The sequence below is a fragment of the Streptomyces lancefieldiae genome (genome assembly GCF_031845825.1).
Classification (GTDB): Bacteria; Actinomycetota; Actinomycetes; order Streptomycetales; family Streptomycetaceae; genus Streptomyces; species Streptomyces lancefieldiae.
On the sequence record NZ_JAVRFH010000003.1, the window covers coordinates 115,343 to 304,455 of the forward strand.

Below are 189,113 nucleotides of genomic sequence, written 5' to 3' on the forward strand. Positions count from 1 at the left end.
GTCATCGCCGCCTCGTGGCAGGCCCTGGAGGACGCGTACACGTACGGGCTGCTGCGGGCGGGGGTCTCACCCGCCGAGTGAGCGCCGGTCCCGGCCGGGTGCCTGGCGGCACTCGTGTCCTGTTCCGGCAGCACTGATGTCTTATTCGGGGTGATTCGGGTACTTTCGAACGTATGAAGGACGCCCGCTTCCGAGTCCTCATACGCCTCCTGGTCGCGCCGGTCATCGCCGCGCTGGCGGTGCTGATGGCCGGCGCGCCCGGCGCGCAGGCGGCCACCGACGTCTCCGAGATCGGCGCGGCCCTGCGCGAGTCCCCCGTGTACGTGGACCCGGCCGCCTCCGACCTGCTGTCGAGGTCGGACGCGGAGGCACTCGCCGACAAGATCGAGGACGCGGACGAACCCGTCTTCGTGACGGTCCTCCCGGCCGGCTACCCGACCGAGGACCTCTTCCGGAACCTGCGCACCGAGACCGGCATCACCGGCCTGTACGGCGTCCGCCTCGGCGACCGCTTCGACGCGCGGGCCGACAGCAGCGTGCTGAGCCGCCAGGGAGTGAACAACCTGGTCATGGCCGCCCAGGGCGCGGGCGACACCAAGGCCCAGCTGAACGACTTCGTCGACGACGCGCTGCGCAGCGTGCGCGGCTCGGCCCCCTCGTCCTGGGACTCCGGCGGCGCTTCCGTGCCGTCGGGCGCCCTGATCACCGCCGGTGCGATCGTGGTGGTCGGCGGCGCGGGCGCCTACACGCTGGCCCGACGCAACCGGCGCCGGCGCGAGGACGAGCAGCGGGCGGCACTGGAACGGCTGCGGGTGGTGGTCGACGAGGACATCACGGCCTTCGGCGAGGAACTGGACCGCCTGGACTTCCACCCGGCGGAGCCGCGCGCCGACGACGCGATGCGCGCGGACTACGCACACGCCCTTGACGCCTACGAGCAGGCCAAGACGTTCATGGCGGACGCCCGTCGACCGGAGGACGTCCGCGCGGTCACCCAGTCCCTGGAGGACGGGCGCTTCTCGCTCGCCCGGCTCGCCGCCCGTCGCGAGGGCAGGTCGTTGCCCGAACGCCGGCCACCCTGCTTCTTCGACCCGCGCCACGGCCCGTCGGTCGCCGACGCCACCTGGACCCCGCCCGGCGGTGCCACCCGCCAGGTCCCGGTCTGCGCCGCCGACCGGACCCGGCTGTCCGACGGCCGGGACCCCATGGTCCGCGAGGTGGACACCGACCACGGCCGCCGCCCCTACTGGGACGCGGGCCCGGCCTACGGCCCCTGGGCGGGCGGCTACTTCGGCGGCGGCATCCTGCCCGGCCTGCTGGTCGGCACCGTGCTGGGCAGCATGATGGCGAGCCCCGCCTACGGCGCGGGTTACGGTGCCGGCTACGGCGACTTCGGCGGCTACGAGGGCGGCGACGTCTCCGGCGCGGACTTCGATCCCGGGGACTTCGGGGGCGGATTCGGCGGTGGTGACTTCGGTGGTGGCGGCTTCGGTGGCGGCGGGGACTTCGGCGGAGGCTTCTGAACCGGGCCCGCCGGGTGCGGGATCCGCCGGACACGGGGCGGTGCGGGGGGTGCGGCACGTCGCTACGGTGAGCCCATGCCGTCCCACAGCGCACTTCTCGTCATCGACATGCAGAACGCCATGGTCGCCATGGCGCACCGGGCCGCCGAGACGGTCGCCGTGATCGCGGGGCTGCGCGAGCGGGCCCGCGCGGCCGGGGTGCCGGTGGTGACGGTGCGGCACCGGGGCGACGACGTGGTGCCCGGGAGCGAGGGCTGGCGGATCGTGGCCGAGCTGGCGCCCCGTGCGGGGGAGCCGGTCGTCGACAAGACGACCCCGGACAGCTTCCTGGACACCGCACTCGACGCGACCCTGAAGGCGCTCGGCGTCAGCGAGGTGATCGTCACCGGGTTCGCCACGGAGGTCTGCGTGGACACCACGGCACGGCAGGCCCTCAGCCGCGGGTACGACCTGACCGTCGTGGCCGACGGGCACACCACGTCCGTGCGGACCGCGGCGGACGCCGGTGAACTGGTTCCGGCGGACCGTTCGATCGCCCAGTACAACGCGATCTACCGGACGATCGGCTGGCCCGGCCGCCGTATCCGGGTCCGGGCCGCCGCCGACGTGGATCTCGCCACCCCCGAGGGGGCGCTGGGCGTCAGGCCTGCTTGATCGCCGAGATGTCGAAGTTCAGCTTGATCTTGTCGGAGACCAGCACGCCGCCCGTCTCCAGGGCGGCGTTCCAGGTGAGGCCCCATTCCGAGCGCTTGATCTCCGCCTTGCCCTCGAAGCCGACGCGCTCGTTGCCGAACGGGTCCTTGGCGGCGCCGTTGAACTCCAGGTCGATGGTGAGCGGCCTGGTGGTGCCGAGGATGGTCAGGTCACCCGTGATGCGGTAGTCGTCGCCGCCCAGGGCCTGCGCCGCGGTGGAGCGGAAGGTCATCTTCGGGAACTCGTCCGTCCTGAAGAAGTCCGCGCTCTTGAGGTGGCCGTCGCGGTCGGCGTTACCCGTGTCGATGCTGTCCATCGTGATGTCCAGGGTCGCCGTGGAGCGGCCGGGGTCGGTGCCGTCCAGGTGCAGCGAGCCACTGAAGTCGAGGAACTTGCCCTTGACGTTGGTGACCATGGCGTGGCGCGCCGTGAAGCCGATCGTCGTGTGGGCGGGGTCGATGGTGTACGCACCGGTCAGCGTGGCGAGGTCCGAGGTCGTGGTCATGGCGTCCTCCCGGGAGCGGTCGTGATGTTGAATGTTCAACCAGCTCAACGGGTGCGACTCTAGACCTATTCCGTCCGGCCGGCAACGGATTGCGCGCGACACGGCGCCGCCTGACGGGCCGCGGATGCGGGAAGGACAGGGACATGACCCCCATGTGGCCGCACGACCACCGGATCCCCGCCCGGCCCACCCGCCGCGCCGTCCTGCTCGCGGCGGCCCTGGCCACCACCCTCACCCCCACCCCCCGCGCCGCGGCAGCCGGTGACGACCCCTACGACACCCTCCGCCGGCGCTGGCTCGACATCACCCTCGGCACCGGCTACGACCCCGCCGCCGAGCCGTACGCCTCCCGCCTCGCCGAGACCGGCGAGCACGCCCGCTCCTTCCACGCCACCATGGCTCCCACCCCCACGTCCCTCTGGCCCGGCCATCCCTTCGACCCGCCCGCGGGCATCACCTTCGGCTACGGCCGCCTGTGGGCCATGACGCAGGCGTACGTCCAGCAGGGCACCGGCTCCACCGGCGACGAAGCCCTGCTCTCCGCCGTCCTGCGCGGCCTCGACCACCTCTCCGCCACCGTCTACCACCCCGCCACCACCCGCTACGGCAACTGGTGGGAATGGCAGATCGGCAGCCCGCGCCTGCTCATGGACATCACGGCCGCCCTGTACGACCACCTCGGCCCCGACCGCGTCACCGCCGCCTGCGCGGCCGTCGACCACTTCGTCCCGGACGCCCAGCTCGGCGACTACACCGGCACGTCCACCGGCGCCAACCGGGTGGACCTGTGCCGTTCCGTCGCCCTGCGCGGCATCCTGGGCCGGGCCCCCGACAAGATCGCCCTGGCCCGCGACGCCCTCTCACCGGTCTTCCCGTACGTCACCAAGGGCGACGGGCTCCACGCCGACGGCTCGTTCGTCCAGCACACCTGGGTCGCCTACTCGGGGACGTACGGGCAGGTCCTCCTGGACGGGCTCGGCCGACTGTTCACCCTGCTCGCCGGGTCCCCGTGGGAGGTGACCGACCCCGGCAGGCAGATAGTCCTCGACAGCGTCGAGCGCGCCTACGCACCTCTCCTCCACGACGGTCTGGTCATGGACGTCGTCAACGGGCGTGCCATCAGCCGGGGGTACCTCACCAGCGACGACCTGCACGTCCTGCGGAGCGACCACTTCCACGGACAGCAGCTCATCGCCGCCATGGCGGTCCTCGCGGGCGGCGCGAGCGACGCCGAGCGCGAGCGCTGGTACGCGCGGATCAAGGGCTGGATCGAACGGGACACCGTCACGCCCGTCCTCACGGCGCCCCAGTTCCCGGTCGCGGACCTGGCCCGGCTGCACGCCGTCGCCGGCGCGCCCGTCGAGGCCGCGCCCGAGCCCACCGGACACCACCTCTTCGCGGCCATGGACCGTGCCGTGCACCGCTGTCGCCCGTTCACCGCGGGCCTCGCCATGGCCAGTGACCGCATCGCCCACTACGAGTGCGGCAACGGCGAGAATCCGCGCGGCTGGCACACCGGCGCCGGGATGCTCACCTGGTGGGCGAACGGGACCCCGGCGGATCAGTCCCATCAGCCCCGTCAGTCTGCCCAAGCCGACCGGTCCGACCGGTCCGCTCAGTACACGGACTGGTTCTGGCCCACCGTCGACTGGTACCGGCTGCCCGGCACCACCGTCTCCACCAAGCGCCTCCCCGACCGGGCCGGCGGCGAGTGGGGCGAGCCCAAGCCCGACGCGCGCTGGGTCGGCGGCACGACCGACGGCGAGTACGGGGCCGTGGGACAGCACCTCAAAGGACTCGGCTCCACCCTCGAAGCCCGCAAGTCCTGGTACTTCCTCGCCGACGCCGTGGTCTGTCTGGGCGCCGGCATCACCTGCGCGGACGGCGTCCCGGTCGAGACGGTCGTCGACAACCGCAACCTGGGCGAGGGCGGCACCCAGGCCCTCGTCCAGGGCAGGGGCTGGGCCCACCTGGAGGGGCACGGCGGCTGGATCGTGCCAGGGGGCGGGCTGCGGACCCTGCGCGAGGACCGCACCGGCGCCTGGTCCGACATCAACACCACCAGCACGACCGAGCGCCGCACCCGCCGCTGGCAGACCCTCTGGCTGGACCACGGCACGGACCCGGCCGACGCCGGCTACGTCTACGTCCTCATGCCGGGCGCGTCCCGCCGGGCCGTCGCCCGGCGCGCCACCGACCGGCGCTGGCTCACGGTCCTGGCCAACGACGGCCGGCGCCAGGCGGTCGCCGTCCCCTCGCTGGGCCTCACGGCCGCGAACTTCTGGCAGGCCGGCACGGCGGGCCCGCTCACCGCGACGGCGGGCGCGAGCGTGCTGATCCGCTTCCGGGGCCGTACCGCTACGCTCTGCGTGAGCGAACCGCCGCGCACGGGGGAGCCCCTGGAAGTGGTCTGGGACCATCCCGTGCGAGGGGTGTCACGGGCCGACGAGACGGTCGAGATCCTCGCGACGGGCCGCCGACTGCGCGTCCGCGTCACTCCAGGGGTGGTATGTACCACCCATGAATGTGAGGTGACTCTCAGCTGATGACTTTGTGCGACCCCTACAAGCGTCAGGGCCTCTGAGCAGTCAGAAGGGCTGCATTCCCCCCTGGTTCTGTTCAGGGGTACCAGGAAAACACGTCGGAGACTGTACGGAGTCGACGGCTGGCATTCCTCGGTCTGCTTCGTAGAGTCACTACATGACCGTTTTGGATGAGGCGCCGGGTGAGCCGACGGACGCGCGCGGGCGGGTGGCCGAGCTGCACGGGGTGCGTGCGCAGGCGCTGGCCGGGCCGAGCGAGAAGGCGACGGCGGCGCAGCACGCCAAGGGCAAGCTGACGGCGCGGGAGCGGATCGAGCTGCTGCTGGACGCGGGTTCGTTCCGTGAGGTCGAGCAGTTGCGTCGGCACCGGGCGACGGGGTTCGGGCTGGAGGAGAAGAAGCCGTACACGGACGGTGTGGTCACCGGCTGGGGCACGGTGGAGGGCCGTACGGTCTTCGTCTACGCGCACGACTTCCGGATCTTCGGCGGTGCGCTGGGTGAGGCGCACGCCACGAAGATCCACAAGATCATGGACATGGCCATCGCGGCGGGTGCGCCGCTGGTCTCCCTGAACGACGGCGCGGGCGCCCGTATCCAGGAGGGTGTGAGCGCCCTGGCCGGGTACGGCGGCATCTTCCAGCGCAACACCAGAGCCTCGGGTGTGATCCCGCAGATCAGCGTCATGCTCGGTCCGTGCGCGGGCGGTGCGGCGTACTCGCCCGCCCTGACGGACTTCGTGTTCATGGTCCGCGAGACCTCGCAGATGTTCATCACCGGCCCCGACGTGGTCAAGGCCGTCACCGGTGAGGAGATCACCCAGAACGGCCTCGGCGGTGCCGACGTGCACGCCGAGACGTCCGGTGTGGCGCACTTCGCGTACGACGACGAGGAGACCTGCATCGCCGAGGTGCGCTACCTCCTGTCGATGCTCCCGCAGAACAACCGGGAGAACCCGCCGCGGACGGAGAACACGGACCCGGCGGACCGCCGTTCGGACGTGCTGCTGGACCTGGTCCCGGCGGATGGCAACCGCCCGTACGACATGGCCAAGGTCATCGAGGAGATCGTCGACGACGGCGAGTACCTGGAGGTCCACGAGCGCTGGGCCCGCAACATCATCTGCGCCCTGGCCCGCCTCGACGGACAGGTCGTCGGCATCGTCGCCAACCAGCCGCAGGCCCTGGCCGGCGTCCTGGACATCGAGGCGAGTGAAAAAGCTGCGCGCTTTGTCCAGATGTGCGACGCTTTCAACATTCCGATCGTCACTTTCCTGGACGTACCCGGCTTCCTGCCGGGCGTCGACCAGGAGCACGGCGGGATCATCCGGCACGGTGCGAAGCTGCTCTACGCCTACTGCAACGCCACGGTGCCGCGGATCTCGCTGATCCTGCGCAAGGCGTACGGAGGTGCCTACATCGTCATGGACAGCCAGTCGATCGGCGCGGACCTCACCTATGCCTGGCCGACGAACGAGATCGCCGTGATGGGCGCCGAGGGCGCCGCCAACGTCATCTTCCGCCGGCAGATCGCCGACGCCGAGGACCCCGAGGCCACGCGGCAGAAGATGGTCAAGGAGTACAAGGCCGAGCTGATGCACCCCTACTACGCGGCCGAACGCGGACTGGTCGACGACGTCATCGACCCCGCCGAAACCCGCGAGGTGCTCATCCAGTCCCTGGCGATGCTGCAGACCAAGCACGCCGACCTGCCCTCCCGCAAGCACGGCAACCCCCCGCAGTGACCCGAGGAGCCCCTCCCATGACCACGCCCGACATCCGCGTCGAGAAGGGCCACGCCGAGCCCGAGGAAGTCGCCGCCATCACCGCCCTCCTCCTGGCCCGCGCGGCCGCCCGCCCCGCCGAGATCGCCCCGGCCCACGGCGGCGGTCGCGTCCGGGCCGGCTGGCGCCGCCTGGAACGCGAGCCAGGCTTCCGCGCCCCGCACAGCTGGCGCTGACCCGCGAGCCCCTACGCGTAGAGGCCCCTCCGCTCCGGAGGGGCCTCTACGCGTAGGGGCTTCTGCAATTCGGCAGGGGCTGCCGCTCGATGCCGGGCCGGGCGACTCACCAGGGGCGCGGGGAACTGCGCGCCCAGCCACGAATCACCCGCACCCGGCACGCATGCCCGCGGGCGGCGCGCGCCGAGCGTTAGCGCAGGCGCGCCATCAGCGCGTGCTCCACGAGTGTGATGAGCGTCGACTTCGCGTCGGCGCGGTGCCGGGCGTCGGTCGTGATGATCGGGGTGTCCGGCCCGATCTGCAGGGCCTCGCGGACCTCGTCCGGGTTGTACGGCTGCTGGCCGTCGAAGCCGTTCAGGGCGATGACGAACGGCAGGCCGGAGTTCTCGAAGTAGTCGACGGCGGGGAAGCAGTCGGCGAGCCTCCGCGTGTCGACCAGGACGACCGCGCCGATGGCGCCGCGCACCAGGTCGTCCCACATGAACCAGAAGCGGTCCTGGCCGGGCGTACCGAAGAGGTACAGGATCAGGTCCTGGTCGAGCGTGATGCGGCCGAAGTCCATGGCGACCGTGGTGGTCGTCTTGTCCCCCGTGTGGGTGAGGTCGTCGATGCCCGCCGACGCGGATGTCATCACGGCCTCGGTGCGCAGCGGGTTGATCTCCGAGACGGCGCCGACGAACGTGGTCTTGCCCACGCCGAAACCGCCCGCCACCACGATCTTCGCGGACGTGGTGGAGCGGGAAGGCCCTCCGCTAGAGCTTGCGAAGTCCACTGAGCACCCTTTCGAGCAGTGTCACGTCTGGCTGGCCGCCGGCGTTCTCGTCGCCGCCGGGCTGATGGATGGCGACCAGGCCCGCCTCCGCCAAGTCGGCGACGAGGATCCTGGCCACGCCGAGAGGGATCGTCAGGAGGGCCGAGATCTCGGCCACCGACTTGATCTCCCGGCAGAGGTGGCAGATCCGCTGATGCTCGGGCAGCTGGCCCTGCATCTGGTGCGGCTGCGCGGTGGTGTGCACCAGTGCCTCGATGGCGAGCTGGTACCGGGGCCTGGTGCGACCGCCCGTCATGGCGTACGGGCGCACCAGGGGGTTGTTCGACGCCCCGGCGGGCGCCGGCTCAGGGGTGCGGCGCTGCGGCTGCACAGGCTGGATGCGCGGAGCGTGCGGCTGGTCGTACGGCGAAGGGCCGGGGCCCTGCGGCGCGTACGGCTGCCGGTGGCTCGGGGCGGAGGGGTAGCCGTATCCGTTCGCCGAGCCGTCGCCCGGGCCCTGACCAGGGCCGTACGACCAGTTGCCCGATGACGGACCGCCTGGGGGTGTTGCCACTTTCTCCTCCTCCGACTGTGCCTGGCATCCATCACTGGGGAGCCGCGTCCCGAAACTTTACGGCCACGGGACGCCAAAACGCACCGTCTGTCCTTTAGTTGAGAAGGCTCCCTTGGAGTTCGGCCCGCAGATCGGGCGTCAGAACCGTGCCCGCACGGTCCACCAGAAGGGCCATCTCGTACCCAATGAGGCCGATGTCCGCCTCCGGGTGTGCGAGAACCGCGAGGGAGGAACCGTCGGAGATGGACATGATGAAGAGGAATCCCCGCTCCATCTCCACAACCGTCTGGTTCACGCTGCCGCCCTCGAAGATGCGCGAGGCACCGGCGGTCAGCGAGGTCAGACCGGAGGCGACGGCCGCGAGCTGATCGGCGCGGTCGCGCGGAAACCCTTCGGACATCGCCAGAAGGAGTCCGTCGGCGGAGACCACCACCGTGTGGGACACCCCCGGGGTGTTGTCCACGAAGTTGGTGATCAACCAGTTCAGGTTCTGTGCCGCCTGGCTCATCGGGCTCACACTAACGCTCCTGGTTGTAGGTGCTGTCAGGACCACGGTGTTCCTCACCTGTGTCCTGGCCGTTCGTTTCACTGCCTGCGTTGCGGCCTCGCTCGACGCCGCGCCGCAGGTTGCTCAGCCTGCCCCGGACGTCCTCCGGGGCGCGGGAGACCTGGGGGCCTCCCTGGGGGGTGGTTTCGGCGGCACCCTCGACCAGGTTGGCCTTGGGAACCCGCCGCGGCAGGCCCGAGGACGTGACCCCGCCCGCCTTGGGCTTGCGCAGCTGCGAGGCCTGCTGCCAGCGGTCGTCGTTGGCCGACCGCCAGTCGCCGTCGGCCGTCGGCGTGGTGGCCGGTGCCTCCTGGTCCACGCGCCGCGCGTCGCCCGCGCCACTCACGGTGGACCCGCGGCGGGGAAGACCGGCGTCGGTCAGCTCGTGGGCGGCGGAGGCGGCCGTTCCCGGATGGTCGAAGCCTACGCGGTCCGCCTCGTTCACGTCAGCGGCCTGCGCGGATTCCGCTTCCGGAGCACCCGTGGGGTACTGGTCCGGATATCCGTTCTGGTAACCGTCCTGCTGGGGCCAGTCGTCCTGGTAACGCCGCTGCTCGAACGCCGAGTAGGTCTCCTGCGCGTCGGCGCCCGCCGACTGGTGCCCGTTCTGGCCCGGCTCCGCGTAGGAGGGGTCCGGGAAACCGCCGTTGGACGCGTAGCCGTCGCCCTGTGGCAGGTTGCCGTTCGGCGCGTAGTACTGCTCGTCGTACGACGGCTGCTGCGGCTCCTGGTACGCCTGCTGCTGATCGGCGTACGCCGACGGCTGGTCGTACGCGCCGGTCTGCTGTTCCTGGTAGCCGCCCTGGCCCTGGTCGTAGGCCGGCTGCTGCCCGGTGAACTGGTCCTGGAACCCGGGCGTCGCGGGGGCCTCGGGGCGGCCGTCCGCCGGACCGGGCAGCTCGGGCTGTGCCTGGGCCTCGAGGGCCGCGCGCCGCTCCTCCCGCATCAGCGAGCGGCCGACCGGGTCGAGCCCACGGAGGTCGTCGGGGACCTCGGCGTAGCGGCTGTCGTCGAAGCCGAGCTCGGCGGCGGTGCGCATCGGCTGGCCGACCTGGCCGAAGCTCTCGCCCTGGACGTTCTGCTCCGGGATGATCTGCGAGACGGTGAACTCGTCGCGCGCCTGCTGCTCGCCACCGCCACCGTGGGTGATGGCGTCCGGCAGCATGACCAGCGACGTGGTCCCCGCCTGCTCGCCGGAGGGGCGCAGCTGGACGCGGATGCCGTGCCGGTCGGACAGCCGGCCGACCACGAACAGGCCCATGCGCTGCGAGATCGCGGCGTCCACGGTCGGCGGGTTGGCCAGCTTGTGGTTGATGTCCGCGAAGTCCTCGGCGGTCAGGCCGATGCCCTTGTCGTGGATCTCGACCATCACGCGGCCGTCGGGGAGCCGGGTCGCGGTGACGCGCACCTTGGTCTGCGGCGACGAGAACGTGGTGGCGTTCTCGAGGAGCTCCGCGAGCAGGTGCACGAGGTCGGTCACGGCGCGGCCGTGGATCTCGGCCTCCGGGACGCCGGAGAGCTCGATGCGCTCGTACTGCTCCACCTCGGAGGAGGCGGCGCGGAGCACGTCGACCAGCGGGACCGGCTGGTCCCAGCGGCGGCCGGGCTCCTCGCCGGCGAGGACCAGGAGGTTCTCGCCGTTGCGGCGCATGCGGGTGGCGAGGTGGTCCAGCCGGAAGAGGTTCTCCAGCTGGTCGGGGTCGGCCTCGTTGTTCTCCAGATCGGTGATCAGGCTCAGCTGGCCCTCGATCAGCGACTGGTTGCGGCGCGAGAGGTTGGTGAAGATCGCGTTGATGTTGCCCCGCAGCAGGGCCTGCTCGGCGGCGAGCCGGACGGCCTCGCGGTGCACCTGGTCGAAGGCGCGGGCGACTTCGCCGATCTCGTCGGTCGAGGCGATCGGGATCGGCTGGACCCGGGTGTCGACCCGGCCGGGGTCGGTGCGGGAGAGCTGGTCGACCAGCGACGGCAGGCGCTGCTCGGCGATGCCGAAGGCGGCGTTGCGCAGCTGGCGCATGGAGCGGCTCATCTGGCGGGCCACCATGCCGGCCAGGATGAACGCGGCGAGCAGCGCGATCACGACCGCGGCACCGGTGATGTAGGCGTCCTGCTCGGCGTCGTCGGCGATGCCGGAGGACTCGGCCACCGCCTTGTCGGCGAGGTCCGACTCGATCTTGCTGTAGGCGTCGAACTTGAGGGTGTTGACCGCCCACCAGTTTTCCGGCGTGATGCCCTGCTGGGCCAGCCCGGCCCGCGCGTCGGTGTCCGTGGAGTTGAGCTGGGCCAGCTCCGAGACCATCGTGGTCGGGTTGCTCGGCGGCGGCACGTAGTCCGGGTCCTTGGCCTTGGCCTCCTTGGCCATGGCCGCCCCGTCCTCCTTCAGCTTCGCCTCGGCGTCCTCGAGCTTCTGCGCGTCCGCCTCGGTACCGCCGCCGATGTACTCCTCGATCGCGATGCGCTCGAGGTAGGCGTACGACGAGAGGGCGACGCGCTGGCTGGCGAGGTGGCTCGGGTCCGGACCCGGCTTGACCAGCATGTGCATGCCGATGGAACGCTCCAGGGAGAGCGCCGCCTTGGTCAGGGAGATGGCGTAGACGGTACGGCCGTAGGAGGTGATGTTGCCGGTGCCCAGACCGAGCTCGTTGGCGAACTCCATCAGGGGGTGGGCGATTCCGGTGTAGCCCTCCTCCGTCTCCACGCCCTTGAGCTTGGAGGTGTAGGCGGCCGCGCGCAGCGTCTGGAGCTTGGGCTCCTGCTCGCGGAAGACCTTCAGCCGGCGTTCCAGGCCCGCCTTGCCCGGCATGCCCTGCGCGGCCGCGTCGAAGGCGTCGGCCGCGTCGTCCGTGGCCTGGCGGACCTTGGTGACGGTGGCGTCCTTCTCGCCCTTGCCCTGGAGCAGCGGGGCGGCGGTGACGTCGCGCTCGTTGTAGAGGGCGTTGGCATAACTGAGGGAGGCCTGCACCAGGCGCGCGGTGCTCTCGGCGTCCTCGGCGTCCTGCCAGGTGTCGATGGAGCCCTTCACCTGGAAGCCGCCCATGACGAGGCCGACCAGCACGGGTATGAGCAGGATCGCGTTCAGCCGCGTGGTCACGCGCCAGTTGCGCGGGGAGAGACGGCCGCCGCTCGGAGCGGGCGCGGCCGTGGGTTCCGCAGCGGGCACGGGGGCGGGCGCCGCTGTGCGCTGCGGCGGGGTGAAGTTGCCCCGGGCCGATGGCTCGGGACTGTTCTTGCTTCGCCTCACTCGACCAACAACCTCTCGGCGGTCGGCACCTGGGTCGTGCCGCTGTGTCTCAGAGCCCAGTCCGTCATCGCGTACGCACTACTGCTGAGTACGTCTTTGACCATTGGGCAGTTCTGGCATTCCAGCACGGCGGCCTGCGCTCTTCCAAACAGCGGAACGCTGGGGTTACACGTGATGTAAGCCCCAGATAAAACGGTCATAAAGAGCGAGGGTCGTCAAAACACGAGGTGTTCGTGAGCACAGCGAGACGAAATGTGCGCGACGCGTGGTGTCACCACCCGATTCCTCTGCCGAAACGTTATGAACGGCGGAGTCGACCGTGTCAAAGGACACAGTCGACTCCGCTCCGTCTACGACAACTGCCGTACGGCCCCTGCCGACCGGGATATGACCGATATGGGTGCTACCTGAGTCGTGCCATCAGAGCGTGCTCGACCAGCGTGATCAGCGCGCTCTTGGCGTCGGCGCGGTGCCGGGCGTCGGTCGTGATGATCGGGGTGTCGGGTCCGATCTGCAGGGCCTCGCGGACCTCGTCGGGGGAGTACGGCTGCTGGCCGTCGAAGCCGTTGAGCGCGACGACGAACGGCAGACCGCTGTTCTCGAAGTAGTCCACCGCCGGGAAGCAGTCGGCCAGCCGGCGGGTGTCGCACAGTACGACCGCGCCGATGGCGCCGCGCACCAGGTCGTCCCACATGAACCAGAAGCGGTCCTGGCCCGGCGTGCCGAACAGGTACAGGATCAGGTCCTGGTCGAGCGTGATGCGGCCGAAGTCCATGGCGACCGTGGTGGTCGTCTTGTCCCCGGCATGGGTCAGGTCGTCGATCCCGGCGCTGGCGGAGGTCATCACGGCCTCGGTGCGCAGCGGGTTGATCTCCGAGACGGCGCCCACGAACGTGGTCTTGCCGACGCCGAAGCCACCGGCCACCACGATCTTCGCGGAGGTGGTCGCCCGACCCCCGTCAGAGCTTGCGAAGTCCACTGAGCACCCTTTCGAGCAGTGTCACGTCCGGCGCACCGCCGTTGTTCTCGTCCCCGCCCGGCTGGTGAATGGCGACGAGCCCGGCCTCCGCGAGGTCCGCGACCAGGATCCGGGCCACACCGAGCGGCATCGCCAGCAGGGCCGACACCTCGGCCACCGACTTCACCTCGCGGCACAGGTGGCAGATGCGCTGGTGCTCGGGGAGCAGCCCCATGAGCGCTGCCGGGTCGGCCGTCGTACTGATCAGTGCCTCGATGGCGAGCTGATAGCGCGGCCTGGTCCGGCCGCCGGTCATGGCGTACGGACGTACCAGCGGCTGGTCGCCCTCGTCCTCGTACGGCTCCGCGTACGGATCATGAGAGGCGGTGGGCGGGGTCATGAATCCTCCGGGCGGGACAGCAGGTCGGTCAGTCGTGCCGTCTGACGAGGCCGGTGGGGGGATTGTGGCGGCCGGACGGTGATTTGGTAACACGGGTGGTGCCGGGGCCGTTCAGTGGAGCAGACTTCCCTGTAGCTCGGCGCGCAGATCGGGCGTGAGCACCGCGCCCGCGCGGTCGACGAGGAGCGCCATCTCGTAGCCGACGAGGCCGATGTCGCACTCCGGGTGGGCGAGGACGGCCAGGGACGAGCCGTCCGAGACGGACATGAGGAAGAGGAACCCGCGTTCCATCTCCACGACCGTCTGGGCGACACTGCCGCCCTCGAAGATCCGGGACGCCCCGGCGGTCAGCGAGGTCAGCCCCGAGGCGACCGCCGCGAGCTGGTCCGCGCGGTCGCGCGGGAAGCCTTCCGACATCGCCAGAAGGAGTCCGTCGGCGGACACGACGACGGTGTGGGACACCCCTGGGGTGTTGTCCACGAAATTCGTGATCAACCAGTTGAGGTTCTGTGCCGCCTGGCTCATCGGGCTCAACTAACGCTCCTGCTGGTGAGTGGGCCGCGGATAGCTGCCGGTCTGGTTGGTACCGGCCTGACGGCCCTGTGCGATTCCCCGACGGAGATTGGTCAGCCGGCCACGCACGTCGTCGGGCGCACGCGATACCTGCGGACCGTTCTGGTGCGACTGCTGCTGAGCCGTGCCCGGGACGAGGTTGGCCCGGGGCACCCGGCGCGGCAGGCCGGAGGTGGTGACCCCACCCGCGGCCGGCTGCCGGACGCGCTCTGCCTGCCGGACGAGATCGTCGTTCGGCGAGCTGCGCCAGGCGGAGGTGGCGGGCCGCTGGGGGGCCGCCGGGGTCTGGGGCTGGGCGGCCTGCGGCTCCGGGGCCGCGGCCGGGGCGTCGTTCTGCGCCCTGGCCTCGCGGTCGCCGTGGAACCAGTTGGTCTCCAGCGTGTCGTACAGCGGCGTACGCCCGTCACCGGGGCCGGAGGCCGGGGGCAGGGCCCAGCCGTCGTTCGGCCGCTGCGGCGCGGCGGGCAGGCCCGCGGGCTCCTGGTGGGCGGGACGCTCCTGCGGGGCGCCGAAGTCGCCACCCTCGTGCGCGCCGTTGACCTGCGGTCGCTCGAACTGGCCGGTGCCGGCCGGGTCCTGTCGGCCCGGCAGGTACTGCTGCCCGGTCGTGCCGTTGTCGTACGCCTGGGGGGCGGCGAACTGGCCGGTCGACGCCGGGTCGTTCAGGGCCGGCGCGGGGCCCGCCTGACCGGGCTGCCCGCCGAAGACGTCCGAGCGGACGAAGGGCCCGCCGTTGTCCTGCGGTGCGGCCGGCTCGGCCTGGGCGAACTGGTCGTTGCGCTGGGCGTCCGCGCCGTTGTGGCCGTACTGGTCCGCGTTGGGCTGGGTGAACCGGTCCGCACCGGGCTGGGCGAACTGGTCGTTGTGCCGGGCGTCCGCGCCGTTGTGGCCGTACTGGTCCGCGTTGGGCTGGGTGAACCGGTCCGCGTTGGGCTGGGCGAACTGGCCCGTGGTCTGCGAGGCGTCCTGGCGGGGCGCCGGCGCGTCGAAGTCCGGGCGGGCGAACTCGGCCGTCGCGCCGGGACCCTGGGCCTCGCCGAGCGGGGGGATCACCGGCATCTCGGCGGTCGAGCCCGGGCCCTGCCGGTCGTCGTAGCGCGGCGTCCGGTCCGTGCGGGAGTCCGGCTCCTCATGGCCACGCGGGGTGTCCAGGGAGGCACGCGACACCGGCGGCTGCGCGTTCTCGTCGCTCCAGCTGGGCACGCGGGGCTGCGGGTTGCCGCCGGGCAGCTCGGCCCGCGGACCACCCCGCGGCGGCAGTTGCGGACGACGGCCCTGCCGGCCCTCGCCGTTCGCGTTGTCCCGGCGCTTGCCGCGCTGCGGGGACGAGGGACCCTGCGGCCGGGCCTGGCCGTTGGGGGACGAGCCGCGTCCGCCACCGAAGACGTCCTGGTCCTGCGGCGCGTTCATGCCCGCGGCCTGCAGGCCCTGCGGGGCACCGGGCGCCTGACCGGCACCGGCACCGGCGCCGGCCGGGGCCGGGCGGCCCTGCTGGTTCGGTCCCGCCGGGGACTGGGGCCCGCGCGCGCCGCCCGGTGCACCCGGACGACCACCCGCGTCACGCCCGGGCAGTGCGGCCCGCGGTCCCTGACCGGGGCCGAGCCGGCCGCCGCCCGCCGCACCGGCGCCGAGGGCACCGCCACCGCCGCCGAAGGCACCGCCACCACCGAGGGCGCCGCCGCGCCGGGCCGCCGCGACCCCCGCAGCGGCCTGCGCAGCGGCCGGACCGCCGTTGCCGGCGCCCTGCTGACCGGGCTTGGGCTGCGGCTTGCGGCCGCCCTGCGCGACGTCCACGGGCAGCATGACCAGCGCGGTCGTACCACCGGAGTCGGACGGACGCAGCTGGATACGGATGCCGTGGCGCTGCGAGAGCCGGCCGACCACGAACAGACCCATGCGGCGGGAGACGGAGACGTCCACGGTCGGCGGCGAGGCGAGCCGCTCGTTGATCGCGGCGAGGTCCTCCGGCGAGAGGCCGATGCCGGTGTCGTGGATCTCGATCAGCACGCGGCCGTCGGGCAGCGCGTGACCGGTGACCTTGACCTTCGTCTGCGGCGAGGAGAACGAGGTCGCGTTCTCCAGCAGCTCGGCGAGCAGGTGCACGAGGTCGTTGACCACGCGGCCGGCGACCTCGGTGGTCGGCACGGAGGCCAGCTCGATGCGCTCGTACTGCTCCACCTCGGAGGCGGCGGCACGGAGCACGTCGACCAGCGGAACCGGGCGGGTCCAGCGACGGCCGGGCTCCTCACCGGCGAGGACGAGGAGGTTCTCACCGTTACGGCGCATACGCGTGGCGAGGTGGTCGAGCTTGAACAGCGAGGACAGCTGGTCCGGGTCGGCCTCGCGGGACTCCAGTTCGGAGATCAGCGACAGCTGACGCTGGATGAGGCCCTGGGAGCGGCGCGAGAGGTTGGTGAACATCGCGTTGACGTTGCCCCGCAGCAGGGCCTGCTCGGCGGCGAGGCGGACCGCCTCGCGGTGCACGTCGTCGAAGGCCGCGGCCACCCGGCCGATCTCGTCCCGGGAGTGCACACCGACCGACTCCACCGAGGTGTCGACGTCCTGCGGGTCGGTTTCGGAAAGCTGCTTGACCAGCTCGGGCAGACGGTCCTGGGCGACCTTGGTCGCGGTGTCCTCCAGGCGTCGCAGCGAGCGGATCATGGACCGGGCGACGACGAAGGCGCCGACCAGCGAGACGCCGAGCACGAGCAGGATCACGACACCGGAGATGATCGCCTCGCGCTCCGACTCGCTGCGCAGCTCGCGGGCCTGCTGCTCCATGTCCTCCAGCAGCTTGAGCTCGATGTTCTTCATCTGCTGGATCTTGGTGGAGCTGTCGTCCAGCCAGTCCTGGTACGACTGCATCTTCAGGTCGGCCAGGCCGTTGACCTGGCCCAGGGCCCGACCGGCGTACTGGTCGGACGCCTCGATCACCGGGTTGCCCTCGGAGATCGGCTTGAGGAGTTCCTCGGCGCCGTCGCCGTAAATGCTGGTGAAGCTGCGGATCTCGGACGTCTGGCTCTGCAGCGCCGACTGGGCGTAGAGCCGGTCGTTCTCGGAGAGCCGGCCCTTGCTGGTGTTGTTCGCGGGGAGCGCCGCCGCGAGGACCGCGCGCTGGATGGACGCGTACTCCTTGGCGGAGGAGAAGGCCGACAGGGCGCGCGTGCGCTGGATCATGTCGGGGTTGCTGGTCGCCTCCGCCATGTCCTGCGAGAGGTCGAGCAGGTGGGTGATCAGCCGGTGGTACGCCTCGACCGTCTGGTTCGAGTTCCTCTCGGACTGGTACGCCGAGCCGCGGATCTTGTTCAGGTCGTTCAGGTCGCTCGCGAGGCCCACGAGGCTCTCACGGACGCCGACGAGGTTGCCGTCCTTGCTGGCGGCGTCGATCTCCTCGGAGCTGTCGAGGAAGTTCTTCAGGGCCCGGTCGGTCTTCTCCCGGTCGCCCTTGACCGCGATCGCGCTGGACGTCGAGCCGTGTGCCAGGGGACCGGCGGACTGGTCGCGCTCCTCCTGGAGAGCGGCGGCCAGCTCCGTGGCCTGCTTGGTCATCTCCGTCAGCAGCTTCATGTTGTCGAGCTGCTGGATGTCGTCCATCGACTGGCTGATGCGCATCGCGCCCAGCGAGGTGGCCGCGACCACCGGAAGCGCGAGCAGTGACACCAGGCGCGTGGAGATCCGCCAGTTGCGCAGGGCTATGCGCGGGCCGGGGCCGGTCGGGCCCTTGGCCGGCTTGGCGGCCGTCTTGTCACCCTTGTCACCGGAAGCGGGCGAGGCCGTCGCCTGACCGGGGCGACCCGCGTGGTCGGAGCTGTCGCCGGACGGGGGCTGGCCCGGGTTCTGGGCGTGCTGGGGCGAGGAGCTGACGGCCTTGGGGCCAGTCCCGCCGTGCTGCGGCTCCGGCTCCGCCGAAGCGCTGCCATCCCTCTTGAAACGTCCCTGCACTAGCGTCGCAACCTCTGGACCAGGCACCCTCCGCGTGAACGGCTGGGCACGGTGTCGGCGTCATAGGAGCGCCCTGAATACGCCCCTGCGGTGGTCGTGAGTGACCGGCGCTGGTTCCCCCTTCTCGCCGCCGCTCGGCGCTGATGTGCGCCCCCTGCGCCGGCTCGATCCTGCGGCGGTCCGTGGAATTCCAGCACAGTGCGGGATCTCCAACAAGGCCCGAGGGGCAGGCCGTGAAATACGTGACAGCACGTGAGGGGCGAGTCACCGGACGTAGAAAATGATCACCCGTAAAACGGACGAATGCACGCGAGTCACCGACGCGCCGAGGGTGTCCCAGACGCCATGATCAGGAGCGGAATGATGACTTCAGGTAGGCAATGTCGGTTTCGTCGCAGTGTCGGGCGGGCCGGAATTGACCGGTTTGACCGTTGATAAGTGAGCAAACTCACATGCTGATCACGGGCCCCGGCCAGGTCCCCGGGGAATGGCATGTTTAGCCTGACGCTTTACAGAGAAGGCAAAACCGACAACCCGCGCCCTCGAAGGGGTTCTTGCAGCCTCCCGGCGCCCGGACACGACAGGGTCTCGTACAACCGTGAAGACGACGATGATGTTCCACAAGATCGCCAACCCGCGCCGCACGACGCTGGCCCACCTCGACGGCGCCGACGACCTGCAGACGCCGGAGCAGCCGGAGCACGCCGTCGAGCTCCCCACCCAGACGGCCAACCCCCGGCGTACCGTCCTCATGGAGGTCCCGGTCGCGTCCCCCGCCGCAGAGTAGTACGGCGCCCCGGCCGCCGAGCGTTCAGGCCGGCCGCACGGGCACACGGGCGCCCGCGCGACGAACCGACGCCCCGCGGGGCCACGGCGGTCGTGCGCGAGGCGCCCGACGCGTACCGCGCTAGCCTGGAGCGTCAGACTCCAGCCAGCTCAGTCAAGGGGCCAAGCAACCCGTGCGCATCGCCAGGTTCTCCATCGACGGAAACGTCGCCTTCGGCGCGGTCGAGGGCGACCAGCCGGACCAGCTCGTCCTGGACATCATCAAGGGCATCCCGTTCGCGGACTTCGAGCTCTCCGGCACCAAGGTGCCCCTGAGCAAGGTGCGGCTGCTGCCGCCCGTACTCCCCAACAAGGTCGTGGCCTTCGGCCGCAACTACGCCGAGCACGCCCGCGAACTCGGCAACGAGGTGCCCGACGCCCCGTTCGCCTTCTTCAAGCCGTCCACCTCGGTCATCGGCTCCGGCGACGCCATCCAGTACCCCTCCTTCTCCGAGGAACTGCACCACGAGGCCGAGCTCGCCGTCGTCATCGGCCGCATGTGCCGCGAGGTCCCGCGCGAACGCGTCGCGGACGTGATCTTCGGCTACACCTGCGCCAACGACGTCACCGCCCGCGACGTGCAGCGCCGTGAGAAGCAGTGGGCCAGGGCCAAGGGCTTCGACTCCTCCTGCCCGTTGGGCCCCTGGGTGGAGACGGACCTCGACATCGCCGCCGCGAGCGACCTGACCATCCAGCTCACGGTCAACGGCGGCCAGCGCCAGCTCGGCCGCACCAGCGAGATGATCCACTCCATCGAGGACCTGATCGTCAACATCTCCGAGGCCATGACGCTGCTCCCCGGCGACGTGATCCTCACGGGCACCCCGGCTGGGGTCGGACCCCTCAACGTCGGCGACGAGGTCGCCGTCACCATCGAAGGCATCGGCACTCTCACCAACAAGGTTGTCAAGCGTGGCTAGCGCACCCGGCTCCCCCGTACGCGTCCGTTTCTGTCCCTCGCCCACCGGTAACCCCCACGTGGGCCTGGTCCGCACCGCCCTGTTCAACTGGGCGTTCGCCCGGCACCACCAGGGCACGCTGGTCTTCCGCATCGAGGACACCGACGCGGCCCGCGACTCCGAGGAGTCGTACGAGCAGCTCCTGGACTCGATGCGCTGGCTGGGCTTCGACTGGGACGAGGGCCCCGAGGTCGGCGGCCCCCACGCGCCGTACCGCCAGTCGCAGCGCATGGACATCTACAAGGACGTCGCCACCAAGCTCCTCGACGCCGGCCACGCCTACCGCTGCTACTGCTCCCAGGAGGAGCTGGACGCCCGCCGCGAGGCCGCCCGCGCCGCCGGCAAGCCCTCCGGCTACGACGGTCACTGCCGCGACCTGAGCGACGCCCAGGTCGAGGAGTACGTGGCGCAGGGCCGCCGGCCCATCGTCCGCTTCCGGATGCCCGACGAGACGATCACCTTCACGGACCTGGTCCGCGGTGAGATCACCTACCTCCCGGAGAACGTCCCGGACTACGGCATCGTCCGCGCCAACGGCGCCCCGCTCTACACGCTCGTCAACCCGGTCGACGACGCCCTGATGGAGATCACCCACGTCCTGCGCGGCGAGGACCTGCTCTCCTCCACCCCCCGCCAGATCGCCCTCTACAAGGCGCTGATCGAGCTCGGCGTCGCCAAGGAGATCCCGGCCTTCGGCCACCTGCCGTACGTGATGGGCGAGGGCAACAAGAAGCTCTCCAAGCGCGACCCGCAGTCCAGCCTGAACCTGTACCGCGAGCGCGGCTTCCTCCCCGAGGGCCTGCTCAACTACCTCTCCCTGCTCGGCTGGTCGCTCTCCGCCGACCAGGACATCTTCACGATCGACGAGATGGTCGCCGCCTTCGACGTCTCCGACGTGAACCCCAACCCGGCCCGCTTCGACCTCAAGAAGTGCGAGGCGATCAACGCCGACCACATCCGCCTGCTGGAGGTGAAGGACTTCACCGAGCGCTGCCGCCCGTGGCTGAAGGCCCCTGTCGCCCCCTGGGCGCCGGAGGACTTCGACGAGGCCAAGTGGCAGGCGATCGCGCCGCACGCGCAGACCCGCCTGAAGGTCCTCTCCGAGATCACGGACAACGTCGACTTCCTGTTCCTGCCGGAGCCGGTCTTCGACGAGGCGTCCTGGACCAAGGCGATGAAGGAGGGCTCGGACGCCCTGCTGCGCACGGCCCGCGAGAAGCTGGACACGGCGGACTGGACGTCCCCGGAGTCCCTCAAGGAGGCCGTCCTGGCCGCCGGCGAGACCCACGGCCTCAAGCTCGGCAAGGCCCAGGCCCCCGTCCGCGTCGCCGTCACCGGCCGCACGGTCGGCCTGCCCCTCTTCGAGTCCCTGGAGGTCCTGGGCAAGGAGAAGGCGCTGACCCGCATCGACGCGGCGCTGGCGAGGCTGGCGGCGTAACGCACCCGCGACGAGGGGCGGCATCCGGACATCCGGGTGCCGCCCCTCGCCGTTCCCCGTTCCCGCTTCGGCGGACGCGGCCCACCCCGCGGCGTTACCGTCGGATTCATGAGCATTCGCGCCGTGGTCTGGGACGTCGACGACACCCTCTTCGACTACACCACCGCCGACCGCGAGGGCATGCGCGCCCACCTGGTGGCCGAGGGACTGCTCGCCGGGTACGGCTCGGCGGAGGAGGCCCTCGAGCGCTGGCGGGAGATCACCGACCAGCAGTGGGCCCGCTTCTCGGCCGGTGAAGTCGACTTCGTCACACAGCGGCGCGACCGCACCCGGGTCTTCCTGGGCCGGCCCGGCCTGACGGACACGGAGGCCGACGACTGGTTCCAGCGCTACGTCACGCACTACGAGGCCGCCTGGTCCCTCTTCCCCGACGTCCTGCCCGTCCTCGACACCCTCTCCGCCAGCCACCGACACGCCGTGCTGTCCAACTCCAGCCTGACCGTCCAGGACCGCAAGCTGCGCGTTCTCGGCGTGCACGACCGCTTCGAGGCGATCCTGTGCGCCGCCGAGCTGGGTGTCTCCAAGCCCGAGCCCGGCGCCTTCCTGGCCGCCTGCGAGGCCCTCTCCCTCGCCCCGCACCAGGTCGCGTACGTCGGCGACCACCCGGAGATCGACGGGCGCGGCGCCCACGAGGCCGGGCTGCTGTCGGTCTGGATCGACCGCGGCGGCGCCTACGCGACCGTCGACCCGCCCGCCGGGCCGCGCCGCATCGCGTCCCTCTCCGAACTCCCCGCGCTCCTCGGCGCCGATACTCGTTTTGGAGCCCCGTCCACCTTCAGGTAATGTTCTTCCTGCGCCGCCGGGGAGCGGGCCGAAAGGGCCGGGAACCGGAAGCGCAACGCTAGAACAAGATCCCCCAGGGGCTTGCGTTCCAGTGGCCTATGGTGTAATTGGCAGCACGACTGATTCTGGTTCAGTTAGTCTTGGTTCGAGTCCAGGTAGGCCAGCTCGCAGAGCTTATCTGCATCGCGGATCACATCCGCAAAGCCCCCGTTGTGTAGCGGCCTAGCACGCTGCCCTCTCAAGGCAGTAGCGCCGGTTCGAATCCGGTCGGGGGTACAGATCCTTCCCGCGAGGACAGTCAGGGTAGCTCCCGCCGTCGTCGATGCAGGATCGCTAGGGCCCCCGTTGTGTAGCGGCCTAGCACGCCGCCCTCTCAAGGCGGTAGCGCCGGTTCGAATCCGGTCGGGGGTACTGACTGGTCTAAACCATCATTGGTCTATGGTGTAATTGGCAGCACGACTGATTCTGGTTCAGTTAGTCTTGGTTCGAGTCCAGGTAGACCAGCTCGGACCTGCGGCGGTGTAATATTCAACGCTTGCAGAGTCCACGCCCCCGTTGTGTAGCGGCCTAGCACGCCGCCCTCTCAAGGCGGTAGCGCCGGTTCGAATCCGGTCGGGGGTACGAGTCCGAAGGGGGCTCCCGCTCAGGCGGGAGCCCCCTTCGGCGTTACTCGATTCCGCCACCTCGTACATCAACTCCCCGTGGGGCGCGCTCGGAGAGTCCCGCTCGCCGGGAGGCGGAGGCGCAGCTGACGGGAAGGACCGGTTCGCGTACCGGTCGGGGAAGCGGGCGCCCGAGGCGCCGAAGAACGCGGCGGCCGGACAGGCGCCCGAGAAGGCGTGAGGACGGGGAAGGGCCTGCCGCGGCGTTGAGGCGGGCCCGCCCCGGTCGGGTGCCGGTGGGGTGGGTCAGCCCGTGCGGCGCAGGGCCTCGGAGAGGCGGCCGGCGGCGTCGATGACGGCCTGGGCGTGCATACGGCCCGGGTGGCGCGTCAGGCGCTCGATGGGGCCCGAGACGGACACGGCGGCCACCACGCGGTTGGAGGGGCCGCGTACGGGCGCGGAGACGGACGCGACGCCCGGCTCCCGCTCCCCGATGGACTGGGCCCAGCCGCGGCGCCGGACGCCGGACAGCGCCGTCGCCGTGAATCGGGCGCCCTGCAGGCCGCGGTGCAGACGCTCGGGCTCCTCCCAGGCCATCAGGATCTGTGCCGAGGAGCCGGCCTTCATCGTGAGCGTGGAACCGACCGGGACCGTGTCCCTGAGGCCCGACAGCCGCTCGGCCGCGGCCACGCAGATGCGCATGTCGCCCTGGCGGCGATAGAGCTGGGCGCTCTCGCCCGTGACGTCACGGAGGTGGGTGAGCACCGGGCCCGCCGTGGCGAGCAGGCGGTCCTCGCCGGCCGCCGCGGCCAGTTCGGCCAGGCGCGGGCCGAGAATGAAGCGGCCCTGCATGTCGCGCGCCACCATGCGGTGGTGTTCCAGCGCCACGGCCAGGCGGTGGGCCGTGGGTCGTGCCAGTCCGGTCGCACCGACCAACCCCGCGAGGGTGGCCGGGCCGGACTCCAGAGCGCTCAGGACGAGGGCCGCCTTGTCCAGAACGCCGACGCCGCTACTGTTGTCCATGCAACGATACTCCCGTCTCACTCTGTGAAACGCAAGTTCAATTTTCCCTGGAACGCGCCACCCTTGATGGCACGAAGTCACAACGGCCCGTGACGAAAGGGCCTGGTTGCGGTTGCCCGGAAACAGGGGTGAGGGCGCCGCCTCCTCAAGATCTCTAGTTGGGTCGGCGCGTTGTCGCCGACCGGAGGGAAAGCGATGGGTAGGACACTCGCGGAGAAGGTCTGGGACGACCACGTCGTCCGGCGCGCCGAAGGCGAGCCCGACCTCCTCTTCATCGATCTGCACCTGCTGCACGAGGTGACCAGCCCGCAGGCCTTCGACGGCCTGCGCAAGAGCGGTCGCCCGGTGCGCCGGCTCGACCTGACCATCGCGACCGAGGACCACAACACCCCGACGCTCGACATCGACAAGCCCATCGCGGACCCGGTCTCCCGGGTCCAGCTGGAGACGCTGCGCAAGAACTGCGCGGACTTCGGCGTCCGACTGCACCCGCTGGGCGACGTCGAGCAGGGCGTCGTGCACGTCGTCGGCCCGCAGCTGGGCCTGACCCAGCCCGGCACCACCGTGGTCTGCGGCGACTCGCACACCTCCACGCACGGCGCGTTCGGCGCGCTGGCGTTCGGCATCGGCACCTCCCAGGTCGAGCACGTGCTGGCCACCCAGACGCTGCCCATGGCCCGCCCGAAGACCATGGCGATCACCGTCAACGGCGAACTGCCCGAGGGCGTCACGGCCAAGGACCTGATCCTGGCGATCATCGCGAAGATCGGCACGGGCGGCGGCCAGGGCTACATCCTGGAGTACCGCGGCGAGGCCATCGAGAAGCTCTCGATGGAGGCCCGGATGACCATCTGCAACATGTCGATCGAGGCCGGCGCCCGCGCGGGCATGATCGCCCCCGACGAGACCACCTTCGCCTACCTCCAGGGCCGCGCCCACGCCCCCGAGGGCGCGGACTGGGACGCGGCGGTCGAGTACTGGAAGACGCTGCGCACGGACGACGACGCGGAGTTCGACGCCGAGGTGGTCATCGAGGCCGCCGAGCTGTCGCCGTTCGTCACCTGGGGCACCAACCCGGGCCAGGGTGCGCCGCTTTCCGCCGCCGTCCCCGACCCGGCTTCGTACGAGGACGCTTCGGAGCGCTTCGCCGCCGAAAAGGCCCTGGAGTACATGGGGTTGGAGGCCGGGCAGCCGCTGCGTTCCATCAAGGTGGACACCGTCTTCGTAGGTTCGTGCACCAACGGCCGCATCGAGGACCTGCGCGCCGCCGCCGAGATCGTGCGGAGCCGCAAAGTCGCCGACGGCGTACGGATGCTGGTCGTCCCGGGCTCCGCGCGGGTGGGTCTGCAGGCCGTCTCCGAGGGCCTGGACGTGGTCTTCAAGGAGGCCGGCGCCGAGTGGCGGCACGCGGGCTGCTCGATGTGCCTGGGCATGAACCCGGACCAGCTGGCCCCGGGTGAGCGCTCGGCGTCCACCTCCAACCGCAACTTCGAGGGGCGGCAGGGCAAGGGCGGCCGCACCCACCTGGTGTCGCCGCAGGTCGCGGCCGCGACGGCGGTCCTGGGCCGCCTGGCCTCCCCGGCCGACCTGTCCGCCGCCGACGTTCCCACGCCCGCTGGAGTCTGAGAGTCATGGAAGCATTCACCAAGCACACCGGCCGGGCCGTCCCGCTGCGCCGCAGCAACGTCGACACCGACCAGATCATCCCCGCCCACTGGCTCAAGAAGGTGACGCGGGACGGGTTCGAGGACGGGCTGTTCGAGGCCTGGCGCAAGGACCCGGAGTTCGTGCTCAACCGGCCCGAGCGGCAGGGCGCGACCGTCCTGGTCGCCGGCCCCGACTTCGGCACCGGCTCCTCGCGCGAGCACGCCGTCTGGGCGCTGCAGAACTACGGCTTCAAGACGGTGATCTCGTCCCGCTTCGCCGACATCTTCCGCGGCAACTCGCTGAAGAACGGTCTGCTCACGGTGGTCCTCGACCAGAAGATCGTGGACGCGCTGTGGGAGCTCACGGAGAAGGACCCCCAGGCCGAGATCACGGTCGACCTGGAGACCCGCGAGGTCCGCGCCGAGGGCGTCACCGCCTCCTTCGAGCTGGACGAGAACTCCCGCTGGCGGCTGCTGAACGGGCTGGACGACATCTCGATCACCCTCCAGAACGAGGCCGACATCGCCGCGTACGAGGCGAAGCGTCCGTCGTTCAAGCCGCAGACGCTCCAGGTCTGACCCCGGGCGCCCCTCCGGCGTCCGCGCAAGGTCGAGTTTCGGCCACCCACACACACCCGCTGTACCCCCGATCGGCTCGATCGGGGGTACAGCCGTGTCTGGGCCCGGTCGCGGCTGCCCGTCATGGCCGAAGGCCGCAACTTCCCACGTTAGAGGGGTGGTTGCTGGGGTACGTGAGTCGGTGGGACGAGGGATTCGCCGGTGCCCGGAAGGCCGTTCGGGGCGGTAGTTGCCCCCTGCGCAGGCGACAACTCGCCCCAGATGGCACAATCTGTGCATGGAACACGACGGCCAACTCCAGCTCTATACGGCGGTCGCGGTCCAGCTCAAGGAAGCGCACACAAGAGTGCGCGCACTGCAAGTCCCGGAGGGCGTACGGATGGCGCTGACCCGGAAGCTGCTGGTCATTACGGCCGCGGCCAAACACGATCTCGCCGGTGCGGCAAGGCGGCTGGAGCGGTTCACCGCCGATCTCGACGAGGGGCGATTCCCCGAAGAGGAAGGCTGAACCGGCCGGGACAGCCCGAGTCCGTTGCGGCACAAGGGTGATTAGCCCGTTTCGTGTTTGATTTGCGGTATATATCTGCCTAACGTGCGAAAAAGCTTGAACACATTCGTTCTGGCGATGTCTCCGAAGGGGAAGACGTGAACAAGGCGCAGCTCGTAGAAGCGATCGCCGACAAGCTGGGTGGCCGGCAGCAGGCCGCCGACGCTGTCGACGCGGTCCTGGACGCCCTCGTCCGTGCAGTGGTCGCGGGCGACCGGGTCTCGGTCACCGGCTTCGGTTCCTTCGAGAAGGTCGACCGTCCGGCCCGCTACGCCCGCAACCCCCAGACGGGCGAGCGGGTTCGGGTCAAGAAGACCTCCGTGCCGCGCTTCCGCGCGGGCCAGGGCTTCAAGGACCTGGTGAGCGGCTCGAAGAAGCTCCCGAAGAACGACATCGCGGTCAAGAAGGCCCCCAAGGGCAGCCTGTCCGGCCCCACCCCCACCATCGCCAAGGCCGCGGGCAAGAAGGCGGCCGCCAAGAAGGCCACGGGCGCGGCGAAGAAGACCACCGGCAAGAAGACGGCCGCGGCGGCGAAGAAGTCGACCGCGAAGAAGACCGCGGGGGCGGCGACGGCGAAGAAGGCCCCCGCCAAGAAGTCCACCGCCACGACCACCACGGCGGCGGCGAAGAAGGCCACGGCCAAGAAGGCCCCCGCGAAGAAGGCGACGGCCAAGAAGGCCCCCGCCAAGAAGTCGACCGCTCGCAAGACCACCGCCAAGAAGGCCACCGCCCGCAAGAAGTAGCGGCAAGCGGCAAGCCGGAAGCAGTAAGCCGGCAAGCGGCGAACAGCAGGCGAACAGGCACAGGGCACTCACGCGCCGGGCCGGACTCCCTCTCGGAGTCCGGCCCGCGGCGTGTTCGTACGCCCGTGAAGCACCCGGCGGACCAGAGGCTCCCGGCGGACCAGAGGGTCCCGGCGGTTCAGAGGGTCTGGAGGGTCACCAGCGTGATCCGGAGGTCCGTGCCCGTGCCCTCGGTCTCGATCCGCACCCGCTGCCCGGGCCGCAGCAGTCTCAGGCCCCCCGCGTCGAACGCCGCGGCGTCGAAGGGCACGGGCGTGCCGTCGTCGAGCAGCACCTGTCCGCTGCGGCTGTCGGGGTCGTACGTGTATGCGGTGGCCTGCATGTCGGCAGCCTACTGCCCGGCGATCAGCAACCGCGCCGTCACCGCGGCCGTATGGGGCCCCACCCCCAGCGCCAGCGCGGTGCGCAGGTCGTCGCCGGTGTCGACGTCCTGCCGTACGGAATGCACCGCGTCGAGGCGGAGTTCCACCGCGCCGGACGCCCGGTGCCGGGCCCGGGAATCCGTGCCGAAAGCGGGGGCCAATTCACGGCCCGGTGCCACGGCCAGCAGGGTCGTGCCGATTCCGGCCGCGTCCGGAAGGAAAGCGCGCGGGAATTGCGCGGCCGCCGCCAGAACCCGCGCCAATTCCATGGGCCGCAGTGCGGGGAGATCGGCGTTGAGGGCGGCCACGGGACTTTCGGAACGTACCGCCCGTACGGCCGCCGCCGCGTGTGCCAGCGCGGCGTTCAGACCGCCGCCCGGCTCGTCCGGAACGACCCCGGCGCCCAGTTTCGCCAGCTCGCGCCCCGCCCGGGCGTCGTCCGTGACGACTGCCACATCCACCACCGACGGACAGGCCAGCGCCGCCGCCACCGTGTCCTGTGCGAACGCCAGCGCGAGGCCGGGCCGCACCCCGTCGTCCGCGGTGTCCGACAGCCTGCTCTTGGCCCGGGCGAGGGGCTTCACGGGTACGACCAAGGTCCACTGCACGAGCGTTCCGTCCTTCTCTCGTCGCTGTCATTGTCACCTGGGGGATCTGGCGATTCACCCGCCGGGGCGTACGGTGTTCTCGACAGACGGACGGCCCGGGGCGACACTTGTCCGGCCCCAGGCCCTGGAGGAAAGGTGTCAGCGTGCCCCGCCGCAGAATCGGCTTCTGGTACCGCTTCGCCGCGGTGATCTGCAAACCGCCGCTGGTGGTTCTGATCAAGCGGGACTGGCGGGGAATGGAGAACATTCCGGCCGACGGTGGATTTATCACCGCCGTGAACCATAATTCGCACGTCGACCCCTTCGCGTACGCGCACTACCAGTACAACACCGGGCGCGTGCCGCGATTCCTTGCGAAGAGCGGCCTTTTCAAGAAGGGTTTCGTCGGTGCCGCGATGCGGGGCACCGGGCAGATCCCCGTCTACCGCGAGAGCACGGACGCGCTCAGCGCCTTCCGGGCCGCGATCGACGCCGTGGAGCGCGGCGAGTGCGTCGCCTTCTACCCCGAGGGCACCCTCACCCGCGACCCGGACGGCTGGCCGATGACCGCGAAGACCGGTGCCGCGCGCGTCGCCCTGCAGACCAAGTGCCCGGTGATCCCGGTCGCCCAGTGGGGCTGCAACGAACTGCTGCCGCCCTACGCGAAGAAGCCCAACCTCCTGCCGCGCAAGACCCACCGCGTGCTGGCGGGCCCGGCGGTCGACCTGTCGCGGTTCTACGACAAGGAGATGACCGCGGAGGTGCTGAAGGAGGCCACGGAGGTCATCATGGCCGCCGTCACCCGCCAGCTGGAGGAGATCCGCGGTGAGAAGGCGCCCGCGACCCCCTACGACCCGCGCCGGGAGCGGATCGAGCAGCGGCGCCGGACGCAGTCGCAGACGCAGGCACCGGTGCGGGGGCAGCAGGCAGAAGGGCAGAGCACGTGAGCAAGCCCGTCAAAGCGGCCGTCTTCGGCACCGGATCGTGGGGCACCGCCTTCGGCATGGTCCTCGCCGACGCCGGATGTGACGTCACCCTGTGGGGACGCCGCGCCGAACTCGCCGACGCCGTCAACTCCACCCGGACCAACCCGGACTACCTGCCCGGCGTGGAACTTCCCGCCACGCTGCGGGCCACCACCGACGCCGCCGAGGCGGCGCACGACGCCGACTTCACCGTCCTCGCCGTGCCCTCCCAGACGCTGCGCGCCAATCTGGCCGACTGGACGCCGCTGCTGGCACCCGGCACGATCCTGGTGTCGCTGATGAAGGGTGTCGAACTCGGCTCCGCGATGCGGATGAGCGAGGTGATCGAGGACGTCGCCAAGGTCGGCGCCGAGCGCATCGCCGTGGTCACCGGGCCCAACCTGGCCCGGGAGATCGCCGCCCGCAGGCCGGCCGCCGCCGTGGTCGCTTCCCCCGACGAGGCCGTCGCCCAGCGGCTCCAGACCGCCTGCCACACGCCGTACTTCCGTCCGTACACCAACACCGATGTCGTCGGCTGCGAGCTCGGCGGCGCCGTGAAGAACGTGATCGGACTGGCCGTCGGCATCGCGGACGGCATGGGCCTCGGCGACAACGCCAAGGGGTCCCTCATCACCCGCGGCCTCGCCGAGACCACGCGCCTCGGGGTCGCCCTCGGCGCCGACCCGTTGACCTTCTCCGGACTGGCCGGGCTCGGCGACCTGGTGGCGACCTGCTCCTCGCCGCTGTCCCGCAACCACACCTTCGGCACCAACCTCGGCAAGGGCATGACCCTGGCGGAGACCATCGCGGTCACCAAGCAGACCGCCGAAGGCGTCAAGTCCTGCGAGTCGGTGCTGGATCTGGCCCGCAGGCACGGCGTCGACATGCCGATCAGCGAGACGGTCGTCGCCATCGTGCACGAGGGCAAGTCCCCGGTGGACGCGGTGAAGGAGCTGATGTCGCGCAGCGCGAAGCCCGAACGACGCTGAGCGACGGTGGCGCGGCATGTGGGTGCCGCCCGCGCCACGCGGCCGGCCGACGCTGTCTCGCGGCCCTACGGGCGGGTACTCTCGACGCGATATGAGCACCGAGAACCTCCCCCAGAGCCCCGAGCAGAGTCCGGAGCAGCCGCCTCGCAAGCCGCGTGTGGCCGTCGTGTTCGGCGGGCGCAGCTCCGAACACGGGATCTCCGTGGTCACCGCCGGCGCCGTCCTCGCGGCCATCGACCGGACGAAGTACGACGTCCTGCCGATCGGCATCACCCGGGACGGCCGCTGGGCCCTCACCGCCGACGAACCGGAACGCATGGCGATCACCGAGCGCCGTACGCCCGACGTCGATGAGCTGGCCGAGTCGACCGAGGGCGGCGTGGTGCTGCCCGTCGACCCCGCCAACCGCGAAGTCGTCTACAGCGAGCCCGGCTCGGTGCCCAAGGCGCTGGGCGAGGTCGACGTCGTCTTCCCCGTGCTGCACGGCCCGTACGGCGAGGACGGCACCCTCCAGGGCCTGCTGGAGCTCTCCGGCGTGCCCTACGTCGGCTCGGGCGTGCTCGCCTCGGCCGTCGGCCAGGACAAGGAGTACATGAAGCGGGTGTTCACCTCCTACGGGCTGAAGGTCGGCCCGTACGTGGTGATCCGGCCGCGCGAGTGGGACCAGGACCGTTCCGGCGCCCGCAGGAAGGTCGTGGACTTCGCCGGCGAGCACGGCTGGCCGCTGTTCGTGAAGCCCGCGCGCGCGGGTTCCTCGATCGGCATCACCAAGGTCGACGACCTCTCCGGACTCGACGAGGCGATCGAGGAGGCCCGGCGCCACGACCCGAAGATCCTCGTGGAGGCGACGCTCACCGGCCGGGAGATCGAGTGCGGGGTGCTGGAGTTCGAGGAGGGCCCCCGGGCCTCCCTCCCCGCGGAGATCCCGCCGCCCTCGGAGCACGCGTACTACGACTTCGAGGCCAAGTACATCGACTCCACGCCCGGCATCGTGCCCGCCCCGCTCACGCCCGAGGAGACCGCCGAGGTCCAGCGGCTGGCGGTCGAGGCGTTCGACGCGGCGTCCTGCGAGGGGCTGGTGCGCGCGGACTTCTTCCTCACCGAGGACGACGAGTTCGTGATCAACGAGATCAACACCATGCCCGGTTTCACGCCGATCTCCATGTACCCGCAGATGTGGCAGGCGAGCGGTGTCGGTTACGCGGAGCTGGTGGACCGGCTGGTCCAGGCGGCGCTGCGGCGGTCCACGGGACTGCGCTGACGTTCGGCTCCGAGTGGACGGCCGGGAAGGCGATCCCCTCGGGGATCGCCTTCCGCGCGACCGGCGGAACCCGCAGGTCCGGTACGGCTCTCCGTGCCCCGCAGCGCAGTATGATCAGCGGGTTTTCCCAGCCCGCCGTCCGTCGGCGACAGCGCCTCGTCCGGGGTTCCGGCACGGCCTGGTGACCGGCGCGTCCGGGCCGGGAACCGCCGCCGACTCGCTGTCGTCTGCTGAGGGAGCAGCCTTCGGCGGCGATCAGCAGTGCGAGAGCGAGCGGGCGGAAGGGGGCTAGAGATGGACGACCGGACAGGTCAGAGTACGGGTGATGCCGTCCACTTGCTGGACCTTGGCGACCACCATGCGCCCCAGTTCGTCGACGGTTTCGGACTGGGCCCGGACGATGACGTCGTAGGGTCCCGTCACGTCCTCGGCCTGGATCACTCCAGGGATCTTGCTGATGGTCTCGGCGACGGTCGACGCCTTGCCGACCTCCGTCTGGATCAGGATGTACGCCTGTACCACGGAACCTCCAGGGCGGCCACGAGGATCATGTGGGGAAAAGGAACGCCACGGTATCGCGTCGCCGCGCTTCGCGGGGAGACCCGCGGACGTGCGGCCCGCGTGCCGGGGTGCGGTGCGGACACGAGTTGACGATCACGCCGACCGCCGAGACGGTCATTTCGACCGTAACCAGGACAGAGATGCCACGCGACCGGGCACGGACCGGGACGGAAGGGGAGCCAAGGCAATGAAGGGCACTGTTGGTGAGCTCGGGGAATTCGGGCTCATCAGGGAGCTCACCTCCCGTCTCACCTCCACTCCGGCGGTCCGGGTCGGCCCCGGCGACGACGCCGCGGTGGTGGCCGCGCCCGACCGCCGGGTGGTGGCCAGCACCGACATCCTCGTCGAGGGGCGGCACTTCCGCCGTGACTGGTCCACCGCGTACGACGTGGGCCGCAAGGCGGCGGCGCAGAACCTGGCCGACATCGCCGCCATGGGCGCGGTGCCCACCGCCCTGCTGCTCGGCCTCGTGGTGCCCGCCGAGCTGCCGGTGACCTGGCCGACCGAGCTGATGGACGGGCTGCGCGACGAGTGCCAGGTCGCCGGTGCCTCGGTGGTCGGCGGCGACGTGGTGCGCGGCGACACCATCACCGTGTCCATCACCGCCCTCGGTGACCTGCGCAACCAGGAGCCCGTGACCCGGGCCGGCGCCCAGCCCGGAGACCTCGTCGCGGTGACCGGCTGGCTGGGCTGGTCCGCGGCCGGGTTCGCCGTGCTGTCCCGCGGCTTCCGCTCGCCGCGCGCCTTCGTCGAGGCCCACCGTCGCCCGGAACCGCCGTACCACGCGGGGCCGGCCGCCGCGGGCCTCGGTGCCACCGCGATGTGCGACGTGAGTGACGGGCTGATCGCCGACCTGGGCCACATCGCCGAGGCCAGCAAGGTCAGGATCGACATCCGCTCCGGACAGATCGACATCCCGTCCCAGATGAACGACATCGGCCAGGCCGTCGGCGTCGACCCCATGCAGTGGGTGCTCACCGGGGGAGAGGACCACGCGATCGTGGCGACCTTCCCGCCGGACGTGAAGCTGCCCGCCCGCTGGAAGGTCATCGGCGAGGTCCTCAACCCCTCGGCGCTGCCCCAGGTGACCGTCGACGGGGCACCCTGGACCAGCAAGGGCGGCTGGGACCACTTCGGCGAGGACATGGAGTCATGAGGCCGCCCCTGGTCCTCACCGTGGCCGGCTCCGACTCCGGCGGCGGCGCCGGCATCCAGGCCGACCTGAAGACGATGCTCGCCCTCGGCACGCACGGCATGAGCGTGCTCACCGCGGTGACCGCGCAGAACTCCCTCGGTGTGCAGGGCGCCTGGGAGCTGCCCGTGGACGCGGTGCGGGCCCAGTACCGCAGCGTCGTGGACGACATCGGCGTCCAGGCCGTCAAGACCGGGATGCTCTCCTCCGCGGAACTCGTCGAGACGGTCGCCGAATTGATCGGCGGCACCGACGCCCCGGCCGTCGTCGACCCGGTCGGTGTCTCCAAGCACGGGGACGCGCTGCTCGCCGCCTCCGCCCTGGACTCGGTGCGCACCAAGCTGCTCCCGGTGGCGACCGTCGCCACACCGAACCTCGACGAGGTCGCCCAACTCACCGGCGTAAGGGTCGAGTCGGACACCGATCTGCGCCGGGCCGCGGCGGCCGTGCTGGAGTACGGGCCGCGCTGGGTGCTGATCAAGGGCGGCCATCTGGCCGGCGACGCCGTCGACCTGCTCACCGACGGCACCGAGGAGCACTGGCTGCGCGCGCCGCGCTTCGACAACCGGCACACGCACGGTACGGGCTGCACCCTCGCGTCCGCCGTCGCCTGCGGGCTGGCGAAGGGGCAGTCGGTACCGGAGGCGGTGACGGCGGCCAAGGAGTACGTCACCGGGGCGATCGCGGCCGGGTTCCCGCTCGGCGGCGGCATCGGGCCGGTGGACCACGGTTGGGCGCTCGGTCGGGACACTCCCTGACCTCGATGACCGTGGCGGCCTTCGGCCCGCGCCGAGCAGGCGGTACACGTGGTCGCGGGTCGAGCGCGGCCGGGGTGTCGGCGACGTCCACCGGGGCGAGCCCGCGGGCCTGCTCCAGAGTTGTGCCGCACACCGCCTCGGCGGCCTGCGACCCCGGGCCGGCCTGCGACCCGGGCCCCGCGGGAGACCGTCAGCCGCCCGTCCGGCTCCCGCACCTCGTCGTCCGGCGTACCGGTGCTGGAGCCCCCACGGACGACGCCCGGGATCCGGGCACGGCAAAAAGCCGGCCCACCTGAGGTGGACCGGCTCCGTGCAGCGGACCAGGCAGTGGCCGCGCGCTCAGCTGACGCGTCAGCGCGAGACCTTCCCGGCCTTGATGCACGAGGTGCAAGCGTTCACGCGCTTCGGCGTCCCGCCGACCACGGTACGCACACGCTGGATGTTCGGGTTCCAGCGACGGGACGTACGGCGGTGCGAGTGCGAGATGTTGTTGCCGAAGCCCGGCCCCTTGCCGCAGACGTCGCAGTTGGCAGCCACGGGTCACTCCAAAGACTTCAGATGCACTTACGGTTGATCCCGGCATGCCGGGATCAAGGTCTCGGACCAACGAACGGTCCGGGATCTGAGTGGCGGTGCCAGGGGGATGGCCCGATCGGGATCGGGCAACCGGAGCAGCATACAACGGCTGCTCCCGTACAACGAAACTACCACGGCAGCTCAGCGGCCCGCCCCCGGCCCTCTTCCGGTGGACGCCCTCCCAAGGTCTACGCTGCCTGCCACGTCCAGCAGCTCAAGGAGGCGCAGGTGGCGCAGGTGCCACAGAGGTTCTTCGACGCTCTGGCGGTGCGCACCTGGTGCGATCTGTCGCTGCGCGCCCTGGGGCGGGCGCGCGAGGAGATCGACGCGATCAACGTCTATCCCGTCGCGGACGGGGACACCGGTACGAACCTCTATCTGACCGTCGAGTCGGCCGTCGCGGCGGTGGAGGCGGTGTTCGCGGCGCACGAGGTGGACGCCGGGGCACCGGGCGGCGACGGCCCCTCACTGGCCGACGCCGTGGGCGCGATGGCGCACGGGGCGCTGATCGGCGCGCGGGGCAATTCCGGAACGATCCTCGCGCAACTGCTGCGCGGCATGGCCCAGGTGCTCGCCGCGCGGGGTGAACCCGCTCACACCGACGGCCCGGGCCTGCGGCTGGCCCTGCGGCACGCGGCCGAATCCGCCCGGCAGGCCGTGGCCCACCCGGTCGAGGGCACCGTCCTGACCGTCGCCTCGGCCGCCGCCGACGCGGCCGAGGGCGCGGAGGGCGACTGTGCGGCGGTGGCCCGCGCGGCCCACGAGGGCGCCCGCGCGGCCCTCGCCGCGACCCCGGGCCAACTGGCCGTTCTGGAGCGAGCCGGAGTGGTCGACGCCGGCGGGCACGGCCTCGTCACGGTCCTCGCGGCTCTGGTGGAGACGTTCACGGGCCGGACGCCGGCGCCGGGAGCGGCCGTCGTGCCGCACGCGCGCGTGGGGCACGGCCGCGAGGCGCTCCCGGGAGAGCGGGCCCGTGCGGAGGGCGGCGAGGACCGTGCGGGGGAGTGCGCCGCGGAGGAGGGCGACGAGAACGGCCCCGCCTTCGAGGTGATCTACCTTCTGGAGGCCGAGGACGCGGCCGTGGCACGGCTGCGGCAGCGGCTCGACGCCCTCGGGGACTCGCTCGTCGTGGTCGGCGGCGACGGACTGTGGAACATCCACGTCCACGTCGACGACGCGGGCGCCGCCGTGGAGGCGGGAGTCGAGGCCGGGCGGCCGTACCGGATCCGCATCACCCACTTCGGGCACGGCGACGTCCACACCACCAGGACCGGGCGCCCGCCCCGGGAGCGGACCCAGCGCGCCGTGGTGGCCGTCGTACCCGGCGAGGGCCTGGCCGGGCTGTACGCCGAGGCAGGCGCGACCACCGTGCTCGCACGCCCCGGGGAGTCGCCGGCGAGCGGGGAGCTCGTCCAGGCCGTCCGGCGGGCGCACGCGCGCGAGGTCGTGCTGCTGCCCAACGACGCCGAGCTGCGCCACACCGCCGCCGCGGCGGCCGAACAGGTCCGCACCGAGGGCATCCGGGTCGCCCTGATCCCGACCCGCTCCGCGGTCCAGGGCATCGCCGCGCTCGCCGTGCACGAGCCCGAGCGGCGCTTCGACGAGGACGTGGTGGCGATGACCTCGGCGGCCGGTGCGACCCGCCACGCGGAGGTCATCGTCGCCGAACGCCAGTCCTGGACCACGGCCGGCATCTGCCAGGCCGGTGACGTACTCGGCCTCATCGACGGCGACGTGGCCGTGATCGGCGCGGACGTCACGGAGGTCGCCGCGACCGTCCTGGACCGCATGCTCGCGGCCGGCGGCGAACTGGTCACCCTCGTCCTCGGCGACGAGGCCCCCGGGAACGTCGCCGACCACCTGGAGGCCCGCGTCCGCGAGGCCTACCTCGCCGTCGACACGGTGGTCTACCGGGGCGGACGGCAGGGCGCGCTGCTGCTGGTCGGCGTGGAGTAGCCCCGCCCATCCCGCCGTTCGCGGGCTTTCCCGGGAGGCGCGGGGCCATTGTCAGTGGCGTGGTGTGCAATGGATCTCGTGCCCGCACTGCAAGAACCCCTGAAGAAGGTGCTCGGCCCCGCCACCGCGAAGGTGATGGCCGAGCACCTCGGCCTGAACACCGTCGGCGACCTCCTCCACCACTACCCCCGCAGATACGAGGAGCGCGGCCAGCTCACCCACCTCGCCGACCTGCCCATGGACGAGCACGTCACGGTGGTGGCCCAGGTCGCCGAAGCCCGCCTGCACACCTTCGCCTCGTCGAAGGCCCCGCGCGGCAAGGGGCAGCGCCTCGAGGTGACCATCACGGACGGCAGCGGCCGCCTCCAGCTGGTCTTCTTCGGCCACGGCGTCCACAAACCCCACAAGGAACTCCTGCCGGGCACGCGCGCGATGTTCGCGGGCAAGGTCTCCGTCTTCAACCGCCGACTGCAACTGGCCCATCCGGCGTACGAGTTGCTGCGCGGCGGGGACGACGACGGGACCGAGAGCGTCGAGTCGTGGGCGGGCGCGCTCATCCCCCTCTACCCGGCCACCGCCAAGCTGGAGTCCTGGAAGATCGGCAAGGCGGTTCAGACGGTGCTGCCCAGCGCGCAGGAGGCCGTCGACCCCCTGCCCGACTCCCTGCGCGAGGGCCGCGGCCTGGTCTCCCTCCCCGAGGCCCTTCTGAAGATCCACCGCCCGCACACCAAGGCGGACATCGAGGACGCCCGCGCCCGACTGAAGTGGGACGAGGCCTTCGTCCTCCAGGTCGCCCTCGCCCGCCGCCGCCACGCCGAGACCCAACTCCCCGCCGTCCCCAGGAAGCCGAACCCCGACGGCCTGCTCACGGCCTTCGACGACCGCCTCCCCTTCACCCTCACCGACGGCCAGCGGAAGGTCTCCCGGGAGATCTTCGACGACCTCGCCACGGATCACCCGATGCACCGGCTGCTCCAGGGGGAGGTGGGTAGCGGCAAGACGCTGGTGGCCCTGCGCGCCATGCTCGCCGTCGTCGACGCCGGAGGGCAGGCCGTGATGCTGGCGCCCACCGAGGTGCTCGCCCAGCAGCACCACCGTTCGGTCGTCGAGATGATGGGGGAGCTGGCCGAGGGCGGCATGCTGGGCGGCGCCGAGCACGCCACCAAGGTGGTGCTGCTCACCGGCTCGATGGGCGCCGCCGCCCGCCGTCACGCCCTGCTCGACCTGGCCACCGGAGAGGCCGGCATCGTCATCGGCACACACGCGCTGATCGAGGACAAGGTCCAGTTCCACGACCTGGGCCTGGTCGTCGTCGACGAACAGCACCGCTTCGGCGTCGAACAGCGCGACGCCCTGCGCGGCAAGGGAAAGCAACCCCCACACCTGCTCGTCATGACCGCCACGCCGATCCCGCGCACCGTCGCCATGACCGTCTTCGGTGACCTGGAGACCTCCGTCCTGGACCAGCTCCCGGCCGGACGCTCCCCGATCGCCAGCCATGTCGTCCCGGCCGCCGACAAACCGCACTTCCTCGCACGGGCCTGGGAACGGGTGCGCGAGGAGGTCGAGGGCGGCCACCAGGCGTACGTCGTCTGCCCGCGCATCGGCGACGAGGACGACGACCCGAAGAAGAACTCCAAGCAGGCCGAGCCCTCCGGGGACGGCGCCGAGAGACGGCCCCCGCTCGCGGTCCTCGACATCGCCGACCAGCTGGCCAAAGGCCCCCTGCAGGGCCTCAAGGTCGAGATCCTGCACGGCCGCATGCAGCCCGACGACAAGGACGCGGTCATGCGCCGCTTCGCCGCCGGTGAGACCGATGTCCTGGTCGCCACGACCGTCATCGAGGTCGGCGTGAACGTCCCCAACGCCACCGCCATGGTGATCATGGACGCCGACCGCTTCGGGGTCTCCCAGTTGCACCAGCTGCGCGGCCGGGTCGGACGGGGCTCCGCCCCCGGCCTGTGCCTGCTGGTCACCGAGATGCCCGAGGCGAGCGCGGCCCGGCAGCGGCTGAACGCCGTCGCGGGCACCCTCGACGGCTTCGAGCTCTCCCGTATCGACCTCGAACAGCGCCGCGAGGGCGACGTCCTCGGCCAGGCGCAGTCCGGCGCCCGCACCTCCCTGCGCGTCCTCGCCGTCATCGAGGACGAGGAGATCATCGCGGAGGCGAGACAGGAGGCGGCGGCGGTGGTGGCCGCCGACCCGGAGCTCACCGGCCTGCCCGGTCTGCGTACCGCCCTGGACGCACTGCTGGACGAGGAGCGGGAGCAGTACCTGGAGAAGGGCTGACAGACTGGGACCGGACACCGTCCGTCCACCCGAGCACGCCGAGCCACCGACAAGGACCCAGAGATGACCCGCGTGATCGCCGGCAAGGCCGGCGGACGCCGCCTCACCGTCCCGCCAGGGACCGGCACCCGCCCCACCTCCGACCGCGCGCGCGAGGGCCTCTTCTCCACCTGGCAGTCCCTGCTCGGCGGCCCGCTGGACGGCGAGCGCGTCCTCGACCTGTACGCCGGTTCCGGCGCCGTGGGCCTCGAGGCGCTGTCCCGGGGCGCCGGGCACGTCCTGCTCGTCGAGGCCGACGCCCGCGCCGCCCGTACGGTCCGGGCGAACGTCAAGGCCCTCGGCCTGCCCGGCGCAGAGGTCAGGGCGGGCAAAGCGGAGCAGATCATCCGCACGCCGGCCCCGGCCGAGCCGTACGACATCGTCTTCCTGGACCCGCCCTACGCCGTCTCGGACGACGATCTTCGGGAGATCCTGCTCACACTCCGCACCCAGGGGTGGCTCGCCGGGGAAGCGTTCGTCACCGTGGAGCGCAGCACCAGGGGCGGCGAATTCCGCTGGCCGGACGGCTTCGAAGGTATCCGGGCCCGTCGCTACGGCGAGGGAACGTTTTGGTACGGTCGCGCCGCCTCTACGTGCGAAGACGCACGATGACCGGACCGGAGAGCGAGGGAACACAAGTGCGCCGTGCCGTCTGTCCCGGGTCATTCGACCCGATCCACAACGGACACCTCGACATCATCGCCCGTGCCTCCAGCCTCTACGACGAGGTCTACGTCGCGGTGATGATCAACCGGTCCAAGCAGGGCCTGTTCGAGATCGAGGAGCGGATCGACCTCATCCGCCAGGTCACCGCCGAGTACGGCAACGTCCGCGTGGAGTCCTTCCACGGCCTGCTCGTCGACTTCTGCAAGCAGCGCGAGATCCCGGCCATCGTCAAGGGCCTGCGCGCGGTCAGCGACTTCGACTACGAGTTGCAGATGGCCCAGATGAACAACGGCCTCTCCGGTGTGGAGACCCTCTTCATCCCCACCAACCCCACCTACAGCTTCATGTCGTCCTCCCTCGTCAAGGAGGTCGCGACCTGGGGCGGCGACATCTCCCACCTGGTGCCGTCGCTGGTCCTCGACGCCCTCACGGAGCGCCTGAGGAACCGCTGACCACCCCGCCGCCCAGCCCACGGAGCCTGACAAGCCGTCACCCGGTGTCCCCGGGACACCCCAGGGTCGTACAGTCGTCCCGTCCGTCTCCAACACAGCTGTAGAGAGTGGCGAGCACACGGTGGACGTGCAGAAGAAGCTCGACGAGATCACCGCGATGGTCTCCGGCGCCCGCGCCATGCCCATGTCGGCCTCGTGCGTGGTCAACCGCGCCGAACTGCTCTCGCTGCTGGAAGAGCTGCGCGCCGAGCTGCCCGGCTCCCTCGCCCAGGCCCAGGAACTGATCGGCGACCGGGACCAGATGGTCGCGCAGGCCCGCCAGGAGGCGGACCGGATCATCGAGAGCGCGCACGCCGAACGCGGTTCCCTGATCGCCGACACCGAGGTCGCCCGCCGCTCCCAGGCCGAGGCCGACCGGATCCTCGCCGAGGCCCGCCAGGAGGCCGAGGAGGTCCGCGCCGAGGCCGACGACTACGTCGACTCCAAGCTCGCCAACTTCGAGGTCGTCCTCACCAAGACCCTCGGCTCCGTCGGCCGCGGCCGCGAGAAGCTGCTCGGCACCGGCCCCGGCCTCGACGAGAACGGCTACGAGGACGAGGACGCCCCCGAGCGCAGCCACGACCCGGAGACCCTGCGCCGCGACGCCGACGCCTACGTCGACACCAAGCTCGGCGCCTTCGAGGCGGTGCTGGCCAAGACCCTGGACGCGGTCGGCCGGGGCCGCCAGAAGCTGCACGGCCGGATCGCCACCGACGACCTCGGGGCCCTCGCCGACGACTCCACCACCGTCCAGCACTCCAGCGACGCCGACTACCTCGCCGGCCTCGCGGGCCTCTCGGACGCCCCGGCCGAGCACCCCCGGCAGCGCGAGTACGGCGAGCAGCAGCCGGCGGCGGCACAGGTACCGGCGCCGGCCGTGCCGGAGATGCCGACGCAGGAACCGGCGTACGGCTACGCGCAGCAGGCCGATCCGTACGCCGCGTACCAGCAGGCCTACGGCGGGCAGGATCCGTACGGCTACCAGCAGCAGTCCGCCGACCCGTACACCTACCAGTACGACACCCAGCAGCAGGCCTACGACGGCCGGCAGGGCTACGCCCAGCCCCCGCAGCCGCAGCAGCCTCCGCAGCCGCAGCAACCCCCGCAGGCCCAGCCTCAGGCGCTCGACGAGACCAGCCTCTTCGACACCAGCATGATCAGCGCCGAGCAGCTGAGGGCCTACGAGCAGGGACGCGGACTCTAGGCCTGTCTGACCATTCCCGCCTGCCTCGCGACGCCATGCACGCACTCGCGCCGTGGCGGGCGCAGAGCCGAGTACATCCCGTACGAGGCTCTGCGCCCGGCACGCCGAGAGCACGCACCTGACGCCGCGAGGCCGTCCTCCGGGCGACGACGGGAATGGTCAGACAGGGCCTAGCCCGGGCACCGGCCCCGGGTCCGGATTGGGCCGAGAGCGAATGGTCCAGTATCCTGGCTCTTCGGTCGCGCGTACGTCCGCGATCGCCGCTGCCCGGGAACACCAAGGCAGCGCCCCCAAGCCAGGAAAGACCGAAAGCAGGAATGGTTCTGAACGCGCGCCTCGACCACCGCAACCCCCTCGTGTTCGACACACACGAGCTGGGACGGCGGCCCGGTGCGCTGCAGCGCCTGACCCGCACGGTCGACGCTCCCCGGGACTTCGGTATCCAGGGAGTCATCGGAGTGCCGGAAGGCGCCCCGGTGGAGCTCGATCTTCGGCTCGAGTCGGTCATGGAAGGTGTGCTCGTCACAGGCACCGCCCGTGCCGAGGCCGAGGGGGAGTGCGTAAGGTGTCTGGAGCCGCTGGAGCAGCAGCTCGAAGCGGACTTCCAGGAGATGTTCTCGTACCCTGACGCCGACGACCGGGGCCGCGTGAAGGCGGAACCGGCCGACGACGCCGAGGAAGACGAGGACAGGCTCTTCGTCGAGGACGGTCTGATCGACCTCGAACCCGTGCTGCGTGATGCGGTGGTGCTCGCACTGCCGATGCAGCCGGTGTGCCAGGAAGACTGCCAGGGTCTGTGCTCCGAGTGCGGAGTACGCCTGTCGGACGACCCGGACCACCACCATGACGCCGTCGACATCCGTTGGGCGGCTTTGCAGGGACTCGCCGGTTCAATCGAAGACGGCGAGAAGGACGAGATGAGCGGCGGCGCGCCTCAGTCAGCACGCGCCGACGAGAAGCAGGAGAAGTAGCCGTGGCTGTTCCGAAGCGGAAGATGTCGCGCAGCAACACGCGCCACCGCCGGTCGCAGTGGAAGGCTGCGGTCCCCACCCTGGTTGCGTGCGAGCGCTGCCACGAGCCCAAGCAGCAGCACATCGCGTGCCCGTCTTGCGGCACTTACAACAAGCGCCAGGTCCTCGAGGTCTGAGCGGCTGGTGAGAGGCACTGTGTCAGTCCCCAAGAAGGCGGAAGACGCCAAGGCGGACCCACCCGCCAAGAAGAAGGCGGACACCCAGGCCTCGTCCCACACGCTTCTGGAAGGGCGGCTCGGCTACCAGCTCGAGTCCGCCCTTCTGGTGCGCGCGCTGACCCACCGTTCCTACGCATACGAGAACGGCGGTCTGCCGACGAACGAGCGGCTGGAGTTCCTCGGTGACTCCGTCCTCGGCCTCGTCGTCACGGACACGCTGTACCGCACCCACCCCGACCTGCCCGAAGGCCAGCTGGCCAAGTTGCGGGCCGCGGTGGTCAACTCGCGTGCGCTGGCGGAGGTGGGCCGCGGGCTCGACCTCGGCTCCTTCATCCGGCTCGGCCGCGGTGAAGAGGGCACGGGGGGCCGGGACAAGGCTTCCATCCTCGCCGACACCCTCGAAGCGGTGATCGGCGCGGTCTATCTCGACCAGGGCCTCGACGCGGCCTCCGAACTGGTGCACCGCCTGTTCGACCCGCTGATCGAGAAGTCCTCGAACCTCGGCGCCGGCCTGGACTGGAAGACCAGCCTCCAGGAACTCACCGCGACCGAAGGGCTCGGTGTCCCCGAGTACCTGGTCACGGAGACCGGCCCGGACCACGAGAAGACCTTCACTGCTGCCGCCCGCGTCGGAGGCGTCTCGTACGGCACCGGCACCGGCCGCAGCAAGAAGGAGGCGGAGCAGCAGGCCGCGGAATCCGCGTGGCGGTCCATCCGGGCCGCGGCGGACGAGCGCGCCAGGGCGACGGCGGACCAGTCGGCCGCCGAAACCGCCCTCCAGCCGAACGCCGACGCCCCGTCGGCCTCCGCCTGATCCACCGCACGATCCGAACGCCCGCCCCTGCCCCGGGGCGGGCGTTTCGGCTCGTCCACCGGCCCACCCGAGGGGAAGCCATGCCCGAGTTGCCCGAGGTCGAGGTCGTCCGGCGCGGCCTGGAACGCTGGGTCGCCCACCGGACGGTGGCCGACGCCCAGGTGCTCCACCCGCGCGCGGTACGCCGCCACCTCGCCGGCCCCGACGACTTCGCCCACCGTCTGGAGGGCCACCGCATCGGCATGCCCAGCCGCCGCGGCAAGTACCTGTGGCTGCCGCTGGAGGACACCGGTCAGGCGGTCCTCGCCCATCTCGGGATGAGCGGCCAGCTGCTGGTCCAGCCGCACGAGGCGCCGGCGGAGAAGCACCTGCGCGTCCGCGTCCGCTTCGCCGACACCCTGGCGACGGAACTCCGCTTCGTCGACCAGCGCACCTTCGGCGGCCTGTCACTGCACGACACCACGCCCGACGGCCTGCCCGACGTCATCGCGCACATCGCCCGCGACCCCCTCGACCCGCTCTTCGGCGACGAGGCGTTCCACCTCGCGCTGCGCAGCAAGCGCACCACGATCAAACGGGCCCTGCTCGACCAGTCCCTGATCAGCGGCGTCGGCAACATCTACGCGGACGAGGCCCTGTGGCGCTCCCGCCTGCACTACGAACGCCCCACCGCGACCTTCACCCGCCCCCGCACCGCGGAACTGCTCGGCCATGTCCGGGACGTCATGAACGCGGCCCTCGCCGTCGGCGGCACCAGCTTCGACAGCCTGTACGTCAACGTCAACGGCGAGTCCGGCTACTTCGACCGGTCGCTGGACGCGTACGGCCGTGAGGGCCTGCCCTGCCGCCGCTGTGCCACGCCGATGCGCCGCCGGCCGTGGATGAACCGCTCCAGCTACTTCTGCCCGAAGTGCCAGCGCCCGCCGCGCCTGCCTTAGGGCCTGTCTGACCTTTCCCGTCGCCCGCCCTCCGGGCGGGCGGACAGGCCCTAGTAGGACCGACGGGCCTCACGGGCGTCGTACCGCTCATGTGAGGCCAGCACCTCGTCCATCCGCCCCTCCAGGCACTGGATCAGGGCGATGAGCCGTCCGGCCACCTCGCGTCCCAGCGCCGTGAGTTCGTAGTCCACGCGGGGCGGGTTGGTGGGCTGGGCCTCCCGGTCCACCAGGCCGTCACGCTCCAGGGCGTGCAGGGTCTGGGAGAGCATCTTCTCGCTGACGCCGTCGACACGGCGACGCAGTTCGTTGAACCGCAGGGAACTCTCGTACAGAGCGCCGAGCGTCAGCGCGCCCCAACGCCCGGTGACGTGCTCCAGGGTGCCGCGCGAGGGACAGGACCTGGAGAACACGTCGTACGGAAGGTCCTGTTCCGCTGTGCGCTCCTGCGTGGTCGCCATACATCCAGCGTACGTGAGCACAGTGCTGCCCCGCAGATCGCGCTGCGCGCCGGACAGTGCGGGGGGCCGGGCCGGTCAGTAGCCGAAGTTCTGCGTCCACCAAGGACCGCCGGAGCCGAAGTGGACTCCGACGCCCAGGGTTCGGAAGTCGCAGTTCAGGATGTTGGCCCGGTGGCCCGGGCTGTTCATCCAGGCGGCCATCACGGCCTGGGCGTCGGCCTGCCCCCGGGCTATGTTCTCGCCCCCGAGGTTGCTTATCCCGGCCGCCTCGGCTCGGGCCCAGGGGGTCGCGCCACTGGGGTCGGTGTGGTCGAAGAAGCCCTGCGCGGCCATGGCCTCGCTGAAGTCCTCGGCCAGTTCGCGCAGTGCGCTGTTCGCGGCCAGCGGGCTGCAGCCCACCTTGGCGCGCTCGTCGTTCACGAGGCTCTGCACCTGGGACTCGGCGACGGCCTGCTCCGACGCGGCGGCGGGTGCGCCGGGCTGCGCGGGCGCCTTGGTGGCCGGACGTGACGGTGTGGGCTCCGGCTTCGCACTGGGCGTCGTCTTCGGCCTGCTCGTCTTCGACGGCGTCTCGGCCGGGGCGGCGGGCTTCGACGCCGATGCCGAGGGCTGCGCCGAGGACGACCCGGAGGACGACCCGGAGGAGGACGGCGAGGAGGACCGGTCGCCGCCGCGGCTCGTGGAGGCGTCGCCGCCGGTGCCGGTGTCGGCGCTGCCGGAGGTGCCCCCCTGCTCGGCCGGGCTGTTGACCGGGGCGTCCTGGGACTGCACCCGGTCGCTCCCGCCGCTGCCACCGAGCCGGTAGTCGTCGAGGCCGGGCACCGCGCCCGTGGCCACCGCCACCGTGCCGATGGCGACCGCGGCGGAAACACCGAGCAGGCCCGTGCGGACCGGGGTGACCGCCTTCTTCCTGCGGCGGCGCCGCGTCCCGGCGCGCTGCGGCCCGTCGTCGGGGGTGTGCCCGTCGCCGGGGAAGGCGACCGTGCGGCCGGCCCGCGGGTGGCCGCCGCGTCCGTCGCCCTCCGGAGCGTCCGGTGCGAACAGGTAGGCGTCACTCCTGGCGCGGGCCCCGGAGTACGCCTCCGGGTTCAGGTAGGGCGCGATCCCCCTCGTGGGGTGGTCACCGGCGCCCGGGGGCAGCGGGGCCCGGCCCCGTCCCGTGGCGTCGGCCGGCTGGTCGCCCCCCGCGGCGCGGCCGGCGGCGGAGCGTCGGTGGCGTCCCATGTCCTGGCCCTCCTCGTCCTCGTCCTCGCGCTCGTCCTCGCGCCGGACGTGCCCTCGCACCGGACGTGTCCTCATGAACATCACGGAGCTCACACGATCGTGTGAGTTTCAGGTGAGATTCATTGGGTGGGGACGGTACCGCATGACGCCTGGGGGTGAAGTGCCCAGTGAGACATTGACTGGTTAGGTTGCCTTCATGAGCGAGGATGTACGGCTGGTCGCCTGGGTGCGCGGACAGGTTCAGGGCGTGGGTTTCCGCTGGTTCACGCGAGCCAGGGCGCTGGAGCTCGGTGATATGAGTGGCTTTGCCCTTAATTTGGCCGACGGGCGCGTCCAGGTCGTCGCGGAGGGCCCGCGCGAGCGCTGCGAGGGGCTGCTCGACTGGCTGCGCGGTGACGACACGCCCGGGCGCGTGGACGGCGTCACCGAGATCTGGGACACACCTCGCGGCGGATACGACGGCTTCGCGATCCGCTGACGCGGGGCCGCGCCCCGGTCTGCCGACGTTCGACACGGCTGTGTCCGGGAGGGTGCCCGAAGCGAAAACGGGCAGGTGGTTGCCAAGAAGGCCGTGCCGTGGCAGGCTCCGGACGCAAGTTGATCGCCACGCCCCGAGGGGCCCGCAGGAGTCGCAGCGTCGCCGTTCTGAGGCCGTATGCCCCCGGGTGCCCGTCGATACGGGGCGTGATCGTGTTGACCGTCAAACTTTTTGGTGAGACGCTGAAAGCCCCGCGCACCTTAGCTGTTTGGCATGGTTGAACGGCAGAAAAAACTCCATAGTGCCAAGCACCGCGGGTGCGAATCCCTCACGACCCACACCGCTTCGGTCGGTCACTCATTGTGGAGGACCATCCATCATGGCAAAGGCGCTTCTCGGTTACGTCGGCGGCTCCGACCCGCGACTCCTCGCCGAGATGCGACGGCTCCAGCAGCGCGTCCAGGACCTGGAATCCGAGCTCGGACGGATCCAGGCGGAGAACGACGCGCTGGCGGCTGCCGCTTCTCACGACAGGATCATGGAGAGCATGGAGAGCGTTGACGCACACCAGGCGGAGCCTGCGCTCACCTGATCACTGCATCGCTCCACGACGGCACGTCAGTGGTCGGGCCCGCCCGTACAACCGCTCAGGTGTCAGAGTCTGCAAGGGACGCTTCGGCGTCCCTTCTTTCTTTGCCGCCCCGTCTTCCCCCGGTGCTCCCCCAGTTTCCTCTTCCCCGTCCGCCGCCCGTCTCCGCGACCGCCCGCCCTTCCCTCCCCGGCGCATCCGGTCACCCTCTTCCATGTCTGATGTGCCCTGCACGTTCACCGGTGAAACCGCGGCGGTTCACCGGTTCATGGAGTGAGACACCCGCGAAAGGTAGAGTCCGGGGGCGTGCATCTGAAGGCCCTGACCCTGCGCGGGTTCAAGTCGTTCGCCTCGGCGACCACGCTCCGCTTCGAGCCGGGCATCACCTGCGTCGTCGGTCCGAACGGTTCGGGCAAGTCCAACGTCGTGGACGCCCTCAGCTGGGTCATGGGCGAACAGGGTGCCAAGTCGCTGCGCGGCGGCAAGATGGAGGACGTCATCTTCGCCGGCACCACCGGCCGCCCGCCGCTGGGCCGGGCCGAGGTGTCGCTGACCATCGACAACTCCGACGGGGCCCTGCCCATCGAGTACGCCGAGGTCACCATCACGCGGATCATGTTCCGCAACGGCGGCAGCGAGTACCAGATCAACGGCGACACCTGCCGCCTCCTCGACATCCAGGAACTGCTGTCCGACTCCGGCATCGGCCGCGAGATGCACGTCATCGTCGGGCAGGGCCGGCTCGACTCCGTGCTGCACGCCGACCCGACGGGGCGCCGCGCCTTCATCGAGGAGGCCGCGGGTGTCCTCAAGCACCGCAAGCGCAAGGAGAAGGCGCTCAGGAAACTGGACGCGATGCAGGCCAACCTCGCGCGCGTGCAGGACCTCACCGACGAGCTGCGGCGCCAGCTCAAGCCCCTGGGCCGCCAGGCGGCGGTCGCCAGGAGGGCCGCCGTCATCCAGGCCGACCTGCGGGACGCGCGCCTCAGGCTCCTCGCCGACGACCTCGTACGACTGCGTGAGGCGCTCCAGGCCGAGATCGCCGACGAGACCGCCCTCAAGGAGCGCAAGGACGCCGCCGAACACGAGCTGGGCAAGGCGCTGCGTCGCGAGGCGGACCTGGAGGACGAGGTGCGCCGGCTCACCCCGCGCCTCCAGCGCGCCCAGCAGACCTGGTACGAGCTGTCCCAGCTCGCCGAGCGGGTGCGCGGCACGATCTCGCTGGCCGAGGCGCGGGTGAAGAGCGCCACGTCGGCGCCCCCCGAGGAGCGGCGCGGCCGGGACCCGGAGGAGCTGGAGCGCGAGGCCGCCCGCGTCCGCGAACAGGAGGCCGAACTCGAGGCGGCCCTGGAAGCGGCCGAGCGCGCGCTGGAGGACACGGTCGCCCACCGCGCCGACCTCGAACGTGAACTGGCCCTGGAGGAGCGCCGCCTCAAGGACGTCGCGCGCGCCATCGCGGACCGCCGCGAGGGTCTGGCCCGGCTGAGGGGCCAGGTCGGCGCCGCACGTTCCCGCGCCGCCTCCGCCCAGGCGGAGATCGAGCGGCTGGCCGCAGCCCGGGACGAGTCCCGGGAACGGGCCGCCGCCGCACAGGAGGAGTACGAGACACTCCAGGCCGAGGTCGACGGACTCGACGCCGGCGACCAGGAACTCGCCGAGCGGCACGAGGCCGCGGTGCGAGGGCTGGCCGAGGCGGAGACGGCCCTGAGCGCCGCCCGCGAGGCGGCCACCGCGGCGGAGCGCGAGCGCGCGGCGACCCGGGCCCGCCACGACGCCCTCGCCATGGGCCTGCGCCGCAAGGACGGCACCGGCGCCCTGCTCGCCGCGAAGGACGGGCTCACCGGTCTGCTCGGCCCGGCCGCCGAACTCCTCACCGTGACGCCCGGCCACGAGGTCCCGCTCGCCGCCGCGTTCGGCGCCGCCGCCGACGCCCTCGCCGTGGCCTCCCCGTCGGTCGCCGCCGACGCCATCCGCCTGCTGCGCAAGCACGACGCCGGCCGCGCCGCCCTGCTGCTCGCCGGCTCCGACGACGTACCCCCGCCGGCGCGGGGCGACGGGCCCCCGTACGCCGCCGACCTCGTCCGCGGACCGGCCGACCTGATGCCCGCCGTACGGCGGCTGCTGCGCGGGATCGTCGTCGTCGGCACCCTGGAGGACGCCGAGGAGCTCGTCTACGCCCACCCCGAACTGACCGCCGTCACCGCCGAGGGCGACCTGCTGGGCGCCCACTTCGCCCAGGGCGGCTCCGCCGGAGCACCCAGCCTCCTGGAGGTGCAGGCGTCCGTGGACCAGGCCGCCGCCGAGCTGGCGGAACTGGGCGTGCGGTGCGAGGAGCTGGCCGAGGCGCAGGATGCGGCGGTGGAGCGGCGCCGGGAGTGCGCCGCGCTCGTCGAGGAGCTGGGGGAGCGGCGCCGGGCCGCCGACCGGGAGAAGTCGGCCGTGGCCCAGCAGCTGGGCCGGCTCGCGGGACAGGCGCGGGGCGCGGCCGGGGAGGCCGAGCGGTCCGCCGCCGCGGCGGCCCGGGCACAGGAGGCGCTGGAGAAGGCGCTCATGGACGTCGAGGAGCTGGCCGAGCGGCTCGCGGTCGCCGAGGAGAGTGCCCTTCTCGGGGACGGAGGGGCGGAGGAGCCCGACACCGCCGCGCGCGACCGGCTCGCCGCCGACGGCGCCAACGCCAGGCAGACGGAGATGGAGGCCCGTCTCCAGGTCCGTACCCACGAGGAGCGGGTCAAGGGACTGGCCGGGCGGGCCGACTCCCTGGACCGGGCCGCCCGCGCGGAACGCGAGGCACGCGCGCGTGCCGAGCAGCGGCGGGCCAGGCTGCGCCACGAGGCGGCCGTCGCCGAGGCCGTCGCCTCCGGGGCCCGGCAGCTGCTCGCCCACGTCGAGGTCTCCCTGGTCCGCGCCGACGAGGAGCGAACCGCCGCCGAGGCGGCCAAGGCCCGGCGCGAACAGGAGCTGACCGCCGCGCGCACCGCCGGGCGCGACCTCAAGGCGGAGCTCGACAAGTTGACGGATTCAGTCCACCGGGGCGAGGTACTCGGCGCCGAGAAGCGGCTGCGCATCGAGCAGCTGGAGACCAAGGCGCTGGAGGAACTCGGTGTGGAACCGGCGGGACTCGCGGCCGAGTACGGCCCCCATCAGCAGGTGCCGCCCTCGCCCCCCGCCGAGGGCGAGCAGCTCCCGGACGACCCCGAGCACCCGCGCAACCTCCCCCGGCCCTTCGTACGGGCCGAGCAGGAGAAGCGGCTGAAGGCCGCCGAACGCGCCTACCAGCAGCTCGGCAAGGTCAACCCGCTGGCCCTCGAGGAGTTCGCGGCGCTGGAGGAACGCCACCAGTTCCTCAGCGAGCAGCTCGAGGACCTGAGGAAGACCCGCGCCGATCTGCTCCAGGTCGTCAGGGAGGTCGACGAACGCGTCGAGCAGGTCTTCACCGAGGCGTTCCGGGACACGGCCCGGGAGTTCGAGGGCGTGTTCAGCAGGCTCTTCCCCGGTGGTGAGGGGCGTCTCGTGCTGACCGACCCCGACAACATGCTCACCACGGGCGTGGACGTCGAGGCCCGGCCGCCGGGCAAGAAGGTCAAGCGGCTCTCGCTGCTCTCCGGCGGGGAGCGCTCGCTGACCGCCGTGGCGATGCTCGTGTCGATCTTCAAGGCGCGGCCCAGCCCGTTCTACGTCATGGACGAGGTCGAGGCGGCGCTCGACGACACCAACCTGCAGCGGCTGATCCGGATCATGCAGGAGCTGCAGGAGGCCTCGCAGCTGATCGTGATCACGCACCAGAAACGCACGATGGAGGTCGCCGACGCGCTGTACGGCGTGTCCATGCAGGGCGACGGCGTGTCGAAGGTCATCAGCCAGCGGCTGCGCTAGTTCCAGGTCGTGAAGAGCGGGTATCCGCTCGTCAGACGGTGAGATCCCTTCAATTCTTGAACACAAGATCCCGTCCTGCGTCTTAAAACTCACAGCTCTCGACCTATTGACTTCGAAACTTGAAGGCATAGTCTCTGCAACGTTGCTTTTACCTTCAGGTTCCTTCAGTGGCACCTCGAAGGGCGAACCACCCCGGCAGCGTTGCCGGTAGCCCGAGGAGTACACGTGGCCAGCACATCGCAGGCACCCAATTCAGGAGCCAGGACGGCTCACCCCGAGCATCTCGGGCACGTCATCTTCATCGCGGCGGCGGCCGCGATGGGCGGTTTCCTGTTCGGCTACGACAGTTCCGTGATCAACGGTGCCGTCGAGGCCATCCGGGGCCGCTACGACGTCGGCTCCGCGGTGCTGGCCCAGGTCATCGCCGTCGCGCTGATCGGCTGCGCCATCGGTGCCGCGACCGCCGGCCGTATCGCCGACCGCATCGGCCGTATCCGCTGCATGCAGATCGCGGCGGTCCTGTTCACCGTCAGCGCCATCGGCTCCGCACTGCCCTTCGCGCTGTGGGACCTGGCCATGTGGCGCGTCATCGGCGGTTTCGCCATCGGCATGGCCTCGGTGATCGGCCCCGCCTACATCGCCGAGGTCTCCCCGCCCGCCTACCGGGGCCGGCTCGGCTCCTTCCAGCAGGCCGCGATCGTCGTCGGCATCGCCGTGTCGCAGCTGGTCAACTGGGGCCTGCTGAACGCCGCCGGCGGCGACCAGCGCGGTGAGCTGATGGGCCTGGAGGCCTGGCAGGTCATGCTCGGCGTCATGGTCGTCCCGGCCGTCCTCTACGGCCTGCTGTCCTTCGCCATCCCCGAGTCCCCGCGCTTCCTGATCTCCGTCGGCAAGCACCAGCGCGCACGGCAGATCCTCGAAGAGGTCGAGGGCAAGGACGTGGACCTCGACGCCCGCATCACCGAGATCGAGCACGCGATGCACCGCGAGGAGAAGTCCTCCTTCAAGGACCTGCTCGGCGGCAGCTTCTTCTTCAAGCCGATCGTCTGGATCGGTATCGGCCTGTCGGTCTTCCAGCAGTTCGTCGGCATCAACGTCGCGTTCTACTACTCCTCGACGCTGTGGCAGTCGGTCGGCGTCGACCCGACGGACTCCTTCTTCTACTCGTTCACGACGTCGATCATCAACATCGTCGGCACCGTGATCGCGATGATCTTCGTGGACCGTGTCGGCCGCAAGCCGCTCGCCCTCATCGGGTCGGTCGGCATGGTGATCGGCCTGGCGCTGGAGGCCTGGGCGTTCTCCTTCGACCTGGTCGACGGGAAGCTCCCGGCCACGCAGGGCTGGGTCGCGCTGATCGCCGCCCACCTGTTCGTGCTCTTCTTCGCCCTGTCCTGGGGCGTGGTCGTCTGGGTCTTCCTCGGCGAGATGTTCCCGAACCGGATCCGCGCCGCCGCGCTGGGTGTGGCCGCGTCCGCGCAGTGGATCGCCAACTGGGCCATCACCGCGAGCTTCCCGTCGCTGGCCGACTGGAACCTCGCCGGCACCTACGTGATCTACACGATCTTCGCCGCGCTCTCGATCCCCTTCGTCCTGAAGTTCGTGAAGGAGACGAAGGGCAAGGCCCTGGAGGAGATGGGCTGACGCCCGCCCCGAGCCCGGGGAGAAGGGCCAAGTCCCCGCTGCCCCTCTCCCCGTACCGTCCGCCGCCCCCGACCGGTCACCGTCCGGTCGGGGGCGGCGGTGTCGTGCCCGCGCCCCGGCGGAAGCCGCTGAGGCCGCAGCGGTCACCGGTTGCCGTCGGTGCGCTGACCGGACGCCGGCCGACCGTGGCCGTTCCGTCGTGGGCGATCAGCGACGGGGTCCGGGTCGCCGTCGTGGTGGTGCTCACCGATCGTGCCGGCGGACGGCGATCACAGCGACGACCGCCGCGGCGAGGGGCCGGGCCGCCCATACGATCCACGACCCGCTGATGGTCGCCGGGTAGGGAGCCGATCCGGCCGATCCGAAGGGGTCGCCCATCTGCACCAGCCGTTCCCCCGCACTGCGGGCAGCGCGTGAAGGATCCCGGACGTCCAGCGGTGGCGGTCGCCGAGGAGGAAGGGCAGCGGCTGAACGCCGGTGAACGTCACGAGGGTGGGTGCGGTGCGCCGGATGAGGGCGCCGAGGCCCATGCCGACGAGCGCGCACACCGGAGCGAGCAGCGCGGACGCCGCGACGGCGCGGAGCGCGCCGGGGTGGTCGAGGGACAGGCCGTTGTCCCGGCCGAGCGGCGCGCAGGGACGGCCGTGAAGGTCGTACGGATCTGTCCGCTGCAGTACTCGCCGACGATCGTGAGGGCGCCGATGCCGCCGGTGGTGAGCATCAGGACCATGCAGGCGCCGAGGGTGAAGGCGTCCCGCATGGCCCAGCTCGGAACGAAGAGCTGTGACGACAAGCCCGTTCTGGTGGGTCGTGCATCTGCTGGTACCGGCGAACGATCTCGCCGTCGCACACATCGCGGGCCGGGTGGCCACGCCCCGTCGCGGTCGTCGCCGCCGTCATGACGCTCGGCGTACAGGTCGCCTTCGCCGCACGTCCCAGGACCGGGACGGAGGGCTTCGCCCGCACGGTCGTGGCCCTCGTTCTCGCGCTCGCCGCCGCCTGGACGACCCCCTGGTCGGACGCGGCACGTCGGACGCGGCATGTCCGACACCGAGATCGCCGCGCACCCCCACATCAGCGTGGCCACGGCAAAGCCCCACATGGCGCGGCTACTCACCGAATTCGAAGCCCGCGACCGGGTCCAGCTCGGCATCACCGCCTACGAGCTCGGCCTGGTGACGCCACCCCGGTGAGCCCCGAGCGGTCAGACGGTCGCGGTCTCGGGCTGCTCGACCCGCTCCGCGGACACCGCCGGTACGACCACCGCCGGCTTCGGCAGCACCGCGTACAGCAGACCGGAGATCACGACCGTCGCGACCCACCCGAGGCCGTACTCGCCGATGACGTTGTTCGCGGCGAGGGGGCCGGTGAACCAGTCGGACGTGGTGAACATCAGGCCCGCGGCCAGGCCCACCGCCCACGCGGCGACCGCGGCGGGGGAGAAGCCGCCGCGGTACCAGTAGGCGCTGGTGCGACCGGTGTCGGCCAGGGCCTCGCCGTCGTACTCCTTGCGGCGCAGCATGTCCGCGCCGAACACGCCGACCCAGGCCGAGAAGGCGACCGCGAGCAGCGACAGGAAGGCGATGAAGGAGCCCATGAAGCTGGTCGCCACCAGCATCAGCACACCGCCGAAGACCAGCGAGATCACGGCGTTCACCGAGACCGCCCAGTGACGCGGGACCTTGAAGCCCAGGGTCTGCGCGGTGAAGCCGGCCGAGTACATCGACATGGAGTTGATCAGCAGCATGCCGATCAGGGCGATCAGCAGGTACGGCACCGCGATCCAGGTCGGCAGGATCTCGCCGAGGAAGGAGACGGGGTCGGCGGCCGAGGCCAGGTCGGGCGTGGAGACGGCCATGACCATCCCCATCAGGACCATGGGCAGGACGACGATGCCGGCGCCGCCGATCGTCACGCCCACGATCCCCTTCGAGGACGCCGTGCGCGGCAGGTACCGGGTGAAGTCCGGGGCGGACGGGATCCAGCTGACGCCGCCCGCCGCGATCAGGCCGACGCCCGTGATCATCGCGGCCACCGAACCGGCGGACCGGTCGAACACCGCGGACCAGTCGGTGTCCACGACCAGGTAGCCGAGGACCAGCACCGAGAAGACGCCGAAGAGGTATGCCGCGTACTTGTTGCACTTCTGTACGGCGTTGATGCCGAGTCCGGAGATCACGAAGGTCCCGACGACGAAGGCGAGCAGCGTCACCATGTCCAGCACGCTGTTGGCCCGTATGCCGAAGACGATGTCCAGCACGGTGAGCAGGGCGTAGGCGCCGGTCACCGCGTTGATCGTCTCCCAGCCCCAGCGGGCGACCCAGATCAGCGAACCGGGCAGCAGATTGCCCCGCTGCCCGAAGACCGCCCGGGACAGCGCCATCCCCGGCGCGCCGCCGCGCTTGCCGGCGATACCGATCAGCCCCACCAGTCCGTACGACACGACCGGCGCCGCGCCCGCGACGACGAGGGCCTGCCAGAAGTTGAGCTGGTACGCCACGACGAGGCTCGCGCCCATCGTGAGCAGCAGCACGCTGATGTTGGCGCCGACCCAGGTCGGGAAAAGCTCGCGGGTCCGGGCGGTGCGCTCCTGGTCGGGCACCTGCTCGATGCCACGGGTTTCCAGGGCGCCTTCGGTCTCGGCGGTCTTGCTCATGTGGGGGGTCCGTGCCTCGATCGTGGGAGAAGAGGGGGCGGTCGGGACTCTACGCGCGTTGACGTGGCCTCCTCCATCGTACTTTGATCCGACTCCTTCCTTCCAGGGGCCTTTGTCCTTTGGAGGAAGCAACAAGGGGGGTGTCCCCGGGGCCCATGGCTGATACTGGAGCCGTTATGGAAATCGTCATCCTTGCTGTAGTCATCGCCGTGGTCGTGATCGGCGCGCTCGGCGGGCTGGTCGTGGGCAGTCGCCGTAAGAAGCAGCTGCCTCCGCCGCCTCCCGCCACGCCCGACATCACCGCCCCTCCGGCCGAGCCGCACGTCGGCGAAGAGGCCGAGACACCGCGCGACGAAACGCGCCGGACGATAGAGGAGGTCGACCTCCCGGACGGCGGCACCGCTCCCGCCACCGTCGAGGAGCCGCCCGTCGTCGAAGAGCTCGAGATCCCGCAGATCGAGGTTCCCGAGCCCACCGCCGGCCGACTGGTCCGGCTCCGTGCCCGCCTCTCCCGTTCGCAGAACGCGCTCGGCAAGGGTCTGCTCACCCTGCTCTCCCGGGAGCACCTCGACGACGACACCTGGGAGGAGATCGAGGACACGCTGCTCACCGCCGACGTCGGCGTTCAGCCCACCCAGGAACTGGTCGAGCGGCTGCGCGAGCGGGTGAAGGTGCTCGGCACCCGCACGCCCGAGGAACTGCGCGCGCTGCTGCGCGAGGAGCTGATCACCCTGGTCGGCCCCGAGATGGACCGCGAGGTCAAGACCGAGCCCGCCGCGAGCAAGCCCGGCATCGTGATGGTGGTCGGGGTCAACGGCACCGGCAAGACCACCACGACCGGCAAGCTCGCCCGGGTCCTGGTGGCGGACGGCCGCAGCGTCGTCCTCGGTGCCGCCGACACCTTCCGCGCCGCCGCCGCCGACCAGCTCCAGACCTGGGGCGAGCGGGTCGGCGCCCACACCGTGCGCGGCCCCGAGGGGGGTGACCCGGCCTCGGTCGCCTTCGATGCCGTCAAGGAGGGCAAGGAGCTCGGTTCGGACGTCGTGCTCATCGACACCGCCGGCCGTCTGCACACCAAGACCGGCCTCATGGACGAGCTCGGCAAGGTCAAGCGCGTCGTGGAGAAGCATGCCCCGCTGGACGAGGTGCTGCTCGTGCTCGACGCCACCACCGGCCAGAACGGTCTGATCCAGGCCCGGGTCTTCGCCGAGGTCGTCGACGTCAGCGGCATCGTGCTCACCAAGCTGGACGGCACGGCCAAGGGCGGCATCGTGGTCGCGGTGCAGCGCGAGCTGGGTGTGCCGGTCAAGCTGATCGGGCTCGGCGAGGGCGCGGACGACCTGGCGCCGTTCGAGCCGGAGGCGTTCGTGGATGCCCTTATCGGTGACTGACACCGCCGGCCGGAATCCGGTGCGCGCGCCAGGTGGCGCGCATCCGTGCGACGCAGCGCCCGCCCCCCATCACCGGGGGACGGGCGCTGCGTCGTGTGTGCCGCGCGCCTACTGCCGCTTACGGGTGCGTGCACCGGTGGTGCGCGGCGCGCACGCGTGGGAAGGGGCGCCCGCCCCTCATTACCGGGGCGAGAGGTTCATCGCGCGGGTGCTCGGGGGCGGTGGCGTTCGTGGGTGTGGGCGGCGGTGCGCCGTGCCACCCCGACTGAAATTCCGCGTGCGCACCGGGAAGTGCGTACGCGCACGAGGAGGCGTCCGCCGCCCGTGACCGGGGGCGGGCGCTTCGCCGTACGGGTGGACGCGCCCGGAGGGTTACGCCCGCGAGCGATGGGCCACGTACGCCAGCGTGCCCAGCAGCAGCCGTGCCGCCGGTGGCCTGGTCGCCGAGTCGAGGGCCGGGGGGCGCAGCCAGCGCACCGGGCCCAGCCCGCCCCGGTCGGAGGGCGGAGCCGTGACGTACGTACCGGGGCCGAGGCCACGCAGGTCGAGGGCGGCCGGGTCGTCCCAGCCCATGCGGTAGAGCAGCCGGGGCAGCTCGGTGGCGGCGCCCGGAGCGACGAAGAACTGGGCACGGCCCTGCGGAGTCGCCGTGATCGGGCCGAGGGGGAGGCCCATGCGCTCCATCCGGGCCAGCGCCCGCAGTCCGACGGGCTCGGCCACCTCGATCACGTCGAACCTCCGCCCGACCGGCAGCATCAGCGCCGCCCCCGGGAACCCGGTCCAGGCCTCGCTCGCCTCGTCCAGCGTCGCGCCGGCGGGCACCTGGGGCGCGAAGTCCAGCGGATGCGCGCCCGGCGCCGGGCAGTCGGACCGGCCGCACGAGCAGGCGCCCGCGGTGGTCCGGGCGCCCGGCACCACGTCCCAGCCCCACAGCCCCGTGAACTCGGCCACGACGGTGCACTCCGACGCGCGGCCGCGACGGCGTGTGCCGGACCGGATGTCGCGCGTGCCCCGACTGCTGCCGATGCCGATCGTGAAGCCCATGCCCCCTCCAACGGGTCCGACGCGGCGGCGGTTACGCAGCGAGCGGGAAACATTACTCTCTGCTTCCAGATCCCCGGTGCGGCTCGGTTCACACGGCGCCCGGAAGCGCTTCGGGTGGCGCGCCCGGCGGTGCACGCCCCGGCGCGCACCGTTGCACCGACTCGCGTGCGGACTGTGTCAAGTGAATCGTGTGCAGGTCACCGGGAGTTCATTCGAAGGGGTGGCGAATGGTGGCGATTGCGCAATCGCCATGGCTGGACGGGTGACCGTAGGATTACTTTGTGTGCATGGCGCCTCGGGGCACATGCGCTTGTGGGTATGCCGGAGGCAACTCGGCTTCTCGTCCGGAGGGTGGCAACCGCCGGACGGACGGCCGTGGCCATCGGCGTTCTGACAGGGCTTGGCGCACTCGGCGACAGGTGGTCTCAGGGATGGGGGCGTTCCAGTGAGCGGCAACGGCGGAAGCGGTACGAGCGCGGGAAGCGCGTCGCACGCTGACAAGCGCCCCAACGAGCTGCTCACCTCGTGGTTCTCCCGCAGCGGCTGGTCCAAGGGCGAGCTGGCCCGCCAGGTCAACCGCCGGGCACGCCAGCTCGGCGCCAACCACATCTCCACCGACACCTCACGCGTCCGCCGCTGGCTCGACGGCGAGAACCCGCGCGAGCCGATCCCGCGGATCCTGTCCGAGCTGTTCTCCGAGCGCTTCGGTGTCGTCGTCTCCGTCGAGGACCTGGGGCTGCGGGCCACCCGCCCGGCGCCCTCCACGACGGGCGTCGACCTGCCCTGGACGGGCCCGCAGACCGTGGCCCTGCTCAGCGAGTTCTCGCGCAGCGACCTGATGCTGGCGCGGCGCGGCTTCCTCGGGAGCTCGCTGGCCCTCTCCGCGGGCCCGTCCCTCATCGAGCCCATGCAGCGCTGGCTCGTCCCCTCGCCCCCGGCCGCCGCGTCGTCCGCGCGTGAGGCCGCACCCGCCTCGCGCGCGCGTGGCCGCCTGTCCAAGCCGGAGCTGGACCTCCTGGAGTCCACCGCCGTGATGTTCCGCCGCTGGGACGCGCAATGCGGCGGCGGGCTGCGCCGCAAGGCGGTGGTCGGCCAGTTGCACGAGGTGACCGACCTGCTCCAGGAGCCCCAGCCCGAGACCACCCGGTCCACGCTGTTCACGATCGCCGCCGAACTCGCCGAACTGGCCGGCTGGATGTCGTACGACGTGGGCCTCCAGCCGACCGCGCAGAAGTACTTCGTCCTCGCCCTGCACGCCGCCAAGGAGGCGGGCGACCGGCCGCTCGGCTCGTACATCCTCTCCAGCATGAGCCGGCAGATGATCCACCTCGGCCGGCCCGACGACGCCCTGGAGCTGATCCACCTCGCGCAGTACGGCAGCCGGGACTGCGCGAGCCCCCGCACCCAGTCCATGCTGTATGCGATGGAGGCCCGCGCCTACGCCAACATGGGCCAGCCCGGCCGCTGCAAGCGGGCCGTGCGCATGGCCGAGGACACCTTCGCCGAGGCCGACGACTGGGACGAGCCGGACCCCGACTGGATCCGCTTCTTCTCCGAGGCCGAGCTGTACGGGGAGAACAGCCACTCCTTCCGCGACCTCGCCTACGTGGCGGGCCGCAGCCCCGCCTACGCCTCCCTGGCCGAGCCCCTGATGCGCCGGGCGGTGGAGCTGTTCGCCGAGGACGAGGAGCACCAGCGGTCGTACGCGCTGAACCTGATCGGCATGGCCACCGTGCACCTGCTGCGCCGTGAGCCCGAGCAGAGCACCGTCCTGGCCGCCGAGGCCATGGGCATCGCCAAGAAGGTCCGCTCCGAACGCGTCAACACCCGCATCCGCAAGACCGTCGACACGGCCGTACGCGATTTCGGTGACATCGGCGAAGTCGTCGACCTCACCGAACGCCTCGCCGTCGAACTGCCGGAGACCGCCGAGGCGGTCTGAACCCCACCAGCCCCGGCCGCGGCCGGCCCTCCCGAACTGCCCGACTCGGCTCCCCCATGCCAGGTCATCCGGAGGCCGCCGCGGCCGGTTCGCCTTTCGCGCCCAAGCCGGGGCCGTTCTCGCGGAGCTGGTTGCTCGCCGTGGGGGTTGCTCAAGTGGTGGTCGCGGTGGTCGCGGGGGATGGTTGCGCCAGGATAACGATCGAGCAGACCCGCACCCGGCAGTTCACCGATGCGTAACACGCACGGCGCCTTCGTCACGGCGGCGAAACAACGAGGGGCGCCCACCGAAACCGCGCTGCGCCAATCTCGTGGCGCATACCGGCCCACCCCTCATTGCCGCTCAGGCTTCGCCCGCACGGGGCCGTACCAACGACGAGGAGACGCCGATGGCTCCAGCCATCACGCTTGCCGCAGAGACGGAGCTCTCTGCCGCCAACACGGGCTTCATGCTCATCTGCTCCGCCCTGGTGATGCTCATGACCCCGGGACTGGCCTTCTTCTACGGAGGCATGGTCCGCGTCAAGAGCACCCTGAACATGCTGATGATGAGCTTCATCAGCCTCGGCATCGTCACCGTCCTGTGGGTGCTGTACGGCTTCTCCATGGCGTTCGGCACCGACTCCGGCAGCGTCATCGGCTGGAACTCCGACTGGGTCGGACTCAGCGACATCGGCCTGACCGAGCTGTGGGACGGCTACACCATCCCCGTCTTCGTGTTCCTGGTCTTCCAGCTGATGTTCGCCGTCCTCACGCCCGCCCTGATCAGCGGCGCCCTCGCGGACCGCGTGAAGTTCACGGCCTGGGCGCTGTTCGTCGCCCTGTGGGCCACGATCGTCTACTTCCCGGTCGCCCACTGGGTGTGGGGCGCCGGCGGCTGGGCCTTCGAACTGGGCGTGATCGACTTCGCCGGTGGTACGGCCGTCCACATCAACGCGGGTGCCGCGGCGCTCGGCGTGATCCTGGTCATCGGCAAGCGGGTCGGCTTCAAGAAGGACCCGATGCGCCCGCACAGCCTCCCGCTGGTCATGCTCGGCGCCGGGCTCCTCTGGTTCGGCTGGTTCGGCTTCAACGCCGGCTCCTGGCTCGGCAACGACGACGGCGTGGGCGCGCTGATGTTCGTCAACACGCAGGTCGCCACGGGTGCGGCCGTGCTGGGCTGGCTCGCCTACGAGAAGATCCGGCACGGCACCTTCACCACGCTGGGCGCGGCCTCCGGCGCCGTCTCCGGCCTGGTCGCCATCACCCCGGCGGGCGGCGCGGTCTCCCCGCTCGGCGCGATCGCCGTCGGCCTCGTCGCCGGTGTCGTGTGCGCCACGGCCGTCGGCCTGAAGTACAGGTTCGGCTACGACGACTCCCTCGACGTCGTCGGCGTCCACCTCGTCGGCGGCATCCTCGGCTCCCTGCTCGTCGGCTTCTTCGCCACCGGCAAGGGCCAGTCCGACGTCGAGGGCCTCTTCTACGGAGGCGGCCTGGACCAGTTCTGGAAGCAGTGCGCCGGGGTCTTCGGGGTCCTCGCGTACTCGCTCGTCGTCTCCGCGATCCTCGCGTTCCTGCTGGACAAGACGATCGGCATGCGGGTATCGGAGGACGACGAGGTGGCCGGCATCGACCAGGCCGAGCACGCCGAGACCGCATACGACTTCAGCGGCGCCGGCGGCGGTGCCGCCCGGACGACCGCCGCACCGGCCGTCACCGCGGCCGCGCAGGCCCAGAGCAAGAAGGTGGACGCATGAAGCTCATCACCGCCGTCGTCAAGCCGCACCGGCTCGACGAGATCAAGGAGGCTCTCCAGGCCTTCGGAGTCCACGGCCTCACCGTCACCGAGGCCAGCGGCTACGGCCGCCAGCGTGGCCACACCGAGGTCTACCGCGGCGCCGAGTACACCGTCGACCTGGTGCCCAAGATCCGCATCGAGGTGCTGGTCGAGGACGACGACGCCGAGCAGGTGATCGAGGTCGTGGTCAAGGCGGCCCGCACCGGCAAGATCGGCGACGGCAAGGTCTGGTCGGTCCCGGTCGACACGGCCGTACGGGTGCGGACGGGCGAGCGGGGGCCCGACGCGCTCTGAGGCAGCTTTGAGGCATCTCTGAGACATCTCCGAGGCAGCGCTGAGGCAGAAGGACGGAACGGGAGTCGCCGGTGACGAGTACGGGCGTGACGAAAGAAGCAGAGGACTCGGGACCCGGCGGCTACGCGGCGGCCCGGCTGCGCCTCCTCACCGAGGGGGCGCGGTCCGGGCCGCCGCGCCGTTCGGCCCTGTCCGGACTGACGGACGACTGGCTGTCCGGCCTGTTCGAGGCGGGAAGCGGGGCGCTCCGGGGCGTGTCGCTGGTCGCCGTCGGCGGCTACGGACGCGGCGAACTGTCCCCGCGCAGCGACCTGGACCTGCTCCTGCTGCACGACGGCAGCGACGACAAGGCGATCGCCGCCCTCGCCGACCGCCTCTGGTACCCCGTCTGGGACCTCGGCCTCGCCCTGGACCACTCCGTACGCACGCCCGCGGAGGCCCGTAGGACGGCCGGCGACGATCTGAAAGTCCAACTCGGACTCCTGGACGCCCGCCACCTCGCCGGCGACCTCGGCCTGACCGCCGCACTGCGCACCGCCGTCCTCGCCGACTGGCGCAACCAGGCCCCCAAACGCCTCCCCGAACTCCAGGAACTGTGTGCCGGGCGCGCCGAACGCCAGGGCGAGCTGCAGTACCTGCTGGAACCCGACCTCAAGGAGGCCCGGGGCGGCCTGCGCGACGCCACCGTCCTGCGTGCCGTCGCCGCCTCCTGGCTGGCAGACGCCCCGCGTGAGGGCCTCGCCGACGCCCGGCGCCGACTGCTCGACGTACGTGACGCGCTCCACCTGACGACCGGCCGGGCGACCGACCGACTGGCCTTGCAGGAGCAGGACCAGGTGGCGGCCGAGCTGGGCCTGCTGGACGCCGACGCGCTGCTGCGGCAGGTGTACGAGGCGGCCCGCGTCATCTCGTACGCCGGCGACGTCACCTGGCGCGAGGTGGGGCGCGTCCTGCGCTCGCGCTCCGTGCGGCCGAGGCTGCGCGCCATGCTCGGGGGCGGTAAACCGGCCCCCGAGCGTTCTCCGCTGGCCGAGGGCGTCGTCGAGCAGGACGGCGAGGTGGTGCTCGCCCGCACCGCCCGCCCCGAACGTGATCCGGTGCTCCCGCTGCGCGCCGCGGCCGCCGCCGCGCAGGCCGGGCTCCCGCTCTCCCTGCACGCCGTACGGCGCCTGGCGGCCACCGTGGGCCCGCTGCCCACGCCCTGGCCCGCGGAGGCCCGCGAGCAACTGGTGACGCTGCTCGGCTCGGGACGGCCCACGGTGGAGGTCTGGGAGGCGTTGGAGGCCGAGGGGCTGATCACCCGGCTCCTTCCCGACTGGGAGCGGGTCCGTTGCCGCCCGCAGCGCAACGCCGTGCACCTGTGGACCGTCGACCGGCACCTCATCGAGACCGCCGTCCGCGCATCCGGGTTCACCCGCCGCGTCCACCGGCCCGACCTGCTCCTGGTCGCCGCGCTGCTGCACGACATCGGCAAGGGCTGGCCCGGGGACCACTCCGTGGCCGGTGAGACCATCGCCCGGGACGTGGCCGCCCGTATCGGCTTCGACCGGGCGGACGTGACCGTCCTCGCCACCCTCGTACGCCATCACCTGCTGCTCGTCGAGACCGCCACCCGACGCGACCTGGACGATCCGGCCACCGTGCGCGCGGTCGCCGAGGCGGTGGGCACGGAGAACACCCTGGAGCTGCTGCACGCCCTGACCGAGGCGGACGCGCTGGCCACCGGACCGGCCGCCTGGTCGTCCTGGCGCGGCTCCCTCGTCGCCGACCTGGTGAAACGCGTCTCGGCGGTGTTGGCGGGGGACCCGCTGGACGAGCCCGAGGCCGCCGCGCCCACCGCCGAACAGGAACGGCTAGCCATCGAGGCGTTCCGCACGGGCGGCCCGGTCCTGGCACTGCGCGCCCAGACCGAGGCGTCGACCGCTGGGGAGCCGGCCGCCGACCCGGAGCCCCTCGGGGTGGAGCTGCTGATCGCCGTGCCCGACCAGCCGGGGGTGCTCCCCGCGGTCGCCGGGGTCCTGGCCATGCACCGGCTGACCGTCCGCACCGCCGAGCTGCGGTCCCTGCCGCTGCCGGACGGCGTCGAGGGTTCCGTGCTGCTGCTGGACTGGCGGGTCGCCGCCGAGTACGGCTCCCTGCCCCAGGCCGCCCGGCTCCGCGCCGACCTGGTGAGGGCGCTGGACGGCACCCTGGACATCGCCGGGCGGCTGGCCGAGCGGGACGCCGCCTATCCGAGGCGCCGTGGCGTGGAGCCGCCCCCGCCCCGCGTGACGGTCGCCCCGGCAGCTTCCCGGCTGGCCACGGTGATCGAGGTCCGCGCCCAGGACGCGCCGGGGCTGCTGTTCCGGCTCGGGCGGGCGCTGGAGGCGGCGGGGGTGCGGGTGCGGAGCGCCCATGTCAGCACGCTGGGGGCGAACGCGGTGGACGCCTTCTATGTGACGCGGGGCGAGAGCGCGCCGTTGCCGGGCGATGAGGCGGCGTCCGTGGCCCGGGAGCTGGAGGAGTCGCTGCGGGCGTGACCCCATGGTCGCGTCGTGCGCTCACCGGATGTGCTCCCCGCCGACGCGGGGCTTCCCGTCCCTGTCCGCTCCGTGCAGCGGGCAGGGACGATTTGCTTGCCGGGCCGGATACCCTGGAGGGCGACCCACACCACCGCCGACGCGAGGACCTACGCCGCCGTGTTCGATACTCTCTCCGACCGCCTGTCAGCCACCTTCAAATCCCTCCGGGGCAAAGGACGGCTGTCCGAGGCGGACATCGACGCCACGGCTCGCGAGATCCGCATCGCGCTCCTCGAGGCCGACGTGGCCCTGCCCGTCGTGCGCGCGTTCATCAAGCGCGTCAAGGAACGCTCGCTGGGCGCCGAGGTCTCCAAGGCGCTGAATCCGGCCCAGCAGGTCCTCAAAATCGTCAACGAGGAGCTGGTCGGCATCCTCGGCGGCGAGACCCGCCGCCTGCGCTTCGCCAAGCAGCCGCCCACCGTGATCATGCTGGCCGGTCTGCAGGGTGCCGGTAAGACCACCCTCGCGGGCAAGCTGGGCCACTGGCTCAAGGAGCAGGGCCACTCGCCGCTGCTCGTGGCCTGTGACCTGCAGCGCCCCAACGCCGTCAACCAGCTCGGCGTCGTCGCCGAGCGCGCCGGCGTCGCGGTCTACGCGCCCGAGCCGGGCAACGGCGTCGGTGACCCGGTCAAGGTCGCCAGGGACTCCATCGAGTTCGCCAAGGCCAAGGTCCACGACCTGGTCATCGTGGACACCGCCGGCCGCCTCGGCATCGACCAGGAGCTGATGCAGCAGGCCGCGGACATCCGGGACGCCGTTTCCCCGGACGAGATCCTCTTCGTCGTCGACGCGATGATCGGCCAGGACGCCGTCAACACCGCCGAGGCATTCCGTGACGGCGTCGGCTTCGACGGCGTGGTGCTGTCCAAGCTCGACGGCGACGCCCGCGGTGGTGCGGCCCTGTCGATCGCCTCGGTGACCGGCAAGCCGATCATGTTCGCCTCGAACGGCGAGAAGCTCGACGACTTCGACGCCTTCCACCCGGACCGGATGGCCTCCCGCATCCTCGACATGGGTGACCTGCTCACCCTGATCGAGCAGGCGGAGAAGACGTTCAGCCAGGAAGAGGCCGAGAAGATGGCCTCCAAGCTGGCGTCCAAGAAGGGCCAGGACTTCACCCTGGACGACTTCCTGGCCCAGATGGAGCAGGTCAGGAAAATGGGCTCGATCTCCAAGCTCCTGGGGATGCTGCCCGGCATGGGCCAGATGAAGGACCAGATCAACAACCTCGACGAGCGCGACGTCGACCGCACGGCCGCCATCATCAAGTCGATGACCCCGGCCGAGCGCCAGGAGCCGACGATCATCAACGGTTCGCGCCGCGCCCGTATCGCCAAGGGTTCCGGTGTCGAGGTCAGCGCGGTGAAGAACCTGGTCGAGCGGTTCTTCGAGGCCCGCAAGATGATGTCCCGCATGGCCCAGGGCGGCGGAATGCCCGGTATGCCGGGGATGCCCGGCATGGGTGGCGGGCCCGGTCGGCAGAAGAAGCAGCAGAAGAAGGCCAAGGGCAAGCAGCGCTCCGGCAACCCGATGAAGCGCAAGCAGCAGGAGCAGGAGGAGGCCGCCCGCCGCGCCGCCGCCGCGCAGGCGGGAGGCGCCCTCGGACTCCCGCAGCAGGGCGGCCAGGACTTCGAGCTGCCGGAGGAGTTCAAGAAGTTCATGGGCTGACGCCCTCGTCCGTACGGCCCTGGGGGCGCGGTTTCGACCGCGCCCCAGGGCCGTACGCCGGTGGTGAGACGTTCAGCCGTCGTCCCTCGGGCCCACGGGCCACGGGAACGTCCGGTCACACGCCCGGTTGAAGCCCGTCGTCAGGGAACGCGGGCGATCAGATACCGGAACACGTTCGGCATCCACACCGTCCCGTCCGGTCGCTGGTGCGGGTGCAGCGCCTCCGTCAGCTCCTTGTCGACCTGTTCCCGGTCGGTCGCGGCGATCGCCGCGTCGAACAGTCCGGTGGACAGCAACCCGCGCACCGCGCTCTCGGCGTCCGCGTACCCGAAGGGGCACGCCACCCGCCCCGAGCCGTCCGGCCTGAGCCCGGCCCGCTGGGCGACCTCCTCCAGGTCGTCGCGCAGGGCTGGGCGCCAACTCCCCGCGCCGCGCATCGGATCCGCGAGCTTGGTGGCCACCCGCAGCACCGCCGTCGTCGCGCACCGCTCCGGCGGCCCCCAGCCGGCCAGCACCACGGCCGCCCCGCGGCCCGCGAGCGGCATCGCCTCGGCGAGCGACTCACCCAGTCCCTCCGCGTCGCCGGCGAGGCACCCGATGGGATCGAAGGCGGTCACCAGGGTGAACGCCGACCGCGACGGGTCCCGTGCGTCCCGCGGTGAGCCCTCGACGATCCGGGCGTCCTCACACGCGCGCGTGTCCCACGCCGCGGGCACCTCGGGAAGCAGCCGCCGGCGTGCGAGGGCCAGGTGCTCCGGACAGCGGGAGTCGACACCGGTCACCACGGCACCGCGCGCGGCGGCCATCAGCAGGGCCAGCCCGGAACCGCAGCCCAGCCCCAGCATCCGTGTGCCGCCGTCCACGTCCAGTCGCTCGTACACGGCCTCGTAGAGCGGTACGAGCATTCGCTCCTGTATCTCGGACCAGTCACGCGCGCGTGCACGCAGGTCCACGCGAGGCGTCGCCCCGGCGTGAGATGAGTGCTGCCGCACGAGCGTAGGTGTCATAGGAAAGCGCCCCAATCGCCGAGTGTTGCCGCGTGCCCGATTCCATGGCCCCCGTGCAGTGCGCTCGCACTCCCCCCGTATGTCAGGAAACTCCGGGCTCGCCGTGGCGTCCAGTGGTAGCGAGGGCCGGTTTGCCCGATCCCGGCTCCCGTGGCGAGATTTCACTTCCCCGCAATATGGCCCTGGCCGCGTGGTACTTGCGGTAGCCCCTTCCGGCCCCCTTTCGCGGATGGCCTGATCGTGCCGCTCGGCGGTGACAGGGGGTGGCGGTGGTGTCGGCGCGGCGCTTTTGGCCAAGGTCGACGGCCCCGGCGACCGTCCCGCGCGACGCGAAACGGCAGCGGGCGGGGCGGTGCCGCGGGCGGATGGCGCACCCGGTAACCTCGCGCACGTCGGTGTGCCATCGCTGTGCCGATCAGCGTGCCGATCGATGGGTTGATCGATGGGTTGATCGATGGGGTTGATCGCCACGCCCGTCGCCGTGTCCGGCGAAGGGTGCGACCGGGCGGCGCCCTTCCGGCGCGACAGCGGCCGAAACGCCCCTTGCGCATCCGCGAGCCCCACGCCCCCCGGCGCGCGGACAGGGTCTACGCGCCGGCGCGTACGTCGGACTACGCACCAGCTTGGTATGAGCTGCGAGGCTTCTCCGCAGATCAGCGCACCCGCCCTCGTCGGGACGCATCAGCGGCAACTGACTGGTACGTGCAAATTATTTGGGATGCCCCGGAATAGGAACACAGCGGCACTCCGGCTCGTTGTCATTACGTGAGCACGACACCACCTGTTCTCGCCGCAGAGCTGGCGCAGGCGTGGGCCGACATTCAGCGGCACCACACCGAGCTGCCGGATCTTGCCGCGCCCGAGTCCCTGATCGGAGAGTCGTCGTCCGCCTGCGGACACGAGCTCTCCTTCGAGCGACTGCTTCATGAGGCAGTCCACGGCATCGCCGCCGCGCGCGGAGTACGCGACACCTCCCGCGCGGGCCGCTACCACAACCGCCGATTCCTCGCGATCGCCGAGGAGATGGGCCTCGACCACCCCGAGGAGCCGCATCCCAGCAGTGGCTTCTCGCTGGTCACGCTCACCCCCGAGGCGAAGCGCCGCTACCGCCCGACGATCGAACGCCTCCAGCGCGCGCTGAAGGCCCACACCGCCGCGACCGCGACCGACTCGTCCCGCAGCTTCCGCGGACCGGCCGCCCGCCACGGCTCCTCCGGGGGAGGCGTGCGCGTGAAGGCGGTCTGCGACTGCGGACGCAACGTGCGAGTCGTCCCGTCGGTCCTGGCCCAGGCGCCGATCATGTGCGGTGGCTGCGGCAAGCCGTTCCGGATCCCGGAGGTGGTCGGCGCGGGGATGAGCTGACGATCCGGCTGCTCGTGGCAGCCGGAACAGGGCACATAGCCCCCGGTCGGGCGGGCCTGCCCGCGTGTGGCACAATGGCAAGCTGTACTCGACAGTCGCACAGGACCCCTCTCTCCTCCGGCTGACGCGTCCATCGGGCACTCGGGTACCGCAACCCCACGCGGCAGTCTCGCCGTGCCCACCCACGTCAAAACCAGGAGAACCCACTCCCGTGGCAGTCAAGATCAAGCTGAAGCGTCTGGGCAAGATCCGTTCGCCTCACTACCGCATCGTCGTCGCCGACTCCCGTACCCGCCGTGACGGCCGGGCCATCGAGGAGATCGGCAAGTACCACCCGACGTACAACCCGTCGGTGATGGAGGTCGACGCCGAGCGTGTCGCGTACTGGCTCGGTGTCGGCGCCCAGCCGACCGAGCCCGTGCTCGCCATCCTGAAGAAGACCGGCGACTGGCAGAAGTTCAAGGGCGAGCCCGCCCCGGCGCCGCTGCTGCAGCCGGCCGAGAAGTCGGCCCGTCCGTCCTTCGAGGCGATCGGTGGCGACGACGAGGGCAAGGGTGAGGCGATCACCCAGAAGAAGAAGGCCGACAAGAAGGACGAGGCCGCCGCTGAGTCCTCTTCGTCCGAGTCGACCGAGGCCTGAGCATGCTCGAGGAGGCTCTCGAGCACCTCGTGAAGGGCATCGTCGACAATCCTGACGATGTGCAGGTCGCCTCGCGCAACCTGCGCCGCGGACGCGTACTCGAGGTCCGGGTCCACCCCGACGACCTCGGCAAGGTGATCGGCCGCAACGGTCGCACCGCACGCGCTCTGCGCACCGTCGTGGGCGCCATCGGCGGCCGCGGTGTCCGTGTCGACCTCGTCGACGTGGACCACGTCCGCTGACGCCAAACGCAGCACCGGCTCGGGCCGGGGAGGGCCACTGGGCCGTCCCCGGCCCGCAGTCGTATGAGCCATGACCGGCTCGTCGCAGTTCCGACAGGAGATCAAGCACAGTGCAGCTGGTAGTCGCGCGTATCGGCCGCGCCCATGGAATCAAGGGCGAGGTCACCGTCGAGGTCCGCACGGACGAGCCCGAACTGCGGCTCGGCCCCGGTGCCGTACTGGCCACCGACCCCGCCTCCGCCGGGCCGCTCACCATCGAGACCGGCCGGGTGCACAGCGGCCGCCTCCTGCTGCGCTTCGAGGGCGTCCACGACCGCACCGGTGCCGAGGCGCTGCGCAACACCCTCCTGATCGCGGACGTCGACCCGGACGAGCGGCCCGAGGACGAGGACGAGTACTACGACCACCAGCTGATGGACCTCGACGTGGTGACCGTGGACGGCACCGAGGTCGGCCGGATCACCGAGATCTCGCACCTGCCCACGCAGGACCTGTTCGTGGTGGAGCGCCCCGACGGCAGCGAGGTCTACGTGCCGTTCGTCTCCGAGATCGTCACCGAGATCGACCTGGACGAGCAGCGGGCGGTCATCGACCCGCCGCCCGGCCTGATCGACGACCGGGCCGAGATCGCCTCCGCGCGGGACGCCGCCGCAGAGGACGCCGCCGGGGGAGAGGCGTAATGCGGCTCGACGTCGTCACGATCTTCCCCGAGTACCTGGACCCCCTGAACGTGTCGCTCGTCGGCAAGGCACGCGCGCGCGGACAGCTGAACGTCCACGTGCACGACCTGCGCGACTGGACGTACGACCGGCACAACACCGTCGACGACACCCCGTACGGCGGCGGCCCCGGCATGGTGATGAAGACCGAGCCGTGGGGGGACGCGCTGGACTCCGTCCTGGCCGACGGCTACGAGACGGGCTCCGGCGAGCCCGCCCTGATCGTGCCCACGCCCAGCGGCCGGCCCTTCACCCAGGAACTCGCCGTCCACCTCTCCGAGCGGCCCTGGCTGATCTTCACGCCGGCCCGCTACGAGGGCATCGACCGCCGCGTCGTCGACGAGTACGCGACCCGGATGCCCGTCTACGAGGTCTCCATCGGCGACTACGTCCTCGCCGGCGGTGAGGCGGCCGTGCTCGTCGTCACCGAGGCCGTGGCACGGCTGCTGCCCGGCGTCCTGGGCAACGCCGAGTCCCACCGGGACGACTCCTTCGCCCCCGGCGCCATGGCCAACCTGCTGGAGGGCCCCGTCCACACCAAGCCGCCGCAGTGGCGCGGGCGCGGCATCCCGGACGTCCTGCTCAGCGGCCACCACGGGAAGATCGCCCGCTGGCGCCGCGACGAGGCCCTGCGGCGCACGACGGCCAACCGGCCCGACCTCATCGAGCGGTGCGACCCCAAGGCCTTCGACAAGAAGGACCGCGAGATGCTCTCCATCCTGGGCTGGGAGCCCGACCCGGAGGGCGAGCCGTACGGCCGATTTTGGCGCAGGACGCCGGGCGTGGAAGAATAGGCGGCTGTTGTGCGTCCGTCCGGAGCGCGCCCCTGCCACAGGGGGAGACGACGCCCGTCCCGACCCGCACGACCCCGATTCCGAAACACCTAGTTTCCGTTGATGACCTGTGGCATCAGCGAGGAAAGCAGACGAAATGTCTCACCTGCTCGACTCCGTCGACGCCGCGTCGCTGCGCAGCGACGTCCCGGCCTTCCGCCCCGGCGACACCGTCAACGTCCACGTCCGCGTCATCGAGGGCAACCGCTCCCGTGTGCAGCAGTTCAAGGGCGTAGTCATCCGCCGCCAGGGTGCCGGCGTGCGCGAGACCTTCACGGTCCGCAAGGTCTCCTTCTCCGTCGGCGTCGAGCGCACCTTCCCGGTGCACACCCCGATCGTGGAGAAGATCGAGCTCGTCACCCGCGGTGACGTCCGTCGCGCCAAGCTGTACTACCTGCGCGAGCTGCGCGGCAAGGCGGCGAAGATCAAGGAGAAGCGCGACAGCTGAGTGCCCCGAGAGGTCCACTGCGGGGCCGGATAACATCTGGCCCCGATGGACACCGAAGCACAGCCCACGGAGCGCGACCGCTCCTCCCGCCCTTCCGGACCCGAGCAGCCCTCGGATCCCGGGGGCCCGGAGGAACGGTCGCGTTCCGCGTTCGTGGGGCGCATCGCGGAGTGGGTACCGGGCGGCCGGATCACCGTGACCCTCCTGGTCTTTCTCCTGTTCCTCCTGTTGCTGAGCACCTTCGTGCTGCAGCCGTTCCAGATCCCCAGTGGTTCCATGGAGCGCGGATTGAGGATCGGTGACCGGGTCCTCGTGAACAAGTTGGCGTACCGTTTCGACGACCGGCCGCAGCGGGGCGACATCGTCGTCTTCGACGGCACCGGCCTCTTCGGGCACGGCGACTACATCAAACGCGTTGTCGGCGTGGGTGGGGACCACGTGGTGTGCTGCGACAGGGACGGGAGGGTCCAGGTGAACGGCCAGTCGGTCGACGAGTCGGCCTTCCTGTATCCCGGCGACCGTCCGTCCACGGTGCGCTTCGACGTCGTCGTCCCCGACGGCACCCTCTTCGTCCTCGGCGACCACCGCGACGACTCCAGCGACTCCCGCGACCACCTGGGCTCGCCGGGCGGCGGCATGGTCCCGTGGGACGCGGTGATCGGCCGCGCCGACTGGATCGTCTGGCCCTTCGGCCACGCCACCCACCTCGACCGTCCCGACGCCTACGCGCGCGTGCCGGACAACCGGGCGCCCGAGCCGGAGCCCGCCAAGGGCGCCGATGGGTAGCCGGGGCAAACCGCGCGGGGCGCCCAGCAGTCCCGCGGAAGACCCACTGCCCACCGGCTCCCGGCGTGCCGGCGCGCCGTCCGGCGGCCGGTCCCGTGCCGAGCGGCGCAAGCTCCAACGCAAGGTCAAGCGGCGCCGCAGACGCGGAGCGATCAAGGAGATCCCCCTCCTCGTGGGCGTCGCCGTCCTCATCGCGCTGTTCCTGAAGACCTTCCTCGTCCAGGCGTTCGTGATCCCGTCGGGTTCCATGGAGCAGACCATCCGGATCGGAGACCGGGTCCTGGTGGACAAGCTCACCCCCTGGTTCGGCTCCGAGCCGCAGCGCGGGGACGTCGTCGTCTTCCGGGACCCCGGCGGCTGGCTCCGGGGCGAGCAGTCCACCAAGAAGGACGACCCCGTCGTCGTCAAGCAGGTCAAGGAAGGTCTCGCCTTCATCGGGCTGTTGCCGTCCGACGACGAGCAGGACCTCATCAAGCGGGTCGTCGGCGTCGGCGGGGACCACGTCAAGTGCTGCGACACCCAGGGCCGGGTCACCGTCAACGGCGTTCCCCTGAACGAGGACTACCTGTACCCCGGCGACATCCCGTCCAGGACGCCGTTCGACGTCACCGTCCCCGAGGGACGGCTCTGGGTGATGGGCGACCACCGGTCCAACTCCGCCGACTCCCGCGCCCACCAGGGGGCCGACTTCGGCACGGTCTCCGAGGACGAGGTGGTGGGGCGGGCCATGGTGATCGCCTGGCCGTTCGGTCACTGGACCACCCTGGGCGAACCGAAAACGTATGCGTCGGTGTCCGACTCGACCTCCGGTTCGGCCGCCGCTCCCCTGCTGTCGCATAGGGTTGCCCCCGACGATCCGAACACGATGATTCAACTCCCGACCCCTGCGGAACTCCCGCTCGTTATGGGAGTGGTGGGCCTGCGCCGTGTACGGGGCAGGCGGCGGCAGAGAGTAAGGAGTTGGCGTGGGGGATGTGGCGGTTGGCGCACGGTCGGGAAACGACGGCGAGGAGAACCGCGGACGCCCCGTGGATGCGGCCGGTCCGGTCGCGGACGGCGCCCAGGCCTCCCGACAGGACTCCGGGACCGAGGACGGCAGGGTGACGGGCGAACAGAACGGGCCACAGGACGAGGGAGTGGGCGGTACGCCTCCCACGACGCCCCCCGAGGCCAAGAAGCAGCGCTCCTTCTGGAAGGAGCTGCCGATCCTGATCGGCATCGCACTGGTGCTCGCGCTGCTGATCAAGACGTTTCTGGTGCAGGCGTTCTCCATCCCGTCCGCCTCGATGCAGAACACCCTCGTCGAGGGTGACCGGGTCCTGGTCGACAAGCTCACCCCCTGGTTCGGCTCGGAGCCCGAGCGCGGCGAGGTCGTCGTCTTCCACGACCCGGACCAGTGGCTGGCGGGCGAGCCGACGCCCGACCCGAACGCGCTGCAGACGGTCCTCAGCTGGATCGGTCTGATGCCGTCCGCGGACGAGAAGGACCTCATCAAGCGCGTCATCGGGGTGGGCGGCGACACGGTCGAGTGCAAGGGCACCGGCCCGCTCAAGGTCAACGGCCAAGCGCTGAACGAGCAGCAGTACGTCTACCCCGGCAACACGCCGTGCAGCGTCGACGACCAGGGCGGCCAGTTCAAGGTCAAGGTCCCCGAGGGCTCCATCTGGGTGATGGGCGACCACCGGCAGAACTCCCGGGACTCGCGCTACAACCAGTCGGACGAGAACGGCGGCATGGTCCCGGTGAAGGAGGTCGTCGGCCGTGCCATCGTGGTCGCCTGGCCGATGAACCACTGGGACACCCTGCCGGTGCCCGACACCTTCGACCAGGACGGTCTGAACGCCCGGTCGTCGGCCGCCGCCGCGCTGTCGGTCGCGCCCCAGGGCCTGGCCGTCGCCGGTGTCATCCCTGTCGTCTGGTGGCGCCGGCGGCAGACCGCCCCCGCCGAGACCCGCCGGGGCGCCTGACCGCCGGAGGGCCGGGGGCCGTACGTCCACCGGCGGTGCTCCCGGACGCCGGGAGGGGCTGCCCCGTCCGGGTACCGCCGGGTAAGGTGCGGATCCATGGGTGGCGAGAGCACGACACGTACGGCCCCGCGTGGCGGCGGCGCGAACACGCGCCCGGCGGGCAGCCGGACCGGGCAGCGACTGTCCGGCCTCGCCGTGGCGCTGGGCCTGGTGCTGTTCCTCGGCGGATTCGCCTGGGCCGCGGTGCTCTACCGGCCGTACACCGTGCCGACCGGCTCCATGGCGCCGACGATCAACGCCGGTGACCGGGTGCTGGCGCAGCGCGTCGACGGCACCGACGTCCGCCGCGGCGACGTCGTCGTCTTCAAGGACAAGACCTGGGCCGACGCCCCGATGGTCAAGCGCGTGGTCGCCGTCGGCGGAGACACCGTCTCCTGCTGCCAGGAGGGCAGGCTGAAGGTCAACGGCAAGGTGATCGACGAGCCGTACCTGCCCGCCGGCACGCCGGCCGAGTTCAGCGGCTTCCCGACCGTGACCGTCCCCGAGGGCCGCCTCTTCCTGCTCGGCGACGAGCGCGGCGGCTCCCTCGACTCGACCGCCCACCTCACCGACGCCGCCGGCGGCACCGTGGCGCGGGATGCCGTGGACGGCCGTGTGGACGCCGTGGTCTGGCCCATGAACGGCATGCTGGAGCGCCCGACCGGCTTCGAGGCGCTGGGCGGCCTCTCCTCGCCGGGCCCGCTGCGTACCGTCGTCGCACTGGTGATCGCCGGCATGGTGCTGATCCTCGGCGGCGCCGCGTACGGACCCGTCGCCAAGCGGGTGGGGGCCTCGCGAGCCCGGACCGGAACGGAGCCCACCGGTGGCCGCTGAGACGACCCGGGCGGGGCAGGATTCCTACGAGGGCGGGTTGCGCAAGGTCGCCCGGGTGGTGCTGCTCGACCCCGAGGACCGGATCCTGCTGCTGCACGGCCATGAGCCGGACGACCGGGCCGACGACTGGTGGTTCACCCCGGGCGGCGGAGTGGAGGGCGACGAGACCCGTGAGGAGGCCGCCCGTCGGGAGCTCGCGGAGGAGACCGGCATCACCGATGTCGAACTCGGCCCGGTGCTGTGGCGACGCAGGTGCTCCTTCCCCTTCGCCGGCCGCCGCTGGGACCAGGACGAGTGGTACTACCTGGCCCGCACCACACAGACCACGACCAGGGCCGCGGGCCTGACCGAGCTGGAGCGGCGCAGCGTCGCCGGAGCGCGCTGGTGGACGTGTGAGGAACTGACCCGGGCCCGTGAGACGGTGTATCCGACCAGACTCGCCGGGCTGCTGCGCACGCTGCTCGACGAAGGGCCCCCCGCCGGGCCGGTGACCCTGGACACCGAAATCGTCTAGGGGCTCACAGGACTGGCGCACAATGGTGGGACCGCACGGCTGAAGGGGAACATGCCATGAGCGCCGAGGACCTCGAGAAGTACGAGACCGAGATGGAGCTCAAGCTCTACCGGGAGTACCGCGATGTCGTCGGTCTGTTCAAATACGTGATCGAGACCGAGCGGCGCTTCTACCTCACCAACGACTACGAGATGCAGGTCCACTCGGTCCAGGGTGAGGTGTTCTTCGAGGTCTCCATGGCTGACGCCTGGGTGTGGGACATGTATAGGCCGGCCCGCTTCGTGAAGCAGGTGCGGGTGTTGACGTTCAAGGACGTGAACATCGAGGAGCTGAACAAGAGCGACCTGGAACTTCCCGGGGGATGACGGTGGGTGATGGCGGGATGACGATCCCCTGTCGGGGTGACCGGGTTGTCCACAGCCACCCGACTGTCCACCAAGATCCACAAGCTCGCTGAACTGCCCTCATCGTTGGCGCCGGAGGTGGTGCCGACATGAACGCACGAGGTGCGATGGGCAAGTACGGTGAGACGCTCGCCGCCCGCCGGCTGTCCGAGGCCGGGATGACGGTTCTGGAGCGCAACTGGCGCTGTGGCAGGACCGGCGAGATCGACATCGTGGCCCGGGACGGGGACGCCCTGGTCGTCTGCGAGGTCAAGACCCGCAGGGGTGGTTCCTTCGAACACCCGATGGCCGCGGTGACCCCCGAGAAGGCGGAGCGACTGCGGCGGCTCGCCGACCGCTGGATCCAGGCCCATGGGGGAGCCCCGCCCGGTGGGGTCCGCATCGACCTGGTCGGCGTGCTCATTCCGCAGCGCGGCGCCCCCGTCGTCGAGCACGCGCGCGGGGTGGCGTGATGGGATTCGCGCGTACGTGCTCCGTCGCCCTCGTCGGCGTCGAGGGCGTGGTGGTCGAGGTCCAGGCCGACCTCGAACCGGGCGTGGCCGCTTTCACGCTGGTGGGGCTGCCGGACAAGAGCCTGACAGAGAGCCGGGACCGGGTACGGGCGGCGGTGGTGAACTCGGGTGCGGAGTGGCCGCAGAAGAAGCTGACGGTGGGGCTCAGTCCGGCGTCGGTGCCGAAGAGCGGCAGTGGATTCGACCTGGCGGTCGCCGCGGCCGTGCTCGGAGCCGCCGAGCGGATCGACCCGCGGGTGCTCGCCGACATCGTGATGATCGGCGAGCTGGGCCTGGACGGACGGGTCCGACCGGTGCGCGGCATCCTGCCGACGGTGCTGGCCGCGGCGGAGGCCGGGTACGAACAGGTGGTCGTGCCGGAATGCGCCGCCGCCGAGGCGTCCCTGGTGCCCGGTGTGTCGGTACTCGGCGTGCGGAGCCTGCGTCAGCTGATCGCCGTCCTCGCCGACGAACCCGTGCCGGAGGAGGAGCCCGACCGGCAGGGCCGGCCCGACCCGCTCCTCGCAGGCCTGCGCATGCCCGGCACGGGCGCCGCCACCGGAATGCGCGCCATGGGAGCGGCCCAGCACGACCACGCCCATGACCTCGCCGACGTCGTGGGCCAGGACTCGGCGCGCACCGCGGTGGAGGTCGCCGCGGCCGGCCGCCACCACCTGTTCCTGGAGGGGCCGCCCGGCGCCGGGAAGACCATGCTCGCGGAGCGGCTGCCCGCCATCCTGCCCCGGCTCGACCGGTCGGAGTCGCTGGAGGTCACGGCGGTGCACTCGGTGGCGGGCCTGCTGCCGCCGGGCAAACCCCTGATCGACGCGGCGCCCTACTGCGCACCGCACCACTCCGCCACGATGCAGGCGCTCGTCGGGGGCGGCCCCGGCATCGCGCGACCCGGTGCCGTGTCGCTGGCTCATCGAGGTGTCCTGTTTCTGGATGAAACGCCGGAATTCAGCAGCCGTGCGCTGGACGCCCTGCGCCAGCCGCTGGAGGCCGGGCACGTCGTCATCGGGCGCAGTGCGGGCGTGGTGCGGTTCCCGGCGCGGTTCCTGATGGTGCTCGCCGCCAACCCCTGCCCGTGCGGGCGCTTCTCGCAGAAGGAGCAGCTGTGCGAGTGCCCGCCCTCGGCGATCCGCCGCTACCAGGCCAGGCTGTCCGGCCCGCTGCTCGACCGGGTCGACCTCCGGGTCGAGGTGGACAGGGTCACGCGCAGCCAACTGGCCGGCCACGGCACCCGGGGTGCCACCACCGCGACGGTTGCCGACCGGGTGCTAACGGCTCGGGAACGGGCGGCCGCGCGCCTCGCGGGCACCCCGTGGCGGTCCAACAGCGAGGTGCCCGGACGGGAGCTGCGCAGCCGTTGGCACGCCGCGCCCGGCGCGCTGGACGAGGCGGAGCGCAGCCTGGAACGGGGCGCGCTCACCGCTCGTGGCCTCGACCGTGTCCTGCGGGTCGCGTGGACCGTCGCTGATCTCGTCGGCCACGACCGGCCCGATGCGAAGGACGTCGCCCTGGCACTGCAACTGCGCACCGGTGTGCCGCGAGGCGTCCCCATGGCCCTGGGCGCGTCGGCATGACCCGGGGTGATGGCGTGCACGGGGACGACGTGCCGGGGGGTGGGGACGCGGAGTGGGACGGCCGGGCGGACGACGAGTTGCTCGGCCGGGTCTTTCTCACCCGGGTCATCGAGCCCGGCGACGAGACCGGTGGACGGTGGGTGCGGGAGCGGGGCGTCGTGGAGGTGGTGCGGCGGCTGCGGGAGGGCGGGCGCGCGCTTCCGGGGGTGAGCGAGAAACGGTGGGCAGGGCTGCGCGCCCGGGCCGCCTTGGCCGATCCGCGCAGGGACCTGGATGTCGCCCGGGCGGCGGGGGTGCGCTTCGTGCCCCCAGGGACGGCCGAGTGGCCGGGGCAGCTCGACGACCTGGGGGACGCCCGGCCTCTTGGTCTGTGGGTCCGTGGCCGGCCCAGCCTGCGCATGTGGGCGCTGAGGTCGGTGGCCGTCGTCGGTGCCCGTGCCTGCACCGAGTACGGCGCACACATGGCGGCGACCCTCGCCGCCGGTCTCGCCGAACGTGGCTGGGTCGTGGTGTCCGGCGGCGCCTACGGAGTCGACGGCGCCGCACATCGGGGCGCCCTCGGGGCGGGCGGCGCCACCGCCGCGGTCCTCGCCTGCGGCGTCGACCGCCCCTACCCACCCGGGCACGCCGGACTGATCACCAGGATCGCGGAACAGGGACTGGTCCTCGGGGAGCTGGCGCCGGGTGATCACCCGACGCCGAGCAGGTTCGTCCTGCGCAACCGCCTGATCGCCGCGCTGACCCGCGGCACCGTGGTCGTCGAGGCCGCCTACCGCAGCGGCTCGCTGGTCACCGCGCGGGCGGCCCAGCGCCTGGGCCGGCACACGATGGGGGTGCCCGGGCCGGCCACCAGCGCGTTGTCCGCTGGGGTGCACGAGCTGCTGCGTGGTGACGCGGTGCTCGTCACCGATGCCGACGAGGTCGTCGAACTCGTCGGCGGCATGGGTGAACTGCCCCCGGACCGGCGCGGGCCGGTGCTCCCCACCGACCTGCTGGAACCCCGGGCCCGACAGGTGTTGGCCGGGCTCCCGGCGCGCGGCGCGGCGGCGCCGGCCGAGGTGGCGCGACGCGCCCAGACCACGGAGGACGACGCGATCGCGAGACTGTACGAACTTCGAGCTCTTGGTTACGCCGAACGACACGGCGATGGCTGGAAGTTGACACGCCAGGCGGTGATCTCGGTCCGTGGCGGCCGGAGTCCGTGCTGACCCAGCGTATTCGGCCGTCCGGGGGAACCCCTACGCCCTTGGGATTCCTGGCAGTTGGGGTACTTAAATGACCGCGCGGAGCGATCATCGTCCCCCCTGTAGAGCGTTCAGCGGAACGTATCTGCGTAGGGTCCCCGCCTCGCTCTTCGCACACCGCGACAGTCCAGTCACGCTACGCTCACGAGGACCCCCACGCGGAGAGCCGACAGCAGGCGACAACGAGACAGCAGACCGCCGGCCTCATCCAGGCACATCACGGCAGAACGGCACAAGGCGACGAATGCCCCAGCACACCTCCGGGTCCGACCGGGCGGCGATCCCCCCAGCCGCCCGCGACGGTGGCAGCGTGCGACCGTCCGCCCCCTCGACACTCGACGAGTTGTGGCGGTCGTACAAGGCGACGGGGGACGAGCGGCTGCGGGAACAGCTGATCCTGCACTACTCGCCCCTCGTGAAATACGTGGCGGGCCGGGTCAGCGTGGGACTGCCGCCCAACGTGGAGCAGGCGGACTTCGTCTCCTCGGGGGTGTTCGGACTGATCGACGCGATCGAGAAGTTCGACATCGACCGGGAGATCAAGTTCGAGACGTACGCGATCACCCGGATCCGGGGCGCGATGATCGACGAGCTGCGGGCACTGGACTGGATTCCGCGGTCGGTGCGGCAGAAGGCGCGAAACGTGGAGCGCGCGTACGCGACGCTGGAGGCTCGGCTGCGGCGGACCCCGTCGGAGGGCGAGGTGGCCGGCGAGATGGGGATCGCGGTGGAGGAGCTGCACGCGGTCTTCAGCCAGTTGTCGCTGGCCAATGTGGTGGCGCTGGAGGAGCTGCTGCACGCCGGGGGCGACGGCGGGGACCGGCTGAGCCTCATGGACACCCTTGAGGACACCGCCGCCGACAATCCGGTGGAGATCGCCGAGGACCGGGAGCTGCGGCGCTTCCTGGCGCGGGCGATCAACACGCTGCCCGAGCGGGAGAAGACCGTCGTCACGCTGTACTACTACGAAGGGCTGACGCTCGCCGAGATCGGGAACGTGCTGGGTGTGACCGAGAGCCGGGTCAGCCAGATCCACACCAAATCGGTGTTGCAACTACGGGCGAAGCTCGCGGGATTTGGCCGCTGACCTGGCCTTGTGGTCCGCGACCGGCCCTGCCCGGCGCCCCCGTCGGTACCCCTGTCGGCGGTCGTGCCATCGGGTGAGTGACTCCCGTACGGGGTGACGCGTCCGTAAAGTGGTGACGTGCCAAGGATTCGAGCGGCCTCCGTGGCCGAGCACCGGTCGATGCAGCGTGCCGCCCTGCTGGACGCGGCACGCTCCCTGCTGTCCGACGGCGGAACGGAGGCGCTGACCTTCCCCGCCCTCGCCGAACGAACGGGTCTTGCCCGGTCGTCCGTCTACGAGTACTTCCGGTCGCGGGCGGCGGTCGTCGAGGAGCTGTGCGCCGTCGACTTCCCGGTCTGGGCCGCGGAGGTCGAGGCGGCGATGGAGCATGAGACGACGCCCGAGGACAAGGTCGAGGCGTATGTGCGCAAGCAGCTCGCCCTCGTGGGTGACCGGCGGCACCGGGCCGTCGTGGCCATCTCCGCGAGCGAGCTGGACGCCGGCGCGCGGGAGAAGATCAGGGCGGCGCACGGCGGGCTGATCGCGCTGATCGTCGAGGCGCTGGAGGAGATGGGACACGGACAGCCGCGGCTGGCGGCGATGCTGCTGCAGGGGGTCGTGGACGCGGCCGTGCGGCGGATCGAGCTGGGGGCGGCGGAGGAGCCGACGGCGATCACAGATGCGGCGGTTTCCATGGCGTTGCGGGGCGTGCGGGGCTGACCGCCCGGAGGGCGGCTGACGTCTCCCGAGTTCGCGCCGGGCCACGCCTCCGCCCCGTGTCCTCGCCCCGGGGCGAAGACGTGGCCCGGCGCTACGGCGTGCCGCCCGCGCCGCCCGCGCCGCCCTGTACCGCCCGCGGGGAGTGCCGTCCACGGGTGGGTCTCCCGGGCTGCTCAGGTACTGAGGGAGGCGCCTGGACCCCCGGTTGGTCGGGCAACGGGACCCCCAGGACCGGCAGCAGTCTCGATGGCCCTCCGTCCAGCAGCCACGGTGGGAGCAGGGACAGCGGGTTGAGGTAGACGTCGCCTCGCAGCAGGCCCCAGTGCAGGCAGCCCGCGCAGTGGGAGCCCGTTGGTCCGACCGTGCCGAGCACCTCGCCCGCCGCGACGTCGTCGCCCTTCTTCACCGATGCCTCGACCGGCTCGTACGTGGTCCGCAGGGGTGGCTCGCCCGTCCCCGTGAGTTCCAGCGAGACGACGCCTCTCCCCGCCACCCGCCCCGCGAACGACACCCTCCCCGGCGCCACCGCCCGTACCGGGGCCCCGGCCGCCGCGGCGAGGTCCACGCCACGGTGACCCGGGCCGTACGGCGTCGACGGGGGTCGCCAGCCCCGCACGACCGCGGGCCGGGTGCCAACGGGCCAGTGGCGGGCCACGGCCGGCACCGTCGGGTCCGCCGGCACCGTCGGGTCCGGCAACCGTCCGGCGTCCGTGGCCGTCACCGCCACCGACACCGCCGACTCCACCGGCGCCGGTCGCAACGGCCCCGGGGCCATGACGGTCAGCAGCAACACCACCCACGCACACGCACTCACACATCGCCTCACGCGCATGGGAGAACCGTCCCGCACCAGGTCCGTCGCCCGCCCGGCCCTGTGGATCGCGCCCCGGTTGTGGACAGCCGCGTCACCCGGTGCCCCGCGGGTCCCGTACACTTCTGATGGCGATCCGGGTCACCGGGTCGACTTCGCACGCCCCGACACGAGGCCGGTTCTGGTTCGTGTCAGCGCCCCTCGGTCCTTCGCGGCACGGCGCATCGCGGGCGTCAGGCGCGGGAGCCGTCCGGCTCGCGCGGCACAACCGAGAACTCAAGGAGATACGGCCATGGCCGTCGTCACGATGCGGGAGCTGCTGGAAAGCGGCGTCCACTTCGGTCACCAGACCCGTCGTTGGAACCCGAAGATGAAGCGCTTCATCTTCACGGAGCGCAACGGCATCTACATCATCGACCTGCTCCAGTCGCTGTCGTACATCGACCGCGCCTACGAGTTCGTCAAGGAGACCGTCGCCCACGGCGGCACGGTCATGTTCGTCGGCACGAAGAAGCAGGCGCAGGAGGCCATCGCCGAGCAGGCCACCCGCGTCGGCATGCCCTTCGTCAACCAGCGCTGGCTGGGCGGCATGCTCACCAACTTCTCGACCGTCTACAAGCGCCTGCAGCGCCTGAAGGAGCTCGAGCAGATCGACTTCGAGGACGTGGCCGCCTCCGGCCTCACCAAGAAGGAGCTGCTGGTCCTCTCCCGCGAGAAGGCCAAGCTGGAGAAGACCCTCGGCGGTATCCGCGAGATGTCCAAGGTGCCCAGCGCCGTCTGGATCGTGGACACCAAGAAGGAGCACATCGCGGTCGGTGAGGCCCGGAAGCTCAACATCCCGGTCGTCGCCATCCTCGACACCAACTGCGACCCCGACGAGGTCGACTACAAGATCCCGGGCAACGACGACGCGATCCGCTCCGTCACCCTGCTCACCCGCGTGATCGCCGACGCCGTCGCCGAGGGCCTCATCGCCCGCTCCGGTGTCGCCACCGAGGGCAAGGGCGACAAGGCCGCGGGCGAGCCGCTGGCCGCGTGGGAGCGCGACCTGCTCGAGGGCGAGAAGAAGGCCGACGAGGCCGAGAAGCCGGCCGAGGCTCCCGCCGAGGCCGCCGCTGCCGAGGCTCCGGCTGAGACGCCTGCCGAGGCTCCGGCTGAGACGCCTGCCGAGGCTCCGGCTGAGACGCCTGCCGAGGCTCCGGCCGAGGCCCCTGCCGCGGACGCCGAGCAGGCCTGACCCCTCACCCTTTCGGGTTCTGGACGGCGGGGGCCCACCAAGCCCCCGCCGTCGGCCCGTAGATCTTCCGACTTCGAGAGAGATTCCGGAATCATGGCGAACTACACCGCCGCCGACGTCAAGAAGCTTCGCGAGCTCACCGGCGCCGGCATGATGGACTGCAAGAAGGCGCTGGACGAGGCCGAGGGCAACGTCGAGAAGGCCGTCGAGGCGCTCCGCATCAAGGGCCAGAAGGGCGTCGCCAAGCGCGAGGGCCGCTCTGCCGAGAACGGTGCCGTCGTCTCGATCATCGCCGACGACAACACCTCGGGCGTCCTCGTCGAGCTGAAGTGCGAGACGGACTTCGTCGCCAAGGGCGAGAAGTTCCAGAACGTCGCCACGGCCATCGCCGAGCACGTCGCCAAGGCCGCCCCGGCCGACCTCGAGGCGCTGCTCGCCTCCGAGATCGAGCCCGGCAAGACCGTCCAGGCGTTCGTGGACGAGGCCAACGCCAACCTCGGCGAGAAGATCGTCCTGGACCGCTTCGCGCAGTTCTCCGGCGGCTTCGTGACCGCGTACATGCACCGCACGATGCCCGACCTGCCCCCGCAGATCGGTGTCCTCGTCGAGCTGGACAAGCCGAACGCGGAGATCGCCAAGGGCGTCGCCCAGCACATCGCCGCCTTCGCGCCGAAGTACCTCTCCAAGGAGGACGTCCCGGCCGAGGTCGTCGAGTCCGAGCGCCGCGTCGCCGAGGAGACCACCCGCGCCGAGGGCAAGCCCGAGGCCGCCCTGCCGAAGATCGTCGAGGGTCGCCTCAACGGCTTCTTCAAGGACGCCACCCTGCTCGGCCAGCCCTACGCCCTGGACAACAAGAAGTCCGTCCAGAAGGTGCTGGACGAGGCCGGTGTCACCCTGAAGCGCTTCTCGCGCATCAAGGTCGGCATCTGAGTCCGTACCGCGACGGACGCGCGACCCCGGTAGGGTCGACAGCAGTCGTCCGCGCCGTTGCCGTCCGTCGCTGCGCACCTGCGCGTGGCGGCGGGCGACAGCAGATCTGACGAGGAGGCCATTGCCGCGTACGGGATGCGAATCACGCCCCCACCGGCAGTGGCCTTCTTCGTGTGTGTGACCCACGTAAAAGAGGCGAGATTCCCATGACCACCAAGGCCGAGAAGAGCGACGACGGCAAAGTACGCGGCCGCTTCATGCTGAAGCTGTCCGGAGAGGCCTTCTCCGGTGGCGGGGGCCTGGGCGTCGACCCCGACGTGGTGCACGCCATCGCCCGCGAGATCGCGGCCGTCGTACGCGACGGCGCGCAGATCGCCGTCGTCATCGGCGGCGGCAACTTCTTCCGCGGCGCCGAACTGCAGGTGCGAGGCATGGACCGTGCCCGCTCCGACTACATGGGCATGCTGGGCACCGTGATGAACTGCCTGGCCCTCCAGGACTTCCTGGAGAAGGAGGGCGTCGACTGCCGCGTGCAGACCGCCATCACCATGGGTCAGGTCGCCGAGCCGTACATCCCGCTGCGCGCCGTGCGCCACCTGGAGAAGGGCCGCGTGGTCATCTTCGGCGCCGGAATGGGCATGCCCTACTTCTCCACCGACACCACCGCCGCCCAGCGCGCCCTCGAGATCGACGCCGAGGCGCTGCTCATGGGCAAGAACGGTGTGGACGGGGTCTACGACTCCGACCCGAAGACCAACCCGGACGCCGTGAAGTTCGACGCGCTCGGGTACGGCGAGGTCATCACCCGTGACCTGAAGGTCGCCGACGCCACGGCCGTCACGCTCTGCCGCGACAACAGCCTCCCGATCGTGGTCTTCGAGCTTTTGAAGGAGGGCAATATCGCCCGCGCCGTCAAGGGTGAGAAGATCGGCACGCTTGTGGGTGACCAAGGCAGCCGGGACTGACCGGAGAACCACCCTCTGTCCGCGGACGCCACCTGTCCGGGGGACGGACGGGACGGGGCCGGGCCGGGGGATGGACAATGTCCCACCGGTCGGGAACCGTGCAGGAAGAACGCGACGCAGCCGGCCGGGACCCCGACAGGGGACCGCAGCCGGGCCTACTCAAGACACGCAGGAGCAAGTGGTGATCGAAGAGACCCTCCTCGAGGCCGAGGAGAAGATGGAGAAGGCCGTCGTGGTCGCCAAGGAGGACTTCGCCGCGATCCGCACCGGTCGTGCGCACCCGGCGATGTTCAACAAGATCGTGGCCGACTACTACGGCGCGGTGACGCCGATCAACCAGCTGGCCTCGTTCTCCGTGCCCGAGCCGCGCATGGCCGTGGTGACGCCCTTCGACAAGAGCGCGCTGCGCAACATCGAGCAGGCGATCCGCGACTCCGACCTGGGCGTCAACCCCAGCAACGACGGCAACATCATCCGGGTGGTGTTCCCGGAGCTCACCGAGGAGCGCCGCCGCGACTACATCAAGGTCGCCAAGGCGAAGGGCGAGGACGCCAAGGTGTCCATCCGCTCCGTGCGCCGCAAGGCCAAGGACGCCATCGACAAGCTGATCAAGGACGGCGAGGTCGGCGAGGACGAGGGCCGCCGTGCGGAGAAGGAGCTCGACGACACCACCGCCAAGTACGTCGCCCAGGTGGACGAGCTCCTGAAGCACAAGGAAGCGGAGCTGCTCGAGGTCTGATGAACGACTCTTCCTGGGGAGCGCCGCCACAAGCCGGGTACTGGGGGCCGTCCGACCAGGGACCTGTCCAGGGCGCTGCCCCGGCGGGTCCCGCGTACGATGCGCATTACGCGCAGCAGACTCGCCCCATGCCCATAGTGCCCGACGTACCCGAACACGGCGGAGACCAGGATGACGACCAGGGGGCCGCTCGGCTGAGCGGTCCCCTGTTCCGAGACGAGCCGCTGCGCGACGACAGGTACCGAGGAGAGAACCCGTCGGCGCAGCCGTATGCGGCGGTGCCGCAGAATCCGGAGCCCATGCCCGACGCCCCCCGGCCGGCGCAGCCGCAGCCGCAGAAGAAGAGCGCGGGGCGCGACCTGGGTGCCGCGATAGGGGTCGGCGTCGGGCTCGGCGTGGTGATCGTCGCGTCGCTGTTCGTCGTCAAGGCCGTCTTCGTCGGTGTCATCGCGATAGCCGTCGTGGTGGGCCTGTGGGAGCTGACCAAGCGGCTGGAGGAACGCAAGGGCATCGAGGCGCCCCTCGTGCCGCTCGCGGTCGGCGGCGCGGCGATGGTCGTCGCCGGGTACGTGCGGGGCTCCGAGGGCGCGTGGGTCGCCATGGCGCTCACAGCGCTGGCGGTCCTCGTATGGCGGATGACCGGGCCGCCGGAGGGCTACCTCAAGGACGTCACGGCCGGTCTGTTCGCGGCGTTCTACGTGCCGTTCCTGGCCACGTTCGTCGCGATGATGCTGATGGCGGACGACGGCCCGTGGCGCGTCCTGGTCTTCCTGATACTGACGGTCGTCAGTGACACCGGTGCCTACGCCGTCGGCTGGCGCTTCGGCAGGACCAAGCTCGCCCCGCGCATCAGCCCCGGCAAGACCCGTGAGGGCCTGCTCGGAGCGGTGGCGTTCGCGATGGCGGCGGGCGCGCTGTGCATGCAGTTCCTGATCGACGACGGCACGTGGTGGCAGGGTCTGCTGCTCGGCCTCGCGGTGGCCGTCAGCGCCACCCTGGGCGACCTCGGCGAGTCCATGATCAAGCGAGACCTCGGCATCAAGGACATGGGGACGCTCCTGCCGGGCCACGGCGGCATCATGGACCGCCTGGACTCGCTCCTTCCGACGGCACCGGTGGTGTGGCTGCTGTTGGTGGTCTTCGTCGGCTCCGGTTGACCCTCACGAGTGACCGCGCCGGGCCCTCGTTCTCCTGCGGGACGGGGGCCCGACCGCTGTCCGTGCGCACGGGCCCCAGGGCCTGTCTGACCATTCCCGCCTGCCGCGCTCCGGGCGGACGACGGGGTTGGTCAGACAGGCCCTAGTCTTCCCCCATGGCGCGGGCGAGGCGGGGCGACGACGGCAGGTACCACGGCGATCTGCCCTGCCGCTGGTGCGAGGTGCTCCTCGACCAGGAGGGCCGGCGCAGGCCGCGGTACTACTGCCGCGTGACCCATCGCCTGAAGTTCTACGGCTCGTGGATCGTGGCCGCGATCATGAGCTGACCGGACACCCGTGTGGATCTGCGACACTGGGAAGGTCATGCCTAAGCCCGGAGAACTCACATTCGTCGCCCCGCGCGGAGCCAAGAAGCCGCCGCGGCACCTCGCCGACCTCACGCCCGCCGAGCGCAAGGAGGCTGTCGCCGCGATCGGTGAGAAGCCGTTCCGTGCGAAGCAGCTCTCGCAGCACTACTTCGCGCGGTACGCGCACGACCCCGAGCAGTGGACCGACATCCCCGCCGGCTCGCGCCAGGGGCTCCAGGACGCGCTGCTGCCCGAGCTGATGTCGGTCGTCCGGCATCTGTCGACCGACCAGGGCACCACCCGCAAGACGCTGTGGAAGCTGTTCGACGGGACGCTCGTCGAGTCGGTGCTCATGCGCTACCCGGACCGGGTGACCATGTGCATCAGCTCCCAGGCCGGCTGCGGCATGAACTGCCCGTTCTGCGCCACCGGACAGGCCGGCCTGGACCGGAACCTGTCCACGGCCGAGATCGTGCACCAGATCGTGGACGGCATGCGGGCGCTCAGGGACGGCGAGGTCCCCGGTGGCCCGGCGCGGCTGAGCAACATCGTGTTCATGGGCATGGGCGAGCCCCTCGCCAACTACAACCGGGTCGTCGGAGCCATCCGCCGCCTCACCGACCCGGAGCCCGACGGCGTGGGCCTGTCCCAGCGCGGCATCACCGTCTCGACCGTCGGCCTCGTGCCGGCGATCCACCGGTTCGCCGACGAGGGCTTCAAGTGCCGCCTCGCCATCTCGCTGCACGCTCCCGACGACGAGCTCCGCGACACCCTCGTGCCCGTCAACACCCGGTGGAAGGTGCGCGAGGTGCTGGACGCCGGGTTCGAGTACGCGGCGAAGTCCGGGCGCCGGCTGTCGATCGAGTACGCGCTGATCCGCGACATCAACGACCAGGCCTGGCGTGGTGACCGGCTCGGACGGCTGCTCAAGGGCAAGCCCGTGCACGTCAACCTCATCCCGCTCAACCCCACGCCTGGCTCGAAGTGGACGGCGTCGCGGCCCGAGGACGAGAAGGCGTTCGTGGAGGCGATCGCGGCGCACGGTGTGCCGGTGACGGTCCGGGACACCCGTGGGCAGGAGATCGACGGGGCGTGCGGTCAGCTCGCCGCGAGCGAGCGGTAACCTACCGGCCTCAGTACATTTTCGTACCGAGTACATCTTCATACGTCAGTACATCTTCATATTCCGACAGGGGAGCGCCACAGCGCTGAGAGTGCGGCACCGGCCGCAGACCCTCCGAACCTGGCCCAGGTCATTCTGGGTAGGGAGATCGGTCATCACTCGAGCTGTTGCGCCCTGCCCGGGATCCCTGCCAGGGGTTCCGGGCGGGGCCGCGTCTTCTCCTGGTCACCCAGGAGGAATTCAGTGAGCATCACCAAGAAGGCCACCGTCCTGGTCGTCGGGCTCGGCCTGGTCGGCGGCCTGGCCGCCTGTGGGTCGTCGTCCGACGGCGACGGCAAGGGCTCCGGCGACTCCAAGACCGTGACACTGGTCAGCCATGACTCGTGGGCCGCGTCGAAGGACGTCATCGCGGCCTTCGAGAAGAGCTCCGGCTACAAGGTCAAGGTCCTGGAGGACGGCGACGCCGGGCAGGCCGTCAACAAGGCAATCCTCACCAAGGACAATCCGCAGGGCGACGTCTTCTTCGGCGTCGACAACACGCTGCTGTCCCGCGCGCTCGACAACGGCCTGTTCCAGTCGTACGAGCCCAAGGGCTCCGACATGATCCTCCCCGAGTACCGGGTCGACCAGGACAAGCACCGCGTCACGCCGATCGACACCGGTGACATCTGCGTCAACTACGACAAGGCCTACTTCAGCGAGCACGGGCTGACCCCGCCCGACTCCTTCGACGACCTCGCCGAGCCCGCGTACAAGGACCTCCTCGTCACCGAGAACGCCGGCAGCTCCTCGCCCGGCCTCGGCTTCCTGCTCGGCACCGCCGCCAAGTACGGCGACAAGGGCTGGGAGGGGTACTGGAAGAAGCTGGAGGCCAACGGCGTCAAGGTGGTCGACAGCTGGGAGCAGGCCTACAACGAGGAGTTCTCCGGCTCGGCCGGCGGCAAGAAGGCCGGCGGCGACCGTCCGCTCGTCGTCTCCTACGCCTCTTCCCCGCCCGTCGAGGTGGTCTACGCCGACCCCAAGCCGGACACCGCGCCGACGGGCGTCGCCACCGGTACCTGCTTCCGCCAGGTCGAGTACGCGGGCCTGCTGAGCAACGCGAAGAACCCCGAGGGCGGCAAGGCGCTGCTCGACTTCCTGATCGGCAAGGAGTTCCAGGACGACATGCCGCTGAACATGTTCGTCTACCCGGTGCGGGAGGCCGCGCAGGTGCCGCCGGAGTTCGTGAAGTACGGGCCGCAGGCCAAGAACCCGCAGACCATGGACCCGCAGAAGATCGCCGACAACCGTGACCAGTGGGTCAAGTCGTGGACCTCGCTCCTCCTGAAGTGACCAGGAACAGGACCGCCACCGCCCGGCGGCGCCAGAGCGTGGCGCGGCTCGCCCTGATGGTCGTGCCCGTCGCGTTCTTCGCGGTCTTCTTCGTCCACCCCGTGGCCGCGATCGTCGCGCGCGGCCTGGAGATCGACGGGACCTGGCAGTTCGGGCGGATCGGTGACGTACTGGCACAGCCCGACGTCCGGCACGTGCTGTGGTTCACCACCTGGCAGGCGCTGGCCTCCACCGCGCTCACGCTGCTGATCGCCCTGCCCGGCGCGTATGTCTTCGCGCGCTTCGACTTCCCCGGCAAGCAGCTGCTGCGGGCCGTGGTGACCGTGCCGTTCGTGCTGCCCACGGTCGTCGTCGGTACGGCGTTCCTGGCCCTGGTCGGGCGCGGCGGGCTGCTCGACGAGCTGTGGGGCGTACGCCTGGACACCACCGTGTGGGCCATTCTGCTCGCGCACGTCTTCTTCAACTACGCCGTCGTCGTGCGCACCGTCGGCGGGCTGTGGGCGCAGCTCGACCCGCGCCAGGAGGAGGCCGCGCGGATGCTCGGCGCGTCCCCGATGAGGGCCTGGCGGCAGGTCACCCTGCCCGCGCTCGCGCCCGCCGTGGCCGCCGCGGCGCTGATGGTGTTCCTGTTCACCTTCACCTCCTTCGGCGTGGTGCAGATCCTCGGCGGGCCCACCTTCTCCACCCTGGAAGTGGAGATCTACCGGCAGACCTCGCAGGTCTTCGACCTGTCCACGGCCGCCGTGCTGACGCTGATCCAGTTCGCGGCGGTCTGCGCCATCCTCGCCGTGCACGCCTGGACGGTACGGCGGCGGGAGACGGCCCTCAGGCTGGTGGACGCCGCCGGGACCGCGCGCCGGCCGCGCGGGACCGGCCAGTGGGCGCTGCTCGCCGGGGTCCTGGCCACCGTCGCCGTGCTGCTGGTGCTGCCGCTCGCCGTGCTGGTCGAACGGTCACTGGGCGCCCCCGGATTCGGCTACTACCGGGCGCTGACCCGTGAGGACGGCGGCGCCTTCCTCGTCCCGCCGATCGAGGCGGTCGGCAACTCCCTCCAGTACGCCGTCGCCGCCACCGCCATCGCCGTGGTGATCGGCGCGCTCGCCGCCACCGCGCTCACCCGGCGCGACGCGGGCCGCTTCGTGCGCGGCTTCGACGCGCTGCTGATGCTGCCGCTCGGGGTGTCCGCCGTGACGGTCGGCTTCGGGTTCCTGATCGCGCTGGACGAGCCCCCGCTGGACCTGCGGTCCTCCTGGGTCCTCGTGCCGCTCGCCCAGGCGCTGGTCGGCGTCCCCTTCGTCGTGCGGACCATGCTGCCCGTGCTGCGCGCGGTGGACGTACGGCTGCGGGAGGCGGCGGCGGTGCTCGGGGCGTCGCCGTGGCGGGTGTGGCGGGAGGTGGACCTGCCGATGGTGCGGCGGGCGCTGCTGGTCGCGGCCGGGTTCGCCTTCGCGGTGTCGCTGGGTGAGTTCGGGGCGACCGTGTTCATCGCGCGGCCCGACAACCCGACGCTCCCGGTGGCCGTGGCGCGGCTGCTGGGGCGGCCGGGGGACATGAACTACGGGCAGGCGATGGCCCTGTCGACGATTCTGATGGTGGTGTGTGCCGTGGCCCTGGTGGTACTGGAGCGGCTGCGGACCGACCGGAGCGGGGAGTTCTAGGGATGCTGCTGAGCCTGCGGGGCGCGACCGTCCGCTTCGGTGGCCGGGCCGTCCTCGACGCCGTCGACCTGGATGTCGCCGAGCACGAGGTGGTGTGCGTGCTGGGGCCCAGCGGCAGCGGCAAGTCGACGCTGCTGCGGGCGGTCGCCGGGCTCCAGCCGCTGGACGCCGGGCGGGTGACGCTGGACGGGCGGGATCAGTCCGGGGTGCCCGCGCACCGGCGCGAGGTCGGGCTGATGTTCCAGGACCACCAGCTGTTCCCGCAGCGGGACGTGGCCGGGAACATCGCCTTCGGGCCGCGGATGCGTGGCGCGTCCCGCTCCGAACAGCGGGACCGAGTGGGGGAGTTGCTGGAACTGGTCGGGCTGCCGGGCGCCGCCCGCCGGTCCGTCGCGGCGCTCTCCGGCGGTGAGCAGCAACGGGTCGCGCTGGCCCGCGCCCTCGCGCCCCGGCCGCGGCTGCTGATGCTGGACGAGCCGCTCGGTCAGCTGGACCGCTCGCTGCGGGAGCGTCTCGTGGTGGAACTGCGGGAGCTGTTCGGGCGGTTGGGCACCACGGTGCTCGCCGTGACGCACGACCAGGGCGAGGCCTTCGCGCTGGCCGACCGGGTCGTGGTGATGCGGGACGGGCGGATCGCCCAGTCGGGGACGCCGCTCGAGGTCTGGCAGCGGCCCGTCGACGCGTTCGTGGCCCGTTTCCTCGGCTTCGACAACGTGGTCGAGGCCTCCGTCACGGGGCAGGCCGCGGACACGCCCTGGGGCAAGGTGCCGGTCCCCGAGGAGGCCCCGCAGGGAACGCGTACCCTGCTCGTGAGGCCCGCCGGGGTCCGCCTGGTGCCCGCCGACGCGGGCCTGCGCTGCACGGTCACCGCCCGCACCTTCCGGGGCACCCACGTCGCCGTGCACCTCCAGCCCGAGGGTGCGCCGCGCCTGGAGGCGGCGTGTGCGCTGCGGACGGCGCCGGAGGTGGGGGACGCGGTCGGGGTGGAGTTCGACGTGACGGAAATCGTCGTGCTCGGGTGAGCGTCCGGCTCGTAGGGTGACGGGCATGACGCTTCTCGCACATGATCGGTACTGCGACGAAATCGCCCGGCAGGTAGGGCAGTTGCGGACCGTGCTGACCTCCGGCGCCGATCTGTCCGCCACCGTGCCGACCTGCCCGGACTGGACCCTGGAGGACCTGGTACGACACGTGGGCCGTGCCCTGCGCTGGACGGAACTGATCGTCCGTACCCGCGCCGAGGAGGAGGTCCCGCTCGACCGGGTGCCAGGGTCCGCGGGCCCCGGGAGGCAGGGGGACGCCACCGCGCTGGACGCCTGGCTGGCGGAGTCGGGCGCGGTGGTCGTCGGTACGTTGCGGGAGGCGGGCCCGGACGCGCGGGCGTGGTCGTGGGCCGGCATCCACAACGCGGGGTTCTGGGCCCGCCGGATGACGCACGAACTCGTCGTCCACGGGGCGGACGCGGCCCTCGCGGCGGGCCGGCCGTTCGAGGCGGTCGCGGCCGAGGTGGCGGCCGACGCGGTGGACGAGTGGCTGGAGATCGTGCGGTTCGTGCAGCGGGTCCTTCCGGACGCGCCGGTGCGGGAGCTGCGGGCCCCGGGCGGGAGCATCCACCTGCACGCCACCGACACCGCCGCCGACCTGGCTGCCGAGTGGTTGATCGAGCTTCCCGAGGACGGTGTCACCTGGCGCCGCGGCCACGAGAAGGCCACCGTGGCGCTGCGGGGCCCGCTCACCTCCGTCCTGCTGGCCTTCTACGGCCGGCTGCCGCTGGACGCCCCGGAACTCGAGGTGCTCGGCGCCCGTGAACTGCTGGAACTCTGGCTGGAGAAGGCGACGTTCGGCTGACAGCACGGTGGCCCGCCCCCGGCCGGGGACGGGCCACCGCGCTGCCTGCCGAAGTGCGAGGCGTCAGCGGTCGCTGTTCGCTCCGCGACGGCGCAGGCCGAAGAAGACCGCGCCGCCACCGACGACGACCAGGGCCGCCGCGATGCCGACGATCATGCCGGTGTTCGAGTTCGCGCCGGTCTCGGCGAGGTTGGCGTCACCGGCCGCCGGGGAGGGGGCGTTGCTCGGCACGGCCGCCGGCGCGGTGCTCTCGCTCCCCGATGGCGCCGGGGCGGACGTGGACGGCGCCGGGGCGGTCGTCTCTGTCCCCCCGGCCGGGGTCGAGGAGGTCTCCGACGGGGTCGGGCTCGGCGTGACCTCCGTCTTGCAGGGGGTCGACGGGGTCACGAGGTTCGGCTTGATGTCCTCGTCGACGTACCGGTCGGCCTTGACGTGGATGCGGTACTCGGCGTTCGGCTTCCAGTCCGCGGCGAAGGTGATGGTGCTGCCCTCGCGCGAGCCCTTGACCTCCTGCTCGCCGATCTTCTCGGCGTCGGCGCCGTTGCTCCGGAGGTAGACGGTGACGGTGGCCGGGATGCCGGCGGGGTCGACGTCGGTGACGGTGATGACACCCTTGTCGCCCTCGCACTTGGCGGCGGCGGAGAACTCACTGATGTCGCAGGCGAGGGCGTTGCCGGCGGCGCCGAGCGCCAGGGCCACCGAGGCGGAGGCGACCCCGAGGGCGCGAACACCACGGCGTGATGCCGTGCGGCTGATGATGGACAGGACTGCCACGTTTGTCCTTTACGGGAGACGCGAATGCGGGGGGTGGAGAGGGTGCCGACGCATGGTCAGGCATGGTGATGTGGCGTCAGCACACCCACGAGGCTCCGGTCTATAAGCGGTGCATAAGCAGTGTCAACGCATATGCCCGCCAAGGACGTTGGCTTTGCCGTCTTATTAACCGCCGATACGTTTCGGCCCCGGATCCGCCCTCCCCCGCCCGGTGTGCCCGCGTCTCAGTCCTGGACGGCCGCCGGGTCCATCCACACGACCTCCCAGGTGTGGCCGTCGAGGTCGTCGAAGGCGCGGCCGTACATGAAGCCGTGGTCCTGGGTCTCGCCGGTGACCGAGCCGCCGGCCGCGACCGCCTTCTCCACCAGCTCGTCGACCTTCTCGCGGCTCTCGGCACTGAGCGCGATCAGCACCTCACTGGACTTGGTGGAGTCCACGATCTCCTTCTTCGTGAACACCCGGTACTTCTCGGGCGTGTGCATCATCACGACGATGGTCTCGCTGAGCGGGATGGACGCGGTGGTGTCGTCGCTGAACTGGGCGTTGATCTCGTAGCCGAGCCCGGTGAAGAACTTCTTCGAGGCGTCGAGGTCGTTGGTGGCCAGGTTCACGAAGATCATCTGCTGGTACATGGGGGCCTCTCCGGTCGGGGTCACGCTGTTGTCGTGCCGTTCGCAGGGTTGGACGGGAGGGGCGTGCGGAACTCATCGGTGCTTCGGGGATTTCTTCGAAATTCTTTTCCAGCGCACGGACAGCGGGTCAGCGGGGCAGCGGCAGCGAGGTCAGTGCCGCGACGATCAGGGCCAGCGGGCCGAACAGGACGAGCAACGACCCGGCGCGTACGGCGGCGGCGCCGCGCAGCATCGCCCGGGGCGCGCCCAGCCGCAGCAGGGCCTGAGTGGTGTCGGCGCGGGTGTGCTTGGTCTCCACGGCCGCGGTGAGCAGCGTGGCCACCGCGCAGCCCGCGACGAGGAGGGCGCCGAGGGTGCCCAGTGGACCGGGGGCCGCTCCGCCCGGCTCGTACAGCATGGCCGCCGTGCAGGCCGCGGAGGCCACGGCGCAGACGACGCCCAGGGGGCGGCCGATACGGCTCGACTCCTCCATCAGGACCCGGCCGGCCAGCAGACGCAGGGCGCCGGGGCGGGTGGCCTGGAGGAGGCGGCCGCACAGGTGGGTGAGGCCGGGGCCGGCCAGGGCGAGGCCCAGGGCGGTGAGGGCCCAGCCGATGAGGACGCCGGCGGAGGGAGCGGTGTCGGGGACGGGGGTGGCCGTGTTGCCGGCGTAGCTCTCCACGGCCAGGCCCGCGGTGAGTACGGCGATGCCCCAGGGGAGGACGGAGGTGTTCTGGGGGCGGCTCGTGGCCGGGGGGACGGGTACGGCGTCCGGAGTCGGCCGCGGTACCTCCGTGGCGTCCGCTGCGGCTGGGGGGTGGGGGTCGGTGACCTGTGTGCGCGGGGCGCCTCCCCCGGACGGGAGCACGTCGGCGGCCACCGTCTCCCCGGCGGCCCGACCGCCCGCAGGCCGGTCCGGTTGAGCGGCGGGCATGCCTGCGGGCCGGGCGGCTTCGCCTCCCGCGGGTGCCGGTGCCAGGCGGGCGCCGAAGCGGCCGTACGCGCCGAAGGTTTCGCGGACCGCGCCCCGGCCGTACGCGCCGAAGCGGCCGTAACCGCGTGTCCCGGTGGCGGACCTGGGCCGTGCCTCGCGGGGACGCAGGGTGAGCGCCACGGCGGCCGAGGCGGTCACCGGTACCACGGCCAGCAGGGTCACAGCCGCCGGGAAGGGGAGGGGCAGACCGACGGCCAGGGCGTCGGTCACGGCGCCGCCGACGGGCCTGCCCGTCAGGTCGCCGCGCAGGTGGAGGAAGACGAGCAGGGCCGCAGCCGAGCCGAGCGCGCCGGCCAGGGCCGTGGCCGTCGCCGAGACGGCCATCAGCCGGCCCGGGCCCAGGCCGATCGCCGAGAGGCCGGGGCGGGGGCGGGCGCCTGGATCGGTGCGGGCCACCGCGACGGCGAGGTACACCGTGGCGGCCAGGGGGGCCGCGCACCAGGCCAGGCGGAGGGCGGAGGCACCGGGCGCGTCGGGGTGGCTCATCGCGTGGCCGAGGGCGCACAGCAGCAGGAAGCCCGTGCCCGCCGAGGCCACCGCGACGAGCAGGCGGCGCAGTTGTACGGCGAGGTGGGCGGTGCGGGTCAGGCGGAGAGCGAGCACGCCGCCCGGCCTTCCGTTCCGGAGGTGTCGGCGGCCCCGGGGGTCCGCTCGGTCTCGGTCTCGGTGGCCGGAGGCAGGTGCACGGTCTTCACCCGCCGTCCGTCCAGCAGCGCCACCGTGCGGTCCGCGAGTGCGGCGGTCTGCGCGTCGTGCGTGGCGAGGACGACGGTGATGCCGTGCGAGCGGGCCGCCGAGGTGAGCGTCCGCAGCACATGGGCGCGGTCGGCGCGGTGCAGGGGAGCCGTCGGCTCGTCGGCGAAGAGGACCGCGGGGGCGACGGCGAGCGCGCGGGCGATGCAGACGCGCTGCCGCTCGGCCTGCTGGAGTTCGTGCGGGCGCCGACGGGCCTTGTCCCCGACGTCGAGGCGCTCCAGCCATTCCAGGGCGGCGGTCTTGGCCCGGCGCCGACCCGTGCGGCGCAGCATGAGGGGCAGGGCGGCGTTCTCCCACACGGTGAGCTCCGGGACGAGCACGGGGGTGGGGTCGATCCAGCCGAAGCGGTCGCGGCGCAGCCGCTCCCGGCGCAGTGGTCCCATGGTGTGCACCGGCACGCTGTTGAACCACACCTCGCCGTCCTGCGGCCGGGTCAGCCCGGACAGGCACCGCAGCAGCGTGGTCTTGCCGCTGCCGCGCGGGCCGGTCACGGCAAGGATCTCGCCCTCGTGGACGCCGAGCGACACGCCTTGCAGCGCGGGGGAGCCGTCGTGGTGCTGGAAGCGCAGGGCGTGGGCCCAGAGCACGTCGTTGTCCGGCGGGGCCTCCATGGGCGTACACCTCGGTTCTGATCAGAAATACCGTACTGATTCCCCCGTACGGGGGAACGAAGGCGAGGACTGGCGGTCACGGTCCTGGTCGCTGCCTCCATGGCACTCGTGCCGACCGGGCTGGTCTCGACAGGAATCCCCGCCGTCCGACGAGAGGGGGAAGTCATGGGCACGGTAAGGAGTCCCCGCCGGGGAAGCCGGACAGCACGCGGCCCCGGGCCGCCGTTCTCACTCGAACGGACCGCACCGGGGCCGGTGATGATCATCCAGAAGGATGATCGGAGCTTCGCCGTGATCAGAGCCTGGGCTGATCAGAGCCTGGGCCTGATCAGCGCTTCGCCGTGATCAGAGCTTCGTCCACGCCTCCGTCAGCGTCGCGCGCAGGATCTGCTCGATCTCGTCGAAGGTCTCCTGGTCGGAGATCAGCGGCGGGGCGAGCTGGATGACCGGGTCGCCGCGGTCGTCGGCACGGCAGTACAGGCCGTTCTCGAAGAGCTTCTTGGAGAGGAAGCCGTACAGGACCCGCTCGGTCTCCTCCTCGTTGAAGGACTCCTTGGTCGCCTTGTCCTTGACCAGCTCGATGCCGTAGAAGAAGCCGTTGCCGCGGACGTCGCCGACGATCGGCAGGTCGTGCAGCTTCTCCAGGGTGGCGCGGAAGGTGCCCTCGTTGTCGAGCACGTGCTGGTTGAGGCCCTCGCGCTCGAACAGGTCGAGGTTGGCGAGGCCGACCGCGGCGGAGACCGGGTGGCCACCGAAGGTGTAACCGTGCAGGAAGGTGTTGTCACCCTTGTAGAACGGCTCGGCCAGACGGTCGGAGATGATGCAGGCGCCGATCGGGGAGTAGCCCGAGGTCATGCCCTTGGCGCAGGTGATCATGTCCGGGACGTAGCCGAACTTGTCGCAGGCGAACGTCGTGCCGAGACGGCCGAAGGCGCAGATGACCTCGTCCGAGACGAGCAGCACGTCGTACTGGTCGCAGATCTCGCGCACCCGCTGGAAGTAGCCGGGCGGGGGCGGGAAGCAGCCGCCGGCGTTCTGCACCGGTTCCAGGAAGACCGCCGCGACGGTGTCCGGGCCCTCGAAGAGGATCTGCTGCTCGATCTGGTCGGCGGCCCAGCGGCCGAAGGCCTCCGGGTCGTCGCCGAACAGCGGGGCGCGGTAGATGTTGGTGTTCGGCACCTTGTGCGCGCCCGGGACCAGCGGTTCGAACGGGGCCTTCAGCGCGGGCAGGCCGGTGATGGACAGGGCGCCCTGCGGGGTGCCGTGGTAGGCGACCGCGCGGGAGATGACCTTGTACTTGGTCGGCTTGCCGGTCAGCTTGAAGTACTGCTTGGCGAGCTTCCAGGCGGTCTCGACCGCCTCGCCGCCGCCGGTGGTGAAGAAGACCTTGTTCAGGTCGCCGGGGGCCTCGTTCGCCAGGCGCTCGGCCAGCTCGACGGCCTTGGGGTGGGCGTAGGACCACACCGGGAAGAAGGCGAGCTCCTGCGCCTGCTTCGCGGCGGCCTCGGCCAGCTCCGTGCGGCCGTGTCCGGCCTGGACCACGAACAGGCCGGCGAGACCGTCGAGGTAGCGCTTGCCCTTGTCGTCGTAGATGTGGGTGCCCTCACCGCGGACGATGGTGGGGACGGGGGCGTTCTCGTACGACGACATGCGGGTGAAGTGCATCCACAGGTGGTCGTACGCGGTCCTGCTGAGGTCCTTGGGGCTGTCGGTGCTCACGATTATCGGGTTCCCCACATGTAGGTCTGCTTCTTGAGCTTGAGGTAGACGAAGCTCTCGGTGGAGCGCACTCCGGGGACGGCCCGGATGCGTCGGTTGATGACCTCCAGAAGGTGGTCGTCGTCCTCGCAGACGACCTCCACCATCAGGTCGAAGGAGCCCGCGGTCATCACCACGTACTCGCATTCGGACATGGCCGTCAACGCGTCGGCGACGGACTCCACGTCGCCCTCGACATGGACGCCGACCATCGCCTGGCGCCGGAAGCCAACGGTGAGCGGGTCCGTGACGGCGACGATCTGCATCACGCCCTGGTCGAGCAGCTTCTGGACGCGCTGGCGCACGGCCGCCTCGGAGAGGCCGACGGCCTTTCCGATGGCGGCGTACGGCCGGCGGCCGTCCTCCTGGAGCTGCTCGATGATGGCGAGGGAGACGGCGTCCAACTGGGTGCCGCCGTTCCTGGACTCGCGGGAGTCCTTCTGGTCTGCGCTTCGACTGGCCACGGCTCCACTGTGCACGACGTATCGACAGTTTCGCAAGGCGGGATCGATGAAATCCGTTGCGTAAGTCCCCAGAGGCTGCGGATTTCGCAATCAGGAGGGGAGTGGGGGTGTTGAAAACGTCGGGACTCCGTCTAGGGTGGGTGTCTCAGTGTTTGGACACCTGAGAGGTCCGAACCCGAGAGATCCGCAAGAGCTCCGCATCCGCGAGAGCTCCGCATCCGCAAGAGATCCGAAGTAGACACCGAACTTGGAGGGCCGGCAGTGAGCACCGAGCTGCGTCGTCTGCGCAACTACATCGACGGTGAGTTCCGGGACGCCGCCGACGGACGGACCACGGAGGTGGTCAACCCCGCCACCGGCGAGGCCTACGCGACCGCGCCCCTGTCCGGACAGGCGGACGTCGACGCCGCCATGGCGGCCGCCGCCGCGGCCTTCCCGGCCTGGCGCGACACCACCCCGGCCGAGCGGCAGAAGGCCCTGCTGAAGATCGCGGACGCCTTCGAGGAGCGGGCCGAGGAACTGATCGCGGCCGAGGTGGAGAACACGGGCAAGCCCATCGGGCTGACCCGCTCCGAGGAGATCCCGCCGATGGTCGACCAGATCCGCTTCTTCGCGGGCGCGGCGCGGATGCTGGAGGGGCGCAGCGCCGGTGAGTACATGGAGGGCCTGACCTCCATGGTCCGCCGCGAGCCGATCGGCGTCTGCGCGCAGGTCGCGCCGTGGAACTACCCGATGATGATGGCCGTGTGGAAGTTCGCCCCGGCGCTCGCCGCGGGCAACACGGTCGTCCTCAAGCCGTCCGACACCACCCCGGCGTCCACCGCCCTGATGGCCGACATCATCGGCTCGATCGTGCCCAAGGGCGTCTTCAACGTCATCTGCGGCGACCGCGACACCGGCCGCCTGATGGTCGAGCACCCCACCCCGGCGATGGCCTCCATCACCGGCTCCGTGCGGGCCGGCATGTCGGTCGCCGAGTCGGCGTCGCGGGACCTCAAGCGGGTCCACCTGGAGCTGGGCGGCAAGGCCCCGGTCGTCGTCTTCGAGGACACCGACATCCCCAAGGCCGTCGCGGGCATCTCGGAGGCGGGTTACTTCAACGCCGGCCAGGACTGTACGGCGGCCACCCGCGTCCTCGTCCACGAGTCGATCCACGACGAGTTCGTGAGCGCGCTCGCGAAGGCCGCGTCCGAGATCAAGACCGGTCAGCCGGACGACGAGGACGTGCTGTACGGCCCGCTCAACAACCCCAACCAGCTGGGGCAGGTGGCCGGCTTCGTCGAGCGCCTGCCCGCCCACGCCAAGGTCGAGGCCGGCGGCCACCAGGTCGGCGACAAGGGCTACTTCTACGCCCCGACCGTCGTCTCCGGTCTCAAGCAGGACGACGAGATCATCCAGAAGGAGGTCTTCGGCCCCGTCATCACCGTCCAGTCCTTCCGTGACGAGGACCAGGCGGTGGAGTGGGCCAACGGCGTCGAGTACGCGCTGGCCTCCTCGGTGTGGACCAGGGACCACGGGCGTGCCATGCGGATGTCCAAGAAGCTGGACTTCGGCTGTGTGTGGATCAACACCCACATCCCGCTGGTCGCCGAGATGCCGCACGGCGGCTTCAAGAAGTCCGGCTACGGCAAGGACCTGTCGTCGTACGGCTTCGACGACTACACGCGGGTCAAGCACGTGATGACGTCGCTGGACGCCTGAGACGCGGACCCCGCGGCCCCGGACGGGAGTTCCCGTCCGGGGCCGTGCGCCGTCCAGCGGCGCTGGTCGCTTCCCACGTGGTGGCGCGGCGGGTGACCCGGGCCGCTTCCGGCGCCGCTACTTCACCGCCGCCTCGATGATCCCGCCGATGACCGGGTTCGGCGCCTCGCTCTTGGCGTCCGTGGCGTTGACCGAGTAGACGAGCGTACGGCTCAGGTCGCGGGTCGCGCCGACGGCGGTGTTGTAGCCGTAGCGGGACCCCGTCTTGAGCCAGAACTCCTTGCCGCCGACCTTCTGGACCTGCAGTCCCGCGCTCATGGTCGCCTTCGGAAGGCCGGGCGGCAGCGTGAACATCTCCTCCAGCTGCGGCCCGGGCACGATCCGCCCCCGGAACAGCGCCGTGATCAGCCGCTCCAGGTCGGCGGTCGTCGAGATCATGTCCCCGGCCGCCCAGCGGTCCGCGTGGTTCCACTCGGTCACGTCGAGGAGCCTCGTCGTCCCGTCCGGTCGTTGCACCGCCTGGTAGCCCCGGTTGTGCGGGCCCCGGATGCGGGGGGCGGTGCCCGGGAAGTACGTGTGCCGCAGGCCGGCCGGGCGCAGGACCAGGCGCGTGGCCTCCGAGGCGTACGGGCGTCCCGTCACCTTCTCGATCAGCAGGCCGAGGACCGTGTAGTTGATGTTCAGGTAGTGCTGCTGCTTCCCGGGATCGAACTCCGGTCCCTTCGCGATCGCCGACGCCGCGACCTGCTGCGGGGTGAGCGTGTCGAAGCGGTGCGCGTACAGCTCCGCGAAGTCGTCGCCGAGTGCGTCGCCCGCCTTGATGCCGCTGGTGTGGTTCAGCAGCTGACGTACGCTGATCGGTTTCTCGAAGGCCGGCGTGAACAGGTCGGGGAGGTAGTGCTGTACCGGCGCGTCCAGGTCCACCTCACCCTCGGCCGCGAGCCGCAGGACGGTGGCGGCGGTGACGACCTTCGTGGTCGAGCCGGCCCGGAAGAGGGCGTTCGGATGCGCCGGCCGGCCACTGGCCAGGTCGCGTACGCCCGCGCTGCCGCGCCAGCCGCCGTCGGTGCCGCCGACCCGCACCAGGGCCGCGGTGGCGTGCTCGTCGGGAACCACGTCGAGGGCGGCGCGCAGCGCGTCCCCGTCCGGGCCGTCCGCTGTGTGTTCGGTGGTGGTGGCGGTGGCCGTGGTGCCGACCGCGGTGCCGGACGACGAGGCGAACGCCGGGGCCGCCAACGGGCCGGCGGCCAGGGTGAGGACGACGGAAGCGGCGAGGACGGAGTGGGCGCGGGCACGCATTCGACTGCTCCAGAGGGTGCGGCGGGTCCGGTTCCGGGTTTCGGCCCCGGCGGGAGGATCGTTGGTCATCCTGGTGTGCCGCGTCCCCCGGCGGATCGTCGCGGAGGAGGGTGCCCGTCCCGGAACCGGCCTCGGGGAAGTCCCTTACGTACAACGAGTCGTGTGCGGGAGCGCCCTTAGGGGAGTGCGCCGCCGCCGGTGCGCGGGGCGCGCAGGGCGCACAGGGTGTCGATGCGGTTGGTCGTGATCGAGTCGACGCCCAGGGCGATCACCCGGCGCATGGAGCGCCGGGTGTCGGGGGTCCACACGGACAGCAGGTGGCCGTCGCGGTGGACGCGCTCGGCCAGCGCCCGGTCCACCAGCCCGAAACGGTAGTTGAGCCACCGCGGCCGCACCGCCGCCAGCAGCGCGGGCCGGGGCGGCGCCGCCGTCGTCCAGGTCAGGGCGATCTCGGCGGCCGGGTCGGCGGCCCGTACCGCGAGCATGGTGACGGCGCCCGCGCAGTAGTAGACGCGGTCCTGCGCCCCGCACTCGCGGACGACGTCCACGACGCGCCGGACCGCCCGCTCGTTCGGCGTTCCGGGCAGGTCGAGCATCAACCGGCTGCCGTCGGTCGCGGTGAGTGCCTCCGCGAGCGTCGGCACCCGGCCCGCCGTCAGCCCGCGCACCTCCTGCGCCGACAGGGCGCGCAACGGCCGGTCCCGCTGCCACAGCCGCTTCAGCGTCTCGTCGTGCAGCAGCACCGGCACGCCGTCCCGGGTGAGGCGTACGTCGGTCTCGACCGCGTCCGCGCCGCACCGCAGCGCGGAGCGCAGCGACGGGATCGTGTTCTCACGGAAGCGGTAGGGGTCGCCGCGGTGGGCCACGGCGGTCACGTCGCGCAGGGGGTCCATGGTCACCGGCCGGCTCAGGAGGCGAGCCAGGCGGCGGTGTAGGTGTCGATCTCGTCCCTGATCCGCGCCTTGCCCGGCGCGTCGAGGAAGGACGCCTCGACCCCGTTCTTCGCCAGCTCGGCGAGCCCCCGCTCGTCGAGGCCGAGGAGCCGGGCGGCGACGGCGTACTCGTTGTTGAGGTCGGTGCCGAACATCGGCGGGTCGTCGGAGTTGATGGTCACCAGGACGCCGGCCCGCGTGAACTCCTTGATCGGGTGCTCGTCCAGGGTGCGCACCGCGCGGGTGGCGATGTTCGAGGTCGGGCACACCTCCAGCGGGATGCGTCGCTCGGCGAGGTGCGCCAGCAGCTTCGGGTCCTGCGCGGAGCTGGTGCCGTGCCCGATGCGTTCGGCGCGCAGATGGGTGAGCGCGTCCCACACCGTCCCGGGACCGGTGGTCTCGCCGGCGTGCGGCACCGAGTGCAGTCCGGCGGCGATCGCCCGGTCGAAGTACGGCTTGAACTGCGGCCGCGCCACCCCGATCTCGGGTCCGCCGAGCCCGAAGGAGACCAGCCCCTCGGGGCGCAGCCGGTCGTCGGTGGCGAGCCGCGTCGTCTCCTCGGCGGACTCCAGACCGGCCTCGCCCGGAATGTCGAAGCACCAGCGCAGCACGGTCCCGAACTCGGCCTCGGCCGCCTTGCGGGCGTCCTCGATCGCGTCCATGAAGGCGCCCTCGTCGATGCCGCGCCGGGTGGAGGAGAACGGGGTGATGGTCAGCTCGGCGTACCGCACCTGCTGCCGGGCCATGTCCCGGGCCACCTCGTAGGTCAGCAGCCGTACGTCCTCCGGGGTGCGGATCAGGTCGACGACGGACAGGTACACGTCGATGAAGTGCGCGAAGTCCGTGAACGTGAAGTAGTCGACCAGGGCCTCGGGGTCGGTGGGGACCTTGGAGTCCGGGTGGCGCGCGGCCAGTTCCGAGACGATGCGGGGGGAGGCGGAGCCGACGTGGTGGACGTGCAGTTCGGCCTTGGGCAGTCCGGCGATGAAGGCGTGCAGGTCGCGCGGGACGGCGGGGTCGACGAGGCGCTCGGTCAAGGGTTCCTCCCCAAAGCGGCGTCTTGGGCCGGCGGTGCGGTGGCGGACGCGGGTGATCGGCTGATCGGTGGTTCGGGGATCATCGTAGGCCGGTCGCACGCCGGACGGTCCGGGACCGTAGCATTGCGGGCACGATCGACCCAGGGGGACGCGATGACGGACGCACCACGGCCGGGCGGGGACTCCGCCGGCGGTTACGACCCTTGGGCTCCCCCCGAGAGCGGGCCGTCACCGGACAAGGGCCGCGAGGCCGGTGCGTGGCTGCCGCGGCAGCCGGGCCGGCCGCCCGTCGATGGGGGGCCGCCCGTGCACGACCAGCCCACGGTCACGTCGATGCCCGCCGCCGGGTTCCCCGCTCCCGACGCCGCGGTGCCGCCCCCGCCGATCGCGCCCGGTGGCCCGGGTGTCCAGGGCGGGTACGGCTACCCCGGATACCCCCAGGGCTACGGCTGGTCCGGGATCGCGATGCCTCCGCAGAACGGCATGGGCACCGCGGCGATGGTGCTGGGCATCCTCGCCTGCTGCCTGTTCTGCCTGTACGGCGTGGTCTCCGTGGTGCTCGGCATCCTCGCCGTGGTCTTCGGGGTCAAGGGCCGCCGGAAGGCCGAGCGCGGCGAGGCCGCCAACCACGGTCAGGCGCAGGCCGGTTTCGTCATGGGCATCATCGGCATCGTCCTCGGTATCGCCGTGATCGTCCTGCTCGCCATCGGGATCGTCGCCGCGATCAACGACGAGTCCGACTACGACGACCCCTACTACGGGGCCCCGCGCCCGGCGCCGGTCTCCGTGGCGGTGCAGAGCTGAACTCCCTTTCGTCCTGAGGGTTCGGGGCGATTACGATGTCGAACTTCAACGAGGGGAGAGCAGTTCATGTCGCACACCAGTCCCGGCCCCGACGGGTTCGGGCCGCCGCAGCCCGGCCAGCCGCCTGCCGGGGGGTACGCGTACCCGCAGTCCGCGCCCGGGTACGGCTATCCGAGCCCGGGTCCGTCGTACCCCGCCGCTCCGCCGGTGGGCTACCCCCAGGCGCCCGGGTACGCCATGCCGATGCAGCCGAGCAACGGCATGGGGACCACGGGGCTGGTGCTGGGCATCATCGGCGTGGTGTGCAGCCTGACCTTCTTCCTGTGGTTCTTCGGCGTCATCCTGGGCATTCTCGGCATCATCTTCGGCGCCATAGGCCGGAGCAAGGCGAACCGGGGCGAGGCCACCAACAAGGGCGCGGCGACCGCCGGACTGGTCTGCGGCATCGTGGCGACCGTGATCCTGCCGCTGCTCGGTTTCCTCGTCTTCGCGAGCCTCATGAGTGCCGTCTGAGCGTCGTCCGAGCGCTCCCTGAGGGACAGGGCCGGTGAGACAGGGGGCGGCCTCGAAGGCCGCCCCCTTCAGTCGCTTCTCCGCAGCCGCTCCCGCGCCGCCATCAGCGCGAACCCCAGCAGATTCGGCCCCCGCCACCGCCGCGGGTCCGTCGCCGCCTCGTCGTCCGCGGCCAGGCCGATGCCCCACACCCGGTCCACGGGGCTCGCCTCCACCAGCACCCTCTCGCCGGTGTCCAGCAGGAACGCGCGCAGAGCCGGGTCCGAGGCGAACTTGTGGACGCTGCCCTCGACGACGATCCCGAACCGCTCCCGCTCCCACACCGCCTCGTCGAAGCCGCGCACCAGCCGCCCCGCCTTCTTGGCCTCGGCGGGATGCCCCGCGGCCAGCACCCGCCGCTCGGCCTCCGCGTCGCGGAACAGCCGCGCCTTGCCCGCCATCATCCAGTGCTCGGCCGTCGCGTACTCCACCCCGGCCACGGTGAACGGCGACGGCCACCACTGACTCAGACAGCTCGGCCCGATCCGGCCGGCGGGTCTCGGCCGGTGGCCCCAGAAGGTCAGGTACTTGATCCGGGCCCCCGCCCGGACCTGCGCGAGCAGTGCTTCCCTGCCGTCGATCGTCCCCACTGCCGCCCCCGTGATCCTCTCCATGCACGCGAGTCTGGCACGCGCCACTGACACTCCGTCCGCCCTTTTCCGTGGTGACTCGACAACTGGTCGACAGATTTCGTCGCGTAACCAAATGGCAACAACGGAATCACTTGTTGGAGGTCTGGGGCTCTGTCAGGATCGGCACTCACATCGAGCCTGAGCCACACCGGCCCCCACCACGGGGAGACCGAGGAGAGCCGACATGCACAACCCGGGCAACGCCACCCAGGACCGATTTCCGGCCCAGGACCGCTTCGCGGACGGGGCCCAGTACATCGCGGGCCGTCCGACGAAGGGCACCTCCGGGCGGACGCACACGGTCCTCGACCCGGCCACCGGCGAGGACGTCCTCACCTACGAACTCGCCGGGCCGGACGACGTCGACGCGGCCGTCGCCGCCGCGCGCGAGGCGTTTCGGGGCTGGGCCGGCGCCACCCCGGGCGAGCGTTCCGACGCCCTGTACCGGTTCGCCGCCGTGCTCGCCGAGCAGGCCGAGGACTTCGCCCGCGCCGAGTCCCTGCAGTGCGGGAAGCCGCTGAAGCTGACCCGTGAGTTCGACGTGCCGGGGACGGTCGACAACGCGGCCTTCTTCGCCGGTGCGGCCCGGCATCTGCAGGGGCAGTCGGCGGGGGAGTACTCCGGCGACCACACCTCGTACGTCCGCCGCGAGCCGATCGGTGTCGTCGGGTCGGTCGCGCCCTGGAACTACCCCCTCCAGATGGCCGCCTGGAAGGTCCTCCCGGCGATCGCAGCGGGCAACACCATCGTGCTGAAGCCAGCCGAGATCACCCCGCTGACCTCCCTGATGTTCGCCCGGGCGGCGACCGCGGCCGGCATCCCGGACGGTGTGATCAACGTCGTCAGCGGCACCGGACGGGAGGCCGGTGAGCACCTCGTCGGCCACCCGGACGTGGCGATGACCTCCTTCACCGGTTCCACCGCCGTCGGCCAGCGCGTCGCCGAGGTCGCCACGGCCACCGTCAAGCGCCTCCACCTGGAGCTCGGCGGCAAGGCGCCCTTCCTCGTCTTCGACGACGCCGACCTCGACGCCGCCGTCAACGGCGCGGTCGCGGGCGCACTCATCAACACCGGCCAGGACTGCACGGCCGCCACGCGCGCGTACGTACAGCGGCCCCTGTACGAGGCGTTCGTCGAGCGGACCGCCGCCCTCATGGACACCGTCCGGGTCGGCGACCCCTTCGCCCCCGGCACCGACCTCGGCCCGCTGGTCTCGCACGTCCAGCGCGACCGCGTCGCCGGCTTCGTCGACCGGGCCCGCTCCTACGCGCGCGTGGTGACCGGTGGCGAGGCGCCCCGGGGCGACCTCCAGGACGGCGCCTACTACCGGCCCACCCTCATCGCCGACGCGCCGCAGGACAGCGAGGCCGTCCAGTCCGAGATCTTCGGGCCGGTCCTGGTCGTCCTGCCCTTCGACAGCGACGACGAGGGCATCCGGCTGGCCAACGACACGCCGTACGGGCTCGCCGCCTCCGCCTGGAGCCGGGACGTGTACCGGGCCAACCGCGCCACCCGCGAGATCAAGGCGGGCTGCGTGTGGATCAACGACCACATCCCGATCATCAGCGAGATGCCGCACGGCGGGTACAAGGCGTCCGGCTTCGGCAAGGACATGTCCGCCTACTCCTTCGAGGAGTACACACAGGTCAAGCACGTCATGTTCGACAATACCGCGGTGGTCCGCAAGGACTGGCACCGCACTGTCTTCGGGGACCGATAGCCATCACGCCAGGCCGCCGACCACGGCCGACCGCACCCGAAAGGGCAACCACGCGCATGGAGCAGTACGAGCCCGACCGCCTGTCCCCGGCCCAAGTGGCCGCCATGCGGCGCAGTCACACCAACGGCAGGGCCGCCCTCACCCGCCGCTCGCTGCTGCGCGCCTCCACGGGCGGCGCGCTCGCCCTCGGCGGACTCGGCACGCTGAGCGCCTGTGGCATCCCGGCGGCCGGCAAGACCGAGGGCGGCGTCTCCGCCGAGGACCGGTCGGCCAAGGAGAAGAGGATCGCCTTCTCCAACTGGACCGAGTACATGGACGTCGACGAGAGCGGCCGACGGCACCCGACGCTGGAGGCGTTCACCGAGCGCACCGGCATCAAGGTCACGTACACGGAGGACGTCAACGACAACAGCGAGTTCTTCGGCAAGATCCAGCCGCAGCTCGCCGCGGGCCAGGAGACCGGCCGCGACATCGTCGTGCTCACCGACTGGCTGGCCGCCCGGCTCATCCGCCTGGGGTGGGTCCAGAAACTGGACCCGTCCAACCTGCCGCACGCCTTCGCCAACCTCTCGCCCCAGTTCCGCAGCCCCGACTGGGACCCGGGCCGCGCCTACTCGTACCCCTGGCAGGGCATCTCGACCGTCATCGCCTACAACAAGAAGGCGCTGGACGGCATCGAGGTGAAGTCGGTCTCCGACCTGCTCGACAACCCGAAGCTCAAGGGCCGCGTCGGCTTCCTCACCGAGATGCGCGACACCGTCGGCATGGTCCTGCTGGACATGGGCAAGGACCCGGCGCGCTTCTCCGACGACGACTACGACGCGGCGATCGCCCGCCTCCAGAAGGGCGTCGACAGCGGCCAGATACGCCGCTTCACCGGCAACGACTACACCTCCGACCTCACCAAGGGCGACTTCGCGGCCTGTCTGGCCTGGGCCGGCGACGTGGTCCAGCTCAAGGCGGACAGCCCGGACGTCGACTTCCTCATCCCGGACAGCGGCTACGTCACGTCGAGCGACTGCATGCTGATCCCCAACAAGGCCCGGCACAAGACGAACGCCGAACGGCTCATCGACTACTACTACGAGCCGGGCCCGGCCGCGGAGCTCGCCGCCTACATCAACTTCGTCTGCCCCGTCGACGGTGTGAAGGAGGAGCTGGCGAAGATCGACGAGGACGCGGCGAACAACCCGCTGATCATTCCCGACAAGGCCATGCAGGCCCGGTCGCATGCCTTCCGCTCACTGAGTTCGAAGGAAGAGACGGCCTACGAAGAGAAGTTCGCGAAGCTCACTGGGGCGTGACGACGATGAATACGACGAAGGCTCAGCCGGACGCGACGGACCGCGGCGGCGACGTCCGCCTCACCGGCATCAGCAAGACCTACGGCTCCTTCACCGCCGTGCACCCGCTCGACCTGACCGTGCCGCAGGGCTCCTTCTTCGCCCTGCTCGGCGCCTCCGGCTGCGGCAAGACGACGACCCTGCGCATGATCGCCGGCCTGGAGGAACCCAGCACCGGCACCGTCCACCTCGGCGACCAGGACGTGACCGCGCTCCCGCCGTACAAACGGCCGGTGAACACCGTCTTCCAGTCCTACGCCCTCTTCCCGCACCTCGACATCTTCGAGAACGTCGCCTTCGGTCTGCGCCGGCGCGGCATCAGGTCGGTCAGGAAGCAGGTCGAGGAGATGCTCGACCTCGTCCAGCTCGGCGAACAGGCGCGCAAGAAGCCGCACCAGCTCTCCGGCGGCCAGCAGCAGCGCGTCGCGGTCGCCCGCGCCCTGATCAACCACCCCAGGGTGCTGCTCCTCGACGAACCGCTCGGCGCCCTCGACCTCAAGCTGCGCCGCCAGATGCAGCTGGAGCTCAAGCGCATCCAGACCGAGGTCGGCATCACCTTCGTGCACGTCACCCACGACCAGGAGGAGGCCATGACGATGGCCGACCAGGTCGCCGTGATGAACGCGGGCCGCGTGGAGCAGCTGGGCGCCCCCGCCGACCTGTACGAGAACCCGCGGACCACTTTCGTCGCCAACTTCCTGGGCACCTCCAACCTCATCGAGGCCGAGGTGGACACCCGCAGCGGCGACGACATCGTGGTGAAGGCGGCCGGCGGCAAGCTGGTCCTGCCCGGAGCCCGGTGTTCGGCGCCGGCCCGGGCCGGCGGCAAGGTCCTGGTCGGCGTCCGCCCGGAGAAGATCAGCCTCACCCACGCCGACGAGGCGGGCTCCGTCCCCGAGGGCCGCAACCGCGTCACCGGCAGGATCACCGGCACCAGTTTCATCGGCGTCTCCACGCAGTACGTCGTGGACTGCGCGGCCTGCCCCGAGTTCGAGGTCTACGCCCAGAACATCGACCGCGACGCCCGGCTGGTGCCCGGCGCCGACGTCGTCCTGCACTGGAACCCGGCGCACACCTTCGGCCTCGACGCGGCCCAGGACATCGACGCGGGCGTCGAGACCGCGGAAGAGGCGGCCTGATGTCGACGCTCACCGAGGCACCGCCGCCGCTCGCGCCGACCGCGCCGGAGCGGAAACCCCCGCGCAGACGGGGCCGCTTCACGCCGTACTGGCTGCTGCTGCCGGGCATCCTGTGGCTGGTCGTCTTCTTCGCGGTGCCGATGATCTACCAGGCCTCCACCTCCGTGCAGACGGGCTCGCTGGAGGAGGGCTACAAGGTCACCTGGCACTTCGCCACCTACTGGGACGCGCTGTCCGAGTACTGGCCGCAGTTCCTGCGCTCGGTCGCCTACGCGGCGTCCGCGACCGTGCTGTGCCTGCTGCTGGGCTATCCGCTCGCCTATCTGATCGCGTTCCGCGCGGGCCGCTGGCGCAACCTGATCATGATCCTGGTGATCGCGCCCTTCTTCACCAGCTTCCTGATCCGCACCCTGGCCTGGAAGACGATCCTCGCCGACGGCGGTCCGGTCGTCGGCGCCCTGAACACGCTGCACGTCCTGGACGTCACGGGCTGGCTCGGCTGGACGGCCGGCGACCGCGTGCTGGCCACGCCGCTCGCGGTGGTCTGCGGTCTGACGTACAACTTCCTCCCGTTCATGATCCTGCCGCTGTACACCTCGCTCGAGCGCATCGACGGGCGGCTGCACGAGGCGGCGGGAGACCTGTACGCGAAGCCCTTCACGACCTTCCGGAAGGTCACCTTCCCGCTGTCGATGCCGGGCGTCGTCTCCGGCACGCTGCTGACCTTCATCCCGGCGACCGGCGACTACGTCAACGCGTCCCTGCTGGGCTCGGCCGACACCGGAATGATCGGCAACGTGATCCAGTCCCAGTTCCTGCGGGTACTGGACTATCCGACGGCCGCGGCGCTCTCCTTCCTTCTGATGGCCGTGATTCTCGCCATGGTCACCGTCTACATCCGTAAGTCCGGCACGGAGGACCTGGTTTAAGTGACCTTCGTCAACTGGTTCAAGCGCAATCTGGTCGTGATCGCCGGACTGCTGACGCTCGCGTATCTCCTGCTGCCGAACGTCGTCGTCACGGTGTTCTCGTTCAACAAACCGAATGGCCGCTTCAATTACGCCTGGCAGCAGTTCTCCGCGGACGCCTGGAAGGACCCGTGCGGTGTCGCCGGACTGTGCGAATCGCTGTCGCTCAGCCTCCGGATCGCCCTCTGGGCGACGCTCGGCGCCACCGTTCTCGGCACGGCGATCGCCTTCGCGCTGGTCCGGTACCGCTTCCGGGCGCGGGGCGCGGTCAACTCGCTGATCTTCCTGCCGATGGCGATGCCCGAGGTCGTGATGGCCGCCTCGCTGCTCACCCTGTTCCTCAACATGGGCGCCCAGCTGGGCTTCTGGACGGTCCTGATCGCCCACATCATGTTCTGCCTCAGCTTCGTGGTGACGGCCGTCAAGGCGCGCGTGATGTCGATGGACCCGAGGCTGGAGCAGGCGGCGCAGGACCTGTACGCCGGTCCCTTCCAGACCTTCGTCCGGGTCACGCTGCCCATCGCCGCCCCCGGAATCGCCGCCGGCGCGCTGCTCGCCTTCGCGCTCTCCTTCGACGATTTCATCATCACCAATTTCAACGCGGGCTCCACCGTCACCTTCCCCATGTTCGTCTGGGGATCGGCCCAGCGGGGCACGCCCGTTCAGATCAATGTCGTCGGTACGGCCATGTTCGTCATCGCCGTACTGTTCGTCCTGGCCTCCATGGTCGTCGGCAACCGCCGAAATCGCCGAAAGGCGTAACGACACCGCGTCATGCATGCGTAGGGAGTTGAAATCATGGCCCCGAGCGCCATGAGCCGCAGCAACGACTGGACGAAATCCCTTTCCGACGCCCAGCCGGGCCCGTACTGGCTGGACGACCCCGGCCGCCCCCGCCCTGAGCCCGCCCTCACCGGCGCCGCGACCTGCGACCTGCTGGTCGTCGGCGGCGGCTACAGCGGACTGTGGACCGCGCTGGTCGCCAAGGAGCGCGACCCCGGCCGGGACGTGGTGCTGCTGGAGGGACGCGAGGTGGGCTGGGCCGCCTCCGGCCGCAACGGCGGCTTCTGCGCGGCCTCCCTCACCCACGGCCTGTCCAACGGCCTCACCCGCTGGCCGGACGAGATCCACAAGCTGGAGGAGCTCGGCGCCCGCAACCTCGACGCGATCGAGGCGGCGGTCGCCCGCCACCGCCTCGACTGCGAGTTCGAACGCACCGGCGAGATCGACGTCGCGACCGAGCCCCACCAGGTCCGTGAACTCCAGGACTGGTACGAGGAGATCCGCGCCGAGGGCCTCGCCGAAGGCGTCGAGTACCTGGACGCCGAAGCGGTGCGCGAGCAGGTCGACTCCCCGACCTTCCGGGCGGGCCTCCACGACCGTCGGGGCGTGGCCCTGGTCAACCCCGCCAAGCTCGCCTGGGGCCTCAAGCGCGCCTGCCTCGACCTCGGCGTACGCGTCCACGAGCACACCCCGGCGCTCACCCTGAGGCCGTACGGCGGCGGCATGGCCGTACGCACCCCGTACGGCAGGGTCCGCGCCCGCACCGTCGCGCTCGGCACCAACGTCTTCCCGAACCTGGTCAGGCGGGTGCGCCCGTACACCGTCCCGGTCTACGACTACGCCCTGATGACCGAGCCGCTCACCACCGGACAACTGGCGTCGATCGGCTGGAGGAACCGGCAGGGCCTCGGGGACAGCGCCAACCAGTTCCACTACTTCCGCCTCTCCGCCGACAACCGGATCCTGTGGGGCGGCTACGACGCGATCTACCCGTACGGGGGCCGGGTGCGCGCCGAGTACGACGACCGGCCGCAGACCTACGCCAAGCTCGCCGGGCACTTCTTCACCTGCTTCCCGCAACTGGAGGGCGTCCGCTTCACCCACGCCTGGGGCGGCGCGATCGACACCTGCACCCGCTTCTCCGCGTTCTTCGGCACCGCGCACCGGGGGAGGGTCGCCTACGCGGCCGGGTACACCGGCCTCGGCGTGGGCGCCACCCGGTTCGGCGCCGAGGTGATGCTGGACCTGCTGACGGGGGAGCGCACCGAGCGCACCGAACTGGAGATGGTCCGCAGGAAACCGCTGCCGTTCCCGCCCGAGCCCTTCGCCTGGACCGGCATCGCGCTCACCAAGTGGTCGCTGGCCCGCGCGGACGCGCACGGCGGCCGGCGCAACCTGTGGCTGCGCACGATGGACCGGCTGGGGCTGGGCTTCGACAGCTGAGCCGCGCGAAGGGTTGACAACGGAATTGGTCTGGACCAAATTGGGCGCGCTCCACCCTCCCCATCTCCCCCGTGTCCGGAGGCACTTGTGGAACGCTCCAGACCTCTCGCGCGTCGATCCCTCGTCACGCTGCTCACCGCCGCGGCTCTCGCCGCGTCCGGCACGACCGCGCTCTCGTCGGCCGCCCGTGCGGCCGACGCCGACCTCGCACGCAACGGCGGTTTCGAGTCCGGCCTGGACGGCTGGACCTGCACGGCCGGTACGACCGTGACCTCGCCCGTCCGCAGCGGCACCTCGGCCCTGAAGGCCACCCCGGCCGGCGCCGACAACGCCCGCTGCGCGCAGACCGTGACCGTGAAGCCCAACTCGCAGTACACCCTGACCGGCCACGTCCGCGGCACCTACGTCCACCTCGGCGCGAGCGGCACCGGCACCACCGACGTCTCCACCTGGGCCCAGTCCGCCCCCGACTGGCAACAGCTCACGACCACCTTCCGCACCGGGCCCTCCACCACCCGGGTCACGATCTACACCCACGGCTGGTACGGCACCGGCGCCTACCACGCCGACGACATCTCGCTGACCGGCCCGGGCGGGGAGACCGGGCAGCCGCCGGCCACCCCCGGCGGTCTGAGGACCGGCTCCGTCACCTCCTCCAGCGTCGGCCTGTCCTGGTCACCGGTCGCGGGGGCGACGGGTTACGGCGTCTACCGCGACGGCACCAAGGTCGGCACGGTCACCGGCACGTCCACCACCGTGACCGGCCTGACCCCCTCGACGGCGTACGCCTTCCAGGTCACCGCGGTCAACGACGCGGGCGAGTCCGCACGGTCGGCCACCGTCACCGCGACGACCACCGAGGGCTCGGACGGCGGCGGCTCCGACCTCCCGGCCCACGCCCTGGTGGGCTACCTCCACGCCACCTTCGCCAACGGCTCCGGCTACACGCGCCTGGCCGACGTACCCGACAGCTGGGACGTCATCGACCTGGCCTTCGGCGAGCCGACCTCGGTCACCTCCGGCGACATCCGCTTCGAGCGCTGCCCGGTCACGGAGTGCCCGAACGTGGAGAGCGACGCCGAGTTCAAGGCGGCGATCAAGGCGAAGCAGGCGGCCGGCAAGAAGGTGCTGATCTCCATCGGCGGCCAGAACGGCCAGGTCCAGCTGACGACGACCGCGGCCCGCGACGCCTTCGTCTCCTCCGTCTCGAAGATCATCGACGAGTACGGCCTCGACGGCCTGGACATCGACTTCGAGGGCCACTCGCTGTCGCTGAACGCCGACGACACGGACTTCAGGAACCCGAAGACCCCGGTGATCGTCAACCTGATCTCGGCCCTGAAGACCCTGAAGGCCAAGTACGGCGACGACTTCGTGCTGACCATGGCCCCCGAGACCTTCTTCGTGCAGCTCGGGTACCAGTACTACGGCACCGGCAAGTGGGGCGGCCAGGACCCGCGCGCCGGCGCCTACCTCCCGGTCATCCACGCCCTGCGCGACGACCTGACCCTGCTGCACGTCCAGGACTACAACTCGGGCCCGATCATGGGCCTCGACAACCAGTACCACTCCATGGGCGGCGCCGACTTCCACATCGCCATGACCGACATGCTGCTCACCGGCTTCCCGGTCGCGGGCGACGCGAACAACGTCTTCCCGCCGCTGCGCCCGGAGCAGGTGGCGATCGGCATGCCGGCCTCCACGAACGCCGGCAACGGCCACGTCTCCCCGGCCGAGGTCACCAAGACCCTGAACTGCCTGACCAGGAAGACCGACTGCGGCTCGTACGCCACCCACGGCACCTGGCCGGCGCTGCGCGGCCTGATGACGTGGTCGATCAACTGGGACCGGTACGGAGGCTGGGAGTTCCAGAAGAACTTCGACGCCTACTTCGGCTGACCGTCAGCCAGACCCCGGTCAGCAGCACCGCCCCCAGGCACCAGCCGGCCACCACGTCCAGCGGCCAGTGATAGCCCCGGCGCACCAGACCGTAGGAGGTGCCGAGGACGAGCACCGCGCAGAGCGCGACGAGCACACGGCGGACGGCCGGCGAACGCAGCGGCCCGAGGAGCAGCAGCGTCGCCGCGCCGTACGCGACGACCGCGGTGCAGGTGTGGCCGGAGGGGTAGTAGCCGACGGCCGGGGGCACCGCCGGGGTGCCGGGGCGGTCGGTCCACTCTTTCAGCGGGGCGACCAGCGCCGGCACCAGCACCATCGCCAGGGCCCCGGCGAGGGGCGCCGGCCACCAGTGGTCCCCACCTCTGGCACGTCCGTGCCACGCGGCGTACGCCAGCGCGGCGACGAGGACGGGCACCGCCACCGGCACGTTGCCCAGGTCGGCCAGCAGCTCGGAGAGCCGGTCCGGGTGGACGAGTGCCCTGCTCAGCCGCTCGTCCACCTCGACCAGCGGACCGTCGGTGACGACCTGCCAGGTGATCAGCGCGAAGAGGAGCACGGGCAGCCCGACGAGGGCGGGGAGCGCGCGAGCGGGGGAGAGCGGCATGACGCCCAGCTTCGCAGGCCCGCCGTCGCACGGTCTCACCGACCGTGCTGAGCAGGGAGCTGAGCCCGCCCCGGGGGACCTGGCCGTGGCGCTGTGCGGGCGGGACCGCCACGAGGAGGCGGAGGCCATCGCCCGCGGGGACCTGCCTCGCTACTGGCCCTCGGTACCGCCGAGGGACCCTACGACCGAACGCCGAAGGACCGGCACAAGGGGGGGGAGTGTGCCGGCCCTTCGGTGTGAACCACCGTCCCGGGTGCCGAGGCGGCGTCCCGGTCGGAACGTCGCGCGCCCCGGGGGGTTTGGGGCGAGCGACCGTCCGATCGGTGAGGCAACCGGAAGCCATGGGCTCCGGTCGTGTGCGCGAGGCACGACCAGGTCGAAGCTGGGGAGGCCCCGGCCTGAGATCCCGCCCACAGTCCCCTGTGGGCGGGGTGTATCTCTCATCTGCTGAGAACTTACGGCAGGGGGTGGGCTCAGGACAGGGTCATCGGCGTCCCGACATCCACCCCGCACACCTTCTTCACACCCTCTGCGGTTCGCTGCGCCATGCGTGCGAACAGCAGCTCAGATGTACGTTCGGACGCTCGTTCAGGTGCTCGCCCGGGCTCTTGACCGGGTACTTGCCCGGGTGCTCGTGACGGTGTCGCTCAGAGGCTCGAGAACCCCTGCTCGATGATGTCGAGCCCCTCGTTCAGCAGGTCCTCGCCGATCACCAGCGGCGGCAGGAAGCGCAGCACGTTGCCGTAGGTGCCACAGGTCAGGACCAGCAGGCCCTCCTGGTGGCAGGCCTTGGCGAGCGCCGCGGTCGCCTCGGGGTTCGGTTCCTTGGTGTCACGGTCCTTGACCAGCTCGATCGCGATCATCGCCCCGCGGCCCCGGACGTCGCCGATGATGTCGAACTTCTCGGCCATGGCGGTGAGGCGGGACTTCATGATCGCCTCGATGTTCTTCGCCCTGGCGTTGAGGTCCAGCTCCTTCATCGTCTCGATGGCACCGAGCGCGCCCGCGCAGGCCACCGGGTTGCCGCCGTAGGTGCCGCCCAGGCCGCCGGAGTGCGCCGCGTCCATGATCTCGGCGCGGCCGGTGACGGCGGCGAGCGGCAGACCGCCCGCGATGCCCTTCGCCGTCGTGATCAGGTCAGGGACGATGCCCTCGTCCTCGCAGGCGAACCACTGGCCGGTGCGGCAGAAGCCGGACTGGATCTCGTCGGCGACGAAGACGATGCCGTTGTCCTCGGCGAACCGGCTGATGGCGGGCAGGAAGCCCTTGGCCGGCTCGATGAAGCCGCCCTCGCCGAGCACCGGCTCGATGATGATCGCGGCCACGTTGTCCGCGCCGACCTGCTTGGTGATCTGGTCGATCGCCTGGGCGGCGGCCTCCGGACCGGCGTTCTCCGGACCGGTCGGCCAGCGGTAGCCGTAGGCGACCGGGACGCGGTACACCTCGGGGGCGAAGGGACCGAAGCCGTGCTTGTACGGCATGTTCTTCGCGGTCAGCGCCATCGTCAGGTTGGTCCGGCCGTGGTAGCCGTGGTCGAAGACGACGACCGCCTGGCGCTTGGTGTACGCGCGGGCGATCTTGACGGCGTTCTCGACGGCCTCGGCGCCGCTGTTGAACAGGGCCGACTTCTTGGCGTGGTCGCCCGGCGTCAGCTCGGCCAGGGCCTCGGCGACGGCGACGTAGCCCTCGTACGGCGTCACCATGAAGCAGGTGTGGGTGAAGTCGGCGAGCTGCGCGGCGGCCTTGCGCACGACGGCCTCGGCGGAGGCGCCGACGGAGGTCACGGCGATGCCGGAACCGAAGTCGATCAGGCGGTTGCCGTCGACGTCCTCGATGATGCCGCCGCCCGCGCGCGCGGTGAAGACGGGCAGGACGGAGCCCACACCCTGCGCGACCACGGCTGTGCGGCGGGCCTGCAGCTCCTGCGACTTCGGGCCGGGGATGGCGGTGACGACGCGGCGCTCCTGCGGAAGTGCGGTCATGGGGGCTCCTGGGTCTTGCGGGATCTTACGGACGCTTGCCTTCTTTTCTCGCAGGCTAGGACCGGGGCCGGGGAGTGGGCATGCTCCATGTGGGCGTTGTCCGGGGTGTCGGTTGTCCGCGATGGACAGGTGGTGGATGCAGCCACATGTGGACACGTCGCCGCGGGCCCGGCCGCGTAGCGGTGAACTCCCCTTGGGAGGGCGTTAGATTGGCTCGCTGATGGTGGTCGGAGCGGCAGGTCAGGGGGCAGGGGCGATGGACGGCGACGGGATGCGGGACACGCGGGGTACGCATGCGAATCCTGTGCCGCGTCCGGCGGGGCCTCCCGAGGTGCCCGCGGACGCGCCCGCGGTGCCGCCGCGGCCGACGCGGGCGCCCGGGACACCGCCGGCGCCGGGCGTGCCGCCGCTGCCGGACGGTTCGGCGTTCCTCTCCTGGCTGCGCACCCCGCGCCCGCAGGCGCCGCCCGGCGTGTGGCGGTTCGGGCACCGGCCGCGGCCGGACGAGGAGCCCGAGCGGGTTCCCGGGCGCCAGTTGCTGAGCGGGGCGCTGATCGCCTTCCTCGTCGGCTGGCTGATCTGGTCCCTGTTGTGGAACGGCTACCTGGGCGGCTGGTGGCTGCTGCCCCTGTACGCGATGATCCCGGACTCCTGGGCGGAGCCGCACAGCATCGGCGCGGTCGTGGTCGTCTACGCCTACTACGTGCTGATCGCCGGCGTCATCATGGTCGGCGTCGGCCGGCTCGGCCGCTGGGGTGAGATCTGGCGGCGCTACGGCCCGCCCGCCTGGCGCCGTGCCGCCCCGGGCGGCGGGCCCCCGCCCGCTCCCGAGGAGGACCCCGCCGCCTGGCCCGCGCTGCGCGCGGCCGGCGCCCACGACGCCGCCGAGCGGCTCGCCGCCGACGCGCGCGCGGGGCTGATGCGGGACGTCGACCACGCCCGCATCACGCGCGCCTGGCAGGGCGTGCGCAACGGCCGGCACAGCCTAGCCACCTTCACGGGCGCGGTACTCAGCCACGGCGCCGGCGCCTGCCCGCACCCGTCCGGCGCCCGCGACCTGCCCGCCCGCCAGGCCCGGCACGACCTGGTCACCGGACAGGTGCGGATCGGCACGTCCGCCGACGACGCCCGCAACCCCTACGCCTACCGCGGTACCGGCCTCGCCCTCGGCCCCGACCTGCTCGGCACCTCCCTGCTCGCCGTCGGACCGGCGGGCTCCGGCAAGACCGGCAGCGTCGTCCGGCCGCTCACCGAGTCGCTGTGCCTGCACGCCCTCGCCGGCCGGGCCGCGGTCGTCGTCGTCGGCGCGGCGGGCGCCGGGATCGGCCCGGCCGACGCCTACGACGTCGTCGTACGCATCGGCAACCCGGACTCCGTCTACGACCTGGACCTGTACGGCGGTACGACCGACCCCGACGAGGCCGCCGGCGTGCTCGCCGAGGCCCTCGTCGGCGACCTGGCCGACCCGCAGGCGGGCGGTGACACCCGCCGCTCCACCACCGTCCTCGCCCAGCTCCTGGGCCCCTTCCGCGCGGTGCACGGACGCTTCCCCGGCGTACCGGAGCTGCGCCGGCTGCTCGACGGGACGCCCGAGCCCCTGGCGGAGCTGCGCCAGGGGCTGCGGGAGGCCGGACAGGAGTCGCTGCTGCGCGAGCTGGACGCGCGCGAGCGGCAGATGGGGCACCCCGGCGACGTCGGCGGCGTGCTGGCCGACCGGGTGGCGCTGTTGGACCGGCCCGCCTTCGCCTCCTTCTTCGGCACCTCGGGGCAGTCGCGGCCGTTCTCGCTCAAGGCCCTCGACCACCCGGTGCGGGTCCGCATCGACCTGCCCGAGCGCGGGCACGCGGACGCCTCCCGGATGCTGGCGCGCCTGGTGCTCGCCCAGTTCACGGCGAGCGTCTCGGTACGGGAGGACCGGTCGTTGTTCGCCTGCCTGGTGCTGGACGACGCGAGCGGCGTGGTGACGCCTCAGGCCGTGCGGGGCGTGCAACGGCTGCGCTCCGCGGGTGCCGGCGTCGTGCTGACCCTGCGCACCCTGGACGACGTACCGCGCCCGTTGCGCGGCCCGCTGCTCGGGGCCATCGGATGCCGGATGGCGCTGTCCGGGCTCACCCCCTGGGACGGGCAGGACTTCGCCGAGGTGTGGGGCAAGGAGTGGACCGAGGCCCGGGACGTCACCGACCGGCAGATCATCGCCGAGACCCCGGCGGGCAAGGCCGTGCACCTGCTGCGCAGGGTGATCACCGGGAAGGCGCCCACGGCACGGGCGGTGACCGTGCGGCAGGTCGAACGGGAGCGCTGGTCGGCCTCCGAGCTGGCGCACGCGGTGCCGCCGGGACACGCGGTGCTGTCGCTGACGACCGTCAAGGGGGAGCACGCGCCGCCGCTGCTGGTGGACCTGCGCGGCTGACCCGTCCGGGGCGGGCACCCGGGACCGTACGGTGAGGCAGAATCGGCACAGGCCGTTCATACGCCGCGGCCAAAAGATCACGGACACTCACACCGCAGACACCGCACCCACCCCTGACGAAGATCCGAAGGCCCAGGCCCCCATGCCCCCCACGCTCGCCTCGCTCGTCCACCACTCCGCGCTCAAACTGACCGTGCGCGCGGGTGAGGACCGCCTCGACGTGCCGGTGCGCTGGGCCCACGTCAGCGAGCTCGCCGATCCCGTGCCCTACATGGAGGGCGGGGAGCTGCTGCTCATCACCGCCCTCAAGCTGGACGCCGAGGACCCCGAGGTGATGCACCGGTACGTGAAGCGGCTGGCGGACGCCGGAGTGGTGGGGCTGGGATTCGCCGTCGGCGTCAACTACGACGACATCCCCGAGGCACTGGTCGAAGCCGCCCGGCGGGAGGACCTGCCGCTGCTGGAGGTGCCGCGCCGCACCCCCTTCCTCGCCATCAGCAAGGCCGTCTCCGCCGCGATCGCCGCCGACCAGTACCGGGCGGTCACGGCGGGGTTCGCGGCCCAGCGCGAGCTGACCAGGCGGGCGCTGACCGACGGACCGGAGGGCCTGCTGGCCGCGCTCGCCGCGCAGGTCGACGGCTGGGCGGCGTTGTACGACGCCTCGGGCGCCGTCGTCGCCGCGGCGCCGGAGTGGGCGGGCCGCAGGGCCGCGCGGCTCACCGCGGACGTGCGGCGGCTGCGTGAGCGCCCCGCACCGGCCTCCTCCGTCGTCGGCGGAGCCGAGAACGGGGAACACCCGGAGAACGCCGACCGGGTCGAACTCCACTCCCTCGGCACCTCCCGCCGGCCCCGCTCGGCCCTCGCCGTCGGCACGGCCGCGCCCCTCGGCACCGCCGAGCGCTACGCCGTCCACTCCGCCATCGCCCTCCTCACCCTCACCACGGAACGCTCGCGCTCCCTGCACGCGGCGGGCCAGCGCATCGACGCGGCCGTGCTGCGCATGCTGCTGGCCGGCGAGCCGGACCACGCGCGCGCGGTCGCCGGGGACCTGTACGGCGACCTGCTGGACGCGCCCTTCCGGATGATCGTCGCCGAGTCGGCGTCGGCGGCCGCCGCGCGGGTGCACGCCGGCCCCCACGCGCGCGTGCCGGCCGCCAAGGCCAAGCCGTCCGCCGCTCTGCCGTCCGCCGCCCTGCCCGCCGCCGACACGGGCGGCGACCCGCTCGGCGCGCTCGCCGAGGTCGTGGAGTCGGCGGCGGCCCGGTCCGGCGAGGCGGTGCTGGTCGTCCCCGAGGGCGAGCGGCTGGTGGTGCTGGCCACGGACCGGGGCGCGGCCGTCGCGGCCTGCGTCGAGTACGCCGCGGCGCTGGAGACCGGCCGCCCGGCACCGGAACCGAGGCCGGGCCAGGACGAGGAAGAACTGGTCGTCGGCCTGTCCGCCCCGTCCGGACCCATCGCCGCGTCCGCCGCCTACAAGCAGGCCGAACAGGCCCTGTCGGTGGCCCGTCGGCGCGGACGCGTCTGCGTGGAGCACGAACAGCTGGCGGCCGGATCGGTGCTGCCCCTGCTGGCCGACGACGCGGTGCGCGCCTTCGCCGACGGCCTGCTGCGGGCGCTGCGCGACCACGACGCGACCGGCCGCGGCGACCTGGTGGCCTCCCTGCGCGCCTGGCTCTCCCGCCACGGCCAGTGGGACGCGGCGGCCGCCGACCTCGGCGTCCACCGCCACACGCTGCGCTACCGGATGCGGCGGGTGGAGGAGATCCTCGGCCGTTCCCTGGACGATCCGGACGTGCGCATGGAGCTGTGGCTGGCATTGAAGGCGACCTCGCCCGACTGATCAGCCCGTCCGGCGTTTGAGGACGAGGCCGTCAGGCCGAAAGCGGGGGCCCGGGGGCGCAGCCCCAGGGACGGGACGAGAAGGGGCGGCGGGGGCGAAAACCACCGGCCAGGGCTCGCGCCCCCCACCTCACCGGGCCCCACCACCACCCCACCTGGCCACACCGTCGAACAACCCACCCCCACCACTACACCCCGGACAAACGCCCCCCACGGCCCCCCGGCCTACCGTGGACCCGCAACCCCGTACACGCACACACCACCAACGCGGAAGGGCCGGGACTCCACAATGACTTCCACCCACGCCTTCTGGCTCGCCGGCCGCCAGGCCACCGGCGAGACCACCTTCGACGTCACGTCCCCCTGGGACGGCAGCCGGGTCGGCACGGTGAGCCTGCCGACCGACGCCCAGGTCGAGGAGGCCGTGGCCGCCGCGTACGCCGTACGGGACGAGTTCGCCGCCACCCCCGCCCACGTGCGCGCCGCCGCCCTGGACCACGTCAGCCGGCGCCTGGTCGAGCGCACCGAGGAGATCGCCCGCCTGATCTCCGCCGAGAACGGCAAGCCGGTCAAGTGGGCCCGCGGCGAGGTCGGCCGCGCGGTGTCCGTGTTCCGCTTCGCGGCCGAGGAGGCCCGTCGCTTCAACGGCGGTGAGGCCCAGCGCCTGGACACCGACGCGGGCGGCCAGGGGCGCCTGGCCCTCACCCGCCGCTTCCCCAAGGGCGTCGTCCTCGGCATCGCGCCGTTCAACTTCCCGCTCAACCTGTGCGCCCACAAGGTCGCCCCCGCGATCGCCGCGGGCGCCCCGATCATCCTGAAGCCGGCGCCCGCCACCCCCCTCTCCGGCCTGATCCTCGGCGAACTGCTCGCCGAGACCGAGCTGCCCGCCGGTTCCTGGAGCATCCTCCCGGTGCCCAACGACCGCATGCCCACCCTGGTCCAGGACGAGCGGCTGCCGGTCATCTCCTTCACCGGCTCCGAGACGGTCGGCTACGCGATCATGGACTCGGTGCCGCGCAAGCACTGCACCCTGGAGCTGGGCGGCAACGGCGCGGCCGTCGTCCTCGGCGACTGGGCGAGCGACGAGGACCTGGAGTGGGCCGCGAACCGCATCGCGACCTTCTCGAACTACCAGGGCGGCCAGTCCTGCATCTCCGTGCAGCGCGTGATCGCCGACGCCGCCGTGTACGACCGCCTGCTGCCCCGCGTCGTCGCCGCCGTCGAGGCCCAGGTCACCGGCGACCCCAACGACGACGCCACCGACGTCGGCCCGCTGGTCAGCGAGGCCGCCGCCGAGCGCGTGGAGTCCTGGGTCGACGAGGCCGTCGCCGCGGGCGCCACGCTCCTGACCGGCGGCAAGCGGGACGGCGCCTCCTACGCGCCGACCGTGCTCACCGACCTCCCGGCCGATGTCACCCTCGCCCGCGAGGAGGTCTTCGGGCCCGTCCTCAGCGTGCAGAAGGTGAACGGCGAGGCCGAGGCGTTCGCCGCCGTCAACGACTCCAAGTACGGTCTCCAGGCGGGCGTCTTCACGCACGACCTCCAGGCCGCCTTCCGCGCCCACCGCGCCCTCGAGGTCGGCGGCGTCGTCATCGGCGACGTCCCCTCCTACCGCGCCGACCAGATGCCGTACGGCGGCGCCAAGCAGTCCGGCGTGGGCCGCGAGGGCGTGAGGTTCGCGATGGACGACTACACCTACGAGCGGGTGCTGGTCCTGACGGGCCTCGCCCTCTGACCCACCCGAGAAGGCCGACGGCCCGAGCCCACTGTGCGGGGCTCGGGCCGTCGGTGTGCCGGCGTGCTCCGGACCCTCAGCCGGAGAAGCCGACGTGCGCGAGCCGCAGAGAGCCGCGCAGCCTGATGCGGAGATCGTGTACGCCCTCGGCGGCCAGCGCGGCGCCGAGCTCCACGTAGTCGTACGGTCCCGGCGTGGGCGCGTCCGGCGACAGCACCGCCAGGGCCGGGCTGCCGTCGAGGGCGATCTCCACGGCGCCCTCGCCGCCCGCCACCGTCACGGTCACCCCGGTGACCCCGGCCCCGAAGTCGCAGTCGCGGTAGAGCAGTTCGCCAGTCCTGGCCGCCACCGGCGTCACCGCGTCGCCCGCGACCTTCGTCCGGTCGACGATCTCCGTGCCGCTCTGCTCGTCGAAGTCGGCCGCCTCCAGGCCGCGTTCGCGCACCGGGCGCGGCGCGGCGGGCTCGCCGTCGACGGTCACGGTCGCCGACAGGCGTACGTCCTCGCTGGAGGCGCCCACCAGCAGGGCGTACGGGCCCGGCTCCAGCCGCCACCGGTCGTGCGCCACGTCCCAGAACGCGAACGCGGACAGCGGGAGTTCGAAGGACACCCGCGCCGTGGCGCCCGGGTCGAGGGTGAGCCGGCGGTGGGCCAGCAGTTCCCGGCGCGGGCGCGGGACCGACGGGTCCTCGGCGCGGACGTAGAGCTGGGCGACCTCGTCGGCGGTGACCTGGCCCGTGTTGGTGACGGTGAAGGACACGGACACCGCCCCGCCCTCCACCCGGGCCTCGAGGTCCGCGTACCCGAAGGACGCGTACGACAGGCCGTGCCCGAACGGGAACAGCGGCGTCCCCTCGAAGTACAGGTAGGTCTGGCGGCCGCCGATCACGTCGTAGTCGAGCAGATCGGGCAGGTCGGCGTCGTCGGCGTACCAGGTCTGCGGGAGCCGCCCGGCGGGGGAGACGTCGCCGGCGAGGACCCGGGCCAGTGCGGTGCCGGCCGCCTGGCCGCCGTGCGCGGTCCACAGCACCGCCGGGAGCGGCTGGGCGTCCACCGCGTACGGATAGGCGGAGACCAGCGTCAGCACCGTGCGCGGGTTGGCGGCGCGGGCCGCGCGCAGCAGCCGTTCCTGGTGGGCGGGCAGCCGCAGCGTCGTACGGTCCTCCGTCTCCCGGCCGTTGATGTGCGGGTCGTTGCCCGCCACGACCACGACCACGTCCGCCTCGGCCGCGACCCGCCTCACCGCGTCCTCGCCGCGCTCGGTGACGACCAGCTCGAAGACCTCCGGCGCGTCGTCGTCCGAGGCGGCAACCTTCACGCCCTCGGCGCCGACACAGACGTGACGATCCGTCCCCGTGTGCCGCAGGAGGTGCCCGTTCCCGTGGGGTTCCAGGCGGAACGTCTCCTGCACCACCCAGCCGCCGGGCTGGTCGGCGGAGGCGCGGACGAAGCCGTCCTCGGCGACCGACAGGTACCGGCCGTCGGGCGCGCGCAGGGTGAGGACGCCCTCGCCCCAGTCGACGAGCGCGAGTTCGGTCCCGGTGGCGTCGGTGGTCAGCGGCGGCAGGTCGGTGCGGCCGGCGAGCAGTGCCGGGTCGAGGGCGCCCTCGGCGCCGCGCGCCGCGTCGGGGGAGTCCTCGGCGGGAGGCACGTGCAGGAACGCACCGGCGGCGGTCCGCAGCCGGATCCGGTCCACGCCCTCCGCGAAGCTCACGCGCTCGGCGCCGAACCGCTCGTACAGGCCCTCCAGCGGCGTGGAGCGGTGGATGAGCGTGCCGCTGTACCAGTCGAGCTTGCACTCGTCGGCGAGCAGACCGACGACGGCGACGCGGGAGCCGGGGGCCAGCGGCAGGACACCGTCGTTCTTGAGCAGGACGACCGCCTGCTCGGCGGCCTCCAGGGCCAGCGCGCGGTGCTCCGGGGTGTCGAAGTCGGTGGTGGCGGCGTACGGGTCCTGCTCGGGGTCGAACTCGCCGAGCCGGAAACGGACCGACAGCTGCCGGCGTACGGCCGCGTCGATGTCGGCCTCGGTCAGCAGGCCCTGTTCCAGGGCGCCCCGGACGCGCGCGACGATCTTCGAGGAGTCCGTGCCGTGGTCGGTGAAGCTGTCCACCCCGGCCCGCAGCGCGGCGGCGGTCGCCTCCTCGTGGGTGTCGAAGTAGTGCTCGGAGTCGACGAGGTTGGAGGGGGCGCCCGCGTCCGAGCAGACCAGGAGGTCGTCGTCGCTCCAGGCCCGCAGGTGCCGGCCGAGGTACGGGGAGACGTGGTTGGGGCGGCCGTTGACCAGGTTGTAGGCCGGCATCACCCCGGCCACCGCGCCCGCCTCGACGGTCTCGCGGAAGGCGCGCAGGTCGTACTCGTTCAGGACGCGCGGGCGGACGGACGACGAGGACGTGTCCCGGTCGGTCTCGTTGTTGTGCGCCAGCCAGTGCTTGAGGACGGGCGCGGTGCGCCAGTACGTCGGATGGTCGCCGCGCAGGCCGCGGGTGTAGGCGGTGGCGATGGCCGAGGTGAGCTTCGGGTCCTCCGAGTAGCCCTCCTCGTTGCGGCCCCACAGGGGGTGGCGCAGCAGGTTCACGGTCGGGGACCAGACGTTGAGGCCGACGCGGTCGTCGCGGTCGCGCATCGCCCGGGCCTCCCGGGACACCGCCTCGCCGATGCGGCGTACGAGGTCCTCGTTCCAGGTGGCGCCGATTCCCACGGCCTGCGGGAACACGGTCGCCGGGCCCATCCAGGCCACGCCGTGCAGGGCTTCCTGGCCGGTGCGGAAGGCGGCGATGCCGAGCCGCTCGACGGCCGGTGCGAACTGGTGCAGGAACGCCGTCTTCTCGTCGAGCGTGAGCCGCGACATCAGGTCGTCGACGCGCTTCGCGAACGGCAGGTGCGGATCACGGAAAGGCGGCGTGGGCGGCGTGGGTGCGGTCACGTGGAGTTCCCCTTGCGATGGAGCGGCGAGGCGCTTTCGAAGCGCTTCGATGCTCATTCGGTCCAGGGGTGGGTGTCAAGCCACTTGGCCGCATCACCTTCGACTTCTCATCGCAATCCAGGCGTCATATGGGCGGGTTCGGCCGGTCCGGCTCCCCTGATACCTCGGGAAATTCTGGAATCGACTCTTGTGTACCCCCAGGCGTTCACTTAACCTCGCAGCAACATCGAAGCGCTTCGACTCCGAGGCTCCCTCCCGCCAGTGCACCTCCAGGTGCGACGGAAGCCGGGCATTCCTCCGACGACCGCTTCAGCTCAGCCAGTTCCACTGAAGACACCGCAGCCGACGGCCACCGCCGGGTGTCCTGGTGCGCCATGAAGGGTTGACGCAATGACGCCGAACGCCGCCTCCGGTCCCAGCCGGAGAAAGTTCCTCTCCTCCACCGCGGCCGTCACCGCAGCGGTGGCGGGAGGGATGCCGCTGCTCTCCGCCTGCGGCGGGGGCTCCGACGGAGGTTCGCGGGACGGCACCACGTCGGGCAAGGACGCCAAGAAGCTGCTGCCGGCGTACGTGGCCAGCAACGTGGTCACGCCCGACATCCCCAGCAAGAACGGCTCCGCGGTCGGCTTCACCAGCAAGCTCGACATCGCGGGCCTGAAGACCTCGGTGCCCGAGAAGCTCGGCAAGGGCGGCAAGGTCACCGTCATGTCGCCGTTCTGGGGGTCCCCGCCGAAGGGGGACAACGCCTACTACAAGGCGATGAACGACCTCATCGGCGTCGACGTGGTCTGGCAGAACCAGGACGGCAACACCTACGACCAGAAGCTCGGCGCGGTCCTCGCCTCCAGCGAGGTGCCCGACCTGGTGGTCGTGCCCGGCTGGAACATGACCGGCAAGATCCCGAGCGCCATCATCGGCAAGTTCGCCGACCTCGGCCCCTACCTCTCCGGTGACGCGGTCAAGGAGTACCCCAACCTCGCGGCGATCCCCACCGACGCCTGGCAGCGGTCCATCTTCGGCGGCAAGCTGCGCGGTCTGCCGATGCCGTCCTCGTACGTGTCCGGCATCGTGCCGCTGTACCGGCAGGACATCTTCGAGAAGGAGGGCTACGAAGTCCCCCGGTCCTGCGACGAGTTCATGGCGCTGGCCAAGGAGGCCACCAACGCGAGGGCCAAGCGCTGGGCCTGTCTGGACATGAAGTGGACCGCCTTCAACGCCTTCGGCGTGCTCTCCGGCAACGAGAAGTCGCTCGGCTGGAACCAGGTCGACGGCAAGCTGGTCTACCGCATCGAGACCGAGGAGTACCTCGAGGCGCTGGAGTGGACGCGCAAGCTGTTCGCCGCCGGCGTCGTGCACCCCGACGCCAAGCTCGGCAAGAGCAACGCCGCCGACCCCGGACCCAAGTTCGCCGCCGGCGAGTTCCTCATCTACAACCAGGACATGTCGCAGTGGTGGAGCCGCACCGCGGAACAGGCCACCCAGAACCCCGAGTTCAAGATCTGGGGCATGGACTTCTTCGGGCACGCCGGCGGCAACCCCACGCTGTGGGCGCAGAACCCGGCGAGCATCTTCGCCTTCGTCAACAAGAAGGCGTCCGAGTCCGTGATCCGTGACGTGCTGGCCGTCGCCAACGTCACCGCGGCGCCGTACGGGACCAAGGAGTACATGGCCACCAACTACGGCGTCGAGGGCACCCACTACACCGTCAAGGACGGCGTGCCCACCAAGACCGACCAGGGCAACCTCGACGTGATGAACGCCTACGTGATGGTGGCGAGCCCCGCCGCGACCATCGCCCACCCCGACTACCCCGAGGTCGCCAAGGGACAGGTCGAGTGGCAGCAGCGGATGGGCGCCTTCACCAAGAAGCCCACGTTCTACGGCATGCAGATCACCGAGCCCGCCCGCTGGACCAACCTCTCCAACGACTTCGAGCAGCTGGAGGACGACATCGTCCGCGGCCGCAAGAAGATCGGTGACATGCAGCAGGCCGTCTCCGACTGGCGGAGCAAGGGCGGCGACGAACTGCGCGACTGGTACAAGAAGCTGCTCGACGAGAACGGCACGGCGACGAGCTGACCGGTACCGAGGCAAGGAGAACGGCCGTGTCCCACAGCACGGTGCCTCGGACCAGGGCCGAGGCCGATACGACGAAGAAGACCCCGGTGGCGTCCGGCGACGCCACCGGCTCCCGGAAGGGCAAGCCGGGCGGGGGGAAGCTCAGTCTGCGGCTGAGGTTCCGGCGTGACCGCGTACTGCTGCTGATGACACTGCCGGCGATCCTGCTGGTACTGCTCTTCAACTACGTACCGATCCTCGGCAACGTCGTCGCCTTCCAGGAGTACGACCCCTACATCAGCGACAACGGGATCGTCTCCATGCTGCACAGCCCCTGGGTGGGGCTGGAGAACTTCCAGCGGATCTTCGAGGACTCCGCCTTCTGGAACTCCGTGCAGAACACGCTTGTGCTGTTCGTCCTCCAGCTCGTGCTGTACTTCCCGGTCCCCATCCTGCTCGCGCTGCTCATCAACAGCGTGGTCCGGCCCCGGGTCCGGGCGGTCGCGCAGGCCATCCTGTACCTGCCGCACTTCTTCTCGTGGGTGCTGGTCGTCGCCGTCTTCCAGCAGCTGCTGGGTGGTGCCGGACTCCTCTCCCAGCTGCTGCGCGACCACGGGTACGACGGGCTCAGCCTCATGACCGACCCGGAGACCTTCAAGTTCCTGGTCACCGCGCAGAGCGTGTGGAAGGACGCCGGCTGGGGGATCATCGTCTTCCTCGCCGCGCTCGCCTCGGTCAGCCCCGACCTGTACGAGGCCGCAGCCATGGACGGTGCGAACCGCTGGCGCCGCATGTGGCACGTCACGCTGCCCGCGCTGCGTCCCGTGATCGCCCTGCTGCTGGTGCTGCGCGTCGGTGACGCCCTGACGGTCGGCTTCGAGCAGATCCTGCTGCAACGCGACGCCGTCGGACCGGGAGCCGCGGAGGTCCTCGACACCTTCGTGTGGTGGAACGGTGTCCGCAACCAGGACTTCGGCTACGCGGCCGCCGCCGGGCTCGTCAAGGGCGTCATCAGTCTCGGCCTGGTCCTGATAGCGAACAAGGTGGCCCACCTCATGGGCGAGCAGGGGGTGTACAAGAAATGACCGCCGTGATCGACAAACCCGCGCGCAGGCCGAGCCGGTGGGCGGCCCCGCCCCGGCCGGTGTGGGAGGAGAAGCCCACCCGGACCGGACTCGCCGGCAAGGGCCTGGTCCTGCTCCTGGCCTGCCTGGCCATCGTGTTCCCGCTGTGGATCGTCGTCGTCACCAGCCTCTCCTCGCGCAAGGCCATCGACGAGGCCGGTGGACTGGTGATGATCCCGAAGGACATCACCTTCGTCGCCTACCAGGAACTGCTCAGCGGCGGCCAGGTCACCCGCGCCGCGCTCGTGAGCATCGGCATCACCCTCGTCGGCACCCTCTTCTCGATGGCGGTGTCGGTGCTGTGCGCCTACGGGCTGTCCCGCAGTGGCTCGCTGGGCCACCGCTGGATCCTCATGGTGCTGCTGGCCACGATGTTCTTCAGCGCGGGCCTCATCCCCACCTACCTGCTGGTGCAGTCCCTGGGCCTGATGGACAGCTATCTCGCGCTGATCCTGCCCAGCGCGATCAGCGTCTTCAACATCCTGGTGCTGCGCGGCTTCTTCATGGGCATCTCGCCGGAGCTGATCGACAGCGCCCGCATCGACGGCGCCGGTGACCTGCGCATCCTGTGGCGGATCGTGCTGCCGCTGTCCCGCGCGGTCGTCGCGGTGATCACCCTGTTCTACGCCGTCGGCTACTGGAGCGCCTGGTTCAACGCCTCCCTGTACCTGAACGACCAGGACATGCTGCCCCTGCAGAACGTGATGATCCAGCTCGTGCAGAAGCAGGAGGCGCCGGTCGGCCTCGGCCAGGCCATCAAGACCGGTGAACTCTCCGGCCTGGCCGTGCAGATGGCGGTCATGGTCATGGCCCTGCTGCCGGTGGCCGTGCTGTCGCCGTTCGTCCAGCGCCACTTCAAGAAGGGCATGCTGACCGGAGCGGTGAAGGGCTGACGTCCTCACCCCCGGACGCCCTCCTCCCCAGTCCCGTCGTGGCCGACCGCTCCTGACCAGCGGCCGGCCACGACGAACAGGTACGCCCCGCCCACCTCGGCCCCGAGCCGCACAGAACGAGGTATGTCATGCATGCGTCCGTGTCACGCAGCCCGAGCCGGCGTGCCCTTCTCGCCGGGACCGCGGCCGCCGCCGCGCTCACCGCCGTCCCCTTCGCGCCCGGGCGCGTGCACGCCGCCGAGGACACGGCGGACGCCCCCGAGGGCACGCCGGACGCCCCCGAGGGCACGCCGGACGCCCCCGCTTACCGCTGGCGCAACGTCGTCATCGGCGGCACCGGGTTCATCACCGGCGTCCTGTTCCATCCCCGCGTCCGCGGCCTCGCCTACGCCCGTACCGACATCGGCGGCGCCTACCGCTGGGACGACCGGGCCGCCCGCTGGACCCCGCTCCTGGACCACCTCGGCTGGGACGACTGGAACCTCCTCGGCGTCGAGGCGATGGCCGTCGACCCCGCCCACCCGGACCGGCTCTACCTGGCCTGCGGAACCTACGCCCAGGCCTGGGCGGGCAACGGCGCCATCCTGCGCTCCGACGACCGGGGCGCCACCTGGCGGCGCACCGACCTCACCGTGAAGCTCGGCGCCAACGAGGACGGCAGGGGCACCGGCGAGCGGCTCCTGGTCGACCCGCGCGACGGCGGCACCCTGTGGCTGGGCACCCGGCACGACGGCCTCTGGAAGTCGACGGACCGGGGCGCCACCTGGGCCCCCGCCCCCGGCTTCCCGGCCACCCCGACCGCCACCGGCCAGGGCGTCACCCTCCTCGTGGCCGCGGGCCGCACCCTCTACGCCGGCTGGGGCGACGCCGACGGCACCGCGCCGAACCTGTTCCGCACGACCGACGGCACCACCTGGCAGCCCGTCCCCGGGCAGCCTTCCGGCACCGCGGCCAGGGTCCCGATCCGCGCCGCGTACGACGCGCACACCCGCGAGCTGTACGTGACGTACGCCGACGCGCCCGGGCCCAACGGCCAGTCCACCGGCGGCGTGCACAAGCTGCGCACCGCGAACGGGCGGTGGACCGACGTCACGCCGGTCGAGCCGGGCGGTACCACAGGCGACGGCCCCGCCGACGGCTTCGGCTACGGCGGCGTCGCCGTCGACGCCCGCCGTCCCGGCACCGCCGTCGTCTCCACCAACAACCGCTGGGCGGCGGTCGACACCCTGTTCCGGACCACCGACGGCGGCCGTACCTGGACGTCCCTGAAGGACACCGCGGTCCTCGACGTGTCCGAGACGCCCTACCTCGAGTGGGGCGAGGGCCGCCCCAAGTTCGGCTGGTGGATCCAGGCCGTCGCCCTCGACCCCTTCGACTCCCGGCACATCGTCCACGGCACCGGCGCCACCCTCTACGGCACCCGTGACCTCAGGCACTGGGCCCCGCAGATCGGCGGCCTGGAGGAGACGTCGGTGACCCAGCTGATCTCGCCCCCGGCCGGGCGGGCGCACCTGCTCAGCGGGTCGCGGGACATCGGCGTCATGTACCACGAGCGGCTCACGGCGTCCCCGGCCGACGGCATGGCGACCAACCCGGTGTCCGGGTCGGCGACGGGACTCGCCCAGGCGGCGCGCAGGCCGGCGTACGTCGTCCGGGCGGGCTGGGGCGATCACGGCAACGGCGCCTACTCGCAGGACGGCGGACGGACCTGGGCGCCCTTCGCGGCGCAGCCCGGCATCGCCAAGGAGGCGCCGGGGCCGATCACCACCAACGCCGACGGCAGCGTCCTGCTGTGGTCCTTCGTGCACTGGGACGGCACGAAGCACCCGGCCCACCGCTCGGCGGACAACGGCACGACCTGGTCCGAGGTCCCCTCCTTCCCGAAGGGCGCCACGCCGGTCGCCGACCCGGTGGACCCCACGCTCCTCTACGCGTACGACACCGACACGGGAACGCTGCTCGCCAGCACCGACGGCGGCGGCTCCTTCACCGCCCGCGCCACCGGACTGCCCCTCGGCGACAGCCAGTTCAAGCTGGTGGCGGCGCCCGGCCGCAGCGGCGACCTGTGGCTGAGCACCAAGGGGAACGGCCTGCACCGCTCGACCGACGGCGGCGTCACCTTCACCCAGGTCGACAGCTGCTCGGCCTCCCACACCCTCGGTTTCGGCAAGGCCGCCGACGGCGCCGACTACCCGGCGATCTACCAGGTCGGCTCCACCGGGGCCGGCACCGCCGTCTACCGCTCCGACGACGAGGCGAAGAGCTGGACGCGGATCAACGACGACCACCACCAGTGGGGCTGGACCGGTGAGGTCATCACCGGCGACCCACGCATCCACGGCCGCGTCTACCTCGCCACCAACGGGCGCGGCATCCAGTACGGGGAGCCCAGGTAATGCCTAGTCTCGCGGACACGACCCGCAACCGCGTCCTCTTCGGAGGCGACTACAACCCCGAGCAGTGGCCGGAGGAGACCTGGCACGAGGACGTCCGGCTGATGAGGGAGGCCGGCGTCAACTCGGTCACCCTCGGCGTCTTCTCCTGGTCGAAACTCGAACCCCGCCCCGGCGTGCACGACTTCGGCTGGCTGGACCGCCTCATGGACCTGATGCACGCGAACGGCATCGGCGTCGTCCTCGCCACCCCCACCGCCTCGCCCCCGCCCTGGCTCGGCCGGCTGCACCCGGACACCCTGCCCCGCGACGAGGACGGCCGCACCGAGTGGTGGGGCGGACGGCAGCACTTCTCGCACTCCAGCGCCACCTACCGCCGGCACGCCGCCGCCATCACCGAGGCCCTGGCCGCCCGCTACGCCGGCCACCCCGCCCTCACCATGTGGCACATCAACAACGAGTACTGCACCTTCGACCACGGCGACGAGGCCGCCACCCGCTTCCGCCGCTGGCTCCAGGACCGGTACGGCACCCTCGACGCCCTCAACACCGCATGGGGCACCGCCTTCTGGAGCCAGGGCTACGGCGACTGGGAGGAGATCCTCCCGGCCCGCCGCACCCACTACCTGAAGAACCCCACCCAGGTCCTGGACTTCCGCCGCTTCACCTCCGACATGCTCCTGGAGTGCTTCACCGCCGAACGCGACATCGTCCGCCGCCACACCCCGCACCTCCCGGTCACCACCAACTTCATGCCGTTGTGGCAGGGACAGGACGCCTGGCGCTGGGCCGAGGAGGAGGACGTCGTCTCCGTCGACGTCTACCCCGACCCGCGCGACCCGCTCGGTGCCCAGCACGGCGCCCTGGTCCAGGACATGACCCGCTCCCAGGCGCGCGGCCCGTGGATGCTCATGGAGCAGGCGGCGGGACCGGTCAACTGGCGCGGCGCCAACCACCCCAAGCCGCGTGGCCTGAACCGCCTGTGGTCCCTGCAGGCCGTGGCACGCGGCGCGGACGCCGTCTGCTACTTCCAGTGGCGCCAGTCGAGGCAGGGCGCGGAGAAGTTCCACTCCGGCATGCTCGGCCACGCGGGGGAGCAGGGCCGTACGTACCAGGAGACCAAGCGGCTCGGCGCCGACCTGGCGAAGCTCGGCCCGCGGGTGGCGGACACCCACGTCACCGCCGACATCGCCGTCCTGCACGACTGGCACTCCTGGTGGGCCGGCACCCAGGACGGCCGCCCCTCCACCCGCTTCGACTACCCCGACGTCCTGCACGCCTGGCACCGGGCCCTGTGGGAGGCCCACCTCACCACCGACTTCGCCCACCCCCTGCACGACCTGACCCCGTACAAGGCGGTCGTCGTGCCCCAGCTCTACGCCCTCACGGACGCGGCGATCGACAACCTCCTCGCCTACGTCCAGGGCGGCGGCACCCTCGTCTGCGGCTTCCTCACCGGCGTCGCCGACGAGGACGACCGGGTCCGGCCCGGCGGCATGGACGCCCGGCTGCGCGAGCTGTTCGGCATCCGCACCCTGCACGAGTGGTGGCCCCTGGAGGCGGACGAGACGGCCGCCTGCGACGGCTTCCGGGGCACCCTCTGGTCGGAGGAGATCGAGCCCGACGGCACCGCCACCCGGACCGTCCCCTACAAGGGCGGCGAGCTGGACGGGCTCCCGGCCGTCCTGTGCAAGGGCCGTGCCTGGTACCTGTCGACCCTGCCGGAACCGGACGCGCTGCGCGACCTGCTCGCCCGTGTCGCCGCCGACGCGGGCGCCCGCCCGGTGCTCGACGGACTGCCGGCCGGTGTCGAGGCCGTACGCCGAGGTGACCTGCTGTTCCTCCTCAACCACGGCCGCGACCCGGTCACCGTGCCGGTTCCGGGCACCCGCCGCGACCTGCTGACCGACACGCCCGTCACCGACGGCGTCACCCTCGGCCGCTACGGCGTGGCGGTCCTCACGGAGCCGGCCGCATGACCACCGCGCCCGTGCACGGCACCTGGGAGCCCGAGCCCGCCGCCCGCTGGGAGGACGCCTTCCTGAGCGGCAACGGCCACCACGGCGCCCTCGTGTTCGGCGACCCGAACGTCGACCGGGTAGTCGTCACGCACCACACCCTCGTACGCCCGAACGGCGACGCCGCGAACCGCCGCCCACCCCGGCTCGCCGCAGAGCTCCCCGTTCTCCAGGACCGCATGCTGGCCGGCGACACGACCGCCGCCGAGGGCTTCACCGACGGCCGCCCACTGCAATGGGTGCGGCCCTTCCACCCGGCCTTCCAACTGCGCCTGAACAGACCACCCGGCGACGACCGCGCCGCCTACCGCCGCTCGGTCGACTTCACCACCGGCGAGACGACCGCCGTCTGCGGAACCTGGACCAGCCGCGTCTTCGTCTCCCGCGCCGACGACGTGATCGTCCAGCACATCACCGCCCCGCACCTCACCCTCGACCTGTCCCTCGACCCCCGCCTCCCCGGCGCCCCCGACGGGCTCGGCGTCGGCCACGGCGCCGTCCTCACCCCCGAGGGCGCCCTGCTCAGCCTGCGCGCCCGCTACCCGGGCAGCGACCTCGCCTACACCGGCGTCACCGTGGTCGCCGTCACCGGCGGCACCACGAGACTGGCCCCGCCCGGCGTGCTCGTCGAGGACGCCACGGAGGTACTGCTCCTCACCCGGGTACGCCGGCACACCGGCGAGCTGGACGTGGTCACCGAGGGCCGTGCCCTGCGCGACCTGCCGGGCGGGACGTCGTACGAGGACCTCCTCGGCCGCCACCTCGCCCACCACCGCACCGCCTACGACCGCGTCACCCTCGACCTCGCCGCCGACCCCGCCGAACGCGGACTGCCGGGCTCGGTCCTGCTCGGGCGTCCCCGCAGCGCGGCCCTCCTGGAGCGGCTCTTCGCCGCCGGCCGCTACCACCTGCTCTCCGCCAGCGGCCTGCTCCCACCCCGGCTGACCGGTCTGTGGACCGGCGACTGGAACACCGCCTGGTCCGGGGCGTTCACCACCAACGCCAACCTCAACCTCCAGACCGCCTCCGCCGCGGCGGCGGCCCTGCCCGAGGTCACCGAGGCGCACGCCGCCCTGGTCCACCGGCAGCTGCCCGACTGGCGGGACAACGCCCGCGCGATCTTCGGCACCCGGGGCGTCGTCGCGCCCTCGCACACCGACGGCGAGTGCGGGCACACGTACCACTTCAGCCGCGAGTACCCCCTGCACCTGTGGACGGCCGGCGCCGACTGGCTGCTCAAACCCCTCCTCGACCACGACGACACCCGCGGCGCTCCCGACCCCCGCACCGTCGCCGTCCTCGCCGAGGTCGCCCTGTTCTACGAGGACTTCCTGACCCGCACCGACGCGGACGGCCACCTGGTCGTCGTCCCCTCCTACTCGCCCGAGAACCGCCCCGCGAACGCCGGTTGGGGCACGCTCAACGCGGCCATGGACCTCTCCGCCGCCCGGCACGCCCTGCTGACCGCCGCCGACCACCACCCCGAGCACGCCGACCGCTGGCGCGCTCTGGCCGACCGCCTCCCACCGCACCGGATCAACGCCGACGGCGCCCTCGCGGAATGGGCCCGGCCCGGCCTGGAGGACACCTACGACCACCGCCACCTCAGCCACCTCTACGGCGTCTGGCCGCTGGACGAGATCAACCCCTACGACACCCCCGGCCTGGCCCGGGCCGCCCACCGGGCCCTCGAACTGCGCGGCGCCGAGAACGACTCCGCGCACGGCCACCTCCACCACGCCCTGGTCGCCGCCCGGCTCAGGGACGGGGCCCGGGTCGCCCACGCACTCGGCCAGGTGCTCGACGGCGACTTCTTCCACGCCTCCCTGATGAGCGCGCACTACCCCCGCCGCGACGTCTACAACGCCGACGCCGCCCACGCCCTCCCGGCCGTGCTCATCGAGATGCTCGTGCAGTCCACCCCCGACCGGCTGGTCCTGCTGCCCGCCCTCCCCGCGTCCTGCCCGCAGGGCGAACTCCGCGGCGTACGCACCCGGTTCGGGGCGGAGCTCGACCTCACCTGGACGCCCGACGGCCACGCGACGGCCGTCCTGCGCCCCGGCCGCACGCACCGCGTCGAACTCCGGACCTCCTCCGGCGGCGAGCCGCTCGACCTCGTCGCCGGAGAGGAACGCGTCATCAGCCTCAAGACGCGGTAGCACCCGCGCACCTCTCCCGGAGGGCCAGCGGCGGCGACCCGCCGCACCACGGCCGAAGGGGCCGGTCCCGCCCGGGACCGGCCCCTCCGCTCACCCCTCGTCCGGTACGACCGGCAACCGGGCGCCGTCCCGCAGGAACAGCGGGATCCGTTCCAGCGGCGCGTCCACCGTCACGGCCGCCCCGCCCTCGTACGTCTCACCCGTCCACGCGTCCGTCCAGCGCGCGCCCGCCGGGAGGTGGACCGTGCGGACCGTGGCGCCCGCCGTCAGGACCGGCGCGACCAGCAGATCCCGCCCGAAGAGGTAGGCGTCGTCCACCGGCCAGGCCGCCGGGTCGTCGGGGAACTCCAGGAACAGCGGCCGCATCACCGGCAGCCCCTCCTCGTGCGCCTCGCGCATGACGTCCAGGACGTACGGCTTCAGCCGCTCGCGCAGACGCAGGTAGCTCTCCAGGATCGGATACGCCTCCTCGCCGTACGACCACACCTCGTTCGGACCGCCGGTCATGTCCGGTCCCAGCGGCATGCCCGGGTCGCGGAAGCCGTGCAGACGCATCAGCGGGGACAGCGCGCCGAACTGGAACCAGCGGATCATCACCTCGCGGTACGCCGGGTCGTCCGGGTCGCCGCCGTGGAAGCCGCCGATGTCCGTGTTCCACCAGGGGATGCCCGACAGGGCGGTGTTCAGACCCGCCGCGATCTGCCGGCGCAGGGTCGCGAAGTCGGTGCCGATGTCCCCGGACCACAGCGCGGCGCCGTGGCGCTGACTGCCCGCCCACGCCGAGCGGTTGAGGGTGATCACCTCGTCCACGCCGGCGGCGCGCAGCCCCTCGTCGAAGGCGCGGGAGTTCTCGGCCGGGTACAGGTTGCCGACCTCCAGGCCCGGCCCCGCCCAGTAGCGCAGGTTCTCGGGGAAGCCGGGCTTGAGCTCCGGCTCGCAGGCGTCGAGCCAGAAGGCGGTGATGCCGTACGGGTCGAGGTAGTTCTCCTTGACCCTGGACCACACGAACGCGCGGGCCTCGGGGTTGGTGGCGTCGTAGAAGGCCACCTGGACCGTCGACGCCACCTCCTTGTCCGGCCAGTCCGCGTGCGCCATCGGGCCGTACTGCGTGCCGATGAAGTGGCCGCGCTGCTCCATCACCGGGTGGTTCTCGCTCAGCGGGGACACCGACGGCCAGACGCTGACCACCAGTTTGATGCCCAGCTCGTCCAGCTCGCGGACCATCGCCGCCGGGTCCGGCCACTCCTTCGGGTCGAACTTCCACTCGCCCAGGTGCGTCCAGTGGAAGAAGTCGCAGACGATCGCGTCGATCGGCAGGCCCCGGCGCTTGTACTCGCGGGCCACGGCGAGGAGTTCGTCCTGCGTGCGGTAGCGCAGCTTGCACTGCCAGAAGCCCGCCGCCCAGGCCGGCAGCATCGGCGTACGGCCGGTCACGGCGCTGTAGCGGCGCTGCGCGTCGGCCGGGGCGCCCGCGGTGATCCAGTAGTCGATCTGGCGGGCCGAGTCGGCGACCCAGCGGGTGCCGTTGTGGGCCAGCTCCACGCGGCCGATCGCCGGGTTGTTCCACAGCAGCGTGTAGCCGCGGCTGGAGGTGAGGACCGGGATGGAGACCTCGGCGTTGCGCTGGACCAGGTCCACGACCAGGCCCTTCTGGTCGAGGCGGCCGTGCTGGTGCTGGCCGAGGCCGTAGAGCTTCTCGTCGTCGTAGGCGGCGAACCGCTGCTCCAGCCGGTGGTAGCCGTTGCCGACCGCCGTGTACAGGCGCGGGCCGGGCCACCAGAAGTGGCCGCGTTCCTCGGCGAGCAGTTCGCCGCCGTCGGCGGACCGTACGAAGCGCACCTGCCCCTCGGGGTCGACCTGCACGGTCAGCGCCCCGACGGTCAGGGAGCCGTGCCCGTCCTCGATCTTGACGGTGCTCTCGGTCGCCGGGGCCCGGTGCAGCAGGGCACCGGGCAGCCCTTCCACTATCGGGCCGCCGAGCCGGGCCCAGACCCGGACCGCGTCCGGCCCCCACGGCTCGATCCGGACGGTCTCCTGACGGCCGCTCCACTCCAGCGCGCCGTCCCGTTCGCGGAACGTGCCGACGGTGGGGGAGGACTGGGCGAGGCTGACCTTGGGCTGTGTCTCGGCAGGCTGGTTCATGAGGCAGGCTCCTGGGGGAGTGCGGACATGGCGGTGCCCTGGCACGGGCCGAGCGGTGATGAAGGGGTCTGCGGGACTGGCGGGACTGGCAGGTCCGGAGGGACGAGGGGGCCAGGGGGAACTAGTGCCGCGGCAGGCAACGTTTGCCCGGTAAGGAGCGGCGTCCGGTGCGTGCTCTCGGCGTGCCGGCCGGAAGCCCTCGTACTGGACGTACTCGGGCTTTCGGCCGGTGCGGCGAGAGTGCGTGCCGGGCGTCGCGACGGGGCGAACGTTGCCTGTTGCGGCACTAGCGGTAGTGGTGGGCCGGCGGTATCAGCGGGGCCGACGGGACGAGGAGGCCGAGCGGACGAGGAAGTCAGCGGACGAGGAAGTCAGCGGGACGAGGAGTTCCGGCGGGCCGAGGCGGGCCGGCGGGAGTGGGGAAGGGCGCGACCGGGGGAAAGGGCGGGACTGCGGGAACGGCGGTCTACGACCGGACGGGCGCGGGTCCCGAACTCGCGCGGACCGTCAGCTCCGGCGCGAGCAGCACGACCTCGTCGCTCCCGCGACCGTCGAGCTTGGCGACGAGCTGCTCCACGGCATGCCGGCCCATCTCCTGTGCGGGCACGGCGACCGACGTGAGCCGCACCGAGGCCTGGGTGGCGACCTGCTCGGGGCAGACCGCGACCACCGACACGTCCTCGGGCACGGCCCGGCCCTGCTGGCGCAGCAGGGCGAGCAGCGGCTCGACCGCCGACTCGTTCTGGACGACGAACCCCGTGGTGCCCGGGCGTTCGTCGAAGACGCGGGCGAGGGTCGCGGCCATCGCGTCGTACCCGCCCTCGCAGGGGCGGTGCAGCAGCCGCAGCTCCAGCTCCCGCGCGCGGGTGCGCAGCCCGTCCAGGGTGCGCTCGGCGAACCCGGTGTGCCGTTCGTAGACCGCCGGCGCCTCGCCGATGACGGCGATGTCGCGGTGCCCCAGGTTCGCCAGGTGTTCCACACAGAGCGCGCCGGTCGCTCTGAAGTCGAGGTCGACGCAGGTCAGACCGGTGGTGTCGGCGGGCAGGCCGATCAGCACGGACGGCTGGTCGGTCCCGCGCAGCAGCGGCAGGCGCTCGTCGTCGAGTTCGACGTCCATCAGGATCATCGCGTCCGCGAGCCCGCTGCCGGTGACGCGGCGCACCGCGTCGGGGCCCTCCTCGCCGGTGAGCAGCAGGATGTCGTACCCGTGGGTGCGCGCGCTGGTCGCGACCGCGATGGCGATCTCCATCATCACCGGCACGTACATGTCCGTGCGCAGCGGGATCATCAGCGCGATGATGTTCGACCTGTTGCTGGCCAGGGCCCGGGCACCCGCGTTCGGGTGGTAGCCGAGCTCTCGGATACTCTCCTCGACCCGCTGGCGGGTGGTGGTGGAGATGGACCGCTTGCCGCTGAGGACATAGCTCACCGTGCTCGCCGATACTCCGGCGTGCTGGGCGACCTCGGCGAGGGTGACCATCCAGCTCTCCAAGCTTTGTGAAGCGCTTCGACAGCGCGCGGGGTGGACAAAGGCGGGTGAGGGTGGTTCGACAGTAGCCCCAGCGAGGGTGGGTGTCCATAGGTTGTCGAAGCGCTTCGACAGCTTTCTGATCGCCGACCGGGCGCCGCTCCCGACGCCCGCTCCCGCCGCGCCGCCGATCGGCCGAACGGCCGCACGAAGGGTGGTGGGACGGTGGCGAATCGGGTACATACGATCGGGTAGCGCCGACTAGTAACGTACGCCCGTAAGTTCGCACATGTCGATCTTTCCGGGAGCCCCCGAACCCCTATTCGCGGCGAGGTGAGCCTCATGTCCGCACCAACCACCCCCTCCTCTTCCTCCTCCCGACCCACCGTCACCGAACGTGAGGCCCGCCAGGTCGCGGAGGCGGCCCGGGAACAGGACTGGCGCAAGCCCAGCTTCGCCAAGGAGCTGTTCCTCGGCCGCTTCCGCCTCGACCTCATCCACCCCCACCCGGTCCCCGCCGACGAGGACGGCCGGCGCGGCGAGGAGTTCCTCGCCAAGCTGCGCGACTTCTGCGAGACGAAGATCGACGGGGCCGTGATCGAGCGCGACGCACGGATCCCGGACGAGGTGATCACCGGGCTGAAGGAGCTCGGCGCCTTCGGCATGAAGATCGACACCAAGTACGGCGGTCTCGGCCTCACCCAGGTCTACTACAACAAGGCCCTCGCCCTGGTCGGATCCGCGAATCCCGCGATCGGCGCGCTGCTCTCCGCCCACCAGTCGATCGGTGTGCCGCAGCCGCTCAAGATGTTCGGCACCCAGGAGCAGAAGGACACGTTCCTGCCGCGCTGCGCCCGCACCGACATCTCCGCGTTCCTGCTGACCGAACCGGACGTCGGCTCCGACCCGGCGCGCCTGGCGACGGCCGCCGTCCCGGACGGGGACGACTACGTCCTCGACGGGGTGAAGCTGTGGACGACCAACGGCGTCGTCGCCGACCTGCTCGTCGTCATGGCGAGGGTGCCGAAGTCGGAGGGCCACAAGGGCGGCATCACCGCCTTCGTCGTGGAGGCCGCCTCGGAGGGCGTCACGGTCGAGAACCGCAACGCCTTCATGGGCCTGCGCGGCCTGGAGAACGGCGTCACCCGCTTCCACCGGGTGCGCGTCCCGGCGGCGAACCGCATCGGCCCCGAGGGGGCCGGCCTGAAGATCGCCCTGACCACCCTGAACACCGGCCGCCTCTCACTCCCCGCGATGTGCGTCGGCGCCGGCAAGTGGTGTCTGAAGATCGCCCGCGAGTGGTCGGCGGTGCGCGAGCAGTGGGGCAAGCCGGTCGCACTGCACGAGGCGGTCGGCTCGAAGATCGCGTTCATCGCGGCGACGACCTTCGCGCTGGAGGCCGTACTGGACCTGTCCTCCCAGATGGCCGACGAGGACCGCAACGACATCCGCATCGAGGCCGCCCTCGCCAAGCTCTACGGCTCCGAGATGGCCTGCCTGATGGCCGACCACCTGGTCCAGATCCGCGGCGGCCGGGGCTTCGAGACGGCGGCGTCGCTGGAGGCCCGCGGCGAGCGCGCGGTGCCCGCCGAGCAGATCCTGCGCGACCTGCGCATCAACCGGATCTTCGAGGGCTCCACGGAGATCATGCACCTGCTCATCGCGCGCGAGGCCGTCGACGCCCACCTCTCGGTCGCCGGCGACCTGATCGACCCCGACAAGACCCTGTCCGACAAGGCGCGGGCGGGCGCGCAGGCGGGCGTCTTCTACGCCAAGTGGCTGCCGAAGCTCGTCGCGGGACCGGGGCAACTCCCGCGCTCCTACGCCGAGTTCCACCCGTCCGGCCACCCCGACCTGTCCGGGCACCTGCGCTACGTCGAACGCACCGCCCGCAAGCTCGCCCGCTCCACCTTCTACGCCATGTCCCGCTGGCAGGGCCGGATGGAGACCAAGCAGGGCTTCCTCGGCCGCGTCGTCGACATCGGCGCGGAGCTGTTCGCGATGAGCGCCGCCTGCGTCCGCGCCGAGCATCTGCGCACCAAGGGCGACCACGGCCGCGAGGCCTACCAGCTCGCCGACGCCTTCTGCCGCCAGGCCCGCCTCCGCGTCGAGGAGCTCTTCGGCCGCCTGTGGACCAACACCGACGACGTCGACCGCAAGGTCGTCAAGGGCGTACTGGGCGGCGCGTACGAGTGGCTGGAACATGGCGTCGTCGACCCGTCCGGCAACGGCCCGTGGATCGCGGACGCGACCCCGGGCCCCTCACAGCGCGAGAACGTGCACCGCCCCATCAGGTGAACCCGAACCCCCGGCACACCCTTCCGCCCGCCCGCCCCGGCGGACGCCGGTTCCGCTCGGCCGGCCCGTCGGGCGGCCCGTCACACCGGACCGCCCGGCCCGTACCGTCCAAGAGGGCGGAGCCCCGCCCGGCCGGCGAGCCGCGGCGGTCGGGGCTCGCCCCCGCTGGCCCCGGCGTTCCACCCAGGTCAGGGCCCCTGACTCCCCGGCGAGGGACGCGCTGTCCCCCTGGAGGGCCGTTGCGGCCACAATGGGGGGATGAGCGACAGTCCAGCCCCCCTCGCCGACCCGCACCTCGTTTACGACCCGGTGGCGGGCGACGGCCCCAAGGACGTGGTGATCCTCGGGTCCACCGGGTCGATCGGGACCCAGGCCATCGACCTCGTGCTGCGCAACCCCGACCGCTTCCGGGTGACCGGCCTGTCCGCCAACGGCGGCCGGGTCGCCCTCCTCGCCGAGCAGGCGTACCGGCTGAAGGCGCGGACTGTCGCCGTCGCCCGCGAGGATGTCGTACCGGCGCTGCGCGAGGCGCTCGCCGGTCAGTACGGTACCGGGGAGCCGCTCCCCGAGATCCTCGCCGGACCGGAGGCGGCCACGCAGCTCGCCGCCTCCGACTGCCACACCGTCCTCAACGGCATCACCGGCTCCATCGGGCTCGCCCCGACCCTGGCCGCCCTGGAGGCGGGCCGCACCCTCGCGCTCGCCAACAAGGAATCGCTCATCGTCGGCGGTCCGCTGGTCAAGGCCCTCGCCAAGCCCGGACAGATCATCCCGGTCGACTCCGAGCACGCCGCCCTCTTCCAGGCGCTCGCCGCAGGCACCCGTGCCGACGTGCGCAAACTGGTCGTCACCGCCTCCGGCGGCCCCTTCCGTGGCCGGACCAAGGAGCAGCTGGCGAGCGTCACCGTCGAGGACGCCCTCGCCCACCCCACCTGGGCCATGGGCCCGGTGATCACGATCAACTCCGCCACCCTCGTCAACAAGGGCCTGGAGGTGATCGAGGCGCACCTGCTCTACGACATTCCCTTCGACCGCATCGAGGTCGTCGTGCACCCGCAGTCGTACGTCCACTCGATGGTCGAGTTCACGGACGGATCGACCCTGGCCCACGCCACGCCCCCCGACATGGGTGGGCCCATCGCCGTCGGCCTCGGCTGGCCCGAACGCGTCCCCGACGCCGCCCCCGCCTTCGACTGGAGCAGGGCCTCGACCTGGGAGTTCTTCCCGCTCGACAACGAGGCCTTCCCCTCGGTGAACCTGGCCCGCCACGTCGGGGAGCTCGCGGGCACGGCCCCGGCGGTGTTCAATGCCGCCAACGAGGAGTGCGTCGAGGCGTTCCGCTCCGGCGCGCTGCCGTATCTCGGGATCATGGAAACCGTCACGCGGGTGGTCGAGGAACACGGCACCCCCCGTACGGGAACCTCGCTCACCGTCGCGGACGTCCTCGAAGCGGAGACCTGGGCCCGCGCCCGGGCCCGGGAACTGGCGGCACAGACGGCGGAGGCCCGTGCATGACGACCCTGATGTTCATCCTCGGCATAGTCCTCTTCGCGGTCGGCCTGCTGTTCTCCATCGCCTGGCACGAGCTGGGCCATCTGTCCACGGCCAAGCTCTTCGGCATCCGCGTGCCCCAGTACATGGTCGGCTTCGGGCCGACGATCTTCTCGCGGAAGAAGGGCGAGACCGAGTACGGGATCAAGGCCATCCCGTTCGGCGGCTACATCCGCATGATCGGCATGTTCCCGCCCGGCGCCGACGGCCGGCTGGAGGCCCGCTCCACCTCGCCCTGGCGCGGCATGATCGAGGACGCCCGCTCGGCGGCCTTCGAGGAACTGCAGCCGGGTGACGAGAAGCGCCTGTTCTACACGCGCAAGCCGTGGAAACGGGTCATCGTGATGTTCGCGGGCCCGTTCATGAACCTCGTCCTCGCGGTGGTGCTGTTCCTCACCGTCCTGATGGGCTTCGGCATCTCGCAGCAGACCACCACCGTCAGCTCCGTCTCCCAGTGCGTCATCTCGCAGAGCGAGAACCGCGACGACTGCGCCAAGTCCGACCCGGCCTCCCCCGCCGCGGCGGCCGGCCTCAAGGCGGGCGACAAGATCGTCTCCTTCGACGGGGTGCGCACCGACGACTGGGACAAGCTGTCCGACCTGATCCGCGCCAACCCCGGCGAGGACGTCCCGGTCGTCGTCGACCGCAAGGGCGAGCAGGTCACACTGCACGCGACGATCGCCACCAACCAGGTCGCGAAGAAGGACTCCCACGGACAGATCGTCGAGGGCGAGTACGTCACGGCGGGCTTCCTCGGCTTCAGCGCCGCCACCGGCGTGGTGAAGCAGGACTTCGGCCAGTCCGTGACCTGGATGGGCGACCGGATCGGCGACGCCGTCGACTCCCTCGCCGCACTGCCCAGCAAGATCCCCGCCCTGTGGGACGCGGCCTTCGGTGACGGACCGCGCGAGGCCGACTCCCCGATGGGCGTCGTCGGCGCCGCCCGCGTCGGCGGCGAGATCACCACCCTGGACATCCCGCCCACCCAGCAGCTGGCGATGTTCGTCATGCTGGTGGCCGGCTTCAACCTCTCCCTGTTCCTCTTCAACATGCTCCCGCTGCTGCCGCTCGACGGCGGCCACATCGCGGGCGCGCTGTGGGAGTCGCTGCGCCGGGGCACGGCCAAGGTGCTGCGCCGCCCGGACCCGGGCCCGTTCGACGTGGCGAAGCTGATGCCGGTGGCGTATGTGGTGGCGGGCGTCTTCGTCTGCTTCACGCTGCTCGTCCTGGTGGCGGACGTCGTCAATCCGGTACGGATCAGCTGACGGCACCGGCGCCCGCGTTCATCCGATGAGAAGCCCGATCCGGAGAGCATGTCCCTCCGGGGCGGGCTTCACGCCCCGCACCCCCCAGATGGACGCCAAAGGATGCATCTCCCGGACGCGGGGTGCCGGGCGTTCACGCGCGTACCGTAATCTCGAAGGCCGGAGCCCGCCGCTGTAACGGGGCCGGACTTGAACCACGACTTGGGGTTGCACAGCAGATGACTGCGATTTCTCTCGGCATGCCGTCCGTTCCGACCACGCTCGCCGAACGCCGCAAGAGCCGGAAGATCCAGGTCGGGTCGGTGGCGGTGGGCGGTGACGCGCCCGTGTCGGTGCAGTCCATGACCACGACCCGTACGTCCGACATCGGCGCGACGCTCCAGCAGATCGCGGAGCTGACGGCTTCCGGCTGCCAGATCGTGCGGGTGGCCTGCCCCACCCAGGACGACGCCGATGCCCTCGCGGTGATCGCGAAGAAGTCGCAGATCCCGGTGATCGCCGACATCCACTTCCAGCCGAAGTACGTCTTCGCCGCGATCGAGGCCGGCTGCGCCGCGGTCCGCGTGAACCCCGGCAACATCAAGCAGTTCGACGACAAGGTCAGGGAGATCGCCAAGGCGGCGAAGGACCACGGCACCCCGATCCGCATCGGCGTGAACGCGGGCTCGCTGGACCGGCGCCTGCTCCAGAAGTACGGCAGGGCGACCCCCGAGGCACTGGCCGAGTCCGCCCTGTGGGAGGCGTCCCTCTTCGAGGAGCACGACTTCCGGGACATCAAGATCTCCGTCAAGCACAACGACCCGGTCGTGATGGTCGAGGCCTACCGACAGCTCGCCGCCCAGTGCGACTACCCGCTGCACCTCGGTGTCACCGAGGCCGGCCCCGCGTTCCAGGGCACCATCAAGTCGGCCGTCGCCTTCGGCGCGCTGCTGTCCCAGGGCATCGGTGACACCATCCGCGTCTCCCTGTCGGCCCCGCCGGTCGAGGAGGTCAAGGTCGGCATCCAGATCCTGGAGTCGCTGAACCTGCGCCAGCGCGGCCTGGAGATCGTCTCCTGCCCCTCCTGCGGCCGCGCCCAGGTCGACGTCTACAAGCTGGCCGAGGAGGTCACCGCCGGCCTGGAGGGCATGGACGTCCCGCTGCGCGTCGCCGTCATGGGCTGCGTCGTCAACGGTCCCGGCGAGGCCCGCGAGGCCGACCTCGGCGTAGCCTCCGGCAACGGCAAGGGCCAGATCTTCGTCAAGGGCGAGGTCATCAAGACCGTTCCCGAGTCGAAGATCGTGGAGACGCTCATCGAAGAGGCCATGAAGCTCGCCGAGCAGATGGAGAAGGACGGGGTCCCCTCCGGCGAGCCGTCGGTCGCCGTCGCGGGCTGACCGCCGGCCCGGCCATCGCGCCGCCCCAGGGGGGGCGGCGCGGCACATTTTCGGCAGGTACAGTGCGGAGATCAGCAGATCTCAGGGTGAGGCCCCCGCACGTGTTGACGCAGACCACCTCCCGCGTGCTCGAACCGAGCGACCTGGACGCCGCGCTCGCCGTCCTCGACCGCGAGCCGGTCGCCAACGCCTTCGTCACCGCCAGGGTCCAGGTCGCCGGCCTCGACCCGTGGCGGCTCGGCGGCGAGATGTGGGGCTGGTACGAGCACGGCATGCTGACGTCCCTGTGCTACGCGGGCGCCAACCTCGTCCCCATCTGCGCCACCCCGCGGGCCGTCCGCGCCTTCGCCGACCGCGCCCGGCGGGCCGGCCGCCGCTGCTCCTCGATCGTGGGCCCCGCCGAGTCCACCGCCCAGCTCTGGCGGCTCCTCGAACCGGGCTGGGGCCCGGCCCGCGAGGTCCGCACCAGGCAGCCCCTCATGGTCACCGGCCGCATGCCCACCGGCATAGCCCCGGACCCCTACGTCCGCCGCGTCCGCAAGGACGAGATGGAGCGGATCATGCCGGCCTGCGTGGCGATGTTCACCGAGGAGGTCGGCGTATCCCCACTGGCAGGCGACGGCGGCCTGCTCTACCAGGCCCGGGTCGCCGAACTCGTCGGCGCCGGCCGCTCCTTCGCCCGCTTCGACACCGACGGCAAGGTCGTCTTCAAGGCCGAGATCGGGGCCGCCACCGACCGCGCCTGCCAGATCCAGGGCGTCTGGGTGGCCCCCGAGTACCGGGGCAGGGGCCTCGCGGCACCGGGAATGGCGGCGGTCCTGCGCTACGCCCTGGCCGACATCGCCCCGGTGGCGAGCCTGTACGTGAACGACTTCAACACGGCGGCGAGAAGGACGTACCTGCGGGTGGGCTTCCAAGAGGTCGGCGCCTTCATGAGCGTCCTGTTCTGACCTCGACCGCGTCCCATTCCGTGATCGCCGGTGGAGCAACGGACCTCAGGGGCTGCGCGACCGGCCACCCGGAAACGGCCCTCGGCACACGCCGGCATCCCCCCTGTAGGCTCCCCGGCATGGACCTCGTCATCGGCCCCTTGGACCTGCCAGCCCACGTCGACGAGGCCCTTGCCGTCCAAGCCGCCGCCTTCGGCCTCGGCCCCGACGAGGTGGCCGTCCGCCGCCAGATCGTCCTGCGCCACATGACCCACCCCGGTGCCCGCGCCCTCGGCGCCACCACTCCCGGAGGGGACCTCGTCGGCTTCGTCTACGGCATGCCCAACGACCGCACCCACTGGTGGTCCACCGTGGTCGAGCCCTACCTCCGCGCCCAGGGCAACGACGCCTGGCTCGACGACTCCTTCGTCATCACCGAACTCCACGTCCACCCGGCCCACCAGAACCGGGGAGCGGGCCGCAGCCTGATCACCACGATCACCGACAGCGCCGCCGAACCCCGCTCGATCCTCTCCGCCATCGACACCGAGAGCCCCGCCCGCGGCCTGTACCGCTCCCTCGGCTACCACGATCTCGCCCGCCGGGTCCTCTTCCCCAGCGCCCCGAAGCCGTACGCCGTGATGGGCGCCACCCTCCCGCTGCGGCGGCCCTCTCACGGGAGCACCGGGCAGGGCCCCGCCGGGCCATAACCGATTTCCGCCGGGATGGACCACCCGGCTAACCTCCTGCCATTACCCTCCCCCACTCTCGGCTTCGCCCGGGCGGGGGGACCCCCGTCAGCAGGAGATACGAGAACCATGGCCAACGCACCGGTCCAGCGCATGTCGAAGTTGATGGCGAAGACGCTGCGCGACGACCCGGCGGACGCCGAGGTCCTCAGCCACAAGCTGCTGGTCCGCGCCGGCTACGTGCGCCGCACCGCCGCCGGCCTCTGGAGCTGGCTGCCGCTCGGCAAGAAGGTCCTCGGCAACATCGAGCGCATCGTCCGCGAGGAGATGGACGCCATCGGCGCCCAGGAGGTCCAGCTCCCCGCCCTGCTGCCGCGCGAGCCGTACGAGGCGACCGGCCGCTGGGAGGAGTACGGCCCCGAGCTGTTCCGCCTCCAGGACCGCAAGGGCGGCGACTACCTCCTCGGCCCCACCCACGAGGAGATCTTCACCCTGCTGGTGAAGGACCAGGCGTCCTCCTACAAGGACCTGCCGGTCATCCTGTACCAGATCCAGAACAAGTACCGCGACGAGGCCCGCCCCCGGGCCGGTATCCTGCGCGGCCGCGAGTTCCTCATGAAGGACTCCTACTCCTTCGACGTCGCCGACGAGGGCCTCGCCGAGTCCTACGCCCTGCACCGCGCCGCCTACCAGCGCATCTTCGAGCGCCTCGGCCTCGACTACCGCATCTGCGCGGCCACCGCCGGCGCGATGGGCGGCTCCAAGTCCGAGGAGTTCCTCGCCCCGGCCGAGGCCGGCGAGGACACCTTCGCGGACTGCCCGAACTGCGACTTCGCCGCCAACACCGAGGCGATCACCTACGCGCTCCAGCCGGTGGACGCGGCCGGCGTGCCCGCCGCCGAGGACATCCCGACCCCCGACACCCCCACCATCGAGTCCCTGGCCGCCTCCCTCGGCGTCCCCGCCTCCGCGACCCTGAAGAACCTGCTCGTCAAGGTCGACGGCGAGATCGTCGCCGTGGGCGTGCCCGGGGACCGCGAGGTCGACATGGACAAGGTCGAGGCGCACTTCGCCCCGGCCGCCGTCGAGCTGGTCACCGCCGAGGACTTCGTGGGCCGTCCCGACCTGGTCCGCGGCTATGTCGGTCCGCAGGGCCTGGGCGACAAGGTCAAGTACATCGCCGACCCGCGCGTGGCGCCGGGCACGGCGTGGATCACGGGCGCCAACAAGGAGCACACGCACGCCAAGAACGTCGTGGCGGGCCGTGACTTCGAGGTCGAGGAGTACGTCGACGTCGTCGTGGTCCGGGAGGGCGACCCCTGCCCGAAGTGCGGCACCGGCCTCAAGCTGGACCGCGCCATCGAGATCGGCCACATCTTCCAGCTCGGCCGCAAGTACACCGATGCCCTCAAGCTCGACGTCCTCGGCCAGAACGGCAAGCCGGCCCGCGTCACCATGGGCTCCTACGGCATCGGCGTCTCCCGCGCGGTCGCCGCCCTCGCCGAGCAGCACGCCGACGACAAGGGCCTCGTCTGGTCCAAGGAGGTCGCCCCGGCCGACGTCCACGTCGTCGCCGCCGGCAAGGCCCTCCAGACCGAGCTGGCCCTCGAGGTCTCCGACAAGCTGGCCGCCGCCGGCGTCCGCGTCCTGGTCGACGACCGGGCCGGGGTCTCCCCGGGCGTGAAGTTCACGGACGCCGAACTGATCGGCGTACCCCAGATCCTGGTCGCCGGGCGCCGCTCCGCCGAAGGCGTGGTCGAACTGAAGGACCGCCGCACCGGCGAGCGCGAGGAAGTGACGGTCGAGGAGGCCATCAGCCGCCTCACGGCCTGACACGCTGCCACACCGCAGGGGGCGCCCACGTCCGACGGGCGCCCCCTGCGCGGCGTGTTGCCGGGTGGCGCGGGGCCGTGGGTGGTGGCCCGGCCGACCCGGCAGGGGACGACGGCGGGACAAAGGGGTGGCCGGCGCCACCCGCGACGCGAACGGCGTCGGCGGCGTGCCCCACCAGCGGCTGCCCCGATGTCACAGCGTCACAGCCGGCGGGCGCCGGCGTGTCCTACAGCCAGCCCGCGAACTCCAGCAGCAGCTCCGCGTCCCGCTCCCGGCCCACCCGGCGGGCCCGCACCCCCGATTCGACGGCGCGGAACAGGGTCCAGCCGCGCAGCCGCTCCTGGTCGACCTCCAGCGACTCCGCGAGCCGCTTGACGCGACGCCGGGTCGTCGACGCGCCCGACGGCTGGGCGATGAGGTCCTCCACCCGGTCCCGCACCAGCCGCGCGAGGTCGAAGGCGCTCTCACCGACCACCGGGTCGGGCCCCACCGCCAGCCACGGCATCCGGTCCCCGGCGAGCACCTTGCTCTGGCGGAACGTGCCGTGCAGGAGCCGCTGTTCGGACGGCGCGGCCAGCAGTGCCTCGCGGGCGGCGAGCGCCGCGTCGACCAGCGGCGCCACCTCGGGGTCGGTCACCGCGCCCGCCCGCATGGCCTCGGCCTGCCGCCCGGTCCGCTCGGCGACGGTCTCGAAGGGATGCCCGGCGGGCGGCTCCACCCACAGCCGCCGCAGCGTGCCCGCCGCCTCCAGCAACGCCTTCGACTCCGGCAGCGACCGCACCGACACGTCCGGATGCAGCCGCTCCAGCAGCAGTACGCCCTCCAGGGTGTCCTCGTCGAGCAGTTGCACGGCACCCAGTCCGCCCCAGTGGGCGAGCGCGGCCCGCTCGCTCCGCGGACGCGCCCGGCGCGGGGCCAGCTTCAGCACCGCGGGCGTCCCGTCGGCCCTCCGCACCAGGACCACCAGACTGCTGCGCCCACCGGGCACCTGCACCCGTTCCACGGTCAACTCGTGCAACGCCACGGCCCGCTCCGCCGCTTCGGGCAGCTTCTCCAACCAGTCGTCACCGTCCGGTGCCGTCTCACCGAGCGCCCTGACCAGACGCCGCGGCGGTTCGAAAGCCATGCGCGAGCCGTTCCCTTCCCGTACGGGCAGCCGTACGTGTCACGCGGTCGGTGCCGCCGAAGCAGAAGCCGGGCCCGAGGCGGAGTCCGGTGCCGGTTCCGACGCCGGAGGGCTGCCGGCCCGCTCGGCGAGCCCAGGGAAGGCTACGCTCCCGCCCCGCCAGCGCACCGCCCGCACCGCCGCCTCCCGCAGCGACCCGGCCGCCGCGGCCCGCCGGGCGCCCTCGGCAGCCCGCACCAGGTCGGAGTAGACCCCGGCCACCCGGTCCTCCAACTCGGCCGCCAGCCGCACCGCCGCGGCCGAGTCCGGCACCGGGAAGGGCAGTGTGTAACCGGCCGACGCGGCGACCGGCTTGCCGCCGAGGTCGCGCACCTGGCGCGCCAGCGCGTCCCGCCGCGCCCGGTGGGCGTCGTACGCCGCCCGTGCCTCAGCGCGCCGCTCCTCGCCGACCCGTGCTCCGACGACCCCGTAGCCGTACACGGCCGCGTGCTCCGCCGCCAGCGCCGCCTGGAAGGCGTCCAGCTCCCGGTCCTCCGCCTCGCTCACCCGTCACCCTCCGTCAGCAGAAACACGTGCGCCGCCCCGGCCGCCGCCACCGAGGCCAGCAGCCGCGCCAGCTCGCCGGGCACCTCCAGCAGCGCCCCGGCCCGCCGGTCGGCCAGCTCCCGCTCGGCGGCGGCGAGCTGGGCCAGGGCGTCCTTCTCGGACTCCGGTACGGCACCGGCGGCGTCCCCGGGCCCGGCGGCCCGCGCGGAGACCGAGGGCGACGCCTTCGGGGCGGCCGTCCCCGCGGCGCCGAACGCCTCCGCGTGCCGAACGGCCTCCGCGCGCAACGGCGTGAGCCGCGCCGCCAGTCCCGGATGCGCGGCGATCACCGTCGCGTAGCGCGCGGCCAGTCCCTCGCTGTCCCGGGCCGCACGCGCGCGTGCCCGGTCGGCGACCGACGGGCTGCCGCCCGAGCCGCCGGAGTCCGAGCCGCCGGAACAGCCGACGAGCAGCGCGGCCCCGGCGGCCGACGCGAGCAGGCTCCTTCTGCGCGGGCCCGGGGGCAGGCGCAGCGATGAGGAAAACGACACGGCAGACGTCCTCGACAGGCTCGTACGGAAGCGACGGCAAAGCGACGGGCGAGCGGCGGGACCCCGCGGTGCGGCCTGCCCGTGATCACGGTACCCGGGCCCCGGCCGGGCACCACTCATCGGCACCGCCGAGCCCGGGTGGACGGCATCACCCCCCGCGACCGGATACCCTTTGACCAGACACGCGACCCATCCCACAACAGCACACGCGGCCGAGGAGTCACCCGGATGAGCACCACCCACAGCGAGAGGCTGCGAGAGCTGCTGGAGCCGCTCGTCGCCTCCCAGGGCCTGGACCTCGAAGAGATCGCGGTGGACTCGGTCGGCCGCAAGCGTGTGCTGCGCGTCGTCGTCGACTCCGACACCGGGGCGGACCTGGACCGGATCGCCGATGTGAGCCGCGCGCTCTCGGCGAAGCTCGACGAGAGCGACGCGATGGGCGAGGGGGAGTACACCCTCGAGGTCGGCACCCCGGGCGCGGAGCGCTTCCTCACCGAGCACCGCCACTACGTGCGCGCCACGGACCGCCTGGTGCGGTTCCAACTCCACGAGGGCGGCGAACTCCTGGCCCGCATCCTCGACGTGGACGACGACGGACTCGACCTCGAGGTGCCCGGAGTCAAGGGCCGCAAGGCCACCACCCGCAGACTCGCCTTCGGTGACATCGACAGGGCACGCGTCCAGGTCGAGTTCAACCGCAAGGACGACAGCGACAAGAACACCAAGAACGACCAGAACAACAAGAACACAACGGAAGAGGAGGAGGCGTAGCCGTGGACATCGACATGAGCGCCCTGCGGGGCTTGGTGCGGGAGAAGGAGATCTCCTTCGACCTGCTGGTCGAAGCGATCGAGTCGGCCCTCCTCATCGCCTACCACCGCACCGAGGGAAGCCGCCGACACGCGCGCGTGGAGCTCAACCGGGAGACCGGGCATGTGACCGTGTGGGCGAAGGAGGACCCCGACGACCTCGAAGAGGGCCAGGCGGCCCGCGAGTTCGACGACACCCCGTCCGACTTCGGCCGTATCGCCGCCACCACCGCCAAGCAGGTCATCCTGCAGCGGCTGCGCGACGCCGAGGACGACGCGACACTGGGCGAGTACGCCGGCCGTGAGGGCGACATCGTCACCGGCGTGGTCCAGCAGGGCCGCGACCCGAAGAACGTGCTGGTCGACATCGGCAAGCTCGAGGCCATCCTGCCGGTGCAGGAGCAGGTGCCGGGCGAGACCTACCCGCACGGCATGCGACTGCGTTCGTACGTGGTCCGCGTGGCCAAGGGCGTCCGCGGTCCGTCCGTGACGCTCTCGCGCACGCACCCCAACCTGGTGAAGAAGCTGTTCGCCCTCGAGGTGCCGGAGATCGCCGACGGGTCCGTCGAGATCTCCGCGATCGCCCGCGAGGCCGGCCACCGCACGAAGATCGCGGTGCGCTCCACCCGCTCGGGCCTGAACGCCAAGGGCGCCTGCATCGGCCCCATGGGCGGCCGGGTGCGCAATGTGATGGGCGAGCTGAACGGCGAGAAGATCGACATCGTCGACTGGTCGGACGACCCGGCCGAGATGGTGGCGAACGCGCTCTCCCCGGCCCGCGTCTCCAAGGTGGAGATCGTGGACCTGGCGGCCCGCTCCGCACGGGTGATCGTGCCCGATTACCAGCTCTCGCTGGCGATCGGCAAGGAGGGGCAGAACGCCCGGCTCGCGGCCCGGCTGACCGGCTGGCGGATCGACATCCGGCCGGACACGGAGCAGCCGTCCGAGCGGCCGTCGGAGTAGGGCGGCACGGGGGGCCGAGACCCGGCACGGGGAATAGATCCAAGCCGCACGGCGCTGAGATCACGACAGCTTTGCGTGCGGCAAGCGTTCGATTCTTGCCCCACAGGGGTGAGGTCGGTCCGGGGAGGTAGACTTAGGAGTGTCTGGCCGGACACGTGACGGAGTATGCCCTGAGCGCACCTGCGTGGGGTGCCGGAAGCGAGCGGTCAAGAGCGAGCTGCTGCGCACTGTGGTGGACGAGGATGCGTGCGTCCCCGATCCACGCGGTACGCTGCCCGGCCGGGGTGCCTATGTGCACCCCGCGTCGGTCTGTGTCGACCAGGCAGTGCGCCGCAAGGCGTTCCCGCGGGCGCTCCGCGTCCCGGGTCCGCTCGACGTAAAGGCGTTGCGCCACTACGTCGAGCAGGCACAAGGTTGCTGAAAGCAGCATGTAAGCAACGTGGTAAGGAAGACATGCCGTGCGGAGAACCCCGTGCGGCCTGGTACCTCGCGAGTCGAAAGCAGGTCGAGATTGCGATGAGCACTCGATGAGTACGCGATGAGTACGCCCATGAACTAGCGACGGTCCGGACGCAACCCGGACCTCAGAGGAGCGAAGTGGCTAAGGTCCGGGTCTACGAACTCGCCAAGGAGTTCGGTGTCGAGAGCAAGGTCGTCATGGCCAAGCTCCAGGAACTCGGTGAGTTCGTCCGTTCGGCGTCTTCGACCATCGAAGCGCCCGTAGTACGCAAGCTGACAGACGCCTTCCAGCAGGGCAGCGGCAACGGCCGGTCCGCCGGTCGTCCGGCGGCCCCGAAGAAGGCCGGCCCCAGGCCCGCCGCGCCGTCCCCGGCGCCGGCGGCACGTCCGGCCGCCCCGCGGCCGCCGGCCGCGCCCAAGCCCCCGGCTGCCCAGCAGCCCGAGGCTCCGTCGGCCCCCGCGCCGGCTCCGTCCCAGGGTCCGCGTCCGACGCCGGGTCCGAAGCCCGCGCCCGCGCCGCGTCCGGCCCCGGCCGCGCCGGAGTTCACCGCTCCGCCGGCGGCTCCGGCCGCCTCGGCTCCGGCTCCGGCCGGCCCGAAGCCCGGTGCGCGTCCCGGTGCTCCCAAGCCCGGCGGTCGTCCGGCCGGTCCGGGTCAGGACCGCGGTCAGCAGGGCGGCCAGGGCCGTCCCGGTGGCCAGCGCCCCGGCGCCCCGGCGCAGCGTCCCGGAGGCCGCCCCGGCGGCCCGCGTCCGGGTAACAACCCCTTCACCTCCGGCGGCAACGCCGGCATGGCGCGCCCGCAGGCGCCCCGTCCGCAGGGCGGTCCCCGACCGGCCGGTGGTCCTGGTGCCCCCGGCGCCGGTCCCCGTCCGCAGGCTCCCGGCGGCCAGGGCGGCGGTCCCCGTCCCCAGGCTCCGGGCGGCAACCGTCCGACCCCGGGCTCGATGCCGCGTCCGCAGGGCGGCCAGGGCGGTCCCCGTCCCGGCGGTCCGCGTCCCAACCCCGGCATGATGCCGCAGCGTCCCGCTGCCGGTCCCCGTCCCGGCGGTGGCCCCGGCGGTCGCGGTCCGGCCGGTGCCGGTCGTCCCGGCGGCGGTCGTCCCGGTGGCGGCGGCTTCGCCGGTCGTCCCGCCGGTCCCGGTGGCGGCGGTCGTCCCGGTGGCGGCGGCGGCTTCGCCGGTCGTCCCGGTGGTGGCGGCGGCGGCTTCGGTGGCGGCGGTGGCCGTCCCGGCTTCGGCGGTCGTCCCGGTGGTCCCGGTGGCCGTGGTGGCACGCAGGGCGCCTTCGGTCGTCCCGGCGGTCCCGCGCGTCGCGGTCGCAAGTCGAAGCGGCAGAGGCGCCAGGAGTACGAGGCCATGCAGGCCCCGTCGGTCGGCGGCGTGATGCTGCCTCGCGGCAACGGCGAGACCATTCGCCTGTCGCGCGGTGCGTCGCTCACCGACTTCGCGGAGAAGATCAACGCCAACCCGGCGTCGCTCGTCGCGGTCATGATGAACCTCGGCGAGATGGTCACCGCGACCCAGTCCGTCTCCGACGAGACGCTCCAGCTCCTCGCCGGCGAGATGAACTACACGGTTCAGATCGTCAGCCCGGAGGAGGAGGACCGCGAGCTGCTCGAGTCCTTCGACCTGGAGTTCGGCGAGGACGAGGGCTCCGAGGAGGACCTGGTCGTCCGTCCGCCGGTGGTCACCGTCATGGGTCACGTCGACCACGGAAAGACGCGACTGCTCGACGCCATCCGCAAGACGAACGTCATCGCGGGCGAGGCCGGCGGCATCACCCAGCACATCGGTGCCTACCAGGTCGCGACCGAGGTCAACGACGAAGAGCGCAAGATCACCTTCATCGACACCCCGGGTCACGAGGCGTTCACCGCCATGCGTGCCCGTGGTGCCCGGTCGACCGACATCGCGATCCTGGTCGTCGCGGCCAACGACGGCGTCATGCCGCAGACGGTCGAGGCGCTCAACCACGCCAAGGCGGCCGACGTGCCGATCGTGGTCGCGGTCAACAAGATCGACGTCGAGGGCGCCGACCCGACCAAGGTGCGCGGTCAGCTGACCGAGTACGGCCTGGTGGCCGAGGAGTACGGCGGCGACACCATGTTCGTCGACATCTCCGCCAAGCAGGGTCTGCACATCGACTCGCTGCTGGAGGCCGTGGTCCTCACGGCCGACGCCTCGCTCGACCTGCGGGCCAACCCGAACCAGGACGCGCAGGGCATCTCGATCGAGTCCCGTCTCGACCGCGGCCGCGGTGCCGTGGCGACGGTCCTCGTCCAGCGAGGCACCCTGCGGGTCGGCGACACGATGGTGGTGGGCGACGCCTACGGCCGCGTCCGCGCCATGCTCGACGACAACGGCAACAACGTCGCCGAGGCCGGTCCGTCGACGCCGGTCCAGGTCCTGGGCCTGACCAACGTCCCGGGTGCCGGTGACAACTTCATCGTGGTCGAGGAGGACCGTACGGCCCGCCAGATCGCGGAGAAGCGCGCCGCCCGCGAGCGGAACGCCGCGTTCGCCAAGCGCACGCGCCGCGTGTCGCTGGAGGACCTGGACAAGGTGCTGAAGGCCGGCGAGGTCCAGCAGCTCAACCTGATCATCAAGGGCGACGCGTCCGGATCGGTCGAGGCGCTGGAGTCCTCCCTGCTCCAGCTGGACGTCGGCGAAGAGGTCGACATCCGCGTCCTGCACCGCGGCGTCGGTGCGGTCACGGAGTCCGACATCGACCTGGCGATGGGCTCCGACGCCATCGTGATCGGCTTCAACGTGCGCGCCGCCGGGCGTGCCGCGCAGATGGCCGAACGCGAGGGTGTGGACGTCCGGTACTACTCGGTCATCTACCAGGCGATCGAGGAGATCGAGGCGGCCCTCAAGGGCATGCTCAAGCCGGAGTACGAAGAGGTCGAGCTCGGTACGGCGGAGATCCGCGAGGTCTTCCGCTCGTCCAAGCTGGGCAACATCGCGGGTGTGCTCATCCGCTCCGGCGAGGTCAAGCGCAACACCAAGGCGCGCCTCCTGCGCGATGGCAAGGTCATCGCGGAGAACCTCAACATCGAGGGTCTGCGTCGCTTCAAGGACGACGTCACCGAGATCCGCGAAGGCTTCGAGGGCGGTATCAACCTCGGAAACTTCAACGACATCAAGGTCGACGACGTCATCGCGACGTACGAGATGCGCGAGAAGCCGCGGGTGTGACACACCACGGCTCCGGCCGGCCGACGGGACCCGTCCCGTCGGCCGGCCGGCCGCTGTCTGCGGCCCTCGCGGCCGACGACGGAAACCCCGTCGAGCCTTCGGCAGGATCGGGGTACCGTTCTTGATGTCCCTGCCCACACCGATGGCAGGGCCATCGATCCCGTGCCGGCGGGTCATCCGGATACACACATGTACGTGGGGACGCTGTCCTTCGACCTCCTCCTCGGCGACGTACGGTCGCTGAAGGAGAAGCGCTCCGTCGTCCGCCCGATCGTCGCCGAACTCCAACGGAAGTACTCCGTGAGCGCGGCCGAGGTGGAGAACATGGACCTCCACCGGCGAGCCGGCATCGGCCTCGCCATGGTCTCCGCGGACGCGGGGCACCTGACCGACGTACTCGACCGGTGCGAACGGCTGGTCGCCGCCCGTCCCGAGGTGGAACTGCTGTCCGTCAGACGGCGCTTCCACGGCGAGGACGACTGACTTCCCAGCCCAAGAACAGAGACAGGAAAGAACGGGAGACGGACCAGTGGCCGACAACGCGCGGGCGAAAAGGCTGGCGGACCTCATCCGAGAGGTGGTGGCCCAGAAGCTGCAGCGCGGGATCAAGGACCCGCGGCTCGGCTCGCACGTCACCATCACGGACACCCGGGTCACGGGTGACCTGCGGGAGGCGACCGTCTTCTACACGGTGTACGGGGACGACGAGGAGCGCAAGGCCGCCTCCGCGGGCCTGGAGAGCGCCAAGGGCATCCTGCGCTCCGAGGTCGGCAAGGCGGCCGGCGTGAAGTTCACGCCGACCCTGACCTTCGTCATGGACGCCCTTCCGGACACCGCCCGGAACATCGAGGACCTCCTCGACAAGGCGCGTCAGTCCGACGCGAAGGTGCGCGAGGTGTCCGCGGGTGCCGCGTACGCCGGTGAGGCGGACCCGTACCGGAAGCCGGGCGAGCACGAAGACGAGGCCGTCGAGGCCGCCGAGGCCGCCGAGGCTCCCCAGGCCGACGAGACGGACGAAACCGCTAAATGACCGCCAAGCACCCCACGCCCGACGGCCTTGTCATCGTCGACAAGCCGTCGGGCTTCACTTCGCACGACGTCGTCGCCAAGATGCGGGGCATCGCCCGGACGCGGCGCGTCGGGCACGCGGGCACGCTCGACCCGATGGCGACGGGCGTCCTGGTCCTCGGCGTGGAGCGGGCGACCAAGCTCCTCGGGCACCTCGCCCTCACGGAGAAGGAGTACCTGGGCACCATCAGGCTTGGGCAGACGACGCCGACCGACGATGCCGAGGGCGAGATCACGGGGTCGGTGGACGCCTCGAAGGTCACCCGGGAAGCCATCGACGCCGCCGTCGCCAAGCTGACCGGCGACATCATGCAGGTACCGTCCAAGGTGAGCGCCATCAAGATCAACGGCGTGCGCTCCTACAAGCGGGCGCGCGAGGGCGAGGAGTTCGACATCCCCGCCCGTCCCGTCACCGTCTCCTCCTTCGCGGTGTACGACGTCCGGGACGCCGTCGCCGAGGACGGCACCCCGGTGCTGGACCTGGTGGTGTCGGTGGTCTGCTCCTCCGGCACCTACATCCGCGCCCTGGCCCGGGACCTGGGCGCCGACCTCGGCGTCGGCGGCCATCTCACCGCGCTGCGCCGCACCCGCGTCGGGCCCTACAAGCTCGACGCCGCCCGGACGCTGGACCAGCACCAGCAGGAGCTGGCCGTCATGCCGATCGCGGACGCGGCCACCGCCGCCTTCCCGCGCTGGGACGTGGACGCCAGGCGGGCCCGGCTCCTCACCAACGGCGTACGCCTGGAGATGCCCGACCTGTACACGGGAGCCGGTGCCGTCGCCGTCTTCGACCCGGAGGGCCGCTTCCTGGCGCTCGTGGAGGAGCACAAGGGCAAGGCGAAGAGCCTGGCCATCTTCGGCTGAGCCGACACAGCACCGTCGGGCTCCGCCCGTGGAGCGGCGACGACGGGACTCCCGCCGTCGCCGCTCCACGGTCCCCCTCGGTTCCCCCACCCTCAGGGTGTATCCAACTCCGCCCTTCTGTTCACCCGTCCGGCCGGGCGCTCGGAGTGAAACGGGGGAGCGGAGGGGGGCGCGTTTACCGCGGGAACTGTCCCGCTGATCATCAGCGCCTACCGTCGAACGCACGGCACGGGTGTACGGCGGGGAGGCTCGACGATGGCGTCGCGGAACCGGTCCCGGGAAGCGGCGGGCGGCAGGGCGGGACGGCGGTCCGGGGACGACTTCCGGGACCCGCGCGTAGGAACGCCGGAGAGACCGGACGATCCGACGGGGTACGTGCCCGACGAGGCCCTCGTCCGCCTCCACGACCTGGCCGGCCGCCCCCGTGGCACGGGATTCGCCGCAGACCACCACGGCACGGTGATCACCAGTCACGAGGCGGTCGACGGCCTGCCCCGGCTGGTACTGCGCGCCGCCGGGGACCGCCGCCGTGTCGTGGCCGCCGCCGACGTGACCCCGCTGCCCGCCCTGGGCCTGGCCCTCGTACGCGCCGAGGGCCTCCACCTCGAACCGCTGCCCGTCACCGCGCGGAGCCGCGTCGAGGCCGGTACGTACGTCCGGATCGCCGCCGGTGGCTGGCGCGAGGCCCGTGTCCTCGGCGCCACCGACGTCACCTACACGGCCACCGACCGCTTCCACCACCTCGGTGGCGCCATGGAACTGGCGGTGGGCATGTCGGGGCGGGACGCGCTGCGGCTGGGCGGCGGCGCGGCGGGCGGCCCCGTGCTCGACATCGCGACCGGCGCCGTGCTCGGTGTGCTGGGCACCGCCCTGAGCTCCGGACACAGCGACGTGGGCTTCGCCGTGCCGCTGCCCGCGGCCCCCGGCCCCCTCGCCGACCTGCTCGCCGAGAACGCGGCGACGGTCCCGGCCTACGGCGCCGACCTCAACCTGGCCGGAGTGCTCGCCCTCACGGCGACCTCGGTGGGGCAGGACGGTCCGCCCGAGGCGCCGACGGGAGCCGTCGGTGCGGTGGAGCCGGTCGAACGAATCGACACGGCACGCGAGTTCGCCGCCTTCACCGGGAGCCGGGCATCCGTCCTCGGGCTCGTCGGTGCGCCCGGCAGCGGTCGTACGACCGAGTTGTCGGCACTGGCCACCCGCCGCTCCCGCGGCGCGGCGCCGGCGCCCACACTGTGGCTGCGCGGCGCCGATCTGCGCGACGACGACACGTCCCTGGCGGACGCGGCACGCAGGACGCTCGGCCGTGCCGCCCGCATCGTGGCCGCCTCCGACCGCTCCCGTCCCGCAGGCCTCGGCGACATCACCCCGGAGCGCCTCGCCCGCCTCGCCCGTACCGCGGGGCGGCCCCTCCTGGTCCTCCTCGACGGCCCCGAGGAGATGCCGCCCGTCCTGGCCCACCGCCTCCCCGAGTGGACCGAGGGGACGGCGGCCTGGCTGCGGGAGACGGGGGCAGGCCTCGTGGTGGCGTGCCGGGCGGAGTACTGGGAGCGGGCGGGGGCGGAGTTCCCGCGCGAGCTGCTGTACGGGGCGGTGGCGGGGGGACCGCCCTCCACGTCGGCCGCGGGCGACTCGCCGCCCGGGCGGGCCGCCGGGAAGCCGCCCTCCGGATCGGCCGCGGGGGAGTGGACACCGGAGCGGGCCGTGGGCGTGCCGTCGCCCCGGGGAACCGGCGGGGAGCTGTCGGGCGGGTCGACCGACGGCGCCTCGCGGTCCGTGCGGGACACCGGGCAGCCGTCGCCCGGGACGGCCGGTGGGGTGTCGTTGTCGGGAGCGGCTGCTGGAGCGCCGTTGTCCGGGACCGCTGGTGGTGAGGTGCCGTTCGGGCAGGCGGCCGGAGGACCAGGGACCGGGGCGGCGGCCGGTGCGCGGGGATGGGGGAAGACCCTCGGCACGATGCCGTCCGCAGAGACCGGTGGCGAGGCGGCGTTCGGGTCGGGGGACGCGGGATCGGAGTCCGGGGTGGCTGCCGGTGGGCCCGGGGCCGGCCAGGCTGTCAGGGCGCCGTCGGCCGGGGCGGCCGGTGGGATGTCGTTGTCCGGGAGCACCGACGGGACGCCGTCCGGGAGGGCCGTCGGGACGCCGTCGGTCGGGGTGGGCGGCGGCGGGGCGCGGTCCGGAGCGGTCGCCGCGGTGCTCCCGCCCTGCGTCCGCCTCGGCGACCTGCGGGACGACGAGGCCCGGGAGGCGCGCGCACGCTACCGCGTACCCGAGGGTGCTCTGGCGGACCCGGACGACCGGCACCCGCTCACCCTCCGTCTGTTCTCGGAGGTCCTCGCGGCCCTCCCCGGCCCGCCTCCCCCCGTCCGCGTCGACCGGGACGCGGTCTTCACCGCCCACCTGGACCTGATGTGCCTGCGCATCGCGACCCGTCTGGCCGAGGAGAACGGGCTGTGCGGCACCGCCGTACGCCGACTCGCGGCCAAGGTGTCCGGGCAGGTGCACGAAGCGGCCCGGCGCAGTCTCGGCCCGGGCCAGGGCGAGCTGGACCGGGAGTCGTTCGAGGCGGTGTTCCCGTGGGGGCCGGCCCCCGCCCGGCTCGGCGGCGGCACCGGGTGGGCGACCGCCGTGCTCGCCGAGGGCCTCCTCGTACCCGCCGGGAGCGGCTACCGCTTCGCGCACGAGGAGCTCGCCGACTGGATCCAGGGCACCCACCTCGACCTGGGCGAGGCCCTGCGCGCCCTCGTCCACCGCCGCGGCACCCCGCACGACCCCCGTACCCTCCCCGTGCCGCACCACCGCATCGGCCCCGTCGTCGAGGCCGTGTTGCTCCTCGCCCGCCAGCACGGCATCCCGCAACTCGCCCTGACGCTGGAAGAGTTGGTGAACGCCCTCGACGCCGATCCGCACTCCTGGTGGGCGGCGCGCCTCCTCGCCGTGGTGCTGACCCGCGTACCCGAGGCGGCGCCGTACACGGAGGTGCTGCGGCTGCTCGCCGACGGCATCGCCGAACGGAGAGCGGAAGGACGTGCGGCGCCCGCGGAGTTCGGGCCCGCCTTCTGGACGGCCCTGCGGCTGCCGGAGGCCACACGCCTCGACCTGCTGCGCCGCCTCGTCCTCGCCGACGGCCCCCCGCACGAGCCCGGCCCCCGCCACCTCGACACCGTCGCCGCGCTGCTCACCGCCGATCCCGCGACCGTGCAACCCCTCCTCGTCCGCTGGTTCGACGACGAACGGCCGTTGCCCGCCACCCCGAACGCCACCGTGGCGACGGCCGCGCAGGCGCTGCTGCACACCCATCGCCACCGCGGTCTGGACGGCCTCACCGAGGTGCTCGTCGACAGCGCGCACCGACGTGCGGACGAACTGCTCGCCGTCCTGGCCGAGGAGGAGCCGTCCGCCCTGTGTCGCGCCGTCGAGCGGTGGGCGCGCGACGAGAGGCCCCAGCGGCAGACGGCGGCCGTGACCCACGGCCTGCGCGTCGCCCCGCACGCCCGCACCGCCGCCGACCGCACCCTGCTCCGCCACGCCGCCCTGGTCCTCCTCGCCGGCCCCGCCGACAGCCCCCTGCGCGGCGGCGCGCTCGCCCTGCTCGTGCGGGATCCGGGCAGCCGCGACCGGCACCTCCCGCAGGCGCTGGACCACTTCGCGGCGGGCGACCCGTACCTCCCGCCGAGCGCGATGGCCGCCGCCCTGCCGACCCACCCGGAACCCGTCCTCGACGCCTTCCGGGCCCGGCTGCGCGGCCCGGACGCCGGGGAGACGCTGCGCAGGCTCGTCGACGCCACCACACCCGCGCTCGCCCACCGGGTCGCCGTACTCGTCGGGCAGACCGTGGCCGAGCGCCCGGAGACCGCCGGGCACGTGGCCGCGTACGTCGACCGGCGCCTCGACCGGGGCCCCGCGGCCCGCGCCGTGCTCCACCCCCTGGTCACCGGACTGCTGGACGACGGTCCCGAGCCGGTGCGGGCAGCCCTCGCCGGAGTCCTCGCCGCCGCCGACTCCCCCGGGCGCGGCCCGCTCCGCCGCGAGCTGCGCGAACACCTCCTGGCCCACGAGCGGGAACCCTCGGTCCTGGACGCGCTGCTGCACGCGGCCGCCCGGCGCGGCGGCGACGACCTGCGCGCCCTCGTGCACCGCACCGGCCTCCTCCTCGTCCGCACCCCGGACGGCGCCACCCGCTTCGACCGCGGCCTGGTCGACCTGGCCCGCCACCTCCCCGGCTTCGCCACCCGCGTGACCGGCTGGCTGGCCGACGCGCCCCAGGACTGGGCCGCGCTGGTGGGCCCCAGCGCACGGCGGACGATCGAGAACCTGGCGGGTGCACGCGTCCTCGCGTGAGGCCGAGCCGGCCCGCGCCACGTGCACCCGGTCACAGCGCCGATGCCGATGGGGGCGGGAGTCGCAGGGCATGGCACCCTTAGACCTGCGTAAGAGGCAACGGAAACCACCAAGGAGCAGACACAGTGCAGCGCTGGCGTGGCTTGGAGGACATCCCCGAGGACTGGGGACGCAGCGTCGTCACCATCGGGTCCTACGACGGCGTCCACCGCGGGCACCAGTTGATCATCGAGCACGCCGTGGACCGCGCCCGCGAGCTGGGCGTCCGCACCGTCGTCGTCACCTTCGACCCGCACCCCAGCGAGGTCGTCCGTCCCGGCAGCCACCCGCCGCTGCTCGCCCCGCACCACCGCCGCGCCGAACTCATGGCGGACCTGGGTGTGGACGCCGTGCTGATCCTCCCCTTCACGACGGAGTTCTCGAAGCTGTCCGCGGCCGACTTCGTCGTCAAGGTCCTGGTCGACAGGCTGCACGCCAAGGCCGTCGTCGAGGGCCCCAACTTCCGCTTCGGCCACAAGGCGGCCGGGAACGTGGAGTTCCTGGCCGAACAGGGCAAGGTCTACGACTTCGAGGTCGAGGTCGTCGACCTGTACGTGACCGGTGACGCGGGCGGCGGCGAACCGTTCTCCTCGACCCTGACCCGCCGCCTCGTCGCCGAGGGCGACGTCCAGGGCGCCGCGGAGATCCTGGGACGCCCGCACCGCGTCGAGGGCGTCGTCGTCCGGGGCGCCCAGCGCGGCCGTGAGCTGGGCTTCCCCACGGCCAACGTCGAGACCCTCCCGCACACCGCCGTCCCGGCCGACGGCGTCTACGCCGGCCGGCTGCACGCCCAGGGCGAGGTGATGCCGGCGGCGATCTCCGTCGGCACCAACCCGCAGTTCGAGGGCACCGAGCGCACGGTGGAGGCGTACGCCATCGACCGGGTGGGCCTCGACCTGTACGGCCTGCACGTCGCCGTGGACTTCCTGGCCTTCGTACGGGGCCAGGCGAAGTTCGACACGCTGGACGCGCTGCTGGAGCAGATGGCCGCGGACGTCGACAGGTGCCGGGAGATCATCACGGCGGACGTCCACCGGGCCTGACGGTCACGGTGACAGCCCGGCCCGCACCGGCCGGGCGGGCCCGCTCGGCACGTCCTCCCTCGTCGGCACGTCTGTCCTTGCCGGTACGCCGGTCCTCGCCGGCACATCCGTCATCGCCGGGACGGCCGCTGCCGGCCCGCGTGCCCACGCCCCACGACGGCCGCACCGCGTAGCCGCCGGGCGCGGCGGGCGGCCTCGTGTTCGCCCGTGCCCGCGGGTGTCAGCCCGGCCGCACGGCTGCTCCGTCCCCGCCCCCGCCCCCGGCCGTGGGCTGCTCCGCCCGGGCCCGGGCCCAGTGGCAGGCGACCTGGGACTCGTCGCCACCGTGCAGGACCTCCAGGTCCCGGCTCCGGCACGCGTCGGCGACGCCGACGCGTTCGGCCTCGCCCCCGGCCAGGACCTGGCAGCGGACGTGGAAGCGGCAGCCGGTGGGGATGTGCGACGGGTCGGGGGGTTCGCCGGTGAGCACGACCGGGGCGCCGGGCGCCTCCGGCAGCACGGACAGCAGGGCCTGGGTGTACGGATGCCGGGGGGCCGTCAGCACCTGTTCCACCGCGCCGGTCTCGACGATCCGGCCGAGGTACATCACCGCGACCCGGTCGGCGATGTTCCAGGCCAGACCCAGGTCATGGGTGACCACCAGCGCGGACAGGCCGAGCTCGGTGCGCAGCCGCAGCAGCAGCGCGAGGATCTCGCCGCGCACCGAGGCGTCGAGGGAGGCCACCGGTTCGTCGGCGACGAGGAACTCCGGTTCGAGGACCAGCGCGCCCGCGATGACGACCCGCTGGCGCTGGCCGCCCGAGAGCTCGTGCGGGTAACGCAGGAAGAAGCGCTCGGGCGGCCGCAACCCGGCCCGGGACAGGGCCTCGGCGACCGCCGCCCGTTCGTCTCCCGCGTGGCCGTGGATGCGCAGGCCCTCGGCGACGATGTCGTACACCGTGTGCCGCGGGTTCAGCGAGCCGCTCGGGTCCTGGAGGACCAGTTGGGCCCGCCTGCGGTACGCCTTCAGGGCGCGGCCGGAGCGCTCCAGTGGCGCGCCGTCGAAGGTGATGCGGCCCGCCGTCGGCGGGACGAGGCCGAGCAGGCAACGGGCGAGTGTCGTCTTCCCGGAGCCCGACTCGCCGACCAGCGCGACGATCTCGCCCCGCCGGATGCCGAGATCGACCCCGTCCACGGCCCGGGCGGCCGGCGCGCCGCGCCTGCCCGGGAAGGCGACGTGCAACCCCTGGACGCTCAGGAGCTCGGAGGTGGCGCTCGTCATGGGGTACCGCTCCTCATTCCCTCGCTCCGCGCCGACGAGGTCCGCCGGCCGTACCGCCGGTCGCCCCGCGGTCGGCGGGTGGTGTTCCCGTGCCGTCGTCGGAGGTCTCCGTACCGGTGGGATGCCCGGTGCCGTCCGGCGTTTCCGTGCCGTCGGGCGTCTCTCCACCGCTGGGCGTCTCCGTGTCGCCGGGGGCGTCCGTGCCGGCCGGCATCCGTGTGCCCCCGGGCGCCCCCGCACCGTCGGGCCCCACGTGCACGCACGCCGCCCGCCGGTCCGGGCCCGCCGCCCGCAGTGCCTGGTCCCCAGTGGCGCAGACGTCCAACGCGACCGGGCACCTCGGACGGAACGCGCACCCCGCCGGCACCGCCGCCGGGTCGGGTGGGTCGCCGGGCAGTCCCCGCGGCGCGAACCGCGAGCCCGGGTCCCCGATCCTCGGGAACGCCCCCGACAGCGCGCGGCCGTAGGGGTGCAGGGCATCCTCGTAGACCTGGCGTGCCGGGCCCTCCTCGACCACCCGGCCCGCGTACATCACCGCGAGCCGGTCGCAGGTGTCGGCCAGCACGGCGAGATCGTGACTGATCATGATCAGGCCCACGTGCTGCTCGCCCACCAGGCCCTCGATCAGCCGCAGGATCTGCGCCTGGATCATCACGTCGAGGGCCGTGGTGGGTTCGTCGGCGACGATCAGGCGCGGGTCGCACGCCAGTGCCATCGCGATCATCACGCGCTGCCGCTGGCCGCCGGACAGTTCGTGCGGGTAGGCACTCGCCCGGGCCGCCGGCAGACCCACCTGCTCCAGCAGCTCACCGGTCCTCTTCCGCGCGCCGGCCGGCGTGGCCCTGCGGTGCAACAGGATGGGCTCGGCGATCTGGTCACCGATGCGGTGCACGGCGTTCAGGGAGTGCATCGCCCCCTGGAAGACGATCGACGCCCCCGCCCAGCGCACCGCCCGCACCCGGCCCCACTTCATCGTCAGCACGTCCTCGCCGTCCAGCAGGACCTCCCCGGCGATCCGGGCCCCGGCCGGCAGCAGCCGCAGCAGCGCCAGCGCCAGGGTGGACTTGCCGCAGCCGGACTCGCCCGCGATGCCGAGCTTCTCGCCCGCGACGAGGGTCAGGTCGACCCCGCGCACGGCGGCCGCTCCACCGGGATACGTCACCTCCAGGTCGCGGACCTCCAGCAGACTCAACGCGACACCCCCAGCCTGGGATTGAGCACGGCCTCCACCGCACGCCCGCACAGGGTGAACGCCAGCGCCACGACCGCGATCCCGACGCCCGGCGGCACCAGGTACCACCAGTCGCCGGAACTCACGGACCCCGCCTCCCGCGCGTCCTGCAGCAGCCCGCCCCAGGACACGACCGTCGGGTCCCCGAGCCCGAGGAAGGCCAGGGTCGCCTCGGCCAGGATCGCGGACGAGATGATCAGGGTCGTCTGGGCGAGGACCAACGGCATGACGTTGGGCAGCACGTGCCGGGACATGATGTGCCAGTGCCCGCCACCGAGCGCCTTCGCGCGTTCGATGTACGGCCGGGACTCCACCGCCAGCGTCTGTGCCCGCACCAACCGGGCCGTGGTGGGCCAGGTGGTCACGCCGATCGCCAGCACGATCGTGCCGAGCGAACGGGACAGGACCGTCGCCAGCACGATGGCGAGCACCAGCGTCGGCATCACCAGGAACCAGTCCGTGATCCGCATCGTCACCGTGGCGTACCAGCCGCGGAAGTGCCCGGCCGTGATCCCGATCAGCGCGCCGATCGTCACCGACAGCGCCGCCGCCAGCAACCCGACGAGCAGCGAGACGCGCGAACCCCAGACCAACAGGCCCAGCAGGTTCCGTCCGAACTGGTCGGTGCCCAGCGGGAAGCGTCCGCTCGGGCTCTCCAGCGGTTGCCCCGGCGCGCCGGTCACACTGTCCACGTCCGACCCGACGGTCAGCGGCGCGGTCAGCGCGACGAGCACGAACAGCCCCAGTGCGGCCAGCCCGAACAGGCCCGCGCGGTGCCGGCGGTACTGCTTCCAGAAGCGAGCGACGGAGGCCCGGCGGCGCCGCCGGGCGAGAGCGCGCGGACCGGGCGCGCCGGGCTTCACGGGGGTCTCGGTGGTCTCGGCGGTCATCGGCCCACCCTCGGATCGAACAGCGGATACAACAGGTCGGCCAGTGTGTTCATGAGGATCACCGCAGCGGCGAACACGAAGAACAGCCCCTGCACCAACGGAAGGTCGGGCACGCTGAGTGCCTGGTAGAACAGCCCGCCGAGCCCCGGCCAGGAGAAGACCGTCTCGACGAGGATGACACCCGCCACGGTCCGCCCCAGGTTCACGAAGACCAGCGTCACGGTCGGCAGCAGCGCGTTGGGCACGGCGTGCCGGCGTCGTACGAGGTCGTCCCTGAGACCCTTGGCCCGCGCGGTCGTCAGATAGTCGCCGCCCATCTCGTCCATCAGCGCCGACCGAGTGACCAGCAGCGTCTGCCCGTACTCCACCGCGACCAACGTCACCACCGGCAGGACGAGATGGTGCGCGACGTCGACGACGTGGGCGAAGCCCTCCTTGCCGCCCGTCTCCATGCCCCCGGTCGGGAACAGGCCCGGGATCGGGTCCACCCCGACCGACAGGACGATGATGAGCAGCAGACCCAGCCAGAAGGACGGGATGGAGTACAGCGTCAGCGCCAGACCGGTGTTCAGCCGGTCGCCGAGTCCGCCGTGCCGCCACGCCGAGCGGGTGCCGAGGAAGGCACCCAGCGCGGTGTAGAGGACGAAGGCCGTGCCGGTGAGCAGCAGCGTGTTCGGCAACGCCTCGGTGATCTTGTCGACGACGGGCGCGTGGAACTGGTACGACGTGCCCAGGTCCCCGGTCAGCGCCTTGAGGCAGTACTCCGTGAACTGCTGCCACAGCGGCAGGTCGAGCCCGAACTCCGCCCGGTACGCGTCGAGTTGCTGGGCCGACACCGGGCGGCCACCGGTCATGAACTTCACCGGATCGCCGGGGACCAACCGGAAGAGGAAGAAGCTGGTGACGAGGACGGCGAACAGGGAGACGACCGCCCCCGCCAGCTTGCCCGCCACGTACCGCGGATAGGCGCCGCCGGTGCGCCCGCGCGATGCCGTGGACGGCCGCTTCCCGATCGCGGATTCGGTCGCGCTACTCACGGTCGTCCGCGGTCGCCCTGCGGCGGACGGCGAAGAGCACCCCGAGGCCGACGAGGACGACGGCGCCCGCGGAGATCCCGATGACGGCGCCGGTCGACGACGAACTCCCGGACGACTCACCGGAGTCCGCAGGAACGGCAGACCACCAGCTCCAGTAGCCGTCCTGCCCGTAGATGTTGCCCGCGGCGGACGGCATGGTCGTGATCGACTCGATCTGGTCCGTGCGATAGGCCTCGACCGCGTTGGGGTAGGCCATGACGTTCATGTACCCCAGGTCGTAGAGCCGGGACTGCATCTGCTTGACGATGTCCGCCCGTTTCCCGGGGTCGTACTCCACGAGCTGCCGGGCGTACAGCTCGTCGTACGCCTTGTCGCAGATGAAGTTGTCGGTGGCCCCGGTGTCCTTCGGCGTCGCCGGGAGCGCCGCGCAGGTGTGGATGGAGAGCACGAAGTCCGGGTCGGGGTTGACGGACCAGCCGTCGAAGGCGAGGTCGTACGTGCCGGCCAGCCAAGGATCGGACACGTTGTCCAGGCAGTCGAGGGTGAGCGAGATGCCGAGCTCGCCCCACCACTCCTGCAGGTACTTGCCGACCGCCTTGTCGTTCGGGTCGGTGGCGTGGCACAGGATGCGATAGTTCAGGGGCTTTCCGTCCTTGCCCAGGCGCTCGCCCTCGGCGTTCGTCCGGTAGCCGGCCTCGTCGAGCAGCCGTGCCGCCTGCGCCGGGTCGTACGCCAGCTCCTGGTCCGCCGACGGCTCGAAGAAGTACTGCGAGAAGCGCGGTGGGATGTAACCCGCACCCTCGACCGCGTGGCCCTGGAACACCTTGTCGACGATCGCCTTGCGGTCCACCGCCATGAACAGCGCGTTCCGCACCCGTTGGTCCAGCAGGGAGGGATCGCCGTCACCGAACTCGGTGCCGTCCTTCGCCCGTGCGCCAGGGTTGGTGGCGAGGGCGTGGAAGCGGCGGCCCGGGGCGTCGTTGACGTGGATGTTCTCCTCGTTCTTGAGCGAGGCGGCCTGGGCGGGCGTCAGGGACGGCGACCCGGCCACGAACGACACCTCGCCCTTGCGCAGGGCCGCGACGGCGGCGTCCTGGTCCTTGTAGTAGCGGAAGACCAGCTCGTCGAACTTGGGCGCGCCCCGCCAGAAGTCCTTGTTGGCCTTCATCCGCACATAGCTGTCCGGCTTGTGGTCCGTGAGGATGAACGGCCCGTTCCCGACGACCGGGAAGTCCTTGTCGTTGTTGAACTTCGAGAAGTCCCCGACCTTCTCCCACACGTGTCTGGGGACGATCGGCACGTCGAGCGCGGTCATCGTGGCCTGCGGCTTCTTCAGTCGGATCACCAGCTCGGTCGGGCCGGTCGCGGTGACCTTCGCGAAGTTGGTGACGAAGCTGCCGTTGGCGGTGGCGGCCCCGTCGTCGGTCATCATCTTGTTGAACGTCCAGGCCGCGTCCTCGGCGGTGGCCTGCCGCCCGTCCGACCACTTGGAGTCGGAGCGGATCGTGTACGTCCAGGTCAACTTGTCCGGCGACGATGTCCACTTGGTGGCCAGACCGGGGACGGCGTGGTTGTCCGCGGGGTCGTAGTTGGTCAGGTACTCGTACGTCAGCCGGTGGATGCTCGTGCTGAGCAGCCGTACCGCCAGGAACGGACTGAGCGAGTCGACGCTCTGCGCCACGGCGACGGTGAGCACCTTGTCGCCCCCGTCGCCCTCCTTGGCCGAGGCCGACGGGGTGGATATCCCCGACGCGAGGAGGAGAGCCGTGGCGCCCGCGGCGGCGAGCAGCCGCGTTCTCCTTGGGCGGGGGCCGGTACGTCCACTGCCGTGCTGATCACGTGTGCTCATGACTACCTGACCTCACGTCTTCGCACGCGCGGACGCCGGGCGCCCTTGCGTGAGGCGGGCTTGAACAGGGGTGCACGCAGGATGAAGTGTGTGTCTACCAGCGGCAGTCTGCGCGCGTCAACGGTGCCTCAAACCCCATGTGGCCTGCGGAAACGACGAGTTGCTGGCAGGTTCGCTCTCATTGGCGCAGACCACTGGCGCCTCCCTGGTGAGAGCGTGACGCCCGAGTCCCACCGGTTCTGCCTGCGAACGCGCGAAGGCTCGCACCGTCCTCGACGGTGCGAGCCTTCGCGCGTTCGTGGACCTACTGCTGCGGCGGGGGAGGTGCCTGCCCCGGCTGCGGATATCCGTAACCGGGCTGGGAGTAGGGCTGCCCGGGCTGCGGGTACGGCTGTCCGGGCTGCTGCGGGTACGGCTGTCCCGGCTGGGGCTGGGGCTGGGGCTGTCCGGGCCGGCCCTGCTGTCCGGGCTGGGCGAACCGGCCCGGCTGTCCGGGCGTACCGGGCTGGCCCGGGCCCGGGTGGTTCTGGCCCGGCATCGGCGGGGCGGCGACCGGCGGCGGGTTGCCGTCGGACGTCCACAGGCCGTGCGCCTGCTGGTGGCGGACGAAGTCCTCGGCGACCATCGCCGCGAGGTTGAAGTACGCCTCCCGTACCTTCGGCCGCATCATGTCGAGGTCGACCTCGGCACCGGCGGCCAGATGCTCGTCGAACGGGACCACGATGACGCCCCGGCACCGGCTCTGGAAGTGCCCGACGATGTCCTCGACCTTGATCATCTTGCCGGTCTCGCGGACCCCCGAGATGACGGTGAGGGAGCGGGACACCAGGTCGGCGTACCCGTGCGCGGACAGCCAGTCCAGCGTCGTACTGGCGCTGCTCGCACCGTCCACGGACGGTGTCGAGATGATGATGAGCTGGTCGGCGAGGTCGAGCACACCGCGCATGGCGCTGTAGAGCAGACCGGTGCCCGAGTCGGTGAGGATGATCGGGTACTGCTTGCCGAGCACGTCGATCGCGCGCCGGTAGTCCTCGTCGTTGAAGGTCGTGGACACGGCCGGGTCGACGTCGTTGGCGATGATCTCCAGCCCGGACGAGGCCTGGGAGGTGAACCGCCGGATGTCCATGTACGAGTTGAGGTACGGGATCGCCTGCACGAGGTCACGGATGGTGGCCCCGGTCTCCCGGCGCACCCGGCGGCCGAGCGTGCCGGCGTCCGGGTTGGCGTCGATCGCGAGGATCTTGTCCTGACGCTCGGTGGCGAGCGTGGAGCCGAGGGCGGTCGTGGTGGTCGTCTTGCCGACACCGCCCTTGAGGCTGATGACCGCGATGCGGTAGCAGGACAGCACGGGCGTGCGGATCAGCTCCAGCTTCCGCAGCCGCTCGGCCTCCTCCTTCTTGCCGCCCAGCTTGAACCGCGAACCGCCGGCCGCCGGGCGGCTGCTCTTCGCCTTCTGCTTCTTGTTGTTGAGCAGCCGGTCGGACGACAGCTCCACAGCGGCCGTGTAACCGAGCGGCGCCGCCCCCGGGTTGGTGGGCTGTCGCTGGTCGTGCTGCATGGGCTGCGGCCAGGCGGCGCCAAGTCGGGGGTCGACCGGCTGCTGTTGGGGCTGTTGGGGCTGTTGGGGCTGGTAAGGCTGCTGGGGCTGCTGAAACGCCGGCGGCTGTGGCTGCTGGAGCTGATCCGGCTGGCCGGGCTGACCGGGCTGCATCGCCTGGTGCGGTGCCTGCGGTGCCTGCGGTGCAGGTGCCTGCGGCGGCTGACCAGGCTGGGCCATGGGCTGGGCCGACGGGGCCGGGGCCTGGGGCGCGAAGTCCTGCTGTGCTGCCTGTGGCGCGGCGGGCGGAGCCTGCGTCTCGCCCTGGAGCGGCTGGCCCTGCCGCGGTACGCCGGGGTGCGGCTGTCCCTGAGGCTGCGGGTACGGCTGCCCGGGCGCCTGCGGGAAGCCGTACCCGCCGGACTGCGCCGGGGAGTGGGGCTGGGGTACCGGCACACCGGGCTGCGGGAAGCCGTAACCGGCGGCGGCCGCGGCGTCGGTCGCAGGGGCGAAGGTGCCGTCCGGCTGTTGGGCCGGAGGCTGCGTCGCCGCCGGAGGCATGGCACCCGGCTGGGGGAAGCCGTAACCGGGCTGCGCGGGCGCCTGGTTCGGCGGCAGCGGCGCGGCGGCCGGCTCGTTCCACGCGGCGGGCGCCGGCTGCGGCGCCTGTGGCTGGAAGGGAGGCTGCTGAACCGGTACGGCCGACTGCTCCGGAGCGAGGGGGGCCGGCTGCGACTGGGCGGGCCACTGATGCGCGGGGGCGACCGGAGGGTACGGCGGAGGCAACGGCGGTACTCCGTCCGGCGCCGCCGGAGGTGCGTCGGCCGGGGCGGCGTCCACGGGCTCGGCAACGGGCGTCACCGCATCCACCGAGGGCACCGCGTCCTCGGGCTCGTCCACCGCCGGGACGCTGCCCTCGGCCTCGGCCTCGAGGTCCTGGGCCGGAGCGGCAAGGCCGGACTCGTCCACGCGGTCGTCCGAGTCGTCGGCCGCGTCGGAGTCGGCGCCGTCGTCCGCGGAACCGGAGCCGGACCCGTCCGTCGCGTCGGCCGTACCGCCTTCGCCCGTGTCGTCCCCGTCCGCGTCGCTCACGGCGTCGTGTTCACGGGCGTCGGCGAGGCGGAAACCGTCGTCGTGCGCGCCCTCCGCGGCGTCGTCGTCCGCCCCGGCGAAGACATCGGCCGACTTGTCCTCGACGGCTCCGGCTCCGTCGGACTCGTCGGAGGCGACCGTCACATCGTCCTCTGCCGTGACTTCGGGCTCGTCGACCGAGGCCTCCGGCTGCTCCTGCGGTCCGGACTCCTCCGCCGCGGCGCGCTTCGCGAACTCCCGCTTCAGGGCGACCGCGGAGAAGCGCATGGTGGCACCACTCTCGAGATCGCCGTTGTCGGGCTCCGGCTCCCTGGCCGCCGGGGGAGCGGGGGCCTGGAGCTGGAACCCGCCGGCCGGGAACGTCGGTAGGGCCGTGGGAGAGGCCGGACCCGCGGCAGGCGCCGGGGACGCCACTGCCTCCGGCTCGGGCTCGGGCTCCGTCTTCCCCTGCGGCTGCTGGGGTTCGAACCCGCTGCCCACCGGCAGCCTGGGCACCCCGGCCGGCCCCCCGTTCGGGGGTGGCGGAGTGAACGCGGTACCCGGAACGGGCGGCGGCGGAGTGAACGCGGTACCGGGAACGGGCGGCGGCGGAGTGAAGGGCGCCCCCGGGGCCGGAGTCGGAACGGAGGCAGGACCGTTGGACGGGACCGCGTGCGGCGGCGGAGTCAGCCCCGGCAGCGGCGGAACCGGCCCACGAGGAGCGGGAGGGGCGGAGGGAGCGGAAGAAGCGGACGAGACGGAAGAGGAATCAGCACCGCCATCCCCCGAGCCCGAGCCCGAGCCCGCTCCCGGCCCCTGGCTCTGCCCCTGCCCGGCCCCCGCGTCACTCGCCGCGTTCTGCGTGTACCAGGCAGGCGGCGCGTAGTCGATGGTGAACTCGCCCGTCGTCTCGACGGCGGACTCCGCGTCGGGTTGGTCATCGCCGGGTGTAGCCCAGCCCCCGCGGATCCCGTCCCGATCGCTGCTCACAGTTCCTCCTGGTGTGGTCGAGCACCCTCATGCCGTGCTGGGCGACCCTTGCTTGTCATTCACGATTGTCCGAGGCCGTTCGAGGTCGTCCGATCCACCGGCTCTCCCCCTGGGACGCCGACGCCCGGTCCACGGGTTCTGGCGACGCGCCCGACACCAGCCTAATCACCACAAGCCCCGCCCCGTCAGCCCCCGCCCTCGCCCGAGGTCTCGCCCACTGCGCCACAGTCGGCTCAGAAGTGCGGCACGCCTTGCCCGTTGGCGAGATTTTCATGCGACATCCACGAGCAAGTCGGACGCAACGTGGTCGCTGCCGCCCCTTATGCCCCCTCACCTGCCCACCCCCGGACGGAGGATGACGGCGTCCGCCACCACCCCCTCCCGCCGGGTGATCGCGAGCCCGGCATAGTAAGGACGATGTCCGTCGTCCCTTCGCGGGAACTCCCGGCAACCCGCCGGGACTTCCCAGGCACAGAAAGAGGCACCGAGTGAGTTTCGGACCGCCCCCGTCCATGCCCCCAGGCCACGCGCCCGCCGTGGAGCCCCCCGAGGGCCCGTACGGCCACCGCGGTCCCGCCGGCAGCGGCGACCCGCGGAGGAAGCGCGCCCGGAAGCTGCTCCTGGGGCTGCTGGCGGTGGTCGTCGTCGGGGCGTTGGGCACGGGCGGTTGGCTGCTGTGGGGGCCCGGCGGCGGGGACTCGAAGACGTCGGACAAGTCGCCGACCGCGGTCGCGCAGGGCCCGCTCGACGTGCGCGAGACGGTCGAGAAGCGGCCCGCGAGCACCACCGGTGAGATGGCCTTCCGGTTCTCCGTGGACGACATGAAGCCCGGGGAGCACTTCGAGATGCCCGGGATGTGGGCGACGGACCGCATCCTCGCCAAGGGCATCAACAAGACGCTCGTCGGCCTGCGCATCGGCAGCGACGCCGAGCCGGGCGACGAAACGTGGCGGCTCGCGCTCGACGGACCGATCTGCGGCTACACGCGCCATGTCACCGGCGACAACCGCACCGCCGTCCTCTTCCGGGCGAACGACTGGGCGGAGGAGGCCTACTGCAACCAGGTCGCCTTCGTCGACCTCGACGACGGCCGCCTGATCTGGGAGGACCGCTTCCCCGTCTCCCAGCCCGGCCCCGAGCCGGGCGCCGGCACGGGCGCCGGCCAGGACCGGCCCAGCGTGACCCTCGCGCACGGCACGGTCGCCGTCACCTGGGGCGGCGGCACCGTCGGGTACGACATGGAGAAGGGCACCACCCGCTGGACCACGTCGACCGCCGCCCCCTGTCAGGACATGGGCGCTGCCGGCGGCCGCGGACTGATCGTCCGGGAGCAGTGCTGGAGCGGTGACGAGAGTCTCCCCGCGGGCTCCTGGGAGAACGTCACGTACAAGGTGCGCAAGCTGGACCCGGCCACGGGCAGGGCCCTGTGGACCTACTCCGCCGCCAAGGGCATCCGCGACCTCAACGTGCCCTCCGCCGACCCGGCCGTCGTCGCCGTCTCCGCCGGCGACACGGAGATCACCGATCTGCTCTCCCTCGACGACCGGGGCCGCAGCCGCGCCACGATCAGTCTCCGCAACGGCGCCTACGTCGCCGACTGCGCCTACACCGACTACCTCGTGGTCGACGACTGCCCGACCATCGCCGTCGGAAAGGACCAGGTCTTCATCCGCAGCAAGGACCAGCCGGAGAAGCAGACGTCCAACTGGGTCATCGGCTTCGACCTGGCGACGGGGAACACCACCAAGAAGTTCGACTCCGGCCCGGGCTCACTGCTCTACCCGGTGCGCATGAGCGGCGACCGGCTGCTCGCCCTGCGCCTGAGCAACGACCACATCGCGCCCAACGCCCTCGTCGCCCTGGACCCGCAGACGGACGAGGAGGTGCCGTACCTCTACTTCGGCCTGCCGAGCGAGGCGCAGACGATGACGCTGACGGACGAGAACGACATCGTCGTCCAGAACGGGCGCGTCTTCTTCGGCGTCAAGGCCGCGAACGGCCCCCCCGACGCCAAGACCAAGCAGTGGACCTACCTCGTGCTGGGCATCGGAAGCGGCGCGCCGCACACGTCCTGACGGATCCGGACGGAGAGGCGGGGCCTCGGCACCGGGTGGTTCGGCCCGCGCCGCCGCCGGAATCCGCGATCACGCGACGCAGGCACCGGCGTCACTCGGCGGCGACGCCTCCGTCGCTGGGCGCCGGCTCCAGGTCGAACTCCCCGTCCCGCGCGCCCAGCACGAAGGCCCGCCACTCCGCCTCGGTGTACCGCAGCACGGTCTCCGGGTCCAGCGACGACCGCATCGCCACGGCACCGTCGGGAAGGTAAGCGATCTCCACCCGCTCCTCGTGCTCCTCCGTTCCCGGCGCGCAGTGCCACTCCACGCCCGAGATGTCGAGCGCGTAGAGCTCGTCCCGCTCGCGTTCCTTGCGTGCTTTGACTTCCTCGTCCGGCACCTGGGCCATGGCGGAGGGGTCCTTTCAGGCGGCTTACCAACGATCCCGGGCAACATTACTGGCCCTGACCCGCCCTTGGCGGCGGAAGCCGACGACCGCCGTCCGCACCGGCTGCATCAGTCCCGAGGCCGGGACGCTCATGCGCAAGGTCGCGCCCGCCGCCGGGACTTGGCGGGTCGATGTCCGGTGCTCCGTCCTTCCCGCCGCCCCCGTTCGCGGAAGCGGGCCCACCGTGATCGCGGCGGGATCCGCGCTGATCACTGCCATCGGGCTCACCGTTCCCGGCAAAGGCGTGTCACCGCGAGGCCAGGCGCGGGCCCCGCCCTCCGGGCCGGGCCGTCCGCCCAGGCTGGTACGCTGTGTGACGGACGTTTGTGTACGCGCCCCCGGAGCTCAGAGCCCTGGAGGTCGCGCCCAGCGGATCCCGCCTTCCGAGTCACGGAAGATCCCCCGAGACGTAGACCGGGGGCACTCGGTGGCCACTCACAGACTAAGAGGAGTACGCGTGTCGCTCGACGCCGCAGTGAAGAAGCAGATCATCTCCGAGTTCGGTACCAAGGAGGGCGACACCGGCTCCCCCGAGGTCCAGGTCGCTCTGCTGTCCCGTCGGATCTCCGACCTGACCGAGCACCTCAAGACCCACAAGCACGACCACCACTCCCGTCGTGGTCTGCTGATCCTGGTCGGTCAGCGCCGCCGGCTGCTGCAGTACCTCGCCAAGAAGGACATCCAGCGCTTCCGTGCGCTGGTCGAGCGCCTCGGCATCCGCCGCGGTGCGGCGGGCGCCAAGTAAGACGCCGTGAAGGGAGCGGTTCCCATCGTTCGGGGGCCGCTCCTTTTGCTGTACGTGCGCGGTGTCGCCACCCCTTTGTAGTGTGGTAACCGAACACGAGACGCACGACACACAAAACCGAACGAAACAGACAAGCGCAGACAAGCGCAGAAGAACAAGGAGAAGCGCGCCTCGCCGTCGCCGGTCCTCGGTAGTGGCCCCCGGGAGGGGATCCCGGGTGCTTCGATCGAAGACCGGCCCGCACCGGACGCGGCGCTTCTCCGGCACCGTCCCCCCGCCACACGGGCGAGGAGGGACAAAAGACGACAAGTAACGGAGAAAACGCTAGTGGAGAACGAGACCCACTACGCCGAGGCCGTCATCGACAACGGCTCCTTCGGCACCCGCACCATCCGCTTCGAGACGGGCCGCCTGGCCCGTCAGGCCGCCGGTTCCGCCGTGGCGTACCTGGACGACGACACCATGGTGCTGTCGGCCACCAGCGCCTCCAAGAACCCGAAGGACCAGCTCGACTTCTTCCCGCTCACGGTGGACGTCGAGGAGCGGATGTACGCCGCCGGCAAGATCCCCGGCAGCTTCTTCCGTCGTGAGGGCCGGCCGTCCGAGGACGCCGTCCTCACCTGCCGCCTGATCGACCGCCCGCTGCGCCCGTCCTTCAAGAAGGGCCTGCGCAACGAGATCCAGGTCGTGGCCACGATCATGGCCCTCAACCCCGACCACCTGTACGACGTCGTGGCGATCAACGCCGCCTCCGCGTCGACGCAGCTGGCCGGTCTGCCCTTCTCCGGCCCGATCGGCGGCGTCCGCGTCGCGCTGATCAGCGGCCAGTGGGTGGCCTTCCCGACGCACACCGAGCTCGAGGACGCCGTCTTCGACATGGTCGTCGCGGGCCGCGTCCTGGAGGACGGCGACGTCGCGATCATGATGGTCGAGGCCGAGGCCACCGAGAAGACCATCAAGCTGGTCGAGGGCGGCGCCGAGGCGCCCACCGAGGAGGTCGTCGCCGCCGGTCTGGAGGCCGCGAAGCCCTTCATCAAGGTGCTGTGCCGCGCCCAGGGCGACCTCGCCGCGAAGGCCGCCAAGCCGACCGGCGAGTTCCCGATCTTCCTGGACTACCAGGACGACGTCCTGGAGGCCCTCAGCGCCGCCGTCCGCCCCGAGCTCAGCCAGGCGCTCACCATCGCCGGCAAGCAGGAGCGCGAGGCCGAGCTGGACCGCGTCAAGGCGCTCGCCGCCGAGAAGCTCCTGCCGGAGTTCGAGGGCCGCGAGAAGGAGATCTCCGCCGCGTACCGCTCGCTGACCAAGTCCCTGGTCCGTGAGCGCGTCATCAAGGAGAAGAAGCGCATCGACGGCCGCGGTGTCACCGACATCCGCACCCTGGCCGCCGAGGTCGAGGCCATCCCGCGCGTGCACGGCTCCGCCCTGTTCGAGCGTGGCGAGACCCAGATCCTGGGCGTCACCACCCTCAACATGCTCCGCATGGAGCAGCAGCTGGACACCCTCTCGCCGGTGACCCGCAAGCGCTACATGCACAACTACAACTTCCCGCCGTACTCCGTCGGCGAGACCGGCCGCGTCGGCTCCCCGAAGCGCCGCGAGATCGGCCACGGCGCCCTCGCCGAGCGCGCCATCGTGCCGGTGCTGCCGACGCGCGAGGAGTTCCCCTACGCGATCCGTCAGGTGTCCGAGGCCCTCGGCTCCAACGGCTCGACGTCCATGGGCTCGGTCTGCGCCTCCACCATGTCGCTGCTGAACGCCGGTGTGCCGCTGAAGGCCCCCGTCGCCGGTATCGCCATGGGCCTGATCTCCCAGGAGATCAACGGCGAGACGCACTACGTCGCCCTCACCGACATCCTCGGTGCGGAGGACGCCTTCGGCGACATGGACTTCAAGGTCGCCGGCACCAAGGAGTTCGTGACCGCCCTCCAGCTCGACACCAAGCTGGACGGCATCCCCGCCTCCGTCCTGGCCGCCGCCCTCAAGCAGGCCCGTGACGCCCGCCTCCACATCCTCGACGTGATGATGGAAGCGATCGACACGCCGGACGAGATGTCCCCGAACGCGCCGCGGATCATCACCGTGAAGATCCCGGTCGACAAGATCGGTGAGGTCATCGGCCCCAAGGGCAAGATGATCAACCAGATCCAGGAGGACACGGGCGCCGACATCACGATCGAGGACGACGGCACGATCTACATCGGTGCCGCCGACGGCCCGGCCGCCGAGGCCGCCCGCGCGACGATCAACGGCATCGCCAACCCGACCATGCCCGAGGTCGGCGAGCGCTACCTGGGCACCGTCGTGAAGACGACGACCTTCGGCGCGTTCGTCTCGCTGCTGCCCGGCAAGGACGGTCTGCTGCACATCTCGCAGATCCGCAAGCTCGCCGGCGGCAAGCGCGTGGAGAACGTCGAGGACGTCCTCGGTGTGGGCCAGAAGGTCCAGGTCGAGATCGCCGAGATCGACTCCCGCGGCAAGCTCTCCCTGATCCCCGTGATCGAGGGCGAGGACGCGAACGAAGAGAAGAAGGACGACGCCGACCAGTGACGTCCCGTAGCTCCAAGGCGACGGCCCGCACCTCCTCGGAGGCGCGGGCCGTCGCCCGTACCCAAACCCTGATCAAGGGCGAGAACGGCATCGGTACGGTCCGCAAGACCACCCTCCCGGGCGGCCTGCGCATCGTCACCGAGACCCTGCCCTCGGTCCGCTCGGCGACCTTCGGCATCTGGGCGCACGTCGGCTCCCGCGACGAGACCCCGGCCCTGAACGGCGCCACCCACTACCTCGAGCACCTGCTCTTCAAGGGCACGTCCCGCAGGTCCGCCCTGGAAATCTCCTCCGCCCTCGACGCCGTCGGCGGCGAGATGAACGCGTTCACGGCCAAGGAGTACACGTGCTACTACGCGCGCGTGCTCGACACCGACCTGCCGCTCGCCATCGACGTGGTCTGCGACATGCTGACCGGCTCGCTGATCCAGGAGGAGGACGTCGACGTCGAGCGCGGCGCCATCCTCGAGGAGATCGCGATGACCGAGGACGACCCGGGCGACTGCGTGCACGACCTGTTCGCGCACACCATGTTCGGCGACAACGCCCTCGGCCGCCCGGTCCTCGGCACCGTCGACACCGTCAACGCCCTCACCGCCGACCGCATCCGCCGCTTCTACAAGAAGCACTACGACCCGACGCACCTCGTGGTCGCCTGCGCCGGCAACGTCGACCACAACAAGGTCGTGCGCCAGGTCCGCGCCGCCTTCGAGAAGGCCGGTGCCTTCAGGGACCCGGTGGCCGCACCCATCGCCCCCCGCGAGGGCCTGCGCACCATCCGCACCGCCGGCCGCGTCGAACTGATCGGCCGCAAGACCGAGCAGGCGCACGTCATCCTCGGCATGCCGGGCCTGGCCCGCACCGACGAGCGACGCTGGGCCATGGGTGTCCTCAACACCGCCCTCGGCGGCGGCATGTCCTCCCGCCTCTTCCAGGAGGTCCGCGAGAAGCGCGGCCTGGCCTACAGCGTGTACTCGTACACCTCGGGCTTCGCCGACTGCGGCCTCTTCGGCGTGTACGCGGGCTGCCGGCCCTCCCAGGTGCACGACGTGCTGAAGATCTGCCGGGACGAACTCGACCACGTCGCCGAGCACGGCCTGAGCGACGACGAGATCGGCCGTGCCGTCGGCCAGCTCCAGGGCTCCACGGTCCTCGGCCTGGAGGACACGGGCGCGCTGATGAACCGTATCGGCAAGAGCGAACTGTGCTGGGGCGAGCAGATGTCCGTCGACGACATGCTGGCCCGGATAGCCTCGGTGACGCCGGACGACGTCCGAGCGGTCGCCCGCGACGTCCTGGGACGACGGCCCTCGCTGTCGGTCATCGGCCCGCTGAAGGACAAGCAGGCGTCCCGGCTGCACGACGCCGTCGCCTGAACCCGTCCGGTCTGAACCCCTCCGGTAAGGAAGCAAGAGACATGAGCAAGCTGCGCGTGGCCGTCCTCGGCGCCAAGGGCCGGATCGGCTCCGAGGCGGTCCGGGCGGTCGAGGCCGCCGAGGACCTGGAACTGGTCGCCGCCCTCGGCCGGGGCGACAGCCTGGACACGCTGGCCGAGACCGGCGCCCAGGTCGCCGTCGAGCTGACCACCCCCGCCTCGGTGATGGACAACCTCGACTACTGCGTACGCCACGGCATCCACGCCGTCGTCGGCACCACGGGCTGGACCGACGAGCGTCTCGCACAGCTGAGGACCTGGCTCGACGGCTCTGTGGAGACGGGTGTCCTCATCGCGCCCAACTTCTCCATCGGCGCCGTGCTGACCATGAGGTTCGCGCAGATCGCGGCCCCGTACTTCGAGTCCGTCGAGGTCGTCGAGCTGCACCACCCGAACAAGGTGGACGCCCCCAGCGGCACCGCCACCCGCACCGCCCAGCTGATCGCCCAGGCCCGGCAGAAGGCAGGCACCGCACCGGCGCCCGACGCCACTGCCACCGCCCTGGACGGCGCTCGCGGCGCGAACGTCGACGGTGTCCCGGTCCACGCGGTCCGCCTGCGCGGCCTGCTCGCCCACCAGGAGGTCCTGCTCGGCGGCGAGGGCGAGACCCTCACCGTCCGCCACGACTCCCTGCACCACAGCAGCTTCATGCCCGGCATCCTGCTGGGCGTGCGCCGCGTGGTGAGCACGCCGGGCCTGACCCTCGGCCTGGAACACTTCCTGGACCTGAACTGAGACCCGGACCGAGCTCCTGACCTCATGCGCGCGAAGATCTCCTACGTCATCACGGCCGCCGTCCTGGTCTTCTACTTCGTCCTGGCCGGCAGCCGCGGTGTGATGCTCATCGAAACCGGCACACCCCTCACCGTCGCCTTCGGTGTCGCGGTGCTGATCCTGCCGGTGATCGGCCTTTGGTTCCTCTGGAAGAACACCCAGTTCGTCCGCAAGGCCAACCAGCTCGCCGCCGAGCTCGACGCCGAGGGCGGACTGCCCATGGACGAGCTGAAGCGCACCCCCAGCGGCCGCGTCGACCGGGACTCGGCCGACGAGGTCTTCGCCCTGCGCAAGGCCGAGACGGAGGACGCGCCCGGCGACTGGCGCAGCTGGTTCCGCCTCGCCGTCGCCTACCACGACGCCCGCGACACCCCGCGCGCCCGCAAGGCCATGCAACGGGCGATCGCCCTGCACGACGGCAAGCACGTCGAGGCGGCCTGAGCCGACCGACAGCCACCGAAACACACCGACCGATACACTCCGACCGAAGCGCCGGGGCCCGGTCCGCACTCGCGGACCGGGCCCCGGCGTCAGTTCGTGCTCAGCTACGCCCGTACTCGGCGGCCCACGCCTCCACGGCGTCCGCCGCCCGGTCGAAGGCGTCCTCCCGCGCGAGGAAGTCGGCGTTGTGGGTGGTCAGCAGGGGAGGCACGGACTCAGCGGGCCGCCCCTGCCGGACGAGGAGCAGAGCCTGACCCTGCACCGTCCGCGGCAGCCCGAGCCAACGCACCGGCTGCTGCACCGTCCGCACACTGGTGACCTGCTGCCAGGTCATCGTGCGTGTGCTGAAGAAGCCCACCTGCCGGACGCCGCGCGCGCTCACCCACGCGCCCATGCGCAGCAGCCGCAAGGCGCACGCGATCACCACCACCGCCACGCCGAAGACCACACCGGCGGCGGACAGCGAGTCCGTCGCCGCGATGATGACCGCCGCGAACAGCACGAACGAGGCGAGCAGCAGCAACAGCGCCGCCGGCCCCACCCGCCACGGTCCCGGCCGGTAGGGCCGGCGCCAGAGGTCGCGGTCGTCGTACGGCAGCGCGACCTCGTCGGCGGCGTCGAAGGCGCGGTCGGCCGTCAGGAAGGGCAGGGGCACGGCTGGTCCTCACTCGTTCCATGGCGTGTGCTGTGCCCGGTGAGGCTACCGACCTGTGTCTCCGGTCACCACCCTCGGGGGCCCGGATGGAGTGAGGACGACTGTCCCAGGGACGCCTCTAGCGCCCGTCGGACGCCTGCGACGGCTGCTTGTGCCCGGAGGGCTGGTCGGCCGACAGGGAGGGCATCCCGATCACGAGGGAGCCCACGAGTCCTGCGACGACGGTGAGACCCAGCAGCCAGCGCCCGGCCAACTGGCCGAAGGACGCCCGCTGACGGGGCGGGGGTGCGACATTGCTGCGGAACCTGTCGGCCTCGGCGACGAAGGCGAACGGCACGGGTTCACGCCGGCGGATCATTGGAGGTGCGTCTCCCTTCGGGGATCGGTCCACAGCGACCGGAGTGGGTCGCTGTTACTCATACAGACGAACGAATGCCCTCGCAGGTGCCCACTTTCACCGACTTCATCGCGGCACGGCCGTGAAAAGCCCCGTTTGGGTGGCCGTAGAGTGGCCTCGCCCGAGCGACGAGATGGGAAGGCCCTCCACACCGTGACCGACACCCCCACCGACGATTTCAAGATCGACCTTCGCAGCGACGTCACCGTCGAGCTGGTGAAGAGCAGCGCGACCGACTCCGACGTACTCTTCGCCGCCCGCGTCTCGACCGTCGGCGAACAGTCCCTGGACGAGCTGAAGAAGGACCCGGAGCGCTCCAAGGGCCTGATCAACTACCTCATGAGGGACCGGCACGGCAGCCCGTTCGAGCACAACTCGATGACCTTCTTCATCAGCGCCCCGATCTTCGTCTTCCGCGAGTTCATGCGGCACCGCGTCGGCTGGTCCTACAACGAGGAGTCGGGCCGCTACCGGGAGCTCCAGCCCGTCTTCTACGTGCCGGACACCTCCCGCAAGCTGGTCCAGCAGGGCCGGCCCGGCAAGTACGTCTTCGTCGAGGGCACCCCGGAGCAGTACGAGCTGGTGGGGAGCGCCATGGAGGACTCCTACCGCCAGGCCTACGCGACGTACCGGCAGATGCTCGCCGCGGGCGTCGCCCGCGAGGTGGCCCGCGCGGTGCTCCCCGTCGGCCTGTACTCCTCGATGTACGCCACCTGCAACGCCCGCTCGCTGATGCACTTCCTCGGCCTGCGCACCCAGCACGAGCTGGCCAAGGTCCCGTCCTTCCCGCAGCGCGAGATCGAGATGGTCGGCGAGCGGATGGAGGCCGCGTGGGCCGAGCTCATGCCGCTCACCTACGCCGCCTTCAACGCGAACGGACGCGTGGCGCCGTAGGGCGCCCACGGAGCCCGACCGGGCACAGATGTACGCATCCGCCGGCCGAAGTGTCCGGATTGCGGCGTTCTGTGAAGTTCATCTAGCCTGATCAAAGGGACCCGGCACTGCTTGAACCCCCGAGCAGGCAGTGCCGGGCTCCACCTCCTCCCCGATCTGCCGCATCCCCCGAGGGCAGACCCCGCCCTGAGCAACGAGTAGCGTGTAACCCATGGCTCCGACCTCCACTCCGCAGACCCCCTTCGGGCGGGTCCTCACCGCCATGGTCACGCCCTTCAGGGCGGACGGCGCACTCGACCTCGACGGCGCGCAGCGGCTCGCCGCCCACCTGGTGGACGCAGGCAACGACGGCCTGATCATCAACGGCACCACGGGCGAGTCCCCCACCACCAGCGACGCGGAGAAAGCGGACCTCGTACGAGCGGTCCTGGAGGCCGTCGGCGACCGTGCACACGTCGTCGCCGGAGTCGGCACCAACAACACCCAGCACAGCATCGAGCTGGCCCGCGCCGCCGAGCACGCCGGCGCGCACGGCCTCCTGCTCGTCACGCCGTACTACAACAAGCCCCCGCAGGAGGGCCTGTACCAGCACTTCACGGCCATCGCCGACGCCGCCGAGCTGCCGGTCATGCTCTACGACATCCCCGGCCGCAGTGGCGTCCCGATCAACACCGAGACGCTGGTCCGCCTCGCCGAGCACCCGCGGATCGTCGCCAACAAGGACGCCAAGGGCGACCTCGGCCGCGCCAGCTGGGCCATCGCGCGTTCCGGCCTCGCCTGGTACTCCGGCGACGACATGCTGAACCTGCCGCTCCTCTCCGTGGGCGCGGTCGGCTTCGTCTCCGTCGTCGGCCATGTCGTCACCCCCGAACTGCGTGCCATGGTGGACGCGCACGTCGCCGGTGACGTACAGAAGGCCCTGGAGATCCACCAGAAGCTGCTCCCGGTCTTCACCGGCATGTTCCGCACCCAGGGCGTCATGACCACCAAGGCCGCGCTCGCCCTCCTCGGACTGCCCGCAGGACCGCTGCGCGCGCCCATGGTCGGTCTCACGCCCGAGGAAACCGAGCAGCTCAAGATCGATCTTGCCGCCGGCGGGGTACAGCTCTGACAACAGACTTGGCACCACCGCACGACCGAGACTTCACAACTGAATAGGCAGGCCACCGGTGCCTGCACCCCAATACGACAACTGCTTCTGCACGAACGTCACGCGCGCCACGTGCCACCGGTACGTGGCGCGTGTGGTGAGGAGAGTCTTTTGAGTCATCCGCATCCTGAACTGGGCCGGCCCCCGGCGCTTCCCGCAGGCGGTCTGCGGGTCACCCCGCTCGGCGGTCTCGGCGAGATCGGCCGCAACATGACGGTCTTCGAGTACGGCGGACGCCTGCTGATCGTCGACTGCGGAGTGCTCTTCCCCGAGGAGGAGCAGCCCGGAATCGACCTGATTCTGCCGGACTTCTCGTCCATCCGGGACCGCCTCGACGACATCGAGGGCATCGTCCTCACCCACGGCCACGAGGACCACATCGGCGGTGTCCCCTTCCTCCTCCGCGAGAAGCCGGACATCCCGCTGATCGGCTCCAAGCTGACCCTCGCGCTCATCGAGGCCAAGCTCCAGGAGCACCGCATCCGTCCGTACACCCTCGAGGTCGCGGAGGGGAACCGCGAACGCATCGGCCCGTTCGACTGCGAGTTCATCGCGGTCAACCACTCCATCCCGGACGCGCTGGCCGTCGCCATCCGCACCCCCGCGGGCATGGCGGTCCACACGGGCGACTTCAAGATGGACCAGCTTCCGCTGGACAACCGCCTCACGGACCTCCACGCCTTCGCACGGCTGAGCGAGGAGGGCATCGACCTCCTCCTCGCCGACTCGACGAACGCCGAGGTCCCGGGGTTCGTTCCGCCGGAGCGGGACATCTCCAACGTCCTGCGCCAGGTCTTCGCCGGCGCCCGCAAGCGGATCATCGTGGCGAGCTTCGCCAGCCACGTCCACCGCATCCAGCAGATCCTGGACGCGGCGCACGAGTACGGCCGCCGGGTCGCCTTCGTCGGCCGCTCCATGGTCCGCAACATGGGCATCGCCCGTGACCTGGGCTACCTGAAGGTGCCGCCGGGTCTCGTCGTGGACGTCAAGACGCTCGACGACCTGCCGGACAGCGAAGTGGTCCTGGTCTGCACGGGTTCCCAGGGCGAACCGATGGCCGCCCTGTCCCGCATGGCCAACCGGGACCACCAGATCCGCATCGTCGACGGCGACACGGTCATCCTGGCCTCGTCCCTCATCCCGGGCAACGAGAACGCGGTGTACCGCGTGATCAACGGCCTGACCCGCTGGGGCGCGCACGTCGTCCACAAGGGCAACGCCAAGGTGCACGTCTCGGGCCACGCCTCGGCCGGCGAGCTGCTGTACTTCTACAACATCTGCCGACCCAAGAACCTGATGCCGGTCCACGGCGAATGGCGCCACCTGCGCGCCAACGCCGAACTGGGCGCCCTGACCGGCGTCCCGCACGACCGCATCGTCATCGCCGAGGACGGCGTCGTCGTCGACCTGGTCGAGGGCAAGGCCAAGATCTCCGGCAAGGTCCAGGCGGGATACGTCTACGTCGACGGTCTCTCGGTCGGCGACGTGGGCGAGCCGGCCCTCAAGGACCGCAAGATCCTCGGCGACGAGGGCATCATCTCGGTCTTCCTGGTCATCGACTCCTCCACCGGCAAGATCACCGGCGGACCGCATGTCCAGGCCCGTGGCTCGGGCATCGAGGACTCGGCCTTCGCAGCGGTGCTTCCCAAGATCACGGAAGCGCTGGAACGCTCGGCCCAGGACGGGGTCGTCGAACCCCATCAGCTCCAGCAGCTGGTGCGCAGGACCCTCGGCAAGTGGGTCTCGGACACCTACCGGCGGCGGCCGATGATCCTCCCTGTGGTGGTGGAGGTCTGACGACCCGTCGGGTCTCGGCCGGCGCCAACCAGGAGCGGGGGGCCTCGATTTGCATCGAGG

General features: G+C 71.6%; 156 protein-coding genes, 5 tRNA genes, 2 pseudogenes and 1 riboswitch (1 of these 164 cut by a window edge). Of the genes and pseudogenes, 116 read left to right on the plus strand and 47 right to left on the minus strand.

What is annotated here, in order from left to right; translation table 11 throughout:
- The 3 genes from cimA to RM812_RS04255 form a co-directional block, all read left to right on the plus strand.
- Positions 1-81, plus strand: partial view of a citramalate synthase gene (cimA, locus tag RM812_RS04245; protein WP_311571034.1) — the 3' portion only. 1,524 nt of this gene lie to the left of the window's left edge; only the last 81 of its 1,605 coding nucleotides appear in the window; the start codon falls outside the window, past its left edge; the stop codon is at positions 79-81.
- A 92-nt stretch (positions 82-173) separates the two neighbouring features.
- The gene (locus tag RM812_RS04250) at positions 174-1,523 is read left to right on the plus strand and encodes a hypothetical protein (RefSeq protein WP_311571035.1); all 1,350 of its coding nucleotides are present in this window, start codon (positions 174-176) and stop codon (positions 1,521-1,523) included.
- Between the two features lie 75 nt (positions 1,524-1,598).
- On the plus strand, positions 1,599-2,177 hold the full coding sequence (locus tag RM812_RS04255; protein WP_311571036.1) for a cysteine hydrolase family protein: 579 nt from the start codon (positions 1,599-1,601) through the stop codon (positions 2,175-2,177).
- Here the strand turns inward: RM812_RS04255 and RM812_RS04260 are convergent.
- Positions 2,164-2,721 carry a YceI family protein gene (locus RM812_RS04260; RefSeq protein WP_311571037.1) on the minus strand — a complete coding sequence of 186 codons (558 nt, stop codon included), beginning with the start codon at positions 2,719-2,721 and terminating at the stop codon, positions 2,164-2,166. The two genes, RM812_RS04255 and RM812_RS04260, sit on opposite strands and share 14 nt — an antisense overlap.
- 143 nt (positions 2,722-2,864) lie before the next feature.
- Between RM812_RS04260 and RM812_RS04265 the strand changes: the two genes are divergently transcribed.
- The 3 genes from RM812_RS04265 to RM812_RS04275 all read left to right on the plus strand — a co-directional run bounded on the left by RM812_RS04265 (position 2,865) and on the right by RM812_RS04275 (position 7,220).
- Positions 2,865-5,267 carry a polysaccharide lyase 8 family protein gene (locus RM812_RS04265; RefSeq protein ID WP_311571038.1) on the plus strand — a complete coding sequence of 801 codons (2,403 nt, stop codon included), beginning with the start codon at positions 2,865-2,867 and terminating at the stop codon, positions 5,265-5,267.
- Between the two features lie 154 nt (positions 5,268-5,421).
- Positions 5,422-7,005 (plus strand): acyl-CoA carboxylase subunit beta, encoded by a 1,584-nt coding sequence (locus RM812_RS04270; protein WP_311571039.1) that lies wholly within the window; start codon positions 5,422-5,424, stop codon positions 7,003-7,005.
- A gap of 17 nt (positions 7,006-7,022) precedes the next feature.
- On the plus strand, positions 7,023-7,220 hold the full coding sequence (locus tag RM812_RS04275; protein ID WP_311571040.1) for an acyl-CoA carboxylase epsilon subunit: 198 nt from the start codon (positions 7,023-7,025) through the stop codon (positions 7,218-7,220).
- 190 nt (positions 7,221-7,410) lie between these two features.
- On the opposite strand, the gene RM812_RS04280 is transcribed toward RM812_RS04275, so the two are convergent.
- The 8 genes from RM812_RS04280 to RM812_RS04315 all read right to left on the minus strand — a co-directional run bounded on the left by RM812_RS04280 (position 7,411) and on the right by RM812_RS04315 (position 18,203).
- Positions 7,411-7,992, minus strand: a complete 582-nt coding sequence (locus RM812_RS04280) for a GTP-binding protein (protein WP_026243582.1) — start codon at positions 7,990-7,992, stop codon at positions 7,411-7,413.
- Positions 7,973-8,545 carry a DUF742 domain-containing protein gene (locus RM812_RS04285; RefSeq protein ID WP_311571041.1) on the minus strand — a complete coding sequence of 191 codons (573 nt, stop codon included), beginning with the start codon at positions 8,543-8,545 and terminating at the stop codon, positions 7,973-7,975. The genes RM812_RS04280 and RM812_RS04285 overlap by 20 nt, the downstream gene beginning before the upstream one ends.
- Before the next feature lie 94 nt (positions 8,546-8,639).
- The gene (locus tag RM812_RS04290; protein WP_004983065.1) at positions 8,640-9,053 is read right to left on the minus strand and encodes a roadblock/LC7 domain-containing protein; all 414 of its coding nucleotides are present in this window, start codon (positions 9,051-9,053) and stop codon (positions 8,640-8,642) included.
- A gap of 10 nt (positions 9,054-9,063) precedes the next feature.
- Complete coding sequence (locus RM812_RS04295; RefSeq protein WP_311571042.1) at positions 9,064-12,330, minus strand: nitrate- and nitrite sensing domain-containing protein; 3,267 nt, start codon at positions 12,328-12,330, stop codon at positions 9,064-9,066.
- Between the two features lie 403 nt (positions 12,331-12,733).
- The gene (locus RM812_RS04300) at positions 12,734-13,309 is read right to left on the minus strand and encodes a GTP-binding protein (RefSeq protein WP_217141783.1); all 576 of its coding nucleotides are present in this window, start codon (positions 13,307-13,309) and stop codon (positions 12,734-12,736) included.
- The gene (locus RM812_RS04305) at positions 13,290-13,688 is read right to left on the minus strand and encodes a DUF742 domain-containing protein (protein ID WP_003973454.1); all 399 of its coding nucleotides are present in this window, start codon (positions 13,686-13,688) and stop codon (positions 13,290-13,292) included. Before RM812_RS04305 ends, RM812_RS04300 begins: the two co-directional genes overlap by 20 nt.
- A 111-nt stretch (positions 13,689-13,799) precedes the next feature.
- On the minus strand, positions 13,800-14,213 hold the full coding sequence (locus tag RM812_RS04310; protein ID WP_003993189.1) for a roadblock/LC7 domain-containing protein: 414 nt from the start codon (positions 14,211-14,213) through the stop codon (positions 13,800-13,802).
- Positions 14,214-14,222: 9 nt separating this feature from the next.
- A complete protein-coding gene (locus tag RM812_RS04315) occupies positions 14,223-18,203 on the minus strand; it encodes a nitrate- and nitrite sensing domain-containing protein (RefSeq protein WP_311571043.1) in 3,981 nt (1,326 codons plus the stop codon).
- A 598-nt stretch (positions 18,204-18,801) separates the two neighbouring features.
- On the opposite strand from RM812_RS04315, the gene RM812_RS04320 reads away from it, so the two are divergent.
- From RM812_RS04320 to RM812_RS04360, 9 genes are all read left to right on the plus strand, one after another.
- Positions 18,802-18,990 carry a hypothetical protein gene (locus tag RM812_RS04320; RefSeq protein WP_311571175.1) on the plus strand — a complete coding sequence of 63 codons (189 nt, stop codon included), beginning with the start codon at positions 18,802-18,804 and terminating at the stop codon, positions 18,988-18,990.
- A gap of 172 nt (positions 18,991-19,162) precedes the next feature.
- Positions 19,163-19,948, plus strand: a complete 786-nt coding sequence (locus RM812_RS04325) for a fumarylacetoacetate hydrolase family protein (protein ID WP_311571044.1) — start codon at positions 19,163-19,165, stop codon at positions 19,946-19,948.
- Positions 19,941-21,425, plus strand: a complete 1,485-nt coding sequence (gene gltX / locus RM812_RS04330; protein WP_311571045.1) for a glutamate--tRNA ligase — start codon at positions 19,941-19,943, stop codon at positions 21,423-21,425. The genes RM812_RS04325 and gltX overlap by 8 nt, the downstream gene beginning before the upstream one ends.
- A 108-nt stretch (positions 21,426-21,533) precedes the next feature.
- A complete protein-coding gene (locus RM812_RS04335) occupies positions 21,534-22,268 on the plus strand; it encodes an HAD family hydrolase (RefSeq protein ID WP_311571046.1) in 735 nt (244 codons plus the stop codon).
- 92 nt (positions 22,269-22,360) lie between these two features.
- A tRNA-Gln gene (locus tag RM812_RS04340) sits at positions 22,361-22,432 on the plus strand.
- A gap of 39 nt (positions 22,433-22,471) precedes the next feature.
- Positions 22,472-22,544, plus strand: a tRNA-Glu gene (locus RM812_RS04345).
- Positions 22,545-22,606: 62 nt separating this feature from the next.
- Positions 22,607-22,679: transfer RNA gene (locus RM812_RS04350), tRNA-Glu, on the plus strand.
- A 21-nt stretch (positions 22,680-22,700) separates the two neighbouring features.
- Positions 22,701-22,772 (plus strand) — tRNA-Gln (locus tag RM812_RS04355).
- Between the two features lie 44 nt (positions 22,773-22,816).
- Positions 22,817-22,889 (plus strand) — tRNA-Glu (locus RM812_RS04360).
- A gap of 287 nt (positions 22,890-23,176) precedes the next feature.
- Here the strand turns inward: RM812_RS04360 and ndgR are convergent.
- The gene (gene ndgR, locus RM812_RS04365; RefSeq protein ID WP_020270051.1) at positions 23,177-23,893 is read right to left on the minus strand and encodes an IclR family transcriptional regulator NdgR; all 717 of its coding nucleotides are present in this window, start codon (positions 23,891-23,893) and stop codon (positions 23,177-23,179) included.
- A gap of 195 nt (positions 23,894-24,088) precedes the next feature.
- Here ndgR and leuC point away from each other — a divergent pair, with 195 nt between their 5' ends.
- From leuC to RM812_RS04385, 4 genes are all read left to right on the plus strand, one after another.
- Positions 24,089-25,519: a 3-isopropylmalate dehydratase large subunit gene (leuC, locus tag RM812_RS04370; protein ID WP_311571047.1), complete on the plus strand. Its 1,431-nt coding sequence runs from the start codon at positions 24,089-24,091 to the stop codon at positions 25,517-25,519.
- Between the two features lie 5 nt (positions 25,520-25,524).
- The gene (leuD, locus tag RM812_RS04375; protein WP_311571048.1) at positions 25,525-26,118 is read left to right on the plus strand and encodes a 3-isopropylmalate dehydratase small subunit; all 594 of its coding nucleotides are present in this window, start codon (positions 25,525-25,527) and stop codon (positions 26,116-26,118) included.
- A gap of 277 nt (positions 26,119-26,395) precedes the next feature.
- Entirely contained in the window at positions 26,396-26,626 is a 231-nt protein-coding gene (locus tag RM812_RS04380) for an SCO5555 family protein (RefSeq protein WP_311571049.1), read from the plus strand.
- A gap of 137 nt (positions 26,627-26,763) precedes the next feature.
- Positions 26,764-27,408, plus strand: a complete 645-nt coding sequence (locus tag RM812_RS04385; protein WP_311571050.1) for an HU family DNA-binding protein — start codon at positions 26,764-26,766, stop codon at positions 27,406-27,408.
- A 178-nt stretch (positions 27,409-27,586) separates the two neighbouring features.
- Here the strand turns inward: RM812_RS04385 and RM812_RS04390 are convergent, their stop codons facing one another.
- The gene (locus tag RM812_RS04390; protein WP_311571051.1) at positions 27,587-27,790 is read right to left on the minus strand and encodes a hypothetical protein; all 204 of its coding nucleotides are present in this window, start codon (positions 27,788-27,790) and stop codon (positions 27,587-27,589) included.
- A gap of 9 nt (positions 27,791-27,799) precedes the next feature.
- Complete coding sequence (cofC, locus tag RM812_RS04395; protein WP_311571052.1) at positions 27,800-28,438, minus strand: 2-phospho-L-lactate guanylyltransferase; 639 nt, start codon at positions 28,436-28,438, stop codon at positions 27,800-27,802.
- Between the two features lie 143 nt (positions 28,439-28,581).
- Here cofC and RM812_RS04400 point away from each other — a divergent pair, with 143 nt between their 5' ends.
- The 3 genes from RM812_RS04400 (at position 28,582) to RM812_RS04410 (ending at position 31,632) form a co-directional block, all read left to right on the plus strand.
- Entirely contained in the window at positions 28,582-29,364 is a 783-nt protein-coding gene (locus RM812_RS04400) for a lysophospholipid acyltransferase family protein (protein ID WP_311571053.1), read from the plus strand.
- Positions 29,361-30,371: an NAD(P)H-dependent glycerol-3-phosphate dehydrogenase gene (locus RM812_RS04405; protein WP_311571054.1), complete on the plus strand. Its 1,011-nt coding sequence runs from the start codon at positions 29,361-29,363 to the stop codon at positions 30,369-30,371. The genes RM812_RS04400 and RM812_RS04405 overlap by 4 nt, the downstream gene beginning before the upstream one ends.
- 91 nt (positions 30,372-30,462) lie before the next feature.
- Positions 30,463-31,632, plus strand: coding sequence for a D-alanine--D-alanine ligase family protein (locus RM812_RS04410; protein WP_311571055.1), 1,170 nt, complete (start codon positions 30,463-30,465; stop codon positions 31,630-31,632).
- Between the two features lie 288 nt (positions 31,633-31,920).
- Here RM812_RS04410 and RM812_RS04415 read toward each other — a convergent pair whose 3' ends face one another.
- Positions 31,921-32,154 (minus strand): Lrp/AsnC family transcriptional regulator, encoded by a 234-nt coding sequence (locus tag RM812_RS04415; RefSeq protein WP_037654619.1) that lies wholly within the window; start codon positions 32,152-32,154, stop codon positions 31,921-31,923.
- Positions 32,155-32,380: 226 nt separating this feature from the next.
- Between RM812_RS04415 and RM812_RS04420 the strand changes: the two genes are divergently transcribed.
- A complete protein-coding gene (locus tag RM812_RS04420) occupies positions 32,381-33,349 on the plus strand; it encodes a thiamine-phosphate kinase (protein WP_311571056.1) in 969 nt (322 codons plus the stop codon).
- Entirely contained in the window at positions 33,346-34,143 is a 798-nt protein-coding gene (thiD, locus tag RM812_RS04425; protein WP_311571057.1) for a bifunctional hydroxymethylpyrimidine kinase/phosphomethylpyrimidine kinase, read from the plus strand. The genes RM812_RS04420 and thiD overlap by 4 nt, the downstream gene beginning before the upstream one ends.
- A 351-nt stretch (positions 34,144-34,494) precedes the next feature.
- Here thiD and rpmB read toward each other — a convergent pair whose 3' ends face one another.
- Positions 34,495-34,680 carry a 50S ribosomal protein L28 gene (gene rpmB / locus RM812_RS04430; RefSeq protein ID WP_003993230.1) on the minus strand — a complete coding sequence of 62 codons (186 nt, stop codon included), beginning with the start codon at positions 34,678-34,680 and terminating at the stop codon, positions 34,495-34,497.
- Positions 34,681-34,947: 267 nt separating this feature from the next.
- Between rpmB and RM812_RS04435 the strand changes: the two genes are divergently transcribed.
- The 9 genes from RM812_RS04435 (at position 34,948) to mutM (ending at position 44,305) form a co-directional block, all read left to right on the plus strand.
- On the plus strand, positions 34,948-36,675 hold the full coding sequence (locus tag RM812_RS04435; RefSeq protein ID WP_311571058.1) for a DAK2 domain-containing protein: 1,728 nt from the start codon (positions 34,948-34,950) through the stop codon (positions 36,673-36,675).
- Positions 36,676-36,744: 69 nt separating this feature from the next.
- Positions 36,745-38,964: an ATP-dependent DNA helicase RecG gene (recG, locus tag RM812_RS04440; protein WP_311571059.1), complete on the plus strand. Its 2,220-nt coding sequence runs from the start codon at positions 36,745-36,747 to the stop codon at positions 38,962-38,964.
- A 63-nt stretch (positions 38,965-39,027) separates the two neighbouring features.
- A complete protein-coding gene (rsmD, locus tag RM812_RS04445; protein ID WP_311571060.1) occupies positions 39,028-39,615 on the plus strand; it encodes a 16S rRNA (guanine(966)-N(2))-methyltransferase RsmD in 588 nt (195 codons plus the stop codon).
- 26 nt (positions 39,616-39,641) lie between these two features.
- Positions 39,642-40,121, plus strand: coding sequence for a pantetheine-phosphate adenylyltransferase (coaD, locus tag RM812_RS04450; RefSeq protein ID WP_311571061.1), 480 nt, complete (start codon positions 39,642-39,644; stop codon positions 40,119-40,121).
- Positions 40,122-40,242: 121 nt separating this feature from the next.
- Positions 40,243-41,364: a cell division initiation protein gene (locus RM812_RS04455; RefSeq protein ID WP_311571062.1), complete on the plus strand. Its 1,122-nt coding sequence runs from the start codon at positions 40,243-40,245 to the stop codon at positions 41,362-41,364.
- Positions 41,365-41,681: 317 nt separating this feature from the next.
- Positions 41,682-42,335, plus strand: coding sequence for a YceD family protein (locus RM812_RS04460; protein WP_311571063.1), 654 nt, complete (start codon positions 41,682-41,684; stop codon positions 42,333-42,335).
- Between the two features lie 2 nt (positions 42,336-42,337).
- Positions 42,338-42,511, plus strand: a complete 174-nt coding sequence (gene rpmF, locus RM812_RS04465; RefSeq protein WP_003951102.1) for a 50S ribosomal protein L32 — start codon at positions 42,338-42,340, stop codon at positions 42,509-42,511.
- 7 nt (positions 42,512-42,518) lie between these two features.
- Positions 42,519-43,367 (plus strand): ribonuclease III, encoded by an 849-nt coding sequence (gene rnc / locus RM812_RS04470; RefSeq protein ID WP_311571064.1) that lies wholly within the window; start codon positions 42,519-42,521, stop codon positions 43,365-43,367.
- An 80-nt stretch (positions 43,368-43,447) separates the two neighbouring features.
- Positions 43,448-44,305, plus strand: coding sequence for a bifunctional DNA-formamidopyrimidine glycosylase/DNA-(apurinic or apyrimidinic site) lyase (gene mutM / locus RM812_RS04475; protein ID WP_311571065.1), 858 nt, complete (start codon positions 43,448-43,450; stop codon positions 44,303-44,305).
- 50 nt (positions 44,306-44,355) lie between these two features.
- Here the strand turns inward: mutM and RM812_RS04480 are convergent, their stop codons facing one another.
- Positions 44,356-44,763 (minus strand): winged helix-turn-helix transcriptional regulator, encoded by a 408-nt coding sequence (locus RM812_RS04480; RefSeq protein ID WP_311571066.1) that lies wholly within the window; start codon positions 44,761-44,763, stop codon positions 44,356-44,358.
- 75 nt (positions 44,764-44,838) lie between these two features.
- On the minus strand, positions 44,839-45,987 hold the full coding sequence (locus RM812_RS04485; RefSeq protein ID WP_311571168.1) for a CAP domain-containing protein: 1,149 nt from the start codon (positions 45,985-45,987) through the stop codon (positions 44,839-44,841).
- Positions 45,988-46,183: 196 nt separating this feature from the next.
- Here RM812_RS04485 and RM812_RS04490 point away from each other — a divergent pair, with 196 nt between their 5' ends.
- The 5 genes from RM812_RS04490 to RM812_RS04510 all read left to right on the plus strand — a co-directional run bounded on the left by RM812_RS04490 (position 46,184) and on the right by RM812_RS04510 (position 53,764).
- Positions 46,184-46,465, plus strand: a complete 282-nt coding sequence (locus tag RM812_RS04490) for an acylphosphatase (RefSeq protein ID WP_311571067.1) — start codon at positions 46,184-46,186, stop codon at positions 46,463-46,465.
- Between the two features lie 379 nt (positions 46,466-46,844).
- Positions 46,845-47,057 (plus strand): hypothetical protein, encoded by a 213-nt coding sequence (locus RM812_RS04495; RefSeq protein ID WP_003973418.1) that lies wholly within the window; start codon positions 46,845-46,847, stop codon positions 47,055-47,057.
- Between the two features lie 303 nt (positions 47,058-47,360).
- Entirely contained in the window at positions 47,361-50,927 is a 3,567-nt protein-coding gene (gene smc / locus RM812_RS04500) for a chromosome segregation protein SMC (RefSeq protein WP_311571068.1), read from the plus strand.
- Positions 50,928-51,152: 225 nt separating this feature from the next.
- Positions 51,153-52,571: a sugar porter family MFS transporter gene (locus RM812_RS04505; RefSeq protein ID WP_311571069.1), complete on the plus strand. Its 1,419-nt coding sequence runs from the start codon at positions 51,153-51,155 to the stop codon at positions 52,569-52,571.
- A 1,040-nt stretch (positions 52,572-53,611) separates the two neighbouring features.
- A complete protein-coding gene (locus RM812_RS04510; RefSeq protein ID WP_311571070.1) occupies positions 53,612-53,764 on the plus strand; it encodes a helix-turn-helix domain-containing protein in 153 nt (50 codons plus the stop codon).
- An 11-nt stretch (positions 53,765-53,775) separates the two neighbouring features.
- Here RM812_RS04510 and RM812_RS04515 read toward each other — a convergent pair whose 3' ends face one another.
- On the minus strand, positions 53,776-55,227 hold the full coding sequence (locus RM812_RS04515) for a cytosine permease (RefSeq protein WP_311571071.1): 1,452 nt from the start codon (positions 55,225-55,227) through the stop codon (positions 53,776-53,778).
- A 176-nt stretch (positions 55,228-55,403) separates the two neighbouring features.
- Between RM812_RS04515 and ftsY the strand changes: the two genes are divergently transcribed.
- Entirely contained in the window at positions 55,404-56,618 is a 1,215-nt protein-coding gene (gene ftsY / locus RM812_RS04520) for a signal recognition particle-docking protein FtsY (RefSeq protein ID WP_311571072.1), read from the plus strand.
- A 372-nt stretch (positions 56,619-56,990) separates the two neighbouring features.
- Here ftsY and RM812_RS04525 read toward each other — a convergent pair whose 3' ends face one another.
- Entirely contained in the window at positions 56,991-57,662 is a 672-nt protein-coding gene (locus RM812_RS04525) for a bifunctional DNA primase/polymerase (RefSeq protein ID WP_311571073.1), read from the minus strand.
- 445 nt (positions 57,663-58,107) lie between these two features.
- On the opposite strand from RM812_RS04525, the gene nsdA reads away from it, so the two are divergent.
- The 5 genes from nsdA to ffh all read left to right on the plus strand — a co-directional run bounded on the left by nsdA (position 58,108) and on the right by ffh (position 65,903).
- Positions 58,108-59,604: a transcriptional repressor NsdA gene (gene nsdA, locus RM812_RS04530; protein WP_311571074.1), complete on the plus strand. Its 1,497-nt coding sequence runs from the start codon at positions 58,108-58,110 to the stop codon at positions 59,602-59,604.
- Positions 59,605-59,992: 388 nt separating this feature from the next.
- Positions 59,993-61,339, plus strand: a complete 1,347-nt coding sequence (locus tag RM812_RS04535; protein ID WP_311571075.1) for an ammonium transporter — start codon at positions 59,993-59,995, stop codon at positions 61,337-61,339.
- Positions 61,336-61,674, plus strand: a complete 339-nt coding sequence (locus tag RM812_RS04540; RefSeq protein WP_217141751.1) for a P-II family nitrogen regulator — start codon at positions 61,336-61,338, stop codon at positions 61,672-61,674. The genes RM812_RS04535 and RM812_RS04540 overlap by 4 nt, the downstream gene beginning before the upstream one ends.
- A 71-nt stretch (positions 61,675-61,745) precedes the next feature.
- Complete coding sequence (locus RM812_RS04545; RefSeq protein ID WP_311571076.1) at positions 61,746-64,193, plus strand: [protein-PII] uridylyltransferase; 2,448 nt, start codon at positions 61,746-61,748, stop codon at positions 64,191-64,193.
- A 159-nt stretch (positions 64,194-64,352) separates the two neighbouring features.
- Complete coding sequence (gene ffh / locus RM812_RS04550; RefSeq protein ID WP_311571077.1) at positions 64,353-65,903, plus strand: signal recognition particle protein; 1,551 nt, start codon at positions 64,353-64,355, stop codon at positions 65,901-65,903.
- A gap of 140 nt (positions 65,904-66,043) precedes the next feature.
- Here the strand turns inward: ffh and RM812_RS04555 are convergent, their stop codons facing one another.
- Positions 66,044-66,910 (minus strand): SAM-dependent methyltransferase, encoded by an 867-nt coding sequence (locus RM812_RS04555; RefSeq protein ID WP_311571078.1) that lies wholly within the window; start codon positions 66,908-66,910, stop codon positions 66,044-66,046.
- Positions 66,911-67,675: 765 nt separating this feature from the next.
- On the opposite strand from RM812_RS04555, the gene RM812_RS04560 reads away from it, so the two are divergent.
- From RM812_RS04560 to RM812_RS04640, 17 genes and pseudogenes are all read left to right on the plus strand, one after another.
- The gene (locus RM812_RS04560; RefSeq protein WP_311571079.1) at positions 67,676-68,272 is read left to right on the plus strand and encodes a hypothetical protein; all 597 of its coding nucleotides are present in this window, start codon (positions 67,676-67,678) and stop codon (positions 68,270-68,272) included.
- 211 nt (positions 68,273-68,483) lie between these two features.
- Entirely contained in the window at positions 68,484-68,912 is a 429-nt protein-coding gene (gene rpsP, locus RM812_RS04565) for a 30S ribosomal protein S16 (protein ID WP_217141746.1), read from the plus strand.
- Between the two features lie 2 nt (positions 68,913-68,914).
- Positions 68,915-69,154 carry an RNA-binding protein gene (locus RM812_RS04570; RefSeq protein WP_003973401.1) on the plus strand — a complete coding sequence of 80 codons (240 nt, stop codon included), beginning with the start codon at positions 68,915-68,917 and terminating at the stop codon, positions 69,152-69,154.
- 110 nt (positions 69,155-69,264) lie between these two features.
- Positions 69,265-69,834, plus strand: a complete 570-nt coding sequence (rimM, locus tag RM812_RS04575; RefSeq protein ID WP_311571080.1) for a ribosome maturation factor RimM — start codon at positions 69,265-69,267, stop codon at positions 69,832-69,834.
- Positions 69,834-70,667 carry a tRNA (guanosine(37)-N1)-methyltransferase TrmD gene (gene trmD / locus RM812_RS04580; RefSeq protein WP_311571081.1) on the plus strand — a complete coding sequence of 278 codons (834 nt, stop codon included), beginning with the start codon at positions 69,834-69,836 and terminating at the stop codon, positions 70,665-70,667. The genes rimM and trmD overlap by 1 nt, the downstream gene beginning before the upstream one ends.
- A gap of 136 nt (positions 70,668-70,803) precedes the next feature.
- Positions 70,804-71,154, plus strand: coding sequence for a 50S ribosomal protein L19 (rplS, locus tag RM812_RS04585; protein WP_003973398.1), 351 nt, complete (start codon positions 70,804-70,806; stop codon positions 71,152-71,154).
- Positions 71,155-71,199: 45 nt separating this feature from the next.
- Positions 71,200-71,940, plus strand: a complete 741-nt coding sequence (gene lepB, locus RM812_RS04590) for a signal peptidase I (protein ID WP_311571082.1) — start codon at positions 71,200-71,202, stop codon at positions 71,938-71,940.
- Positions 71,933-73,015, plus strand: a pseudogene (lepB, locus tag RM812_RS04595) (signal peptidase I); the annotation flags it as partial. The gene lepB (RM812_RS04590) and the pseudogene lepB (RM812_RS04595), both read left to right, overlap by 8 nt.
- Positions 72,906-73,907: a signal peptidase I gene (gene lepB, locus RM812_RS04600; RefSeq protein WP_311571083.1), complete on the plus strand. Its 1,002-nt coding sequence runs from the start codon at positions 72,906-72,908 to the stop codon at positions 73,905-73,907. The pseudogene lepB (RM812_RS04595) and the gene lepB (RM812_RS04600), both read left to right, overlap by 110 nt.
- 96 nt (positions 73,908-74,003) lie before the next feature.
- Positions 74,004-74,780, plus strand: coding sequence for a signal peptidase I (gene lepB / locus RM812_RS04605; protein WP_311571084.1), 777 nt, complete (start codon positions 74,004-74,006; stop codon positions 74,778-74,780).
- Positions 74,770-75,294: an NUDIX hydrolase gene (locus RM812_RS04610; RefSeq protein WP_311571085.1), complete on the plus strand. Its 525-nt coding sequence runs from the start codon at positions 74,770-74,772 to the stop codon at positions 75,292-75,294. Before lepB (RM812_RS04605) ends, RM812_RS04610 begins: the two co-directional genes overlap by 11 nt.
- A 56-nt stretch (positions 75,295-75,350) precedes the next feature.
- Complete coding sequence (locus RM812_RS04615) at positions 75,351-75,659, plus strand: DUF2469 domain-containing protein (protein ID WP_003965949.1); 309 nt, start codon at positions 75,351-75,353, stop codon at positions 75,657-75,659.
- 128 nt (positions 75,660-75,787) lie between these two features.
- Positions 75,788-76,150, plus strand: a complete 363-nt coding sequence (locus RM812_RS04620; protein WP_311571087.1) for a YraN family protein — start codon at positions 75,788-75,790, stop codon at positions 76,148-76,150.
- Positions 76,150-77,775 (plus strand): YifB family Mg chelatase-like AAA ATPase, encoded by a 1,626-nt coding sequence (locus RM812_RS04625; protein ID WP_311571088.1) that lies wholly within the window; start codon positions 76,150-76,152, stop codon positions 77,773-77,775. Before RM812_RS04620 ends, RM812_RS04625 begins: the two co-directional genes overlap by 1 nt.
- Complete coding sequence (gene dprA, locus RM812_RS04630) at positions 77,772-78,983, plus strand: DNA-processing protein DprA (RefSeq protein WP_394816422.1); 1,212 nt, start codon at positions 77,772-77,774, stop codon at positions 78,981-78,983. Before RM812_RS04625 ends, dprA begins: the two co-directional genes overlap by 4 nt.
- 280 nt (positions 78,984-79,263) lie before the next feature.
- Positions 79,264-80,106, plus strand: coding sequence for an RNA polymerase sigma factor WhiG (whiG, locus tag RM812_RS04635; RefSeq protein ID WP_311571090.1), 843 nt, complete (start codon positions 79,264-79,266; stop codon positions 80,104-80,106).
- Positions 80,107-80,247: 141 nt separating this feature from the next.
- The gene (locus tag RM812_RS04640) at positions 80,248-80,805 is read left to right on the plus strand and encodes a TetR/AcrR family transcriptional regulator (protein WP_311571169.1); all 558 of its coding nucleotides are present in this window, start codon (positions 80,248-80,250) and stop codon (positions 80,803-80,805) included.
- A 211-nt stretch (positions 80,806-81,016) separates the two neighbouring features.
- On the opposite strand, the pseudogene RM812_RS04645 reads toward RM812_RS04640, so the two are convergent.
- Positions 81,017-81,637: pseudogene (locus tag RM812_RS04645) on the minus strand (peptidoglycan DD-metalloendopeptidase family protein); the annotation flags it as partial.
- Positions 81,638-81,908: 271 nt separating this feature from the next.
- On the opposite strand from RM812_RS04645, the gene rpsB reads away from it, so the two are divergent.
- The 11 genes from rpsB to RM812_RS04700 all read left to right on the plus strand — a co-directional run bounded on the left by rpsB (position 81,909) and on the right by RM812_RS04700 (position 92,952).
- Positions 81,909-82,853, plus strand: a complete 945-nt coding sequence (gene rpsB, locus RM812_RS04650; RefSeq protein WP_311571092.1) for a 30S ribosomal protein S2 — start codon at positions 81,909-81,911, stop codon at positions 82,851-82,853.
- 93 nt (positions 82,854-82,946) lie between these two features.
- Positions 82,947-83,783 carry a translation elongation factor Ts gene (tsf, locus tag RM812_RS04655; RefSeq protein WP_311571093.1) on the plus strand — a complete coding sequence of 279 codons (837 nt, stop codon included), beginning with the start codon at positions 82,947-82,949 and terminating at the stop codon, positions 83,781-83,783.
- A gap of 206 nt (positions 83,784-83,989) precedes the next feature.
- Positions 83,990-84,748, plus strand: coding sequence for a UMP kinase (pyrH, locus tag RM812_RS04660; protein WP_031039590.1), 759 nt, complete (start codon positions 83,990-83,992; stop codon positions 84,746-84,748).
- Positions 84,749-84,929: 181 nt separating this feature from the next.
- Positions 84,930-85,487, plus strand: a complete 558-nt coding sequence (frr, locus tag RM812_RS04665) for a ribosome recycling factor (RefSeq protein WP_217141732.1) — start codon at positions 84,930-84,932, stop codon at positions 85,485-85,487.
- A complete protein-coding gene (locus RM812_RS04670; protein WP_311571094.1) occupies positions 85,487-86,644 on the plus strand; it encodes a phosphatidate cytidylyltransferase in 1,158 nt (385 codons plus the stop codon). Before frr ends, RM812_RS04670 begins: the two co-directional genes overlap by 1 nt.
- 155 nt (positions 86,645-86,799) lie before the next feature.
- Positions 86,800-86,970, plus strand: a complete 171-nt coding sequence (locus RM812_RS04675) for a hypothetical protein (protein WP_311571095.1) — start codon at positions 86,800-86,802, stop codon at positions 86,968-86,970.
- 37 nt (positions 86,971-87,007) lie between these two features.
- Complete coding sequence (rlmN, locus tag RM812_RS04680) at positions 87,008-88,114, plus strand: 23S rRNA (adenine(2503)-C(2))-methyltransferase RlmN (RefSeq protein ID WP_311571096.1); 1,107 nt, start codon at positions 87,008-87,010, stop codon at positions 88,112-88,114.
- A gap of 58 nt (positions 88,115-88,172) precedes the next feature.
- Positions 88,173-88,278: riboswitch (TPP riboswitch) on the plus strand.
- A 79-nt stretch (positions 88,279-88,357) separates the two neighbouring features.
- A complete protein-coding gene (locus RM812_RS04685; RefSeq protein WP_311571097.1) occupies positions 88,358-89,446 on the plus strand; it encodes a thiamine ABC transporter substrate-binding protein in 1,089 nt (362 codons plus the stop codon).
- 56 nt (positions 89,447-89,502) lie between these two features.
- Positions 89,503-91,104 carry an ABC transporter permease gene (locus RM812_RS04690; RefSeq protein ID WP_311571170.1) on the plus strand — a complete coding sequence of 534 codons (1,602 nt, stop codon included), beginning with the start codon at positions 89,503-89,505 and terminating at the stop codon, positions 91,102-91,104.
- A gap of 2 nt (positions 91,105-91,106) precedes the next feature.
- Positions 91,107-92,126 carry an ABC transporter ATP-binding protein gene (locus tag RM812_RS04695; RefSeq protein ID WP_311571098.1) on the plus strand — a complete coding sequence of 340 codons (1,020 nt, stop codon included), beginning with the start codon at positions 91,107-91,109 and terminating at the stop codon, positions 92,124-92,126.
- Positions 92,127-92,151: 25 nt separating this feature from the next.
- Entirely contained in the window at positions 92,152-92,952 is an 801-nt protein-coding gene (locus RM812_RS04700; RefSeq protein ID WP_311571099.1) for a maleylpyruvate isomerase family mycothiol-dependent enzyme, read from the plus strand.
- A gap of 63 nt (positions 92,953-93,015) precedes the next feature.
- On the opposite strand, the gene RM812_RS04705 is transcribed toward RM812_RS04700, so the two are convergent.
- From RM812_RS04705 to RM812_RS04730, 6 genes are all read right to left on the minus strand, one after another.
- Positions 93,016-93,726 (minus strand): LAETG motif-containing sortase-dependent surface protein, encoded by a 711-nt coding sequence (locus tag RM812_RS04705; protein WP_311571100.1) that lies wholly within the window; start codon positions 93,724-93,726, stop codon positions 93,016-93,018.
- Between the two features lie 224 nt (positions 93,727-93,950).
- Positions 93,951-94,358 (minus strand): VOC family protein, encoded by a 408-nt coding sequence (locus RM812_RS04710; protein ID WP_311571171.1) that lies wholly within the window; start codon positions 94,356-94,358, stop codon positions 93,951-93,953.
- Positions 94,359-94,485: 127 nt separating this feature from the next.
- Positions 94,486-95,934, minus strand: a complete 1,449-nt coding sequence (locus tag RM812_RS04715) for a hypothetical protein (protein ID WP_311571101.1) — start codon at positions 95,932-95,934, stop codon at positions 94,486-94,488.
- Positions 95,916-96,698, minus strand: coding sequence for an ABC transporter ATP-binding protein (locus RM812_RS04720; protein WP_311571102.1), 783 nt, complete (start codon positions 96,696-96,698; stop codon positions 95,916-95,918). The genes RM812_RS04715 and RM812_RS04720 overlap by 19 nt, the downstream gene beginning before the upstream one ends.
- 345 nt (positions 96,699-97,043) lie before the next feature.
- Positions 97,044-98,417, minus strand: a complete 1,374-nt coding sequence (locus tag RM812_RS04725; protein WP_311571103.1) for an aspartate aminotransferase family protein — start codon at positions 98,415-98,417, stop codon at positions 97,044-97,046.
- A gap of 2 nt (positions 98,418-98,419) precedes the next feature.
- A complete protein-coding gene (locus RM812_RS04730) occupies positions 98,420-98,935 on the minus strand; it encodes an Lrp/AsnC family transcriptional regulator (RefSeq protein ID WP_311571104.1) in 516 nt (171 codons plus the stop codon).
- Between the two features lie 246 nt (positions 98,936-99,181).
- On the opposite strand from RM812_RS04730, the gene RM812_RS04735 reads away from it, so the two are divergent.
- The gene (locus RM812_RS04735) at positions 99,182-100,621 is read left to right on the plus strand and encodes a gamma-aminobutyraldehyde dehydrogenase (protein ID WP_311571105.1); all 1,440 of its coding nucleotides are present in this window, start codon (positions 99,182-99,184) and stop codon (positions 100,619-100,621) included.
- Positions 100,622-100,738: 117 nt separating this feature from the next.
- Here RM812_RS04735 and RM812_RS04740 read toward each other — a convergent pair whose 3' ends face one another.
- The 3 genes from RM812_RS04740 to RM812_RS04750 form a co-directional block, all read right to left on the minus strand.
- Positions 100,739-101,920, minus strand: a complete 1,182-nt coding sequence (locus RM812_RS04740; protein WP_311571106.1) for a serine hydrolase domain-containing protein — start codon at positions 101,918-101,920, stop codon at positions 100,739-100,741.
- A 176-nt stretch (positions 101,921-102,096) separates the two neighbouring features.
- Positions 102,097-102,813 (minus strand): glycerophosphodiester phosphodiesterase, encoded by a 717-nt coding sequence (locus RM812_RS04745; protein WP_311571172.1) that lies wholly within the window; start codon positions 102,811-102,813, stop codon positions 102,097-102,099.
- 14 nt (positions 102,814-102,827) lie between these two features.
- A complete protein-coding gene (locus RM812_RS04750) occupies positions 102,828-103,988 on the minus strand; it encodes an adenosine deaminase (RefSeq protein WP_311571107.1) in 1,161 nt (386 codons plus the stop codon).
- A 54-nt stretch (positions 103,989-104,042) separates the two neighbouring features.
- Between RM812_RS04750 and RM812_RS04755 the strand changes: the two genes are divergently transcribed.
- Positions 104,043-104,693, plus strand: a complete 651-nt coding sequence (locus tag RM812_RS04755) for a DUF4190 domain-containing protein (RefSeq protein WP_311571108.1) — start codon at positions 104,043-104,045, stop codon at positions 104,691-104,693.
- Between the two features lie 66 nt (positions 104,694-104,759).
- Positions 104,760-105,206, plus strand: a complete 447-nt coding sequence (locus RM812_RS04760) for a DUF4190 domain-containing protein (RefSeq protein WP_311571109.1) — start codon at positions 104,760-104,762, stop codon at positions 105,204-105,206.
- A gap of 68 nt (positions 105,207-105,274) precedes the next feature.
- Here the strand turns inward: RM812_RS04760 and RM812_RS04765 are convergent, their stop codons facing one another.
- Positions 105,275-105,859 carry an NADAR family protein gene (locus RM812_RS04765; RefSeq protein ID WP_311571110.1) on the minus strand — a complete coding sequence of 195 codons (585 nt, stop codon included), beginning with the start codon at positions 105,857-105,859 and terminating at the stop codon, positions 105,275-105,277.
- A 202-nt stretch (positions 105,860-106,061) separates the two neighbouring features.
- Between RM812_RS04765 and RM812_RS04770 the strand changes: the two genes are divergently transcribed.
- The 7 genes from RM812_RS04770 (at position 106,062) to RM812_RS04800 (ending at position 115,172) form a co-directional block, all read left to right on the plus strand.
- The gene (locus RM812_RS04770) at positions 106,062-107,597 is read left to right on the plus strand and encodes a gamma-aminobutyraldehyde dehydrogenase (protein ID WP_311571111.1); all 1,536 of its coding nucleotides are present in this window, start codon (positions 106,062-106,064) and stop codon (positions 107,595-107,597) included.
- Between the two features lie 56 nt (positions 107,598-107,653).
- A complete protein-coding gene (locus RM812_RS04775) occupies positions 107,654-108,901 on the plus strand; it encodes a polyamine ABC transporter substrate-binding protein (protein WP_311571112.1) in 1,248 nt (415 codons plus the stop codon).
- 5 nt (positions 108,902-108,906) lie between these two features.
- Positions 108,907-110,079 carry an ABC transporter ATP-binding protein gene (locus RM812_RS04780; protein WP_311571113.1) on the plus strand — a complete coding sequence of 391 codons (1,173 nt, stop codon included), beginning with the start codon at positions 108,907-108,909 and terminating at the stop codon, positions 110,077-110,079.
- A complete protein-coding gene (locus tag RM812_RS04785) occupies positions 110,079-111,008 on the plus strand; it encodes an ABC transporter permease (protein WP_311571114.1) in 930 nt (309 codons plus the stop codon). The genes RM812_RS04780 and RM812_RS04785 overlap by 1 nt, the downstream gene beginning before the upstream one ends.
- The gene (locus tag RM812_RS04790) at positions 111,009-111,809 is read left to right on the plus strand and encodes an ABC transporter permease (protein ID WP_311571115.1); all 801 of its coding nucleotides are present in this window, start codon (positions 111,009-111,011) and stop codon (positions 111,807-111,809) included.
- A gap of 36 nt (positions 111,810-111,845) precedes the next feature.
- Positions 111,846-113,273 (plus strand): NAD(P)/FAD-dependent oxidoreductase, encoded by a 1,428-nt coding sequence (locus RM812_RS04795; protein WP_311571116.1) that lies wholly within the window; start codon positions 111,846-111,848, stop codon positions 113,271-113,273.
- An 87-nt stretch (positions 113,274-113,360) separates the two neighbouring features.
- Positions 113,361-115,172, plus strand: a complete 1,812-nt coding sequence (locus RM812_RS04800; RefSeq protein WP_311571117.1) for a chitinase — start codon at positions 113,361-113,363, stop codon at positions 115,170-115,172.
- Here RM812_RS04800 and RM812_RS04805 read toward each other — a convergent pair.
- Complete coding sequence (locus tag RM812_RS04805) at positions 115,111-115,776, minus strand: phosphatase PAP2 family protein (protein ID WP_311571118.1); 666 nt, start codon at positions 115,774-115,776, stop codon at positions 115,111-115,113. The genes RM812_RS04800 and RM812_RS04805 overlap by 62 nt on opposite strands.
- Positions 115,777-116,423: 647 nt before the next feature.
- Positions 116,424-117,758, minus strand: a complete 1,335-nt coding sequence (gabT, locus tag RM812_RS04815) for a 4-aminobutyrate--2-oxoglutarate transaminase (RefSeq protein WP_311571119.1) — start codon at positions 117,756-117,758, stop codon at positions 116,424-116,426.
- 256 nt (positions 117,759-118,014) lie between these two features.
- Here gabT and RM812_RS04820 point away from each other — a divergent pair, with 256 nt between their 5' ends.
- From RM812_RS04820 to RM812_RS04830, 3 genes are all read left to right on the plus strand, one after another.
- Positions 118,015-120,168 (plus strand): ATP-binding protein, encoded by a 2,154-nt coding sequence (locus tag RM812_RS04820; RefSeq protein WP_311571120.1) that lies wholly within the window; start codon positions 118,015-118,017, stop codon positions 120,166-120,168.
- Between the two features lie 142 nt (positions 120,169-120,310).
- On the plus strand, positions 120,311-122,008 hold the full coding sequence (locus RM812_RS04825) for a PucR family transcriptional regulator (RefSeq protein ID WP_311571121.1): 1,698 nt from the start codon (positions 120,311-120,313) through the stop codon (positions 122,006-122,008).
- Positions 122,009-122,296: 288 nt separating this feature from the next.
- Positions 122,297-123,742, plus strand: coding sequence for an aldehyde dehydrogenase family protein (locus RM812_RS04830; protein ID WP_311571122.1), 1,446 nt, complete (start codon positions 122,297-122,299; stop codon positions 123,740-123,742).
- A gap of 76 nt (positions 123,743-123,818) precedes the next feature.
- Here the strand turns inward: RM812_RS04830 and RM812_RS04835 are convergent, their stop codons facing one another.
- Positions 123,819-126,668 carry a glycoside hydrolase family 3 C-terminal domain-containing protein gene (locus RM812_RS04835; RefSeq protein WP_311571123.1) on the minus strand — a complete coding sequence of 950 codons (2,850 nt, stop codon included), beginning with the start codon at positions 126,666-126,668 and terminating at the stop codon, positions 123,819-123,821.
- Between the two features lie 390 nt (positions 126,669-127,058).
- On the opposite strand from RM812_RS04835, the gene RM812_RS04840 reads away from it, so the two are divergent.
- From RM812_RS04840 to RM812_RS04865, 6 genes are all read left to right on the plus strand, one after another.
- Entirely contained in the window at positions 127,059-128,747 is a 1,689-nt protein-coding gene (locus tag RM812_RS04840) for an extracellular solute-binding protein (protein WP_311571124.1), read from the plus strand.
- A 26-nt stretch (positions 128,748-128,773) separates the two neighbouring features.
- Complete coding sequence (locus tag RM812_RS04845) at positions 128,774-129,811, plus strand: ABC transporter permease (RefSeq protein WP_311571125.1); 1,038 nt, start codon at positions 128,774-128,776, stop codon at positions 129,809-129,811.
- The gene (locus RM812_RS04850; protein ID WP_311571126.1) at positions 129,808-130,743 is read left to right on the plus strand and encodes a carbohydrate ABC transporter permease; all 936 of its coding nucleotides are present in this window, start codon (positions 129,808-129,810) and stop codon (positions 130,741-130,743) included. The genes RM812_RS04845 and RM812_RS04850 overlap by 4 nt, the downstream gene beginning before the upstream one ends.
- Before the next feature lie 128 nt (positions 130,744-130,871).
- Positions 130,872-133,139 carry a 1,4-beta-glucanase gene (locus RM812_RS04855; protein ID WP_311571127.1) on the plus strand — a complete coding sequence of 756 codons (2,268 nt, stop codon included), beginning with the start codon at positions 130,872-130,874 and terminating at the stop codon, positions 133,137-133,139.
- Positions 133,139-135,115: a beta-galactosidase gene (locus RM812_RS04860; RefSeq protein WP_311571128.1), complete on the plus strand. Its 1,977-nt coding sequence runs from the start codon at positions 133,139-133,141 to the stop codon at positions 135,113-135,115. The genes RM812_RS04855 and RM812_RS04860 overlap by 1 nt, the downstream gene beginning before the upstream one ends.
- Complete coding sequence (locus RM812_RS04865; RefSeq protein ID WP_311571129.1) at positions 135,112-137,313, plus strand: glycosyl hydrolase family 95 catalytic domain-containing protein; 2,202 nt, start codon at positions 135,112-135,114, stop codon at positions 137,311-137,313. The genes RM812_RS04860 and RM812_RS04865 overlap by 4 nt, the downstream gene beginning before the upstream one ends.
- 90 nt (positions 137,314-137,403) lie before the next feature.
- On the opposite strand, the gene RM812_RS04870 is transcribed toward RM812_RS04865, so the two are convergent.
- On the minus strand, positions 137,404-139,455 hold the full coding sequence (locus RM812_RS04870) for a glycoside hydrolase family 31 protein (RefSeq protein ID WP_311571130.1): 2,052 nt from the start codon (positions 139,453-139,455) through the stop codon (positions 137,404-137,406).
- Positions 139,456-139,921: 466 nt separating this feature from the next.
- Positions 139,922-140,935 (minus strand): LacI family DNA-binding transcriptional regulator, encoded by a 1,014-nt coding sequence (locus RM812_RS04875; RefSeq protein ID WP_311571131.1) that lies wholly within the window; start codon positions 140,933-140,935, stop codon positions 139,922-139,924.
- A 330-nt stretch (positions 140,936-141,265) separates the two neighbouring features.
- Here RM812_RS04875 and RM812_RS04880 point away from each other — a divergent pair, with 330 nt between their 5' ends.
- The 7 genes from RM812_RS04880 (at position 141,266) to RM812_RS04910 (ending at position 150,864) form a co-directional block, all read left to right on the plus strand.
- Positions 141,266-143,221, plus strand: coding sequence for an acyl-CoA dehydrogenase family protein (locus RM812_RS04880; protein WP_311571132.1), 1,956 nt, complete (start codon positions 141,266-141,268; stop codon positions 143,219-143,221).
- Positions 143,222-143,479: 258 nt separating this feature from the next.
- Complete coding sequence (dxr, locus tag RM812_RS04885; protein ID WP_311571133.1) at positions 143,480-144,736, plus strand: 1-deoxy-D-xylulose-5-phosphate reductoisomerase; 1,257 nt, start codon at positions 143,480-143,482, stop codon at positions 144,734-144,736.
- 8 nt (positions 144,737-144,744) lie between these two features.
- Positions 144,745-146,037, plus strand: coding sequence for a M50 family metallopeptidase (locus RM812_RS04890; protein ID WP_311571173.1), 1,293 nt, complete (start codon positions 144,745-144,747; stop codon positions 146,035-146,037).
- 218 nt (positions 146,038-146,255) lie between these two features.
- On the plus strand, positions 146,256-147,413 hold the full coding sequence (ispG, locus tag RM812_RS04895; protein WP_311571134.1) for a flavodoxin-dependent (E)-4-hydroxy-3-methylbut-2-enyl-diphosphate synthase: 1,158 nt from the start codon (positions 146,256-146,258) through the stop codon (positions 147,411-147,413).
- Positions 147,414-147,514: 101 nt separating this feature from the next.
- A complete protein-coding gene (locus RM812_RS04900; RefSeq protein ID WP_311571135.1) occupies positions 147,515-148,363 on the plus strand; it encodes a GNAT family N-acetyltransferase in 849 nt (282 codons plus the stop codon).
- A 119-nt stretch (positions 148,364-148,482) separates the two neighbouring features.
- On the plus strand, positions 148,483-149,052 hold the full coding sequence (locus RM812_RS04905) for a GNAT family N-acetyltransferase (protein WP_311571136.1): 570 nt from the start codon (positions 148,483-148,485) through the stop codon (positions 149,050-149,052).
- Positions 149,053-149,160: 108 nt separating this feature from the next.
- Positions 149,161-150,864: a proline--tRNA ligase gene (locus RM812_RS04910; protein ID WP_311571137.1), complete on the plus strand. Its 1,704-nt coding sequence runs from the start codon at positions 149,161-149,163 to the stop codon at positions 150,862-150,864.
- A 226-nt stretch (positions 150,865-151,090) separates the two neighbouring features.
- Here RM812_RS04910 and RM812_RS04915 read toward each other — a convergent pair whose 3' ends face one another.
- The 3 genes from RM812_RS04915 to RM812_RS04925 are packed head-to-tail and all read right to left on the minus strand — an operon-like array spanning position 151,091 to position 153,066.
- A complete protein-coding gene (locus tag RM812_RS04915) occupies positions 151,091-151,990 on the minus strand; it encodes an aminoglycoside phosphotransferase family protein (RefSeq protein WP_311571138.1) in 900 nt (299 codons plus the stop codon).
- A gap of 39 nt (positions 151,991-152,029) precedes the next feature.
- Complete coding sequence (locus RM812_RS04920; RefSeq protein WP_311571139.1) at positions 152,030-152,536, minus strand: ferritin-like domain-containing protein; 507 nt, start codon at positions 152,534-152,536, stop codon at positions 152,030-152,032.
- Positions 152,533-153,066, minus strand: a complete 534-nt coding sequence (locus RM812_RS04925; protein WP_311571140.1) for a hypothetical protein — start codon at positions 153,064-153,066, stop codon at positions 152,533-152,535. Before RM812_RS04925 ends, RM812_RS04920 begins: the two co-directional genes overlap by 4 nt.
- Positions 153,067-153,294: 228 nt before the next feature.
- Between RM812_RS04925 and rimP the strand changes: the two genes are divergently transcribed.
- The 9 genes from rimP (at position 153,295) to RM812_RS04970 (ending at position 165,850) form a co-directional block, all read left to right on the plus strand.
- On the plus strand, positions 153,295-153,837 hold the full coding sequence (rimP, locus tag RM812_RS04930; protein ID WP_311571141.1) for a ribosome maturation factor RimP: 543 nt from the start codon (positions 153,295-153,297) through the stop codon (positions 153,835-153,837).
- A 2-nt stretch (positions 153,838-153,839) separates the two neighbouring features.
- Complete coding sequence (gene nusA / locus RM812_RS04935; RefSeq protein WP_311571142.1) at positions 153,840-154,838, plus strand: transcription termination factor NusA; 999 nt, start codon at positions 153,840-153,842, stop codon at positions 154,836-154,838.
- 139 nt (positions 154,839-154,977) lie between these two features.
- The gene (locus tag RM812_RS04940) at positions 154,978-155,259 is read left to right on the plus strand and encodes a YlxR family protein (RefSeq protein ID WP_311571143.1); all 282 of its coding nucleotides are present in this window, start codon (positions 154,978-154,980) and stop codon (positions 155,257-155,259) included.
- Positions 155,260-155,435: 176 nt separating this feature from the next.
- Complete coding sequence (gene infB, locus RM812_RS04945) at positions 155,436-158,495, plus strand: translation initiation factor IF-2 (protein WP_311571144.1); 3,060 nt, start codon at positions 155,436-155,438, stop codon at positions 158,493-158,495.
- Positions 158,496-158,684: 189 nt separating this feature from the next.
- Complete coding sequence (locus tag RM812_RS04950; RefSeq protein ID WP_311571145.1) at positions 158,685-158,978, plus strand: DUF503 domain-containing protein; 294 nt, start codon at positions 158,685-158,687, stop codon at positions 158,976-158,978.
- A gap of 46 nt (positions 158,979-159,024) precedes the next feature.
- A complete protein-coding gene (rbfA, locus tag RM812_RS04955) occupies positions 159,025-159,525 on the plus strand; it encodes a 30S ribosome-binding factor RbfA (protein WP_311571146.1) in 501 nt (166 codons plus the stop codon).
- Entirely contained in the window at positions 159,522-160,427 is a 906-nt protein-coding gene (gene truB, locus RM812_RS04960) for a tRNA pseudouridine(55) synthase TruB (protein WP_311571147.1), read from the plus strand. Before rbfA ends, truB begins: the two co-directional genes overlap by 4 nt.
- 255 nt (positions 160,428-160,682) lie before the next feature.
- Positions 160,683-164,768, plus strand: coding sequence for a hypothetical protein (locus RM812_RS04965; protein WP_311571148.1), 4,086 nt, complete (start codon positions 160,683-160,685; stop codon positions 164,766-164,768).
- 125 nt (positions 164,769-164,893) lie between these two features.
- On the plus strand, positions 164,894-165,850 hold the full coding sequence (locus RM812_RS04970; protein WP_311571149.1) for a bifunctional riboflavin kinase/FAD synthetase: 957 nt from the start codon (positions 164,894-164,896) through the stop codon (positions 165,848-165,850).
- 220 nt (positions 165,851-166,070) lie between these two features.
- Here the strand turns inward: RM812_RS04970 and RM812_RS04975 are convergent, their stop codons facing one another.
- The 6 genes from RM812_RS04975 to RM812_RS05000 all read right to left on the minus strand — a co-directional run bounded on the left by RM812_RS04975 (position 166,071) and on the right by RM812_RS05000 (position 175,716).
- Entirely contained in the window at positions 166,071-167,111 is a 1,041-nt protein-coding gene (locus RM812_RS04975) for an ABC transporter ATP-binding protein (protein ID WP_311571150.1), read from the minus strand.
- 13 nt (positions 167,112-167,124) lie between these two features.
- Positions 167,125-168,303 carry an ABC transporter ATP-binding protein gene (locus RM812_RS04980; RefSeq protein WP_311571151.1) on the minus strand — a complete coding sequence of 393 codons (1,179 nt, stop codon included), beginning with the start codon at positions 168,301-168,303 and terminating at the stop codon, positions 167,125-167,127.
- Positions 168,300-169,232, minus strand: a complete 933-nt coding sequence (locus RM812_RS04985) for an ABC transporter permease (protein WP_311571152.1) — start codon at positions 169,230-169,232, stop codon at positions 168,300-168,302. The genes RM812_RS04980 and RM812_RS04985 overlap by 4 nt, the downstream gene beginning before the upstream one ends.
- Complete coding sequence (locus RM812_RS04990; protein WP_394816423.1) at positions 169,229-170,269, minus strand: ABC transporter permease; 1,041 nt, start codon at positions 170,267-170,269, stop codon at positions 169,229-169,231. Before RM812_RS04990 ends, RM812_RS04985 begins: the two co-directional genes overlap by 4 nt.
- A complete protein-coding gene (locus RM812_RS04995) occupies positions 170,262-172,118 on the minus strand; it encodes an ABC transporter substrate-binding protein (RefSeq protein ID WP_311571153.1) in 1,857 nt (618 codons plus the stop codon). The genes RM812_RS04990 and RM812_RS04995 overlap by 8 nt, the downstream gene beginning before the upstream one ends.
- Before the next feature lie 304 nt (positions 172,119-172,422).
- Positions 172,423-175,716 carry an SCO5717 family growth-regulating ATPase gene (locus tag RM812_RS05000; RefSeq protein WP_311571154.1) on the minus strand — a complete coding sequence of 1,098 codons (3,294 nt, stop codon included), beginning with the start codon at positions 175,714-175,716 and terminating at the stop codon, positions 172,423-172,425.
- A gap of 512 nt (positions 175,717-176,228) precedes the next feature.
- Between RM812_RS05000 and RM812_RS05005 the strand changes: the two genes are divergently transcribed.
- The gene (locus tag RM812_RS05005) at positions 176,229-177,791 is read left to right on the plus strand and encodes an outer membrane protein assembly factor BamB family protein (RefSeq protein WP_311571155.1); all 1,563 of its coding nucleotides are present in this window, start codon (positions 176,229-176,231) and stop codon (positions 177,789-177,791) included.
- 91 nt (positions 177,792-177,882) lie between these two features.
- Here the strand turns inward: RM812_RS05005 and RM812_RS05010 are convergent, their stop codons facing one another.
- Complete coding sequence (locus RM812_RS05010) at positions 177,883-178,179, minus strand: DUF397 domain-containing protein (RefSeq protein ID WP_311571156.1); 297 nt, start codon at positions 178,177-178,179, stop codon at positions 177,883-177,885.
- Positions 178,180-178,675: 496 nt separating this feature from the next.
- Here RM812_RS05010 and rpsO point away from each other — a divergent pair, with 496 nt between their 5' ends.
- The 5 genes from rpsO to RM812_RS05035 all read left to right on the plus strand — a co-directional run bounded on the left by rpsO (position 178,676) and on the right by RM812_RS05035 (position 184,160).
- Entirely contained in the window at positions 178,676-178,963 is a 288-nt protein-coding gene (gene rpsO, locus RM812_RS05015; RefSeq protein WP_006130415.1) for a 30S ribosomal protein S15, read from the plus strand.
- A gap of 327 nt (positions 178,964-179,290) precedes the next feature.
- A complete protein-coding gene (locus RM812_RS05020) occupies positions 179,291-181,510 on the plus strand; it encodes a polyribonucleotide nucleotidyltransferase (RefSeq protein ID WP_311571157.1) in 2,220 nt (739 codons plus the stop codon).
- On the plus strand, positions 181,507-182,886 hold the full coding sequence (locus RM812_RS05025) for a M16 family metallopeptidase (protein ID WP_311571158.1): 1,380 nt from the start codon (positions 181,507-181,509) through the stop codon (positions 182,884-182,886). Before RM812_RS05020 ends, RM812_RS05025 begins: the two co-directional genes overlap by 4 nt.
- Before the next feature lie 41 nt (positions 182,887-182,927).
- Positions 182,928-183,680 carry a 4-hydroxy-tetrahydrodipicolinate reductase gene (gene dapB, locus RM812_RS05030; protein ID WP_311571159.1) on the plus strand — a complete coding sequence of 251 codons (753 nt, stop codon included), beginning with the start codon at positions 182,928-182,930 and terminating at the stop codon, positions 183,678-183,680.
- Between the two features lie 24 nt (positions 183,681-183,704).
- Positions 183,705-184,160 (plus strand): tetratricopeptide repeat protein, encoded by a 456-nt coding sequence (locus RM812_RS05035; protein WP_311571160.1) that lies wholly within the window; start codon positions 183,705-183,707, stop codon positions 184,158-184,160.
- Positions 184,161-184,260: 100 nt separating this feature from the next.
- On the opposite strand, the gene RM812_RS05040 is transcribed toward RM812_RS05035, so the two are convergent.
- The gene (locus RM812_RS05040) at positions 184,261-184,815 is read right to left on the minus strand and encodes a hypothetical protein (protein ID WP_311571161.1); all 555 of its coding nucleotides are present in this window, start codon (positions 184,813-184,815) and stop codon (positions 184,261-184,263) included.
- 118 nt (positions 184,816-184,933) lie between these two features.
- Entirely contained in the window at positions 184,934-185,173 is a 240-nt protein-coding gene (locus tag RM812_RS05045; protein ID WP_311571162.1) for a hypothetical protein, read from the minus strand.
- A 192-nt stretch (positions 185,174-185,365) separates the two neighbouring features.
- On the opposite strand from RM812_RS05045, the gene thyX reads away from it, so the two are divergent.
- The 3 genes from thyX (at position 185,366) to RM812_RS05060 (ending at position 189,053) form a co-directional block, all read left to right on the plus strand.
- Positions 185,366-186,106, plus strand: coding sequence for an FAD-dependent thymidylate synthase (thyX, locus tag RM812_RS05050; RefSeq protein WP_311571163.1), 741 nt, complete (start codon positions 185,366-185,368; stop codon positions 186,104-186,106).
- Positions 186,107-186,317: 211 nt separating this feature from the next.
- Positions 186,318-187,217 carry a 4-hydroxy-tetrahydrodipicolinate synthase gene (gene dapA, locus RM812_RS05055; RefSeq protein WP_311571164.1) on the plus strand — a complete coding sequence of 300 codons (900 nt, stop codon included), beginning with the start codon at positions 186,318-186,320 and terminating at the stop codon, positions 187,215-187,217.
- A gap of 150 nt (positions 187,218-187,367) precedes the next feature.
- Entirely contained in the window at positions 187,368-189,053 is a 1,686-nt protein-coding gene (locus tag RM812_RS05060) for a ribonuclease J (protein ID WP_311571165.1), read from the plus strand.
- The last annotated feature ends 60 nt before the right edge of the window (positions 189,054-189,113 follow it).

Bases quoted from the DNA above. Each gene is read 5' to 3' on its own strand.
- dapA (WP_311571164.1), top strand. From the start codon at position 186,318: ATGGCTCCGACCTCCACTCCGCAGACCCCCTTCGGGCGGGTCCTCACC.
- pyrH (WP_031039590.1), top strand. From the start codon at position 83,990: ATGACCACCAAGGCCGAGAAGAGCGACGACGGCAAAGTACGCGGCCGC.
- RM812_RS04535 (WP_311571075.1), top strand. From the start codon at position 59,993: ATGGCTCCAGCCATCACGCTTGCCGCAGAGACGGAGCTCTCTGCCGCC.
- rpsB (WP_311571092.1), top strand. From the start codon at position 81,909: ATGGCCGTCGTCACGATGCGGGAGCTGCTGGAAAGCGGCGTCCACTTC.
- RM812_RS04890 (WP_311571173.1), top strand. From the start codon at position 144,745: ATGTTCATCCTCGGCATAGTCCTCTTCGCGGTCGGCCTGCTGTTCTCC.
- RM812_RS04770 (WP_311571111.1), top strand. From the start codon at position 106,062: ATGCACAACCCGGGCAACGCCACCCAGGACCGATTTCCGGCCCAGGAC.
- RM812_RS04690 (WP_311571170.1), top strand. From the start codon at position 89,503: ATGGTCGTGCCCGTCGCGTTCTTCGCGGTCTTCTTCGTCCACCCCGTG.
- RM812_RS04850 (WP_311571126.1), top strand. From the start codon at position 129,808: ATGACCGCCGTGATCGACAAACCCGCGCGCAGGCCGAGCCGGTGGGCG.
- truB (WP_311571147.1), top strand. From the start codon at position 159,522: ATGACCGCCAAGCACCCCACGCCCGACGGCCTTGTCATCGTCGACAAG.
- RM812_RS04510 (WP_311571070.1), top strand. From the start codon at position 53,612: ATGTCCGACACCGAGATCGCCGCGCACCCCCACATCAGCGTGGCCACG.
- RM812_RS04765 (WP_311571110.1), bottom strand. From the start codon at position 105,859: ATGGAGAGGATCACGGGGGCGGCAGTGGGGACGATCGACGGCAGGGAA.
- RM812_RS04720 (WP_311571102.1), bottom strand. From the start codon at position 96,698: ATGGAGGCCCCGCCGGACAACGACGTGCTCTGGGCCCACGCCCTGCGC.
- RM812_RS04805 (WP_311571118.1), bottom strand. From the start codon at position 115,776: ATGCCGCTCTCCCCCGCTCGCGCGCTCCCCGCCCTCGTCGGGCTGCCC.
- RM812_RS04910 (WP_311571137.1), top strand. From the start codon at position 149,161: ATGGCCAACGCACCGGTCCAGCGCATGTCGAAGTTGATGGCGAAGACG.
- RM812_RS04820 (WP_311571120.1), top strand. From the start codon at position 118,015: ATGGACGGCGACGGGATGCGGGACACGCGGGGTACGCATGCGAATCCT.
- dapB (WP_311571159.1), top strand. From the start codon at position 182,928: ATGAGCAAGCTGCGCGTGGCCGTCCTCGGCGCCAAGGGCCGGATCGGC.
- RM812_RS04745 (WP_311571172.1), bottom strand. From the start codon at position 102,813: ATGGACCCCCTGCGCGACGTGACCGCCGTGGCCCACCGCGGCGACCCC.
- dprA (WP_394816422.1), top strand. From the start codon at position 77,772: ATGACCCGGGGTGATGGCGTGCACGGGGACGACGTGCCGGGGGGTGGG.
- RM812_RS04670 (WP_311571094.1), top strand. From the start codon at position 85,487: ATGAACGACTCTTCCTGGGGAGCGCCGCCACAAGCCGGGTACTGGGGG.
- RM812_RS05005 (WP_311571155.1), top strand. From the start codon at position 176,229: ATGCCCCCAGGCCACGCGCCCGCCGTGGAGCCCCCCGAGGGCCCGTAC.
- RM812_RS04755 (WP_311571108.1), top strand. From the start codon at position 104,043: ATGACGGACGCACCACGGCCGGGCGGGGACTCCGCCGGCGGTTACGAC.
- RM812_RS04270 (WP_311571039.1), top strand. From the start codon at position 5,422: ATGACCGTTTTGGATGAGGCGCCGGGTGAGCCGACGGACGCGCGCGGG.
- RM812_RS04410 (WP_311571055.1), top strand. From the start codon at position 30,463: ATGAGCACCGAGAACCTCCCCCAGAGCCCCGAGCAGAGTCCGGAGCAG.
- whiG (WP_311571090.1), top strand. From the start codon at position 79,264: ATGCCCCAGCACACCTCCGGGTCCGACCGGGCGGCGATCCCCCCAGCC.
- RM812_RS04740 (WP_311571106.1), bottom strand. From the start codon at position 101,920: ATGCGTGCCCGCGCCCACTCCGTCCTCGCCGCTTCCGTCGTCCTCACC.
- RM812_RS04490 (WP_311571067.1), top strand. From the start codon at position 46,184: ATGAGCGAGGATGTACGGCTGGTCGCCTGGGTGCGCGGACAGGTTCAG.
- leuC (WP_311571047.1), top strand. From the start codon at position 24,089: ATGGGTAGGACACTCGCGGAGAAGGTCTGGGACGACCACGTCGTCCGG.
- rimP (WP_311571141.1), top strand. From the start codon at position 153,295: ATGAGCACCACCCACAGCGAGAGGCTGCGAGAGCTGCTGGAGCCGCTC.
- lepB (WP_311571082.1), top strand. From the start codon at position 71,200: ATGGACACCGAAGCACAGCCCACGGAGCGCGACCGCTCCTCCCGCCCT.
- RM812_RS04620 (WP_311571087.1), top strand. From the start codon at position 75,788: ATGAACGCACGAGGTGCGATGGGCAAGTACGGTGAGACGCTCGCCGCC.
- RM812_RS04825 (WP_311571121.1), top strand. From the start codon at position 120,311: ATGCCCCCCACGCTCGCCTCGCTCGTCCACCACTCCGCGCTCAAACTG.
- rsmD (WP_311571060.1), top strand. From the start codon at position 39,028: ATGACCCGCGTGATCGCCGGCAAGGCCGGCGGACGCCGCCTCACCGTC.
- RM812_RS04760 (WP_311571109.1), top strand. From the start codon at position 104,760: ATGTCGCACACCAGTCCCGGCCCCGACGGGTTCGGGCCGCCGCAGCCC.
- RM812_RS04695 (WP_311571098.1), top strand. From the start codon at position 91,107: ATGCTGCTGAGCCTGCGGGGCGCGACCGTCCGCTTCGGTGGCCGGGCC.
- RM812_RS04265 (WP_311571038.1), top strand. From the start codon at position 2,865: ATGACCCCCATGTGGCCGCACGACCACCGGATCCCCGCCCGGCCCACC.
- RM812_RS05035 (WP_311571160.1), top strand. From the start codon at position 183,705: ATGCGCGCGAAGATCTCCTACGTCATCACGGCCGCCGTCCTGGTCTTC.
- RM812_RS04950 (WP_311571145.1), top strand. From the start codon at position 158,685: ATGTACGTGGGGACGCTGTCCTTCGACCTCCTCCTCGGCGACGTACGG.
- lepB (WP_311571084.1), top strand. From the start codon at position 74,004: ATGGGTGGCGAGAGCACGACACGTACGGCCCCGCGTGGCGGCGGCGCG.
- trmD (WP_311571081.1), top strand. From the start codon at position 69,834: ATGCGGCTCGACGTCGTCACGATCTTCCCCGAGTACCTGGACCCCCTG.
- RM812_RS04255 (WP_311571036.1), top strand. From the start codon at position 1,599: ATGCCGTCCCACAGCGCACTTCTCGTCATCGACATGCAGAACGCCATG.
- RM812_RS04570 (WP_003973401.1), top strand. From the start codon at position 68,915: ATGCTCGAGGAGGCTCTCGAGCACCTCGTGAAGGGCATCGTCGACAAT.
- RM812_RS04290 (WP_004983065.1), bottom strand. From the start codon at position 9,053: ATGAGCCAGGCGGCACAGAACCTGAACTGGTTGATCACCAACTTCGTG.
- RM812_RS04840 (WP_311571124.1), top strand. From the start codon at position 127,059: ATGACGCCGAACGCCGCCTCCGGTCCCAGCCGGAGAAAGTTCCTCTCC.
- RM812_RS04675 (WP_311571095.1), top strand. From the start codon at position 86,800: ATGGCGCGGGCGAGGCGGGGCGACGACGGCAGGTACCACGGCGATCTG.
- RM812_RS04525 (WP_311571073.1), bottom strand. From the start codon at position 57,662: ATGGGCTTCACGATCGGCATCGGCAGCAGTCGGGGCACGCGCGACATC.
- RM812_RS04780 (WP_311571113.1), top strand. From the start codon at position 108,907: ATGAATACGACGAAGGCTCAGCCGGACGCGACGGACCGCGGCGGCGAC.
- recG (WP_311571059.1), top strand. From the start codon at position 36,745: ATGGATCTCGTGCCCGCACTGCAAGAACCCCTGAAGAAGGTGCTCGGC.
- tsf (WP_311571093.1), top strand. From the start codon at position 82,947: ATGGCGAACTACACCGCCGCCGACGTCAAGAAGCTTCGCGAGCTCACC.
- RM812_RS04380 (WP_311571049.1), top strand. From the start codon at position 26,396: ATGGAACACGACGGCCAACTCCAGCTCTATACGGCGGTCGCGGTCCAG.
- RM812_RS04420 (WP_311571056.1), top strand. From the start codon at position 32,381: ATGAAGGGCACTGTTGGTGAGCTCGGGGAATTCGGGCTCATCAGGGAG.
- rplS (WP_003973398.1), top strand. From the start codon at position 70,804: ATGTCTCACCTGCTCGACTCCGTCGACGCCGCGTCGCTGCGCAGCGAC.
- RM812_RS04855 (WP_311571127.1), top strand. From the start codon at position 130,872: ATGCATGCGTCCGTGTCACGCAGCCCGAGCCGGCGTGCCCTTCTCGCC.
- RM812_RS05010 (WP_311571156.1), bottom strand. From the start codon at position 178,179: ATGGCCCAGGTGCCGGACGAGGAAGTCAAAGCACGCAAGGAACGCGAG.
- RM812_RS04260 (WP_311571037.1), bottom strand. From the start codon at position 2,721: ATGACCACGACCTCGGACCTCGCCACGCTGACCGGTGCGTACACCATC.
- RM812_RS04830 (WP_311571122.1), top strand. From the start codon at position 122,297: ATGACTTCCACCCACGCCTTCTGGCTCGCCGGCCGCCAGGCCACCGGC.
- RM812_RS04965 (WP_311571148.1), top strand. From the start codon at position 160,683: ATGGCGTCGCGGAACCGGTCCCGGGAAGCGGCGGGCGGCAGGGCGGGA.
- RM812_RS04540 (WP_217141751.1), top strand. From the start codon at position 61,336: ATGAAGCTCATCACCGCCGTCGTCAAGCCGCACCGGCTCGACGAGATC.
- ftsY (WP_311571072.1), top strand. From the start codon at position 55,404: ATGGAAATCGTCATCCTTGCTGTAGTCATCGCCGTGGTCGTGATCGGC.
- RM812_RS04305 (WP_003973454.1), bottom strand. From the start codon at position 13,688: ATGACCCCGCCCACCGCCTCTCATGATCCGTACGCGGAGCCGTACGAG.
- RM812_RS04700 (WP_311571099.1), top strand. From the start codon at position 92,152: ATGACGCTTCTCGCACATGATCGGTACTGCGACGAAATCGCCCGGCAG.
- RM812_RS04995 (WP_311571153.1), bottom strand. From the start codon at position 172,118: ATGAGCACACGTGATCAGCACGGCAGTGGACGTACCGGCCCCCGCCCA.
- leuD (WP_311571048.1), top strand. From the start codon at position 25,525: ATGGAAGCATTCACCAAGCACACCGGCCGGGCCGTCCCGCTGCGCCGC.
- RM812_RS04485 (WP_311571168.1), bottom strand. From the start codon at position 45,987: ATGGGACGCCACCGACGCTCCGCCGCCGGCCGCGCCGCGGGGGGCGAC.
- RM812_RS04310 (WP_003993189.1), bottom strand. From the start codon at position 14,213: ATGAGCCAGGCGGCACAGAACCTCAACTGGTTGATCACGAATTTCGTG.
- ndgR (WP_020270051.1), bottom strand. From the start codon at position 23,893: ATGGACAACAGTAGCGGCGTCGGCGTTCTGGACAAGGCGGCCCTCGTC.
- RM812_RS04875 (WP_311571131.1), bottom strand. From the start codon at position 140,935: ATGGTCACCCTCGCCGAGGTCGCCCAGCACGCCGGAGTATCGGCGAGC.
- RM812_RS04390 (WP_311571051.1), bottom strand. From the start codon at position 27,790: ATGCAGGCCACCGCATACACGTACGACCCCGACAGCCGCAGCGGACAG.
- RM812_RS04870 (WP_311571130.1), bottom strand. From the start codon at position 139,455: ATGAACCAGCCTGCCGAGACACAGCCCAAGGTCAGCCTCGCCCAGTCC.
- RM812_RS05045 (WP_311571162.1), bottom strand. From the start codon at position 185,173: ATGATCCGCCGGCGTGAACCCGTGCCGTTCGCCTTCGTCGCCGAGGCC.
- RM812_RS04250 (WP_311571035.1), top strand. From the start codon at position 174: ATGAAGGACGCCCGCTTCCGAGTCCTCATACGCCTCCTGGTCGCGCCG.
- RM812_RS04515 (WP_311571071.1), bottom strand. From the start codon at position 55,227: ATGAGCAAGACCGCCGAGACCGAAGGCGCCCTGGAAACCCGTGGCATC.
- RM812_RS04860 (WP_311571128.1), top strand. From the start codon at position 133,139: ATGCCTAGTCTCGCGGACACGACCCGCAACCGCGTCCTCTTCGGAGGC.
- RM812_RS04865 (WP_311571129.1), top strand. From the start codon at position 135,112: ATGACCACCGCGCCCGTGCACGGCACCTGGGAGCCCGAGCCCGCCGCC.
- RM812_RS04460 (WP_311571063.1), top strand. From the start codon at position 41,682: ATGGTTCTGAACGCGCGCCTCGACCACCGCAACCCCCTCGTGTTCGAC.
- RM812_RS04905 (WP_311571136.1), top strand. From the start codon at position 148,483: ATGGACCTCGTCATCGGCCCCTTGGACCTGCCAGCCCACGTCGACGAG.
- ispG (WP_311571134.1), top strand. From the start codon at position 146,256: ATGACTGCGATTTCTCTCGGCATGCCGTCCGTTCCGACCACGCTCGCC.
- RM812_RS04495 (WP_003973418.1), top strand. From the start codon at position 46,845: ATGGCAAAGGCGCTTCTCGGTTACGTCGGCGGCTCCGACCCGCGACTC.
- RM812_RS04555 (WP_311571078.1), bottom strand. From the start codon at position 66,910: ATGACACCTACGCTCGTGCGGCAGCACTCATCTCACGCCGGGGCGACG.
- thiD (WP_311571057.1), top strand. From the start codon at position 33,346: ATGAGGCCGCCCCTGGTCCTCACCGTGGCCGGCTCCGACTCCGGCGGC.
- RM812_RS04480 (WP_311571066.1), bottom strand. From the start codon at position 44,763: ATGGCGACCACGCAGGAGCGCACAGCGGAACAGGACCTTCCGTACGAC.
- RM812_RS04975 (WP_311571150.1), bottom strand. From the start codon at position 167,111: ATGACGAGCGCCACCTCCGAGCTCCTGAGCGTCCAGGGGTTGCACGTC.
- RM812_RS04795 (WP_311571116.1), top strand. From the start codon at position 111,846: ATGGCCCCGAGCGCCATGAGCCGCAGCAACGACTGGACGAAATCCCTT.
- dxr (WP_311571133.1), top strand. From the start codon at position 143,480: ATGAGCGACAGTCCAGCCCCCCTCGCCGACCCGCACCTCGTTTACGAC.
- RM812_RS04335 (WP_311571046.1), top strand. From the start codon at position 21,534: ATGAGCATTCGCGCCGTGGTCTGGGACGTCGACGACACCCTCTTCGAC.
- gabT (WP_311571119.1), bottom strand. From the start codon at position 117,758: ATGACCGCACTTCCGCAGGAGCGCCGCGTCGTCACCGCCATCCCCGGC.
- RM812_RS04775 (WP_311571112.1), top strand. From the start codon at position 107,654: ATGGAGCAGTACGAGCCCGACCGCCTGTCCCCGGCCCAAGTGGCCGCC.
- rlmN (WP_311571096.1), top strand. From the start codon at position 87,008: ATGCCTAAGCCCGGAGAACTCACATTCGTCGCCCCGCGCGGAGCCAAG.
- RM812_RS04915 (WP_311571138.1), bottom strand. From the start codon at position 151,990: ATGGCTTTCGAACCGCCGCGGCGTCTGGTCAGGGCGCTCGGTGAGACG.
- RM812_RS04785 (WP_311571114.1), top strand. From the start codon at position 110,079: ATGTCGACGCTCACCGAGGCACCGCCGCCGCTCGCGCCGACCGCGCCG.
- RM812_RS04985 (WP_311571152.1), bottom strand. From the start codon at position 169,232: ATGACCGCCGAGACCACCGAGACCCCCGTGAAGCCCGGCGCGCCCGGT.
- RM812_RS04710 (WP_311571171.1), bottom strand. From the start codon at position 94,358: ATGTACCAGCAGATGATCTTCGTGAACCTGGCCACCAACGACCTCGAC.
- RM812_RS04625 (WP_311571088.1), top strand. From the start codon at position 76,150: ATGGGATTCGCGCGTACGTGCTCCGTCGCCCTCGTCGGCGTCGAGGGC.
- RM812_RS04615 (WP_003965949.1), top strand. From the start codon at position 75,351: ATGAGCGCCGAGGACCTCGAGAAGTACGAGACCGAGATGGAGCTCAAG.
- RM812_RS04880 (WP_311571132.1), top strand. From the start codon at position 141,266: ATGTCCGCACCAACCACCCCCTCCTCTTCCTCCTCCCGACCCACCGTC.
- RM812_RS04275 (WP_311571040.1), top strand. From the start codon at position 7,023: ATGACCACGCCCGACATCCGCGTCGAGAAGGGCCACGCCGAGCCCGAG.
- mutM (WP_311571065.1), top strand. From the start codon at position 43,448: ATGCCCGAGTTGCCCGAGGTCGAGGTCGTCCGGCGCGGCCTGGAACGC.